The 228,769-nt window shown below is 54.8% G+C and carries 207 protein-coding genes and 1 other RNA gene (2 of these 208 cut by a window edge); 122 read left to right on the forward strand and 86 right to left on the reverse strand.

Going from position 1 to position 228,769, the window contains the following annotated elements:
• The 8 genes from L1F30_RS04070 to L1F30_RS04105 form a co-directional block, all read left to right on the forward strand.
• Positions 1-497, forward strand: the 3' portion of a protein-coding gene (locus tag L1F30_RS04070; RefSeq protein ID WP_253359735.1) for an outer membrane lipoprotein carrier protein LolA. It extends 91 nt beyond the left edge of the window; 497 of the gene's 588 nt are visible here — the last part of the coding sequence; its start codon lies off the left edge, out of view; it ends in the stop codon at positions 495-497.
• A gap of 20 nt (positions 498-517) precedes the next feature.
• Positions 518-2,758 (forward strand): MMPL family transporter, encoded by a 2,241-nt coding sequence (locus L1F30_RS04075; protein ID WP_253359737.1) that lies wholly within the window; start codon positions 518-520, stop codon positions 2,756-2,758.
• A gap of 77 nt (positions 2,759-2,835) precedes the next feature.
• A complete protein-coding gene (locus tag L1F30_RS04080; protein WP_253359739.1) occupies positions 2,836-4,071 on the forward strand; it encodes an NAD(P)/FAD-dependent oxidoreductase in 1,236 nt (411 codons plus the stop codon).
• On the forward strand, positions 4,071-4,646 hold the full coding sequence (locus L1F30_RS04085; RefSeq protein ID WP_253359741.1) for a DUF3261 domain-containing protein: 576 nt from the start codon (positions 4,071-4,073) through the stop codon (positions 4,644-4,646). Before L1F30_RS04080 ends, L1F30_RS04085 begins: the two co-directional genes overlap by 1 nt.
• Positions 4,647-4,648: 2 nt before the next feature.
• A complete protein-coding gene (locus L1F30_RS04090; RefSeq protein ID WP_253359743.1) occupies positions 4,649-5,797 on the forward strand; it encodes a beta-ketoacyl-ACP synthase in 1,149 nt (382 codons plus the stop codon).
• An 8-nt stretch (positions 5,798-5,805) separates the two neighbouring features.
• Entirely contained in the window at positions 5,806-6,291 is a 486-nt protein-coding gene (locus L1F30_RS04095; RefSeq protein ID WP_253359745.1) for a hypothetical protein, read from the forward strand.
• Between the two features lie 27 nt (positions 6,292-6,318).
• Positions 6,319-7,044, forward strand: a complete 726-nt coding sequence (locus L1F30_RS04100) for a 3-ketoacyl-ACP reductase FabG2 (RefSeq protein ID WP_253359753.1) — start codon at positions 6,319-6,321, stop codon at positions 7,042-7,044.
• Complete coding sequence (locus L1F30_RS04105) at positions 7,044-8,267, forward strand: beta-ketoacyl-ACP synthase (RefSeq protein WP_253359755.1); 1,224 nt, start codon at positions 7,044-7,046, stop codon at positions 8,265-8,267. The genes L1F30_RS04100 and L1F30_RS04105 overlap by 1 nt, the downstream gene beginning before the upstream one ends.
• Positions 8,268-8,320: 53 nt before the next feature.
• Here the strand turns inward: L1F30_RS04105 and L1F30_RS04110 are convergent, their stop codons facing one another.
• Genes L1F30_RS04110 through L1F30_RS04120 form a run of 3 tightly spaced genes read right to left on the reverse strand, consistent with a single transcriptional unit; the run spans position 8,321 to position 11,365 of the window.
• Positions 8,321-9,661, reverse strand: coding sequence for a class II 3-deoxy-7-phosphoheptulonate synthase (locus L1F30_RS04110; protein ID WP_253359757.1), 1,341 nt, complete (start codon positions 9,659-9,661; stop codon positions 8,321-8,323).
• Between the two features lie 8 nt (positions 9,662-9,669).
• On the reverse strand, positions 9,670-10,866 hold the full coding sequence (locus tag L1F30_RS04115) for an amino acid aminotransferase (RefSeq protein ID WP_253359759.1): 1,197 nt from the start codon (positions 10,864-10,866) through the stop codon (positions 9,670-9,672).
• A complete protein-coding gene (locus L1F30_RS04120; protein ID WP_253359761.1) occupies positions 10,859-11,365 on the reverse strand; it encodes a MarR family winged helix-turn-helix transcriptional regulator in 507 nt (168 codons plus the stop codon). Before L1F30_RS04120 ends, L1F30_RS04115 begins: the two co-directional genes overlap by 8 nt.
• Before the next feature lie 209 nt (positions 11,366-11,574).
• On the opposite strand from L1F30_RS04120, the gene L1F30_RS04125 reads away from it, so the two are divergent.
• From L1F30_RS04125 to L1F30_RS04135, 3 genes are read left to right on the forward strand one after another with little or no spacing between them, the layout of a single operon-like run.
• Positions 11,575-12,240, forward strand: a complete 666-nt coding sequence (locus L1F30_RS04125; RefSeq protein ID WP_253359763.1) for a nitroreductase family protein — start codon at positions 11,575-11,577, stop codon at positions 12,238-12,240.
• Positions 12,241-12,263: 23 nt separating this feature from the next.
• The gene (locus L1F30_RS04130; RefSeq protein WP_253359765.1) at positions 12,264-13,046 is read left to right on the forward strand and encodes a tryptophan 2,3-dioxygenase; all 783 of its coding nucleotides are present in this window, start codon (positions 12,264-12,266) and stop codon (positions 13,044-13,046) included.
• A 10-nt stretch (positions 13,047-13,056) separates the two neighbouring features.
• On the forward strand, positions 13,057-14,250 hold the full coding sequence (locus L1F30_RS04135) for an aminotransferase class V-fold PLP-dependent enzyme (RefSeq protein ID WP_253359767.1): 1,194 nt from the start codon (positions 13,057-13,059) through the stop codon (positions 14,248-14,250).
• Positions 14,251-14,365: 115 nt separating this feature from the next.
• On the opposite strand, the gene L1F30_RS04140 is transcribed toward L1F30_RS04135, so the two are convergent.
• The gene (locus L1F30_RS04140; protein ID WP_253359769.1) at positions 14,366-15,112 is read right to left on the reverse strand and encodes a tetratricopeptide repeat protein; all 747 of its coding nucleotides are present in this window, start codon (positions 15,110-15,112) and stop codon (positions 14,366-14,368) included.
• A 184-nt stretch (positions 15,113-15,296) separates the two neighbouring features.
• Here L1F30_RS04140 and hisC point away from each other — a divergent pair, with 184 nt between their 5' ends.
• From hisC to L1F30_RS04170, 6 genes are all read left to right on the forward strand, one after another.
• On the forward strand, positions 15,297-16,370 hold the full coding sequence (hisC, locus tag L1F30_RS04145; RefSeq protein ID WP_253359771.1) for a histidinol-phosphate transaminase: 1,074 nt from the start codon (positions 15,297-15,299) through the stop codon (positions 16,368-16,370).
• 30 nt (positions 16,371-16,400) lie between these two features.
• Entirely contained in the window at positions 16,401-17,201 is an 801-nt protein-coding gene (locus tag L1F30_RS04150) for an ATP-binding protein (RefSeq protein WP_253359772.1), read from the forward strand.
• A gap of 45 nt (positions 17,202-17,246) precedes the next feature.
• Positions 17,247-18,626 (forward strand): DASS family sodium-coupled anion symporter, encoded by a 1,380-nt coding sequence (locus L1F30_RS04155; RefSeq protein ID WP_253359774.1) that lies wholly within the window; start codon positions 17,247-17,249, stop codon positions 18,624-18,626.
• Positions 18,627-18,678: 52 nt separating this feature from the next.
• Positions 18,679-19,818: a hypothetical protein gene (locus tag L1F30_RS04160; protein WP_253359776.1), complete on the forward strand. Its 1,140-nt coding sequence runs from the start codon at positions 18,679-18,681 to the stop codon at positions 19,816-19,818.
• 77 nt (positions 19,819-19,895) lie between these two features.
• Positions 19,896-20,318, forward strand: a complete 423-nt coding sequence (locus L1F30_RS04165; protein ID WP_253359778.1) for a DUF2141 domain-containing protein — start codon at positions 19,896-19,898, stop codon at positions 20,316-20,318.
• A 53-nt stretch (positions 20,319-20,371) separates the two neighbouring features.
• Complete coding sequence (locus L1F30_RS04170) at positions 20,372-20,746, forward strand: DUF3224 domain-containing protein (protein WP_253359779.1); 375 nt, start codon at positions 20,372-20,374, stop codon at positions 20,744-20,746.
• A gap of 162 nt (positions 20,747-20,908) precedes the next feature.
• On the opposite strand, the gene L1F30_RS04175 is transcribed toward L1F30_RS04170, so the two are convergent.
• The 3 genes from L1F30_RS04175 to L1F30_RS04185 are packed head-to-tail and all read right to left on the reverse strand — an operon-like array spanning position 20,909 to position 22,661.
• Positions 20,909-21,415, reverse strand: coding sequence for a hypothetical protein (locus L1F30_RS04175; RefSeq protein ID WP_253359781.1), 507 nt, complete (start codon positions 21,413-21,415; stop codon positions 20,909-20,911).
• A 26-nt stretch (positions 21,416-21,441) separates the two neighbouring features.
• Positions 21,442-22,173, reverse strand: a complete 732-nt coding sequence (locus tag L1F30_RS04180; protein WP_253359783.1) for an anti-sigma factor — start codon at positions 22,171-22,173, stop codon at positions 21,442-21,444.
• Entirely contained in the window at positions 22,170-22,661 is a 492-nt protein-coding gene (locus tag L1F30_RS04185; protein WP_253359785.1) for an RNA polymerase sigma factor, read from the reverse strand. Before L1F30_RS04185 ends, L1F30_RS04180 begins: the two co-directional genes overlap by 4 nt.
• A 187-nt stretch (positions 22,662-22,848) precedes the next feature.
• Between L1F30_RS04185 and L1F30_RS04190 the strand changes: the two genes are divergently transcribed.
• Positions 22,849-24,237 (forward strand): S8 family serine peptidase, encoded by a 1,389-nt coding sequence (locus tag L1F30_RS04190; protein ID WP_253359787.1) that lies wholly within the window; start codon positions 22,849-22,851, stop codon positions 24,235-24,237.
• Between the two features lie 632 nt (positions 24,238-24,869).
• On the opposite strand, the gene L1F30_RS04195 is transcribed toward L1F30_RS04190, so the two are convergent.
• The 4 genes from L1F30_RS04195 to L1F30_RS04210 all read right to left on the reverse strand — a co-directional run bounded on the left by L1F30_RS04195 (position 24,870) and on the right by L1F30_RS04210 (position 30,008).
• The gene (locus tag L1F30_RS04195; RefSeq protein WP_253359789.1) at positions 24,870-25,922 is read right to left on the reverse strand and encodes a hypothetical protein; all 1,053 of its coding nucleotides are present in this window, start codon (positions 25,920-25,922) and stop codon (positions 24,870-24,872) included.
• Between the two features lie 75 nt (positions 25,923-25,997).
• Positions 25,998-26,909, reverse strand: a complete 912-nt coding sequence (locus L1F30_RS04200; RefSeq protein ID WP_253359791.1) for a hypothetical protein — start codon at positions 26,907-26,909, stop codon at positions 25,998-26,000.
• 307 nt (positions 26,910-27,216) lie between these two features.
• Positions 27,217-28,755, reverse strand: coding sequence for a M48 family metallopeptidase (locus tag L1F30_RS04205; protein ID WP_253359793.1), 1,539 nt, complete (start codon positions 28,753-28,755; stop codon positions 27,217-27,219).
• A gap of 227 nt (positions 28,756-28,982) precedes the next feature.
• On the reverse strand, positions 28,983-30,008 hold the full coding sequence (locus L1F30_RS04210; RefSeq protein ID WP_253359795.1) for a hypothetical protein: 1,026 nt from the start codon (positions 30,006-30,008) through the stop codon (positions 28,983-28,985).
• A gap of 344 nt (positions 30,009-30,352) precedes the next feature.
• On the opposite strand from L1F30_RS04210, the gene L1F30_RS04215 reads away from it, so the two are divergent.
• Positions 30,353-31,141, forward strand: coding sequence for a class I SAM-dependent methyltransferase (locus L1F30_RS04215; protein WP_253359796.1), 789 nt, complete (start codon positions 30,353-30,355; stop codon positions 31,139-31,141).
• Between the two features lie 110 nt (positions 31,142-31,251).
• On the opposite strand, the gene holA is transcribed toward L1F30_RS04215, so the two are convergent.
• The 3 genes from holA to leuS are packed head-to-tail and all read right to left on the reverse strand — an operon-like array spanning position 31,252 to position 35,338.
• Positions 31,252-32,301 carry a DNA polymerase III subunit delta gene (gene holA / locus L1F30_RS04220; RefSeq protein WP_253359798.1) on the reverse strand — a complete coding sequence of 350 codons (1,050 nt, stop codon included), beginning with the start codon at positions 32,299-32,301 and terminating at the stop codon, positions 31,252-31,254.
• Complete coding sequence (lptE, locus tag L1F30_RS04225; RefSeq protein WP_253359805.1) at positions 32,282-32,821, reverse strand: LPS assembly lipoprotein LptE; 540 nt, start codon at positions 32,819-32,821, stop codon at positions 32,282-32,284. Before lptE ends, holA begins: the two co-directional genes overlap by 20 nt.
• Positions 32,822-32,872: 51 nt before the next feature.
• Entirely contained in the window at positions 32,873-35,338 is a 2,466-nt protein-coding gene (gene leuS / locus L1F30_RS04230; RefSeq protein ID WP_253359807.1) for a leucine--tRNA ligase, read from the reverse strand.
• A gap of 128 nt (positions 35,339-35,466) precedes the next feature.
• Here leuS and L1F30_RS04235 point away from each other — a divergent pair, with 128 nt between their 5' ends.
• From L1F30_RS04235 to L1F30_RS04270, 9 genes are all read left to right on the forward strand, one after another.
• Positions 35,467-35,919, forward strand: coding sequence for a zinc ribbon-containing protein (locus L1F30_RS04235; protein ID WP_253359814.1), 453 nt, complete (start codon positions 35,467-35,469; stop codon positions 35,917-35,919).
• Between the two features lie 3 nt (positions 35,920-35,922).
• On the forward strand, positions 35,923-36,873 hold the full coding sequence (locus L1F30_RS04240) for a GGDEF domain-containing protein (RefSeq protein WP_253359816.1): 951 nt from the start codon (positions 35,923-35,925) through the stop codon (positions 36,871-36,873).
• Between the two features lie 253 nt (positions 36,874-37,126).
• On the forward strand, positions 37,127-37,504 hold the full coding sequence (locus L1F30_RS04245) for a hypothetical protein (RefSeq protein ID WP_253359817.1): 378 nt from the start codon (positions 37,127-37,129) through the stop codon (positions 37,502-37,504).
• Positions 37,505-37,560: 56 nt separating this feature from the next.
• Positions 37,561-37,980, forward strand: a complete 420-nt coding sequence (locus L1F30_RS04250; protein ID WP_253359825.1) for a hypothetical protein — start codon at positions 37,561-37,563, stop codon at positions 37,978-37,980.
• A 230-nt stretch (positions 37,981-38,210) separates the two neighbouring features.
• On the forward strand, positions 38,211-39,449 hold the full coding sequence (gene nhaD / locus L1F30_RS04255; RefSeq protein ID WP_253359827.1) for a sodium:proton antiporter NhaD: 1,239 nt from the start codon (positions 38,211-38,213) through the stop codon (positions 39,447-39,449).
• A 71-nt stretch (positions 39,450-39,520) separates the two neighbouring features.
• The gene (locus L1F30_RS17530; RefSeq protein WP_256476026.1) at positions 39,521-39,646 is read left to right on the forward strand and encodes a hypothetical protein; all 126 of its coding nucleotides are present in this window, start codon (positions 39,521-39,523) and stop codon (positions 39,644-39,646) included.
• Positions 39,647-39,884: 238 nt separating this feature from the next.
• Entirely contained in the window at positions 39,885-41,447 is a 1,563-nt protein-coding gene (locus tag L1F30_RS04260; protein ID WP_253359828.1) for an alpha/beta hydrolase-fold protein, read from the forward strand.
• Between the two features lie 333 nt (positions 41,448-41,780).
• Entirely contained in the window at positions 41,781-42,017 is a 237-nt protein-coding gene (locus L1F30_RS04265) for a CDGSH iron-sulfur domain-containing protein (protein ID WP_253359830.1), read from the forward strand.
• Positions 42,018-42,242: 225 nt separating this feature from the next.
• Positions 42,243-45,131 (forward strand): insulinase family protein, encoded by a 2,889-nt coding sequence (locus L1F30_RS04270; RefSeq protein WP_253359832.1) that lies wholly within the window; start codon positions 42,243-42,245, stop codon positions 45,129-45,131.
• Positions 45,132-45,258: 127 nt separating this feature from the next.
• On the opposite strand, the gene lnt is transcribed toward L1F30_RS04270, so the two are convergent.
• The 5 genes from lnt to miaB form a co-directional block, all read right to left on the reverse strand.
• On the reverse strand, positions 45,259-46,773 hold the full coding sequence (lnt, locus tag L1F30_RS04275; protein WP_253359834.1) for an apolipoprotein N-acyltransferase: 1,515 nt from the start codon (positions 46,771-46,773) through the stop codon (positions 45,259-45,261).
• 48 nt (positions 46,774-46,821) lie between these two features.
• Complete coding sequence (locus L1F30_RS04280; protein ID WP_253359836.1) at positions 46,822-47,673, reverse strand: HlyC/CorC family transporter; 852 nt, start codon at positions 47,671-47,673, stop codon at positions 46,822-46,824.
• 66 nt (positions 47,674-47,739) lie between these two features.
• Complete coding sequence (gene ybeY, locus L1F30_RS04285; protein ID WP_253359838.1) at positions 47,740-48,198, reverse strand: rRNA maturation RNase YbeY; 459 nt, start codon at positions 48,196-48,198, stop codon at positions 47,740-47,742.
• Entirely contained in the window at positions 48,195-49,220 is a 1,026-nt protein-coding gene (locus L1F30_RS04290; protein ID WP_253359840.1) for a PhoH family protein, read from the reverse strand. Before L1F30_RS04290 ends, ybeY begins: the two co-directional genes overlap by 4 nt.
• 156 nt (positions 49,221-49,376) lie before the next feature.
• The gene (miaB, locus tag L1F30_RS04295; protein ID WP_253359842.1) at positions 49,377-50,738 is read right to left on the reverse strand and encodes a tRNA (N6-isopentenyl adenosine(37)-C2)-methylthiotransferase MiaB; all 1,362 of its coding nucleotides are present in this window, start codon (positions 50,736-50,738) and stop codon (positions 49,377-49,379) included.
• A 169-nt stretch (positions 50,739-50,907) separates the two neighbouring features.
• On the opposite strand from miaB, the gene L1F30_RS04300 reads away from it, so the two are divergent.
• From L1F30_RS04300 to nhaA, 5 genes are all read left to right on the forward strand, one after another.
• Complete coding sequence (locus tag L1F30_RS04300) at positions 50,908-51,243, forward strand: DUF1820 family protein (RefSeq protein ID WP_253359844.1); 336 nt, start codon at positions 50,908-50,910, stop codon at positions 51,241-51,243.
• Between the two features lie 203 nt (positions 51,244-51,446).
• Positions 51,447-52,058 carry a LysE family translocator gene (locus L1F30_RS04305; RefSeq protein ID WP_253359846.1) on the forward strand — a complete coding sequence of 204 codons (612 nt, stop codon included), beginning with the start codon at positions 51,447-51,449 and terminating at the stop codon, positions 52,056-52,058.
• A 51-nt stretch (positions 52,059-52,109) separates the two neighbouring features.
• Entirely contained in the window at positions 52,110-52,835 is a 726-nt protein-coding gene (locus tag L1F30_RS04310) for a mechanosensitive ion channel domain-containing protein (RefSeq protein ID WP_253359848.1), read from the forward strand.
• A gap of 31 nt (positions 52,836-52,866) precedes the next feature.
• On the forward strand, positions 52,867-54,786 hold the full coding sequence (locus L1F30_RS04315) for a sodium:proton antiporter (protein WP_253359850.1): 1,920 nt from the start codon (positions 52,867-52,869) through the stop codon (positions 54,784-54,786).
• 182 nt (positions 54,787-54,968) lie between these two features.
• On the forward strand, positions 54,969-56,312 hold the full coding sequence (gene nhaA / locus L1F30_RS04320) for a Na+/H+ antiporter NhaA (protein WP_253359852.1): 1,344 nt from the start codon (positions 54,969-54,971) through the stop codon (positions 56,310-56,312).
• A gap of 45 nt (positions 56,313-56,357) precedes the next feature.
• Here nhaA and L1F30_RS04325 read toward each other — a convergent pair whose 3' ends face one another.
• Positions 56,358-57,632 carry an aminotransferase class I/II-fold pyridoxal phosphate-dependent enzyme gene (locus L1F30_RS04325; RefSeq protein WP_253359854.1) on the reverse strand — a complete coding sequence of 425 codons (1,275 nt, stop codon included), beginning with the start codon at positions 57,630-57,632 and terminating at the stop codon, positions 56,358-56,360.
• Positions 57,633-57,870: 238 nt separating this feature from the next.
• Complete coding sequence (locus L1F30_RS04330) at positions 57,871-58,488, reverse strand: TetR/AcrR family transcriptional regulator (protein ID WP_253359856.1); 618 nt, start codon at positions 58,486-58,488, stop codon at positions 57,871-57,873.
• A 184-nt stretch (positions 58,489-58,672) separates the two neighbouring features.
• Here L1F30_RS04330 and L1F30_RS04335 point away from each other — a divergent pair, with 184 nt between their 5' ends.
• The 3 genes from L1F30_RS04335 to L1F30_RS04345 all read left to right on the forward strand — a co-directional run bounded on the left by L1F30_RS04335 (position 58,673) and on the right by L1F30_RS04345 (position 63,429).
• Complete coding sequence (locus tag L1F30_RS04335; protein WP_253359857.1) at positions 58,673-59,815, forward strand: efflux RND transporter periplasmic adaptor subunit; 1,143 nt, start codon at positions 58,673-58,675, stop codon at positions 59,813-59,815.
• Complete coding sequence (locus L1F30_RS04340; RefSeq protein WP_253359859.1) at positions 59,815-62,916, forward strand: efflux RND transporter permease subunit; 3,102 nt, start codon at positions 59,815-59,817, stop codon at positions 62,914-62,916. Before L1F30_RS04335 ends, L1F30_RS04340 begins: the two co-directional genes overlap by 1 nt.
• Before the next feature lie 204 nt (positions 62,917-63,120).
• A complete protein-coding gene (locus tag L1F30_RS04345) occupies positions 63,121-63,429 on the forward strand; it encodes a DUF962 domain-containing protein (protein WP_253359861.1) in 309 nt (102 codons plus the stop codon).
• Between the two features lie 42 nt (positions 63,430-63,471).
• On the opposite strand, the gene L1F30_RS04350 is transcribed toward L1F30_RS04345, so the two are convergent.
• Positions 63,472-64,245, reverse strand: a complete 774-nt coding sequence (locus L1F30_RS04350) for an ABC transporter substrate-binding protein (RefSeq protein ID WP_253359863.1) — start codon at positions 64,243-64,245, stop codon at positions 63,472-63,474.
• Positions 64,232-65,053, reverse strand: a complete 822-nt coding sequence (locus tag L1F30_RS04355; RefSeq protein ID WP_253359864.1) for an ABC transporter substrate-binding protein — start codon at positions 65,051-65,053, stop codon at positions 64,232-64,234. The genes L1F30_RS04350 and L1F30_RS04355 overlap by 14 nt, the downstream gene beginning before the upstream one ends.
• Before the next feature lie 61 nt (positions 65,054-65,114).
• On the opposite strand from L1F30_RS04355, the gene L1F30_RS04360 reads away from it, so the two are divergent.
• From L1F30_RS04360 to L1F30_RS04375, 4 genes are all read left to right on the forward strand, one after another.
• Entirely contained in the window at positions 65,115-65,696 is a 582-nt protein-coding gene (locus L1F30_RS04360) for a GNAT family N-acetyltransferase (protein ID WP_253359866.1), read from the forward strand.
• A 14-nt stretch (positions 65,697-65,710) separates the two neighbouring features.
• Positions 65,711-66,364, forward strand: a complete 654-nt coding sequence (locus L1F30_RS04365) for a glutathione S-transferase family protein (protein ID WP_253359868.1) — start codon at positions 65,711-65,713, stop codon at positions 66,362-66,364.
• Positions 66,365-66,447: 83 nt separating this feature from the next.
• A complete protein-coding gene (locus tag L1F30_RS04370; RefSeq protein ID WP_371922658.1) occupies positions 66,448-68,229 on the forward strand; it encodes a M2 family metallopeptidase in 1,782 nt (593 codons plus the stop codon).
• Between the two features lie 83 nt (positions 68,230-68,312).
• A complete protein-coding gene (locus L1F30_RS04375) occupies positions 68,313-68,618 on the forward strand; it encodes a 2OG-Fe(II) oxygenase (protein ID WP_253361740.1) in 306 nt (101 codons plus the stop codon).
• A 110-nt stretch (positions 68,619-68,728) separates the two neighbouring features.
• Here the strand turns inward: L1F30_RS04375 and L1F30_RS04380 are convergent, their stop codons facing one another.
• The gene (locus L1F30_RS04380; RefSeq protein ID WP_253359872.1) at positions 68,729-71,794 is read right to left on the reverse strand and encodes a TonB-dependent receptor domain-containing protein; all 3,066 of its coding nucleotides are present in this window, start codon (positions 71,792-71,794) and stop codon (positions 68,729-68,731) included.
• Positions 71,795-72,086: 292 nt separating this feature from the next.
• Positions 72,087-73,853, reverse strand: coding sequence for a peptide MFS transporter (locus L1F30_RS04385; protein WP_253359874.1), 1,767 nt, complete (start codon positions 73,851-73,853; stop codon positions 72,087-72,089).
• 27 nt (positions 73,854-73,880) lie between these two features.
• On the opposite strand from L1F30_RS04385, the gene L1F30_RS04390 reads away from it, so the two are divergent.
• Genes L1F30_RS04390 through L1F30_RS04400 form a run of 3 tightly spaced genes read left to right on the forward strand, consistent with a single transcriptional unit; the run spans position 73,881 to position 77,950 of the window.
• Entirely contained in the window at positions 73,881-75,143 is a 1,263-nt protein-coding gene (locus L1F30_RS04390; protein ID WP_253359876.1) for a lipopolysaccharide assembly protein LapB, read from the forward strand.
• A gap of 10 nt (positions 75,144-75,153) precedes the next feature.
• On the forward strand, positions 75,154-76,824 hold the full coding sequence (locus L1F30_RS04395; protein ID WP_253359878.1) for a sulfotransferase: 1,671 nt from the start codon (positions 75,154-75,156) through the stop codon (positions 76,822-76,824).
• Positions 76,814-77,950: an aspartyl/asparaginyl beta-hydroxylase domain-containing protein gene (locus L1F30_RS04400; RefSeq protein ID WP_253359880.1), complete on the forward strand. Its 1,137-nt coding sequence runs from the start codon at positions 76,814-76,816 to the stop codon at positions 77,948-77,950. The genes L1F30_RS04395 and L1F30_RS04400 overlap by 11 nt, the downstream gene beginning before the upstream one ends.
• Positions 77,951-77,970: 20 nt before the next feature.
• Here L1F30_RS04400 and L1F30_RS04405 read toward each other — a convergent pair whose 3' ends face one another.
• The 6 genes from L1F30_RS04405 to L1F30_RS04430 form a co-directional block, all read right to left on the reverse strand.
• On the reverse strand, positions 77,971-79,485 hold the full coding sequence (locus tag L1F30_RS04405) for a sulfotransferase (protein WP_253359882.1): 1,515 nt from the start codon (positions 79,483-79,485) through the stop codon (positions 77,971-77,973).
• A complete protein-coding gene (locus L1F30_RS04410; protein ID WP_253359884.1) occupies positions 79,482-81,206 on the reverse strand; it encodes a putative 2OG-Fe(II) oxygenase in 1,725 nt (574 codons plus the stop codon). Before L1F30_RS04410 ends, L1F30_RS04405 begins: the two co-directional genes overlap by 4 nt.
• Positions 81,207-81,300: 94 nt before the next feature.
• The gene (locus L1F30_RS04415) at positions 81,301-84,207 is read right to left on the reverse strand and encodes a TonB-dependent receptor domain-containing protein (protein ID WP_253359885.1); all 2,907 of its coding nucleotides are present in this window, start codon (positions 84,205-84,207) and stop codon (positions 81,301-81,303) included.
• A 137-nt stretch (positions 84,208-84,344) separates the two neighbouring features.
• Positions 84,345-87,290: a TonB-dependent receptor gene (locus L1F30_RS04420; protein WP_253359887.1), complete on the reverse strand. Its 2,946-nt coding sequence runs from the start codon at positions 87,288-87,290 to the stop codon at positions 84,345-84,347.
• 144 nt (positions 87,291-87,434) lie between these two features.
• Entirely contained in the window at positions 87,435-88,433 is a 999-nt protein-coding gene (locus tag L1F30_RS04425; RefSeq protein WP_253359889.1) for a FecR family protein, read from the reverse strand.
• A gap of 364 nt (positions 88,434-88,797) precedes the next feature.
• On the reverse strand, positions 88,798-89,343 hold the full coding sequence (locus L1F30_RS04430) for an RNA polymerase sigma factor (protein WP_253359891.1): 546 nt from the start codon (positions 89,341-89,343) through the stop codon (positions 88,798-88,800).
• A 209-nt stretch (positions 89,344-89,552) separates the two neighbouring features.
• Between L1F30_RS04430 and L1F30_RS04435 the strand changes: the two genes are divergently transcribed.
• Positions 89,553-90,377, forward strand: coding sequence for a hypothetical protein (locus L1F30_RS04435; protein WP_253359893.1), 825 nt, complete (start codon positions 89,553-89,555; stop codon positions 90,375-90,377).
• Here L1F30_RS04435 and L1F30_RS04440 read toward each other — a convergent pair.
• Positions 90,374-91,156: an HDOD domain-containing protein gene (locus L1F30_RS04440; protein ID WP_253359894.1), complete on the reverse strand. Its 783-nt coding sequence runs from the start codon at positions 91,154-91,156 to the stop codon at positions 90,374-90,376. The two genes, L1F30_RS04435 and L1F30_RS04440, sit on opposite strands and share 4 nt — an antisense overlap.
• Before the next feature lie 220 nt (positions 91,157-91,376).
• Here L1F30_RS04440 and L1F30_RS04445 point away from each other — a divergent pair, with 220 nt between their 5' ends.
• The 3 genes from L1F30_RS04445 (at position 91,377) to L1F30_RS04455 (ending at position 95,894) form a co-directional block, all read left to right on the forward strand.
• Positions 91,377-92,942: a diguanylate cyclase domain-containing protein gene (locus tag L1F30_RS04445; protein WP_253359902.1), complete on the forward strand. Its 1,566-nt coding sequence runs from the start codon at positions 91,377-91,379 to the stop codon at positions 92,940-92,942.
• Between the two features lie 61 nt (positions 92,943-93,003).
• The gene (gene rhlB / locus L1F30_RS04450; protein WP_253359904.1) at positions 93,004-94,551 is read left to right on the forward strand and encodes an ATP-dependent RNA helicase RhlB; all 1,548 of its coding nucleotides are present in this window, start codon (positions 93,004-93,006) and stop codon (positions 94,549-94,551) included.
• Between the two features lie 83 nt (positions 94,552-94,634).
• Positions 94,635-95,894 (forward strand): response regulator, encoded by a 1,260-nt coding sequence (locus tag L1F30_RS04455; protein WP_253359906.1) that lies wholly within the window; start codon positions 94,635-94,637, stop codon positions 95,892-95,894.
• Positions 95,895-95,900: 6 nt separating this feature from the next.
• Here the strand turns inward: L1F30_RS04455 and cysZ are convergent, their stop codons facing one another.
• The 5 genes from cysZ to gatC form a co-directional block, all read right to left on the reverse strand.
• Positions 95,901-96,680 carry a sulfate transporter CysZ gene (gene cysZ / locus L1F30_RS04460; RefSeq protein WP_253359908.1) on the reverse strand — a complete coding sequence of 260 codons (780 nt, stop codon included), beginning with the start codon at positions 96,678-96,680 and terminating at the stop codon, positions 95,901-95,903.
• Between the two features lie 29 nt (positions 96,681-96,709).
• On the reverse strand, positions 96,710-97,006 hold the full coding sequence (locus tag L1F30_RS04465; protein ID WP_253359910.1) for a PA4642 family protein: 297 nt from the start codon (positions 97,004-97,006) through the stop codon (positions 96,710-96,712).
• Between the two features lie 72 nt (positions 97,007-97,078).
• Complete coding sequence (gatB, locus tag L1F30_RS04470; RefSeq protein WP_253359912.1) at positions 97,079-98,545, reverse strand: Asp-tRNA(Asn)/Glu-tRNA(Gln) amidotransferase subunit GatB; 1,467 nt, start codon at positions 98,543-98,545, stop codon at positions 97,079-97,081.
• Positions 98,546-98,573: 28 nt separating this feature from the next.
• Positions 98,574-100,028, reverse strand: coding sequence for an Asp-tRNA(Asn)/Glu-tRNA(Gln) amidotransferase subunit GatA (gene gatA / locus L1F30_RS04475; protein WP_253359914.1), 1,455 nt, complete (start codon positions 100,026-100,028; stop codon positions 98,574-98,576).
• Positions 100,029-100,049: 21 nt separating this feature from the next.
• On the reverse strand, positions 100,050-100,337 hold the full coding sequence (gene gatC, locus L1F30_RS04480) for an Asp-tRNA(Asn)/Glu-tRNA(Gln) amidotransferase subunit GatC (protein WP_253359922.1): 288 nt from the start codon (positions 100,335-100,337) through the stop codon (positions 100,050-100,052).
• 320 nt (positions 100,338-100,657) lie between these two features.
• On the opposite strand from gatC, the gene L1F30_RS04485 reads away from it, so the two are divergent.
• From L1F30_RS04485 to msrB, 7 genes are all read left to right on the forward strand, one after another.
• On the forward strand, positions 100,658-101,692 hold the full coding sequence (locus L1F30_RS04485; RefSeq protein ID WP_253359924.1) for a rod shape-determining protein: 1,035 nt from the start codon (positions 100,658-100,660) through the stop codon (positions 101,690-101,692).
• An 87-nt stretch (positions 101,693-101,779) separates the two neighbouring features.
• Positions 101,780-102,565 (forward strand): rod shape-determining protein MreC, encoded by a 786-nt coding sequence (mreC, locus tag L1F30_RS04490; RefSeq protein WP_253361742.1) that lies wholly within the window; start codon positions 101,780-101,782, stop codon positions 102,563-102,565.
• Positions 102,543-103,028, forward strand: coding sequence for a rod shape-determining protein MreD (gene mreD, locus L1F30_RS04495; RefSeq protein WP_253359926.1), 486 nt, complete (start codon positions 102,543-102,545; stop codon positions 103,026-103,028). The genes mreC and mreD overlap by 23 nt, the downstream gene beginning before the upstream one ends.
• 78 nt (positions 103,029-103,106) lie before the next feature.
• Positions 103,107-103,697, forward strand: a complete 591-nt coding sequence (locus tag L1F30_RS04500) for a nucleoside triphosphate pyrophosphatase (protein ID WP_253359928.1) — start codon at positions 103,107-103,109, stop codon at positions 103,695-103,697.
• A 9-nt stretch (positions 103,698-103,706) separates the two neighbouring features.
• The gene (gene rng, locus L1F30_RS04505) at positions 103,707-105,185 is read left to right on the forward strand and encodes a ribonuclease G (protein ID WP_253359930.1); all 1,479 of its coding nucleotides are present in this window, start codon (positions 103,707-103,709) and stop codon (positions 105,183-105,185) included.
• Positions 105,186-105,194: 9 nt separating this feature from the next.
• Positions 105,195-109,391, forward strand: coding sequence for a YhdP family protein (locus L1F30_RS04510; protein WP_253359937.1), 4,197 nt, complete (start codon positions 105,195-105,197; stop codon positions 109,389-109,391).
• Between the two features lie 103 nt (positions 109,392-109,494).
• Positions 109,495-110,040, forward strand: a complete 546-nt coding sequence (gene msrB / locus L1F30_RS04515; RefSeq protein WP_253359939.1) for a peptide-methionine (R)-S-oxide reductase MsrB — start codon at positions 109,495-109,497, stop codon at positions 110,038-110,040.
• Here msrB and L1F30_RS04520 read toward each other — a convergent pair.
• The 12 genes from L1F30_RS04520 to L1F30_RS04575 form a co-directional block, all read right to left on the reverse strand.
• A complete protein-coding gene (locus L1F30_RS04520) occupies positions 110,037-110,651 on the reverse strand; it encodes a trimeric intracellular cation channel family protein (protein ID WP_253359941.1) in 615 nt (204 codons plus the stop codon). The two genes, msrB and L1F30_RS04520, sit on opposite strands and share 4 nt — an antisense overlap.
• Positions 110,651-111,172: a ribosome biogenesis factor YjgA gene (gene yjgA / locus L1F30_RS04525; RefSeq protein WP_253359943.1), complete on the reverse strand. Its 522-nt coding sequence runs from the start codon at positions 111,170-111,172 to the stop codon at positions 110,651-110,653. The genes L1F30_RS04520 and yjgA overlap by 1 nt, the downstream gene beginning before the upstream one ends.
• Positions 111,173-111,266: 94 nt before the next feature.
• Positions 111,267-111,533 carry an HPr family phosphocarrier protein gene (locus L1F30_RS04530; RefSeq protein WP_253359944.1) on the reverse strand — a complete coding sequence of 89 codons (267 nt, stop codon included), beginning with the start codon at positions 111,531-111,533 and terminating at the stop codon, positions 111,267-111,269.
• 2 nt (positions 111,534-111,535) lie between these two features.
• Positions 111,536-112,426 carry an RNase adapter RapZ gene (rapZ, locus tag L1F30_RS04535; protein ID WP_253359946.1) on the reverse strand — a complete coding sequence of 297 codons (891 nt, stop codon included), beginning with the start codon at positions 112,424-112,426 and terminating at the stop codon, positions 111,536-111,538.
• A gap of 13 nt (positions 112,427-112,439) precedes the next feature.
• The gene (locus tag L1F30_RS04540; protein ID WP_253359948.1) at positions 112,440-112,901 is read right to left on the reverse strand and encodes a PTS sugar transporter subunit IIA; all 462 of its coding nucleotides are present in this window, start codon (positions 112,899-112,901) and stop codon (positions 112,440-112,442) included.
• Positions 112,902-112,905: 4 nt separating this feature from the next.
• On the reverse strand, positions 112,906-113,196 hold the full coding sequence (gene hpf / locus L1F30_RS04545) for a ribosome hibernation-promoting factor, HPF/YfiA family (RefSeq protein ID WP_253359951.1): 291 nt from the start codon (positions 113,194-113,196) through the stop codon (positions 112,906-112,908).
• Between the two features lie 83 nt (positions 113,197-113,279).
• Entirely contained in the window at positions 113,280-114,803 is a 1,524-nt protein-coding gene (locus L1F30_RS04550) for an RNA polymerase factor sigma-54 (RefSeq protein ID WP_253359953.1), read from the reverse strand.
• A gap of 189 nt (positions 114,804-114,992) precedes the next feature.
• The gene (gene lptB / locus L1F30_RS04555) at positions 114,993-115,718 is read right to left on the reverse strand and encodes an LPS export ABC transporter ATP-binding protein (RefSeq protein WP_253359957.1); all 726 of its coding nucleotides are present in this window, start codon (positions 115,716-115,718) and stop codon (positions 114,993-114,995) included.
• On the reverse strand, positions 115,715-116,254 hold the full coding sequence (gene lptA / locus L1F30_RS04560; protein WP_253359965.1) for a lipopolysaccharide transport periplasmic protein LptA: 540 nt from the start codon (positions 116,252-116,254) through the stop codon (positions 115,715-115,717). Before lptA ends, lptB begins: the two co-directional genes overlap by 4 nt.
• Positions 116,241-116,825, reverse strand: a complete 585-nt coding sequence (lptC, locus tag L1F30_RS04565; RefSeq protein WP_253359967.1) for an LPS export ABC transporter periplasmic protein LptC — start codon at positions 116,823-116,825, stop codon at positions 116,241-116,243. The genes lptA and lptC overlap by 14 nt, the downstream gene beginning before the upstream one ends.
• A gap of 52 nt (positions 116,826-116,877) precedes the next feature.
• Positions 116,878-117,402 carry an HAD family hydrolase gene (locus L1F30_RS04570; RefSeq protein WP_253359969.1) on the reverse strand — a complete coding sequence of 175 codons (525 nt, stop codon included), beginning with the start codon at positions 117,400-117,402 and terminating at the stop codon, positions 116,878-116,880.
• Between the two features lie 67 nt (positions 117,403-117,469).
• Positions 117,470-118,444 carry a KpsF/GutQ family sugar-phosphate isomerase gene (locus L1F30_RS04575; protein ID WP_253359971.1) on the reverse strand — a complete coding sequence of 325 codons (975 nt, stop codon included), beginning with the start codon at positions 118,442-118,444 and terminating at the stop codon, positions 117,470-117,472.
• A 236-nt stretch (positions 118,445-118,680) separates the two neighbouring features.
• Here L1F30_RS04575 and L1F30_RS04580 point away from each other — a divergent pair, with 236 nt between their 5' ends.
• From L1F30_RS04580 to hisD, 5 genes are all read left to right on the forward strand, one after another.
• Positions 118,681-119,304, forward strand: coding sequence for a phospholipid-binding protein MlaC (locus L1F30_RS04580; protein ID WP_253359978.1), 624 nt, complete (start codon positions 118,681-118,683; stop codon positions 119,302-119,304).
• A gap of 126 nt (positions 119,305-119,430) precedes the next feature.
• Positions 119,431-119,661: a BolA family protein gene (locus tag L1F30_RS04585; protein ID WP_253359980.1), complete on the forward strand. Its 231-nt coding sequence runs from the start codon at positions 119,431-119,433 to the stop codon at positions 119,659-119,661.
• Between the two features lie 49 nt (positions 119,662-119,710).
• Positions 119,711-120,973 carry a UDP-N-acetylglucosamine 1-carboxyvinyltransferase gene (gene murA / locus L1F30_RS04590; RefSeq protein WP_253359988.1) on the forward strand — a complete coding sequence of 421 codons (1,263 nt, stop codon included), beginning with the start codon at positions 119,711-119,713 and terminating at the stop codon, positions 120,971-120,973.
• Positions 120,973-121,602, forward strand: a complete 630-nt coding sequence (gene hisG / locus L1F30_RS04595) for an ATP phosphoribosyltransferase (RefSeq protein WP_253359990.1) — start codon at positions 120,973-120,975, stop codon at positions 121,600-121,602. Before murA ends, hisG begins: the two co-directional genes overlap by 1 nt.
• 22 nt (positions 121,603-121,624) lie before the next feature.
• Complete coding sequence (gene hisD / locus L1F30_RS04600; protein WP_253359992.1) at positions 121,625-122,929, forward strand: histidinol dehydrogenase; 1,305 nt, start codon at positions 121,625-121,627, stop codon at positions 122,927-122,929.
• A gap of 59 nt (positions 122,930-122,988) precedes the next feature.
• Here the strand turns inward: hisD and L1F30_RS04605 are convergent, their stop codons facing one another.
• Both L1F30_RS04605 and L1F30_RS04610 read right to left on the reverse strand, forming a co-directional pair.
• Positions 122,989-124,164, reverse strand: coding sequence for a trypsin-like peptidase domain-containing protein (locus L1F30_RS04605; protein WP_253359994.1), 1,176 nt, complete (start codon positions 124,162-124,164; stop codon positions 122,989-122,991).
• Between the two features lie 45 nt (positions 124,165-124,209).
• A complete protein-coding gene (locus L1F30_RS04610) occupies positions 124,210-124,692 on the reverse strand; it encodes a YhcB family protein (protein WP_253359996.1) in 483 nt (160 codons plus the stop codon).
• Positions 124,693-124,892: 200 nt separating this feature from the next.
• Between L1F30_RS04610 and L1F30_RS04615 the strand changes: the two genes are divergently transcribed.
• The 9 genes from L1F30_RS04615 (at position 124,893) to L1F30_RS04655 (ending at position 132,835) form a co-directional block, all read left to right on the forward strand.
• Positions 124,893-125,579, forward strand: a complete 687-nt coding sequence (locus L1F30_RS04615) for an alpha/beta hydrolase (protein WP_253359998.1) — start codon at positions 124,893-124,895, stop codon at positions 125,577-125,579.
• Positions 125,572-126,690 (forward strand): cell division protein ZapE, encoded by a 1,119-nt coding sequence (gene zapE, locus L1F30_RS04620; RefSeq protein WP_253360000.1) that lies wholly within the window; start codon positions 125,572-125,574, stop codon positions 126,688-126,690. The genes L1F30_RS04615 and zapE overlap by 8 nt, the downstream gene beginning before the upstream one ends.
• 92 nt (positions 126,691-126,782) lie before the next feature.
• Complete coding sequence (rplM, locus tag L1F30_RS04625) at positions 126,783-127,211, forward strand: 50S ribosomal protein L13 (RefSeq protein WP_183910629.1); 429 nt, start codon at positions 126,783-126,785, stop codon at positions 127,209-127,211.
• Positions 127,212-127,222: 11 nt separating this feature from the next.
• A complete protein-coding gene (gene rpsI / locus L1F30_RS04630) occupies positions 127,223-127,615 on the forward strand; it encodes a 30S ribosomal protein S9 (RefSeq protein WP_183910628.1) in 393 nt (130 codons plus the stop codon).
• Positions 127,616-127,845: 230 nt separating this feature from the next.
• Complete coding sequence (petA, locus tag L1F30_RS04635) at positions 127,846-128,439, forward strand: ubiquinol-cytochrome c reductase iron-sulfur subunit (protein WP_253360002.1); 594 nt, start codon at positions 127,846-127,848, stop codon at positions 128,437-128,439.
• A 4-nt stretch (positions 128,440-128,443) separates the two neighbouring features.
• Entirely contained in the window at positions 128,444-130,663 is a 2,220-nt protein-coding gene (locus L1F30_RS04640; RefSeq protein WP_253360004.1) for a ubiquinol-cytochrome c reductase, read from the forward strand.
• 82 nt (positions 130,664-130,745) lie between these two features.
• Positions 130,746-131,390, forward strand: coding sequence for a glutathione S-transferase N-terminal domain-containing protein (locus L1F30_RS04645; RefSeq protein ID WP_253360006.1), 645 nt, complete (start codon positions 130,746-130,748; stop codon positions 131,388-131,390).
• Between the two features lie 83 nt (positions 131,391-131,473).
• A complete protein-coding gene (locus tag L1F30_RS04650; RefSeq protein WP_253360007.1) occupies positions 131,474-131,896 on the forward strand; it encodes a ClpXP protease specificity-enhancing factor in 423 nt (140 codons plus the stop codon).
• Positions 131,897-131,995: 99 nt separating this feature from the next.
• On the forward strand, positions 131,996-132,835 hold the full coding sequence (locus tag L1F30_RS04655; RefSeq protein ID WP_253360015.1) for a S1 RNA-binding domain-containing protein: 840 nt from the start codon (positions 131,996-131,998) through the stop codon (positions 132,833-132,835).
• Positions 132,836-132,861: 26 nt separating this feature from the next.
• Here L1F30_RS04655 and cysK read toward each other — a convergent pair whose 3' ends face one another.
• Positions 132,862-133,830: a cysteine synthase A gene (gene cysK, locus L1F30_RS04660; protein WP_253360017.1), complete on the reverse strand. Its 969-nt coding sequence runs from the start codon at positions 133,828-133,830 to the stop codon at positions 132,862-132,864.
• A gap of 327 nt (positions 133,831-134,157) precedes the next feature.
• Between cysK and L1F30_RS04665 the strand changes: the two genes are divergently transcribed.
• Positions 134,158-134,775 (forward strand): Yip1 family protein, encoded by a 618-nt coding sequence (locus L1F30_RS04665; protein ID WP_253360019.1) that lies wholly within the window; start codon positions 134,158-134,160, stop codon positions 134,773-134,775.
• A gap of 62 nt (positions 134,776-134,837) precedes the next feature.
• Here the strand turns inward: L1F30_RS04665 and ilvC are convergent, their stop codons facing one another.
• The 3 genes from ilvC to L1F30_RS04680 all read right to left on the reverse strand — a co-directional run bounded on the left by ilvC (position 134,838) and on the right by L1F30_RS04680 (position 138,156).
• Positions 134,838-135,863: a ketol-acid reductoisomerase gene (gene ilvC / locus L1F30_RS04670; RefSeq protein WP_253360021.1), complete on the reverse strand. Its 1,026-nt coding sequence runs from the start codon at positions 135,861-135,863 to the stop codon at positions 134,838-134,840.
• Positions 135,864-135,931: 68 nt separating this feature from the next.
• The gene (gene ilvN / locus L1F30_RS04675; protein WP_253360030.1) at positions 135,932-136,423 is read right to left on the reverse strand and encodes an acetolactate synthase small subunit; all 492 of its coding nucleotides are present in this window, start codon (positions 136,421-136,423) and stop codon (positions 135,932-135,934) included.
• Positions 136,423-138,156, reverse strand: coding sequence for an acetolactate synthase 3 large subunit (locus L1F30_RS04680; RefSeq protein ID WP_253360032.1), 1,734 nt, complete (start codon positions 138,154-138,156; stop codon positions 136,423-136,425). The genes ilvN and L1F30_RS04680 overlap by 1 nt, the downstream gene beginning before the upstream one ends.
• Positions 138,157-138,571: 415 nt before the next feature.
• Between L1F30_RS04680 and L1F30_RS04685 the strand changes: the two genes are divergently transcribed.
• A complete protein-coding gene (locus L1F30_RS04685) occupies positions 138,572-139,021 on the forward strand; it encodes a DUF4124 domain-containing protein (RefSeq protein WP_253360034.1) in 450 nt (149 codons plus the stop codon).
• A 191-nt stretch (positions 139,022-139,212) separates the two neighbouring features.
• Here the strand turns inward: L1F30_RS04685 and clpB are convergent, their stop codons facing one another.
• The 3 genes from clpB to rluD all read right to left on the reverse strand — a co-directional run bounded on the left by clpB (position 139,213) and on the right by rluD (position 143,624).
• Complete coding sequence (gene clpB, locus L1F30_RS04690; protein ID WP_253360035.1) at positions 139,213-141,798, reverse strand: ATP-dependent chaperone ClpB; 2,586 nt, start codon at positions 141,796-141,798, stop codon at positions 139,213-139,215.
• A gap of 97 nt (positions 141,799-141,895) precedes the next feature.
• Complete coding sequence (gene pgeF, locus L1F30_RS04695; RefSeq protein WP_253360036.1) at positions 141,896-142,666, reverse strand: peptidoglycan editing factor PgeF; 771 nt, start codon at positions 142,664-142,666, stop codon at positions 141,896-141,898.
• Positions 142,656-143,624, reverse strand: coding sequence for a 23S rRNA pseudouridine(1911/1915/1917) synthase RluD (gene rluD / locus L1F30_RS04700; protein WP_253360038.1), 969 nt, complete (start codon positions 143,622-143,624; stop codon positions 142,656-142,658). Before rluD ends, pgeF begins: the two co-directional genes overlap by 11 nt.
• Positions 143,625-143,794: 170 nt before the next feature.
• Here rluD and L1F30_RS04705 point away from each other — a divergent pair, with 170 nt between their 5' ends.
• A complete protein-coding gene (locus L1F30_RS04705) occupies positions 143,795-144,712 on the forward strand; it encodes an outer membrane protein assembly factor BamD (protein WP_253360040.1) in 918 nt (305 codons plus the stop codon).
• A 348-nt stretch (positions 144,713-145,060) separates the two neighbouring features.
• Here L1F30_RS04705 and L1F30_RS04710 read toward each other — a convergent pair whose 3' ends face one another.
• The gene (locus L1F30_RS04710) at positions 145,061-146,971 is read right to left on the reverse strand and encodes a M48 family metalloprotease (protein WP_253360042.1); all 1,911 of its coding nucleotides are present in this window, start codon (positions 146,969-146,971) and stop codon (positions 145,061-145,063) included.
• Between the two features lie 101 nt (positions 146,972-147,072).
• A complete protein-coding gene (locus L1F30_RS04715; RefSeq protein WP_253360044.1) occupies positions 147,073-147,669 on the reverse strand; it encodes a LemA family protein in 597 nt (198 codons plus the stop codon).
• Between the two features lie 390 nt (positions 147,670-148,059).
• Between L1F30_RS04715 and L1F30_RS04720 the strand changes: the two genes are divergently transcribed.
• Positions 148,060-149,241: an acetyl-CoA C-acyltransferase gene (locus L1F30_RS04720; RefSeq protein WP_253360046.1), complete on the forward strand. Its 1,182-nt coding sequence runs from the start codon at positions 148,060-148,062 to the stop codon at positions 149,239-149,241.
• A 125-nt stretch (positions 149,242-149,366) separates the two neighbouring features.
• On the opposite strand, the gene L1F30_RS04725 is transcribed toward L1F30_RS04720, so the two are convergent.
• Genes L1F30_RS04725 through L1F30_RS04740 form a run of 4 tightly spaced genes read right to left on the reverse strand, consistent with a single transcriptional unit; the run spans position 149,367 to position 152,739 of the window.
• Positions 149,367-149,942 (reverse strand): BON domain-containing protein, encoded by a 576-nt coding sequence (locus tag L1F30_RS04725; RefSeq protein WP_253360048.1) that lies wholly within the window; start codon positions 149,940-149,942, stop codon positions 149,367-149,369.
• The gene (locus L1F30_RS04730) at positions 149,942-150,529 is read right to left on the reverse strand and encodes an SIS domain-containing protein (protein WP_253360050.1); all 588 of its coding nucleotides are present in this window, start codon (positions 150,527-150,529) and stop codon (positions 149,942-149,944) included. Before L1F30_RS04730 ends, L1F30_RS04725 begins: the two co-directional genes overlap by 1 nt.
• A 28-nt stretch (positions 150,530-150,557) precedes the next feature.
• Positions 150,558-150,905, reverse strand: coding sequence for a YraN family protein (locus L1F30_RS04735; protein ID WP_253360052.1), 348 nt, complete (start codon positions 150,903-150,905; stop codon positions 150,558-150,560).
• Complete coding sequence (locus L1F30_RS04740) at positions 150,895-152,739, reverse strand: penicillin-binding protein activator (protein WP_253360054.1); 1,845 nt, start codon at positions 152,737-152,739, stop codon at positions 150,895-150,897. The genes L1F30_RS04735 and L1F30_RS04740 overlap by 11 nt, the downstream gene beginning before the upstream one ends.
• A gap of 89 nt (positions 152,740-152,828) precedes the next feature.
• On the opposite strand from L1F30_RS04740, the gene rsmI reads away from it, so the two are divergent.
• Both rsmI and L1F30_RS04750 read left to right on the forward strand, forming a co-directional pair.
• Complete coding sequence (gene rsmI / locus L1F30_RS04745) at positions 152,829-153,668, forward strand: 16S rRNA (cytidine(1402)-2'-O)-methyltransferase (protein ID WP_253360056.1); 840 nt, start codon at positions 152,829-152,831, stop codon at positions 153,666-153,668.
• A gap of 306 nt (positions 153,669-153,974) precedes the next feature.
• Entirely contained in the window at positions 153,975-154,814 is an 840-nt protein-coding gene (locus L1F30_RS04750; RefSeq protein WP_253360057.1) for a TIGR00730 family Rossman fold protein, read from the forward strand.
• 124 nt (positions 154,815-154,938) lie between these two features.
• On the opposite strand, the gene L1F30_RS04755 is transcribed toward L1F30_RS04750, so the two are convergent.
• Complete coding sequence (locus L1F30_RS04755; protein ID WP_253360059.1) at positions 154,939-157,314, reverse strand: TonB-dependent receptor; 2,376 nt, start codon at positions 157,312-157,314, stop codon at positions 154,939-154,941.
• A 200-nt stretch (positions 157,315-157,514) separates the two neighbouring features.
• Between L1F30_RS04755 and rnpB the strand changes: the two genes are divergently transcribed.
• From rnpB to L1F30_RS04860, 21 genes are all read left to right on the forward strand, one after another.
• Positions 157,515-157,857: RNase P RNA component class A (gene rnpB, locus L1F30_RS04760), an RNA gene on the forward strand.
• Between the two features lie 320 nt (positions 157,858-158,177).
• The gene (gene mraZ, locus L1F30_RS04765) at positions 158,178-158,621 is read left to right on the forward strand and encodes a division/cell wall cluster transcriptional repressor MraZ (protein ID WP_253360061.1); all 444 of its coding nucleotides are present in this window, start codon (positions 158,178-158,180) and stop codon (positions 158,619-158,621) included.
• A gap of 12 nt (positions 158,622-158,633) precedes the next feature.
• Positions 158,634-159,554: a 16S rRNA (cytosine(1402)-N(4))-methyltransferase RsmH gene (gene rsmH / locus L1F30_RS04770; RefSeq protein WP_253360063.1), complete on the forward strand. Its 921-nt coding sequence runs from the start codon at positions 158,634-158,636 to the stop codon at positions 159,552-159,554.
• Between the two features lie 39 nt (positions 159,555-159,593).
• On the forward strand, positions 159,594-159,896 hold the full coding sequence (gene ftsL, locus L1F30_RS04775; RefSeq protein ID WP_253360065.1) for a cell division protein FtsL: 303 nt from the start codon (positions 159,594-159,596) through the stop codon (positions 159,894-159,896).
• The gene (locus L1F30_RS04780) at positions 159,893-161,608 is read left to right on the forward strand and encodes a penicillin-binding protein 2 (protein ID WP_253360067.1); all 1,716 of its coding nucleotides are present in this window, start codon (positions 159,893-159,895) and stop codon (positions 161,606-161,608) included. Before ftsL ends, L1F30_RS04780 begins: the two co-directional genes overlap by 4 nt.
• The gene (locus L1F30_RS04785) at positions 161,605-163,089 is read left to right on the forward strand and encodes a UDP-N-acetylmuramoyl-L-alanyl-D-glutamate--2,6-diaminopimelate ligase (protein ID WP_253360075.1); all 1,485 of its coding nucleotides are present in this window, start codon (positions 161,605-161,607) and stop codon (positions 163,087-163,089) included. The genes L1F30_RS04780 and L1F30_RS04785 overlap by 4 nt, the downstream gene beginning before the upstream one ends.
• The gene (gene murF, locus L1F30_RS04790) at positions 163,086-164,483 is read left to right on the forward strand and encodes a UDP-N-acetylmuramoyl-tripeptide--D-alanyl-D-alanine ligase (RefSeq protein WP_253360077.1); all 1,398 of its coding nucleotides are present in this window, start codon (positions 163,086-163,088) and stop codon (positions 164,481-164,483) included. Before L1F30_RS04785 ends, murF begins: the two co-directional genes overlap by 4 nt.
• Positions 164,483-165,565, forward strand: coding sequence for a phospho-N-acetylmuramoyl-pentapeptide-transferase (mraY, locus tag L1F30_RS04795; RefSeq protein WP_253360079.1), 1,083 nt, complete (start codon positions 164,483-164,485; stop codon positions 165,563-165,565). Before murF ends, mraY begins: the two co-directional genes overlap by 1 nt.
• A 16-nt stretch (positions 165,566-165,581) precedes the next feature.
• A complete protein-coding gene (gene murD, locus L1F30_RS04800; RefSeq protein WP_253360081.1) occupies positions 165,582-166,925 on the forward strand; it encodes a UDP-N-acetylmuramoyl-L-alanine--D-glutamate ligase in 1,344 nt (447 codons plus the stop codon).
• On the forward strand, positions 166,922-168,190 hold the full coding sequence (ftsW, locus tag L1F30_RS04805; RefSeq protein ID WP_253360083.1) for a putative lipid II flippase FtsW: 1,269 nt from the start codon (positions 166,922-166,924) through the stop codon (positions 168,188-168,190). Before murD ends, ftsW begins: the two co-directional genes overlap by 4 nt.
• Positions 168,183-169,256, forward strand: coding sequence for an undecaprenyldiphospho-muramoylpentapeptide beta-N-acetylglucosaminyltransferase (gene murG, locus L1F30_RS04810; RefSeq protein ID WP_371922649.1), 1,074 nt, complete (start codon positions 168,183-168,185; stop codon positions 169,254-169,256). Before ftsW ends, murG begins: the two co-directional genes overlap by 8 nt.
• Positions 169,249-170,670 (forward strand): UDP-N-acetylmuramate--L-alanine ligase, encoded by a 1,422-nt coding sequence (murC, locus tag L1F30_RS04815; protein ID WP_253360086.1) that lies wholly within the window; start codon positions 169,249-169,251, stop codon positions 170,668-170,670. Before murG ends, murC begins: the two co-directional genes overlap by 8 nt.
• A gap of 7 nt (positions 170,671-170,677) precedes the next feature.
• Positions 170,678-171,622 carry a D-alanine--D-alanine ligase gene (locus tag L1F30_RS04820; protein WP_253360088.1) on the forward strand — a complete coding sequence of 315 codons (945 nt, stop codon included), beginning with the start codon at positions 170,678-170,680 and terminating at the stop codon, positions 171,620-171,622.
• On the forward strand, positions 171,622-172,416 hold the full coding sequence (locus L1F30_RS04825) for a cell division protein FtsQ/DivIB (protein WP_253360090.1): 795 nt from the start codon (positions 171,622-171,624) through the stop codon (positions 172,414-172,416). The genes L1F30_RS04820 and L1F30_RS04825 overlap by 1 nt, the downstream gene beginning before the upstream one ends.
• Before the next feature lie 31 nt (positions 172,417-172,447).
• A complete protein-coding gene (ftsA, locus tag L1F30_RS04830) occupies positions 172,448-173,680 on the forward strand; it encodes a cell division protein FtsA (RefSeq protein ID WP_253360097.1) in 1,233 nt (410 codons plus the stop codon).
• Positions 173,681-173,765: 85 nt separating this feature from the next.
• Complete coding sequence (ftsZ, locus tag L1F30_RS04835) at positions 173,766-174,932, forward strand: cell division protein FtsZ (protein ID WP_253360099.1); 1,167 nt, start codon at positions 173,766-173,768, stop codon at positions 174,930-174,932.
• Between the two features lie 392 nt (positions 174,933-175,324).
• On the forward strand, positions 175,325-176,236 hold the full coding sequence (lpxC, locus tag L1F30_RS04840; protein ID WP_253360101.1) for a UDP-3-O-acyl-N-acetylglucosamine deacetylase: 912 nt from the start codon (positions 175,325-175,327) through the stop codon (positions 176,234-176,236).
• 287 nt (positions 176,237-176,523) lie between these two features.
• On the forward strand, positions 176,524-177,456 hold the full coding sequence (locus tag L1F30_RS04845; RefSeq protein WP_253360103.1) for a M23 family metallopeptidase: 933 nt from the start codon (positions 176,524-176,526) through the stop codon (positions 177,454-177,456).
• Positions 177,457-177,552: 96 nt separating this feature from the next.
• Complete coding sequence (gene secA, locus L1F30_RS04850) at positions 177,553-180,249, forward strand: preprotein translocase subunit SecA (RefSeq protein WP_253360105.1); 2,697 nt, start codon at positions 177,553-177,555, stop codon at positions 180,247-180,249.
• Between the two features lie 112 nt (positions 180,250-180,361).
• Complete coding sequence (gene argJ, locus L1F30_RS04855; protein ID WP_253360107.1) at positions 180,362-181,582, forward strand: bifunctional glutamate N-acetyltransferase/amino-acid acetyltransferase ArgJ; 1,221 nt, start codon at positions 180,362-180,364, stop codon at positions 181,580-181,582.
• A 3-nt stretch (positions 181,583-181,585) separates the two neighbouring features.
• Positions 181,586-182,554, forward strand: a complete 969-nt coding sequence (locus tag L1F30_RS04860; protein WP_253360109.1) for a Nudix family hydrolase — start codon at positions 181,586-181,588, stop codon at positions 182,552-182,554.
• A gap of 52 nt (positions 182,555-182,606) precedes the next feature.
• Here L1F30_RS04860 and L1F30_RS04865 read toward each other — a convergent pair whose 3' ends face one another.
• From L1F30_RS04865 to pilB, 5 genes are read right to left on the reverse strand one after another with little or no spacing between them, the layout of a single operon-like run.
• Complete coding sequence (locus L1F30_RS04865) at positions 182,607-182,816, reverse strand: DNA gyrase inhibitor YacG (RefSeq protein WP_253360111.1); 210 nt, start codon at positions 182,814-182,816, stop codon at positions 182,607-182,609.
• A 38-nt stretch (positions 182,817-182,854) separates the two neighbouring features.
• Positions 182,855-183,469: a dephospho-CoA kinase gene (coaE, locus tag L1F30_RS04870; RefSeq protein WP_253360120.1), complete on the reverse strand. Its 615-nt coding sequence runs from the start codon at positions 183,467-183,469 to the stop codon at positions 182,855-182,857.
• Entirely contained in the window at positions 183,459-184,304 is an 846-nt protein-coding gene (locus tag L1F30_RS04875) for an A24 family peptidase (protein WP_305879920.1), read from the reverse strand. The genes coaE and L1F30_RS04875 overlap by 11 nt, the downstream gene beginning before the upstream one ends.
• A gap of 47 nt (positions 184,305-184,351) precedes the next feature.
• Positions 184,352-185,584 (reverse strand): type II secretion system F family protein, encoded by a 1,233-nt coding sequence (locus L1F30_RS04880; protein WP_253360124.1) that lies wholly within the window; start codon positions 185,582-185,584, stop codon positions 184,352-184,354.
• A 5-nt stretch (positions 185,585-185,589) separates the two neighbouring features.
• Positions 185,590-187,320, reverse strand: coding sequence for a type IV-A pilus assembly ATPase PilB (gene pilB / locus L1F30_RS04885; RefSeq protein ID WP_253360126.1), 1,731 nt, complete (start codon positions 187,318-187,320; stop codon positions 185,590-185,592).
• 333 nt (positions 187,321-187,653) lie between these two features.
• On the opposite strand from pilB, the gene L1F30_RS04895 reads away from it, so the two are divergent.
• The 4 genes from L1F30_RS04895 to L1F30_RS04910 all read left to right on the forward strand — a co-directional run bounded on the left by L1F30_RS04895 (position 187,654) and on the right by L1F30_RS04910 (position 191,271).
• A complete protein-coding gene (locus L1F30_RS04895) occupies positions 187,654-188,169 on the forward strand; it encodes a pilin (protein ID WP_305879921.1) in 516 nt (171 codons plus the stop codon).
• 223 nt (positions 188,170-188,392) lie between these two features.
• Complete coding sequence (locus L1F30_RS04900) at positions 188,393-189,418, forward strand: hypothetical protein (RefSeq protein WP_253360128.1); 1,026 nt, start codon at positions 188,393-188,395, stop codon at positions 189,416-189,418.
• A complete protein-coding gene (locus L1F30_RS04905) occupies positions 189,411-190,526 on the forward strand; it encodes an acyltransferase (RefSeq protein WP_253360130.1) in 1,116 nt (371 codons plus the stop codon). Before L1F30_RS04900 ends, L1F30_RS04905 begins: the two co-directional genes overlap by 8 nt.
• Positions 190,516-191,271 carry a hypothetical protein gene (locus L1F30_RS04910; protein ID WP_253360132.1) on the forward strand — a complete coding sequence of 252 codons (756 nt, stop codon included), beginning with the start codon at positions 190,516-190,518 and terminating at the stop codon, positions 191,269-191,271. The genes L1F30_RS04905 and L1F30_RS04910 overlap by 11 nt, the downstream gene beginning before the upstream one ends.
• A 15-nt stretch (positions 191,272-191,286) precedes the next feature.
• On the opposite strand, the gene nadC is transcribed toward L1F30_RS04910, so the two are convergent.
• Entirely contained in the window at positions 191,287-192,147 is an 861-nt protein-coding gene (gene nadC / locus L1F30_RS04915) for a carboxylating nicotinate-nucleotide diphosphorylase (protein WP_253360134.1), read from the reverse strand.
• Between the two features lie 58 nt (positions 192,148-192,205).
• Positions 192,206-192,721 (reverse strand): TIGR02281 family clan AA aspartic protease, encoded by a 516-nt coding sequence (locus tag L1F30_RS04920; RefSeq protein WP_253360136.1) that lies wholly within the window; start codon positions 192,719-192,721, stop codon positions 192,206-192,208.
• A 332-nt stretch (positions 192,722-193,053) separates the two neighbouring features.
• Here L1F30_RS04920 and L1F30_RS04925 point away from each other — a divergent pair, with 332 nt between their 5' ends.
• The 3 genes from L1F30_RS04925 to L1F30_RS04935 all read left to right on the forward strand — a co-directional run bounded on the left by L1F30_RS04925 (position 193,054) and on the right by L1F30_RS04935 (position 197,042).
• Positions 193,054-195,531: a DUF1631 domain-containing protein gene (locus L1F30_RS04925; RefSeq protein ID WP_253360138.1), complete on the forward strand. Its 2,478-nt coding sequence runs from the start codon at positions 193,054-193,056 to the stop codon at positions 195,529-195,531.
• 78 nt (positions 195,532-195,609) lie between these two features.
• Positions 195,610-196,167: a 1,6-anhydro-N-acetylmuramyl-L-alanine amidase AmpD gene (gene ampD, locus L1F30_RS04930; RefSeq protein WP_253360140.1), complete on the forward strand. Its 558-nt coding sequence runs from the start codon at positions 195,610-195,612 to the stop codon at positions 196,165-196,167.
• 2 nt (positions 196,168-196,169) lie between these two features.
• On the forward strand, positions 196,170-197,042 hold the full coding sequence (locus L1F30_RS04935; RefSeq protein WP_253360142.1) for a hypothetical protein: 873 nt from the start codon (positions 196,170-196,172) through the stop codon (positions 197,040-197,042).
• Here the strand turns inward: L1F30_RS04935 and L1F30_RS04940 are convergent.
• The gene (locus L1F30_RS04940; RefSeq protein ID WP_253360144.1) at positions 197,017-198,033 is read right to left on the reverse strand and encodes a hypothetical protein; all 1,017 of its coding nucleotides are present in this window, start codon (positions 198,031-198,033) and stop codon (positions 197,017-197,019) included. The two genes, L1F30_RS04935 and L1F30_RS04940, sit on opposite strands and share 26 nt — an antisense overlap.
• A gap of 107 nt (positions 198,034-198,140) precedes the next feature.
• Between L1F30_RS04940 and L1F30_RS04945 the strand changes: the two genes are divergently transcribed.
• Positions 198,141-198,623, forward strand: coding sequence for a YajQ family cyclic di-GMP-binding protein (locus tag L1F30_RS04945; protein ID WP_253360146.1), 483 nt, complete (start codon positions 198,141-198,143; stop codon positions 198,621-198,623).
• A gap of 16 nt (positions 198,624-198,639) precedes the next feature.
• Here the strand turns inward: L1F30_RS04945 and L1F30_RS04950 are convergent, their stop codons facing one another.
• Together L1F30_RS04950 and L1F30_RS04955 are read right to left on the reverse strand one after the other, a co-directional pair.
• On the reverse strand, positions 198,640-199,614 hold the full coding sequence (locus L1F30_RS04950) for an ABC transporter permease (protein ID WP_253360147.1): 975 nt from the start codon (positions 199,612-199,614) through the stop codon (positions 198,640-198,642).
• Between the two features lie 3 nt (positions 199,615-199,617).
• Entirely contained in the window at positions 199,618-200,499 is an 882-nt protein-coding gene (locus L1F30_RS04955; protein ID WP_253360149.1) for an ABC transporter ATP-binding protein, read from the reverse strand.
• A gap of 130 nt (positions 200,500-200,629) precedes the next feature.
• Here L1F30_RS04955 and L1F30_RS04960 point away from each other — a divergent pair, with 130 nt between their 5' ends.
• Positions 200,630-201,979: an MFS transporter gene (locus tag L1F30_RS04960; RefSeq protein ID WP_253360151.1), complete on the forward strand. Its 1,350-nt coding sequence runs from the start codon at positions 200,630-200,632 to the stop codon at positions 201,977-201,979.
• On the opposite strand, the gene L1F30_RS04965 is transcribed toward L1F30_RS04960, so the two are convergent.
• Positions 201,976-202,290, reverse strand: a complete 315-nt coding sequence (locus L1F30_RS04965) for an MGMT family protein (RefSeq protein ID WP_253360159.1) — start codon at positions 202,288-202,290, stop codon at positions 201,976-201,978. The genes L1F30_RS04960 and L1F30_RS04965 overlap by 4 nt on opposite strands.
• Positions 202,291-202,354: 64 nt before the next feature.
• Between L1F30_RS04965 and L1F30_RS04970 the strand changes: the two genes are divergently transcribed.
• Positions 202,355-203,371, forward strand: coding sequence for a DUF481 domain-containing protein (locus L1F30_RS04970; protein ID WP_253360161.1), 1,017 nt, complete (start codon positions 202,355-202,357; stop codon positions 203,369-203,371).
• Positions 203,372-203,593: 222 nt separating this feature from the next.
• Here L1F30_RS04970 and L1F30_RS04975 read toward each other — a convergent pair whose 3' ends face one another.
• Positions 203,594-204,361, reverse strand: coding sequence for an SDR family oxidoreductase (locus tag L1F30_RS04975; RefSeq protein ID WP_253360163.1), 768 nt, complete (start codon positions 204,359-204,361; stop codon positions 203,594-203,596).
• Positions 204,362-204,493: 132 nt separating this feature from the next.
• Here L1F30_RS04975 and L1F30_RS04980 point away from each other — a divergent pair, with 132 nt between their 5' ends.
• The 6 genes from L1F30_RS04980 (at position 204,494) to L1F30_RS05005 (ending at position 211,227) form a co-directional block, all read left to right on the forward strand.
• Positions 204,494-204,910 (forward strand): FxsA family protein, encoded by a 417-nt coding sequence (locus L1F30_RS04980; RefSeq protein ID WP_253360164.1) that lies wholly within the window; start codon positions 204,494-204,496, stop codon positions 204,908-204,910.
• A 178-nt stretch (positions 204,911-205,088) separates the two neighbouring features.
• Positions 205,089-205,382 carry a co-chaperone GroES gene (locus L1F30_RS04985; RefSeq protein WP_253360172.1) on the forward strand — a complete coding sequence of 98 codons (294 nt, stop codon included), beginning with the start codon at positions 205,089-205,091 and terminating at the stop codon, positions 205,380-205,382.
• A 49-nt stretch (positions 205,383-205,431) separates the two neighbouring features.
• The gene (groL, locus tag L1F30_RS04990) at positions 205,432-207,075 is read left to right on the forward strand and encodes a chaperonin GroEL (RefSeq protein WP_253360174.1); all 1,644 of its coding nucleotides are present in this window, start codon (positions 205,432-205,434) and stop codon (positions 207,073-207,075) included.
• 399 nt (positions 207,076-207,474) lie between these two features.
• Positions 207,475-207,933: a hypothetical protein gene (locus L1F30_RS04995; RefSeq protein ID WP_253360176.1), complete on the forward strand. Its 459-nt coding sequence runs from the start codon at positions 207,475-207,477 to the stop codon at positions 207,931-207,933.
• 71 nt (positions 207,934-208,004) lie between these two features.
• Entirely contained in the window at positions 208,005-209,672 is a 1,668-nt protein-coding gene (locus tag L1F30_RS05000; RefSeq protein ID WP_253360178.1) for a succinylglutamate desuccinylase/aspartoacylase family protein, read from the forward strand.
• Positions 209,665-211,227, forward strand: coding sequence for an alkaline phosphatase (locus L1F30_RS05005; RefSeq protein WP_253360179.1), 1,563 nt, complete (start codon positions 209,665-209,667; stop codon positions 211,225-211,227). Before L1F30_RS05000 ends, L1F30_RS05005 begins: the two co-directional genes overlap by 8 nt.
• A gap of 83 nt (positions 211,228-211,310) precedes the next feature.
• On the opposite strand, the gene L1F30_RS05010 is transcribed toward L1F30_RS05005, so the two are convergent.
• Positions 211,311-211,985, reverse strand: a complete 675-nt coding sequence (locus L1F30_RS05010) for a GGDEF domain-containing protein (RefSeq protein WP_253360181.1) — start codon at positions 211,983-211,985, stop codon at positions 211,311-211,313.
• Positions 211,986-212,144: 159 nt separating this feature from the next.
• Between L1F30_RS05010 and L1F30_RS05015 the strand changes: the two genes are divergently transcribed.
• Positions 212,145-212,771 carry a hypothetical protein gene (locus L1F30_RS05015; protein ID WP_253360182.1) on the forward strand — a complete coding sequence of 209 codons (627 nt, stop codon included), beginning with the start codon at positions 212,145-212,147 and terminating at the stop codon, positions 212,769-212,771.
• A gap of 31 nt (positions 212,772-212,802) precedes the next feature.
• Here the strand turns inward: L1F30_RS05015 and L1F30_RS05020 are convergent, their stop codons facing one another.
• Complete coding sequence (locus tag L1F30_RS05020; protein WP_253360184.1) at positions 212,803-213,606, reverse strand: pirin family protein; 804 nt, start codon at positions 213,604-213,606, stop codon at positions 212,803-212,805.
• Positions 213,607-213,678: 72 nt separating this feature from the next.
• Positions 213,679-214,248, reverse strand: coding sequence for an FMN-dependent NADH-azoreductase (locus L1F30_RS05025; RefSeq protein ID WP_253360192.1), 570 nt, complete (start codon positions 214,246-214,248; stop codon positions 213,679-213,681).
• A gap of 150 nt (positions 214,249-214,398) precedes the next feature.
• Between L1F30_RS05025 and L1F30_RS05030 the strand changes: the two genes are divergently transcribed.
• The 6 genes from L1F30_RS05030 to L1F30_RS05055 all read left to right on the forward strand — a co-directional run bounded on the left by L1F30_RS05030 (position 214,399) and on the right by L1F30_RS05055 (position 220,343).
• Positions 214,399-215,319: a LysR substrate-binding domain-containing protein gene (locus L1F30_RS05030; RefSeq protein WP_253360194.1), complete on the forward strand. Its 921-nt coding sequence runs from the start codon at positions 214,399-214,401 to the stop codon at positions 215,317-215,319.
• A 139-nt stretch (positions 215,320-215,458) separates the two neighbouring features.
• A complete protein-coding gene (locus L1F30_RS05035) occupies positions 215,459-216,184 on the forward strand; it encodes a putative porin (RefSeq protein WP_253360196.1) in 726 nt (241 codons plus the stop codon).
• Positions 216,185-216,249: 65 nt separating this feature from the next.
• The gene (locus L1F30_RS05040; RefSeq protein WP_253360198.1) at positions 216,250-217,449 is read left to right on the forward strand and encodes an alkane 1-monooxygenase; all 1,200 of its coding nucleotides are present in this window, start codon (positions 216,250-216,252) and stop codon (positions 217,447-217,449) included.
• 49 nt (positions 217,450-217,498) lie between these two features.
• Complete coding sequence (locus tag L1F30_RS05045; RefSeq protein ID WP_253360199.1) at positions 217,499-217,966, forward strand: DUF4124 domain-containing protein; 468 nt, start codon at positions 217,499-217,501, stop codon at positions 217,964-217,966.
• A 145-nt stretch (positions 217,967-218,111) separates the two neighbouring features.
• On the forward strand, positions 218,112-218,555 hold the full coding sequence (locus tag L1F30_RS05050; protein WP_253360201.1) for a group II truncated hemoglobin: 444 nt from the start codon (positions 218,112-218,114) through the stop codon (positions 218,553-218,555).
• 345 nt (positions 218,556-218,900) lie between these two features.
• Positions 218,901-220,343, forward strand: coding sequence for a pectinacetylesterase family protein (locus tag L1F30_RS05055; protein ID WP_253360202.1), 1,443 nt, complete (start codon positions 218,901-218,903; stop codon positions 220,341-220,343).
• A gap of 211 nt (positions 220,344-220,554) precedes the next feature.
• Here L1F30_RS05055 and L1F30_RS05060 read toward each other — a convergent pair whose 3' ends face one another.
• The 6 genes from L1F30_RS05060 to mobB all read right to left on the reverse strand — a co-directional run bounded on the left by L1F30_RS05060 (position 220,555) and on the right by mobB (position 225,006).
• Positions 220,555-221,271, reverse strand: coding sequence for a hypothetical protein (locus L1F30_RS05060; RefSeq protein WP_253360204.1), 717 nt, complete (start codon positions 221,269-221,271; stop codon positions 220,555-220,557).
• 277 nt (positions 221,272-221,548) lie between these two features.
• Positions 221,549-222,418 carry an MOSC domain-containing protein gene (locus L1F30_RS05065; protein WP_253360206.1) on the reverse strand — a complete coding sequence of 290 codons (870 nt, stop codon included), beginning with the start codon at positions 222,416-222,418 and terminating at the stop codon, positions 221,549-221,551.
• 18 nt (positions 222,419-222,436) lie between these two features.
• Positions 222,437-222,754 carry a DUF1244 domain-containing protein gene (locus tag L1F30_RS05070; RefSeq protein ID WP_253360208.1) on the reverse strand — a complete coding sequence of 106 codons (318 nt, stop codon included), beginning with the start codon at positions 222,752-222,754 and terminating at the stop codon, positions 222,437-222,439.
• Positions 222,751-223,947, reverse strand: coding sequence for a gephyrin-like molybdotransferase Glp (gene glp, locus L1F30_RS05075; RefSeq protein ID WP_253360215.1), 1,197 nt, complete (start codon positions 223,945-223,947; stop codon positions 222,751-222,753). Before glp ends, L1F30_RS05070 begins: the two co-directional genes overlap by 4 nt.
• Positions 223,944-224,462, reverse strand: coding sequence for a molybdenum cofactor biosynthesis protein B (gene moaB, locus L1F30_RS05080; RefSeq protein WP_253360217.1), 519 nt, complete (start codon positions 224,460-224,462; stop codon positions 223,944-223,946). The genes glp and moaB overlap by 4 nt, the downstream gene beginning before the upstream one ends.
• A complete protein-coding gene (mobB, locus tag L1F30_RS05085) occupies positions 224,455-225,006 on the reverse strand; it encodes a molybdopterin-guanine dinucleotide biosynthesis protein B (RefSeq protein ID WP_253360218.1) in 552 nt (183 codons plus the stop codon). The genes moaB and mobB overlap by 8 nt, the downstream gene beginning before the upstream one ends.
• 203 nt (positions 225,007-225,209) lie before the next feature.
• Here mobB and dnaX point away from each other — a divergent pair, with 203 nt between their 5' ends.
• The 4 genes in view from dnaX to rnd are tightly spaced (at most 23 nt apart) and all read left to right on the forward strand, a layout consistent with a single transcriptional unit that may run on beyond the window.
• Positions 225,210-227,291 carry a DNA polymerase III subunit gamma/tau gene (gene dnaX / locus L1F30_RS05090; protein WP_253361746.1) on the forward strand — a complete coding sequence of 694 codons (2,082 nt, stop codon included), beginning with the start codon at positions 225,210-225,212 and terminating at the stop codon, positions 227,289-227,291.
• 23 nt (positions 227,292-227,314) lie between these two features.
• A complete protein-coding gene (locus tag L1F30_RS05095) occupies positions 227,315-227,638 on the forward strand; it encodes a YbaB/EbfC family nucleoid-associated protein (RefSeq protein WP_253360220.1) in 324 nt (107 codons plus the stop codon).
• A gap of 23 nt (positions 227,639-227,661) precedes the next feature.
• Positions 227,662-228,255 carry a recombination mediator RecR gene (gene recR / locus L1F30_RS05100; RefSeq protein WP_253360222.1) on the forward strand — a complete coding sequence of 198 codons (594 nt, stop codon included), beginning with the start codon at positions 227,662-227,664 and terminating at the stop codon, positions 228,253-228,255.
• Positions 228,255-228,769: the 5' portion of a ribonuclease D gene (gene rnd, locus L1F30_RS05105; protein ID WP_253360224.1), read on the forward strand. The gene runs 637 nt beyond the window's last position; 515 of the gene's 1,152 nt are visible here — the first part of the coding sequence; its start codon is at positions 228,255-228,257; its stop codon lies off the right edge, out of view. The genes recR and rnd overlap by 1 nt, the downstream gene beginning before the upstream one ends.

Genomic DNA, 228,769 nt, shown 5'->3' on the forward strand with positions numbered 1-228,769 from the left:
CCTGGGCGCGCGTGGCGGGCCACCTGGCGCAGCCGTTGACCGAGGGCGAATTTACACAGGTTAAGCACATTGCCGGCTTGCCACTGCCATTACATTCCGAAGGCCGTTTTGCCATTGTGCAATCAGTGCTGCGCTGGCAAACCCGCACGCCTTTTGCAAGTGAGCTGCGCATTACACCCACCGAAGTGTCCCATTGGGAAGAGGGTATACAAGTGTGGCAGGCAGACGCCCAGGCCCAGCCCATGGTGGCAACCTTGGCTCAGGTTATGTTGAGCCTGGTGGCAGGTGATGTTGATGCCATGGCGCATTTGTTTCGCGTAAAAAATGTTTCAGAGCCCGCGCCCGGTTGCTGGCAACTGGCGTTGCAGCCGGTTGATGCGCTACTGGCCGCCCACATCACTCAGGTTCACGTTAACGGGTGTGCAACGGTCACGGGCCTCGCGTTTACTGAGGCTTCGGGTGATCGTACCGAGATAAGCTTGAGCCCTGCACAGTGAAACCAAAGGCGCGATTAATTATGGCTGCAAGCTGGGCGCTGCTGTTGGTCGCAGCCGCAGTGTTGCTGTGCGTGCGCCTTGCAGATTATCGCTTCGATGCATCGCTGTTAAGCTTGCTGCCCGTTGAACAGCAGCAGGATATCGCCCATCAGCGTGCAGCACAGGCCAACGCCCATTTAACACAGCTGGTAGATCGCGAGTTGCTGGTGTTGGTGGGTGCAGAAACCGAAGCCCAAAGCGCCCATTGGGCGGGGCAGGTGCAAGCAAGGCTTGCCTCGAACGAACGCCAGGTGCAAGCCTTTGAACAAGGCCAGGCCAAGGCATTGGCAGAGGCTTACTTTCCCTACCGCTATTTTTTATTGGCCCCTGAAGATCGCGCGCGACTTGCAAGTTCTCCCGAGCAGCTTGTGCAAGCTGCCCGCCGTCAGCTCTATTCACCCATGGGGGCGGGCTTTCAGGCGGTAGACGATCCGTTTTGGTTGTTCCAGCGCTATTTGCAATCACTGGCCGCCCAGTCGCCGGTGCAGTGGGTAGGCGGTTGGCCTACTTTATATGGCGATACACGGGTATACCGGCTGCTGCGTTTTCGCATTGTTGGCAGTGCCTTTGATGCGCGCGCACAGGGTGATTTGGCCGATCAACTGGATGCGTTGCACGCAGAATTGCCCGCGGGTGTGCACTTGCTAAGCTCGGGCCTGGTGGTGCATGCGGCATACGGCGCGCGCATGGCCAAGCAAGAAATTTCAACCGTGGGTGTCGGGTCGCTCGTTGGTGTGTTATTGCTTTTGGGTGCGAGTTTGGGCGTGCGCTCGGTACTTGCGCTTTTGACCTGCGTGGGTGCCGGTGTGCTGGCCGCGATGGCCGCGAGTGTGTGGTGGTTTGAATCGCTGCATTTGATTACGCTGGCCTTTGGTGCATCGCTTATTGGTGTTGCCATTGATTACGGCATACACGCGCGCATGGCGCTCAACAATGGCGAGCCCATGGGTAAACTCATGCCTGCGCTTGTATTGGGTTTGGTTACCAGCTTGCTGGCCTACGGTATTCAAGGCGCGTTGCCGTTTCCGGGCTTGCAGCAAATGGCGTTATTTTCCTGCGTGGGGTTACTGGGCGCCTGGCTAAGCACCTGTGTGTGGTTGCCGCTGCTGCCTAAGCATAAGGTACAGCCGCGCGCGTTGTTACATTGGGTTTTATTGTTTTGGCGCAGGTGCCCGCCGCTTGCCTTGCCGCGGGCATTGGTTCTGGGCGTGCTTGTGGGGGCGTTACTCGTGTTTTGGCAACTGCCTGGTGACGACCGGTTAACCAGCTTGCAAACCTCACCGCAGGCATTGATAAAACAAGAGCAGACATTCCAGCAATTATTTGAGCGCACAGGCCAAGGCCGGTTTTTTTTGGTAGTCGCGCAAACCGAAGCCGCACTTGATGAACAATTACTCGGCCTTAGCTCAGCACTGCAAAACTTGGTGGATGCGGGGGTAATCGGCGGTTTTCAATCGCTGCACGATTGGCGCCCGGCCCTTGGCGAACAAGCTGCCAACCGCGCGCACTATGAAAAATTACTCACCGAATTTGGCCCGGCGTTTTATGCATCGCTTGGGGCGCCCTCACTTTTTGGCGAGGCCTTAGCAGCATTTAAAGACGCCAGTGCACCACTGGATTTGGCAACATGGCGTGCCACCATGGCGCAACCCCAGTGGTATTTTGAGCGCGATGGCCATCACTTTGCCATTGTGGCTTTGCAGCAGGTAAACGATGTGGCGCCGCTTGCGGCGTTACATAACGCGCAGGTGCACTATGTGGATCGCCCGGCCATGATTGGCGAGCTTTTGGGGCATTACCGGTTGCAACTGCAACTCTGGACGGCGGCCGCCATAGTGCTGGTTTTGGGCTTGCTAGTGTGGCGCTTGGGCGTTGCTGCGTTGCCGCTATTGGCGGTGCCGGTGGTTGCTGTGGTGCTGGTGGCTATGGGCTTGGCCTATGGCCAGTCGCTCACCTTATTTCATTGCCTGGCGCTGTTGTTGGTGCTGGGTATTGGTTTTGACAGCTGTATTTTTTTGTGGCGGGCAAGTGATGTGGCACAGGTGTGGCAGGCCACCAGTTTGTCGGTAGTAACCAGCGGCATTTCCTTTGGCTTATTGGCGCTTAGCAATACGCCGGTGCTGCACTTTTTTGGCGTAACGGTGTTGTGCGGCTTGGCGTTGGTGTGGCTTGGTATCCCCTGTGTGTACAAAGGCGTGCGTGCTATGGGCGAGCAGCATTAACAGGCATTCGGCCGGGTTATTAACTTTACAATATTTTATATGAACGATCTTAAGGCGCGCGGCCAAGGGCAATTGCAATGACGAATGTGGATGTGGCGATTATTGGTGCCGGGCCCTCGGGCAGTGTGGCGGCGGCAATGTTGTTAGACAGGGGCTATAAAGTGGCCGTGGTTGAGCGCGCAGAGTTTCCGCGCTTTTCCATTGGTGAAAGCCTGTTGCCCCAATGCATGGCATTTTTGCAGGAGGCGGGCCTTGCCGAGGTGATCGAGCAGGCCGGTTTCCAGTTTAAAAATGGCGCGGCTTTTCATCGGCAGGGCGCAGATACCGCCTTCGATTTTCAGGATAAATTCAGCAAAGGCCCCGGTACCACCTTTCAGGTAGAGCGAGCACGCTTTGACCACCTGTTAATTGAAGCAGCCGCCCGCCGCGGTGCGCTGGTAAAGTACCGCCACGAAGTGCTGGCTTTCCAGCGCAAAGGCCAGGTGAGCGAGCTTGAACTTCGCGACAGTGCCGGCAATCACTCGGTGCTGTCTGCGCGCTTTGTGTTAGATGCCAGCGGCTTCGCCCGCGTATTGCCAAGGCTGCTCAAGCTCGATAAACCCAGCAGCTTTCCTGTGCGCGCCTCCTTGTTTTGCCATATTGAAGACGGCATAGAAGATGGCGAATTTGATCGCAATAAAATTTTGATCACCGTGCACCCAGAATTTTGCGATGTGTGGTACTGGCTTATTCCCTTTGCTGGCGGGCGCTGCTCGCTGGGGGTAGTGGCAGAGGAATCGGTGTTGGCGGCAATGCCTGGCGATCACACTGAAAAGCTGAAAGCCCTGGTGGCGGCCGCGCCCAATTTGCGCCAACTGTTAGCGCGCGCAAAATACACCATGGAGGCGCGCCAGATTGTGGGCTACGCCGCCGATGTATCGCAGTTATCCGGTGCGGGTTTTGCGCTGTTGGGCAACGCGGGTGAATTTTTAGACCCGGTTTTCTCAAGCGGTGTCACCATTGCAATGAAATCGGCACAGTTGGCGGTGGCCGCGGTTGATCGGGAGCTTTCCGGTGCCGGGGTAGATTGGCAAGCTGAATATGAAAAGCCCCTGCGCGCAGGGGTTGATTGCTTTCGCGCCTACGTAAACGCCTGGTACGACGGCCGCTTCCAGGACATTATTTTTGCCCGCGATCAAAACGAAAAAATTCGCCGCATGATCTGTTCGATTTTGGCAGGCTACGCTTGGGACATGAGCAATCCCTTTGTGGCAGAAAGTGAGCGCCGCCTGGATGTGTTGGCCCAAATGGTGCGCCTGCAGGAGCAAGGCTAGTGCGCAAGGCCCGGCTGATATTGTGCGCGTTGATACTCGTGGCCAGTGGCTGCCAGCTTACGCGTGCACCTGCTGAACCTGTGCCCGCGCTCTTGGCCCCCTCGGCGCTGGGGCACACGTTGCAGGTGAGCCAGCAGCTCGCCATTGATAGCCAGGCTGGGCGGCGCAATCTATTGGTGGTGTGGTCTGTGGATGCACAGGCGTTGCAGGTGGTGGGCCTAACGGCCCAAGGGCGCAAGCTCTTTAGCCTGCGCTACGATGGCCAGCAATTGCACAGCGAACACCAGGTGCCCTTGCCCGGTGGTTTTTCGGGCGAGCGCTTTGTGCGCGAGCTGCAGTGGGCCTATTGGCCGGAAACCGACGTTCGCCAAGCGCTGCAGGCCGCAGGCTGGGGCTTGCAAACCACCGCCAACACGCGGGTGATCACCAACCCCGAAGGCCTGCAGATTAAGTACCATTTTGTGCAGGGCGCCTGGCCTGCCAGTGTGCGGCTGTCGCACTTTGAGCATTACCAAATGAAAATTGATACGCTGTCGGCGTCTGAAGTGAGCGCGCCCGCTGCGGGTGCAGATTGAGTATGAGTCAAACGGTTTACATTCACGCACTGGGTTTAACCTCAGCCATGGGCACAGGCCTGGAAGCCCACCGCCAGGCGCTTGCCCGTGCGCCAAAGCTGAGCGAAACCCGGGCCTACAGCCCTGCGCAAGTGCGCCCGCTGGGCGTGGTTAACTGCGCGCTGCCGGATTTATCGCACAGCCCCAAGGCCGCCCAAAGCCGCAACAACCAGCTGCTGTGGTCTGCCTGGTTGCAGCTGGCCGGGCACTGGGCGCGCCTTGCTGTTGATCCGGCGCGGGTGGCGGTGATCATTGGCACCTCCACCTCGGGTATTGGCGACAACGAGGCAGATTTCGCCCCCGGTGCCGATACGGTGCCCCTGTATGAGCGCCAGCAAATCGCCGCACCGGCGCGCTTTTTGGCCAGTGAGCTTGGTATCAGTGGGCCGGCCTATACACTTTCTACAGCCTGTACTTCTGGCGCCAAGGCCATTGCCGCTGGCCGCCGATTGCTGCAGGCAGGCGTGGTGGATTGGGTGATCGCGGGCGGGGCAGATGCCTTGTGCGGGCTTACGGTGCAGGGCTTTTCGGCGCTCGATGCCATATCTGATGCGCCTTGCAACCCCATGAGTGCTAACCGCGCAGGCATTAATATCGGCGAGGCGGCGGCGCTGTTTTTGTTATCGCGCACGCCCGCCGAGATTGCCGTCACAGGCGTGGGCGAAAGCTCCGATGCCCACCACATCTCCGCGCCAGACCCACAAGGCGCAGGCGCCGAGCAAGCCCTGCGTGCAGCGCTGGCCGATGCGAGGCTCGCCCCGGGCGATGTGGGCTACCTGAATTTGCATGGAACGGCCACGGAGCTCAATGATAAAATGGAGGCCCACGCCGTCGCCCGGGTGTTCCCCGAGGCATTGCCCTGCAGTTCCACCAAGCCTTTTACGGGCCATACACTGGGGGCCGCCGGTGCCCTTGAGGCGGGCCTGTGCGTGCTGGCGCTGCAAACCGGTGAGCTGCCGCCACATCATTGGGATGGCCAGGCAGACAGCGCCTTGCCCGCCTTGAATTTGGTGCGCCCGGGCACGCACGCAGCCTGCGTGCATGCCATGAGCACATCCTTCGCTTTTGGCGGCAACAACATTGCGTTGTTATTGTCGCGGGTTTCGAACTAAGGGTTGATATGGATAATTTGGCCACATTTATTGAGGGCGTGGCAGGCGAGCCGCCACGCTGGCCGCTGCCGGATCTGGTGCCCCACGCCAAGCCCATGAGCTTGTTGGATGAGGTGGTGCGCATTGGCGAGGGCGAGTTACTGGCCAAGGTGACGCTCAACCCAGACAGCGTATTTGCCGGGCCCGAGGGTGTGCCAGCCCACGTGGGCATTGAGTATATGGCCCAGTCCATTGCCGCCTTTGCAGGCCACGCAGCGCTTGCCCGGGGTGAAAGGGTGCAATTGGGTTTTCTGGTGGGCACGCGCCGCTACCAAAGCAATGTGGCGCACTTTGCGCCGGGTGAAACCCTCTGGGTGCACGTGCAAGAGCTGGTGCAGGGCGACAACGGCCTGAGCGTATTTGAATGCCAGATCCGCTCGCACACGGCAAAGCTTGAGGCAAATTTAAATGTATTTCAGCCAGAGGATGCGGCGCAATTTTTAGCGCAGGCCTAGGCTAAGGTTTAACGGGTACAAGAGTTTATGTCCAACACGGTATTAGTTACGGGCGCAAGCCGGGGCATTGGCGCGGCCATTGCCAAGCGTCTGGCGCAATCGGGTTTTGATTTGGTGCTGCACTGCCGCTCCGGGCGCGCCGAGTGCGAGCAGGTAAAAGCCCATGTTGAATCTTTAGGCCAGCGTGCACGCATTGTGCAATTTGATATCGCCGATCGCGCCCGGGTGCGCGAAATTTTATTGGCCGATGTAGAGGCCCACGGTGCCTACTACGGCGTGGTGTGCAATGCAGGCGTCAATCGCGATACCGCCTTTCCGGCCATGACCGAAGAAGATTGGGACGCCGTGGTGCACACCAACCTCGATGGTTTTTACAATGTCTTGCAGCCGCTTACCATGCCCATGGTGCGCCGTCGCAAGCCCGGGCGCATTGTGGTGATGTCGTCGGTGTCTGGCGTGATGGGCAATCGCGGGCAGGTAAATTATTCGGCCGCCAAGGCGGGCCTGATTGGTGCCACTAAGGCGCTGGCGCTGGAGCTTGCCAAGCGCAAAATCACCGTAAATTGTGTGGCGCCGGGTTTGATTGAAACGGAAATGGTAAATGAAGAAGTGGCCGAGCACGCCCTGAAAATGATTCCGGCCCAGCGCCTGGGTCAGGTGCAGGAAGTGGCTGCGGCGGTGGATTTTTTAATGTCTGAAGATGCAGGTTACATCACCCGTCAGGTGATCTCGGTCAACGGCGGGTTGTGTTAATGAAGCGGGTTGTAGTTACAGGTTTACAGGCAATCTCGCCCATCGGTAGCGATTGGCAAAGCGTGCACGCGCGTCTGGCCGAGGGGCGCTCGGGCATTCGCTATATGCACGAGTGGGATAAGTACCAAGGCCTGAACACCCGCTTGGGTGGGCCGGCAGATTTTGACAAGCCCGCCCATTACAACCGCAAAGCCATTCGCAGTATGGGCCGGGTGGCGGTGATGGCCACCCGCGTCACCGAGCTTGCCCTAGAGCAGGCGGGCCTATTGGGCGACCCTTGCATTACCCAGGGCGATATGGGCGTGGCCTATGGCTCTTCCAGCGGCAGCACCAGCGCCTTTGTGGACTTTGGCCGCATGCTCATAGAAGAAGATACCGGCGGGCTGAATGCCAACTCCTACATTAAAATGATGGCCCACACAGCGCCTGTGAATGTGGGCGTGTTTTTTGGTTTAAAAGGCCGGGTGTACACCACATCCAGCGCCTGTACCTCCGGCAGCCAAGGTATTGGCTACGCCTATGAAGCCGTGCGCAATGGCCAACAGCGATTTATGGTGGCCGGCGGTGCTGAAGAGTTGTGCGCAACCCAGGCGGCGGTGTTCGATACCCTGTTTGCCACCAGCGTGAAAAACGACACCCCCGGGCTTTCCCCTCGCCCTTTTGATCGCGACCGCGATGGCCTGGTGATCGGTGAGGGTGCCGGTACCTTGATTCTCGAAGAGCTGGAATCTGCGCGCGCGCGCGGCGCGAAAATTTACGCCGAGGTGGTGGGCTTTGGCACCAACGCCGACGGCTCACACGTTACCCAACCCAATTCAGACACCATGGAAGTGGCCATGCGTCTGGCCTTGCAAGATGCGGGGCTCGCGCCCGAGGCCGTGGGCTATGTATCTGCCCACGGCACCGCCACCGATCGCGGTGACGTGGCTGAATCTGCCGCCACACACCGGGTGTTTGGTGCGCGCATACCTATTAGTTCTATGAAAAGCTACACCGGCCACACCTTGGGCGCTTGTGGTGCCATTGAGGCCTGGGCGGCAATTCATCAAATGAACCAGGGGGAATTTCACCCCACGGTGAATTTACTGAACAAAGATCCGGAATGTGCCGAGCTCGATTATATTCAGAACCAGATGCGCGCCATTGATACCGAGTATGTGATGTCTAATAACTTTGCCTTTGGCGGCATTAATACCAGTTTGATTTTCAAGCGGTGGGCATAAGCGGTAACGAAAAACGCCTCACAAAGTGAGGCGTTTTTTTAACCGCTAAATATTTATATGCGCAGTTTTTCTGCAATGCAAAACGCCATTTCCAACACCTGATCGCCATTCAGGCGCGGGTCACACTGGGTGCGGTAGCAGTTGGCCAAATCGGCCTCGCTGATTTGATAAGCGCCGCCGGTACACTCGGTGACGTGTTGGCCGGTCATCTCCAGGTGAATGCCGCCGGGCTCTTGGCCCTCTGCGCGCAACACATCAAAGAAACAGTTTATCTCTGTGAGAATGTCGTCGAAGGAGCGGGTTTTATAGCCACTGCTGGCTTTCACGGTGTTGCCGTGCATTGGATCTGACGACCACACCACCTGGCGCCCGTGGGCCTTAACCGCTTGGGCAAGTTGCGGCAGTTTATCGGCCAGCGTACTGGCACCCATGCGGGTAATGAGTGTAAGGCGCCCGGCAATGTTGTTGGGGTTGAGTGCATCAATGAGCGCAATGAGTTCATCGGGCTGCATGCCCGGGCCCACTTTTACGCCAATGGGGTTGTGAATACCGCGGAAGAATTCAATGTGCGCTGCATCCAGCTGGCGGGTGCGTTCGCCAATCCACAGCATGTGCGCAGAGCAGTTGTACCAGTTGCCGGTGAGGCTGTCTTGGCGGGTGAGCGCCTGTTCGTAATTAAGCAGCAACGCCTCGTGCGAAGTGTAAAGCGCGGTGGCGTGCAGCGGTGGCGTGTTGTCTGAATTCACACCGCACACTTCCATAAACGCCAGTGCATCCTGAATGCGCTCGGCCACTTCCAGGTAGCGCTCGCGCAGCGGATTGGCCTCGGCAAAATCCAGGTTCCACTGGTTTACCTTGTGTAAATCTGCAAGCCCGCCCGTGGCAAAAGCGCGCACCAGGTTCAAGGTGGCCGTGGATTGGTGGTAGGCCTGCAACATGCGCTTTGGATCTGGCATGCGCGCAGCTTCGGTAAATTCAAGCTCGTTGACGATGTCGCCCCGGTAGGCAGGCAGGGTGATGCCCGCTTGGGTTTCGGTATCCGACGAGCGCGGCTTGGCAAACTGGCCCGCCATGCGCGCCACTTTAACCACGGGCTTGCGGCCCGAGTAGGTGAGCACCACGGCCATCTGCAGCAGCACTTTGAAGGTGTCGCGAATGCTGTTGGCGGAAAAATCCGAAAAACTTTCAGCGCAGTCGCCGCCCTGGAGCAAAAACGCCTCGCCATGGGCGGCGCGCGCCAGCTGATCTTGCAGATCGCGCGCTTCCTGGGCAAATACCAGTGGTGGCATTTTGGCGAGTTGTTGTTCAACGGCCGCCAGCGCGGCCGCGTCGGGGTAGGTGGGCTGCTGGTGAATGGGTTTTGAACGCCAGCTGTCCGGGCTCCAGGGTTTCATCTAAATCCTTATTTTTTCAACACGGCGACAATAGATTGCGCCAGGTAATCCACGTTGGCCAGGCTAATGCCGGCAATATTGATGCGGCTGGAGTCTACCAAATAAATGCTGTAGTCGTTCACCAGACTGTGCACTTGCGCTTGGTTAATGCCCAAAAATGAAAACATGCCCGATTGGCGCTCAATAAAACTGAAATCGCCTTCGGCACCTTTTTCCTGCAGTTTCTGGTTAAGCAGGGCGCGCAGGGATTTAATGCGCTCGCGCATTTCGGCCAGCTCTTTGTGCCAGGTGGCGGTAAGGTTCGGGCTGCCCAAAATGGTTTCAACAATGGCGCTGCCGTGATTGGGTGGCATGGAGTAGATACCGCGCACCAGGGCAAACAGGTTGCTTTGGCCTTTGTTGGCGTCTGCGGGGCTGGCATACACAATCGAGAGGGCACCGGCGCGCTCGCGGTACAGGCCGAAATTTTTAGAACACGAGCTGGAAACCAGCAGCTCCGGCACTGTGTTGGCCATCAGGCGAATGCCGTAGGCATCTTGATCCAGGCCTTCGCCAAAGCCCTGATAGGCCATGTCGATAAAGGGCGTGAAACCGTTTTGAACAGCGAGCTCGGCAATGGCCTGCCATTGATCCTGGCTTAAATCGGCGCCGCAAGGGTTGTGGCAGCAGCCGTGCAGTAACACCAAATCGCCCTTGGGCACGGTTTTTAAGGTGTCCATCATGGCGGCGAAGTTCACGCGCTTGGTGGTGTGATCGTAGTAGGGGTAGGTTTTGATCGAAAGGCCCGCACCGCCCAGCAATGGAATGTGGTTGGCCCAGGTTGGGTCTGATACCCAAATGGTGGCGGCGGGGTTGGCCTTTTTAATCAGCTCGGCGGCGCTGCGCAGTGAGCCGCAACCGCCCGGTGTTTGAATGGTGCGCACGCGATCGGCGGCCACGGCCGGGTGATCTGCCCCAAAAATCAGTGCCTGCAGCAGGGTGTTGGCCTCGGCTGAACCCGGCGGGCCAATATAGGCCTTGGTGGTTTCGCGATTGTGATACTCCACCTCTGCCTGTTTCACGGCCTTAAGCACCGGCGTATTGCCTTGCTCGTCTTTGTAAACGCCTACGCCCAGGTCAACTTTGTTGGGGTTGGTATCTGCCTTGTAGGCGGCCGAAAGGCCCAAAATGGGGTCGGCGGGGAGCGCGGTCAATACTTCAAACATCTTGGGTCTCCTGGAGGCTTGCGGGGTTCACGTTGTGCTTTTCCCACTGGTTTACGCGTTTCATAAGTTTGTTGGTAATCTGCTTGAGCGCGCGCTGGTCTTCTTCGCTGAGCTGGTTGAGCAGATCTTGCTCGTAGCAGCGTGCCAGCGGAATGATGCGCTGGTAGATGTCGCGCCCTTTGGGGGTAAGGGTTAACAGCGAGCGGCGGCGATCGTCTGGGTCTAGCTCGCGGTGAATACAGGCCATATCCAAAAGGCTTGCCACCGCACGGCTTATGGCCACTTTATCCATGGCGGTGCGGGTTACCAGATCGGCCGCGGTGAGGTTATCCTCAAGCCCCAATACCGCCATAACCCGCCATGCGGGAATGGTCAGGTGGAAGCGGCTGGAATAGGCCTCGGCAATGGCATAGGAAATGCGGTTTGCCAGTATGGAGAGCTTGTAGGGCAGAAAGTCTGCCAGCTGCAGCTGGGTTGCGTCGTCTTTTTCTGTGGTCATGTTATAAAGCAGCCGTGATTGTGGTTGCCAATCGGGGAGCACAATGGTTTCATATGTAACCTTATCATGCAATCATCGTCGGGCAGCGGCCGGGCCGGTGATCGGCTTGGCGCCTATGGGCCCGGGCCTGCACCACACACCTACAATAATGAAAACCCGTGAGTGCGGGTGAATTACGCGTTAGTGCCGCCAGCGCACAGGAGCCTCCAATGAATGCAGAAGCTTTTATTCCACTGGAATTTGAACGCTTGCCCGAAGATGCCATGTGCCAAGAGGCCCGCGCATTCTATCAGAGGATGAGGCGCCGGCGCAGTGTGCGTGATTTTGCGCCAGACCCGGTACCCATGGAGGTGATTCACGAGGCGCTCCGCACCGCCGGTACGGCCCCCAGTGGCGCCAACAAGCAGCCCTGGCACTTTGCTGTGGTAACCAGCCCCGCCGTCAAACGCGAAATTCGCATTGCCGCCGAGGCCGAGGAGCGCGAGTTTTACGAGCGCCGGGCAAGTGAGGAGTGGCTGGCGGATTTGGCGCCCCTGGGTACCGATGATCAAAAGCCGTTTTTGGAAACCGCGCCTGTGTTGATTGGTATTTTTCTGCAAAAATTTAACTCAGGCCATGATGGCGGCAAACACAAAAATTACTACACCAGTGAATCAGTTGGTATTGCCACGGGCATGCTGATAAGCGCCCTGCACATGGCGGGCCTGGCCACGCTCACCCATACCCCAAGCCCCATGAAATTTCTGAATACCATTTTAAAGCGCCCAACTGACGAGCGGCCCTATATTTTACTGGTGGTGGGCTACCCCAAGGCAGGCACCAAAGTGCCTAACATCGAAAAATTACCGCTGGATCAAACCAGCAGCTTTTTTTAAACCAGACACCAAGCGAGTTTTCCATGGCGTTAACCTACGGCGACTATTTAAAGGTCAACGAATTAATCAGCCTGCAAGAGCCAAAATCCACAGGCCCCGAGCACGATGAATTGCTGTTTATTACCATTCACCAGGCCTATGAGCTGTGGTTCAAGCAACTCTTGCACGAACTGGATCACCTGGTGGTATTGTTTGCCGAAGACGAGCGCTACCGCTGCCTGCATACTTTAAAGCGAGTGCGCACCATATTTAAAACCCTGGTGCAGCAGGTGGATATTCTTGAAACCCTTTCACCTTTAGAGTTTTCATCGTTTCGCGAGTTTTTGGATACCGCCTCGGGTTTTCAATCTTTCCAGTTCCGCGAGCTTGAATTTCTATTGGGCATGAAAAACCCGGCCAAACTGTCGCCCTACCCGCAAGGCAGTAAAGAGCGCGAGCGCCTTTTGGCGCGGTTGGCGGCGCCCACCTTGTGGGATGCATTTCTGGCGTTTTTATCGCGCCGCGGTTTCGCCGTGCCTATGGATGTTATGCAGCGCGATGTCACTGAATCCGTGCGACCCGATTCAGACCTGCAAGAGCTGCTGATCCAGATTTATCGCAACGAACCGCTGCTTTCGGAAATTATGGAAGCCTTGGTAGACATAGATGAAGGTTTGCAAGAGTGGCGCTACCGGCACGTAAAAATGGTAGAGCGCACCATTGGCATGAAGCCCGGCACCGGTGGCTCAAGCGGCGCGGAATATTTGCGCTCAACCTTGTTCGCGCCTTTATACCCAGACCTCTGGAACATTCGCTACCGCCTGTGAGAATGCTTGTATGACTATTACTATTGCAGATCTGAAAGCCGCCAATAACCCTTTGGCTGCGCACTATTCCCAGTTTCGGGTGGGCGAGCGCCTGCTGCTCACCGGCCACTCCCACCAGGCCTGGCCTGACTGCTCGCTCGGCGCACACACCCAGGCCTGGCAGGATGCAGCCTTGCATGTGGATCACAAGTGGGCCCGGGCCATGGAACAGGCCGAGGCCGTGCGCAAGGGCTTTCGGCGTTTGCTGGGCGAGCCAGATGCGGAGCTTGCACTGGCGCAAAACACCCATGAGTTGGTGATGCGCTTTATTTCCGCGCTCGATTTATCCGCGCGCCCGCGCATTGTTACAAGCGATGGCGAGTTTCACACCTTGCGCCGCCAGCTTACCCGGTTAAAAGAAGAGGGCGTAGAGTTAGTGGTGGTGCCCCAATACCCGGCCAATACCTTCAGTGAGCGGCTGGCCAAAGTGGTAAACAAAAAAACCGCGGCGGTGATGGTTTCGCAGGTGTTTTTTAACTCTGCGCGCATAGTGGAAGGTTTTCACGCCGTGGCCCAGCAGTGCGATTTTCACGGGGTGCACTTATTGGTAGACATGTATCACTCGCTGAACGTGTTGCCGGTAAGCGTGCACGCACTGGGGTTAGATAACGCCTTTATTGTGGGCGGTGGCTACAAGTACTGCCAACTGGGCGAGGGCAACTGCTTCTTGCGCGTGCCACCCAATTGCGAATTGCGCCCGGTGAATACCGGCTGGTATGCAGAGTTCGATTTGCTGGCCGAGCAACCCGACAACGAAGTGCACTACGGCAAAGGCGGCGCGCGTTTTGCGGGCTCTACCTATGATCCAACCAGCCACTACCGCGCCGCGCGGGTGTTTGCGTTTTTTGAAGAGCAAGGGCTCACACCTGCCTTGCTGCGCCAGATCAGCCAGCACCAGATTGCCGTACTGGCAACGGCGTTTGAGGCACTGAATTTGCCCGAGGCCGAAATAAACCTAGACCACGCACTGGCGCTCTCTGAGCGGGCGGGTTTTTTGGTGGTACAAACCCCAAGGGCCATGCAACTAAGTGAGTTAATGGTAAAGCAGGGCGTATTCACCGATGCCCGCGGTGCAGCACTGCGCTTTGGCCCGGCGCCCTACCTGGCAGACCATCAATTGCGCAGCGCCATGCAGGCGCTGGGTGAGGCCTATAGCCAGTTGTAGGGCTGCTTAGCGCAATAATTTTTGTTGTAAAAGGCCGTGGGCGCGCGGCATGAGCGCCCTGTGCCCACATTTTCCGGCTGTCAAAGTGCTTGCCATCGCCTGGTGCCCGCAGCGCTTAATGGGTGGTGAGGTTTTGAATGCGGGCGCGGGCTTTATCTTGCCAGGGTTTATCTGGGGTGCCGGTTGGGTCCCAATCGTTTTCTTCTTCAACGGCACTGCGAAAGGCCGCCAGGGCATCGGTGGGGCGGTGTTGTTGCATCAGCAGCTCGCCCAGGTGGTATTTCACCAGCGCCGTGGCGTGGTAGGCATTGAGTGCGCTGAACTCTTTGAAGGCATCGTCAAATTCACCCAGCGCGTACAGGCTTCGGGCGTAGAGTACATGGCCAATTTTTGAGCGGTAATCCGGGTTTGCGTTTATCAGGCTTTCAAGTGTGGTGCGCGCCTGGTCATAGTGGCCTGCGCCAAATTGCGCCCGTGCCAGGCCCTCAAGAATATTCGGGTCTTGCTGGTATTGGCCTGTGAGTGCGCGCTGGTAAAAGCCTGCGGCCTCCTCAAAGAGGCCTTTTTCCATGCATTCTTCGGCCATGGTAATGAGGTTTTGCACTGTGCCGTTTTTACGCAAATTGTTGTGGGCAGTGCGCAGGTTGCGGTTTGGGTCTGTGGTGTCGCGCACTTTTTTGGCGAGTTTTTGAGCGCCAGATGAGCGGCGCAAGCCGGGCAGCAGCTCCACTATCAGGTAGGCCAGCCCGCCAATTAACGGGGCCATGAGCAGTACCCAGATCCAGGTGCTGTCGCGCCCGGTTTTAATCACGTGTACTACCAGCAGTACCTGTATAAAAATGGCCAGAATAAAAAACGGCATGAGCCCGCATCCTTTTGGGTTGTGTGGTTGTATCGCGCTTTAGCCTGCGCAGTTCATAAAGGTTGCAGTATACCCAGCCGCGGCCTGTGCGCCACAGGGCCTTTGGCTTGCGATATACTGCGCGCTTTGTGCGCCCTTTAGGCCGCACTCGGCCCACAACCATCACACAGGCAGACGCATCGCCATGACCGATACCCGCAGACTCTGGAGCAACGCCGTTACCCGCTTGGAGCCCTATGTGCCAGGCGAGCAACCCAAGGCGCAAAGGCTTATCAAGCTCAATACCAATGAAAACGCCTTCCCGCCATCATCGGCGGTGCATCAGGCGTTGACTGCCGGTGAAGTGGATCGGTTGCGCTTGTACCCGGATCCAAACTCGCAAGCGCTGGTAGATACCATTGCTGCGCATTTTGGCGTTGAGGCCAATCAGGTATTTGTGGGCAATGGCTCGGATGAAGTATTGGCGCACGCGTTTTACGCCTTTTTCCAACAGCCAGAGCCCTTGTTGTACCCGGACATCAGCTACAGCTTTTACCCTGTGTACTGCAATTTATACGGTATTGCCGCTAATCCCATTCCCCTGCGTGAAGATTTCAGCCTGGTGCTGAACGATTACAGCACACCCAACGGCGGCATTATTTTCCCAAACCCCAATGCACCCACGGGCATGGCGCTGGGCCTTGCGGAAATCCGCGCATTACTTGTGCGCAATCGCGATTCGGTGGTGCTGGTAGATGAGGCCTATGTGGATTTCGGCGCGGAATCGGCGGTGTCGCTCATTAACGAATTCGATAACCTGCTGGTGGTGCAAACCACGTCAAAATCCCGCTCGCTGGCGGGTTTGCGTCTGGGCTATGCCCTTGGTAACCCGGGGCTGATTGAAGCGCTGGTGCGGGTAAAAAACAGCTTTAATTCCTACCCCATAGACCGGTTGGCCGAAGTGGCCGCCGTGGCTGCGTTTAAAGATGACGAATACTTTAAATACACTTGCCAACAGGTGATCAACACGCGCGCCTACACCGTGGCCGAACTGCAGCAGCTGGATTTTGAACTGCTGCCCTCAAAGGCCAATTTTGTGTTTGCCAAACCCACGCGCCAGAGTGCCAAGGCCGTGTTTGAAGCACTGCGCGCGCGTTCAATTATTGTGCGCTACTTCGATAAACCCCGCATTGGTGATTACCTGCGCATCAGCATTGGCGCACAATCGGATATGGAGGCGTTAATCAGCGCCCTTAAGGAAATATTGGCCACAAACTAGCACCCGAAACCGAGGCAAAACGGAGGCCCAATGAACGCAAGGTCTAGTTCCGGTATTGATTGGTCAACCAGTGTTGCCGCCGTGTGGCGCGCGCGGCGCAACATCTTGCGCCCTGTGGCCAGGCTGGATGCCATCACACTGGACGACCTGCTCGGCATTGAAAGGCAAAAGTGTGCACTGGTGGCCAACACCGAGCGCTTTGTGAAGGGTGCGCCTTGCAACAATGCGCTGTTGTGGGGCGCGCGCGGCACCGGCAAATCGAGCTTGATTAAAGCCTTGCTCAATGGTTTTGCAGGCCGTGGCCTGCGGGTAATAGAGGTTGATAAAGACGACCTTGCAGATTTGCCCGATATTGTTGATGACCTGCGTGAATTGCCCCAGCGCTTTATAATTTTTTGCGATGATCTCTCTTTTGACGCAGGCGAGAGCGGCTACAAACATTTAAAAAGTGTGCTTGAGGGCTCCATTGAACTGCCGCCGGAAAATGTGTTGATCTACGCTACCAGCAATCGACGCCATTTAATGCCAGAGCACAGTGAAGATAATCGCGCAGTGGCCATTCACGGTGGCGAGCTGCACTTGGGCGATGCCATTGAAGAAAAGCTGTCGTTAGCTGATCGCTTCGGGCTACAGCTCAGTTTTTACCCGATTGGTTGGGATGACTATTTTGCCGTGGTAGACCACCTGTTTGATGTGCGCGGCCAAAAAATTTCGCAAAGCGCGCGCGATGCGCTACACCAAAAAGCGCGCCAGTTTGCACTCGATAGGGCGTCTCACAGTGCCCGGGTTGCCAAGCAATTCTGGCAGGCAGAGGCAGGCGCTGATAAATAGCGCGCGCAATACAATAATAAAATCGCTGCAAGGATGATTAACCCAATGGCGCACTTTCGAACACAACTGTTATGGCTGGCCCCGCTGCTTGGCCTGGCTGTGGGTTATGTCATGCATTTATATGGCTGGCAAAACACCGCCTGTATGACCGCAGGCCTGACGGTAGTGTGCGGCTTGTGGTGGGTGTTTGAGCCCATACCTATTCCCATTACCTCGCTGATACCGCTGGGGTTGTTTCCACTGTTGGGCATATTAGATGGCAAGCAAGTGGCCGCAGCCTATGGCTCGCCGCTGATACTTTTGTTAGCAGGCGGTGCCATGCTATCCAAAGCCATGGAAAAAAGCGGTGCCCACCAACGCCTGGCGATGGCCATGGTGCGTTTGTGTGGCGGGCGCAGTTATCGGCGTTTGGTGTTCGGCTTTATGTTGGCAAGCGCACTGCTTTCCATGTGGATTTCCAACACCGCCACGGTACTGATGCTATTGCCCGTGGCACTGGCGGTGATAGAGCGCGCGCACGATAAGCAGTTTTCAATTCCGCTGCTGTTGGGCATTGCCTACGCCGGCAGTATTGGCGGCTTGGGCACACCCATTGGCACGCCGCCCAATGTGATTTTTCTGCAGGTTTATGCCGATAACACCGGCAATCACATTTCATTTTTGGGCTGGATGATGATGGCACTGCCCGTGGTGGCCTTGCTCTTGCCGGCTGCTGCCTGGTGGCTAATGCGCAATTTATCCAAGGGCAGCCAGCTCAGTTTGCCGGCCACCGAGGCCTGGCGCCCGGCAGAAAAGCGTGTGCTGTGGGTGTTTGCGCTAACGGCACTTGCGTGGATGACTCTCACAGAACCTGCCGGCGGCTGGCGCGCCTGGCTGGATGTGCCCACCGCCAATTACGCCGCGGTGGCATTTGCGGCCGTGATTGTATTGGCCATGCTGCCAGACGGGGAGGGCGGGCGGCTATTGGATTGGGAGCACGCAAGCCAAATTCATTGGGGCGTATTAATTTTATTTGCTGGCGGTATCGCACTGGCCAGCGCCTTCACTGCAACGGGTTTGTCTGCCGCCATTGGTGCAAAGCTGGGCGCCTTGGCCCACTTGCCTGTATGGCTGTTAATTTTGTGTGTGGCGCTCACGGTGACATTTCTGACAGAAATCACCAGCAACACCGCAACCACCACGCTGCTAATGCCCATACTGGCCGCCGCCGCCATTGGCGCACAGGTTGATCCGTTATTGTTGATGTTGCCTGCGGCATTGTCGGCCAGCTGTGCGTTTATGTTGCCAGTGGCAACAGCGCCCAACGCCATTGTGTTTGGCACAGGAGAGGTGAGTGTGGCGCGCATGGCGCGCGAAGGCCTCATTATTAATTTAATGGGTGCACTGATTATCACCTGTGTGCTGAGTGCAATGCATACCGCGTGAAGAGATAGGATATTGCTATGAAGCCCGTATTGTGGAAAACGCTGCAGAGTATTTGAGTAGTTTGAACCCTGCGGGTGAAAGCGAGGTCTATTTATTTTTGTTGGGCATGAATGCTGCGGCTGCAGCAGACCCTGTTGAGGCCGGGCGCTGGGCACTGGCTGAGTCGCGAAAGCGTGATCGCGACGCCGATTACGACATCCAGCCGTTTCCAGCCGGCGTTAACTTGCCCATGCCGGATTTTACAGCGTTTTGCGCCACCTATACCGGTGATTGCATAAAGAGCTTGATTACAAGCTCAGACAAGGGTGCGGCCCTGCTTCAAGGCTATGACGTCTTGCTGGGCAGGTTTGAGAAATTTCTGTCATACGACGAATACATCACGCTAGCGAAGCCCCTTGCCAATGAGGTATTTCCGCCCTATCAGTATTTGATGGCCGCCAATCGACTCGCCTTGATTAACGCGCTAACAACCGCGAAAGCCGGGCGTGTTGAGCAAAGCACACATGCGCTTGGCACGTTCATAGAAAAACTGCACAGACACCTGGCTCTGCAAGATAATCTGATTGGTCGTATGGTGTTTGTTGCGATGTTGTCAGACGCCATTGATGTTTACAGTGCGGTATTGCAAGAGAGTGAGCGCAATACCGTGATGCTAGACCCTCTGGGTGAGCAGGCTAAGCGTTTTCACCCTGTTGTGGCTCGTGAATTTGCATTGGTTCACAACCTGGCTCAGGAAATGGATGGCCATCCGGAATTATTGCAAAGTGGCGGCAATATGCCGGGCTTCGTGAGCCGCTGGTTGTTTAAACCCAACATGACCTTAAATGCGCTGATTCCCATTTATGCCCGCATGGAACGTTTGGCGCTGCTAAGCCCTGAGGGTTTCGCCAAGGTGATGGAGACCGGTGTGGTGCCCCAGCCCGAAACGAGTAGCTGGCTAAATTACCTAGGGCACAAGCTGTTACAAGACGGCCCCGAGTTCGATGAGTACATCGCACGGGTTCATGACCTGGATGTAAAAATTTCCCTGTTTAATCAAGTTCATTCATTACATCGTGATGTCGATGAACTGATAAACCCTTACAGCCCCAAGGCTGCCTCACCGGCTTCATACCAAGATGGTCAGGTGTGCATGCCCGGCCCATTACCCGATAAACGAGGGTTGCGTTGTTTGTGGGTAGGCAGTTTGTGATGCCAGGTGGCCCGGATTTTTTTGTGCGACTACGCAGAAAGCCCGCACGAACCGCGGTGTTGTCAGCGGTGCGGTGTTTGTTTGTAGCAGCAACGCTCTACACACCCTTTGCCCGGGCTGAATTAGCCCTTGAATTTGTGGGTGTCACGGCCGGTAAGGGGCAGGTGATGGTAAGTATTTGGGGCTCTAAGGATACCTATTTCAAGCAAGCCGCCTGGCGGGCAGTTTATCCCGTGCCGCCGGTACTTGCCCTGGACGGGCGATTTTCCATCACCATAACCGAGCCCTTGCCGCCTGAATTGGCGGTAAGCGTGTTTTATGATGCGAACGCTAACAACACCCTTGATACCCACTGGTTTGGCCTGCCTGCGGAAGCCGTTGGCAGTAGCAACAATGTGCAAGGCAGATTTGGCCCGCCCGCGTTTAAAGATGCCAAGGTTGCCTATTCCGGCGCGCCGCAATCATTGGTAATACATTTAAACAAGCTGCTGTCAGACTAGCAGTCGACAGGCATCTCTTTTTCAAAATTTAGACCCAAATACAGAGGCATTACATGAAAGAAGTCAGTGGTGAATTTTCAGTTGAGCTTGTGCCACAAATGGATGACCCGGTGCCGGTGGGGCGCGTGTTAATTGAAAAGCAATACTCGGGCGCGCTGATCGGTTGCGGCAAGGGCCAGATGCTCAGCAAGCGAACCGAAGATGGCGCTGCAGGCTATGTGGCTCTGGAGGAGTTCGAGGGCAGGCTTGACGGGCGTGAGGGCAGCTTTACCTTGATGCACTTGGGCATTATGTACGGCGGTGAATCTGAACTTAATGTGCAAGTGGTGCCCGGTTCAGGCACAGGTGCGCTGGCAGGCATTCGCGGCGTGCTGCACATAGATATTGAAAGCGGCAAGCACCGCTACCGGTTTGTTTACGAAGGCTAAGGCCCGCACCGGCTGCCGCTGATATTTTCTATTTTCCTTTTGATACTCGTCGCGAAATTTCACGCGTTAATGCAAAACACACCGAGCACTTTATTGGCTTAAGTGTTCGGTGTGTATCTGGCGTTGCCAGTTAATATAGCGCGGGTTTTTGCAGGCCTTGGGCTATTTTTGTGAGCCGAGGCTTGCCTGAATTTCGCGGGCGTCGTACACATCGCCACTGGCGGGTTTGACGCCTTTACCCATGCGGATTTCAAGGCTTGCCACCGCTTCATCTGTGCCCAGTGAACTGCTTACGCCCACACCGTATTGGGTGTTTGGCCGGGTTTGCGTAGTGCAGCCCAGCAGGCCACAGCTTTTGGTGACTGTTTGCCCGGTTTGCATGCTGGTGTTCACACGCTCTTCGGATTTTTCAACGCGGGTTTCGCGATCTACCACCACAAACCAGTCGAAACCTTGTTCCTGTGTGAGTTCGGCTGCACGTAGCAGTGCGTAGTTTTTCGCCTTGCTTACCTGACGGCTTTTGGCCTTGTAGTCGATGCGGTACCGGTTTTCGCTGATCTCTGTTTCCGAGTAACCGTAGCTGCCGCCCTTGGCTGCTTTGTAGCCGCTGTGGCTGGCACAGCCTGCCAGTGCCAGAGAAATAAGTACTGCTGTAATAAGAGTTTTCATGGCTCACCTCACGAAGTTACGGGTTGCTATTGCGCTAGCTGCCATTGATTGGCAATGGCGTCTGCTTCTTGGGTTTGATTTAAAAACGGGCCAACCGCCATTTGATCTACCACCAGGTTGATGGGGTTGGTGCCGCTTGCGGTTTGGTATTGGGTGCCGGGCTCTGCTGCTTCGGTGGTCATGGCGGCCACCTTGTGCCATTCATTGGCACCGCGGCAGGCCACGGCCTGGGTATTGTTGTGCGCCGTTTCTACCTGGTACTGCCGGCAAACCAGCCCTTGGGCGTTGGTAAAGGTGACGCGCGGTGTTACTGCAGTACTTTTGCCGAGTGCCAGGGTGCTGCCACTGGGCGTGGTTTCAAGGGCCTGGGCGACGGTGTGCCAGCTGGCACTGGTGCCTGCCTGTTGTGTGTCTAGCAAGTGGCTCAGGCCAAAGCCCACGGCAAAGGCGATGCTGGCGGCCATGGCCAAATGCTGGCGGCCAAAGGTGGGAAAGCGCAGTACCCGGGCTTTGGTTTGCGTGGGGGCCTCGGCGGTTTGGCGCGCGGCGTTTGCAATTGCCTCTGTGATGGCTGCGGGCATAGGGGTTTCGTCTATTGCGCTGTAGGTTTCGCGCACCAAGGTTTCGGCACTGGCCAGTTCCGCCAGCCGGTTGGCCAGGGTTTCGTCGTCGGCAATGCGTGCACGCACGGTTTCCATCTCATCAGGTGCAAGTTCTGCATCCAAAAAGGCAGACAGGGTTTCATCGGTAATGTTCATGCGGTAATCCTCTGTGCTTTGGCATTCATTGCGTTGGCGAGTGCGGCCCGGGCCCGGGCCAGGCGGCTCATCACTGTGCCCATGGGGATGCTTAAAATCTCGGCTACGTCTTTGTAGGCCAGGCCCTGCAGGCATACCAGCGATAAAATAGAGCGCTGATCGTCTGGCAGTGTGTCCATGGCGCGGTTGACGCGCTCGAGCGTGATTTCCTGTTCAACGGCGTGGGCGCCGTCGATTACCTGGCCTTCACTCAGCTCGCCGGTTGCGGCTGCGGTGTGGCGCACTTTCTGGGCGCGGTATTCGTCAATCCATTGATTGCGGCACACTCTAAAAGCCCACTTTGCCAGTGGAACATCTGCCGGCACGGGCTTGCTGAGCAGCTTTTCAACCGTGTTTTGCAGCAGGTCATCGGCATCGGCCATTTGCCCGGTAAGGGAGTAGGCGAAGCGTCTGAGCGCTGGCAGGAGTTCGGTAAGTTCTTGGTGCATTGGTTTATTTCCCCTTGTTTCACCCTGTTAACGGGGCAGTAGAGGTTTTATTCCATTTAATCGGAATTTTTTTTGAGGCGGGCCGTTAGTGCTATAGGGCCGGGCCTTTTTAGGCGCTTGAACCTGAGCCCGTTAATCCTCTAGCCTATCAGTCGGCTGCATTTAAGCGGCCCCAAGGATAACCATCATGAATGTAAAACGCACCGCCTGCGCAGCAAGCTTGCTAACTGCCGCACTTTTGTCGTGGCAGGCGCAGGCCCAGCTGGTGAATACCGAGGCCGTGACCACCCCCCTTGAGCCTTTGGGTGCGCCTGCCGGCCTTGTGCGCGAGCGCCTGGATCAGGCCGCCGAGGCTGCCCGTGATCGGGCGCGCATTGCCGAGGCCCAAGCCCGGGAAGCCGCCCTCGACCCGGTTACCCGCGCCCTTGCCAACCCCTTGGCCAAGCTCCCGGGTGCGCTACCTATTATGGGCGCTGATGGCACCCCGGCCTTTGAAGAAGTCACCGTGGAAGACGGCTGGCGGGCTGTTGCGCGCGAGTGGTTGGTGTGGCTGCCCGATGGCGAGCAGGCTTCGCTGGTGCAGGCAGGCATTGCCGAGCTTAGCCGTCAGGCCTTGCCGGCACTGGGTTTGACGGTGGTGCGTATACAGGTAAGCGCAGAGCTGGATAACCGCCAGGCACTGGAAGCCTTGCTGCCAGCGGCAACCCACGCAGGCCTTGATCGCAATCACACCTATGCAAGCCAGCGTGCGCCCAGCCAAGACCTTGAGCCTGCCACAGCCGCGCCTGGCTTTCAGTGCCCGGTGGCGGCGCGCGTGGGCATGGTGGATACCGCGGTACAAGCGGATCACCCTGCCTTTGAATCGGTGGCAATTACCCACCAAAACTTTTTACCCGAAGGTTTGGCCGAACCTCTGGCGCAGCAGCAGGCGCACGGTACAGCGGTGGCGGGTTTGCTAGTAGGGCGGCGGCCAGAGGGCAGCACACAGGCGCAAGCCAGATTGCCTGGCAGCCAGTTGTATGCGGCCTCGGCCTTTTACGGGCGCTCGGATTACTCACAGGGGGCCACAACCCAAAGTTTGCTGCAGGCGCTGAACTGGCTGGCAAGCGAGCGCGTTGTGGCCATTAATTTGTCGCTCGCAGGCCCACCCAACAAATTACTGGCTGCGGCCATTGCCGGTATTTCACGCCAGCAGATAGCGGTGGTGGCGGCGGTGGGTAACGAAGGCCCGGCATCGCCACCCCTATACCCGGCAGCTTTTCCCGGCGTGGTTGGGGTTACGGCAATTGATCAACAGCAGGCGGTGTATCGCTGGGCCAATCAGGGCGAGCAGGTGGATTTTGCGGCGCTAGGTGTTAGTGTCGCCACCGCACGCGCAATGAGCAGCCAACAAACCCGGCCTTGGGGCCATGAAACGGGTACTTCAATGGCGGCACCCTTGGTTACAGCGCGGCTTGCCTGCGCGTTGGCAGAGGGCAAAAGCCTGGCTCAAGCCCTTGACGATTTACAGCAAGCGGCAGTGGATTTGGGCATGCCCGGGCGCGACCCTGTGTTTGGTGTTGGCTGGGTGCAATAGCGCGCGCAGCCCCTTTGCTTGAATTCTTCCCGCTTGGGCTTGCGCGCGCGCTGTGTTTCTTGGCGTTAGATGTTTTTCGCTGATTTGTATAGCGTGCTTTGAATATTTGTCAGCGGGAGAAAATACCTGCTGTTACCCCCACTGCTGTCCCATAGTTTAAGTCTCCATGCAAAACAGGCGTTGAAACTACTTATATCGCAGAGTTTCCAAGCGATATCTGGACATGAAATCTGGAGCGCAGTTTGTGACACGACGTAAATACCCTTCGGGGCCGGCCTGCGAGCAAAGCGCTTGGCGTATGACGGCTGGCATTGCTGCGATGCAACCGTTTGTCATACCCATCTAGTTTCGACACCCGCCCTTCGGGGCCTGCCTACAAGCACAGCGTGTAGGCGTTTAAGCACCCGCAAAGCCTTGCTTTGCCAGCGGGCGCTTAAACCCATGCAGGTGACGGTCACAAACTCCGCCCCATATTCCATGCCTGTAAATTTGTGGGGCAGCAGTGCTGTTACCCTAGCGTTACTTTCTAGCTTTATGCCTGTGCAGGCCGCGCCTTACCAGCAATAAAAAAGCCGGCATGCAAACACATGCCGGCGCGATAGAAAAAGCGGGCAAGCCTTGCTTGCGGCCCGCTAAAAATGAGACTGCAGTTGCAGTGAGGTCAGGGTTTCGCGGTAATCGGCGCTGGCCAAATTGGATTGGTAGTCGGCCAGGTGTACTTTGGCTGCCAGGCTTAATGTGTCGCCCAGTGGCAGAGTCCAGCTGGCTTCATAGTGGTACTGTTGATCGGCGCGGCGGCCTTGGGTTGTTTCGGTTTGGCCGAGGGCATTGGTGGTTTCGTTTAAGGTTACGTGGCCTGCGTAGTCTCGCCCCACATAGCGCATGCCGAGCTTAAGGGTGTTTTCAACGCCGGCTATTGCCACCTCGGTGGTGTAACCCAGGCGCAGGTTTAGGCCATCGTAGTTGAACTGGCTATCTGTTGCAGTTTCTGAATCGGTATCAACCCCTGCATGCAAAAAGCTTCTGCCGGCATTTAAAAACCAAAAGGCATCGGCGCCCCAGGCTTGGTTGTGGGCATTGCGTGCATCCAGGTCTGCAAATTGCTTTTGTTGCCGGGCGGTTTTGGCACGTACAAAAACCGTGTGGTTAATTAACTTGCTGGCAAAAATTTCTGTTTGGGTTAACTGCATAAACGCTTTCTGATCTAGCCGGGCATAGGCGTAATGAGCGGTCGCGCCCAAGGTAAGGTGTGCAAAATCGTAACTGGCTTCCAGGTTGGCCGCGCTGATATCAAGATTGAATTCATCAAAGGTTTGGTAGTACTTGCCGCTGTGGTTAAGGCCTGCGCGCAGCTTCAAGGTAGGTGATGCCTGCCACTGGCCTTTAAGGCCTGCATTAATTGTGGTGGCCCAATCTGACTCGTTGGTTGCCTGATCCAGCTCTTTCAGACTTACGTTGCTATCGTGTTCGGCACCGAGCGCAAGGTTTAACTGAACGTTCGGCTTATGTTTGGGGGTTGCCTCTGCCAATGTGGCGCTGCTGGCAAGCACGCAAAGGCCACCCAAGAGGCCAGCGCCCAATGCCAGCCCCAAGGAATGGGCTTGCTTGAAGTTGATGGTTTGGTTGAGGCGGGCGTTGTTTTTGCGAGCCAAAGCCTTGGCGAAGGGGGTGGGCTGCGTGTTCATGGTGTTCTCCAGAAGCGGGCAAAAAGTTGTGAGGTATCAGTAGAAAAGCGCGGTGCTAGGCACCGCGCATAAACGTTACAGTTGGCCGGTAATGGCATCGCTTACAGAGGCATCAACGGCTGCATTAACGGCGCTATTTACCTGTTCGCTGACCGTTGCGGCCACTAGGTCGTTAACCGCGCCGGTTAGCTGTTCGCTCACGGCGGCTTCTACCGCGCTGTCTACCGCTGCGGTAACGCTGCCATTGATGGCGTTATCAATGGCACCGCCCACAGAGCCCTCCACGGCACTTGAAACGGCGCCTGTGGTGGCGGTTTCCAATGCCGCGGAATTCATTGCAGTTTCCAGGGTTGAGGCAGCCGAGCCATCAACCTTTTGGTTAGCAGCCAAGGCGCCATTGCCGCTGCCGGCAAGCTCGGGCTGGGCGGGCAGCTCACTGTTGCTCGCAGGGGCATCAATCGCTGTTGCCTGGCCGGCACCGGTATTCAGCTCGCTGGTAAGCTCGGCACCCATTTGTGCACCATCCACTAACCGGCTTTGAGCGGTAGCAGTACTCTTGCTAGCTAATTCAGCGCTTGTAGCTGTGGCCAGTTGGGCTGTGCTATTGAGGCCCGCTTGCAGGTTTGCGACACCGTCAGAGGCTTGCGTTAAGGCACCGTTAGCCGTGGCCGTGCCGGTTGCCGTTAGCATCGCAGCGGCCATGGTTGATTGGCTGGTTGCGTTTTCGCGGGCTTCGGCGCCGGTGTTGTTGGTATCGCCGGCGGTGGCATTGCCATTTGCGCTTGCCTCGCCATTGGTTTGGGCATTCGCCGGCGCTTCAGAGCTTGCCTCGGCAGATTGCTGGCTGCTTAGCTGGGCGCTGTAGCGGCCGTTGTCTGCCTGCATGGATGCGCTGGCTGAGGCCTCAGCGTTCAGGCTTGCCTGTTGGCTGAAGGCTGCACTGGAAATAAACGTACAAGCGGCGAATAACAAAGTGTGTTTAAACATTGGGTAATCCTCTTTGTGGTTGGTTCACCCTGTTAACGCGCGGGCTTGGGTTTTATTCCCAAGGCGTGAAACATTTTTTTAAGGCCCATGCCCCTGTGCAGTTTTACGGCAAGGTGGTTTGGTGGCGCTCGATGGCCGCACACTGCCCTGAGCGTTACCGGGTGCGGTAAACCCTTGCAGGGCCTGGGTGTTTGAAGAAGATGAGTGACTGCAGGTGGGGCTTCGGGTGCCCCTTGATTGAGTCGCGTTGCCTGTGAATTTGGGGGGGGAGTGCAGGCAGCCAGGCACCTGGCTGCCTGTGTGTGGCCTAGCTGCTTGTGTTTTCGTGCTTGGCCTTGGCAGCCGGAGCGTTGCTTGCGGCCTGTTGTTTTTGCAGGTTTAGCTGATCTAAATAGCGCTGGGCTTCCTCGGTAATCCACTCGCTGTGAGACCAGTTCAGGGCATTTTGTAAAAAATGTTCTGCGTAGTCGTAATGCTTGGCCTTTAGCATATAGTTACCCACGTGCAGGTTTACTGCAGCGCTGGAAGGCATCATTTTAATCAGCTGTATTGCCGAGCGAATGGATTGGTTGTGCCGGTTTTGATCCCAGTGCGCCTGCATGGAGCGAAAGTGATGGTAGGGGGAGGGCCTCAGTTTTTCGGCCTGGTTAAGTAGTGTAATGGCATCATCACGCAAATCTGTCAGGCCCGGCTGGACGTTTGCGATACGTAACATGGCATCGGCCATTGTGCTTAAGGCAAATGGCTCACGCACATCGCTGCTGTGTTTTTTAAAGGCGGTAATATCTGCCAGTGCGCCTGCATAGTCTTCCGCCAAAACCTTGCGGTTGGTTGTTATTGCGAGCGCCGTTGGGTGCTTTTTCTCTAGGGCAAAGTCCAGCAGTTCTTGCGCCAATTCCTGCTGGCCCCGGGCTTGCGCCAGGTAATAAATATGAATGGCCATGCCGGCTTCATCAATGGGCTGATGCTTGATTTTAAATTTTGGCTCCACAAAGGGCAGCCCCATAACAGACATGCTCTTGAGCGCTGCATACTGTTTAAGCTCTTTTTCAAGCTCATCCATAGACAGGGAGAAGGCCTGATTAAATGCCTCTTCAGAGCCAAGGCCGCTGCTTGTCAGGCTTAAATAGCGCGCCAATTGCGCGGTTTTATCTGAAAAACCGTTCAGGTGGCCCAAATACATATAGTGGGTTAGCAGCCATGAGGTTGCATACAGCCTGCTAGTGTAATCGGCTATATTTTGATGTTCGGGTTTGGGTGCTAACAGCGCTTCAACGGGCAGCAGGCGACCGTTAAAAGTGCCGCCTCGCTGCAGTGTCCACTGGAGGTCTTCAGGTACATCACCCAGGTAAATCTCCCCGCGCTTAACTTTAAGGGTGGAGTAGAAGTGGGCAATGCCTTCGTCGAACCAGCGGGGAAAGCGTTGGCCGCTCATGGCCCTTACCAGATAAGGAAGGTATTCATGGCTTAGCACTTCTATGGTGCTTAAGCTGCTGCGCTTTGACTGCTGGCGCATCACCATGGTGGGTTCCAGCGATAGTTCTGTGTAGTAACCTGCAACTAGCGGGCCCTTGCCCATTTGAAGAAAGTCTTTGCGGCTATCAAACAAATACAAGGTAAAGGGCGCAAGCCTTCTATCGGATTTAACGCCGAGTGCATCACCGACGACCTGCTTGATTCGCATGAAATCGGTGAGCATTTCACGGGCTTCGTCTTCGTGAATGTCGGTATAAATCTCAAACCCGTCGGTTTTATACAGCTGCCAGCCTTCAAGGTTCACACCGGCAAAGGCGGGGGCGCCGGCCAACAAAAGTGCGGCCAAAATGGCTTTTAAAAAATACTTCATGTGTTTCGTCCTTTTTTTGGCAATTTTCGAACGATTGGGGTTTGGGATCAATGGGTAATAGTTGCGTATTATTTTGGAATTTTAAATTTTAAGCGGGGTGCCGTGTATGCCATTTGTCTGCGCGATGGCAGCTATCGGTTGTGGCGATAAGTTGTTGCTGGTTTTTGCTGGCTATTGCGCTTGGCTGTCGCTCTGTGCCAAGGCTTTGCCCATGCACGGTGATTTACTCAATAGGCTTTGTCTGGCGCCTGCGCCTTGGTTTCTTTATGTTTCTGATGTGCAAAATTAAGCAGATTCTGGGCGAGTTGATGGTTGCTGCGATCGACTGCAAGGGGGTGAAGCAGCATGGCAACCTGCGCAGGTTCAAGGGCCGCTTTTTCAATGTGCGGATTTTTCTTGGTTATTATAGGTAGTGTGATTACCGGAAAGCTTCTAAGCATGGTGTATCTTTTGAATTCAACCTCCAACTCATCCAGCGTGAGAGAAAATGCTTGCTCAAAGGCTTGTTCAGAGGTGATGCCGGTGTTGGTAAGTGCTAAATAATGGGTTAGCTGCCCGGTTTTATCCGAAAACCCGTTGTGATGGCCTAGAAATAAATAGTGCGTTAATAACAGAGACGTAAAGTGAAATCCGGTTTTGTTATGGAGTGATTTTTTATGCCGTGGTGCAAGCAAAATATCAATGGGTAATAATTTATTTCTAATCTTAGGATCAGGCTCCAAGATTGAAATTTGGTATCTGGAGAGTCCGCCAAGAGTGAAGTTTCCCCGTTTTTCTTCCAGTGTGGCATAAAAAAGCCCGGCGCCTACACTAAACCACTGTGGAAAATCATAGGTCTTTTCGATATGCATCAGATGTTGGGCATAGTGATAGTTAAACAACAGTAGTGTGTTGAGTGAACTTTGTCTTGGTATCTGCCAGATAACAATGCTCGAATTCCTGGAATCCGGGGTGTTAAACAGCGCACAAGCCTGGTGACCTACGAGATCTGTGTAGTCTGAATTACGCTCAAATATATAGAGGGTAAATGGTTTCAGGGTGCTAGCTATTGGAGCACGTAAGAGTTTATCTATTGCCAGTTTGGTGCTCGAAAAGTCGGAGAGTATCTCCTCGGCAACATCTACATGCATGTCGGAATACAACTCGACGCTGCCCATTTTGTAGAGATACCAGCCCTCCAGGTTGACCGGTGGGTTTGCGTAACAGTAATTTGCAAGGAGTGCTGAAATCAGTAGCGCGTAGCGCAGCTTCATGGAGTGTGTCCTTTTTCAGCCAATTTTCAGGCATTGGCGGGATTGAATCAATAATTATTGTGGCTATAGCTTGTAGGAATTTAATATTTCATGCTTGTGCCAAATTGCAGCCGAATTTCTGGTAGGTGAAATACCGGGCAGTGTGCTTTTGCGCAGGCTGTGGCTTTGGGGTTTGCGATCTGGCGCAGCTTCGGGCCTGTGAGGGCGCTCACCCTGGCACGGGGCAAGGGTGGTTGGTCGCAGATAACTTGCAGCTGGCAGCAGGGGCTTCTAGTGTGCCAAGTGGTACCACTCTGGGCCCGGTTACTTGGGCTTGCGGATATAAAAAGAAAATGGAGGGTGAAATGCATTACGTAATTAAGCGGGTGTGGCTGCAGGTGTTGGCCTTGGCGTTATTGGTGTCTGTGCCTTGGGGTGTGTATGCAAGCTCCGATGACGTGCAGGGCGTATTGGCCGCGGCAGATCGCTCAGAGGCAGACCGCGCCCGTGATCAGCGCGACAAGGCGGCGGAGTTAATTGCCTGGATGAACATCAAGCCAGGTTTTGCCATTGCCGACATCTTTGCCGGTGGCGGCTACTGGAGCGAGTTGTTTGCAGCGGCCGTCGGGCCCGCCGGTAAGGTGCTGGTGCACAACAATGCAGCCTATCGGAAATTTGTTGGCCCGGATGTGGGCGTGCGTTTTGAAGGTGAGCCCACGGCTGCGGTGATTCACGATCGCGAAGTGGCCGATCTGGGTTTGGGCAGCCAGCGCCTGGATCTCATCTATATGGGTTTAAGCTTTCACGATTTGTATTTTGTGAGTGAAGAAAACAGCTGGCCCGCCATTGATGATGCAGCGTTTATTCAGCAGTTGTACAACGCTCTAAAGCCCGGTGGGCGTTTGGTGATTGTGGATCATCACGCTAAGGCCGGTACTGGTGTGGAAGCCGCGCAGAATTTACACCGAATTGAGAAAGCCTTTGTGATAGACAGGTTAACAACGGCGGGATTCACGCTGCACTCACAGAGTGCATTGCTGGAAAATGCCACAGATGACCTGGGCATCAGCGTGTTTGATAAATCTGTGCGTGGTAAAAGCAGCCGCTTTATTCTGGCTTTTGAAAAGCTAGAAAGTAAGAAAGTAGAAAAGTAAGAAAAAACTTAAGCTGTAAAGGCGAAATCAAGCGCGAGGGGTTGGCAAGTATCTTGTTGCGCTTGATTTTCCTGTTTGCGGTAAGCGCCCATACCTTGCGCGCACCAAAATTACAGGCTCAAACTCATGCGGGTGTTGGCGGGCGTGAGGCTGCGCACGCCCGCCAGGTGCAAGATGACATCCAGGAGCTCATCCCAGGGCTCTGCATTGCGCATGCCTTTTACTGCGCGATCAATGCCATTGGCTTTGCGCAGCAGTGCATCCAACTCGGCCGGTCGCAGGCGGTTGAGGGCATTTTTTACCAGCCCTTTGCGGCTATCCCACACGCCTGCCTGTTTGCAGGCCCAATCGAAATTGCTGCCGTTGGCCGCGCCATAGGCCACCTGGATCAGGCTGCGGATTTCGCGGGCCAGCGCCCATAGAATGGCCAAAGGTTCTGTGCCTTCGCCGCGTAAACCTTGCAGGTTGCGCACCGCACCCTGCGCATCACCCATGAGCGCGCGATCTACCAGCCCGAACACGTCATAGCGCGCCGAGTTGGCCACCACATTCGCCAAAAGCTGCGCGGTAATCTGGCCGTCTTCGGCAAGCAGTTTGAGTTTTTCGATTTCCTGCGCGGCCGCCAACAGGTTGCCTTCTACGCGGGTGGCCAGCATATCAACGGCTGCGCGATCGGCGCTTAGGCCTGCCTGCTGAATGCGCGCGTTGAGCCACTGGGGCAACTGGGCTGCGTTGATGGGCCACACCTGCACGAAGGCGCCAGCGCTTTCCAGCGCGCCAAACCATTTGGCTTTCTGGCTATTGCGATCAAGCTTGGGCAGTACCACAAGTAGCAGGTTATCTGCCGGCGGATTTTGCGCGTATTGCTGCAGCGCCTTGCCGCCCTCGGTGCCGGGCTTGCCATTGGGGATGTGCAGTTCAATGATTTTTTTATCGGCAAACAGCGACATGCTGGCCGCGGCGTTGCTGAGCTGGTGCCATTCAAATTGGTTGTCGGCCTGGTAGCGCTCGCGCTCGGTAAAGCCTTGTTGGCGCGCGCTAGCGCGCAGGGCGTCGCAGGCTTCCTGAACCAGTAGATGTTCATCGCCGCTGATGACGTAAATGGGCTCAAGCCCTTTTTTAAGGGCGGCAGCTAATTGTTCAGGACGCAGGCGAGCCATCGGCACCCTTGGGTTCGGTGGCAGGTGTGTCTGCCTGTGTGCGGCTGGCCAGGTAGCTTAAGCGGCGAATAATCTGGCTCGCCAATTCCTGGGTCATTTCACGTTTAACAAGTTCAGCCTCGCTGGCCGCGCCCAAAACCTGGCCGCTGTCGAAGTTAACGGTGCGGGTTACCTGCACCTGATCGGGGGTGCCCATCAGCTCACCTGCCTGATTGCGAAACTCGAATTGGGCAAGGCTTGTGTACTCGTATTGGGCGGCCAGGGCATCGCTGCCCAGGGCTGCGGTGCGGCGATCACTTTTTTCATCGCTTACCACCAAATGGTAGCGGGCGTTGGCAGCATTAGGCTCAATGGCAATGCCGCTTGCATTTAACTGTTTGGCCAGTGCCGCATGCAGCTCGGTGCTTGCGCCTTCAATGGCGATGTGGGTGAAATCCGCCGGCAGCTTCAGTGAGCCTTTCAGGTGCCAGCCACAAGCGCTTAACAGTAACAGGCAAAATACAACCAGAATATTTTTCATAACAACCTTGCTTGATTCGGGTAAGCGGGCGGCTGCCCGCATTGCCGAAAGTTATTTAACGGCAAAGGTCACCAGTTTGCCGGGGATTACCTTGCACATTTTGATTTCAACGCCTTCCAAAAACTTTTGTACGTTTTCGTTGGCGCGCGCCTGCGCGATGATGCTGTCGTTATCGGCATCGGCGGCCACAGTGATTTTAGCGCGCACCTTGCCGTTGATTTGCACCACCAGTTCCAGCTCGCTTTTCACCAGTGCTTGCTCATCGACCGTGGGCCAGCCTGCATCCAGCAGGTTGTCGGCGTGACCCAGCGCCTGCCACAGGGTGTGGCAAATGTGCGGCACAATAGGTGCGAGTAATTGCACAGCGGCTTCCAAGGCTTCGCGCTCAACGGCCAAATCCTGCTCGGCCTTGCGATCAAAGCGCGACACCTCGTTGAGTAATTCCATCACCGCGGCAATGGCGGTGTTGAAGGTTTGGCGGCGGCCGTAGTCGTCGCTCACCTTGGCAATGGTTTCATGGGTTTTGCGGCGCAAATCTTTTTGGGCACCGCTCAAGGCGCTGGCATCCAGTGCCGGTGCCTGGCCTGCTTGTTGGTGTGCATACACCGCTTTGTAGAGCTTGCGCAAAAAGCGGTGCGCGCCTTCAACGCCTGCATCGTTCCACTCCAGCGATTGCTCCGGTGGCGCGGCAAACATGGTGAACAGGCGCACTGTGTCTGCGCCGTATTGGTCGATCAGTTCCTGCGGGTCTACGGTGTTGCCTTTTGATTTAGACATCTTGGTGCCGTCTTTCAGCACCATGCCTTGGCACAACAAGCGCTTGAAGGGCTCGTCGCCACTTACCAGGCCTTCATCGCGCATCAGTTTGTGGAAAAAGCGCGCATACAACAGGTGCAAAATGGCGTGCTCGATGCCGCCTACGTATTGATCCACCGGCAGCCAGTAATCGGCGGCGGCTTTATCAATCATGCCGCCCTCAAAGTTGGCACAGGTGTAGCGGGCGTAATACCAGGAAGACTCCATGAAGGTGTCGAAGGTGTCGGTTTCGTGCTCGGCCGCCTGGCCGTCGATCTCGGTTTTGCGCCAGTTTTCATCTTGCTTGATGGGCGAGTGCACGCCATCCATGGTGACGTCTTCCGGCAGCAGCACGGGCAGGCGCGAGGCCGGCACGGGAATTTCCTGGCCGCCGTTCAAGTACATCACAGGAATGGGCGCGCCCCAGTAGCGCTGGCGTGACACACCCCAATCGCGCAGGCGGAAGTTGGTGGTGATTTTGCCTTTGCCTTCGCTTTCAAGTTTGTTGGCGATGGCGTTAAAGGCGGCGGTGAAATCCAGGCCGTTGAATTCGCCAGAGTTGATCAGCGTGCCCTTTTCCACCATGGCGGCTTTCGTTAAATCGCCTTCACCGTCAATCACCTGGGTGATGGGCAAATTGAATTTTTGCGCGAATTCGAAATCCCGTTGGTCGTGGGCGGGCACCGCCATTACCGCGCCCGAGCCGTAATCCATCAACACATAGTTGGCCACCCACACGCTTACCGGCTCGCCTGTGAGCGGGTGCAGGGCTTTGATGCCGGTGTCTACGCCCTTTTTCTCCATGGTGGCCATATCGGCTTCAGACACAGACTGGATTTTGCACTCGGCAATAAACGCCGCCAGTGCCGGGTTATTTTCTGCAAGCTTTTTGCTGATGGGGTGCTCGGCGGCCAGGCTCACGTAGGTAACGCCCATGAGCGTATCGGGCCGGGTGGTGTACACATCAAATGCCGTGTGTTCGCCCACAGGCGCTTCTAGGGCGAAGGTCATATCTACGCCCTGGCTCTTGCCAATCCAGTTGCGCTGCATGGTGCGCACCTGCTCTGGCCACTCGTCGAGCTGATCCAGATCCTTCAGCAGTTGCTCGGCGTAGTCGGTGATTTTAATAAACCACTGGGGGATTTCCTTGCGCTCGACTTTTGAATCGCAGCGCCAGCAGCAGCCATCAATTACCTGCTCGTTGGCCAGTACCGTCATGTCGTTGGGGCACCAGTTCACCGCCGAGACTTTTTTATAGGCCAGGCCCTTTTCAATCAGACGGGTGAAGAACCACTGCTCCCACTTGTAGTAATCCGGTTTGCAGGTGGTAACTTCACGGCTCCAATCAAAGCCAAAGCCCAGGCGCTTGAGCTGGTTGCGCATGTAATCGGTGTTGGAGTAAGTCCACTTGGCCGGTGCGGTTTTGTGCTTGATGGCCGCGTTTTCTGCCGGCAGGCCGAAGGCATCCCAGCCCATGGGGTGCAGCACGTTTTTACCCTGCATGCGCTGGTAGCGGGCAATCACGTCGGAAATGGTGTAGTTGCGTACGTGGCCCATGTGCAGCTTGCCGCTGGGGTAGGGGAACATCGACAGGCAGTAAAACTTTTTGCGGCTTGGATCTTCGGCTACGTTAAAGCTTTTGTTGGCATCCCAGTGGGCTTGGGTGGCCGATTCAATCTGGTCTGGATGGTAGTGTTCTTCGAGCGGCAGGTTAGTTGTCACGATGGGCCTATACTTACTGGTAATGAGTGCGGCGCAGGCTGCGCAAAGCGGCCAATTATAGGGCCTCGCCCGCCAGAATGGTACGGCGAAGGGGTAATTCGCACCGCAATGCCCGTAGGAGGTGAACCATGCACGAACAACCAAAGCCTGAAACCCAACCGGAAGACCTGGGCCGCCAGCTCGGTGACGGCCTGGCCGAAGAAATAAACAGCTTTGTGCGCCTGGAGCTTGCCGCAGAGCAAATGCTGGAAGATGAGGCCGCCCTGGTTGGAGCCTACCTGAAAGACGATGTGGCCCAGGCGCAGTCTTACCTGGCCGAACTGCGCTCGGAGCTTTTGATGTTGGAGGCGCGCGCGGGTTACTGGTTGCTGGAAGCGGCAGACCCGGCCCGGCTTGATTGGCTAAGGCTGCACCGGCACATCAGCCACGGTGAGCAGCTGGTGATGGCCGATGAGGTAGCCCAGGATTGCCGCCTCCAGTGCCTTGCCTGCGGTGCGGTTACGCGGGTGCGGGGGCTGGTTACGCTGGCGCCTTGCCAGGCCTGCGGTTGCGAAATGTTCCAGCCACAGGCGGCTCACTAACCCATGCCCATACTGCAAGAGATCCCCACGGCGCAGTTTATGTCGCGCAGGCTAGTGCGGGTGCCGCCCGATGCCCCGGTGCAATCGGCGGTGCACACCATGCGCACCCACGGGGTTTCCTGCCTGCTGGTGGTTGAGGCCGGCCAGTTAAAGGGCATAGTGACCGAGCGCGATGTGGTGAACTGCTTTGATGCCCAGCTGGCCGAGGCAGGTGCGGTACCGGCCAGCGCACTGGGGTGCGTGGCAGATATTATGGCCGCCGAGCCGGTTACCGTGTGTGAAGACGACAGCCTGGTGGCGGCCCTGAACACCTGCATGGAGCGCTCTATTCGGCATTTGCCGGTGCTATCGGCCAGCGGCAGCCTGGTGGGGGTAATTACCCAAACGGATCTGGTGCGCGCTTACGCCCATATACTTGAGCGCCAGCTGGCCCTTGAAACCGATAACGAGCGCCTGAAGGCCCTGAGCCTGATAGACCCGCTCATGGGCATCGGCAACCGGCGTGCCATGGAGCGCGACCTGGGCCACACCCAGGCCGCGGCCCGGCGCAGCAAGTCAGCCTTCGGCGTGGCACTGCTCGATATCGACTGGTTCAAGCGCTACAACGATCACTACGGCCACCCCAAAGGCGACAAGGCCCTGAAAGCGGTGGCCCGCGCCATTGAAGGCACTCTGCGCAAGGGCGATCGGCTGTACCGCTTTGGCGGTGAAGAGCTCATGCTATTGCTGCCCGACACCGACCCCGAAGGCGCGCTACAGGCCGCCGAGCGCGCGCGCGCCGCCGTGCAGGCGCGGGCCTTGCCCCACGCTGAAAGCCCGCTTGGTGTGCTGACCTTGAGCGGCGGCGCGGCCAGCGGCACTGGCGATGGCCGGGCGCTCATCGAGGCCGCCGATCAGGCGCTCTATGCCGCCAAAGAGGCCGGCCGCAACCGCGTCACCCTCGGCTCTGTTTAGGGCCGCAATATCTCATTTCCCGGCGTTTTATAGGGGTATTACGGGCTTTCCCCGGGGTTGGGGCTGCCGGTAACATCTTTTTGTCACAATTCGAAACGAAAATGTGAGCCAGTTTGGAATAAGGGCAAAAGGTCTTGGCTCCGTTTGGCGCTATGGTAGACTGCGCGGCCTTAGGTGTGATGAAACAGATGCTCAGGCTCTCGCTTGCCCGAGCGCCTGAAATATAACGATAAGAAATGTTTTGCGAGTCGAGATGTGCATTAGTGACAGCAAATTTACCCGGGTGGAATTAAGCAACCGCCTGGGCCAGCTGGTGGCCATAGAGTTGTTGTGCCACCGCGATGCCAGTACCGATTTAGTGATTGTGCGCCTGGAAGACGATGTGGCCGGCCGGCGGCTAGCCAAGAACATCGAACACTTCGCCAAGCAGCTGCTGGGCCTGTGTGAAAGCGACCCGGCGCGATTACAAATTGTGGAATGGCGTGAACAAGAATCCGGTGCAAATTTGTGGCGTTGGCGCTTTAACTGGGTGGCGGATTGCCCCTTGGATGCCAAGCTCGTGCCTGTAAAAGCAGGGCACCACAAGCATATAAACGGATTGCTAAGCAGCCTTACGGCCGCTGCCGCCTGAACGGAATTTGGCAACTACATCTGTAACGCGTCAATCGAGTTTTAGCGGAGCCCAGAATGAAGCCCAATTTATTGCCCACCCTGTCTTCTGTAGAGTTGCACGACAAAGAAGGCAATCCCGTACAGCTGCAGATTCGCCTGTTTGAGTACCAGGGCAAATATGCACTGTTTATGTCTGATACCGCCACCAAGCCTGTGCTGGCGCGCAACGCTGCCACCTTGATTGCCCAATTGGCCGAGCGGCTGGAGCTGCCGGTGGCAGACACCCAATTCTTCCGCCACATTTACCTGCCCCACCAAGGCAGCGTATTCGGCAGCTTTCAGTTGGGCTGGCAGAGCGACGGCACCATCAGCCACTACACCTTCGCCATGATGACCCCACAACTGGAAGATATCAGCATTCGCCGCTTTCTTACCGAAGGCCGCCAGGTGCCCGTTTCCTACGCAAAGCTGCGCAACCTCGCCTCGGCTGTGTAGGGCGTATAGGCCTCATATCGTTCATCAATGAGTTGCCTTTGAGGCAGTACTGGTTGATTGCCGAGCGCTTAAGCCTTTTCGCCCCTGAAAAACTTCCCCTTTGACCCGCCTGCCGCAGCGGCTGCGGGTTTTGTGCCCTGTGGCCGAGGCATTGTGGCCATTTGGTAATTTCACCTTGGATGCCCCGGCGCGCCGGGCGTAGAATCGCCGCGCCTGAAATTGGGGGAACTATGAGCCTGGTGATTATTGGATTGGCGCTGCTGGCCTTTGTGCTGGTGGTGTTTGAAGAAGTTATTCATATTAACAAAGCAAAATCGACGCTGTTTCTGGGCACACTTTGCTGGTTGTTGGCCTACATCCTGCCCATGGAGGGCGCAAGCTCTGCTGCGGTAACCCACCAGCTCAACGAAAACCTGCTGGAAATCGCCACCCTTTGGCTGTTCTTAATGGCCGCCATGACCTTTGTGGCCTACCTCAATAGCCAGGGTTTTGTGTCGTCGCTGGTGCAGCGCATGCTGCCGGCGGAGTTACACGAGCGCACCCTGATGGTAATACTGGGCGCCTTTGCTTTTGTGTTTTCATCCTTTGCCGATAATGTTACCGCCACCCTTGTTTCCCTTGCGGTTATTACCAATTTGAAAGTGGCGGTGCGCAAGCGGCTGAAATACGCAACCCTGGTGGTGTTTGCGGTTAACAGTGGCGGTGTGTCGCTCATTACCGGTGATGTCACCACCTTGATGATTTTTCTTGCGGGCAAGGTTTCGGTGCTGGATTTGCTGTTGCTTGTTGTGCCGTCACTTTGTGGTGTGGTGGTGCTGGCGGCCATGCTGGGGGTGCGCATGCGCGGGCGGATCCGTTTTGATGCTGAAATCAAACCGATCCAGCGCACCGATGTAATTATTGCGCTGGTGTTTGTGGCCACCATTTTCGCAACACTCGGGCTGAATGCTGCGTATCAGGTGCCCCCGGTGCTGACCTTTTTATTTGGCTTAAGCTGCATGTTTTTGATTGCGCAATACCTGATGCGCAAAACCAACCGCAACATCATGCATTACATCCGCGAGATCGAATTCGACACCTTGTTGTTCTTCCTGGGGGTGTTGTTGATTGTGGGCATGCTTAAGGAGATTGGCGTGCTCAACACGCTGACCAACGTCTACGATGCCATGGCGCCGCACTATGCCAACTACCTGATGGGCCTGACCTCGGCATTGATCGACAATGTGCCGCTCACCGCCGCGCTGTTGAAAACCGATGTGGCTATGTCGCCTGCCAGTTGGCTTGCACTCACTTACGCTACGGGCGTTGGCGGCTCGCTGCTGGTGATCGGTTCGGCGGCGGGCATTATTGCCATGAGCAAGGTGAAAGAGCTTAATTTTATTAGCTACTTGTCTATGTTCGGCTACCTGCTGGTGGCCTATAGCGTGGGCTATTGGATGAGCTTTTGGGTGGGGCAGCTGTTTATGTAAGCCATTGACCTTTGGGAGGTGGCTGCAATTAACGGGCTATACTTTGCGGGCATTCAAACAAGGAGCCCGCCATGAGCCAGCCAACCCGCGCTGCAAACCAGCCTTATGTGGTAGATGTAGAAGCCGGAAAAACCTATTTTTGGTGCGCCTGCGGCTTCGATCAATGGGGTCACGATCAATGGGGTCAGAGTCATTGATTTCATAGCCTGGGCTTTAGGTGATGATCGATTTAAGGCGCAAATCGAAGCCAAGACCGTGCGCAGAGCCTCACCATCTGGGCGAGGTGGTGATAGGAAATCGGCTGAATACAGAGGGGTTGGTAAGGATCAATGACTCTGACCCTATTGATCACTATTGATCTATAAACAAGCCACCCATTATCCATAAAGTAAACCTTGAGCTATGATGAAGCGACTACATTGATGGGGTTGCTCCATGTCTATACGCGTCTACTTCGTTCTGGTGGTCGCATTGGTATCAGCTGGCGGCTATTTGACGGCTTTTGCTGATGAGGCACGAATAATAATTGAGCCCAGTGCTACTGTTGAGAAACCCGGAAGATTGTACTTGGTGCTAGTGCCAGCAAACCAAATGGATAATTCTGAAAAAGCGGTACAGTCCTCTGAGCCTCGCTTTTACAGCGCTTGGCCGACACAGGATGTTGAGCTTATGTTTGCTGTAGATTTGCCCAAACTGGAAGGTTCCAAGGTGATTTCGGGGTCGCAGTTTAAGGGGTTCCCACTTGCTCATTTCTCAGATGTATCACCAGGTTTATACGCGGTGCAGGCAATCTATGACACCAACTTCATTGACTCAGGGATTAATTCAGAAGGTAATTATTATTCTGAGTCGAAAATTATATCGGTTGAAGATGGCCAGTCATTGTCGTTGACCTTTAATCTGAATAAAACCATCCCGTTGGAAACAATGCCTGATGATGAGCGCTTCCTGAAGTACATTAAATTTAAAAGCCCGGCCTTAAGCGCGTTCTGGGGGAGGGATATTTTTCTACGAGCAGCGATATTGTTGCCGCATAGCTATTATGACGAGCCATCAAAACGATTTCCTTTGTTTTTTGATATAGGCGGCTATGGAGCACGCTACACGCGGGCGCAACGTTGGCATAACGATGAGGCGTTTCAGTCCTATTGGTCGCGAGATGATACGCCTCAGATGGTAATTGTTTTTCTCGATGGTGAGGCGCCCTATGGTGATCCTTATCAAATTAATTCGGCGAACAATGGGCCCTACGGTGATGCCACATGGAATGAGCTGTTACCTTATATTACCAGCAAGCTGAATGTTGTTGAGTCTGCTCAGGGGCGTTTTGTAAGTGGGTGTTCAACCGGTGGGTGGGTAAGCTTAGCGGTGCAACTGTTCTACCCTGATACCTTTAATGGCGCCTGGTCATATAGTGCTGATGGTGTTGATTTTCGTCATTTTCAGCTCGTAAATGTATACGAGGATGACAATGCATTTGTGAATGAGTACGGTCAAGTGCGCCCGTCATACCGTGCCAAAGATGGGGAGGTCATATTCTCCATTCAACATGAGATCGAAATGGAAAACGCGTTGGGGCGCGGGAATAGCTTCGCTACTTCGGGTGGGCAATGGGGTGGTTGGAATGCAGTATATAGTCCTCGCGACAGTAACGGTAAGCCTGCAACCATTTGGGACCCTCAAACCGGCAAGATTGACAAGGCGATAGCGGTGCAATGGTCAAAGTATGATTTGCGTCTATACACCGAACAAAACTGGGCGGAGTTAGGACCGAAGCTCGCCGGAAAATTGCATATATGGATGGGCGATATGGATAATTTTTACTTAAACAATGCCATGTACGTATACGAAAAAATGCTCAGCGATCGAGGTAATCCGAAGTCAGACGCTAAATTTACCTGGTTGCGTGGCGTCGGGCATTGTGACTTTGACTCTTTGGAAATGCGAAGAGCCACAATAAAGCAAATGCATCAACGGTTTGTCGAAACAATGCAGTGATAAGCCAAGTGATTGGGTTCAGAATAAAAGCTAATGTATGTGTTCGGGCACGGGCCGATCAATGGGGTCAGAGTCATTGATTTCATAGCCTGGGTTTTAGGTGATGATCGATTTAAGGCGCAAATCGAAGCCAAGACCGGGCGCAGAGCCTCACCATCTGGGCGAGGTGGTGATAGGAAATCGGCTGAATACAGAGGGGTTGGTAAGGATCAATGACTCTGACCCTATTGATCTCTATTGATCGGGGCAGCTGTTTATGTAAGCCATTGACCTTTGGGAGGTGGCGGTAATTAACGGGCTATACTTTGCGGGCATTCAAACAAGGAGCCCGCCATGAGCCAGCCAACCCGCGCTGCAAACCAGCCTTATGTGGTAGATGTAGAAGCTGGAAAAACCTATTTTTGGTGCGCCTGCGGCTTAAGTGCCAGGCAACCCTTTTGCGACGGCAGCCACAAGGCCTCGGGCTTTGAGCCAGTGGCCTTCAAAGCCGAAAAATCCGAAAAGAAATTCTTTTGTGGCTGCAAGGTGAGCCAGAAAGTGCCCTTTTGCGACGGCAGCCACAATCGTTAAGGGCGCGCCACAATTGGCTGCCTGGTCGCGCTTGGTTTTGCGGCGTTTTACCGAACCGCCTTCTAACTGTGTGCAAGGGCGTTCTATGCCGATCGCCAGTTGGTTATTAAGCAGAGAGTGCCAGCGAAGTTGATCCAGCGGCTGGTATCTTGCCTGAAGACTCTTTATTCTCCCTTTTTGTTATCTCTGGAATATTAAATTCTATAACAGAAGGGAATCTCTGCTATGTACGCTCGCTCTCTATACATGGGCCTTCTCGCCCTGCTAGTGCTGGTTGGCACCTCCGGGTGCATGAAACCTTCACCCGAGGCCTTCGCTGGCACCATCACCAAGGGTAAGCCGCCCCTTGATCATCGCGAATATGAATACCTGACGCTTGCAAATGGCCTGCGCGTTGTGGTGATTTCCGACCCAAAGACGGAGACATCTGCAGCGGCACTGGATGTTGCGGTAGGTTATATGGGCGATCCGGCTCACCGGGCTGGCATGGCACACTTTCTGGAGCACATGTTGTTTATGGGTTCGGAAAAATACCCCAAACCGGGTGAGTTTCAGACGTTTGTTTCCCAACACGGTGGTGGCACAAATGCCTTTACCAGTTCGGCCAATACGCGCTATTTCTTCGTGATTCAGCCAGACAATTTTGAAACTGCCCTTGACCGCTGGTCGCAGTTTTTCAGTGCGCCCTTGCTGGACCCAAGCCAGATCGACAAAGAAAAAGACGCCGTGCACGCGGAGTACCAGCTGAAGCTGAAAACCGATGCGCGCCGCGTTGCGCAGGTTGAAAAGCTCACAGCTAACCCCGTGCACCCCTACAACAAATTTTCGGTAGGCAATCACGATACCTTGGCGGTTGGCGAAAACGGCGAACTTTACGCCGAGTTGAAGCAGTTTATGGCCGCCCACTACACGCCCGAAAACATGGTGCTGGCGATCATTGATACCCGCTCAACCGCTGAACTTGCACAGTTGGTGCGCCAGCATTTCAGTGAGCTGCCGGGGCGCAACAGCGCAAGCGCCGGCGTAGGTATTCCTGATGTACCCTGGCTTGGCAGTGAAGATCTGGGGGAAAAAATTCACGTTAAAACGATTCAGGAGGGCAACAGGTTATCGCTGCAATTCCCGATTCCCAATATGCTGGCAGAGCACGCCAAGCGCCAGGCGCACTATGTTACGCAGCTGCTGACAGATAAAGCTCGGGGAGGCTTGTTTGATCAGCTCAAGGAAAAGGGATGGGCGCACGAGCTAAACGCCTGGGAGAACGTTATTGATCAGCGTCAAAGCGTGTTTAGTGTTGCACTTGCCTTGACTGACGAAGGTGCAAAGCATACCGATAAAATCACCGCTGCGGTATTTGATTGGCTGCGGGTAATTCGCGAGCAGGGCGTGCAGGAGTGGCGCTTTGAGGAAATGCGCAAGCACATCGAGCTTGCCCTGGCGTCTGCCGAACCGCCTCACTCCATGGGTGCCGTTTTGGGGACTGTTGAGGCAATGCTGAAGGCGAACCCGGAGGACATTCTGCACTGGCCCTATATGGTTGGCGCTTATGATCCAGCGGGCATTCAAAAATTTCTAGGTCACCTGAACCCTGACAATGTGCGCGTGGTTATCGCGGGCCCGGCGCTGGCAGCCGATCGCTACGATGCGCTCTATGACGTGCACTACCAGGTAACGCAGATTGGTGCAGAGGAACTCGCACGCTGGCGCAAGGCCGAAAATTACGTGGCTTACCAGCTGCCGGCGCAAAACCGCTTTGCCACCGGTGAGCAAACTGTAAAAACAGCCACCAAGGTAACAGATCACCCGGTGCCCGTGATGGAGGCTCCGGGCTTTGCGCTGTATCACCAGCAGGATACCGAGTTCAAGGTGCCCAAGGGTCGCGTGGCGGTGTTTATTCACGCAGATGTCGCATCAAATTCATTAAGGCATCGCGCCCTGGCCAATTTATATTCCAGTTTGTTGCGCGATTCCCTTCAGGAAACCAAGGCTGCTGCCGAGAAGTCGGGTATGCGCTTGTACATGGATTCAAACAGTGCCGGTTTTTCCTTTGGTGTAGAGGGCTATACGGAAAAGCAGCCGGAGTTGTTGCAGCTTGCCATGGCGGGGTTTAAGAATTTCACAATCGACCCCGAGCGTTTCGAAGTCAAAAAGGCGCAGTTCTTACAGCAGTGGCGAGATTGGCAAAAAAATATTCCGGCCCAACAGGTGCTGAATGCTACGCGCGATGCCGTGCTAACACGCCCCTTTGATCGGGCGGGCCTGATTCCGGAAATGGAAGCCATTACCCTCAAAGAGCTGCAGCATTACGTCAACCATTTCTACGATCGCATCAACATGGAAGTGATGGTGTACGGCAACTACCGCGCCGAAGAAGCAAAGCAAATTGGCGAGAATTTGCATGCCCAGTTTATGCAAGGGAAGACACCGGGCAAACTGGTGCTTGGTGACGTGCACGCACTGCCGGTTGGGGAAACCCTGGTAGAACTGGATGTGGACCACACAGATTCCGCTATCGGTATTTATTATCAGGGCGTTGATGCGTCCTTCGCGGAGAGGGCGCGCTATTTGCTGCTTGGTCAGCTTTTGCGTGAGGCGTTCTACACTGAACTGCGTACCGAACAGCAAATGGGTTATGCGGTAAATGCCTCTTCGGCATTCTTCGGGGGTCGCCCTGAGGTGCCGGGGCTTGTGTTTATGATTCAGTCGCCAAAAGCCGGCCCACAAGAGTTAGCGCGCAGAATCGATGACTTTGTGCAGGGCTATAGCGCCACGCTGCGGGCGATGGACGACAAAGCGTTTGACCAATATAAAACGGCGCTTTTAAACGGCCTGCGGCGTAACGATACTGTTCTCATGCAGCGTGCTAACCGATATTGGAACGATATGGTTTCGGGTATTTATACCTTCGACAGTCGCGAGCAGCTTGCGGCCAACCTGGAGAAGCTGAGCCGCGAGGATATTGTGGCGCTGTACGAGCAGCAGGTGGTCAATGCCGATCGCCGGTTGGTTGCGCGCAGCTTTGGTACTGATCACCGGGGTGATGCCTACGCGTTATCGCTTAAAGATGATTCCATCTGCCGCGAACTGCCCTGTTTTACCACGCAAGTATTTTGATGGCTAAGGCAGGGTTGCGGGCGCGTTACAAGTAAAGGCTGCAGTTAAAACACAATAAAATGCCACAACAAAGGCCGGGTGAACGTTACCCGGCCTTTTTATTTATGTGCGTATTTTGATGGTGTAGTCAGGGGCGCGCCCGCTTCGCCCGCCAGATCAGCAGCGTCAGGGCCAGTAGGCTCAGGCACACCACCGGCCAACTGCCGGTAAGCATGTAGGGGGTGTTGCCGCGCGCAGGCAGCAGGCTGCCGCTTAGGGAGGTGAGCTCAAATTGCGGGGCTTGGGCGGTGATTTCACCGCGTGCGTTGATGATGGCTGAAAATCCGTTATTGGTGGCGCGCACCACGGGGCGCCGGGTTTCGAGTGCGCGCATTTGCGCCATTTGCAGGTGTTGGATGGGCGCGATTGAGCGGCCAAACCAGGCATCGTTGCTTACCGTGAGTATGGCCTCGGCGCGGCGTGCGCCAGCGGCGATGAGATCCGGGTACACAATTTCATAACACACGGCAGGCCATACGGGTGTGTGGCCGAGCATCAGTGGTTGCTGGTTTGCAGGCCCACGGTGCAACACCGACATGGGCAAATCGAAAAATTCAATCACCCCGCGCAGCTGTTGATCAAAGGGCACGTACTCGCCAAAGGGCACCAGGCGCTGCTTGTGGTAGACCCCTTGCCCCATGCCTAACACCACCAGGCTGTTGTAATAGCGCTGGCCGAGCAAGCGCCGGCCGTCGCGCTCAATGACATGGGGTTCGTTGACGATCACACCCGTCACCAGGCTGGTATCAGACTCGCGCGCCACTTCGGCCTGGCGGGCCATGAAGGGTTGGGCCTCGCTCATGAGTGTGGGCAGTGCAGCCTCTGGCCAAACCAGCCAGTTGTGCCCCCACAATGCTTTGCTTTGGGTGAGCAGCCTGTCGTAGGTGGGCATGAGCCAGTCTGGGTCCCACTTGTGCTGCTGTGGAATATTCGGTTGCACCATGGCCACGGTGCGCACAGGGCCTGCCGGTGTTGTCCAGGCAACCTGCTGTAGCGCGGCGCCTGCGCCCCAAAGCCCGGCAACCCCGGCCAATGCCAGCCAGCGGCCAGGCTGGCGCTGCCACAGGGCCAATGCGAGTGCGGCGGTGGTGGCGATGATCAGCCCCAGGCCAAAGATGCCGAGCACCGGAGCCCAGCCTGCCAACGGCGAGGTGAGGTGGCCGTAGCCTGCATAGAGCCAGGGGAAGCCCGTAAACAGCCAGCTGCGTAGCCACTCGCCCAGCAGCCACAAAGGCGGCAGCGCCCACAGTGGCAGGGGGCCGGGCAGCCGGCGTTGCCAGAGCCCGTAGGGCAGGGCAAATACCAGCGCCAGAAAAGTCACCCACAGGCCTGTAAGCAACAATGCGAGCAAGACGGGCGCCTGGCCGAAGGTGTTGATGCTCACATACACCCAACTTACGCCAAGGCCGTACATACCCACGGCGAAGGCAAAGGCGAGTGCCGCCAGTTGTGCTTTGGGGCGTATTAACAGGGCAAAAAAACCGATCAGCCCCAGCAGTGACACCGGCCACAGGTTAAAGGGTGCAAGCCCCAGGGGTTGGCACAGGCCCGCGGCCAGGGCAGCGGCCCAGGCTAGGGGGCCGCGAGAGGGTAAATTGGGCACGGGCGGTTGATCCTGTTGCTGTTTTTATTGGCTCGCAGGCGCCGTGGCTCAGGCTTCCTGTGGGGGAGAAACCCGCAGCAGGTGCAGCTTGCGGCTGTCTGAGTAGAGTACGGTGAAGCTGTAGCCATCGATAGTGACAGATTCATTGCGCTTGGCTAAATGGCCGAAGGCGTTGAGCACCACGCCGCCGATGGTATCAAACTCATCTTCGGGGAAGCCCGCGCTGAAGTACTCGTTGAAATCTTCCACTGCGGTGAGTGCGCGCACCACGAAGGCGTTTTCATCGAGCTTGCGGATGTCGGTGTCGTGATCTTCTTCATCGGTTTCGTCTTCAATTTCGCCGACGATTTCCTCAAGAATATCTTCAATGGTCACAAGCCCCGAGATGCCGCCGTATTCATCGAGCACCATGGCCATGTGGTAGCGGTTTTCGCGGAACTCGCGCAGCAAAATATTCAGCCGCTTGCTCTCGGGAATGATGTTGGCCGGGCGAATCACGTTTTCCAGGCAGAATTCTTCTTTGCCGCCAAGTACCAGGGGCAGCAAATCTTTGGCCAGCAAAATGCCGCGCACGTTATCTGTTGATTCTTCAATCACAGGAAAGCGCGAGTGGCCGGATTCGATAATGCGGGGCAGGAATTGTTCGGGCGTTTCTTCAATGCGCACCACCACCATTTTGGAGCGCGGTACCAGGATGTCGTGCACGCGCTGGTCAGAGACTTCCAGAGCGCCTTCGATGATGTGCAGGGCTTCCTGGTCAAACAGGTTGCGCTCGGCGGCCTCTTTGATGATGGCCAGCAATTCGGCGCGCGATGTGGGTTCGGTGGTGAAGGTGTCGAGTAATTTTCGCAGCCAAGACTTCTCCGGCTGCTTCAAACTACTGGGGGGTTCGTCGCTCATGACGCCTGTGTGATCCTTGTGGTTAAAAATTGGGCCGCAGTTCTTGCGGCGAAAGGGCCATTTTACTTAAGAATCGCGGTCTGCATAGGGGGCAGGGTAGCCCAATGCCACAAGTATCTCAGTTTCCAGGGCTTCCATCGCATCGGCCTCGTCATCTTCCTGGTGGTCAAAGCCCAGCAGGTGCAGGGTGCCGTGCACCAACATGTGCGCCCAATGGGCCTCTAGCGCCTTGTTTTGCTCGCGGGCCTCACGGGCCACAACCGGGGCGCACACCACCAGATCACCCAGCAAGGGGAGGTCTACTTCCGGCGGCAGATCCGCCGGGAAAGAGAGCACGTTGGTGGGGTAGTCTTTGCCGCGGTAGTCGCGGTTGAGTTGTTGGCCGTGGGCTTCATCCACAATCAGCAGGCTCACCTCTGCCTCAGGGCGCCTGTTGCCGACGGCCGCGCCCACCCAGCGCTCCAGCTGGGTTTGGGTGGGCAGGCTAGGTGCTTGGCTTTCGATTTCCGTATCGACTGTGATCATCGGCGCTGGTCGTCGGGTTGTTGCTCTTCGTGTTCTTCGTAGGCCTCTACAATGCGCTGCACCAGCGGGTGGCGCACCACATCTTTGGAGAGGAAGTGGGTAAAGCTGATGCCCGCCACGTTTTTGAGTACTTCCATCACATGCTTCAGGCCGGAATGCTGGCCACGGGGCAGGTCGATTTGCGAAGGGTCGCCAGTGATCACGGCCGTTGAGCCAAAGCCGATGCGGGTAAGGAACATCTTCATTTGCTCGCGGGTGGTGTTTTGGCTTTCATCCAAAATCACAAAGGAGTTGTTGAGGGTGCGCCCGCGCATATAGGCCAGCGGTGCCACTTCAATCACATTGCGCTCAATGAGTTTGCCGACTGTGTCGAACCCCAGCATTTCGTAGAGGGCGTCGTACAGCGGGCGCAGGTATGGGTCTACCTTTTGGGATAAATCGCCGGGTAAAAAGCCGAGTTTTTCACCGGCTTCCACCGCCGGGCGCACCAGCAATATGCGCTCTACCTCATCTTTAAGCAGCGCTTCTACCGCGCAGGCCACCGCCAGGTAGGTTTTACCGGTACCGGCCGGGCCAATGCCGAAGTTGATGTCGTTGCCCTGCACGGCCTTCACATAGCGCTGCTGGTTGGCGCCGCGCGGGCGCACGGTGCACTTGGCTGTGCGAATGAGCGTCATGCCGGCGGGGCTTTGGGGGCTCTCTGCATTGATGGCTTCAACATCGGATTGTTGCAGCGCCAGGTGGACTTCATCGGCGGTGAGCAGGGGCTTTTCGCCAAGCTCTGCATACAGGCGTTTGAGAATGTGCTGGCCGGCATTGGCGGCGCTGGCCTCGCCAATAAGGGCGAAATCGGCACCGTGGTTGTGAATACTGATATTCAGCCGCTGCTCGATTTGTTTCAGGTGTTCGTTCATGGGCCCGCAAAGGCTGGCTAGCCGGTTGGCGTCGTGGGGCTCTAAGGTGAATGTATTGCGGGTTTCGGTGGCCGGGGCCTCGGGGGTTTGGGTGTCGGCGGTATTCAAATGAAGATGTCTTCCTTTAAAGTCTGCGGTAGTTCCAGATTACCCTAAGGCTCAGAGTGGGGGAACGCCGTGGAATGGCCAATTTTTTATAAAACTGTGCGCGTTTATTCCCTAAAGGCACAGCGGCCATGGCTGGCCGCCGTACACTGGGGCTGCTTAGGCATCTAACTCAGAGCTGATGAGCGTGCCGCGCAGGGAGTTGGGCAGGGCTTCCTCAATGAGGACATCGGCAAACTTGCCAATGAGCTCGGCCTGATCGCAGCGGAAGTTCACCACCCGGTTGTTTTCCGTACGGCCCGAGAGCTGGCCCGGATCTTTCTTGGACACGCCGGTAACCAGTACCCGCTCGGTGTTGCCCACCATCTGCCGGGCAATGATTTGCGCCTGCTGGTTGATCTGGTGTTGCAGGCGCTGCAGGCGCTGCTTTTTCACCTCTTCCGGGGTGTCGTCTGGCAGGTCTGAGGCGGGGGTGCCCGGGCGGCGGCTGTAGATAAAGCTGAACGACAAATCGAAGTTCATGTCTTCAATAAGCTTCATGGTGGCCTCGAAATCGGCCTCGGTTTCGCCGGGAAAGCCCACAATGAAATCTGACGAAAAGCAGATGTCGGGGCGGATTTTCTTGATGCGGCGCAGCTTGGACTTGTACTCCAGTGCGGTGTGGCCACGTTTCATGGCCGCCAGAATGCGGTCTGAACCCGATTGCACCGGCAGGTGCAGGTGGCTTACGAGCTCTGGCACCTTGCCGTACACCTCGATCAGCGAATCTGAAAATTCTACCGGGTGGCTGGTGGTAAAACGGATGCGGTCGATGCCGTCGATGGCGGCCACATAGGTGATCAGCTCGGCCAGATCGGCCACCTGGCCATCGGCCATGTCGCCGCGGTAGGCGTTTACGTTCTGGCCCAGCAGGTTGATTTCGCGCACGCCCTGCGCCGCCAGGTGCGCCACCTCGGTGAGTACGGCGTCCAGCGGGCGGGAGACTTCCTCACCGCGGGTGTAGGGCACCACGCAGAAGGTGCAGTATTTCGAGCAGCCTTCCATGATTGATACAAACGCCGTGGCGCCATCGGCTTCGGGCTGCGGCAGGCGGTCGAACTTTTCAATTTCCGGGAAGCTCACATCCACCACCACGGCACCCGAATCGCGCTTGGTTTCAATCATCTCGGGCAGGCGGTGCAGGGTTTGGGGGCCAAAAATCAGGTCTACAAAGGGCGCGCGCTCGCTGATGGCCGCGCCCTCCTGGCTGGCCACACAGCCGCCCACGCCAATAACCACATCGGGGCGGGTGTCTTTGTAGTGCTTCCAGCGGCCCAGTTGGTGAAACAGCTTCTCTTGGGCTTTTTCACGAATAGAGCAGGTATTGATGAGTAGTACGTCGGCTTCTTCCGGGTTGTCGGTGGTCACCATTTGATGAGCGTCGCCCAGCAGATCGCGCATGCGGGCAGAGTCGTACTCGTTCATCTGGCAGCCGTGCGTCTTGATGTAGAGCTTCTTTACGGCTTTTTCAGATGTAGACATAAGGTGATACCTGTATAAAACTTGAACAATCGAAAAATAGCCGCGCATTATAGCGGGCGCACGGTGGCTTGCCCAGTTGGCAGCTTAGGGTTTTATGGTATCCTTGCGCGCCTTTCGGGTGGCCCGCCCGTGTCTGAGGTCGCCCCCTTACAATCGGTATGTTTGTGCTATGTCTGTAAACCCCACCTATAAAGTGATCTTTTACAACCAGAATCAGGTGTATGAGGTGTACGCGCGCGCCATCTACCAAAGTGAAATGTACGGTTTCATTGAGGTGGAGGAGTTCGTATTCGGTGAAAAGTCGGCCATGATCGTTGACCCGGGCGAAGAAAAGCTCAAAGGCGAGTTCGCCAAGGTCAAGCGCTCGTATATTCCGCTGCACAGCATCATTCGCATCGATGAAGTAGAAAAAGAAGGTGCAGCGAAAGTGGTGGATATCAAAGGCGGCGATAAAGTGGCCCAATTCCCCTTCAGCGGTGTGCCCAAGCCCCAGAGCGATGCCTGATAGCAGTAAGTACTTGCTTACTGTCGGTGTCGTCCACTCATGCAGTTTCTATTGCCTTGCCTGGCTTTGTCATTGGCATTGATGCCCGTTTTTAGGGCGCAAGCCCTGCACCCGTGCAAGGCGTACAAAAAGCCGGGCCAAACCTTTACAGGGGGGAAAGCCATCCCCCACAATGGCCCACCCACTGCGACGACGACAGCCTCATGGACCTAGGTTTACTGGCGTTATTCATACCCACATTTTTTCTGGTTTCTATCTCCCCCGGCATGTGCATGACCCTGGCATTAACGCTGGGCATGGCTGTGGGTGTGCGCAGAAGTATGTGGATGATGGCCGGCGAACTCACGGGCGTGGCGTTGGTGGCCTTGGCCGCGGTGCTGGGGGTGGCGGCGTTGATGCTTAATTATCCGGGGCTGTTTACGGTGTTGCGCTATGTGGGTGGTGCCTACCTCTTGTGGTTGGGCTGGAAGCTTTGGCATGCGCCGCCCCCGAACCTTGAGGCCCAGAGTGAGGCCCCCCAAACCCGCTGGGATCTCGCCTTGCAGGGCTTCACCACCGCCGTTAGCAACCCCAAGGGCTGGGCGTTTATGGTGGCTTTGCTGCCGCCGTTTTTGCGCGACGATTTGCCCCTGTGGAGCCAGATGGCAGGCCTGTTGGCGGTTATCGTCATTATAGAATTCAGCTCGTTAATGCTCTATGCCAGCGGCGGCAAACACCTAAGCCGCTTTTTGGCGCGTTCGGGCGGTGCCGGTTGGCTGAACCGCATTGCCGGCAGCCTGATGGGCGTGGTGGGCGTTTGGTTGGCGCTTGGGTAATGAACTCGCGGGGGAGGCTCACGGGTGTTGATAGAAGGTATTGAGACAAAGATGTTAACCACCATTGTGCTGATTGTCAGCGCAACTCTGGGGCTGTTGCTGTGCCGTCATCTGCTGAGCGCGGGTTTGCGTAAACTGGCGGTGAAGCAGGCGGTGAGCGAGCTGGGCCTGGCTTTTGCGCTGCGCTCCATTAACACGGTGCTGTTTATCGTCTACGGTTTAGTGTTGTTGGGCCTGTTGGGGCTGGATTTCAGTGATATAGAGGTATTGCTGAGTTCCATGTTTGCCGTTGTTGGCGTGGCGTTTTTTGCCCAGTGGTCGATTTTAAGTAACATCACCGCAAGTTCCATAATCTTTTTCAGCTTTCCCTACCGCGTGGGCGACTGGGTATCGGTGGTGGAAAAAGATGTAGACATCAGCGGCCAGGTGGAAGATATCACCCTGTTTCACGTGTTAATTCGCAACCTGCGCGGGGAGCTCATCACCTACCCGAACAACCTGATATTGCAAAAACCTGTGGTGCGCCTGAAGCAGAAGCCGTTGGTGGGCCCCTCAGACGATTTAACCGATGAATTGATGCCCTTTGCCGTGGGGCGTGAAATAGAATTGACCTTTGGCGAGCAGGCCATCACTGGCCGGCTGGTTCATAAAAATATGCAGCGCGTGCTGCTGGAGTCTGCCGGGGGCGAGATCCTGGTGGTGCCCTTGGTGAAGTTACAAGGTGCGATTATTCGCGCCACTCAATCGGCGCCTGCGTTGCACTCGAGCGACCACTGAGCCCTATGAAGTATTTGGACGAGGACGTTACATGATGGACCCTATGGCCCTGTTGGTTGCCGTTGGCTTACTTTCCATTGCGTGCCAATACCTGGCATACAAAGTAAAGCTGCCCGCTATTTTGCCGTTGCTGGTGTGCGGTATTTTGCTGGGCCCGACCCTGGGCCTGTTAAATCCCGATGCCCTGTTTGGCGATTTGCTGTTTCCACTGGTGAGCCTGTCGGTGGCGATCATCCTGTTCGAGGGCGCGCTGACCTTGAAGTTTGAAGACCTGGGCGGCCACGGCACCATGGTGCGCAACCTGTGCACGGTGGGTGCCATCGTTACCTGGTTTGTGGCAACGCCCGTTGCGCACTACGCGCTGGGGATGTCTTGGCAGATGTCGTTTTTGTTTGGTGCCATCGTTACGGTAACCGGCCCCACGGTGATTGTGCCCATGCTGCGCTCGGTGCGGCCATCGGCAAAAGTGGGCAATATCCTGCGCTGGGAAGGCATTATTATCGATCCGGTGGGCGCGCTGTTGGCCGTACTGGTGTATGAATATGTGATTGCCGTTCAGGACGCCTGGACGCACACCCTCATGACCTTCGGCCTGGTACTGGCCATTGGCCTTGGGCTGGGCTCGATCATGGGTTACTTCCTGGGCATGGTGGTGCGCAAAAACTGGGTGCCGCACTACCTGCAAAACACCGCCGTATTAACCTTGATGCTGGGTGCGTTTGCCGTCTCTAACGCGCTGGCCCACGAGTCGGGCTTGCTCACGGTCACTGTGATGGGCATGTGGCTGGCCAACATGAAAGATGTGGATGTGGATGACATCCTGGAATTTAAAGAAACCCTGAGCGTGCTGCTGATTTCGGCGCTGTTTATTCTGCTTGCCGCACGGCTCGATTTTGGCTCCATTATTCAGGTGGGGTGGGGCGCAATATTGGTGCTGTTTGCCATTATTTTTATTGCCCGGCCTTTGTCTGTACTGGTGTCTTCTGTGGGTGCCGGGCTCAATTGGCGCGAGATTGCCTTGCTTTCCTGGATTGCCCCACGCGGCATTGTGGCGGCAGCGGTGTCTGCGCTGTTTGCCTTAAAGCTTGAAGAGCTGGGCTATGCCGAGGCCGACCTGCTGGTGCCTATGGTGTTTCTGGTGATTATCACCACCGTGGTGTTGCAGAGCTTGACCGCCGTGCACGTGGCAAACTTTTTGGGCCAGCGCGCGCCTACGCCCAACGGCTTGCTGATTTTCGGTGGCAGCAAGTTTGCACGCATGTTTGCCTTGGAAATGATGGATAAAAACATCCCCGTGCGCATTGCCGATACCAACTGGGATTCTATCCGGCAGGCGCGCATGGATAACATTCCCACCTACTACGGCAACCCCATTTCCGAACACGCACGGCGCACTATGGATTTATCGGCCACGGGCCAAGTACTGGTGATGTCGCCGTACCGCCAGCTCAACCCGTTGGTGACCTATCATTTTGAGCACGCCATGGGCAAAGGTTCGGTGTTGGGCCTGAGCGCCAGCGAGCAGGAAAATCGCGCTTCGCACCAGATATCCGAGGCCTACGCCAAAAAGTTGGGCCTGTTTTCTGAAACCGCAACTTACGGGCGCTTGGCGGCGTTGGTGGCCAAGGGTGCCACCATCAAAACCACGCGCATTTCAGATTCCTTCACCATGGAGAACTATGGCGAAACCTACGGTGCCCGCGCGCTGCCTTTGTGCGCGCTAGACCCGAACGGCAAGGTGTTTTTCTACACAATTTCACACGATTTCAAGCCCAAGGCCGATTGGCAAATTGTGAGCCTCATTACCCCTGAAACTGCGGAAGAAAAGGCCGCACGCGAGGCCCGTGAAGAAGCTGCCCGCCTGCAAAAAGAAGCCGACGAGCGTGCACTGCAGGAAGCCCGTGCCCGTGAAGCCGAGCGCGATAATCCGTCTGCGCCCAGTGAAGCCTGATAGTTGTATGGGTTTTTCAAGCGGCGCATCTGGCGCCGCTTTGCTGTGTGGTGCGTAAAAGGCCCCTGGGTAAATCTGCCAAGGCGCTGGTTGCGTAGATTACGGCTTAAGCGGTTGCGCGTATATTTCAAAGATAGTTAACAGTTTGGTAATCTTGCCAGACTACTTAATGCGGAGGGATTATGTCCCAGTCCTTTAGTGCGATGTTTCATCGCTTCATCAAAAAAGATACCTCGGCCGGTATTGTGCTGATTGTGGCCACCGTGCTTGCGCTGGTATTTAAAAATTCCTTTCTGGCCGAATGGTACAACCTGTTTTTACGCACGCCAGTTGAGGTGCAATTTGGCGCATTGGAAATTGCCAAGCCATTGTTACTTTGGATTAACGATGGCCTGATGGCGGTGTTCTTTTTGTTGATCGGGCTGGAAGTGAAGCGCGAGCTGATGGAGGGCAATTTAAGCTCGGTTTCGCAAATGACCTTGCCGGGTATAGCCGCCATTGGCGGTATGTTGGTGCCGGCGCTGTGTTACGTGTATGTAAACAGTGGTGATGAGGTTGCCATGCGTGGCTGGGCCATTCCCACCGCCACAGACATCGCCTTCGCCCTGGGCATTCTCATGTTGCTGGGCAACCGCGTGCCGCTTACGCTGAAGGTGTTTTTGATGGCCCTGGCCATTATTGATGACCTGGGCGCCATTGTGATTATTGCGCTGTTTTACACAACAGATTTATCTACGCTTTCTATTTGGGTGGCCAGTATTGCGCTGTTAGTGTTGTTTGCCATGAACAGGCTGGGCGTATTCAGGCGTGCAGCCTATGTGATTGTGGGTGTGGTGCTGTGGGTGAGCGTGCTCAAATCCGGTGTGCACGCAACGCTTGCCGGTGTGGCGCTGGCGTTTATGATTCCACTAAAAGCCACCAACGATGTGGGTGAGCAGTTTTCACCGTCGAAAAAAATGGAGCACGACCTGCACTACTGGGTGAGCTTTTTTATTCTGCCGCTGTTTGCGTTTTGTAACGCCGGTATTGATTTGCGCGGTATTTCGGTAGACCAGCTTTCAGCCGGTGCACCACTGGGTATTATTTTCGGGTTGTTCATTGGCAAGCAGTTAGGTGTGTTTGGCTTTAGCTGGCTGGCCATTAAATGCAAGATTGCCGAAATGCCCAAGGGCGCCAACTGGGTATCGCTCTACGGCGTGGGCCTGCTCACCGGTGTGGGCTTTACCATGAGTTTGTTTGTTAACTCACTGGCCTTTGAAGATGATCAACTGTTTCAGGGTGCTGATCGCCTGGCTGTGCTGGTTGGCTCACTGCTCTCTGGTGTGATGGGGTATTTGGTGTTGCGTTTTGGTGTGAAATCCGATGAGTCGTCGAGCGACGTTATTTACCTGCCGTCTTCGGTGGGCTCGCTGATGGAGTCTCTCACCCAATCGGCGGCGTGGTTTAAAGATCAGGTACCGGGCCTGCCACCGGAAAAGCCCGAGCACAAGTTGCCCGAAGAGCCCTTTGATCCCGATAAGAAATAACCAAAAAAAATAGCAGCCCTAGGCTGCTATTTTTTTGGTTCGCTATTAACTTGCAAGTTTTTGGCGAACAGAGGCCAGTTTTACGCAGGTTACAAACACTTCCATGGCGCCCACCACTTCGGCAACGCTTGGCACTGAAGGTGCGATGCGGATGTTGGCATCTTGCGGGTCTTTGCCGTAGGGGAAGGTGGCCCCGGCGGGCGTTAATTTTACGCCTGCATCTGCCGCAAGTTTCACCACCGCTTTCGCGCAGCCCGGGCGGGTGTCGAATGAGACGAAGTAGCCGCCTGCAGGCGTTTCCCACTGGCCTAAATCGCTACCGGTAAAGGCACTGTCCAGTGCAGTTAATACCGCGTCAAAACGCGGTTGCAATATGGCGGCATGGGCCTGCATGTGAGTGGCCAGTTGATCTGCATTGGCAATTAACCGCATGTGGCGCAGCTGGTTGACCTTATCGGGGCCGATACTCTGGGCGCCCAGGAAGGCGCGGAAGCTCTTGAGGTTTTGCTCGCTCATGGCCACAAAGGCAATGCCTGCGCCTGCGTGGGTGATCTTGGAGGTTGAGGCGAACTGCAAGATGGTGTCTTCAGTGCCGGCCGCCTTGCAGGCATCCATGATGTTGGCCAGTGGCTGTGGCTCGCCCAAATCGTGCACAGCATAGGCGTTATCCCAAAATATTTTGAAGCCGGGCTGGGCGAGCTTGCCCAATTGCGCAATGCGGCTGACTACGGCGTCGCTGTAAATCACGCCAGTGGGGTTGGAATACTTGGGCACGCACCAGATGCCGCGAATGCTCGGGTCTTGCTGGATGAGTGCTTCAACGCGGTCCATATCGGGGCCGTCGGTACCCATGGGCACAGTGACCATATCAATGCCCAATTGCTCACACAGGGTAAAGTGGCGGTCGTAGCCGGGTACCGGGCAGATAAATGTCATCTTGCCTTGCTTGCCCCAGGCGCTGTCTGGCCCGTTAAAACCGAATTGCACGGCGTTCAGCAGGCATTGGAACATCAGTGTGAGGCTGGAGTTGCCCTGCGCCAGGGTTTCGGCCTGGCTTGTGCCCAGAATGGCCGCGCCCAGTGCACGCGCCTCTGGCAGGCCATCGCCGCCGCCGTAGTTGCGCGTGTCTGTGCCGTCTGCGCTTTTGTAGTTGCCTTTCAAAATACCGTCGAGTGCATCAGCAAGGCTGAGCTGCTCGGCTGAGGGCTTGCCGCGCGTGAGATCCAGGCTGAGCTTGCGGGCCACAATGGCCTCGTAATCGGCGCTGAGTTGGGCTTCCCACTGGCGAAGTTGTTCGTGACTGGCGTTTTCTAGGTTCAATTTGGGCCTCGGTTTGTAATACGACTACAAAATCGGGCGGCATTATAAACACCTTTTGTGCAATCTTTAATCGCAAATAGGGGGTTTGAGGGCTTTTTTTTGCTCGCGCGCAGAGGGTGATGGCGCAGCTGGCGATTGGCTTTGGCTGCTTGGTGGATTTAAGCGTAACGGGCGGCGTTCATAGTGCAGATGTCGCGTGTGCCAGCCTCAATGTGCAATAACCGAAACGGCAAACCGCTTATTGGGTGTTGCCGTAAAATCCGAGGAACATGTCAACCGAGCGCTCAAGATAGTGCTGTAACTGTTCGGCGCTATTTTCGGTGGGCAGGCCGATCATGGCTTTGAAGTGATCGTGGGTTTTAAACAGGCTCAGCAGCTGTTCAGCGGCCATGGCAATGTTGTCGCACTCAAGTTGGCCTTGTTGGGTTTTACGGGCCAAAAAGCCTTGCAGGGTTTCCTCAACACGGGCCGGGCCTGCGGCAAAGAACATTTGCGAAATTTCCGGGTGCAGTTCGGCATTGGTAGCACAGAGCCTGCACAGCTGAATGGCCTCGCGGCTTTGAATCAGCTCCTGAAAATGTTGGGCAAAGTGTATGAGCACCTCGCGCAGGGGGGCGTCATCGTTAAACACGCCTTCGTGCATGGCATTGGCAATGCAGCGGTCTTCCACGCAAAAGCGAAACAGGTCGTCTTTGGTGCCGAAGTGGCTATACACCGTTTGTTTGGATACCCCGGCAGCCTCGGCCACTTGATCCATACTGGTACTCAAATAGCCTTGTTCGGTAAACAAATGGCTGGCTGCAGCAATGATTTGCTGGCGCTTTTCTTCACTGCGGCCACGGGTGGCCTTTTTCACGGGTGTATTCATCGGGCAAGTTTAACTGAAACAATCTCTTAAAAACAAACTGGACGGGCTAGTCTATTTTTAATATTCTAGACTCTACCGTCTAGTCTACTTGATGGCCTGTTATGGCTGGCTTTTGCTGTGGGCCCGGCGCTTTTGGGCTGCCAGAGAAATTTCAATATTGGGGTAAGTGGTTGTGATTAAACGCGTTGTGCGTCGTTATTGGGTGTTTGCACCCGTGTTGGCGGTGGCCTTGGCACTGCTTGTGTCTACGGCTGTGCGCTCATCGGATGATAACTCTGCAAGCGGCTACCTCTTGAAGGCGGCAAGCCAAAAGCTCCAATTGCAGGCCAGTTACAGCCTGGAGCGGCGTTTTGCCGGCCGGGTGGCCGCCAGGCAAGATGCCGATGTGGGTTTCGAGCTGGGTGGCCGCGTTGCCAATATGCGCGTTAACGACGGCGACAGGGTGCGCCTGGGTGATGTGTTGGCCACTCTGGATACCGAGCTGTTGGTGACAGAGCGTTCACAATTACAGGCGCAGCTGGCGGATAACCAGGCGCGCCTGCAGTTAAACCTTGCCAATACAGAGCGCCACCAATCACTGCAAGCCAGCGGCTTTGCCTCCCAGCAGCGCCTTGATGAGTTACTCACCGAGCAGAAAACCCTGGCAGCCAGTGGCGACGCCCTGCGTGCAGCGCTTGAAAACGTAGACAGCCGCCTGCGCAAGGCCACCTTGCGTGCACCTTATGAAGGCGTGGTGGCCAGGCGCTTTGCCGATGTAGGCACGGTGGTGGGTGCGGGCAGCCCGGTGATACGGCTGCAAGAGGTGGCCGCCATGGAGGCCGAGGTTGGCGTGCCCGTTGATTTCGCTCTCAGCCTGGCCGCAGGCCAGCAGGTAAGTTTACTGTTGCGCGGTGAGCGGCTTGAGGGGCGCTTACTCACCGTGGGCGCCGATGTAAATCCTGTGACCAACACGGTCACCGTGCGGGCGTTGTTGCCAAGCGACGCGCGCGCCTTTAATGGCGACATCATCCAGCTGCTGGTAAACGACACTGTGCCCACCGCAGGGTTTTGGATTCCCGCCGATGCCATTACCGATGGCGTGCGCGGGCGCTGGACAGTCTATGCGCTGGTAGCCGAGCCGCAAGCCCAGCGCGTTGAGGCGCGCGACGTGCAAATTCACCACGCCCGCGCAGATCGGGTGTTCGTTACCGGCGCGCTGGCCGACGGTGAAACCATTGTGGCCGCCGGCGTACACCGCCTGGTGCCGGGCCAGCAGGTGGCACTCGATGATCCTGTGGCGGCGCCCCAGTTAGGGCAGACGCTGGAGGCCCACTGATGCTGGTGAAAAGCTTCGTTGAAAACCCGCGCTTGGTGGTTATGGTTATCGCCGTGCTGATTGTGGGTGGGCTGGCCGCGGTCAATACCCTGCCGCTGTCGGAAGATCCGTATATTGCCGGCCGTCATGCCACCATCCTCACGCCCTTTCCGGGTGCCAGTGCCGAGCGCGTGGAAGTGCTGGTTACCGAGAAAATTGAAAATAAAATCCGCGAACTCGCTGAAATAGACACCGTAACCTCCACTTCCAAGGCCGGCCTTTCGGTGATAGTGGTAGAGCTTAAGGGCAGTATTCTGGGGGATGAAGTAGCCGGGCTTTGGTCGCGCACCCGCTCGCTTATGGATGAAGTTCAGCACCAGTTGCCCCAAGGGGCCTTGGCGCCGCGCTTGATAGACGATCGCACCCACGCCTTTACCCGCATTCTGGCGCTCCGTTGGCAGGGTGCTGGCGAGCCGGATATGGCCATTCTCGGGCGCTATGCCCAAGAGCTGGAAAGCCGCCTGCGCAGCCTGCCCGGCAGTTGGCGGGTAGAGCGCTTTGGTGCGGCTGAAGAAGAAATTCAGGTGGAAGTGGATAACGCCGTGCTGAGCCGGCTGGGGCTTTCTACCGCGGCGATTGCCGAGGCCATCAACCGGGCAGACAGCAAAGTTGCCGCCGGCGAGCTGAGCGCCGGTGCGCAAAATATTGCAGTGGAAGTGCGCGGGGCTATCGACAGTGTTGAGCGGGTGCGGCGTGTGCCCTTGCAATCGCCCCAGCAGGGCAGTTTGCTGGTGGGTGATGTGGCGCGGGTGTATCGCGGTGAGAAAACACCCCAGGAAAGCCTTGCGTTGATCCACGGCGAGCGCGCGGTGGTGGTGGCAATCAGTATGCTCGCCGATGAGCGCATCGACAGGTGGAGCGAAAAGGTCGACCGGCGCCTTGAGGATGTGAGCGCAATACTGCCGGCCAATGTTGGGCTTGAAACCCTGTTTGATCAACGCGGTTATACCGAGCGGCGGCTGAGTGATTTAATGGGCAATGTAGTGCTGGGTTTCACGCTCATATTTCTGGTGCTGTTTTTTACCCTGGGTTGGCGTTCGGCTGTGCTCGTGGCCCTGGCGTTGCCGCTAACCGCGCTCTTTACCTTGGCGGTGATGAAATTTTATGGCCTGCCCATTCATCAGATGTCGGTCACCGGGTTAATTGTGGCGCTGGGCATTATGGTGGATAACGCCATCGTGATGGTCGATTCCATCGCCCGTGAGCGCCAGGCGGGCCAGCCCCGCATAGAAGCCGTGCTGCGCTCTGTACGCCATTTGTGGTTGCCATTACTGGGCTCTACCCTAACGACTATTCTGGCGTTCATGCCCATTGTATTAATGCCCGGCCCGGCCGGGGAGTTTGTGGGTGGCATTGCGCTTTCAGTGATTTTTTCACTTATCGGCTCCTGGTTAATCTCTCACACATTGATTGCCGGTTTGGCCGGGCGCTGGTTGCCCGAAGATACCGAGCAGGGCCACTGGATGCGCTGCGGATTTTCCGGCGCCCGCCTAAGTCAATGGGCTGAAAAGTCTATCCTCTCGGCCATGCGTCGCCCGGTGGCCACTTTGGTGGCGGTGTCGAGTTTACCGCTGCTGGGCTTTGTGGCGGCGAGTCATTTAACCGAGCAGTTTTTCCCCGCCTCCGATCGCGACATGTTTCACATAGAGGTGTACCTGCCGCAGCATGCATCCCTTGGGCAAACCCGCGCGCTGGTGGCTGAGATCGATCAATACCTGGCAGACCAAGTGCCGGAAATCTCTTCTGCCCACTGGTTTGTGGGCAGTGCTGCCCCGTCTTTTTATTACAACCTGATGTTTGGCCGCGACGGCTCGCCCAACTATGCGCAGGCCATGATTAAAACGCCGCATTTCAGCGTGGCCAACGCTTTAATTCCCGATCTTCAGCAGCGTTTGGATCAGGCCTTCCCGCAGGCGCAAATTTTGGTGCGCAAGCTTGAGCAAGGCCCGCCCTTTGAGGCGCCCGTAGAATTGCGATTGTTTGGCCCCAACCTTGATGTGCTTAAAGCGAAAGGTGAAGAAGTACGCGCGGCTATGTCGGCGGTTGCAGCTATCTCCCACACGCGGGCATCGCTCTCGGCAGCCGCGCCCAAACTGTGGCTGGATGTTGATGAAGATGCAGCCAGGCGTGCGCAGTTGCAGCTGGTGGATTTATCAGAGCAGCTGCAAGGTGGCCTGGATGGTGTGGTGCGTGGCTCGCTGATTGAGGGCACCACGGAAATACCGGTGCGGGTACGCTTAACAGAGGCCAGCCGTGAAGATTTAGAAGGCTTGCAGCATTTTCAGTTTGTAACGCCAGCCAGCGCCGGCAATCAGGGGGTACCGCTTTCGAGTATTGCAGCGCTGGCCCTGCAGCCAACCCAAGGCACCATCGCCCGGCGCAATGGCGAGCGGGTAAATACCGTGCAGGCCTTTGTGCGAGATGGTGTATTACCCGCCGCTGCGGTGGCAAATATTGAAGCAGCGCTTGCCGCACGGGAATTTCGCCTGCCTGCCGGCTACCGTTTGGAATTGGGGGGCGAGGGCGCCGAGCGCGACGAGGCCGTGCATGACCTTATGGGATCTGTGGGTTTGATTATTACTCTCCTGGTATTGGTGGTGGTGCTGAGTTTTAACTCCTTCCGTATTAGTATGATTATTTTTGCCGTGGCCTTTCAATCTGTGGGCTTGGGTTTGCTGTGTGTGTATTTGTTCGGCTATGCCTTTGGTTTTACGGTAATTATCGGATTGCTAGGGTTGATGGGCCTTGCGATTAACGCCGCCATAGTAATTTTGGCTGAATTAAAATCAGACCCGAATTCTGTGCGCGGCGATGAAGTGGATATTGTAGCCGGCGTGATGCGCTGCGCGCGTCACATTGTGTCTACCACCATTACCACCGTGGGTGGCTTTCTGCCCCTCATCCTGGCCGGCGGTGGTTTTTGGCCCCCCTTTGCTATTGCCATTGCCGGTGGTACGGTATTAACCACGTTGTTGTCGTTTTTATTTGTGCCGGCAGCGTTTGTTTTATTTGCCAGAAGGCGCCATTTCGCACTGGGTGCTGGCGTCACTTCGGGCGTGTAGCTAGGGCTCACAGGCAAGGGCTTTGGTGTGGCCATCTGGCCTGGCGGCAAGCCAGAATATGCGAAAGCCTGATGATATGCGACCGTGGTTTTAGTTGTGTGCTGTTTAAGCCAAATTTTTATGGCCGCGCTGCATGGGCCCTGAAGGCTATGGGATTGTTTTCACTGAATAATGTTGAGAAGTAGAATATAACAAGAGGTTGGTATGGCAGACGCTACATTTAAAAGCTTTAAAGAGTTTTACCCCTATTACCTGGCCGAGCATTCCGATCGCACCTGCCGTCGCCTGCATTTTATTGGCTCGTTTTTAGGACTGGTTTGTTTAAGTGCCGCCATTGTGACGTTAAACCCTTGGTTTGTACTTGCGGGTTTGGTGCAGGGTTATGCCTTTGCTTGGGTTGGCCACTTCTTCTTTGAGAAAAACAAGCCGGCAACCTTTAAATACCCTCGCTACAGCTTTATTGGTGATTGGGTGATGTTCAAAGATATGCTAACCGGGCGCATCGCGTTTTAATTCTTTAACCGAAGCAAAAACCTGCCGGGTACACCTTGGGCTTTAGGGGCGTGCCTGGTATTTTTCTATAAGCCTATCTATGGTGCCATCGTTTTTTAGCTCCTCCACCACCTCTGCCAGCGCGTCTTGCAGGCCAATAAACTTCGATTTTTTTGAAATGGCAATTGAATTGGCGTTGCCGCCACGCTCATAGGTGAGCGGCAACATCACGACCTGCTGATTGCGCAGCTGAACCTTGAGTGCGTCGCGTTTTACCAGGTGCACGGCAATGGTTTCATTCAACAAAAGTATGTCTACACGGCGCGAGTGCAGTAGCCGGATGCCCGCTTCGGCAGTGGGTGCCAGTAGTACTGAAAGCGTTTCAGCGTGAAATTCATCCGGGTAGAGAAACCCGTTTACCAGCCCAAGGCGCGAAAGTTTAATGGTTTTAAGGTCGTTATATTTATGGGCGAATTGCTTAAGGGTTAAAAAGCGCAGCGGCTCTATGTCGGCGTAGGGGAACATTACCAGGTATTCAAGCCGCTCGGGCGTGGGTACAAGGCTTACCATGAAATCGGCAAGGCCTGCCTCAGCCATTCGCAGGCAGCGGGCAAAGGGCGTGTTGGGTGTGGGCTCAATGGTTATGTTGAGCCGCTGCCCAATGATATTCATGGTATCGATCATCGCACCGGTTGCTTTACCGTCTACAAAATAGGTGAGCGGTGGGTAATCATCAATGCACAGCTTGGCCACGTTTTTCCCTGCGGCAGGTGAGGGTGCCTGTGCCCAGGTGAGCGGACCGAGCAGTGCTAAAAGCAATAGGCTAAGGCGTCGCAAAGCTAGACTCCTCATTGAAATAGCGTTGGTAAAACGCACGGCTGATGGCCTCGAAGGTGTTGTCGGCTAACAGCTGCTCAATCACATCTGCAAATTCTGCAGACCGCTCGGCTGCCGGTGAACGTTTTGAGAGGCCAATGTACACGCGGTTTTCACCTGAGTAGCTAAAGGGCATGGTTTTAAATTTGCCTTTGAATTCCGGGGTGTCGGCAATCAGAAACATTGCCTGGCGCTCGGTGGCAATTACCACATCTACACGGCCCGCCAGTAAGCGCTGGAAGCTATTCTTAACGTGGCCGGCATTGGCTTTTACAAATTGCCCTTGGCTGTTATCGAAAGCGGGGAAGTATTTATGGCCGAGCGTGGTGCCCACTGTCAGCCCCGTGAGATCTTCCAGCCCCCGTATCTCCAGCAAGCTGTCATGGCGCACATAGAAGCTTTTTTTTGAGCTTGTAAGGTAGGGAAACAAGTGTAAGTACTTGGCGCGCTCGGCGCTGAACAGTAATCCACCCATGAGGTCTACCTCGCCTTGCTCCAATTTGCTCAGGCAGCGCCGAAATGGCGTATTGGCGGTGTAGGTGAGGTCGTACTCAAGGTGCACCGCCAAGGTTTCCAAAATTTCTACTATAGAGCCGCGCGGTGGGCCGGCGGGAGTATCGTAGATGGTAAACGGCGGGTAGTGATCGGCACACACTTTCAGTACTGGCTTGGCCTTAGTTGCCGCCTGCGCGTACCAAATACCCGGCAGCACCAGTAACACGCCAGTCACAAGGCCTAAAAGGGTGAACTTAATGGGGCGATTGGTCATGGTTGAGCTCGGTGGGGCTATGGTTAACAGGTTAGCAAAGCTCGGGGCAGAGAGCTGCCCTATGAGGAAAGCGGCTGCCCCAACGTCCTATGGTAACTGCCTTGATAGTGAGCATTGCCTGGTGCCGGTAAAAACCTATTATTTGGAATTGTTAACCCCAAACCCCCACGTTTTAGCGCCATTTAACCACGAAAGCGCTAAGTTGCAGGAGCTTTCGCCCCCGCAGCCTGAGGTAAACCGGCGCATGTACCTTGAGGTAGGCGGCCCCTGGCAATGGCAGGATAAAGCCCAATGGCCTCTTGCGCGTTGGCGGGCCTATGTGGCGGGTTTGGGGGAGGCTGAATTACCTGCAAAGGTGCCCATTGAGGAGATAATCACAGTGGTGCTTTCATTGAGCGGGCGTGCGGCCGGCTACTTTGAACTCAGCCTACGCGGGGCTGATACGGAAATCCGTTATTTCGGCCTGTGCCCATGGGCTGTGGGCCAGGGGCTCGGGCGGCCGCTGTTGAGTGCAGCTATTACCCGGGGCTGGCAGACGGGTGCACAGCGCTTGTGGGTGCACACTTGCGAGCTGGATCACCCGGCGGCACTTCCCAACTACCAGAAGTGTGGCTTTAATTTGTACCAAACCCAAGCAGAATAAGCCGAGGAACCTGTATGGCTGAGTTAACCCTCGTAATTGGCAACAAAAACTATTCAAGCTGGTCGCTGCGCGCCTGGCTCTATATGAAACTCAACGACATCGCCTTCGATGAAATTCGCCTGCCACTGGATACCCACCAATTCCAACAGGAAATCTACACCTACTCGCCCTCTGGCAAGGTGCCGGCGCTTATTCACGGCAAGGTGCGGGTGTGGGATTCGCTGGCGATCATAGAATATGTTTACAGAAACTTCCCTGACAGCGCCAACTGGCCCAAAGATCCGGTAGTGCAGGGGCTCGCCATGTCGGCGGTGATGGAAATGCACTCAGGCTTCCCTGAGCTTCGCAATCACTACCCCATGAACTGCCGTAAAACGCCCTTCAAGGCGCCGCTCAGGGGCCATGTGGAGCGGGATTTGGCGCGCCTTGAATCACTCTGGCATAGCCTGCTTGAAGCCAGTGGCGGGCCTTGGCTGGGTGGCCAGCTTGGCATAGTGGATGCCTACTACGCGCCCGTGGCGCTGCGTATTCACACCTACCAGTTGCCTGTTAGCGCGCGCTGCCAGGCCTACGTAGAACAGGTGCTGGCCCTGCCCGCACTGCAGGCCTGGGTGGCAGACGCCCGGCAAGAATCTGAAATTGTCACCGCTGACGAATGGCAAGATTAATCCATAGTCAACAATAACCAGGAGCAACAATGAAAATAATATCCCGCAAGCAAGCGCTCGTAGCCGCCGTGGCGGTAGGGCTGATGGTTGGCTGCCAACCAAAGGGCACCGAAAAAGCCACCGTGGCCGCGGCCCCTGTTTACAATCAGGCCAGCGCCGAGGCGTTTGTGGCGGAGGCCGAGCAAGCGCTCAAAGCAACGGCCGAGTACGCCTCGCGCGCAAGCTGGTTGGCAGCAACCTACATCAACATGGACAGCCAATTTGTTGAGGCCAAAGCCGGCAAGGAATACACCTTGCAGGTGGTGAAGTATGCCAAACAGGTAAAAAACTGGGATGGCGTAGAGCTAGACCCGGTTGTGCGCCGCAAGCTCGATGCTTTGCGTTTAGGTTTGAGCTTTCCATCGCCAGACGATGAGCAATTGGCCGGCGAGCTTGCCGATATTGGCTCAAAAATGCAGGGCATGTACGGTTCTGGCAAATACTGCCGTGAAAGCGGCGAGTGTTTTGACTTACAGCAAATGAGCAATATTTTGGCCGAGGGTAAAGACCCGGCCTTAATGCAGGAAATGTGGGCCGGTTGGCGCACTGTGTCGCCGCCTATGCGCCCGCTCTACCAGCGCCAGGTGGAAATTGCCAATGCCGGCGCCAAGGATTTGGGCTTTGAAAACCTCTCTGTACTGTGGCGCTCCAATTACGATATGGCCCCCGATGCCTTCGCAGCCGACGTAGATGCCCAGTGGAATAAAGTAAAGCCTTTATACGATGCGTTGCACTGCCATGTGCGAGCCAAGTTAAGCGAGAGCTACGGCCCAGATGTTGTGCCCGCCACCGGCAAAATTCCCGCACACCTTTTAGGCAATATGTGGGCGCAAACCTGGGGTAATGTGTACGACAAGGTAAAGCCTGAAAACAGCAAGCAAAGCTATAACCTCACTACCTTAATTGAAAAAAGCGGCATGAACGAGCTGGGCATGGTGCGCACGGCAGAAGACTTCTTTTCGTCGCTGGGTTTCAAGCCGTTGCCCGAGAGCTTTTGGGAGCGCTCACAGTTTACCAAACCCCGCGATCGTGATGTAGTGTGTCATGCCAGTGCCTGGAATCTGGATGGCAAAGACGACCTGCGCATTAAAATGTGCATTCAGAAAAATGGCGAAGATTTCCAGACTGTGCACCACGAGCTGGGCCACAACTATTATCAGCGCGCCTACAATCACCAGCCATTTTTGTTTCAAGGCAGCGCCAACGATGGCTTCCACGAAGCCCTGGGCGACACGGTTTCCCTCTCCATCACGCCTTCTTACCTGGTAAGCCTTGGGCTGTTAAAAGAAGAGCCCCCTGTTTCAGAAGACATTGGCTACCTGATGCAAATGGCGCTCGATAAAATTGCCTTTTTACCTTTCGGTTTAATGGTAGATAAATGGCGTTGGCAGGTATTTAACGGTGAAATTCAGCCGGCAGACTACAACAAGGGTTGGTGGCAGCTGCGCGAGCAGTACCAGGGCATCAGCGCGCCGGTTGCCCGCACCGAGGCCGATTTCGACCCGGGTGCCAAGTACCACATTCCCGGCAATACGCCTTATACCCGTTACTTCCTGGCATTTATCCAGCAGTTCCAGTTTCATCGCGCGCTGTGTGAAACCGCCAACTACCAAGGCCCGTTACACCGCTGTTCTATCTACAACAACAAAGCTGCCGGTGAAAAGCTGCAAGCCATGATGGCCATGGGTAGCAGCCAACCCTGGCAAAACGCCATGGAAGCACTCACAGGCCAGCCAAACCTGGATGCCTCAGCCATAGCCGACTACTTCGCCCCGCTTAAAGTTTGGCTTGATGAGCAAAACGAAGGGCGCCAGTGCGGGTGGTGAGGACGCAACTTCAATAGAATGTTCAGCGCTGACAGGTAATGCTGAGGCGCTGTCCATAGTAATAGGAGGAGCCTCCGGTTTTTATACGGTATCGGCCTGGTGAAGAGTGCCGCCCCCATTTTGATGCATATTCTTTCTCAGCCATGAGGCAGTTAAAGGTGCAGCGTGTGAAAACAGCTATTATTTATTTAAATGATTGTTTTGAAGGAGGTAAAACATGCTTCCCTCGATTAAAGCTCGAGGTTGAGCCGGAGCGTGGAAAGCTTATTTCGTTTCGAAATGTTGAAGAGCGATCTATGGAGCTATTGCCTTTAAGTTTACATTCTGGAGCTCCAATTAAGAATGGTGCCAAGTACATACTTACCTGCTGGTTTCAGCGCCAGCTGTAGGCGGGCTCTGCTCGCCCGCCCGGTCTGAGTTAAATGTTGAGTTGATTGCCAATCATAAAAAAGGGCCGGCAAATGCCGGCCCAAAGTATGGTTAACCGCCTAGCCTGATCTTAGAACTTCGTAGAGAAGCCCAGAGTGTAGGAAGTGCCGTAAGTCCAACGTCCAATGTTGGACTCACGAGCGCTAGGCTTCCAGTCGGTTACATTATCGACTAATAGGATTACGCGAGACTTGTCTGTCAGCGCATAGTTTATGCCTAGGTCAACCAACGTGCGGCTTTGGATTTCTGTAAACGGCTTACCGTGCTGGTCGATGTACTGCAGAGGGTTAGTTTGCTCTACGTTTCGATCGCCTTCGCCGTGATAGCTAACATCAACGATTGTGGTGAGTTTGCCAATTTCATGACGGAGTCGTAATTCAGAACGCCATTTTGGTGAATCGTATTGGCCTGTGTCGTCAGAGAAATCGAACCCAGTATTTGAGATGGCATCTTTCTTCAGGTTGAAGAAGCGCAGGTCTGCATTGAAAAATCCAGCGTCAGTGCTGCCCAACATATTCCCAATTAGTGGCATATCGTTTACGCCCGCGCCATACGAGATGTTGTATTCTACGGCGCGGAAGCTACGAAGTGCGGCGTTTACGTAACCAGATTCAAAGGCGTTTGCTGTTGGAAGCTGGAAGTCTGAGCCACGAGTAAACATGCCGCAGAAGTTGTTCGGATAGTCGGAACCATCGTAACAAGCTTCCATAATGTCGGTCAGTGTAAACTCTACAACAGCATCTTCGATGTCGATTTCAACATAGTCAACACCAACGGCCAAACCTTCCATCCACGAAGGGGTATAAATAATCCCGACGTTTGAGGCGTCTGAACTCTCGTTGACCAGTTCATCGTTACCGCCAGAGTACCCACGGCGTGACGCATTAACTGCGATACTGTTGAAGTCAGCAGGAATACCTTCTGCTGCGCAGTTAGCTTGACGAACTTCTGGATTTGGACCATTTCCAAGGAATCGTGCGTCACATGGGTCAGAAGCGAAATCGCTGATATCAACACGAGGTTGGAACAGTTCAGTAACCGCCGGTGCACGAACGGTTTTCTGTACATTCGCACGAATCATTACGTCTGAGATGGGACGATAATTCAAACCTACAGCCCACGCATCATCTTCGCCAGAACGGCTGTTATCCATAGTCCGATATGAAGCCTCAAAGGACAGGCTGCTCATCAGCGGGATGTCCATGTTTTCTGAAACTACGGGTACATAAATCTCGCCGTAGAAGTCAGTAGTGTCATAGCCGCCATTGATAGAGTCATCCGCGGTACCGTTCAGAGCGTTGGTTCCGTCCGCCGAGTAGCGTGCTTGTTCATCGCGTAACTCCGCACCTACTGCAAAGCCAAGTGCACCTGCTGGCAGTTCAATGAGATCTCCGGTCAAGAAGGCACTGAATATCTCCTGTTCATTGCGGGCTTTACCGATAGAGTTATAAGTTACGTAGTCAAATGCCTGTGCGCTTACGTCACCGAAGGGGTTGAGTGGTGCACAAGTGCCAGCAGCCCCTAGGGTCAGATCGTCAGAAGCAAGACCAAATCCGCCATTACGCAGGTCTTCGCCATAGTCGTCTTCATAATTGTACTTACAGTCAATGGCGTTTGTTTCGGGATTTATGCCTACGTCCATGGCGGCAAGGAAGCGTGCGTCATGAATCGAGGTAGACTGCGAGTAAACAGAGCTCCAGCCACGCTGGTAAGCCATTTCCCAGCTCCACTCTTTGTCCGCAACTGCGAACTCACCTTCGAAGGCGAAACGCAGGCTGAACAATTCGCTTTCATTGCGAACTTCTCGCTGACCAAGGTTAACCCAGCCTTTGTGCATGTAGAAAGTGGTCGGTCCACCTGCCAATGTTTCAAGCTGGTCACGTGATTGATCATTCAGGAAAGGGTAGCTGGTGTCGAACTCCAGAGACCCGCCCAAACCACCAAATACACCACTGTTGTACTGTAAAGCCTGGTATCCAGGGTTGTCGGCTTCCATGGAGTTGGTAAAGATTGTGGTGTTGAACCGCAGATTATCAGCGAATTCATAGTTGGCCATCGCAGTGATGTTCCAGCGCTCGTAGCCTTCCTGAGCGGTATTGGTAGCGCCTAGATCAAGGCCGTCGCCGCCGGAAGCCCAAACAGCATTACCAGTGGCTACACCTGGATCATAGTTGACAAGCGTGCCTGAACCGTCGGGGTTGAATTGATAGAAGTTTCCATCATCCCATGCGCCGAGGCCAAGGTTGGTTACAGCTGTTGGGCCAGGTGTTACGAGGCCGGAAAACGAAAGAATTCCCGCGCGTGGATCTGGGTACAGGCGGCGCTGCCCAGCGAAGAAGTTTCCGTCAGCGTCCAGCACCCGGTCGTCCCCTTTAGGGGTTTGGGCAGTCCAGCCATTCGCTAAGGAATCAACATCTTTGGCCAAGATGTTATCCATCTTGTTGTATTCCATGGCAATTACGACATTGCCGCGATCAGAATCGAAGTTGCCACCAATCAGCCCTCTGATAGAGGTGTCGCTGCCGAGGTCGCCACCGATAAAGTGGTTATCGACAGTGACTTCTACGCCTTCGAAATCCTTTTTAAGTATGTAGTTAACTACACCCGATACCGCGTCGGCACCATACACTGCGGCACCGCCTACTTTAACGACTTCTACGCGTTCAATGAGTGATACGGGGATATTGTTTACGTCAACCTGTGAGCCTGGGTTGCTAGCGCCGCCGATAGCGGAGTTACTTGAAACCATTCGCCCGCCGTTCACGAGGGTCAACGTGCGCTGTGAGCCTAGGCCAAAAATATTGATCGTGCGCTGGCCGACACCGTTTGAAGCGGCAGCAGTGTTGCCACCAATTTCTGGGCTCGCAGCAGAGAAGACGCCTGGTAATTGAGTTACGGCATCTTGTGCGTTGGTCAGGCCGCGCTCTGCGATGTAGCCAGAGTCTACCGAAACGATAGGTCGGGTTGTTACGAGGTCTGGTTTACTGATTCTGGAGCCGGTAACCACAACTTCTTCAAGTGTGTTTACGTTCTCTCCGTCAGCGGCTACTGCCTGCTGTGTCCCCAATAAAGTCAATCCGGCTGCACCTAATGCTGCCATCCGAACGGCAGCGGCTAGCGTGTTGAGTTTTATCATTATTAAATCCTCATATATAAGTCATGATTTTTATTATGGCTTTTATCGCTAAAGCGAATCAGGCTCATAGGCTTAACGCTGAGAGGTGGGGCTGCCTCAAGAATATTTGAGGTAAAAGGAAGGATTAGTGCGGTGAGACGAGTGTATTGGTGGTTGACTTCAATGGTTCGGGAGTTTTTTTACTTTTGTTGCGTGTCAAGAGTTGCGTCTGACTGGGTGGTTTTCATTTCCGCCTGCAGGCATATAGAGTCACAGTGGCGAGCAAAAGGCTGCCACTGTGATCATTTTTCGGTCAGTGAATACCGCGCATTCCCTTCTTCAGAATTGGGGAGATGACAATCATAAATATGCCAACGCCTACGCCTGTCCACATCAGGAACTCGTAGAGCTCTGTATAGGTAGTGAGTAGCTGTACGGCATCCGCTGATTCAGCGCCACCTGTGTCGATAGCGGCCATCTTGCCGATGCGGGTGGCAACGGTTTCAGATAGCGCGGTAGCCAAGAACCAGGTGCCCATAGATACGCCTACAACCTTGCCAATTGAAAGCTTGGTTACCGCAGAAAGCCCAACGGGCGACAAACACAGCTCGCCAGTGGTGTGCAGCAAATAGGCCAGTACCAGCCAGATCATAGCCACCTTGCCTGCGTCATAGGCAAACTCGGCACCCAATACTAACGCGCCGAAACCCAGGCCCGCCTGCATAATGCCAAGGCCGAATTTCACGGGGGTGGAAGGCTCCCAGCCACGCTTCGCCAGCCATACCCACAGGGCCGCAAACGGAATGGCCAGCAGCATAATGAAGCCTGCATTCAATGAGCCGAACATAGAGGCGCGGATTTCGGTATCGCCCAGGTTGCGATCTAGCACCCGGTCGGCATAGAGCGTCATGCTACCGGCGGATTGCTCGAAAAGTGCCCAGAACACGATGGTAGAAACAATCAATACCATCAGTACCACGGTGCGGCTGTACTCAGCGTTGTTGTGGGATTTAAAGCCGTAACCAATAAATACCACAAGGCCCAAGAGCATAATGCCAAGCCAGGTGTCGTCGCCGGTAAAGGCCCAAGCCAGGCCTACCACCATTGTCAGCGCGGCCATGGCGATGGCTACCCAGTCTTGCCCTTTGTCGGGCTGGTAGAGCATGGAGTACAAAATAATGCCCACCACCGCAATGATCAGCATGCTGTTTTGGGCAAGGTGCACAACCGGCTCATTCTGAATCAGCAGCCAAACCACAGATAGCGACAACAAACCGCCCAAATAAATTGCCCATTCCTTGTTGATAGGGCCCAAAAAGGTCTCTTTCAGGCGGGCAGGCTCTGCAGGCTCTGCGTGGCCTTCTAAGGTGTCTTGGAACTTAAGGAAGGTGATGAGGCCCAGCAGCATGCCAATACCCGCGGCGCCGAAGCCGTAGCTCCAGCCGTAGGTTTCACCCAGCCAGCCACACAAAATAGTGGCTGTGAATGAGCCGATATTAATGCCCATGTAAAAGATGGTGAAACCGGAATCGCGGCGTGGGTCATCTTTGCCATAGAGTTTGCCCACAATGGTGGAGATATTGGGCTTTAGAAAGCCTACCCCCACGGTGATTAGGGCAAGGGCAAAGAAAAATACCTTCAATGCCACCACGTCCTGGATGATCACATCCTCGGTGAGCAGGGTGCCAGCGGCGATGACTGTGCCGTCATTGAGTGTAATTGCCTCAACCAGCGTAGTACCCGCCGCAAATTTCATGGCCTGAAAGCCTTCGTATGCCATAGTGGCATGACCGGCGGTAAGCAGCAGCGCCCCAAAGATCACGGCCTTGCGCATGCCGAGATAGCGGTCGGCCAGCAGGCCACCGATCAGGGGTAGGGCATATACCAAACCGGCATAAGCACCCAATACGTCATAACCGGCTGAGTCTGTAAACAGGTGGTATTTTGTGACATAAAGAAGTAACAGGTACTTCATGCCGTAGAAGGAGAAGCGTTCCCACAGTTCTGTGGCAAAGCATACATAAAGCCCTTTCGGGTGACCCAGGAACTCCCCGGGCGCTGAAACAGTGGCAGTGGTCATGCCTTATCCTCGTTATGGTTATTGCGAATGCAGTTTAGTGTGACGAATATCGTCAATTGGCCCTCAAAAAAAGAGGTGCGAGTGCAATTATCGACTCCGTATTTAAGCTCGGATTTCAACATGCTTACTCAGAAGTTATTTATCTATTGTTTTATCCTTTTGCTCATGGGGTGCCAGCATAGTAATTTGGCAAATTTCAGTCCTCGGTTAGAAAGACATACACTGCTTGAGGTTCAGCCAATTTTAGCTCATTACAATATTGCCAGGCCTCAATTCTATAGCTTGGAACTCAAGGATCCATTTGAAATAAGTGACGAGATGCGGCGCTTTGCGCAAAATCATGCGCCTAAAGATTCTTCCGTTCGCAGTCGCACTATCGCGTTAACTAAGGCCCTATTACTAGATGCTGGTGGCGGCCCGCTTCGCTACCAGTCTCAGTATACCTACACAGCGAAAGAGTCCTTTGAGAGTAGGGAAGCCAATTGCCTCAGCTTTTCCATACTCTACGCGAAACTGGCCCAGTTACAGGGGTTGAAGGTGGATTTTAATGAAGTCGACGTTCCGCCTGCGTGGGATGAGTTACGGGATGGGAGCTGGGTTAGCTATAAACATGTTAATGTTATTGTAGAGCAGCCCTTTGAGCGGGATGTATTTGTTGACATCAATCTTGATGCGTTTTCTACAAGCTACCCTCAAAAGATAGTTGCTGATAGAGTGGTAAAGGCGCTTTTTTATGGAAATGTCGGCGTTGAAGCGATGCGAGAAAAGCATATGCTGAAATCCGCGAGATATCTCGTGGAGGCGATAAAACTCGCGCCAGAGGAAGCACATTTATGGGTAAATTTAGGGGCTTTATATAGTAAGCACCAGTTCTTTGACTATGCCGAGGCTTCTTACTTGCATGCGCTAAAGATTGATAGTGCTGAAATGTCGGCGGCTAGCAATTTGGCTAGGTTACTAAGATCGGAAGGACGTGAGCATGCTACTTTTTTTGAAAACATGGTTAGCTCTTACATTAACAGAAACCCATACTACAATTTTTATATGGCTAAGAGAGCCTTTGATTTGGCTAGATATGATGAGTCAATGAATTTGGTAAATCGTGCAATAAAAGAAGTAAAGGAAGCCAAGTTTTTTCATCTTAGAGCTAAAATACATGTAAAGATTGGAGATGGTGAGTTGGCTAAAATCGATATAATCAATGCTGAAAAATATGCCACTCTGAGCGATAGAGATATTTATCAAAAGAAACTAGAAAAAATATCGAAGATTTATAAAGACTCTATGTGATGGGTGAAAAGTGTTGGAAAGTGTAAATCTGAATTATGAAGAATATAGCTCGATTGTTGAAAGGAAAGATTTAGATGAGCTAAGTTCTTGGGTTAAGCGGCTTACTGAAGAAGGGTTCTCATATAGAGATGTAAGTGCGTTGTATCTTGATGCATGTCTTTTGTTGATGGATTCAAAGTATATGCATCAATATTTAGTTTCAATGGTTGGGAAAGATAAAACTCAGAGCAAATTATTTTGCTTATGGTATGCCAATCGATTGCTTGAATATGGTAGGAGTGAGTTTGTTGGGCGCTTTTTTTCAGCCTGTGAAAAGCTTTTCAACGATTGTGCAGTTATGGAATTCAATTGCGCATATTATGCTCATCAGGCAAGTAGATGGGTGGATGCAATCAAACTGTATGAGTCAGCGTTAAGCAACGGTTACGATAGTCCGGAGCAGGTGTATACTAATATTGGCAATTGTTTCAGAGAGTTAAGGCGTCCCGCGGAGGCAGAGGATGCTTACACGGCAGCGATTAGGTGTAATTCTTCTTGGTGGCCTGCGTATTATAATTTAGCGCTCACGTATGAAGAAATGGGCAGAAAGAAGCAGGCTTACGATTTGTTTTTACAAATTCCAGACGATTGTGAACTTTATTGCCTTGCTATTGTTAGAGTTTCTTACATGGCTGACTCTGATTCTGAATGTAAAAAGTGCTTGTATAAAATCGATGGTTTGTTGGTTAATGGAAGTGTTAGCAAGTTCGATGAGGGCAGTCTTTTATATGCTAGGGCTTGGTTAAACGACAAGTTGAAAAATTTTTCCAGTGCTTTGCTATCTTTGCAGGGCGCTCAGGAAAAGAGTCGAAGTTATTCTGAAACGTCGGACTCTGTTAATAGTGTTGGCAGGTATTCGAAATTTTCAAGATTTTGTCGTGAAAGTGAAGTTTTAAAGAAGGTGGAAGTGGTTAGTGAGCAAGATATCTTGTTTGTTTGCGGTATGTACCGATCTGGTACTACTTTGCTTTCTCAAATTTTGTCCCAAAGTAATCAGGTCTTCTCAGCGGGTGAGTTAGGTTTGGTTAGTAGTGTTGATTTTGATGTTGACGAAATGTCCGCTGGCGTCGCTACGTTAAACGCCTGGGTTCATCGCTATCACTGTAGAGTAAATCAATTATATGGTGGTGATCGAAAATTTTTGGATAAGCAGCCTAATAGCATAGACTTGGCCCCTATATTGGCCCGTGCTTTTCCAAATTCGAAATTCCTCTATTGCTTTAGGAATCCGTTGGATGTGTGTCTGTCAATTGTTTTTCAGCAGTTTGATGACGCTATTTGGTATGCGCGTAGTATTGAGTCGATAAATGCATATATGAATATTCACTTTAAAAATGTTGTAGAGTCGAAAAAATTGATTGGATCGAACAGGTTTAAGGTAGTGAGGTACGAAGATGTTGTAGGAAACTTTGAGGCTTCAGTGCGGAGTGTATGTAGTTTCGCTTCAATCGATTATAGTCAAAAGATGTCAGAGTTCTATAAGTCTAGCGTGTTGGCATCTACGGCGAGTGTTTGGCAAGTTAGGCGGCCGTTACACAAAGAATCCGTTGGAAGGTGGAAGAACTATGAAAGCCTTTTCTCTCCAAGCATGTTGAGTAGGTGGGAAGATTTTGATCTGGGTGGTTTAGAAAGTGAGCACTGATAGAATGTTGAATGCGCTTCGCCAGGGAGATGTAAAGGGAGCGGCTTCTATTGCAGATGAGGTTGGTGAGATTTCCTCAGTGGATGGAGAGTTAAATCGAGCAATGATTTACCGTGCCGCTGGAGAGATGCTCAAGGCGCTAAGATCGCTCGATAATGCATTAGCTTTGAATCCATACAGTTTTACTGCCTTGCTCTCTAAAGGGTATGTGCTTGAGTGCTTAGGTAAGAATAAAGACTCTGCAGAAGTCTATACCAATGCATTAATGGTCGCTCCGCCAATAGATACATTACCAAAGGGTATGCAGGAGGCCATCAAAAGCGCCGAACAGCTTGTGGCGCGTGTCAAGCAGGAAAAATATGAGTATATTAAAAGTCAGCTAGATGATGATCTGGGTTCTCTATCTGGGCTTGAGCGAAAACGTATGCGTGAGTGTATGGAGCTCTATACCGGTCGGAAGAAGAGCTATCGTTCAGAGCCCGTTGATTTGCTGGTTCCCGGGCTTCCGGCCATCCAGTTCTTTGAGCGTAAGTATTTCCCTTGGCTTGAGGGGCTTGAGTCATGCACAGATGTCTTTCTTAATGAGTTGCAGTCATTGGTGGTTGGCGGTAAGGCCGGTTTTAATCCCTACATCAATTATGCAAAGGGTACGCCTGTAAATCAGTGGAAAGAGCTGGATGGTTCAAGAAAATGGTCTACATATTATTTGTGGCGAGATGGCGACGTTCAGGAGCGCGCTTCGAATGAGTGCCCAAAGAGCACTCAAATTTTGTCTGATATACCTATGGCACATCAACTTGGTCTTGCTCCAAACGCGGTATTTTCAGCCTTGGCGCCTGAGACAAAAATTCCACCGCATAATGGATCTACTAATGCAAGGCTCTTGGTTCATTTACCTTTGATAGTGCCGGAGTCTTGCGGTTTTAGAGTTGGAAATGAGGTGCGTAAATGGGAAGTAGGATCTGCATGGGTTTTTGATGATACTATTGAGCACGAAGCTTGGAACGATTCATCACTTGACCGATATATTTTGATTTTTGATGTTTGGAATCCTTTACTTTCGGTTGAAGAGGTTGAGTTTGTTAGTAAGCTTATGAAGAGCTCTGATTCGTGGAGGGTTCTTTAGGATTTCCCTTTGCATGTGGTTCATGATGGAAAATATTCAGACATCTTTTTCAAAAAGTCAGGCGCAGCCCTTTTCCATGAGTTTATTGATCGTTTGTGTGGTTTTTGGCGTATTTGTACGGCGCTTGCTGTTTTCGAAGGTGCTACTGATTCGGTGATACTTTGGTTTTCTTCGAGTTGACAAAAATTTTTTATTTTGGCTAGGTTTTTTTCTGGGTTGGACACATAGTCCTCATAGTTAATTGTAATAATATCGTCAGGAAAATTTTCTTTCCAAGTCCTCATGATGTCAAGATAGGCGAGCATGTATCTACCAAGCTCGTCAATGTTATAAGAGAAAAAATAACTTCTATTAAAATCGGTTTTAAAAATTGCATAGGCGGCGTCAAGCGGGTTTCTATTGACGTGAATGATTTTTGCGTCTGGTATAGACATAAGTATATAGCCGCAATATAAAAAGTTGTAAGGTAGTTTGTCGATGGTGGTTTGGTTTCCTTTGGCGAAGGCGCGTGCATGATTTAGGTAGCTCTTTCCTAGTGTTAGGAAATTAATTGGCTCCGGCCTTTGGAATTGATTTTGTAGTTCGATGGGGAAGTCTGTAAATTCTCCGATGGACTCAGCTTGAAAGTTTTGAAGGATCGCATGTTCGATCAAGGTTGTGCCGGTTCTAGGAAGGCCTACAATGAATATGGGCTTTTCTCCGGTGTTCTCAAACCCCTTTCTCTGGGATTGATCAGACTTAAAATTGTAGACAAGTTTTTGCATGACATCCAGTTCGTGATTGATATCGTATTTCAGCGTGTCTCTTTTAATTCTGTTGGCCTTTGCATAGTTTTCCCATGCAGCTTCGTAATCATTTATGCATTCGTGCTCTTTGCCGAGCGAAAAGTAAATTGTAGACAGTATGTCCGGCTTATCGGTCATTGACAGACTTCTATTGAGGTCTTCAATGTTATTTTCTAAGGGGGTTTGATTTTCAATCATGCTGCGTAATTTTATGGCTCCAGCATGGATTGGATCTATTTCTAAAATCCGTCTGCATGTCTCTCTTCCGTCCATCTGTTTGTTCAGGTAAAAGCATGTTAATGCATGTTGAAATAGCGCTTTTTCATTTCTAGGTAGATTGCTTATCGCCCAAGTTGTCGCCTTATGGGCTTCTTTGATGAGTCCACAATCTATTAATGTGTCAATAAAAATTAATAGATGTATGTTTCCACCTATAAGCTTTGGTTGTATGTCTTTTAGCAGTAATTTTGCTTGGGTATAATTTCTAGTTAAATACAGCAGTTTAGCTTTTTTTATTTTTATCTGAATCGAATTTTGTAGGTCAGTGGGTAGTGATGATAGGTGGCTGAGTGAAGAGTCAAAGTCCCCTGCCAGATAGGCGGTATCGGAAATGAACAAAGTGGCTCTGGAGTTCGATGGTTGCGATTTTTCTAATGCTTTAGAAATGCGTTGGGCGCCACTTAGGTCACCTTTTGCAAGATTGTGGCGGCCAATGTTTATTAATTTATCTATATCGTAATTTTCTTTCATTTTGGAATTATATCAAAAGCTATAGCTATTCGTTCATCCGTTGATTCAAAGGGAATGGTTCCGTGCCACATGTATGACGGAAAAGTGATAAGTCTTCCCGGCTTCGGCCTGATGGTCCTTTGTGGCGGTAGATCAATGCCAAGTGGTTTGCCAAATTGGATGTGCCCAAAGGTTGAGGTGTCACTTATTTCGCTAGGTACTTTTAGATATAGTACAGCGCTCATCCAGCCTTGTGGGTGAATGTGGTTGGTATGAAAACCTTCATTTCGGAGGATTATTGACCATGCCCCAGAAAATTCCAAGTCGCTTGCTTGCTTTATGCGACTTGCCGTCGACCAAAATGGGTGGCCTTCTACACTCGGGAATTTTGAAATTGATTGGAAAATCAAATTTTTAAGATGCAGCTCTAGAGCATTTAAATCATCAGGATGGTTCTTGAAAAGGTGGCCATTTGATTGTGTGCCTCCCTTCACCGTTTGATCGTGAGGTGCACATTTTGTGTTGTGTATTTTTTTTATTGTTGATATATATTCATCAATTCCTTTTATTCTTGGTGTGCTAGCTTGCTCCTTAAAATCTATGATCGATATCATCTTCTCGTAGTCACAGAGCCATTTCGATTCTTGACTTTTGAGTAGCCTCCAGCAGGACTCCAAATAGCCAGTACAAATAAAGTCGTTAGGGTATATGCGTAGAGCCGATTTAAAAATTTCTTCTGCCTCTTTGATATAGCCTGATTCTAAGAGCATTCTTCCGTACTCTTGGTGTAGCGATAGGTCCTTAGGGCGCTCAGCTATTAAATTATCTAATGCCTCTTTGTTTAGGTTATTTACTTTGTCTTCGTGAGCGCTTTGTATTTCCAGGAATCTCAATTCAGGATTGGCGGAAACTAAGCTATTTCGGCCTCTCAATAACATGGCAGTCTTTGACCATGCTTTATCCCTAGCGTGGTGGCGTGCCAGAAGGGTTATAAGGGGGGTTGGGTCGGCTGATTTTGAAATTGCATTTTCTATTTTATTGTAGGGTTTTAATGATGTGCTATATTCAATTTGAATTTTTATCAGTAGCTTATGAAGCTCGATGTTATCTTTAAAAACATCTAGTCCCTTTGTTATCTCTGAAACAGCCTTATCAGGGTTGTTCAGATTGCAGTGGCAGTCGGCAAGATTTTTATAGCAGTTGATGTCTTTGATGCCCAGCGCTATTGCCTTTTCAAAGTTTTTAATTGCCTCTTTATAAAGATTTTGTTGGCGTTGAAGTTGAGCCATGGCATATGTTAGTTTTGGGTGACCCCCTGCTCTTAATAGCCCCAGCTCTATCGTTGACATTGCTTCGTCGTTCTCTCCGGCCATCTGCTGGCATGTTGCTTTGGTGATCCAGCTGATAGGGTCTCTTTCGTTTATACTAATTAACTCACTAGCTTTTATATTGGCTTCATCTATTAGGCCTAACTTCAAATATTGCTTTGCTAACTCGAGAGTAATCGAGGGATTTTTATTAAATTTTCCTTCTAGGTCAGTCAATAGGCTGAGTGCTTCTTTGTGCATGTTGCCCGCTGTAAGTATTTGCGCCTTTAAAAGATTTGTGTATGGTTGATTTTTAGATTTACTAAGGATCTGCAAAAGTTCGCGTTCTCTGCCGGATCGGATCATGGTAATTGAAGCGTTGAGGGCGTCATTCATGGTGTTAGGGAGCCCGATCAATAGCTTTTCAATATTCATAATGTCCATTGTGTTAAATCTAATTAATTTTTAGTGCTAACCAAAAAAAAGGGCCGACTTTTGTCGGCCCTTTTTGTTGTTGGTTAGCGTTATCTTAAAACTTCAAAGTAGCGCCAACAAACCAGTATTGACCAAGATGGTCATACAGGCCTGGGTAGGTGTTGCCATTCTCGCGGGCGGTTATACCCTGGGGCACGAATGGAGGTGTTTCGTCTAGGATGTTGTTTATCCCGCCGCGAACCGATGCCCAATCGTTTACTGCCCATGTGGCAGACAAATCAAACCAGTTGAAAGCTTTAATGTCAACTGGAGTAGTTGCCAAGCTGTCGATGGCTCCAATGTGGCGCCAGGTAAGATTTGCCGTCACATCCCAAGGCGTTAGCCAGGTGGCAGTGAAGCGATTTTTCATGTCTGGAGTCGGTACCCCGCAGCTACCTGCATATTTACCCTGGCATTCCAATACGCCGGCACCCACATATTCTTCTTGCTCCCACTTTGAGATGTAGCCCAAGGTGTTTGCAAATACGATGCTACCCATAGAGTCGAGATCTAAATCGTAGTTGATCTCAAGGTCTACACCAGTTACTCGGAAGAAGCCGATATTGTCACTAAGCGCTTGGATGCCATTATCTGGGCCAGAGTTTCCAAGCCACAGACTATCACCAACTGGATTGCGTTTAACCTTATCGCAGAAGGCGTCGTTTTCGATACACTCGAGTAATGTGGTTTCTTGTCCAACGAAGGTAATTGCGTCCTGAACATCAATGTCGTACCAGTCGGCGCTGATTGTCAGCCCTTCGATGAAGTTTGGTGAAAGCAATATACCAAACGACTGGGTATCCGACACTTCTGGATCAAGATCAGGATTGCCCCCGATGAGAGTGTTGTATTGCGCTGCTGGAGAGTCACTTGGACCACCGTTGTCCCAAACGGCTTGGGTAACACCACTGCGTGCACATTCGGCGAAGGTGTAGCCGCGTTGGCTTAAGCCTGTAACTTGATCTACGCCACCGCATGGGTCATCGTCCATGCCGAACAGGGAGCCCTGCTGTGGCTGGAACTGATCTACTATGTTGGGCATGCGAACGGCCCTTTGATAGCTGCCGCGTAACTTCACTTGATCATTGATTGCCCAAGATCCAGCGATTTTGTATGTATCAGTTGACTTTCCTGAGTCGTAATCAGCGAAGCGGTAACCCAAGTCGAGAGTCACTTCTTCAGCGAATGACTTTCCTTCCAGAAGTGGGATGCTAGCTTCCATGAAGAATTCGTCAACACTGAAGTCGCCATCAACGGGTACCAGGGCTGCTGAAAGGCCGCCGACTAGGTTGGCCATCGCCGCGTCGTCAGGGAAGTACTGCAGCGATTCCATGCGGTGCTCAAGGCCAAACACGACCTCAATACCGTTTTCTGCGGTAGGCAGTTTAATGCCATACTCGCCCAAGCTGCCTTGAACGTAGCCGGAGAAAATTTCCTGATCGGTTGTTCCCCGCTCAAAATATTGTTGAGAAAGGTAATCAACCTGCTCCTGAGTGACTCCGCCCGTTTCAAATACATTCCACGGTACGCAGTTGCTATCACTACCATCAACCACTGATGCGCAAACAGGGTTGCCATCGGTATCGGTGGTCACATCTAGGCCGCGTTTAGCTTTGCCAATATCGAAGTAGTTGCCATTACGATTGCGCATGTCAACTTCAGAATACTGATATGAAAGGTCATAGCGCCATGCGTTGTTAATGTCGCCTTGAACGCCGAAGACTCCGCGGTAGGTTGTGTGGCGTAGATCCCCGAAGCGCGGACCAATTTCAACTGCACGCCGGCCTAAATAAACTGCAACACGATCAGAGGGATCTGTACAGCCCATAGTTGCATACTGTTGGGCAGATAGCAGTGGGTTTGAGCAAGGAATGCTTACGCCGCTGTCAAAGAACATGCCCGCAGGCCCGAACTGTGTGATTGAGCGGTTGTCCATGAACATCAGTTGGGTGTAGAGCTCGGCATTCTCATTCAACTCATAATGGCCGAGTACGCCCATTGTGATGCGGTCATCGGGGCGCTGTGAATAGCTAGGTGGGGCAAAGTTGTATCGGCTACCATTGTCTTGAATAAATTGGTCACCCTCAGTTTGCCATGCTTGGTCAAAGCCATCATTCTCAAAGTAGAAGGTGCCTTCTTCTTTTGTGCCAGAACCAAGGCAGTTGCCACCTTCTGAGCGCACTGCACACGCGCTAGATTCTCGCTGTGACTGCGTTACACCTTGCACATCACGTTTTGTGGCATATGCGGTTAAGTTGCCCTTACCATTGTCAAAGTTACCGCCGACCATGAATGTGAAGTCAGTGATATCGCCATCGAAGCCACTGCCAGTAGCGTAGTCAAACCCACGGCGTTCTGCGGCTTCGGCCACTGGGTGACCGGAGTCGTTCGAATGACGATTTCGGCTAGTTTGCAGGTCAACTTTTACGCCTTCGAAATCTTTTTGCATAATGAAGTTAACAACGCCTGCAACAGCATCTGAACCATAGGTAGAAGATGCGCCACCGGTAAGAACTTCGACACGCTCAAGTAGCGCCATCGGAATAAAGTTGATGTCCGGCCCGGACTCTGAAGAGGATGGAGATGAAATTGGCAGCCGTTTACCGTCAAGCAGTACCAGCGTACGGCTCGAGCCCAGATTGCGAAGCTGTAGGGTAGCAGTACCGTTGGATTCGATTGCCTGGCCAGAATCTTGATCCAGTGTAACCTGAGGCATGCTGCGCATGACATCTTCCATTTTGGTGGAACCTGTCAATACGAGCTGCTCTGAGTCGAGTTGTGTTACTGGGCTGGAAGTAACTAAGTTGGCTTTTTGAATTCTTGAACCGGTAACAACTACTTCCTCAAGAGCTTCAAGGCCTTGGTCCTGTGCATACGCGTTGCCACCAAGCAGCATTGCTGAGCTGGTGACACCTAACGCGGCAAGCTTGATAGCTGTAGCTAGTTTAGTGCGTTTAACCATTATGGCTTCCTCATTTATGAGTTCTTATATAAGGGCTGGTTTGCCTGGGCAAAATCCAACCTCAGCCATTAAGACGAACCGGTATGAGGGGGCCTCAAGTTTTTTTTACTATAAAAATGGTATTAGAAAACAACAGCTTAGAGCGAAAGGCTAACCCGCCCATACCAATACCTGCCTTTGAGGTCGTGGGTTCGGGCGTCCATGCTGTCGTTGAAGGCAGAGGCTGCGAAAGGGGCGGGGGCGTCCAGGAGGTTGTCGGCGCCCAAGGTGATGGTGAGCCCTTTTTGTACGGGCAGTACATAGGAGAGCTGGATGTCGTGGGTTACCCAGCTTTTAATAAAGCGCGTGTTGGCGCTTTTGGGAATATTTTCTTCAAGTTTGCTGATGAAATTCAGTGTGTAGTGCAGGTCTAAGCCGTGCTGCTTCCAGTTGAGGCCCGCGTTGGCCTTCCACTTGGGGAGCGAGCCGTTGCCTTCGGAGGCTTCGTCTGAAAATGTGCCGGCTATGTCTTCGGCGGGCGTGCCAGGGGTGAGCTGGTCTTTGAAGTTGCGCAGGTGCGCGGCGTTTACCGAATAGGTGACAACGCCATCCTGTAGGAGTTGTTGGTATCTCAAGGCGAGGTCTATTCCGCTCAGGCTGCGTTGGCCAATGTTAAGGAAGCTCGCGTTGATGGATTCCAGTTCGCCATCGGTGTTGCGGTTCACTCGGTCGCTAAAGGCGCCATTTTCCGCATTTTGATCGATGATGTATTGCGCTGAGGCGTCTACTACGTTTTTTTGTTCAATCCAGAAAAAATCCAGGTTGGTGTAGAGGCCGGGCAGGCGTGGCGGCGTCCAGACTACACCCAGCGTGCGGTTGGTGCTGCGTTCGGGCTTCAGCTCTTGTGAACCGCCAAAAACCGTCAGGTACTGGGTGCGGGTTGGGTCGCTCTGCTGGCTGCAACCGGGTAGCACGCCTACGTTCTGTGGGTCTGCACAGGGGTCATCAAGAAACGATTGGGTGGTTTTACCGCCTTTATGTAATTCGTTCAGGCTAGGTGCCCGGAACCCTTTGGAGGCAGTGCCGCGCAACAGTATGCCGGCAGCGGGCTGGTAGAGCAGGCCAATTTTAGGTGTGGAGGCGGTGCCAAAGTCGCTGTAATAGGAAGACCTTGCAGCCACTTCCACATCCAGGCTTTTTGCCCATGAGGCATCTTTAATGAGGGGGATTTGCGCTTCGGCAAACATCTCTACAATGCTGCGCGCGCCCTGCGTTTCGCTGGTTTCACCGCCGCCGATCAGAAAGTCTTCGGTGCCGAAAGGCTGGCGGCGGGTGTCTTCGCGGCGTATTTCAACGCCGCCGGCCGCCAGTAGTTGGCCTGCAGGCAAGTCGCTTACCGCGGTGTCCATCACCAGATTTGCACCAAGCAGCTGGCTGTGGCCGGTGATTTTGCTGCTGGCGCGAATATAGTGCGCCATTTCGGGCGTGATACTGCCCGTGGGGCCAAAGAGGTTTAATGGCACGCAATCTGGCGTGGCGTTGCACTCGTCGGCCAGCGCATTTTGCAGCTGTTGCCCGCTTACCAGGTTGGTGTAGTCAACGCTGGCATCAGTGCGGCTCCAGAATTGGTTGAGCCGCCAGTGCAGGGTATCGGTGTCGCCATCCAGCCCCCAGTTGAGCCGGTAGCTCTGGGCTTTGTTGATTTGGTCCCTGTTGCCCATCTCCAGCAGGCGCTTTCGCAGGTCTTCTACTGGCTCGCCAAAGGGGTTGTAGGGTTGGGTGGCGCTGATTGGCAGCGGCTCTCGCTCAAAGTCGGTAAAAAGCGGTGTGGGCGCCAGTGTAATGGTGGCGCTTGTTGCGGTATAGGAGGCATCAAAGAAGCCTGTGAGGCTGTGATTGAGCTCCAGGCGGCCTGAGCTGTATAGGCTGGTGCGCGTAGATGGTGAAACAGCCGAGGTAAAGCGGGAGTAGTTGAAGAGGTCTTCGTTGGTGGCTGCCCTGAAGTCAGCGGGCGTGCTGCCATCGCTACCGTCGCGCAGTGTATATACCCCATCGCTCAGCTGGTAGCGGCCATCAGGCGTGGCGCTGGAGCGTAAATCCGTGCCGCCTAGCGGGCGGTTGTCTGCGCTGGCACTTACCGACCTGTCGCGGCTGTTTATACCCTGCTGTTGGTAGTGAGAGCCGGCCAGCATAATGCTGCCACTGGTGCTTTTGTGCCCCCACAACACATTTGTTGTGCTGGTTTCCAGGTCGGCGCGCGAGGTTTCACCATAAAACTGCTCTAGCTGAAAGCCATCAAAACTTTGCCGCATGATGATATTCACAACACCGGCAATGGCATCTGACCCATACAGAGCGGAGGCGCCGTCTTTGAGTATTTCGATGCGCTCAACGGCGGCCGGCGGAATAGAGTTCAAATCGATGGCATCACCGGCCAGGCCTGCGTAAGCGGTGCGCTGGCCATTGAGCAGTACCAAGGTGTTGTTGGCCGGCAACCCCCGCAAGGTTACGGTGGCCGTGCCGTCGCCGCCGTTACTTACGGCAGTTGATGTGGAGTTGCCGGCCACAGTGGGTATGAACTTTAAAAATTCTCCCAATGATTGTGCGCCGCTGCCTGCGAGCTCAGGCTGGGATATAACATCAACCGGCGACGCGCCCAGCAGGTTGCTGTTGCGAATCCGGCTGCCGGTGACCTGCTGGCCAACCACGGCAATCTCTTCAAGGTAGTAATTAACCGGCGGCGCCTCGGCGGGTTTGTTGGAGGCGCGTAGCTCGGTTATGGCAATCACCTGGTCGTTAATGATTTTGTAGGTGAGGCCTGAGCCCGCAAGCAGTTGTGAGAGCGCTTCAAGGGTTGGCAGTTTGTGGTGCCCGGTGGTGATTTTAGGGGCCAGCTTGCCGGCTAAGAGTTTGCTGGGGAATACGATGCTGATATCGCTCTTGCGCCCGAGCTCGATCAGGTGGTCGGCCAGTAGGGGGCTTGTTGCCAGCGTTTGTGCGGGCACAACTTTGCCGTCCAGTGCTGCTTGTGCGCTGTGGTAGGGCAGGCTTGCGCCTATGGCAATCCCTGTCAATAGCGTTAGGGCTTGTTGCGCTTTGTGCATCTCTCTCGCATCGTCAGCGCCAAGCTTCTGTGGCTCGATCGCTGGCCTTTAAGTTCAGTATTTTTATAACTGATTCTTATAAAAATAGGCAAAGACCCGCTCAGAGCAAGCTCTGACGGGACGAAGGTAAAGAGAAGTTATATCTTATTCGCCGTCAACGTACAAGCGCGGGGTGGCGCTGCTTTCATCCAGCTGAAGGCCAAAGGTGGTGACCAATGCAGCCAAGGTAGACTCGGGCGTTTGTAGGCTAAAGGTGCCCGATACTTTCAGCTTGGCAAGTGAGGGGTGGCTGGTATCTACCGGGGTGTCCAGGTAGCGGTTCAGCTCGGCCAGTGCGGTGGGCAAAGGCTGGTTTTCAAGTACTAGCAGGCTGTCTCGCCAGGCCAGCAATTGCTGTGCGTTAGTAACGCGCACATCGGAGAGGCCTTGTTTATCCAGGGTTAAGCGCTCGTCTGCTTTTACCACCTGAGATTCAGGCTTGATCTGGGGCTGGGTTTCGCGCTCTTTAACGCTAACGATGCCCTCAAGAACGGTTACTTCTATATTGGTGTCTGTTTTGTTGATCGCAAATGCAGTACCAACGGCGGTAACTGTGCCATCGCCAACATCAACCACAAAAGGGCGGGCCCTGTTGGTGGTAACTTTAAAAAAGGCTTCGCCTTTATCCAGCACCAGAAACCGCTGCGCCTCAGTGTATTCAATATGCAATGAGGAGTTGGTGTTGAGTTTCACCTCTGAGCCATCTTCCAGGCGAATCAAGCGCTGTTCGCCCCGTGCGGTGGCGAAATGCTGGCCTGCGGCGGTTTCTGCGGGCGGATTTAACGCTTGCAGGAAGCCAACGCTGAGCACGGCGACCAACGCGAATGAGGCAAGAGCTGCGCTCTGCCATTGCCACAGCCAGCCCCAAGAGGACGGTGTGGGCTCGAAATGGCGCAAGGTGGCTTTGGCGGCCGGCGTGTGCTCGAGTGCACCGAGTATCTGCCAGTCTGCCAGTGCGGCGTCGAAGGCTTGCTCGTGCGCATCGCTGCGGTTAAGCCAGCGCGAGAAGCTGGCTTTGTCTATAGCGTCAGCATTATCAGAGCGAAGACGAACAACCCAGCGGTTGGCCTCTTCGGATAGTTTGTTGTGCTCTGATGTATTCACGCTATGTCCAATAATTTTTAAGTCGGGATATCCACTGTGCGATATCACTAATGGGTGTTGCTCGTTTCCAGCCTGAGGTTGGGCGGGCTTTGTTAACCCTAGCTGGCGATTCCAATTGTTCGCCAATTCAGCTTCGGCTGGAAGCTCTTTTCATCATGCAAAAGCTGCGATTCATCGTAACTGGCCAAGTTGCTTGCCAAATGTTGCGCTAAAACGCTTGTTTGATTGCATTTGTGTCTTGTTTGAGGCGCGCGATAATAGCACAGCCAAAACCTAAATGGCACACTTGTTGTGCCTTCTATGTGATTTAGACGAACCGAAGAAAATAAAACGCAATAGGAATGGTGAAAAAAGTCGACTGCCTCTAAATTTCGCTAGCGCCGACCCTTTCTAGGGCCTTTCTGCACGCTTTTAGTGCTTGCAGAATGTATTTTTCGACGCTGGACACTGAAATCCCCATGTCTTGAGCAATTTCTGCATAGGAGAGGCCCTTAAGCCTGTGCAACAGAAATGCCTGACGGCACTTAAGGGGCAGTTTGCCAATGGCGCGTTCCATTTCGTTGAGTTGCTGCTTGGCACCCAGAAGCCGCTCTGGGGTGCAGTAGTCGGGCATGGCGCCAGGTACTTCATAATCTGCCAGCTGGCGGGTAACTTCGCCTTGCAGGTAGTTGCTGTGCAGTTTTTCACGCCGGATTTGATCAATCGCAAGGTTGCTGGCGGTTTGATACAGGTAAGCTTTGGGGTTCTCCAGTTCGCCGGCTTCAGCCAGCTTCTGGATGCGGATGAACGCATTTTGAGCGATATCTTCGGCGTCTTCGGCACTCTTCATCTTGCGGGTCAGGTAGCGCACCAGACCTGTCGCATGACTATCAAAGAGCTGTTCAAGCATGGATTTTTTAGATAATGCCATGTACCGAAGTTGTCTTTAGTTGGATATTTGTTGTTATGTGTGCAAATCCCTTGAAGGCGCACAGTTGGGCGGGCATTGCGTTACATCTCGGCGGCAGTTTATAGGACAGCCATTGCCAAGCGCAACTGCGTATTTGGCCGTGCGCCCTTATGTGGTTAACATGGCGCTCCTTCTTATATAGCAACTGCCATCAACAAGGGTGCTCTGTCATGATTCACGCCGCATTCCATGCGCTCGCCTGGGGTCTCATTGCCGTTTTGGTGTGGGTTAATTTTGCCGCCGAGCCGCCAGAGCCACGGGGGCCCATGAGTGCCATGGCCTCACTGGATGCCAATAACTATCTGGTGGTGCACGCAAGTGAGCAGTTGCCGGTGCTGGGGCTCTTGCGGGGCCAGTCTGGCGCGGCACAATACCGCGCTTTGCGGTTTAACGATTGGGATGGCGCGCTCAATGGCCGCACGCGGGCGGTGTGCGGTGTACCGCGCTACCACGGCGAAGTGGTGTTTTTGGTAGATGCGGGCACCGAGCAGCGCTTGGTGCATGTGCAGTTACGCAATTGGGATAAAACGCCAAAGTTTGCGGTATTGGGTGTGGCCCAAGTGCCGACCCGCCTCACGGCCCTTGCCTGCGGGAATGCCACCGGAGAGGCGATCAATCTGCTGGGCCTTACCGATTCGCAAGCGTTGTGGCGCGCAAGCTGGGTGTTGCCGGGCTATGAGCTTGCCGAAACCGCGCGGGGGCCTGCCAATATAGGCGAGCTGGCAGCGAGGCAGGAGGTGGCCGCGCTCTATGCCGAGGGGGATACCCTATGGCTGGCCGCGAACGGCGAGCAGGGATCAACGATCTGGCGCGCCGCACTTGATGCCAGGGCCTGGCAACAGGCTTATCGAATAGACGGCTTTCAGGTTACCGGGCTCGCCGGTGGGCCCGGCAATGAGGGCTTGAGTATTGTGACGGGGCAGGCGGGCCTTGGTTCTGTGTGGCGCCCACTCGCTCCATGGCCAAGTGAACAGTCGCCCCTGCCGCGCCCCTAGGGGTCAAGCAAGGCGTCAAAGTCGCCTTTAAGCTGATCTAGCTCCGCTAAATTGCCGTCTATTGCGCTGGGTTGAATGTGTAAATGCCTAAGCGGGGCCGCAGGCAGCTTATCTGCCACATGCAGAGGGCTGTGCGGGTGCAGTGCATTCAGGCAATTCGCCAGCAGAAGCAGGTGGGCGTAGTCTCCCGGGGGTTTTGCTTGTTCGGGGGTCAGCTGGTGGCGGATTGCCTCGCTTATGGATTGCGGGAACTTCCAGTGTTCGGCAAGTTCAGCGCCCAGTTCGGCAAACAGGCTGGGTTCGGTGGTGGCTGCATCTATTGTGTCTGAATTTTCATTGGCGGCTATATGGATGATCAGCCCGCCGATATTGTGCATCATGCCGCAGGTGAAGGCGGTTTCTTTGTTGAGCGAGGTAAAGCCCGCAAGCCACTTGCACAGGGCTGCCATGTCAAAGCTGTTGCGCCAGAACTGGCGGATATCAAACCCTTCGGGAGCCTGTAAGGTGCCCACAACCCCCGATGCCAGTACCAGAGTGCGCAGGGCATCTACTCCCAGTAACACCACTGCATCGTTCACCGAGGCAATTTGGCGCGAGGCGCCGTAATGCGCCGAATTGGCCAGGCGCAATACTTTGGCGGTGAGCACTTGATCGGTGGCTAACTGCCGGGCCAGTTGGTCTGCGTTGATGTTGGGTGCATCGAAGGAGGCAATGAGCGATTGCACCACCTTCGGCATTTGTGGCAGCTGGTAGATGGCATCTGATAACAGGTTTGTCACGGTCGTCGCCTTTCTGTTTTCACTAAGCATAGCCCAGGCCCATGGCGGCGCTTGCAGCATTTGTAGCTACACTTGCAGAGGGGTTTCCGGGGGCTGCACTTTGTTACATAGGCAAGTTGGCAATTCATTACAGCATCACCAATCCGGCTATCTGCTGCGTTCACGCGCATTGCTGTTGGGTTTTGCGGCCTTTTTGTTTTTGTTTTCTGCGCAATTAGCGGTGCGTTATTTCATAGATTTGCCAACCTTGTTTTTAGTGATTGAGCAGTCTGATAAAAAAGATGTTGTTCGTGTGAATAATGCGTTTACACAGCGCCTGACAATGCAGGCCAACCGGGTGTCAGACAACGCCCTGTGGGACGACGCCTACAACTATATGCTGGCCCCCAACGAAAAATTTCTTGCCAGTAATTTTGATGACAGAACACTGCTGGATAACGAAGTAGACGGCGTTATTTTTTTGAATACCCAGGCTGAGATCGTTTGGCAGTACGGTTTTGAGTTTGGCGCAGCCGCCGATACCAAGCGCCGCGTAGCGCGCCCGCCCATGAGCGATGAACAGCTGCGCACCCAGGTGCATATTGCAGCTCACCTGCCAGATGACGGTGCGCGAAAGCGGCTGGCGGGCTACCTTCGGACGCCCAAAAGCCCGGTAGAGGTGATTGCCTCACCGATTTTTCCCACGGGTTATGGCGATGGCACTACCGCCAGCGTGGGTACCTTGGTGATGTGGTCTTGGGTGGATCGCGATTACGTTAATGCCATTGCCACGCAAACGGGCTTCAATATAGGTGGCCAATTTTTGCCAGAGGGCGTGGCGTCGCTGGCGCCAGTGTGGCGCTATTTGCTCACTGAAGACGTGCGCCCCAGAGACAAAGACGACCGTATTTATTGGTTGCTGCGGGATGTAAAAGACGAACCCTTGATGATGCTTTGGCTCACGCTTGAGCCGTTGGCCTTTGAAACAGCGCTGTTTTCCGATGCCTTGGTGGCGGGCCTGTTGGCGGCAATATTTTTATTGTTGGGTTTGGCCTGGGTGGTGCGGCGCTGGTTGATTTTACCGCTCAATGAGCTGGAGCGGCAGATGGAGTTCATCACCACCGGTGCGCGCTACGATCACCGCTTGTCTGTGCAGAGTTACCAAGAGCTCAACCGTTTGGCCGAGCAGTTCAATGTGCTGCTGGGTGAGGTGTGCGAGCGGGAAAACCAGGCCAGGCGCAAGCATCAGGAACTGCACCTGGCGTCTATCTCGGATGCCTTAACGGGCCTTGCCAACCGCCGGTATCTCGATCAGTTCATGGATGAGGCTTGGCTCCGGAGCTTGTCGCAGGCATCTACCTACGCCTTGGTGCTAATAGACATAGACCACTTTAAAAAATATAACGATTTTTATGGCCACGCGGCGGGCGATCGTATTTTGCAAGAGGTTGCGCGCACCATTCACGATCACCAGCCGGCCCGCGATGCGCTTACCGCGCGCTATGGGGGTGAGGAATTTTGTATGGTGGTGCCAGGAATCTCGCCCAGTGCACTGCAGGCGTTATGCGAACGCATTTGTGTGAGTATTGTACACAGGGCCCTGGAGCATCAGGTGTCTGAGGCGGGTGTGGTGACTGTGAGTGTTGGCGGCATCTGCGTGGATGCCAGCGAACCGGAGGTGAGGCAGTTAGCCCAGGATACTGCCCTGCGCACCATCTTCAAAGCCGCTGATCAGGCGCTCTATGAAGCCAAGCGAGGCGGCCGCAACCGCGCTTGCATGGGGCGCTTGCCCGCCAGTGCTGGTTAAAATACACCCAGCCCGTGGTGCGTGTTATACTCCTGCGCCTAAAATAGGTGAGTAATCGACATTGATTGTTAAGTTAATAAAAAATTTGGTCTCAGGCGCTGATGCTAAGCCTGCAGGCAAGGCGTCTGGGCGCGATAAGCCGCGCTCCAAGAACAGTGAATCCAGCCCGCGTGCCAGTGAAAACAAGGCCGCAAAGCCCGCTCGCAACGAGTCGCGCGATGGCAAACCTGCCCGGGCCCGCAAACCCCGTGGCGGCCGCAAGGGCGGTGACCGCAGCCTGCGGGCTGGCAACCCGGCCAATCAGGCTGCGGCAGAAAGTTGGGATTTATCGCAATTTAAAGTGCCGAAAGCAGAAGGCAAAACCCGCTTTCACGATTTGGATTTGCCCTTGCCATTGATGCACGCCATTGCCGACATCGGCTTTGAATACGCATCGCCCATTCAGGCTCAGTCTTTGCCCTATGCCTTGAATGGGGACGACCTGGTAGGTAAGGCGCAAACCGGCACCGGTAAAACCGCGGCCTTTTTGATTGGCATTATTGATGAGCTGCTGAACAACCCCATTGAGGGTGAGCGCTTTGCCGGCGAGGCGCGTGCTTTGATCATTGCGCCCACCCGGGAACTTGTGATTCAAATTGCAGACGATGCCAAGTTGCTCACCAAGTATACCGATCTCACCGTGCACACCCTGGTGGGCGGTATGGATTACGGCAAGCAACAGCAGCGTTTGCATTCGGAATTTGTAGATATATTGGTGGCCACCCCTGGCCGGCTGATTGATTTTACCGGCAACCGCGATGTCTACCTCGATCACGTAGAAATTCTGGTGCTCGATGAGGCCGATCGCATGCTGGATATGGGCTTTATCCCCCAGGTGCGCCGCATTATTCGCCAGACGCCGCCGAAGAACCTTCGCCAGACCATGCTCTTCTCGGCCACCTTTACCGATGACGTGCTCAACCTCGCAAGCCAATGGACCATTGATCCGGTGCGCGTGGAAATCGAGCCCGAATCTGTAGCAACCGATACAGTGGAACAGCACGTATACCTGGTAAGCACGGAAGAAAAGTACACGTTGTTGTATAACCTGCTTAAACAGGAAAATGTTGAAAGCCTGATTGTGTTCGCCAACCGTCGTGATCAGTGCCGCCGCTTGCACGAGCAGCTGGAGGCCCACGGCTTTAAAGCGGGCTTGCTTTCTGGTGAGGTTGCGCAAAACAAACGGGTGCGCACGCTGGACGACTTCAAATCGGGCGCCATTGAAGTACTGGTGGCAACCGATGTGGCTGGCCGCGGTATTCACATTGATGGTATCAGCCACGTGGTGAACTTCACCTTGCCCGAAGAGCCCGAAGACTACGTACACCGCATTGGCCGTACTGGTCGCGCCGGGCGCCATGGCACTTCAATCAGCTTTGCCTGTGAAGACGACGCCCTGCGCCTGATGCCCATCGGCGAGCTGTTGGGTGCTCAGCTCAAATGCGAGCAGCCGCCAGAGGTGCTGTTGGCGCCCACGCCGGATCTGCTGCCACCGGCGCGCCGTAGCCGTGGCCCCAGGCCCGGCGGCAATCGCAGCCCCCGCTCAGGCGGTTCGCGACACAGGCGCTAAGCACTGAAATAATCAACCCGGCTTTTGCCGGGTTTTTTATTTTTTGTCTAGACTGAGGGCTGGGCAATTGGGTTGAGAGCGCCATGAAGCGGATTCTGGTAGTAGAAGACAGTCAGTTGGTTACGAAAATCGTCAAGCATGTGGTGAAGCAGCAGGGCGATATTGAGGCGGTGTTTGCCACCAATTTCGCCGAGGCCAAAGCGGTGTTGGCCAATGAGCAAGACACACTGTTCGCCGCCCTGACCGACTTGAACCTGCCAGACGCCCCAGACGGCGAGGTGGTAGATCTGGTATTGGATGCCGGTGTGCCCGTGATTGTGCTTACCGGCAGTTACGACGATGAGCGGCGCGATAAAATTCTTAGCAAGGGCATTGTGGATTATGTGGTTAAAGAGGGCCGCTACTCCTATGAATACGCCGTGGGTATGGTGCAGCGCTTGGAGCGCAATCAGTCGCTGGCGGTATTGGTGGTGGATGACTCCGCAACGTCGCGCCGCTACATTTCAGAGCTGCTGGTGCGCCAGGGCTTTAAGGTGTATACCGCGGCCAATGGCAAGGAGGCCATCAAGGTGATATTAGCGCACGAGGATGTGAGCCTTGTGATTACCGATTACCACATGCCGGAAATGGACGGCGTTGAGCTGGTAAAAAATTTGCGCCATAAGTACGGCAAGAGCGACCTGGTGATCATTGGGCTTTCCGGCCAAAGCGACAAAGCCCTCTCGGCCAAGTTTATTAAAAACGGTGCGAATGATTTTTTGATCAAGCCGTTTAATTACGAAGAGTTCAACTGCCGTGTGCGCCACAATGTGGAATCGCTTGAGCTGATTCGCCAAATTCGCGATGCCACGTTTAAAGATTACCTCACCGGTATCTGGAGCCGGCGCTATTTTTACGAACGCGGCGAGCTGCTTTACAGTGATGCAGTAACAGCAGGCAAGCCAATTGCCGCGGCCATTATTGATCTAGATCACTTTCGCCGGCTCAATGATCAGTATGGCCATGAGGTGGGCGACTGTTTGCTGGTGCAGGTGGCGGAATTGCTGCAGCAAGCGCTCAAACGTTTTCTGGTGGCACGCGCAGGCGGCGAGGAGTTCTTTGCCCTGCTGCCCGGCCTCGATAACGATCAGGCGCAATCATTAATTTCGCAAGTGCGGCAAATTGTGTCCGCGCGGCCACTGGTGCTTGACGATGGCACAGAGCTTTATTGCACTTTTAGCGCCGGGGTTACCAACCTTGTTGGCAACTCTCTGGATGATCAAATTGCCAAAGCTGACGAATACCTGATACGCGCCAAAGAGGCTGGCCGCGATTTGGTGGTGGGCGATGACGACGACTTCTAGTGCCTGCTAGCGTTTAAGCGGCAGCAGTGCCTCGGGATTAAGCGGCCGGCCGTTGATATCTCTTAGCCAAAATACCGTGGCTCCTGCTACGGCAATGGGTGTCACAAAAATATTGACCAACGGAATCATGCTGCCCAGCATGATTAGCCCACCCAGGCTGAAACTCCCCATAGATTGATCCATCAACTGCCCGCGCAATTGTTTAAAGGGCGTTTTGTGGTTGTCTGCCGGGTAGTCTGTGTATTGAATGGCCATACACCAGGCGCCCCACAAGGCGGCTATGAGCGGGGTAAGCAGTTGCAGAATGGGAATAAACGACAAGACCAACAGCCCGATCATCAACAACAGGCCACGGGAAATAAAATACCAAAGTTTTAACAGCTCTCGAGCCAGTGTGCGCGGGATCATGGCGCTTAGAGGCTCGGGCGGCGGCGCTACACCGGTTAACTTAACTTCAATGCGCTCGGCCAAAAAGCCGTTAAAAGGTGCGGCGATCAAATTGGAAATAATGCTGAAACTGTAGCCGTAGACAAATATCAATAAGAATGCGGCTATCAGCCATAAGATGCTCCCCAAAAAGCTCAGCCAACCTGGTAGCCAGCCCATCAGGCCGTCCATCAAGAGGCCGAACTCATGCAATAACCACGCAGTAAGAATAAAAAACAGCACCAGATTAATCAGTAGCGGCACCAGAATAAAAACGCGCAAATCCGGCTGTAACACCAGGCGAAAGCCGAGTGTTAGCGCCTCGGGCGCTGAGATGGGCGAGCCGTTAATTTTAATCATGGTGCAAAATCCTTGTTGCGTGGTGGCGATTATCGGGCGCCGGCTTTTTTAAGTATTTCTGCGTAGTCTTCGCTTTGGCGGTGTTGGCTGGCCAGCGTTAACAGTGTGTGGCCCTCGGGGTTGGTGGCGTTGAGGTTGCGGCCTTCGGCCAGGAAAAACTCAACGAATGTTGCGAAATTTTCTGCCACCATGCCACGGTAAGCCTTTTCCAGGCAGTGAAAATCGCCATCTACACCCTCGGGTGCCTGGTAATCCAGAAAGGTGCGAACCTGCTCATCCGAGAACACCTGCCCGAGTACTTTTTGCTTGTCTTTCTTAAGTGCCATGTAAATTCCTGTGACTGTATCTTTTGTAAATTTTAAAAAGGGGAGTGCGAGCGCTGTGCGCTCGCGTTTCGCTTACAGTAAGGCGTCGAGCTTTTTCAATAAAATCTCGTTGATTGCCGTGGGGTTGGCCTGGCCTTTGGAGGCCTTCATGATTTGGCCGACAAAATAGCCGAGCATTTTGGGGCGTTTATCGGCATCGGCGTTTTTGTAGTTTTCCACCTGCTTGGGGCTTGCCGCAATCACTTCATCGGCCATGGCCTCCAGTGCGCCGGTATCCGATACTTGCTTCAAGCCGCGCTTTTCAATAACGCTGTCGGCATCGCCTTCACCGGCCCACATGCCCTCGAACACTTCCTTGGCCTGCTTGCTTGAAATGGTGCCGTCTTTAATGCGGGCAATCATGCCGCCGAGCTGGGTCGCGCTCACGGGGCTGTTGGCCAAGGCCAGATCGGCAGCGTTCAGGCGTGCGGCCAGTTCACCCATGATCCAGTTGGCGGCCAGTTTGGCATCGCCTGCAGCGGTTACGGTTGCCTCGAAATACTGCGCGGTGGCAAGGTCATCGCTCAACTGGCTGGCATCGTAGTCAGACAGTTGGTAAGTCTCTTTAAAGCGCGCGTGGCGGGCATCGGGTAGCTCTGGCAGGCTTTTGCGAATGGCGTCTATGTAGTCGTCATCGATTACCACTGGCAGCAAATCCGGGCAGGGGAAGTAGCGGTAGTCGTTGGCTTCTTCTTTGGAGCGCATGGAGCGTGACTCTTTGCGGTCGCCGTTGTACAGGCGCGTTTCCTGAACCACTTGCCCGCCATCTTCAATGAGGTCTATCTGGCGCTCCACTTCAAGCTTGATGGCCTCTTCCATAAACCGGAACGAGTTGAGGTTTTTGGTTTCGGTACGGGTGCCAAGCTTTTCTTCGCCTGCCGGGCGCACGGAAATGTTCACGTCAAAACGCATGGAGCCCTGCGACATGTCGCCATCGCAAATGCCGAGCGAGGTCACGATGGAGTGCAGTTTTTTGGCGAAGGCTACGGCTTCTTCGGCACTGCGCATATCAGGTTCTGAGACTATCTCGATCAGTGGCGTGCCGGCGCGGTTGAGGTCGATACCGCTCATGCCGTGCCTCAGCCCTAGTGCTGCGCCTTCATGCAAAGATTTGCCGGCGTCTTCTTCCAGGTGGGCGTGGTGAATGCGCACGCGCTTGGTGCGTCCGTCGGCAAGGGTGATGTCTACGTGGCCCGCGCCCACAATGGGGGCTTCCAGCTGGGTCGTTTGATAACCCTTGGGGAGATCGGGGTAGAAATAGTTTTTGCGCTCAAAAAACGAGTGCTTGCCAATTTCTGCATCAATGGCCAGGCCAAACATGGTGGCGTAGCGGTAGGCCTGCTCGTTCACCACCGGCAGGGTGCCGGGCATGGCCAGGTCTATGGCGCAGGCTTGGGTGTTGGGCTCGGCACCGAAGGCGGTGCTGGCGCCCGAGAAAATTTTGGTTTTGGTGGCCAATTGTACGTGTACTTCAAGGCCGATTACCGTTTCCCACTGCATGGGTGTGCTCCTTAATTTTTGGTTTGGCCTAGGCGATGTCGGCGGGCGCTTGTTGGTGGAAGTCGGTCACCTGTTGGTACTGGTGAGCGGCGTTCAGCATGCGCGCTTCCTCAAAGTAGTTGCCAATCAGTTGCAAGCCCACAGGCTTGCCGTCAACCAAACCGCACGGCAGCGACATGCCGGGCAGGCCCGCCAGATTGGTGGCAATGGTGTAGATGTCTTCCAGGTACATGGCGATCGGGTCTGCACCCTTGGCGCCAAAGGCAAAGGCCGGTGACGGCGAGGTCGGCCCGATTACCAGGTCAACTTCTTTAAAGGCGTCCACAAAATCCTGCTTGATTAACCGGCGCACTTTTTGCGCCTTGCGGTAGTAGGCATCGTAGTAACCGGCAGACAAACAGTAGGTGCCCACCAAAATGCGGCGCTGAACTTCTTCGCCAAAGGCTTCGCTGCGCGAGCGCTTGTACAGATCTGCAAGATCTGCAGGATTCTCGCAGCGATGGCCGTAACGTACGCCATCAAAGCGCGACAAGTTGGCCGAGCACTCCGCCGGGGCAATCACATAGTAGGCCGGCACCGCCAAGTGGGAATGGGGCAGGCTGATGGGTTTAATGGTGGCGCCCAGCGCTTCGTATTGTTTGATGGCCGCTTCAACGGCCGCCTGGGTGCCGGGGTTCAAACCTTCGCCAAAGTATTCCTTTGGCACACCCAGCGTTAAGCCTGCCAGGGAGTCGTTGAGGCTGGCGGTGTAGTCGGGTACTTCGCGGTCAATGTTGGTGGAATCTTTTGCGTCAAAGGAGGCCATGGTGTTCAGCATCAAGGCCGCGTCTTCGGCGGTGCGGGTCATGGGGCCTGCCTGATCAAGACTTGATGCAAACGCGATCATGCCCCAGCGAGACACGCGCCCATAGGTGGGCTTGAGGCCCGTGAGGCCACAGAGTGCAGCGGGCTGGCGAATGGAGCCGCCGGTGTCGGTGGCGGTGGCGCCAGGTGCAAGACGTGCGGCCACGGCCGCAGCCGAGCCACCGGAAGAGCCGCCCGGTACACAGCCGGTAGCCCACGGGTTTTTTACTGGCCCGAAAAAGCTAGTTTCATTCGAGGACCCCATGGCGAATTCATCCATGTTGGTTTTGCCCAACATCACCGCGCCCGCGGCCTGGAAGTTGGCCACCACTGTGGCGTCGTATGGGGAGATAAAGTTGTCGAGCATTTTTGAACCGCAGGTGGTTTTTACACCTTGGGTACAAAAAATATCTTTGTGGGCAATGGGTACACCACACAGTGGGTGGGTTTCGCCCGCCGCCAACCGCGCATCGGCGGCTTTTGCCTGTGCCAGTGCCACGTCTTCGGTAACGGTAATAAAACTGTTGTAGTTCGGATCAAGGCGCTTGATGCGGTCCAGGAAGTGTTGGGTGAGTTCAACGCTCGACCAGGTTTTTGCCTGCAGGCCCGCGGACAGCTCGGCCAGTGTTTTGTTGTGCATGGTGTTAATCCTTGTGCGGCCTTAGTCGATAACCTTGGGAACCAGATACAGGCCATCTTCGGTGGCCGGGGCGATGGCTTGGAATGCGTCGCGTTGATTGGGCTCGGTAACCTCGTCGGCGCGCAGGCGCTGAACGGCGTCGAAGGGGTGCGCCATTGGCTTTACGGCGTCGGTATCTGCCGCCTGCAGCTGATCTACCAGCGCCAGTACATCACCCAGTCGACGGGTCACTTCGTCGATGGTTTCCTCGCTGATTTGCAGCCGAGCGAGTTCACCCAGCTTGACGATATCGGAGCGATCCACGGCCATTATTTATCTCCACTGTGTTGGATCATTCAGTCTGTGTTGCCGCAAAACGGCAGTACACCGCCAGACGCCGGTGGCGCCAGAAGTTGGTGCAGGGCACAGGAATGTGAAAAAGGGCGCTAAAGTTACCATATTTGCGCCTTGCTCAAAATCCCTGCCGTTGTTAGAGTGCGTGGATTAAGGACGAAGTGGCCATTAACCTGAGCCAACGCCTGCTGCAAGGGCCCGTAACCACATAGCCGGGCTACCAGTTGCGCCAGGATGAACAAGGCCCGAATCCCAATAATTATTCTGATTATCTAGCAGTAAGGTGCGACCCACCCATGTTTAAACGCCTGCGCGGAGTTTTTTCAAACGACCTGTCCATCGATTTGGGCACGGCGAATACCCTCATCTACGTACGTGAACGCGGCATTGTCTTAGACGAGCCCTCGGTGGTGGCCATTCGCCAGCACAACGGCTCCAAGATTGTTGAAGCTGTGGGCGTTGAAGCCAAGCGCATGCTGGGCCGTACCCCGGGCAACATTACTGCCATCCGGCCTTTGAAAGACGGCGTAATTGCCGATTTTCAGGTCACGGAAAAAATGCTCCAGCACTTCATTCGCAAAGTGCACGAAAACAGCTGGTTCCAGCCGTCGCCACGGGTGTTGATTTGTGTGCCTTGCCTTTCAACCGAAGTGGAAAAGCGTGCGATTCGCGAATCGGCCCTGGGCGCCGGTGCCCGCGAGGTGCGCCTGATTGAGGAGCCCATGGCAGCCGCCATTGGCGCGGGCCTGCGCGTTGAAGAGGCCACCGGTTCCATGGTGGTGGATATTGGCGGTGGCACAACTGAAATCGCCATTATTTCACTTAACGGCGTGGTGTATTCCGATTCCGTGCGCATTGGCGGCGACCGCTTTGATGAAGCCATTGTGAACTACGTGCGCCGCAATTACGGCTCGGTGATTGGTGATGCCACTGCCGAGCGCATCAAGCAGGAAATCGGCTGTGCCTTCCCGGGCAGTGAAGTGCGCGAAATCGATGTGCACGGCCGCAACCTGGCCGAAGGTGTACCGCGCAGCTTTACCCTCAATTCCGATGAAATTCTGGAAGCGCTGCAAGAGCCCTTGGCCGGTATTGTGCAATCGGTAAAAAGTGCCCTTGAGCAATCGCCACCTGAACTGGCCTCTGATATTGCCGAGAGCGGCATTGTGCTCACCGGTGGTGGCGCGCTGTTGCGCGATATCGACCAGCTGTTATCGGAAGAAACCGGTTTGCCGGTGATAGTGGCAGAAGATCCGCTCACCTGCGTGGCCCGTGGTGGCGGTAAAGCCATGGACTTAATGGATAAGCGCAATATCGATTTACTCTCCTCTTAAGGCCCTCAAGCAGGAGGTTGGACGATCAAACCGCTTTTTACCAAAGGCCCGTCTCCTGCGTCGCGCGCCAGCGTGCTGCTTGCAGCCATGTTGGCGCTGCTGTTAATCAACCGATTTACCCCATGGCTAGACCCGGTGCGCGAGCAGGTGGGGCAACTTGCCGTGCCTTTTTACTGGCTAACCAACGTGCCCACGCGCCTGGGCGAATGGCTGGATGATTCCACCCGTTCGCGCGCAGAGGTGGAAAGCGAGAATGCGGCACTCAAGGGTGAAATACTGGTGCTCAAGCGCAAATTGCAGCAAATGGCCTCCTTGGCTGCAGAAAATGTGCGCCTGCGCCAGCTGCTGAACTCGGCGGATTTGCTTGAAGACCGGGTGCTGGTGGCCGAGCTGATTGGCGTATCGCCCGATCCGCAATCGCACATTGTGGTGGTGAACAAGGGGCGCGACGACGGTGTGTATATCGGCCAGCCTTTGCTTGATGCCCATGGGCTAATGGGGCAGGTGATTGATCTCACACCCATCAGCAGCCGGGTGATGCTCATTACCGACCCAACCCACGCGCTGCCCGTGCAGGTTAATCGCAACGGCGTACGCGCTATTGCCGAGGGTATTGGTGATCTCTACGCGCTCAAGCTGCGCCATGTGTCCAGCACTGTGGATATTCGCGTGGGCGATGTACTGGTGTCCTCGGGCCTGGGCCAGCGATTTCCCGTGGGTTACCCGGTGGCCGAGGTGATGAGTGTGTCTATGTCGCCGGGCAAACCCTTCGCCGATGTAATCGCCAAGCCCCGCGCCCAGCTCAACCGCAGCCGCCACGTATTGTTGGTATTTGATAACGAGGCCTCCCATGCAGGCGCCGAAAGCCAATAACCTTTGGCTGGTAGGGGTACTGCTGGTGGTGGCGCTGCTGTTAGCGGTTTGGCCCATGGGGTTGTTTAGCCAATACCGGCCTGCCTGGGTGGTGCTGGTGTGCGTCTACTGGATACTGGCGCTGCCTTACCGCTTTGGTTTGGGTGCCTTGTGCACTGTGGGGCTGGTTCAAGATGTCATCACAGGCAGCCTTTTGGGTTATCACGCCCTGTCGTTAGTGCTCATTGGCTATGTCTGCTTGTTGTCTTACCAGCGCTTGCGCAACTATGCCCCCTGGCAGCAGGCGGGCTGGTTATTTGTGCTTGTGGGTATGCATCAGGTGGTGGGCAATTGGGTGAATTCGCTCTCAGGCCACGAATACCAAGGCCTAGGCTTTTTGTGGCCGGCGTTTACCAGCGCGCTCTGCTGGCCCTTGCTCTATAAACTCCAGCAGGTTGTACGCCGCCGGTACCGTGTCACCTAGCGATATTTCCCCCGCAAGCGCTGCCAAACTAATATAATTCCAAGTCTTTGATCGTTAAGGATAATTTAAAGGTGCCTCATGGGCGTGCCCGCATTGATATTGGCCTCTCAATCCCCCCGTCGGCGCGAGCTGTTGGCGCAGATTGGCGTGCCCTTTGAGGTTGTCTCGGTGGCTGTGCCCGAGGTGCCAGAACCCGGTGAAACGCCCGCCCAATACGTGAGCCGCCTGGCTGAATCCAAAGCCCGCGCGGGCCTGGCCGCCGCCGGTGCTGAACGGGTGGTCCTCGGGGCTGATACCGTGGTGGTATGTGATGATCAAATTCTGGAAAAGCCCGCCAACAAAGCCCAGGCGCTGGCCATGTGGGCGCGCTTATCGGGCCGTACACATGAGGTGATGACCGCCGTTTGCCTGTTGGGCAAGGGGGAATGCCTGCAGGAGCTTTCGGTTACACAAGTGCAGTTCTGGCCACTGACCGAAGCCCAGTGTGAGGCCTATTGGGCCACAGGTGAGGGCCAAGACAAGGCCGGCGGCTATGCTATTCAAGGGCTGGGTGCAGTGTTTGTAAAACGCATCGCAGGTAGCTATTCAGGGGTCGTGGGCCTGCCCATTGAAAAACTGGTACCCATGCTTACGCAACTACAGGTGCCTTATTGGCAGACCACGGGCTGAGGCACGATTATGAGCGAAGAATTACTGATTAATGTGGCACCTACCGAAAGCCGGGTCGCGCTGGTAGAAAACGGCGTGCTGCAAGAGGTGTATATCGAGCGGCCGCAGCGCCGGGGCCTGGTGGGCAACATTTACAAGGGCAAAGTGGTGCGCGTGCTGCCAGGCATGCAGGCGGCCTTCGTCAATATTGGCCTTGAGCGCGCGGGGTTTATTCACGCTGCAGATATCGCCCCGCTAGATGAAAACGGTATGGAGGCGCGCACCGCCGAAGTGCCCGATATCCGAAACCTTGTGCACGAAGGCCAAACCCTGGTGGTGCAGGTCACCAAAGACCCGATTGGCACCAAGGGCGCGCGCCTGACCACCCACTTGTCTATTTCTTCACGCTACCTGGTGTACATGCCAAAAACCGAGCACATTGGCATATCCACGCGCATTGAAGACGATGCAGAGCGTGAGCGCTTAAAGCAATTGGTGGAGCGCGCCATCAGCGAAAATAGCGGTGCCGGCAAAGGCGGTTTTATTGTGCGCACCGTGGCCGAGGTGGCCACCGAAGAAGAAATTATGGCCGATGTGCCGTTTCTGTATCAGCTTTGGGATAACCTCAACGGCGCCATTGCCGGTGCATTTGTGCCCTCGGTACTGCATGAAGACTTGCCGTTGTTCTTGCGCACGCTGCGCGATCTGGTTAAACCCAATCTTGAAAAAATCCGGGTGGATTCGCGCGAAGTGTTTGGGCGTATGAGCGAGTTTGCGGCTCAGTATTCGCCGGAAATCGCTAATTTACTGGAGCATTACCCGGGTGAGCGGCCGCTGTTCGATTTATACGGCGTAGAAGATGAGTTGCAGCGTGCGCTGGAAACCAAGGTGCCGTTGAAATCGGGTGGTTATCTTGTGATTGAGCAAACCGAAGCCATGACCACCATCGATGTAAACACCGGTGCGTTTGTGGGCCACCGCAACCTTGAAGAAACCATTTTCAAAACCAATCTTGAAGCCGCCACCATGATTGCCCGCCAGCTGCGGTTACGCAACCTGGGCGGCATTATTATTCTCGATTTCATAGACATGAAAGACAGCGAGCACCAGCGCCAGGTGCTGCGTACTCTTGAGAAGATGATGGAGCGCGATCACGCCAAAACCAGCATTACCGGCGTGTCTGAGCTGGGGCTTGTGGAAATGACGCGCAAGCGCACCCGTGAGTCATTGGGCCAGATAATGTGTGAGCCCTGCCCGGTGTGCCAGGGGCGCGGCAAACTTAAGTCGGTTGAAACCGTGTGCTATGAATTGTTTCGCGAAATTTTGCGCGAAGCCCGCTCCTATGAAAACGAAAGCTTTTTGGTGCTTGGTGCACAATCGGTGATTGATCGCCTGCTTGATGAAGAGTCTGCCAATGTGGCCGATTTGGAAGAGTTTATCGGGCGGCCAGTGAAGTTCCAGGTTGAAACCCTCTACAGCCAAGAACAATACGACATCATTTTGGTGTAAGCGCAGGTTATGAAACCCTTGGCAACAATTTTCGCGAGCCTTTGGCGGCACTTTTGGCAGCTTGCTGCACTGCTGTTGATTTTGTGCGCGTTGCTCGTGCAATTGGGGCGCATGGCCATGCCCATGGTGGCCGACTATCGCGAACCCTTGGCGCGTTACTTATCAAGCCAGCTATCGCTGGATGTAAAAATAGGCGCGCTGGCCGGGCAGTGGGAAAGCCTGATGCCCGAACTTGCCCTGGAGGGGTTATCTGTTTCTACGCCCGCCGGCAAGCCTGTGCTCACAGTGGAAAGTGCGCTGGCAGAAGTGGATTTGCTGGCCTCCCTTTTACAGCGCAGGTTGCGCTTTTCCGATATGGAATTTTTGGGCGTGCGCAGTAATTTTGTGCAGTCGGCAAGCGGCGCTATTCGCCTGGAGGGCCTGCAAAGGGCCAATGAAACGCCTGCTGCCACCAACTATAGCCTCGATGATTTGCGCGGCCTCTTTTTGGTGGGGCAAAAAATCAATCTGATTGATTTGCAAACCCACGTCACCTTGCAAAGCGGCCACACCTGGGCTGTGGTGGTTAATCGCGTGTTGCTTGAACACGGCCAGGGGCGGCACAGGCTCAGTGCCAGCCTGCAGCTTGATGAGCGCGCTGAGGCTGTGCAAATCGTCATGGAAGGCAGTGGCGATCCCTTTGAGATAGATGACTTTGGCTCGCGCGCTTATGTGCGCGTTGATGGCTTTCCCAGTGAGCGGTTGTTGGCCATGGTGGCGCGCGATTTCTGGCAGGGTTTGCCCGCCGGTGAATGGCGCGCCGGCGGTAAAGTAAGCCTGGAGGCCTGGGTGGATTTAACGCCCGGCGTGGGCCTTGCCGGCGTTGGCAGTGTGGCCTTGGCGGGCCTGCCTTTTGAAGTGGCGGATAAACAGCTGGGTTTTCAATCACTGGCGGGCGAGTTGGCGGGGCACTGGCATTTTGATGGCAGTTGGCAGCTGCAATTGCAAAATGCCGAAGTTGAGTGGGCTGGCGAACGGCATCCGCCCTTCGCCATTTCGGCAGCTATGGATGTTAATAAAACCCTGGCCGTGCAGGCGGATGTTGTGCAGCTTGCTACCTGGAATCGATGGCTGGCAGACAGCGCCCTTGTACCCGAACAGCTGCAGCAAGTGCTCGGCGCACTCACGCCTTCGGGTGCGTTAACCAATGTTCAGCTGCAGTGGCCGCAGGTAGCGTTTGATGAGTTTGTGTTGTCGGCAAATTTACAGGATGTGGCAGTCAAAGCCTGGCAGGGTGCGCCCGCCTTAACGGGTGTGAATGGCTACCTGCGCGCCATGAAACACGGCGGCTGGCTGGATCTCGATAGCAGCAACGGCTTTAGCATGCACTACACCTCTGTGTATGAGCAGCCCATGGAGTACCACACCGCCCGTGGGCAGGTTGCCTGGTGGCTGGATAGCGCGCGCGAATCGGTATTTGTAAACAGCGGCCCTGTGAATTTTACCGGCGACGATGGCAAGGCTACAGGCTTCGTTTACATTGATGCCCCCATGGGGCGTGAAGATAAAACCCTGGAGTTATTGCTGCAAATTGGCATTAAAAACTCAGCCGCCCAATACCACAAAAAGTATGTGCCCTTTGTGGTCTCGGATACTTTACGCGATTGGCTAAAGACTGCGGTGGGTGATGGCCAGGTGTCACAGGGCGGCTTCATGTTGCACGGCTTTTTATCAAAAGACGGCGGCCCTGAACCCAATGTGCAGTTGTGGTTAGACATCCAAAACGCCCGCTTGGATTATCAGCCCCCATGGCCTGCGGTGCATGAGGTAGATGCAGAGCTGATGTTGGACAACGCCCACCTGGTGGTTGCCGCAAGCCAGGGGCGCCTGCATGAATCTAGCCTGCCACGCGCGCGGGTAACCCTTGCACCCGGTGCAGAAGGGGAGCTGAGATTAGCGATTGATGCAGATCTGGCAGGCCCGCTTTCAGATGTGCAGCGGTTACTGCGTGAATCGCCCTTGGCAGACATCACCGGTGACGCCTTTAGTAACTGGCGTTTAGTGGGCGATTACCAGTCTTCGGTTAAGTTAGACATTCCCATGGGCGGCGCTCAGTCGGCGCCGGGCTTTGATGTAAATGCAGTACTTGCCGATGCCAGTGTGGAAATTGGCGGGTTAAATTTGCCGCTGAAAAAGGTGACCGGCAGTTTACGCATTGCCGATAGGCTGGGCGTGCAAACCGATAACCTGCGTGCCGAGCTGTGGGGTGAGCCTTTAAATCTTAATGCGTCGCTCAACAATGACACCCTGCGTTTTGTGGCGAATACCCGCGCCGATGTGCAGGCGCTGTTGGCCTGGGCCGGTGCTGCACCCTTGCCGCAGTTTCGCGGTGTAAGCCCCTACCGGGTGCAGGTGCATGTGCCCTGGCGGGTGAATCAGCCAGAGCGCAGTAACGCGCAGGTGCAATTGGAGATCAGCAGCCCGCTCACGGGGCTGCAGGTGGATCTGCCTGCGCCATTTAACAAGCCTGCGACTAGCCGGCTGCCCTTGGTGGTGCAGGTGCCTGTAGGTGAAGACGCGCTGGAAGTCTCTGCGCGCCTGGGCGATTTATTGGCAAGCAGTTTGTCTTGGCAGCGCCGTGACGATGCGATGGTGTTTGAGCGTGGCGATGTACATTTTTTTGGCAACTCGCAGCTTCCCAAACAGCCTATGTTGCGCGTGCGCGGACGCCTGCCCGAGATTGATGTGGCCCAATGGATCAACGCCTTTGAAGGCCAGTGGGCGGGCCTGCGCGATACACAGGCAATTGCGCAGGGCACCGCCAGTTCAGCGCCCGGGCCTGTTGATGGCACGCCGGTGGCGCAAGCTGTGCCCATTTATGTGGTGATCAATACCCCAGAGCTGATTGCCAAGGCCGATCACAGTTTGGGTGAATCGCACATAGAGGCGATTAAATCCAGCGCCGCCTGGAGGATCAACTTGCGCAACGAGCGCATTGCCGGCGATTTGGATTTACCCTATAGCGCAGACAGGCCGCTGGACTTAAGCCTGAATTATTTGCGCTTGCCGCTGTGGGAAAACAGTGACGCCGCCCAAAATGAAACAGAAGCCGCGCCTTCGCCTGAAGACGCACGCGTTGTGCAAGAAAACATTGCTCGCGATGCCGAAGCCGTTTGGGCTGCTATTGCCCCGCTGCCTGATATACGTGTGGCAGTGGCGAGCCTGTATCAGCAGGATGAAAATATCGGCCAAGTGCGATTTGATGCGAGCGTGCGCGGCGCAACCCTGACCCTTGGCGACATTAAGGGCAGCCTCTATGGTTTGCAGTTCGCGGTGGATGCAGAAACCGGGCGCGGTGCGCAACTGGTGTGGGATCACGGGCGTCACGAAAGTGCCTTTAACGGGCGCTTAGAGGCCGGCGATTTGGGTGAGGTGATGTCTGCGCTGGCAATGGAAAAACTTATTGAGAGCCGGAGCGCGAATTTTGATATGGCCGTGCGTTGGCCGGGCGCACCCATGCAGGCCCAGATTGTGGGGCTGCAAGGGGACGTGGATTTTACCATCGAGCAAGGTCGATTTTTGCGGGCTGATGCATCGGCCGGCAACGCATTGATGCGCTTGATGGGCATATTGAACTTCGATACCTGGATTCGTCGCTTGCAGCTGGATTTTTCTGACGTCTACGCAAGTGGAATGGCCTACGATAAAGTCACCGGTGAGCTCGCGTTTGATCGCGGCCTGCTGACCTTGGCAAGCCCGGTAGCCGTGCGCACACCGTCGAGCAAAATGCAGATGGCAGGGCGTGTGAATTTGATTGAAAACACCCTCGATACAGACCTTACAGTCAACTTACCTGTGCTCGATAACTTAACCTTTATTGCGGCCGTTTCGGCTGGTTTGCCGGTGGCTGCGGGGGTGTTTGTGGCGAGCCGCTTGTTTGAAAAACAATTCGATCAAATGACCAGCGTGAATTACCGGGTAACTGGCTCGCTGGATAGCCCTGAAATGAAGTTTATGCAAATTTCCGATGCCCGTGGGCGGGCACCGAAATCCGGTGCCAAGCCCCGGGTTGCCCCCAAAGCCCCGGCGCCCGATGCCAATGGCGGCACCTCGGTACCTGAGCCGCAGCCAACCCCAAATCATTCTGCCAGCGATGGAGGCGAGGCCACCCGGCAACCGCAAACCTCAGACCCGCTGCCTGCGGTCGCGTCTGACGCAAGCCCCTAATGCCGGGCGCCCTTTGTAGCAGTCCTTGTATCACTACTTGTAACAACAGGCGCCAACATTGCTCTAATGGCCTGAAGTTATTGATCGCGGTGAGGTGTTGCCTGTGAAGTTGTCTGCTTTTTACTGTATGTGTGCGCTGCTGGTTTCAAGTTGTGCCTCTGAATCCTTAGGCGGCGACAGCGACATGAGTGTGGCCCAGGCCAAGCGGCTGGTGGCCGAACAGCGTGCAATGGAGACGATTCCTGATGCCGTGTGGGCTGAAATGTTGCCTGCGCTTAGCTATAAGGTGTTGTGGCAGGGAGCCACCGAGCGCCCCTTCACAGGGCCTTTGCTTGAGGAAAAGCGTGACGGCGTGTACGTGACTGCCGGTTGCAAGTTGCCGGTATTTCACGCCCGGCATAAGTATGAATCCGGCTCTGGCTGGCCCAGTTTTTGGGAAGTGTTTAACCGGGAAAACGTGGTGCTCAAAAAAGATTTCAGCTGGGGCATGCGGCGTATGGAGGTGCTTAGCAAATGCGGCGAGCACTTGGGCCATGTCTTTGAAGACGGGCCCAAACCCACGGGCTTGCGCTACTGCATTAACTCGGCGGCGTTAGAGTTTATTCCCGCACAACGCGTGATCGAAAATGCGCCGGCCGGCGCCGATTAATCCTTGTATTTGGGCAGGCGCAAATCCCAAATGATGGCCGCGCCGCGCAAGCTGAAGGCCGCCAGCACACCAATGGCAATGGCCCAGTGGGTTGGCAGCGCCATTGCATTGGCAATGAGATAGGTGAGCGCACCCAAAAGGCTTGCCGACACATAAATTTCAGGTTCAAGTATCACCGGCATTTGATCCAGCAATACATCGCGCATAACGCCACCAAACGAGGCGGTAATCATGGCCATCGCCATAGCCACAAGCCATGCATCGTGCCATTGAAGGGTTGAGTGGGCGGCCGTAACGCTAAACAGCGCCATGCCGGCTGCGTCCATCCAGATTAATGCGCGGTGCTTGGAGGCTAAAATCGGGGCAAGGAAATAAGTCAGTGCGGCAGCGGCCACACACACGTACAAATACAAAGGCTCGGCCAGCCAGAAAATGGCGGGCTTGTTCAGCACTAAATCTCTCACGGTGCCGCCACCAAGGCCGGTTACCACACCCAGCAGAATAAAGCTCATGATGTCTTGGCGTTTTTCTGCCGCAGCCAACCCGCCGGAAATGGCGAACACAGCGCAACCTATGAGGCCTGCAAAATAGAGCGTGCTTTCAAAAAGCATCAGGCGCCTACGATACTGTCTCGCAAGCAGCGAAACAGTTTACGAGCGCTTGCCGGCGGTTTGCTTTTGGCGGCTTCCTGTTTGGCGGCCCGGGCCAATTGGCGCAGCTGCTGGCGGTCGGCGGCGGGGAAATCCAGTAAGAAGGCGTTGATGGCGTCGTCGCCTTCGGCCAGCATCCGGTCGCGCCAGCGCTCGGCCAGGTGTTGTTGTTGCACATGCTGCTCAGATACCTGGGTGAGCGCGTTATAGGCTTCTTCGATGGCCTCGTGGTCTGCCTCGCGCATCAGCCTGCCAATAAACTGCATGTGCCGGCGTTTGGCGTTGTGGGTTTTGATGCGGCCCATCTCCACAATGGCGTTGCGCAATAAATCCGGAAGCGGAATTTTTGCCAGGCGCTCCTTGTTGAGCTCGCACAGCTTGGCACCCAGCGCCTGCAGCGCCAGCATTTCCTTCTTGATTTGTGTGCGGCTTTTGGGCTGCTCTTGTTCAAATTCGTCTTCGAATTGATTGTCTTGCGTCATGGTGCCTTCCGAAGTGCTAGGGCCTGCGTGCAGCCTTTGGTACAAGTGGGGTTGGGCGCGCATGGTATCTAACTTGCGGCGCCAGTGACAGGGGCTATTCGCCTTCGCCGAAGCGGTCGTTTATGAGCTCGCACAGGGCGGCCATGGCCTCGTCTGCGTCTTCCCCTTCGGTGACCAGGGTGAGCTGGGTGCCTTTACTGGCGGCAAGCAGCATGAGCGACATCACGCTTTTGGCATCAACGCGCTTGTCGCCCACACCTGCCTGTATTTTGCAGCCAAAGCGCGCTGCCAGCGTGGCCATTTTTGCCGCCGCCCGGGCGTGCAGCCCAAGCTTGTTGATGATTTCAATTTGCCGTTCCATGCTCAGTGCCCGTGATTGGCCACCAACTCTCGGTGACGTAATTGCGCTTTGGGGTAGTCGGCCATCAGTTTTTTGTGCAATTGCTCGGCGATGTATACCGAGCGGTGCTGGCCGCCGGTGCAGCCGATGGACACTGTCATGTAGCTGCGGTTGCTGGCCTCGAATCTTGGCAGCCACTTGTGAATGTGCTGGTAGATGTCGTCTAGCATGAGGCTTGTGTCTTCCTGTGCCTCCAGGAAGTCGGCCACGCCTTGGTCCTGGCCTGTTTGCGCGCGCAGCTCGGGTTTCCAGTAGGGGTTGGGCAGGCAGCGCACGTCAAACACGAAGTCTGCATCCACGGGCACGCCGCGCTTGAAGCCAAAAGACATTAATTGCAGTGCCATGGTGGTTTCATCGGATTGACGCACCCGCACTTTTACCAGATCGCGCAACTGGTGCAGGGTTAAGTTGGTGCTGTCGATCACAAGATCCGCCAAATCCACCACTGGCTGTAGCAGTTCGCGTTCTTTTATAAGGGCATCGCGCAGTGCCACGCCGTCGCGACTGAGGGGGTGCTTGCGGCGGTTTTCGCTAAAGCGCTGAATCAGCGCGGGCGAGCGCGCATCGAGAAACATCACTTCAATGTGAATGCCGCTGTCGCGTGCGTGGGCAATAATCTGCGGGAACTTGGTCAGCTCGCGCCAGGCGTTTCGGGCATCCACGCTAATGGCAAACGATTGCTGGTCGGTGGGGTCTGCCTCCAGTTGCTTGACGAGTTCCGGCAGCAGGCGCAGCGGCAGGTTGTCAATGCAGTTGAAGCCTAAGTCTTCCAGCACGTGTAGCGCTGTACTTTTGCCGGCGCCCGAGCGGCCACTGACAACAATTAATCGCGGTGTGCTTGGCTCGGTGGGCATGGTGGCAGATTCCTTAGGCTGCAGTGAGGTGTTGCACTACCCTACTATAGAGCAGCTGGTCTGAGCCAGCACTGCGCAACTCTTCACGAAATTCCTCGCGCTGAAACAGCTCGGCAAGCCTGGCCAGTGTTTGCAGGTGATCGCCATCGGCATCTTCCGGCACCAGAAGTGCGAAAATAACGTCGACGGGTTCGCCGTCAATGGCGTCGAAGTCGATGGAGTGAGACAGTGTAATCAGCGCACCGGTGGTGGCCTCGCAGTTGGCAACCCGGCAGTGGGGTATGGCGATACCGTGGCCGAGGCCGGTGCTGCCCAGGCGTTCGCGGGCAACCAGGCTGCGAAAGAGGTCGTCGGCGGCGAGGGAGGGGATATCGTTAGAGATCAGGTCGGCCAGAATTTCCAGCGCGCGCTTTTTGCTGACGCCATCCACGCCGTGTTGCACACGGCGTGGGGCCAAGAGATTTTCAAACTGCATAAATTCAACGGTGGCTTCGAAGCTTTTCTTTGTGCTTGATAAGTTGGCGATCCAGCTTATCGGTGAGTAGATCGATGGCAGCATACAGGTCTTCGGACTGAGAGTCAGCGAAAAACTCGGCGCCACTGACGTGGACGGTAGCTTCTGCCTTTTGTCGCTGTTTATCAACACTCAAAATGGCATTGATGCTGGTTATTCGGTCGTGGTGGCGTTCGAGTTTTTCAAGCTTGGTGTTGACATAGCTTTTGATGGCGTCGGTCAGGTCGAGATGGTGTCCGCTGATGTTGATTTGCATTTGCTGCTCCTTTTGTCGCTGCGTTTGCGTTGCACCCGCCCCGCATTGGTGCAATACCGTTGCGGGGCACCAATACTCGCTTGCTAAATCAGTCGCTTTCGCTCATTCGAGGCCGCGATACCGAGAGACTCCCGGTACTTGGCGATGGTACGCCTGGCCACCTGAATGCCTTGCTCTTCTAAGAGCTTGGTAATTTTGCTGTCGCTCAAGGGCTTTTTGGGGTTCTCTGCGGCCACCAGCTTCTTGATGATGGCGCGAATTGCCGTTGAGGAACACTCGCCGCCTGAGTCTGTGCTCACGTGGCTTGAGAAGAAATACTTGAGTTCGTAAATGCCCTGGGGGGTGTGCATGTACTTTTGCGTAGTCACCCGGGATATGGTGGATTCATGCATGCCAACTTCTTCGGCGATGTCGTGCAGCACCATGGGTTTCATGGCTTCCGGGCCGTGTTCGAAAAAGCCCACCTGTTTTTCAACAATGCAGCTGGCCACCTTGAGTAATGTTTCGTTGCGGCTTTGCAGGCTCTTTAAAAACCAGCGGGCCTCTTGCAGGTTATCGCGCAGGAAGTTGTTATCTTTGCTGGTGTCGGCGCGCTTTACCAGCGACGCGTAGCCTGAGTTGATACGGATCTTGGGCGCGATATCTGGATTGAGCTCCACTAGCCACCGATCCTGTTTTTTGCTGACAAAGACATCCGGGACGACATACTCGGTTTCAGCCCGGCTGATACTCTCGCCCGGGCGCGGGTTAAGGGTTTGGATCAGCCCGATGGTTTCGGCAAGCTCTGATTCCTTGAGCTTACAGCGGCGCATGAGTTGCTTGTAATCGCGGCTGCCTAGCAGGGCCAAGTGATCCTTAACAATCAGTTTAGCAGCATCCAGAAAAGGTGTAGTGGCCGGTAGTGTGCGCAACTGAATCAGCAGGCATTCCGATAAATCCTGACCGCCAACGCCTGGCGGGTCGAATTGTTGCAGCCGGTGCAGCACCGCCAGTACTTCATCGTGTTCGAGGGGGTCATCTTGCAGATCGGCGTCTTGGCCCAGGCCCTCGGTTATTTCTTCCAGAGGTGAGGCCAACAGCCCGCTGGGCTCTATGGCATCGATGATGGCCATGGCAATCACCCGATCACGATCAGACATGGGCGTGAGGTTGAGCTGCCACAGCAAATGTTCTTGCAGGGTTTCGCCGCCGCTGTCGTCGCGCTCGTAGTCGCGATCGTCGTCCGATGCCGGGCCTGCGCTGGCGGGGCCCGAGGTGTAGATGTCGTCCCAGTTGGTATCTACCGGCAGGTCGTCTGGAATGTCGTTATTCCAGTCGGCATCCATCGAGGTGTCGCTGGTGGTGTCGGTTGCGGGGGTATCCGGGGCGTTGTCGTTTGCGTCTTTGCCGTCTGGCTGGGCAGATTGGCTGTTGTCTGGGTGGTCTGCGGCGTTATCGGCGCCTGTGTCATCGCCGTCTGCCATCTCGAGCATAGGGTTGGATTCCAGCGCCTCCTGGATTTCGGCCTGTAAGTCCAGTGTCGACAATTGCAGCAGCCGGATGGCCTGTTGCAACTGCGGCGTCATGGTCAGCTGCTGACCGAGTTTTAGCTGTAGAGATGGCTTCATGGGGTAATGACTTACATCCTCTTGGTTGCTGCCCAAAACGTGGCCTTAACTCCAGCGGGCGCAACCTAAGTGTAGTCATCCGGCAATAGCGAGGCAATATTGACAAGCAAGCACCATGCCTTTATGGGTGATTTAAGGTTGGCGCGTAAAGCGTTGTTGTTCTGCGCGCCAGTGCGGTGATGTGCAGGCCTAGAGGGTGAACTGGTCGCCTAGGTACACCTCGCGTACCCGCTGGTTGGCGAGCACCGTGCTGGCATCGCCCTCGGCAATAATGTGGCCTTCGCTAACGATGTAGGCCTTTTCGCAGATGCTGAGGGTTTCGCGTACATTGTGGTCGGTAATCAGTACGCCGATGCCGCGATCTTTAAGGTGCTTGATGATGCCTTTGATATCGCCCACGGAAATGGGGTCGACTCCGGCGAAGGGTTCATCCAGCAAAATAAACCGTGGCTCGGTGGCCAGGGCCCGGGCAATTTCCACCCGACGGCGTTCGCCGCCCGACAGCGCCATGCCCAGGCTGTCGCGGATGTGGGTAATGTGAAACTCTTCCAGCAAATCTTCCATGCGCGCTAAGCGCTGTTTGCGGTTGAGCTCTTTGCGGGTTTCCAGAATGGCAAGAATATTGTTGGCCACGGTGAGTTTGCGAAATACCGAGGCCTCTTGCGGAAGATAGCCGATGCCCGCCCGTGCGCGCCCGTGAATGGGCAGGGGGGTTAAGTCCTGATCGTCGATGCTCACGCGCCCGGCATCGCTTTCTACCAGGCCCGCAATCATGTAAAAGCAAGTGGTTTTGCCGGCGCCATTGGGGCCCAAGAGGCCCACTATCTGGCCGCTGTTTACCTCCATCGATACGTCGATTACTACCCGGCGGCCCTTGTAGCTCTTGGCCAGGTTCAGTGCTTGCAACTGGCTCATTGGTCTTTTTGCTCCGCGGGCGTGCGCTTTTGAGGCTGCAGAATAACGTTGACCCGCTCCTTGCTATCGGTACGGCGGCCGGCCTCAACGGTGGCCAGGTGAATGTTGTAGTTGATTTGATCACCGGTGATCAGTGAGCCGTCTTGCTCTACGCGGGCTTTGCCTGTGATGGTGAGCTTTTCATTACCCACTTCGTACACCAGTAATTCGCCGCGGGCTTTTACCAGTGGCTTATCGATCTCGGGTTGCTGTTGAAAGTGGGCCGGTGCACCGGTGGCTACCACGCGGTAAACCTCGTTGTTCTTGCTGTAAAACACGGCTTTTTCAGCCTCGATGTAGATGCTGCCCTGTTCAATGACGACGTTACCCACATAAGTTAGAACGCCCTTTTTTTTATCTAGATCGAAATCGTCCGACTTGATGTTAATGGGCTGATCGCGATCGGTGGGCAGCGCTTGTGCCAATGGTGTAACCATCACGGCCAAGGCGGCAAGGGCGAGCCAGGCGTGGCTGCGGCGCGGGTTATTGTGTTTCATAAGTGCCTGTGACTCCGCGAGTAAGTTTAAAAGTCTGGGTTTTGATATTGGCGTTCAGCGCATTGCCGTGGGTAATGCCTTGGGGCGAAAGTATTTTCACCGGCTGATCCGTTTCAGCCACCTGGCGCTTGGTAAAGTAGATCAACTTTTCTGTAAAGAGTTCCGTGGTGCCCTCAACCGGATCCTGTTGAAACAGGTGTACGTTGCCGGTGAGTTCAAGCCGGTCATCCTTGTTGGTTGCGCGCGCTCGATCGGCCACAATAATCCAGGGCGCCTGATCGGGATTATAGATTTCAGCGCGCAGCTGCTCTACCAGGGTGAAATCTTTGTTGCTGGCCTTGCCGGCGGGTTGGTAGTGATCGGCGCGCACGCCGGTCACGCGCCGGCTTACCTTGCCGGCTTCATCGTAATGAACGCTCACGAAGTCGGTCATGAAAAATGCCGGTGCCTGTTGCTCTGCATCTTTTGGGGGCTGCTCGAACAGGCGTGTAGAGGGTGTCTCCACCATAAACAGGTAGATGAACACGATCAGGGCAACAATAACGGGCAGTAATTTTTTAAGTTTTGCCAACGCTGTTTTCCTTTGTGCGCCAGGATTGAGTGAGAGCGGGCCGTGGCCGGCTTCAGCCTGTGTATTTAGCCAGTAGCGCTGCGTGCGTGCCTTGTGCCTGCATGATGAAATCGCAGGCTTCACGCACGGCCCCTTCGCCGCCGTTGCGCGCACTTTGCCAGTGGGCGCGGGCTACCACATCCGGGTGAGCGTTGGCGGTGGTCATGGCCAGGCCCACTTTTACCATGCAGGTGAGATCCGGATGGTCGTCACCCATGAAGGCGATTTGCTCGAGCGCAAGCGGCAGGTCTGTGAGGATTTCCTGCAGGGCGGCAAATTTATCTTCGCGGCCTTGCACCAAAATATTTATACCCAAATCACCCGCGCGGCGCGCCACCAACTCACTTTTGCGCCCGGTAATAATGCCCACCTGTACCCCCGATTTTTGCAGCAGCTTGATGCCGTGGCCATCTTGGGTGTTGAAGGCTTTCATCTCGTTGCCCTGGTTGTCGAAGTAGAGCTTGCCGTCGGTGAGTACGCCGTCTACATCGAGTAGCAGCAGTTTGATGTTTTTTGCCGAGGCCAGTGCTTGAGTCATGGGTGGGTCCGAAATGCAAAATGAATGTTGGGTTGCAACTTAGGTTGGCGTTGTGCGCGCCTGAATACTAAACGATTCCTGCCCGCAAAATGTCGTGCATGTGCAGCAGGCCTACGGGGTGTTTGTTGTGGTCTTCAACCACCAGCGCGGTAATTTTTCGCTGTTCCATCAAGGTGAGGGCTTCGGCCGCCAGCAGGTCTGTGGTTACCGTAAGCGGGTTGCGCGTCATCACCTGGGCCATGGTGGCGGTGGCCAGATTCGCCCCTAGATCCACGCAGCGGCGCAGGTCGCCGTCGGTGAAAACGCCAATCAATTGATCTGCCTCGTCCACAACGGTCGTCATGCCAAAGCCCTTGCGGGTCATTTCCACGAGCGCCGTAGACAGCAAGGTATCGGGGCTGACCTTTGGCAGCTCCTGGCCTGCGTGCATCAGATCGCTAGCGCGCACAAGCAGGCGCCGGCCCAAGGCGCCGCCCGGGTGCGAAAAGGCAAATTCTTCTTTGGTGAAGCCGCGGGCTTCCAATAGCGCGACTGCCAAGGCATCGCCCACCACCAGGGTGACGGTAGTCGATGAGGTGGGCGCCAAATCCAGCGGGCAGGCCTCGGCCTGAATACTGATGTCCAGGTTTACATCGGCAGCCTGCGCCAGCGGCGAGTTGGGGTTGCCGGTCATGCTGATGATGGGAATTTGCATACGCTTGAATAAGGGGATCAGCGTGAGCACTTCCGATGATGAGCCGGAATTGGAAATGGCGATGACCACATCCTGGCGGGTCACCATGCCCAGGTCGCCATGGCTGGCCTCACCCGGGTGTACAAAAAAGGCCGGGGTGCCGGTGCTGGCCAATGTGGCGGCTATCTTGCCGCCGATGTGGCCGGATTTGCCCATGCCCGTCACAATGGTACGGCCCTGGCAGGCAAGAATCAGCTGGCAGGCGCGGGCAAAATTGGCATCCATGCGTGCGTCGAGCGCGGCAATGGCATCGAGCTCAATCTTGACGGTGCGCTTTCCGGCTTCAATAAAGGCAAAGTGTTGATTCATGGGGCTTACTCGCACTGATTCAGATTCGGTTAAGGGGCGTAATGGTATAGTGCCTACTCGTGAATGTCAGCTAAACCGCGTGCGATAAACTAGCGTAAAACGCCGGTAGCTGAATGGCGAATATTTAAAATAGGCGGTGGTTTTTTCTGCACTTAAGGTAGAATGGCCGCCCGGTACCGGGCAGATGCTGCCAGGTTTTTAACCGTAAGGTTTGGAAGAAAAGGAGAGGTTTGGCTATGGGTTCCCGGATTTTAGGTGCGCTGTTGGGCGCTTTCTTGTTGTTTGCCGCATCGGCACAGGGTGCCGCTGAGGTTGGCCCGCGTGAAGTGGTGGTGGGCGTTGTAGATTCCCTGAAGGCTGCGGTGAACAAGCACGATGCTGAAAAAGACCCAGAGGCCGTGAAACTGTTGGCTGAAATGCGAGGCATTTTGGAGCCGGTGGTGGATTTTGGTTTTATTGCGCGGGTGGTGATGGGGCCTGCAGCCAAAAAGGCCACGCCCGAGCAGATGGCAAAGTTTGAAAGCATATTCCGCGACAGCCTGGTATCCACCTACGCCAAAGGCATGACCGGCTATGTGCAGGCCGAAATGGCCATCCCGCCGCTGGCCCCCGAGGCCGCTGGCCAAAACCGCGTGGCGGTGCGCCAAGAGGTGACCACCTCATCCGGCGTGCAGGTAATTGACTACACCATGGCCAAGAACCGCACCACCGGTGAGTGGAAGTTGATCAATGTGGTGCTTAATGGCATCAACCTCGGCAAGACATTCCGCAGCCAGTTTGCCCAGGCGTACAAGCAGCACAAGGGCAATGTGGATCTGGTGATAGCCGAGTGGGCCAAAGAGCTGCCCGCCAAGCCCTAAAGTTGCCGCGAGCCGTGCAAAAAAGCCGGTAAACCAGTAGACTTGGCACCCCCTGAAATGGGGGTGTTTTGTTTTCGTGATGAGCGTCACACGGCGCCCGTTGCCCCAAGTTTTAAGAGGCAAACCATGCAACCGCAAGAAATCAAGGCGCTGATAGAAGCCGCCATCGCAGAGAGCCAGGTAGAGGTGTCTATTGCCGGCAGCCATGTAAACCTGGTGGTGGTCAGCCCTGCATTTGAGGGTATGCGCCCGGTGCAGAAGCAGCAGCTGGTGTACAAGGCGTTGTCTGAGCAGATTGCCAGCGGCGTAATTCACGCTGTAAACATGCAGACCTTAACCCCTGCAGAGGCCGGCTAGCCCGCAACACGTGCCCGCTAGGGCCCAGTCATACCTGTAAGAGAAAAATATGGACAAATTGCTCATCCAAGGCGGCGCCCGTCTCGACGGTGAAATCCGCATTTCCGGGGCCAAAAACTCTGGCCTTCCGATCCTTGCTGCCACGCTTCTGGCCGAAGGGCCGATGCATATCTGCAATTTGCCCCATCTGAACGACATCACCACCATGCTCGCACTGCTGCGCTGCATGGGGGTGGAGATCACCATTGATGAAAAAATGTGTGTTGAAACCAACACCGAGCCGATGCGTGAGTTCACCGCGCCTTATGAGCTGGTGAAAACCATGCGCGCCTCCATTTTGGTGCTGGGCCCCATGCTGGCCCGCTTCGGTGAGGCCAATGTGTCTTTCCCTGGCGGTTGCGCCATTGGCAGCCGCCCGGTAGATATTCACCTGAGAGGCCTTGAGGCCATGGGCGCCACCGTTGAGGTAGACCAAGGTTACATTCGCGCCCGTTGCGATGGCCGCCTTAAGGGCGCGCACTTCTTTATGGATACCGTAACCGTGGGCGGTACCGAAAACCTGGTAATGGCCGCCGCGCTGGCCGAGGGGCGTACGGTGCTTGAAAATGCCGCGCGTGAGCCCGAGGTGGTGGATTTGTGCGAGTGCCTGGTGGCCATGGGTGCCAAAATTTCAGGCATCGGCAGCGCAACACTCGTGATTGACGGGGTGGAGTCGCTCAAAGGTTGTACCTACAAAGTGATGCCCGATCGCATTGAAACCGGCACTTACCTGGTGGCGGCTGCGGCCACAGGCGGCAAGGTTAAGCTTAAAGACACCCGCGCAGACATTCTTGAATCGGTGATCCTGAAACTTGAAGAGGCCGGTGCGGAAATTACTATCGGTGACGATTGGATCGCGCTCGATATGAAGGGCAAGCGCCCCAAGTCGGTCAACCTCAAAACCGCGCCTTATCCTGCTTTCCCAACCGATATGCAGGCCCAGTTCACCGCCATGAACGCCATTGCCGAAGGCGTGGGTGCGGTAACCGAAACCATTTTTGAAAACCGCCTGATCCAGGTGCATGAACTCAATCGCATGGGTGCCAATATCTCCCTTGAGGGCAATACAGCCTTGATTACGGGCGTTAAGCAGCTGAAAGCCGCCCCTGTGATGGCCTCTGATTTACGCGCCTCGGCAAGCCTTGTGATTGCGGGCCTGGTGGCAGAGGGCGATACGCTGGTTGATCGCATTTACCACATCGATCGCGGCTATGAGTGCATTGAAGAAAAGCTGCAATTGTTGGGTGCCAATATCCGGAGGGTGCCAGGCTGATGAGCAAATTGACTATTGCGCTCACCAAGGGGCGCATTCTGGAGGAAACCTTGCCGTTGCTGGCCGCCGCCGGCATCGAGCCTGAGGAAGACATCAGCAAATCGCGCAAATTGATTTTTGGTACCAATCAGCCGGGTGTACATCTGGTGGTTTTGCGTGGCTCTGACGTGCCCACTTACGTGCAATTTGGTGCCGCTGACATGGGGGTGTCTGGTAAGGATACGCTCATGGAAAATGGCGCCGAGGGGCTTTATGAGCCGCTGGATTTGAACATTGCCAAATGCCGGCTGATGACGGCTGCCATCAAGGGGGCCAGTGCGCCTAGCGGGCGGCTTAAGGTGGCCACCAAATACGTGAATGTTGCCAAGCGTTACTACGCAGCCCAGGGCCGTCAGGCCGATATCATCAAGCTGTACGGTGGTATGGAGCTTGCGCCATTAATGGATTTGGCCGATGAGATTGTGGACATTGTCGATACCGGCAATACCCTCAAGGCCAACGGGCTGGAGGCGCGCGATCACATTGCCGACATCAGCTCGCGGCTGATAGTGAACAAGGCGTCGATGAAAATGAAGCACGCCCAGATCCAGCGCATTATCGACGATATTGCCACCGCGGTATCTGCCTAACTTTCTCAGTGTGAAACAACCCATGATTGCCGAGCTATCCACCCGAGACGCCAACTTCGATGCAGCGCTTGAGGCGCTGCTGGCTTTTGAATCTATCAGTGATGCTGGTGTTGCGCAGGTGGTGGCAGACATCATTGCCGACATTCGTGCGCGCGGTGATGCAGCGCTGGTGGAATATACCAATCGCTTTGATCACCGTGAGGTGGCCGATGTGAGCGCACTGTGCGTGCCCCAGGCGAGCTTGAAAGCCGCCTTTGAGTCGCTGCCTGTGCCGCAGCGTGAAGCCCTTGAAATGGCAGCCGCGCGCGTGCGCGAATATCACCAGCACCAGCTGCAAACGTCCTGGCAATACCAGGAGGCCGATGGCACAGTGCTGGGTCAGCAGGTGACTGCCATGGCGCGGGTGGGGATTTACGTGCCCGGCGGCAAGGCCTCTTACCCCTCCTCTGTGCTGATGAATGCCATCCCCGCCAAGGTGGCCGGTGTGGACGAGGTGATTATGGTGGTACCGGCACCGGGTGGCGAGTTGAACCCAATGGTGCTGGCGGCGGCGCACCTGGCGGGCGTTGATCAGGTGTTAACCGTGGGTGGCGCCCAGGCAGTGGCGGCGTTGGCTTACGGTACGCAAACGCTCACCAAGGTAGATAAGATTGTAGGCCCCGGCAACATCTATGTGGCAACCGCCAAGCGCGCCGTATTCGGCCAGGTGGCCATCGACATGATTGCCGGCCCGTCAGAAATTCTGGTGATTTGCGATGGTCAAACGCCGGCTGATTGGGTGGCGATGGATTTATTTAGCCAGGCAGAGCACGATGAACAGGCGCAGGCGATTTTGATTTGCCCGGATGCCGCCTACCTTGCTGAAGTAAAAGCGGCCATGGCGCGCTTGCTGCCAACCCTTGAGCGGGCCGACATCGCACGCCAATCGCTGGCGGCGCGCGGCGCGTTGATTCATGTGGACTCCCTCGACGAGGCGATTGCGCTGTCAAACCGCATTGCGCCAGAGCACCTTGAGTTGTCTGTGGCCTCGCCTGAAAGCTACTTGCCCAAAATTCGCCACGCCGGCGCCATTTTTATGGGGCGCCACACGGCAGAGGCGCTGGGCGATTACTGCGCCGGGCCCAATCACGTGCTGCCCACCTCGGGCACTGCGCGCTTTTCATCTCCTTTGGGTGTGTACGACTTTCAAAAGCGCTCTTCAATTATTCACTGCTCGCAGGCGGGTGCCAGTAGGCTTGGGCGTTGTGCCAGTGTGTTGGCGCGCGGCGAGTCGCTGGAAGCCCATGCGCGCTCAGCGGAATACCGCATTCTGGAATCTGACGCCTAAGATGCAGCCCTGCAATTAACGGCAGGGCTGTGCCTGTTTGCTTGAGTGTTGTGGGGGCTTCAGGCTGTGGGTTGGGCGGTCATTGTAAGCTGCACTTCGGCAGCCTGTAGGCCGCGCTGAATGCGCAGAGTGATGGTATCGCCGGGTCTGCTTTGTTCTATTACCTGTACACCGCGGCCGCCATCGCCCAGCGCCACACCGTTCATGTGGGTGATGATGTCGCCTGCCTTTATGCCTGCCTTGTGGGCGGGGCTGTCTTTGTAAACGCCGGTTACGATCACGCCGAGATCGGCACTCACTCCGAGGTTGCGCGCCAATTGCGGGCTGATGCGTTGGGCTTCAACGCCTATCCAGCCGCGCACCACATGGCCGTGCTCGGCGATGTCTTTCAGTGTGCGCAGGGCCATGTCTATGGGTACCGCAAAGCTGATGCCCACAGAAAATCCGGTTTTATCCAAAATGGCGGTGTTAATACCAATCAGGTTGCCCTTGGCATCTACCAGTGCGCCACCGGAATTGCCGGGGTTAATGGCGGCATCGGTTTGCAGGTAGTTTTCAAAGGTGTTGATGCCAAGCCCGTAGCGGCCCACGGCGCTGATGATGCCTTGGGTGACGGTTTGGCCAACGCCAAAGGGGTTGCCAATGGCGAGCACCACGTCACCTACGCGGGCATTGGCTGGGTCGCCAATGGCGATAGCGTGCAGGTTGTCCAGATTGATTTTAAGTACGGCAAGGTCTGTATCCGGGTCTGTGCCAATCAATTTCGCCTGAGCCTCGCGGCCATCACTCAACAGCACCACAATTTGGTCTGCACCGTTAATCACGTGGTGGTTGGTGAGTACATAACCCTCGCGGTTCATGATGACGCCAGAGCCAAGGGAGCTTTGCAGCCGCTCTTGTTGGGGTACGTTGGCGTTGTTGAAAAAGTGGCGAAACAGCGGGTCGTCAATCAGCGGGTGGCGCTGCTTGGGCACTTTGCGCTGGGTAAAAATATTAACCACAGCCGGTGCCGCGCGGCTTACGGCATCGGCGTAGGAGTGCGGGGCCGTTTGGGTGTTGGCCGCTGTGGTTGGTGTTGGGATGAGCTGCCTGAGTGATGGCTGGGTAAGCAAGATGGCCAGCGCCGCCAATAGGCCGCAGGCCACAGGCCAGGCCAGATAGTTGAGGATTTTTTTCACCAGGCTTAGGTCCGTCAGGTTTAGTGCTTGGCGCCCAATGGGCGAGCGAGCGGGCATTATAAGCCAAAGTGCGGCGCTTGGGGCTCCAAGCGCCGGGGTGCGTTAGGCCTGCTGGCGTTGAATAACCAGAGTGTCGTCTTCTTCTGTAGGGTCTTGTTCAAGCCCGTAAGATTCACTCAGGGTGCCTTCTTTGCCAGGCACTTTGGGTGCCCAGTCGGTGGGTGGCTTGATGTCTTGCGGCGCGGTTTTGGTTTTGGCCTGCTCAAGCAGTTTGCCATCGCCTGCCTGGGCGATTTGCCGGCTTAAATCGGCATTGCCAAGCTTCATGGCGGATTCAGCCAGGTGCTCATGCACATCGCGGTAGCTGCGGGTCAGGTTGTTGATCAGTTGTGAGGTGTCTACAAAATGTTGGGTGACTTCCTGTTGGTATTCGCGCAGTCGGGTTTCGGAATCCAGCAGTTGTGATTCAAGTTCGCGGTTGATTTTTTCTTGGGGGCGCAAAGCGAACATCAAGAAGGCGCCAATCACGCCGCCCACCAATATGCAGGTTAAAACAGTCAATATCAAAGTACTCAATGAAAACACAGGGTTCTCCTTTAGGGTGCCAAATACACAACTTGCGGCTTAAAGCGCGCCTCGCTCCATGCCATAATGCGCGCCCGTTGCTGGCGGCAAAGCCAGCACTGCTTTCTATTATATGCTGTTATCAGTGTGAATGGATCACAATCTGAAACGTAAATACCCAGGCTCAGGCCCCATATTACTGAATTGAAGTAACCCCCGTGATGACAATTTTTGCAGATCACGCACAGCGCCACCTGATTGCAGGGCCGGCCGGTGCCCTTGAAGTTTCAACCCGTCTTGGTGACGCGGCAGGCCCGCTTGCCGGCCTGAATTTGGTGGCCGTGATTGCGCACCCGCACCCGCTGCACGGCGGATCTATGTCGAACAAAGTAGTGGCCACACTGGCGCGTGCCTATGCGCAATTGGGCGTGGCAACGGTGTGTTTTAACTTCCGCGGCGTAGGGGCAAGCGAGGGGCATTTCGATAACGGTGAGGGTGAGCAGGCCGATGTGCTTGCCGTGGCCCAGTGGGCGCAGGCAGCGCGCCCGCAGGCGGGGCTGTTGCTGGCCGGGTTTTCTTTTGGTTCGGCCATGGCCGCGGCTGCCAGTTGGGTGTTGAGCCCTTTGCAATTGCTGCTGGTTGCGCCGCCTGTTGAGCGTTACAGCTATGATCGGGCCGGCCAGTTTCCTTGCGCAACCGCGGTGCTTGTGGGCAGTGCCGATGAGCTGGTTGAAGTGGGCGGCCTTACCGCTTGGTCGCAGACGGTGGCCAAGCTTCAGTTTGATGTGTTGCCCGATACCGGCCATTTTTTTCACGGCCAGTTGCATGCCGTGCGTGGCTGGGTGCAGCGCACCTTGAGCCAGTGGGCCAATATTGCAGAGCATGGAGACCCGTTGAGTGATGAGTGAACTTCCCCCAACGCCAATGGCGCGCTACCAGCAGGATATCGCCCAGGGCTTCAAGCGCGATGCCGCCCAGGAGCACGCCATAGCCTTGTTGCAAGACCTCTACGAGCGATTGCGGGCCTCGCGCCCGCCCGCCCGCGGGCCGGTGGCGCGGCTGCTGGCCAAATTCACAGGCCCCAAGCCGCAGGCGCCGTTGCGCGGTTTGTATTTTTGGGGTGGCGTAGGGCGCGGCAAAACCTATTTGATGGATGTGTTTTATGACTCGCTGCCCTTTGAGCAAAAGATGCGGGTGCACTTTCACCGTTTCATGAAGCGTGTGCACCAGGAATTAAAAGGGCTGGGTGGGGTTAAAAACCCCTTAGAGAAAGTGGCCGACCGACTGGCCGCCGAGACCCGGGTAATTTGCTTTGACGAATTTTTTGTCAGCGACATTACCGATGCCATGATTCTTGGCACCTTGCTGCAAGCGCTGTTTAACCGCGGCGTAACCCTGGTGGCCACCTCCAATATTGTGCCCGATGGCCTCTATAAAGACGGCCTGCAGCGCGCCCGCTTTCTGCCGGCCATCGCCATGCTCAACGCGCATACCCAGGTGGTTAATGTGGATGGCGGGGTAGACTACCGTCTGCGCGCGCTCGAGCAGGCCGAGCTCTACCATTCGCCCTTGGGGCCTGAGGCCGAGGTGGCCATGAAGCAAAGCTTCGAGGCGCTGGTGCCGGATTATGAAGAGATTGAGCAGGATGTAGACCTGGAAGTAGAGGGGCGCATACTGCGGGCGCGCTTTGAGGGCGAAGACGTGGTGTGGTTCGACTTCAAGGTGCTCTGCGATGGCCCGCGCTCACAGAACGACTACATTGAGCTTGCCAAGATCTACCATGCGGTGCTGGTAACCGATGTGCCGGTACTGGGCGGCCAGAAGGATGACCAGGCCAGGCGCTTCATTAATATGGTGGATGAATTCTATGACCGGAACGTCAAACTGGTCATTTCCGCCGAAGTGCCATTAACCGCGCTTTACAGCGGCGGCCGGCTAAACTTCGAGTTTGAGCGCACCAGCAGTCGCCTGCTGGAGATGCAGAGCAAAGACTACCTGGCCAAGCCCCATAAACCTTGATTTCCGGGTGAAAAAGCGCTTGAAAAGGCTATGCCGAATCTGTAGTATGCGCGCTCTTTTTGTGGGAAGACCCTCGTTAAAGGCTATATAACATGAAGACTTACAGTGCTAAACCCGAAACAGTCCAGCGTGACTGGTTCATTGTCGATGCTGATGGCAAGACTCTCGGCCGTATGGCTACAGAGATCGCTAGTCGTCTGCGTGGCAAGCACAAGCCTGAGTACACTCCGCATGTGGACACTGGCGACTACATCGTTGTAGTCAACGCAGAGAAAGTGCGTGTTACTGGAAACAAAGAGACGGACAAGCTGTATCACCGTCACACCGAGTTTCCTGGTGGCTTGAAGACCATGAGCTTTGAAAAGCTGCGTGATCATGCCCCCGAGCGCATTATCCAGAGTGCTGTTAAGGGCATGCTGCCCAAAGGCCCTCTCGGACGCGCCATGTTCCGCAAGCTGAAAGTGTACGCTGGTAGTGCTCACCCGCACACTGCACAGCAACCTAAAGAACTGAATATCTAAGGAAGCTGAAAATGGCAGATACTCAATACTACGGTACGGGTCGCCGCAAGACCTCAACTGCGCGTGTATTTATCAAGCCGGGCAGTGGCAACATCACTATCAACGAGCGTTCCTTAGAGGCCTATTTCGGCCGCGAAGTTGCCCGTATGATCGTTCGTCAGCCATTGGAGCTGACTGACAACGTTGAGAAGTTCGACGTTACCGTTACCGTGAAAGGTGGCGGCAGCTTCGGTCAGGCCGGTGCTATTCGCCACGGTTTGACGCGCGCGCTGATGGCGTACGACGAAGCCTTGCGTCCTTCATTGCGTGAAGCGGGTTATGTAACTCGTGACTCTCGTGAAGTTGAGCGTAAGAAAGTGGGCTTGCGTAAAGCACGTAAGAAACCACAGTTCTCCAAGCGTTAATTCGCAACCTGCCTTGCAGGTGGACTCAAAAAGGCGTGCCCGTGGGTGCGCCTTTTTTGTTTCCAACCTACCCATTTGCCCCGAAACACGGCACGATCCGTGGTTATCCTTGTCAGTTGTGGTCATTTTCTTTAAGATTGTGCGACTTTTTGGGGTGCATAAATTAAGCTTTTTCTTTTTTTATTTCAGTCATTTACTGGCTCTTGTAGCTGTGATGGGAGAGAAACGTCATGAGCAATGACGGTGTAAACGAGGGGCGTCGTCGTTTTTTGACTGCAGCCACCTCCGTTGTTGGCGCTGTGGGCGCCGTAGGTGTAGCGGTACCTTTTGTTGGTTCCTGGAACCCAAGTGCCAAGGCGAAAGCCGCAGGCGCGCCGGTGCGAGCGAATGTATCCAAGCTCGAACCCGGTCAGATGATCGTTGTTGAGTGGCGCGGTAAGCCGGTTTACATCGTCCGTCGGACCAAAGAAACCCTCGATACACTGACGGGTATGGCCGATAAGCTCCGCGATCCGGAGTCTGTTGAGCAGCAGCAACCCGCCTATGCGCAAAATGAATTCCGTTCAATCAAGCCTGAGTACCTGGTGTTGATGGGCCTGTGTACCCACTTGGGGTGTGCGCCTATGTATCGCCCGGATGTGGGCGCTGCCGACCTTGGTGGTGATGAATGGCTCGGCGGTTTCTTCTGCCCATGTCACGGTTCCAAGTTCGACTTGGCTGGCCGCGTATTTAAAGGCGTACCTGCGCCGGTCAACCTCGAAGTTCCCCCCTACACCTTTGAAACCGACTCAGTGGTACTGGTCGGCGTAGATCAGGAGGCTTAAAACAATGAAAAATTGGCTCACAGGTCTCTGGGGTTGGGTAGACGAGCGCTTGCCGGTGCAGCGCGCTTGGGATACCCACATGGCGAAGTACTATGCGCCCAAGAACTTCAACTTCTGGTATTTCTTTGGCGTGCTGTCAATTCTGGTGTTGGTTAACCAGCTGTTAACCGGTATCTGGCTTACAATGAGCTACACGCCCACTGCCGAAGGTGCTTTCGCGTCTGTTGAATACATCATGCGCGATGTGGATTTCGGCTGGATCATCCGCTACATGCACTCCACCGGCGCCTCGGCGTTCTTCCTTGTGGTTTACCTGCACATGTTCCGCGGCCTGATGTACGGTTCGTACAAGGCGCCCCGTGAACTGGTGTGGATTTTCGGTATGACCATCTACGTCGCCCTCATGGCTGAGGCCTTTATGGGTTATGTATTGCCTTGGGGCCAGATGTCTTACTGGGGTGCGCAGGTGATCGTATCGCTGTTTGGTGCAATTCCTGTGGTGGGCGACGACCTGGTGCAGTGGATTCGCGGCGACTACCTGATCTCCGGCATTACCCTGAACCGCTTCTTTGCGCTGCACGTGGTGGCACTGCCCATCGTGTTGCTGGCGTTGGTTGTACTGCACATTCTCGCGTTGCACGAAGTGGGTTCAAACAACCCCGATGGCGTCGAGATTAAAAAGAATAAAGATGAAAACGGTATTCCCCTAGACGGTGTGCCTTTCCATCCTTTCTACACAGTGCACGACCTGGTAGGTGTAACGGTATTCCTGTTTGCGTTCTGTTTCGTGATCTTCTTCATGCCAGAAATGGGCGGCTTCTTCTTGGAGTACGCAAACTTTGAAGAGGCCAACAACCTCAAAACGCCACCGCACATTGCACCTGTATGGTACTTCACGCCTTTCTACGCCATTTTGCGTGCGGTAACTATCGACATAGGCCCGCTGAGCTCCAAGTTCCTTGGCCTGGTGGCCATGGGCGGCGCCATTGCCATCCTGTTTGTGCTGCCTTGGCTGGATAAGAGCCCAGTGAAATCCATGCGCTACAAAGGCTTCATGCCACGTGTATCGCTGATGATTTTTGCGGCCATGTTCGTGGTGTTGGGCTACCTGGGTGTTAAGTCACCTACCGATGGCCGCACCCTGTTGGCGCAGTTGGCAACGGTGTACTACTTTGCCTACTTCATCCAAATGCCCATGTTCACCAATCCGCTTAAGCCCTCTGGCACAGTGCTGAACTGGCTGATCGCCGCAGTGCTGGGCGGCATGATGATCTACATGTCCATTGCCTGGGCCGCCAAGGTGCCTGTGCTTATTGTTCTGTTTGGTATTGCGCTCGGTGCCTTCGTATTGTTGTCACCCTGGTTGACCGGCAAAGATAAAGTACTGCCAGAGCCTACCCGTACACAGGCCAAAGGCTTGAGTGCAGGCCTTGTGTGGGGCGGTTTCTTCCTGTTCCTGGCGCTGACCATTGTGCCAATCAAGGCGGTGGGTGCTGAAGGGCAGTACGCCTGTGGCAGCATCCAGTGCGATGTAATGGAGCCGGATTTGGAGAACAAGGAATCGCTTCAGCGCGGTGCCCAGTTGTTCACCAACTACTGCATGGGTTGCCACGCGGCCAGCTTCTCACGCTTTGAGCGCGTAGCTGATGACTTGGGCATTCCCCATGAAGTGATGATGGATAACCTGGTGTTTGGTGATCGTCGCATTGGCGAACTGATGACCATCTCCATGGATGCCGATAAGTCCAAGGCCTGGTTTGGTGCAACACCGCCAGACCTGACCCTGGTTGCGCGCGCGCGCAACCCCGAGTGGTTGTACACCTACCTGCGCAACTTCTACAAAGATGACACGCGCCCAACCGGTGTCAACAACCGGGTGTTCGACAAGGTGGCCATGCCGCACGCGATGATTGAATTGCAAGGTTTGCCTGAGTGCGCGCCCGGCCCGCATTTTGTGGATGGTCGCCCGGTGCGCGATCCGGTTACAGGGAGTGTTATTGCAGATGACCCTTGTGGCAGCCTGAAAGTGGGCGAGCACAAAGGCACCATGAGTGCAGAAGAGTTTGATCAGGCGATTTATGATCTGGTGAACTTTCTGGAATATATCGCCGAACCTTACGCGCTTGATCGCGAGCGCATTGGCATTTACGTATTGCTATTTTTGCTAGTGCTGTTTGTGTTTGTCTACTTGCTCAATCGCGAGTACTGGAAAGATATTCATTAATCGCATGCACTGCCGGGGCGGCCTGTGGGAACACAGTGCCGCCCTTGTTTATTACTGATTTGATAGAACTGAGGTGAATCCAATGGGTGCAGTCGCGAAGCGATCATCTATGACCTATTTTTCGGACGCGAGTGACCATTACAGCCACCGCGTGCGCATTGTATTGGCAGAAAAAGGTGTAACAGTAGAGGTTGAAGATGTCGACCCAGAGGCCAAGCCTGCAGAGTTGGCGGATTTAAACCCCTACAACTCGCTGCCCACCTTGGTTGATCGTGACCTTGCCTTGTATGAAACCAAGGTCATGATGGAGTACCTGGATGAGCGCTTCCCGCACCCGCCGTTGTTGCCGGTGTACCCGGTGGCGCGCGCCCAGAGCCGTTTGTGGATGTACCGCATTGAGCGCGACTGGTGCCCATTGATTGACGTAATTCTGGAAAACAGCAGCAAAGATGCGGTTGCTAAAGCGCGCAAAGAGTTGCGTGAAAGTTTTACCGCCATTGCCCCGATTTTCTCCGAAATGCCATTTTTCATGAGCGAAGAATTCACTTTGGTAGATTGCTGCCTCGCGCCTATTTTCTGGCGCCTGGATGCGCTGGAAATCAACATCCCGCAAACCAAGGCTACCAAACCGCTGTTTGACTACATGGATCGTTTGTTTGCCCGCGAGTCGTTCCGTGAAAGTCTCACTGAGCTTGAAAAAGACATGCGCTCTGGCAAGAAGAAGTAAGCATTAATTAAGGGGGCAGGGCCCCCTTTTTCAACGGCAGGGCACAGTCTGCCGGAAGACGAAATACCAGGAGTTACCCCAGCATGGCAATGACGTCCAGTCGGCCCTACATGATTCGCGCACTCTACGATTGGATTGTGGATAACAACTGCACACCCTATATTCTTGTGGATGCCCAAAGCAACGGGGTGGAGGTACCTCAGCAGCACGTAAATAAAGACGGCCAGATTGTGCTGAATATTTCCCCGAACGCGGTGATGGGGTTGAGCCTTGATAATCAGTCCATCAGTTTTAACGCACGCTTTGGTGGTATTCCAACAGACATTTATGTTCCCAGCCGGGCAGTGCTTGGCATCTATGCGCGCGAAAATGGCCAGGGTATGGTGTTTGAACCGGAGCTTGAGCCCGAGCCCACGCCGCCGGGCCCACCAGGCAAGCCCCGCCCGGATGCCCCACCGGCCAAGCCGGATGCCAGCGGCCGACCCAGTTTGCGCGTGGTAAAATAAGCCTGCCATTGGCAGATATCGGGGGCTTCGGCCCCCGTTTTAGTTTGCAAGCCTGGGCGGGCTTTGCCGCAGGCACATTGCTTAACAAGAGAGTTTCCCATGAAAGGTTTAGGCCAGTTTCATACATTGCCCGTTGCCAGGCTCACGGATTTTGGTGCGTTTTTATCGTTGCCTGAGGGTGGCGATATTCTATTGCCCAAGCGCTTTGTGGCAGATGATCTGGCAGTTGGGGATTTTATACGGGTATTTGTATACCTGGATTCGGAAGATCGCCCGGTGGCCACCACCGAGACGCCCAAGGCCCAGGTTGGCAAGTTCGCGTTGCTTGAGGCTACTGCCATTACCCGTGTGGGCGCCTTTCTGGACTGGGGTTTGGGCAAAGAGCTGCTGGTGCCCTTTGCCGAGCAGCAGCGCCCCATGGAAGAGGGTAAGCGCTATTTGGTTTACGTGTTTGTGAATGATCAAGATGGCCGCATAGTGGCCAGCTCAAAGCTCGATAAATTTCTGGATAAATACCGCCCTCGCTACGAGCCAGGCCAGCCCGTAGACTTGATTATTGGCAGCTCCACAGATCTTGGCTTTAAGGCCATAGTTAATCACTCACATTGGGGTGTGTTGTTTGAGTCTGAGGTGTTTCAGCGTGTGAGTTTTGGCCAGCAGCTCAAAGGGTTTATCAAGCGGGTGAGGCCCGATGGCAAGATCGACCTGACCTTGCAGCATAAAAGTGCCCAGCGCGATCAGCTTGCCAATAAGGTTATGGCCTATGTGGCAAAGCAGGGCGGTTTCGCGCGCCTGCATGACAAATCTACACCTGAGGAAATCAGCCGCGCACTGGGCATGAGCAAGGCTGCATTCAAGCGCACTATTGGCAGCTTGTATAAAGCCGGTGAGCTGGCCTTGGAATCCGACGGCATTAGGGCGACAGGCAAGCAAGCGTGATGTGTATCGCGCTTGCTTGGCCGGGTTTATTGCCGGGTTTCTTTATCGGTAAATTGCCCGGCAAACAGCGCGCTTGAAAGGTAGCGTTCGCCTGAATCGGGCAAAATCACTACCGTGGTTTTACCTTTGTTTTCCGGCCGGGCCGCTACCTTCAGCGCCGCAGCCACCGCGGCGCCGCAGGAGATGCCGGCCAAAATGCCCTCTTCTTTCATGAGGCGCTGGGCCATGTCGATGGCTTCATCGTTGGTCACCTGAACCGCTTCATCTACCACTTCCAAATCCAGATTGTCTGGAATGAAACCTGCGCCTATGCCTTGAATTTTATGGGGCGCCGGTGCCGGTGTTTCACCGGCCAGCGTTTGACTGATCACCGGCGAGTGTGTGGGCTCAACGGCCACTGAGTGGATGGCCTTGCCGCGGGTGCGCTTGAAGTAGCGCGACACGCCGCTGATGGTGCCGCCTGTGCCAACGCCTGCCACCAGAATATCCACGTCGCCATCGGTGTCGTTCCAGATTTCAGGGCCGGTGGTGGCCTCGTGTACCGCGGGGTTTGCGGGGTTGGCAAATTGTTGGGGCATAAAGTGCGCCTTGGGATCTTGGGCGGCGATTTCCTGTGCTTTTTCAATGGCACCTTTCATGCCTTTCTCGGGCGCAGTGAGCACCAGCTCCGCGCCCAGGGCTTTGATCAGCTGGCGACGTTCGAGGCTCATGGAGCTTGGCATGGTAAGCACTAGGCGGTAGCCGCGAGCGGCACAAACGTACGCAAGCGCAATGCCGGTGTTGCCGCTGGTGGGTTCTACCACGGTCATGCCGGCCTTGAGTTGCCCTTGTTTTTCGGCCTCCCAAATCATGTTTGCGCCAATGCGGCACTTAACGGAGCCCGCGGGGTTGCGAGACTCAAGTTTGGCCAACACCTTGTGGTCTGTGAGCCTGTTGAGCTGCACGAGCGGGGTGTTGCCGATGGTCATGGAGTTGTCGCGATATATATTGCTCATGGGGTTTCCTTCTCCGTGTGACAGGTTTTGTGACTTTGCGATGTACGGCGCAATGGGTGGTTTGAATACCCTTCACCTGCATGTGCGCCTAAATGTGACTATCAGTTCGAATATCACAGTTATTTGCGTATAAAACCGTGAAAAATGCCAAAGTTAGCTAAATTTCTTATATCACGCCTGCATTATAACGACTATTTACATAGCGAATTCTTATTGGTGATGCTCCTTCACCTCCATAATACTGAGGGTGCTTCTGGTAAGTGCCAAAGCGCCTAAGGCGTGGCGGCCAGCTAGAGAAGTAGCCAAAATTATAAAGAAGGAGGCTCTATGGCCATTTTGGAGCATACACTCGGTATTCTGCTGCACCCAGACAGCGAATGGAAAGCCATTCGCAATGAGCGCCACTCGTTTGCGCAAGTATTCTTAAGCCATGTCCCGTTTTTAGCCCTTATTCCACCGGTAGCTGCCTACTTTGGCGTCACCCAGGTGGGCTGGACCGTGGGCGACGGGGAGGTGGTGAAGCTTACCGCCGAGTCTGCCTTGTCGCTCTGCATTATGACCTACTTCGCCCTGATGGCGGGCGTTTATGTGTTGGGCGAATTCATTAACTGGATGGCCAAAACCTACGGCGTTGCCGACTCTGCCGAGCAGCGTCACTATGAGGGCACGGCCCTTGCCGTATACGTTACCACGCCTGTATTTCTGGCGGGCATTGTGGGTGTTTACCCCGAGCTTTGGCTCAATGCCGCCGCCACCATTATTGCCGGATGTTACGCCGTCTACCTGGTGTATGAGGGCATTCCGATTCTCATGAATATCGATAAAGAGCGCGCCTTCATGTACGCCACGTCTGTGGTTACCGTGGGCCTGGTGATGCTCGTGATTGTGCGCGTAGGTACGGTCATTGTGTGGGGTATGGGCGTAGGCCCGGTGTACGTGGATTGACGAATTTCACACCCAAAAAAAACCCCGCAGATGCGGGGTTTTTTTTGGCTTGCAACCAAGGTTTAGTTGTTGCCTTCGGTTTTGTCGATGATCTTGTTGGCTTTGATCCAGGGCATCATCGCGCGCAGTTTGTGGCCCACTTGCTCGATGCCGTGCTCGCCAGCAATGCGGCGCTTGGCCTTCATTACCGGGTAGCCCGCCTGGCACTCCAGAATGAAGTCGCGTACGAAGCGGCCTTCCTGGATGTCGGTCAGAACGCGCTTCATTTCCGCTTTGGTTTCGGCGGTAATGATGCGTGGGCCGGTGGCGTAGTCGCCATACTCGGCGGTGTTGGAGATGGAGTAACGCATGTCGGCAATGCCGCCTTGGTACATCAAATCTACAATCAGCTTCAGTTCGTGCAAGCACTCGAAGTAGGCCATCTCAGGCGCGTAGCCTGCTTCTACCAAGGTTTCAAAACCAGCTTCAACCAGGGCGCTCGCACCGCCACACAGAACGGCCTGCTCGCCGAACAGGTCGGTTTCGGTTTCTTCGCGGAAGTTGGTTTCAATAATGCCAGAGCGGCCGCCGCCGTTGGCAGATGCGTAAGACAGTGCCAGATCTTTGGCTTTACCGGTGGCATCCTGGTAGATGGCAATCAGGGTGGGTACGCCGCCGCCTTCCAGGTAGGTAGAGCGCACTGTGTGGCCCGGGCCTTTAGGGGCAACCATGATCACGTCTACATCCGCCGGTGGTTGAATCAGCTGGAAGTGGATATTCAGGCCATGGGCGAAGGCCAGAGCAGAGCCTGATTTCAGGTTCGGGCCAATTTCGGCTGCGTAAATTGATGCCTGGTGCTCATCGGGGCACAGGATCATGGTGACGTCGGCATCTTTCACTGCATCGGCAATTTCAGCCACTTTCAGGCCGGCTTTTTCGGCTTTGGCCCAGCTGGATGAGCCTTTGCGCAGTGCCACCACGACGTTGGCTACACCGGAGTCTTTCAGGTTTTGCGCGTGGGCGTGACCTTGTGAGCCGTAACCCACGATCGCAACGTTCTTTCCTTTGATGATGGAAAGGTCGCAGTCTTTGTCGTAGTAAACTTGCATGGCTAAATCCTATTGTTGGTGGTGCGTTGTTAATTGGTTAAATGTTGTTACTGGTTTGGGTGGAGCCTTTAAAGGCTCAGCACCTTCTCGCCGCGCGCAATACCCGAGACGCCGGTGCGTACAACTTCAAGTACCGCGCTTTCTCCCACAGACTGCACAAAGGCGTCCAGCTTGTCGGAGGTGCCGGCCACTTGCACGATGTACACGCTGGGCGTGACATCCACAATCTGGCCGCGGAAAATATCAACACAGCGTTTGATTTCTTCACGCTGATTGCCAATGGCTTTCACTTTAATGAGCATCAGTTCGCGCTCGATGTGTGCGCCTTCGGTTAAATCAACAAGCTTGACCACATCAATCAACTTGTTGAGGTGCTTGGTGATTTGTTCAATCTTGTGATCGTCGCCAATGGTGGTGAGCGTCAGGCGCGAAAGCGTGGCGTCTTCGGTGGGTGCGACCGTCAGGCTCTCGATGTTGTAGCCGCGCTGCGAGAACAGGCCCACTACGCGCGACAGGGCGCCGGGGGCGTTTTCCATTAACACTGAAATAATGCGTCTCATTATGTGCGCTCCGTCTTGCTTAACCACATGTCGCGCATGGTGCCTGGCGCAATTTGCATGGGGTAAACGTGCTCGGCGGGGTCCACTTGGATATCCATGAATACCAGGCGATCCTTCATGGCGAAACACTCTTCCATTTTGGCTTGTAAGTCTTCTTTGCGATCAACGCGAATGCCTACGTGGCCATAGGCCTCGGCAAGCTTGATGAAATCGGGCAGTGAATCTTCATACAGCGATTCCGAATAGCGGCCACTGTATTGCATGTCTTGCCACTGCTTCACCATGCCCAGCGCCTGGTTGTTCAGGCAGATGATTTTCACGGGCAGGTGATACTGGGTGCAAGCAGATAACTCCTGGATGCACATTTGGATAGAGCCTTCGCCGGTAACGCAGGCAACGGTGGCATCGCGGTGCGCCATTTGAACGCCCATGGCCGATGGCAAGCCAAAGCCCATGGTGCCCAGGCCGCCGGAGTTAATCCAGCGGCGCGGCTTATCAAAACCGTAGTACTGGGCGGCAAACATCTGGTGCTGGCCCACATCCGAGGTGATGTAGGCGTCGCCGCCGGTGGCCTTGTGCAGCGCCTTGATCACATCCTGCGGCATGATGCGTTCGCCATCGGTGGCGTAGCGCGGCTTGGTGTAAATACCGTGGCGTGCACGCCAGTCTTCAATTTGTTGCCACCAGTCGCCCAGCATCTTGGTGTCTGGGCGCTCTTTAATTTCACCCAGCAATGCCAGCATTTCCTTCATGACGCTGGCAACTGAACCCACGATGGGGATGTCTGCCGACACGGTTTTTGAAATAGACGCAGGGTCGATATCAATGTGAATGATTTTCGCCTGCGGGCAAAATTTATTGGGCGTGTTGGTAACCCGATCATCAAAGCGCGCACCCACGGCCAAAATGACATCGGCGTGGTGCATGGCAGTGTTGGCTTCAAAGGTGCCGTGCATGCCCAGCATGCCAAGCCACTGGCGGTCCGAAGCGGGGTAGCCGCCCAGGCCCATCAGGGTGTTGGTAACGGGGAAATTCAGCTCACGTGCAAACCGGGTAACCAGCTCGGAGGCGTTGCCCTGAACCACACCGCCGCCTGCGTAAATCACCGGGCGACGCGCACTCATCAGCAATTGCACGGCCTTGCGAATCTGCCCGCTGTGGCCCTTTTCAATGGGCGTGTAAGAGCGCAGCTTGATTTTCTTGGGGTAGCTGTATTCGTATTTGTCGTGCGGATTAGTCACATCTTTTGGCAAATCGACCACTACCGGGCCTGGGCGGCCGGTGGCTGCAATGTAATAGGCCTTTTTTATAGTGGCTGGAATATCGGCCGGATCTTTTACCAGAAAGCTGTGCTTAACAATCGGGCGCGATACACCCACCATGTCGGTTTCCTGAAAGGCGTCTTCGCCAATTTTATCAGACGGTACCTGGCCTGAAATTACCACCATGGGAATGGAGTCCATGTAGGCGGTAGCAATGCCGGTAATGGCGTTGGTGGCACCGGGGCCTGAGGTCACAAGCACTGTGCCCACTTTACCCGTGGAGCGCGCGTAGCCGTCGGCCGCATGGGTGGCCGCTTGCTCATGCCTTACCAGAATATGTTTGACTTTTTGCTGGCGGAAAATCGCATCGTAAATGTGCAGGGCTGATCCACCTGGATAGCCGAATATGTACTCAACGCCTTCATCTTGAAGAGCGCGAATGAGCATGTCGCCGCCGGAAAGCAGTTCCACTTCAATCCCCTTAATAGAATTTGCATTAATCTACGCTAAATGCGCCACTGGGCACCCAACCACACAGGTATGCCCTAACTCAATGCTGAATTAGCTTTTGATTAACCGGCACTGCGCGCTTTTAACGCTGCAAGGTCGGAACAAGATGGCGTCGGTGGACGCATCTTCGCAACTCTGGATGGTGAGGTAGGTGGTTGACCTACCGGGGTAGAAAAGAACCGGGTTTACCAGTATGTCTATAGCCATCTAGCGAACCAGCAATTCTGGCAATTTAGCAAATAAAGTCAAGTGCTTAGCCGAAAAAGTGGCAAACGTATCGTTTGGTGTGCTATTTGTGAGGCGCTTGGTAGGTTTTGTTGCTTACAGGTAGTATAGTCCTATACTGTTCTTGCAAATTTGGAGTATGGACCTCGTCATGCGTATTTTTGTTCTGGCCGGCGCGCTGATGCTTGGCATCGTAACCACTCAAGCTGTTACGGCAAAGGAATTTTATAAATGGGTTGATGATGACGGCGTAACGCACTACACCGTTACCGCACCGAAAGATCGTCCGTCTACGCGCGTGCATACTCGCATTGGTGGCTCGGGTGATAAGAGCAAAACCGGTGCAATTCCCGCCAGCCGGGCCATGCCCGGAGATGAAACAGGCTCTGCGCCCAAAGCGCGTGCCAGCCAGTCGGCCGCCCAAGGTCAGCCCGTGGATCCCCAGCGGTGCGAAATTGCCAAATCAAATATTTCCACGCTTCAAAACAACGCGCGCATCAGGGTGACGGAGTCTGATGGCAGCATTCGCTATTTATCAGAAGCTGAGCGCAATGAAAAAATGGCAGAGGCCGAAGCTGCCATTCGCGAAAGCTGCGGTTAACCGGCTGTTCGTCACTGTAATCTTGCCGTGAATCTGTTGAACGGCCGTTCAGTGGCAAAATGCTGGCCATTCACTGCGTGACGGCTGTGCAGGCATTGTCGCCAGCAGCTTTTGGCAAGGTGCCAGCAACAATCAGTTCACGTTAAAAAGGCGCCAATGGCGCCTTTTTTTTGTGGGTGTTATCCTTTGGATCAGCCTGCTTTGGAGAAGACGACCCGGTCGTTATCCAGCGCCGCTGCTATGGTGTCGCCAGGGCCAAATTCGCCAGCGAGTATCGCCTGGGCTAAAGGATTTTCAATAATTTGCTGCACGGCCCGCTTGAGTGGGCGCGCGCCGTATACCGGGTCGTAACCGGCGGCCAATATTTTCTCCATCACGGCATCGGCAAGGGTGAGGGCCAGCTCGCGCTCCTTCAGGCGTTTTGCCAAATGCGCCAACTGCAATTGGGCAATGCCGCGAATTTGCTCGCGCCCGAGCGGGTGGAATACCACCGCCTCGTCGATTCGGTTAATGAACTCCGGCCGGAAATGCTGGCCCACCACATCCATAACGGCAGCCTTCATGGCCTCATACTGCGCCTCGCCGCCCTCGCTCATAGACTGAATACGATCCGAGCCCAGGTTTGATGTCATCACCACCACTGTGTTGCGAAAATCCACCGTGCGCCCCTGGCCGTCGGTGAGGCGGCCGTCATCAAGTACCTGCAGCAGGATGTTAAAGACATCCGGGTGGGCTTTTTCCACTTCATCGAGCAGCAGTACCGAGTAAGGTTTGCGCCTGACGGCTTCGGTCAAGTAGCCGCCTTCTTCATAGCCCACGTAGCCCGGCGGCGCCCCAATCAGGCGTGCAACCGAGTGCTTCTCCATGAATTCACTCATGTCGATGCGCACCATGGCCTCTGGGGTGTCGAATAAAAATTCTGCCAGCGCTTTGCACAGCTCGGTTTTGCCCACTCCCGTTGGCCCCAAAAACAGGAAGGAGCCGTTCGGGCGATTAGGGTCTGACAGGCCTGCACGGGAGCGGCGCACAGCGTTTGCCACCGCGTGTACAGCCTCGCCTTGGCCAATTACTTTTTTGTGTAGCGCGTCTTCCATTTGCAGCAGTTTTTCGCGCTCGCCTTCTAGCATTTTGCTTACGGGAATGCCCGTCCACTTGGAGACAACTTCGGCAATTTCTTCTTCTGTTACTTTGTTGCGTAACAGTTTCATTTCCATCATTTCTGCCTGGCTTGCCATATCCAGCTGCTTTTCAAGCTCGGGAATAATGCCGTACTGAAGCTCAGACATGCGCGCCAGGTCGCCGGCACGGCGTGCCGATTCCATGTCCATGCGGGCTTGTTCCAAGCTGCTTTTAATATCCTGCGAGCCGCTGAGTGCGGCCTTTTCGGTGCGCCAGATTTCTTCGAGGTCGGCAAACTCTCGCTCGACCTTTTCTATTTCGCCATCGAGCATTGAAAGCTGCTTTTTGGCGCCCTCGGTTTCATCTTTTTTGACCGCTTCGCGTTCAATTTTCAATTGGATTAACCGCCGCTCCAGGCGATCCATCTCTTCGGGTTTGGAGTCGATCTCCATGCGAATGCGGCTGGCGGCTTCGTCTACCAGGTCGATGGCCTTATCGGGCAGCTGGCGATCGCTGATATAGCGCTGCGATAATTTGGCCGCGGCTATAATGGCGGAATCGGTAATGTCTACACCGTGGTGCACCTCGTAGCGCTCTTTAAGCCCGCGCAAAATGGCGATGGTGTCTTCTTCGCTGGGTTCATCCACCAGCACCTTCTGGAAGCGGCGCTCAAGGGCTGCGTCTTTTTCAATAAACTGGCGATATTCATCGAGTGTGGTGGCGCCTACGCAGTGCAACTCACCGCGTGCGAGCGCGGGCTTGAGCATGTTGCCAGCATCCATTGCGCCTTCCGCTTTGCCTGCGCCCACCATGGTGTGCAATTCATCAATGAATAAAATAATGCGGCCTTCTTGCTTGGCAAGTTCGTTCAATACGCTTTTAAGGCGCTCTTCAAATTCGCCACGAAATTTTGCGCCGGCCAGCAGTGAGCCCAAATCCAGTGATAACAGCCGTTTGTTTTTTAGCCCTTCCGGTACTTCGCCGTTGATGATGCGTTGGGCCAGACCTTCCACAATGGCAGTTTTGCCCACGCCGGGTTCGCCAATTAATACGGGGTTATTTTTAGTGCGCCTTTGTAGCACTTGAATGGTGCGCCGAATTTCATCGTCGCGGCCGATCACCGGGTCGAGCTTGCCGGATTCCGCGCGGGCGGTGAGGTCTATGGTGAATTTTTCCAGCGCTTGGCGATTGCCTTCGGCGTCTGGGCTTTCAACGGTTTCACCGCCACGCACTTTTTCAACCGCCTCGCGCAGGCGCTTCACATCGCCAAACTGCTTTAACATCTTGGCCAGTTCGCTGCTGCCTTCTTCCATGGCGGCCAGTAGCAGGGTTTCGCTGGAAATAAATTTGTCGCCGGCTTTTTGGGCGTGTTTGTCTGCCAGGTTCAAGAGCCTGCCAAGCTCGGGCGACATGTGTACATCGCCCGTGGGGTTTTGTATGCGCGCCAGATGATCCAGGCGCTTGGCCAGTTCGTTGCGAAGGCCGGTGACATCAAAGCCCGCTTGCGCGAGCAGCGGGCGCACCATGCCGCCTTGTTGGTCTAGCAGTGCCAGCAACAGGTGGGCAGGTTCCAGCTGTGCGTGGTCGCGCCCCACGGCCAGAGATTGGGCGTCTGAGAGCGCAATTTGCAGTTGGTTTGTGAGTCGGTCAATTCGCATGCCACACCTCGAAAGTGATCAGGTTTACTCTTTAAGTATGGGTAGGCAAGGGCGAATTCAAGCGTGACATGCAGCCTTTACAAGAAGTGCCAGAGCATTATTTTTTGCGCCAAATCAGCGAGGCCATGCGCCCGGTGACGGCCGCGCGCCGGTAGGAGTAAAAGCGCTCAGGGTCTGACGCGGTGCAATAGTTGCCGCCATATACCGCGTGCACGCCCGCCTGCTTCAGGGCCAGGGTTGCCAGCTGGTAGAGATCGGCATGAAATTTCAGCGGCTTTTGGGCGGGGGTAAAGGCGGCGGCTACGGCGTCGGCTGAGGCTTGGGTGTTGGCCAGCTCGAAAAATGCCTCCAGTACCTCAACGCCCACTTCAAACTGGCTCGGGCCAATGGCCGGGCCCAAATAGGCCATGAGTTGGCGCGCGGGTGCATCAAAGCGCGTTACCGCACGGGCCACAATGCCTTTGGCCAGGCCGCGCCAGCCTGCGTGGAGTGCGCCCACTTGCGCGCCGTTGCGCTCGCACAAAAGGATGGGCAGGCAGTCGGCGGTTAGCACCGCACAGGCGAGCCCAGGACGATCTGTGAGGCAGCCATCGGCCGTGCGGGTCAGGCCGTCTACTTCGGCGTCAATCACATCGGTGCCGTGAATTTGTTCCAGCCACTGAATGTGCTCAAGCCCCAGCTGTTGCATTAGCTGGGCCCGGTTGGCGGCCACGTTTGCTGGTTCATCATCAACGTGCAGGGCCATGTTGGCGCCGGCATAGGGGCCGCTGCTCACGCCGCCGGCCCGGGTGGTGATGGCCGCACCCACGTTTTCGGGCAGGGGCCAGTCGGGCGTGACCAAGGTGATAGGGGGCACATTATTGGCCAAGGCTGTCTTCCTCTTTCAGGCGCGCCAGCAGGGCATCGAAGTCGGCCGGGCGTGGTGCGTGCCACTGCATGGGCTCGCCGATGGCCGGGTGAATCAGGCCCAGCTGTGCTGCATGCAGGGCCTGACGCGGGAACGCCAACAGCGTTTCACGCAGCTCTTTGCTTAAGCCTGCAGCCAATTGACGGCCGCCGGCATAGGTTTGATCACCCACCAATGGGTGTTTAAGCCAGGCCATGTGCACGCGTATCTGATGGGTGCGGCCGGTGGCCAGCTGGCAGCGCACCAAGGTGTAGTGCAAAAACCGCTTTTGAATACTGTAGTGGGTAATGGCTTCTTTGCCGTTATCAACCACCGCCATTTTGGTGCGCTGGGTGGGGTGGCGGCCTATGGGTTGCTCTACACGCCCGCCGGCAATCATGCGGCCGAGCGCCAGGGCGTCGTATTCACGCTTGACGGTTCGCGCCTGCAGCTGTGCTACCAGGTCGGTTTGGGCCTGCAGGGTTTTGGCCACCACCATCAGGCCTGTGGTGTCTTTATCCAGCCTGTGTACGATGCCTGCGCGGGGGATATTCTGCAGGCCCGGGCAATGGTGTAGCAGGGCGTTTAACAGGGTGCCGTCGGCATTGCCGGCGCCCGGGTGCACTACCAGGTTGGCGGGCTTGTTCAATACCAATAGGTGCTCGTCTTCGTAGACGATGTCCAGATCCATGGCCTGTGGCGCCCAAACGCCTGCGGCTTCCAGGGTGGCGTTGAGGGTGAGGGTTTCGCCGCCGAAGCATTTGTCTTTAGGCTTGCAGCTGTTGCCGTCCAGGCGCAGTGCCCCCGATTTGATCCAGCCCTGCAGGCGCGATCGTGAAAAGTCGGGGAAAAGCTCACTGGCGAGCGCGTCTACCCGTGAACCGCCCGCAGTTAGGGGTACGCGAGCTTCAAGTTGGATTTGGTGGCTATCCGTTGACATGGGGGTTTGGTATCTTGTGCGGCTGTGTTTAAATGGCTGCCTAGTTTACGCGCTGTGGCCCAATAACCCTAGCATCACAGGAATCTGAGGCACAGATTGGCCCAAGGCGCAGACGCCCGATCCTGCGCTTTGTATTGAATAAGATTAAAGACGCTTCCAAGAGTAGTAACATGACCTTCCGTCTCATCTCTGTTTTGGCGCTATTGTCAGCGCTGCTGGTGACTGGTTGTTCCAGTACCGATGATCAACCCAAGCACACCACAGAAAAAGAGTTCTATGATGCCGCCCAGCGGATGCTCAACAGCAGCCAGTGGGATACCGCCATTCGCAACTTGCAGCTGCTGGAAGAGAACTTCCCTTTCGGTGCCTACGCAGAGCAGGCCCAGCTTGAGCTGATTTACGCCTACTACAAAAGTAGCCAGCCTGAGGCGGCCATTGCAGCGGCCGATCGCTTTATTCGCCTGCACCCGCAGCATCGCAATGTAGATTACGCCTATTACATGAAGGGCCTGACCTCCTACACGCAAAACCAGGGCTTGTTCGAGCGCTTTCTGCCCTCAGACCTGACCGATCGCGACCCGGGTGCGGCGCGCGATTCCTTCGCCCATTTCGCCCAGTTGCTGGCCCGTTACCCCGATAGCCAGTACGCCCCCGATGCCCGCAAGCGCATGATCCACCTGCGCAATATTCTGGCGCGCTACGAAATTCATGTGGCCAACTATTACTTCAAGCGCGGCGCCTACTTGGCCGCTGCCAGCCGTGGCCGCTATGTGGTGGAGAACTTTCAGCAAACACCGGCGGTACCTGATGCGCTGGCAGTTATGGCCCAAGGCTATCACCTGCTGGGCATGGAAGAGCTGGCCGAAGGTGCAGTGAAAGTGTTGCGCGCCAACTTCCCTGATTACCCCAACCTGAGCGACGATGGCAGCTTTAACTACCAGTACAGCGTAGATGTGAACGATCGTAGCTGGGTGAACATCCTGAGTTTCGGCATGTTCGATAAGCAAGAGCTGCGTGGCTTTGATACCCGCAAGCAATACAACCCGGTGGTAGCAAAGTTTGAAGCGCCGGAAGATTTGGCCCCATAAGCACTCCGTAAAAAAGCCCGCGTAAGAGCACCTCTGTCCCAGAGTTGGAATTTCCATAGAAGACAGGCGTTGAAACTACCTGTATTGCGGAGTCTCTAAGCGATGTCTGGATATGAAATCTGGGGCGCAGTTTGTGACACGACGTAAATACCCTTCGGGGCCGGCCTGCGAGCAAAGCTCTTGGCGTATGACGGCACGCAAAGCTGCGCTTTGCAAACGTTTGTCATACCCATGTAGTCTCGACACCCGCGTCCCTGCGGGTGACGGTCACAAACTCCACCCCAAATTCCATGCCTATAGATTTGTGGGACAACGTGCGCGTAAGCGGGCTTTTTTTTGCCTGTGGATTCAGTGCAAAATTGGCATGGGGCAATCGAGTGAATCTGCGATGACTCGTAGCAGTTCATACTCTGCAACTTGTATTTGCCCGTCTGCTTGCAGGGTTGCCATCAAGGCTTTAAGTAGCTTTGGCTTTTGCAGCGGTTTTAACCGGCGCAAGGTGGCCAGGTGTTTATCGAGGGTGGGGTAGTTGTCGGGCTCGGGGTGCAGTGGGCGTGTGGGCAAATTGAGCAGCGCCAGGCCTTGTTCGTAAGCTGCCTGCTGCAGGCTTTGCTCGCCTTGGCGTGCCATCAGGCACAGCAGGCTGCGGCAGGCATCACTTGCCTGTGATAAATCTACCAATGAAGTTTTCGTGCCGCTTGCGGGAAATAAATTGTGTTGCAGCAACCGGTAAACGCACCATTCTTTCAGGCTTAAATGGTTGTCTGCTTTAATCAGTGCAACCAGGTTGCGTTGAAATTGCTTAAGTTGCGGGCCAGAGAGCGACTTAAGCGCCGGCAGGCATAGCTCGATCACCGGCATGTGTTGATCTGCAGGCAGCTTTTGTAGGGCAGGTAGCAGTTGTTGGCAAAGTTTGGCAACCGATGCCGGTGCGTTGCTGTTGATGAGCGCCTGTTGGGCGTCTGCGACTTTGTCGGTAAACAGTAATCCGTAAATCAGCGCCATGGCGCTGGCGGTATTGTGGGTGGCCTCGTGGATTTGTGCGGGCAGTTGTCCTAACAGCGCTTCTGCTTTTGCCAGTGCCGCCGGTGCCGGGTTGCCCACTTGCTCAATTATGGCATCGGCGTTTAATGGTGCACCAGCGCTAAAGCCCATGGCCATGTCGCTCGCCCCTTGCAGGCTTTGTTGGCCGCCTGTGGCGGCTCTGGGGCTTGCTTCACTTTCATCTAGGGTTTGCATTTTCGGGGTTGGGAACTTGCCATCCCAGCGCGGCTCTATGCGTTTTATTCGGTCAGCCAGGGGCGGGTGGGTGGCCATCATGCCGCCCAACCAACTAGTGATACCGCTGGCAAAATAAAAGTGGCTGAATTCAGCCGCGTTACTGGCAGCCAGTTGTGAGCCAGCGCTGGCACTGCCAATGCGCTTCAAGGCGCCGCTAATGCCTGTGGGGTTGCGGGTAAACTGCACAGCCGAGGCATCGGCCAGGTATTCACGCTGGCGGCTGACGGCCGATTTAATGAGCCCACCAAAAAACGTGCCCGCATAACCAATGGCCATAAGCCCAAGGCCAAACAGGGCAATGCCCCCACCATTTTTGCGGGAGTGGCGGCCTGAGCGGGCCAGCATTTCACCTGCCAGGCCAATCAGTAAAATGCCGTGTAATACGCCCACCAAGCGCAAGTTCAGGCGCATGTCGCCGTGCAAAATATGGCTGTATTCGTGGGCAATCACGCCTTGCAGTTCATCGCGGGTAAGGTGATCAATGCAGCCCTGGGTAACACCAATCACGGCATCTTTCGGCTGGTAGCCCGCGGCAAAGGCGTTGATGCCAGGCTCATCCAGCAGGTACACCGGGGGTACGGGTACGCCGGCGGCAATGGCCATTTCTTCTACCACATTAAGCAGGCGTTTTTCACGCACGTCACATTGCGCCACATTCAAAAGCCGCCCATTGAGCGATTCGGCAACCACGGTGCCGCCCTTTGAAAGCTGCGCCAGGCGGTAGAGGCTGCCAAGGCCAACAAGCACCAATACAGCGGCGGCGACCGATGCCAAAAGTGCCCAGTCCAGCTGATTAAAAAAATTGTGCCAAAAGTGCGCCTGTTCAGTGCTGGGGGTTGCCGCTCCTTGGCTGTAATGCAGTAACAGCGCAGTAAATAATGTTGTGATGGCAATCAGTGCAGCCACCGCCAAGGCAAACAAAAAAACCAGCCGCTTGGTGTGTGCCCGCGCCTGGTCCTGGTGTTCAAAGAAGTTCATAGTCGCCATCCATGTGTGATAGGCCGGGCTGTGTGCAAAGGGCCGCGTGGGCCCCGGTGGCCCGGGCAGCGCGCATGCGCGCCGCTTTAGCGTGGGCGTGGTTAGAAGGCCACTTTCGGAGCGGCTTGGATTTCGGCGCTGTCTGCAAATTCCAGCAGGCTTGCATCTTTGCCGTGGCCAAACATGCCGGCCAACACCACCGGTGGGAAGCTTTGTTTGTAACTGTTGTATTCGGTTACGGCATCGTTAAATGCCTGGCGGGCGAAGGCCACTTTATTTTCAGTGGAGGTGAGCTCTTCGGAAAGCTGCATCATATTCTGGTTGGCCTTCAAATCTGGGTAGGCCTCAACCACCACGTTCAACTTGCCCAACGCCTGCGACAGCATGCCTTCGGCCTGATTGAGCATGGCGGCACTGCCGGCATCGCCCACCTGATTTGACATCGCCTGCAGCCCGGCAACTGCCTGGTTGCGCGCGGCGATGACAGCCTCAAGGGTTTCACGCTCGTGCTTTATGTAGCCCTTGGCGGTTTCTACCAGGTTGGGAATGAGGTCGTAGCGCCTTTTCAGCTGCACTTCAATTTGCGCGAAGCTGTTTTCAAAACGGTTTTTTAGCGCCACCAGTTTGTTGTAAACACCAACAACGTAAAACACCACAAGCGCAAGAATAACGAGTGTAACAATGGCTGATGTGCCCATAGATCGTCCTCCATGAATGAGCCGCAATATTAGCACGGGTGCCTGTGTGTGGCATCTGGGTACAGCTACCCGGATGCAGCCGCTTATGCACGGTTTTGTCGCTAAATGGGGGCGCTAGGGGAACCGTGCTGGCATTTTTTCTCGCAACTCATGTGGTTTGGGCCTATATCTTGCTGTTCAAAGGTGGGCTGCTTTCCTGCAGCGGAGGTGTGGGGGCCGTCTGGTATAATTGCTTTCTTGAAAATCACTGTTTGGCGACACATCAGGTTGCAGTGGCCGTACCTGGCACCGCTTCCTAGATAACGGGTGCAAACGTGGCTGGTTTTTCCGTAGCCATTCATTGTTTGCCTGTTGAATAGGCGCTTGTGCGCAAATGCGAGGGAATAAAAGATGAGTGATCCGATTGTAATTGTGGGTATGGCACGCACGCCCATGGGGGGCATGCAGGGTGCGCTGAGCGGTTTGAGTGCGCCAGAGTTGGGCGCCGCTGCTATCAAGGGTGCGCTGGCGGATGCAAAAGTAGATGCAAGTACCGTTAACGAGGTGTTGATGGGCTGCGTATTGCCAGCAGGCCTTGGCCAGGCTCCAGCGCGTCAGGCCGCGCTCAAGGCAGGCCTTGCCGTGGGTGTGCCTTGTACCACCGTGAACAAGGTGTGCGGCTCCGGCATGAAAACCGTCATGATGGGCGCCGATAGCCTGAGCGCGGGCCACGCCGATGTGGTGGTGGCCGGTGGCATGGAGAGCATGTCGAACGCGCCTTATATGCTCGCCAAAGCCCGTGCCGGCTACCGGTTGGGCCACGGCGAATTGCTGGATCATATGTTCTTTGATGGCCTGCAAGATGCCTATGAGGGCGGCTTGATGGGCAATTTTGCCGAGATTTGCGCTGATAAATACGCCTTTAGCCGACAGGCCCAGGATGACTACGCATTGGAGTCTCTGGCGCGGGCCAACCGTGCCATTGGTGAAAAAGATTTTGAGCGCGAAATTGTGCCGGTAAGCTTTGCCACCCGCAAAGGTGAGCAAACGGTTGCCGTTGATGAGCAGCCCGGTAACGCACGCCCCGATAAGATTCCCCAATTAAAACCCGCCTTCAAAAAAGACGGCACGGTAACCGCGGCCAATGCCAGTTCCATTTCCGATGGGGCGGCGGCACTGGTGTTAATGCGGCAATCCACTGCAGATGCCCAGGGCCTAAAGCCCCTGGCGGTTATTCGTGGCGCGAGCCAACATGCCCATGAGCCTGAGTGGTTTACCACAGCACCGGTAACTGCCATGAAAAAACTGCTGGAGCAGGTGGGCTGGGCTGCCGCTGATGTGGATTTATGGGAAGTTAACGAGGCCTTCGCGGTGGTGGCTATGGCTGCCATGAAAGAGCTTGAGCTGGATCACGCCAAGGTGAATGTGAACGGTGGCGCCTGTGCCTTGGGTCACCCGCTGGGTGCATCGGGCGCGCGCATTATTGTGACCTTGTTAGGAGCGTTAGAACGCCGGGGCTTAACCAAGGGTGTGGCCAGTTTGTGCATTGGCGGTGGCGAGGCAACTGCCATTGCCGTTGAGCGTTTGGCTTAACGTCGATACTTTAGGCTGCGACTTTTCAAGTAGGTAGCTTGAGCCCGGAGAGGGCACTATAAAGAATAAAAAAGGCCGCATTTTTGCGGCCTTTTTTATAGAGCTGTGCTTGTTGGGTATTGGCGTTAGTCGATGTACTCCACCACTTTTACCACTTTTTGCACGCCGCCTGTGTTGCGGGCAATTTCGGTGGCGCGGTCGGCTTCTTTGCGGGTAAGTAAGCCCATAATGTAAACAGTGCCGGCTTCGCTCACGATTTTTACCCGCCCGCTTTCGAGATTCATGTCGGCAATCATTTTTGTTTTCACTTTTGATGTAAGCCAGGTGTCACTGGTGGCGGTGAGCAGCGTGGCATTGCCGCGAATCGCCAGTTCGTTGTGCACTTCGCGCACGCGGTGAATCTTTCTTACTTCCTGTTCTGTGAGTGCTTTAAGGTCGGCGGCTTGTACCTGGCCTGTTAGCAGCACTATGCCGTTAAAACTGGTTACCGAAATATTGGCATTTTCTAATAGCGGCGAGGCCTTGCGAATGTTAACCAAGGCCGCAATTTCAATTTTCTCGTCATCCAGTGCAGCCCCAAGGCTGCGTTTACTGCGATCTTGGGCGACGGGCTCCTCCGAGGCGATGCCCACCACATGACTACAGCCGCTGGTAAACGCCAGGGCAGAAAACAATACACAACACAATACAGACAAGCGCATCAGGCGTAGCCTCCAAATAATTGTCGATCGATTAAGTCACACAGGCAGAACACGCTTAGCAGGTGCACTTCTTGAATGCGTGCAGGCTGTTCTGCCGGTACGCGGAGTTCCAGGTCGTGGGCATCCAGAATGGCGGCGGTATCGCCTACATTTTGGCCGGTAAATGCCACCACCGTGATTTCTTTATCGTGGGCTGCACTCACTGCTTGAACCAGATTGGTACTGCTGCCACCTGTGGCGAATACTACCAATATGTCACCGGGGTTGCCCAGTGCCCGAATCTGTTTTGCGTACACATCGTGGTAGCTGGTTTCATTGGCCACGGCGCTGAGCACTGTGGCGTCGCAGCCAAGGGTCATGGCGGGCAGGCTGGGGCGCTCTTGCTCAAACCGGTTCACCAGGCAGGCGGTGAGAATTTCTGCATTGGCGTGGGCGATACCGTTGCCGCACACCAGTAATTTACGCTCTTGTAAGAGGGCGTTCACAATCAGCTGGCTGGCATCGGCAAGCAAGGGCGCAAACAGCTCGCCGGCATTCATTGTGGCTTCAATGCTTTCGTGAAACAGTTGTATAACGCGCTGTTCCATAGTGGGCAGTTTCCTCGTGTTTCGGTATTTAGCTAAACGCAGCCTGCAGCCATTGCGGTGGCTGGTTGAGGTTGTTAAAGGCAATCACATCGAAGCGGCAGGGGGTTTGTTGGCGCTGCGGAGTTTGAGCCAGATAATGTTGGGCTGCGAGCTGGAGCTTTTGCTGTTTACTTGCCGTAATCGATTCTAGGGCATTGGCAAAGGCTTTGTTTGTGCGCAGGCGCACCTCCACAAATACGGTGGTGCCTTGGTGATCCATAATCAAATCAAGCTCCCCGCCGCGCACATTGAAGTTGCGCGCAAGCAGGCTCAGCCCCTGATTTTTCAAAAAGGCCTCGGCCAATGCCTCGGCCTCGGCGCCTGGCTTAGCTGTCACTGAGTTCTGCTTCATTGGAGATCACCATTGGCAGCGGTTGCGCAAGGCCCCGGCGAATATACGCCCACATTTGCTCGCGCACTATGTGGCCTTCAGGCGTGAGCTGTAAATTGCCAGTGGCGCCAAAAACCGTGGCGTTTGGAATTTCGCGCAGTTGGCGCAGGCGCGGGTATAGGTGGTAGGCATCTACGCCCATGGCGTAAAGGCGGTTGAAGGAGGGATCGTGCGAGAACCGTTCAATGGCGCGCTTCTCTTCGCTTTGCTCATTAAAGATCCAGGGCAGGGTACTGAAGCGAATGCCGTTGAGGTCGCTGTCGAGTTTCGGGTTTTCCTCACCGGCATACACATGGCTGGTGGCAAACACGGGAATATTACTGGCCTGGTGGAATTTGAGTGTGGGCTTTAACTGGCGCGCCTGATTGGGCAGTGCGGTGATGAAAATCATGTCTACATCTTGGCGCCTGCGAGGTTCAAACTCCATGGCGCGGCCAAGAATGTTGCGTACATTCGCCGCCCGCTGATTGGAGTGATCAATCAGCAAGCCGCGCTGCACAATCTTGGAGTAATCCGCTTTGCCGGTAAATTTGGCGTATTCCACAACAGTGCCGCCGAGTGCCTGCCACTCGCTGATAAAGGCCACTGCCGAACGGTCAGCCCAGCTGGCATCTACGGCAATCACCATGGCAAGCCTGTGGCCTTCAAGCCACGCGCGGCGCGCAGCCTGGCGGGCCTCGTCTTCGGCGGCCAGGCCAAATTGCATTAAATTCTGGGTGGGCAGCAGGCCTGCCGGTTGTTCAATGCGGTTGAGTGCAAGCGTGGGCACTGGCAGCACAGGTAACAGTGCCAGCTCGGCCACCTTGTCTTTATCAAGTGGGCCGATAATCAGTTGTGCACCGTCTGCCACCGCCTGCTGGTAGAGGGTTTGAATGTCGCCCAGGTTGGTGTCGTACAGGCTGATGCGCCCGGCCGGGCTGCCAGCTTGCAGCGACTGGTAGTGGGCGGCAAAAAAACCGTCGCGAATGGCGCGGCCAGCACGGCCAAGCTTACCGCTTACCGGCAGCAGCAGGGCCACGTGCTGGGGTTTTTCGGCAATGAGCTGTTGCAGCAGCTGTAGATCGCGCGGCAGGCGGCTGGCTGCGGGGTGGCCGGGCCAGCGCATTAACCAGTCGTCTACGCTGCGCAATTGTGATTCCAGTTGGTGCTGGTTGTTTTTAGACAGCGCCGCCAGTTGGTACCAGCCCTGAAGCTCGAGATTGCCGCTATTGCGCGCTAACTGCTGCAGGTGGGTACGCGGTTGGTCCATCAGGGTTTGCCAAAGGGCGTCCTGGTTTTGCTGGCGTTGTTCAGGGGCCAGGCCCGCGTGATCGAGCGCTATGTACTCCTGCACTGCCAGTTCTGTTTCACCCAGTGTGGCCAGCAGCGCTGCGCGCTGGCTGCGCAAGCTGATGTAGGTGTCTTTGGGCATCAGTTCCCACTGCTCGGTGAGCTTGGGGTTCATCAGCACTTCCTGGGCCAGAAAGTTGGCTTCTTGTGCCAGCAGCAGGTTGCTGTAGAGGGTGGTGTAGTGCCACAGATCTTCCGGTGCCAGCCGGCTGGTATCAATAGAGCCCAGTAGGTTGCGTGCCCAATCGGCATCGCCTAGGTGCTGCAGTTGTTCAGCCGATTGAATCAGCAGCTGCTCTTTTTCCGGAGACAATGCCGCGCGGGCTTGCAGCAGCAGGGTTTGCACGCTCTCCATGGAGTAGCTTGGCAGGGCTTGGGCGGTATCTACCTCGGTCTTTTTAACCGGCGCAGAACAGGCTGCAAGCCACAGGCACAGGAGGCCCGTGGCCATTGGTTTAAGCCTCACGAGCCCGCGTAAAGAGTTGCTGAGTATCATGTTATGATCCGCTTCCTACCTAATATGTTGCCAAGCTGTAGCCCATGAACGAACCCGCTTTGTATGTTGTTGCCACGCCGATTGGAAATTTGGGCGATATGGTACCGCGAGCCGTTGAAACTCTTCAAACAGTGGCATTAATAGCCGCTGAGGATACACGTCATAGCGCCAAACTGCTGGAACATTTTCACATCAAGACGCCCCTGGTGGCCTACCACGACCACTCGGATTCACACCGCACTGCCCAGCTTATAGCGCGCCTGCAGGCGGGCGAGAGTGTGGCCTTGATCAGTGATGCCGGCACCCCGTTGGTCTCTGATCCCGGGTATCAGTTGGTGGCCGCCGCCCGTGCCGCTGGCGTGCGGGTGGTACCAGTGCCCGGGGCCTGCGCTGTAATTGCGGCGCTGTCGGCCTCGGGCCTGGCCTCAGACAGGTTCAGTTTCGAGGGCTTTCTGCCGGCCAAACAGGTGGCGCGCAGCAAGCGTCTGGCAGAGTTGGCCGGCGATACCCAAACCCTGATTTTCTATGAGGCGCCGCACCGGATTCTGGCCACCCTGGAAGACCTGGTTGCAGCCTTTGGGCCAGAGCGTCAGGTGGTGGTAGCCCGCGAGCTCACCAAAACCTTCGAGACGTTTTTGTCAGGCAGCGCGTGCGAGGTGCGAGACAGGGTGGCTGGCGACAGCAACCAGCAGCGTGGCGAAATTGTGTTGTTGGTAGCCGGCGCACCCAAAGTGCAAACAGTGGCGCTCGATGAGCGCGCCCAACAGGTGATGACGTTGCTGGCCGCCGAGCTGCCCCCTAAAAAGGCCAGCGCCCTTGCCGAGCAAATCACCGGCGTAAAGAAAAAGCAGCTCTACCAGTGGTATGTGGAAACGCGCCCATAACCTGGCTTGGGCATGCGTTATTGGGCCGCGTGAAACTTGCCCGTTAACTTCCTGATTCGTACATAACTCGCCGTTGCCGTGTTGATGCGTATTCATCGGCTGGGGTGAGTCTTGCGTATATCGCGCTATACCTTTCCAGAATGTGAATTTTTCGCCTATGGTATTTTGTCGCAGTCAGGTTTGTGTAAGCCTAATATCTTGGCGGTTAATATAAGGAGTATGTAATGGCACGAAAGCGATCTCGTGAGCAGCGCCAGCATTTATTCAACAGTGCAGCGCAAGATTTAGAGCAGGCGCGCGAATCTGATGCAGCCGCACAAGCGCATCCGCTATTGCAGGCGCCGGCCTATCGCCTGGCATTTGCAGACGCCGGCCTATCGCCTGGCATTTGCAGACGACGATTTCTTACTGAGTGAAGACATGCGCGCAGTGCGCTTGATGCTTGAACTCAGTAAGCCTGAAGCCGAACTGCGTGCCAACAACATAGAGCAAACGGTGGTGATGTTTGGCAGTGCGCGCACGGTAGATGCCGAAACGGTAAAACTGAAACTGGCAGAGCTACCTGATACCGAAGAAAATAAGCACAAGCGTCGCGCCCTAACGCGCGGCGCGGCCTATTATGAAGAGGCGCGCAGGCTGGCGGGCTTGATTGCCAAAGAATCGCCAGCCAGTGCCTGTGGAGAGCTGCACGTGATTACCGGCGGCGGCCCGGGAGTGATGGCGGCCGCTAATCGTGGTGCCAGCGAGCAGGGCGCAAAATCCATCGGCTTGAATATTGTGCTGCCACACGAGCAGTACCCCAACCCCTACATCACGCCCGAGCTGTGTTTTCGCTTTCACTACTTTGCCATGCGCAAAATGCACTTTTTAATGCGCGCAAAAGCGCTGGTGGTGTTCCCGGGCGGTTTTGGCACGCTTGATGAGCTATTCGAAACCTTAACGCTTGTACAAACGCAAAAAATCAAACCCTTGCCTATTTTGATCTTTGGCAAGGAGTATTGGGCGCGCCTGCTGAACTTCGATGCCATGGTGGAAGACGGCATGATCAGCCCGGAGGATGTACAGTTGTTTCAATATGTAGAAACCGCAGAGCAAGCATGGCAGTTGATTCAAGAGGGGATTGTGCAGCTGCAAACGGCGCCTTGAGTTTATGCCGGTATAAATCATGGGCGTAAGTGCTGGCGCTTTACGGCTGCAAGTTAGTGAAATCTGGTGTGAAAAATGAAAGGGAGAGCCAAGCTCTCCCTTTTGGTGTGGTACTTATCGCCTGTTAAAAGCGCATGGTGCCTTGCAGGGCGATGCTCCGAGGGCGATCAAAGAAGCTGTAATAGGCCGTGCCCGTGCCGCCCGTTAAGGTGGTGGAAACCGGCAGTTGGTTGCCAAAGGTGGCCACCTTTTCATCGGTGAGGTTTTTGCCTACCAAGGCTACCTCCCAGCCGCCATCAATGGCGCCCACCGCCAGGCGCAGGTTGAGCTTGGCGTAGGCATCTTGCTCCAGGTTTGGATCAAGGGTGGGCGAGGCGTAATAGCTGTCGCTGAAGTTGATATCGCCGGTTACACGCCACTCCATGTCTTCGCCAAGTTCGCTGCTGTAATCGGCGCTCACGGTGCCTTGGTATTTGGGTGCAAATTCGCGGGTTTCGCCGCTTAAATCACACAGCCCGGGGTAGGCTGCGCTATCTGGCGCTTTGCCAAAGTAGCACTGGCTGTTGGGGAAGCTGTCGAACACGAAATCCAGATAGCCCACCGAGCCACTGAGCGTGAGCCCCGGGGCGACCAGCCAGCGGCCGTCGAGCTCAAGGCCTTGGGTGGTGGCTTCACCGGCGTTGGTTACGTTAAAGCCCAGTACGCCATCAAACTGTGAGGTTTGCAGGTCTGTGTATTGGGTTCGAAACAGGGCAACGTTTAACTCGGCAGCACCGTCTGCCAGTGTCATTTTGCTGCCGAGCTCAAAGCTTTGGGCCTTTTCTTCTTCGTATTCGAATACGCCCGGGGCAAAGCCATTGGCGGCGGTGGTTTGCACAATCACCAGTGGCGATTGGTTGGCAATGATGCTGACGCCGTAGTCTGGATCTGGATTGGCGTTCGAGCGCACATCAAAGCCGCCGGCCTTGAAGCCCTCGGTGTAGGTTGCGTATACCATCATGTCGTCTGTGGCGTCCCACTGTAGGGTAACCAGTGGCGTAAAGGCCGCCTCTGAGCGCTTATCTTTAATGACAGGGTAGGGCTCAATTAAGAATGCGGTGTATACGGTGTTCAGGAGTAAGTCGCTGGAACCTACATCTGCCCCCAATACATTGGTGTGGTGTTGGGTGCGTGTGGCGTCTTTATCTTCGGTTGTGTAACGGCCGCCTAATGTTAAGCGCCAATCGGTGTTGATATTCCAGGTGGCCTGGGCAAAGCCTGCCCACAGGGTTGAATCTTGTGTGAAGTCCCGTTGTGAGGCAGTGCCGGGCAACAGTGCTGAAAGCCCGCCAAGCAAGCTATTGGTGGGTACGCGAATGGCATCGTCAAAGGTCATTTCGCTGGTTTGGTAAAAAATGCCACCAATGTAATCGATGGTTTCACCCTGCGGTGATGCTATGCGAATTTCCTGGCTGAATTGCTCAAAGTCTTCGCGGCTGTCTGCAGTAAACACCGGTGCTCCGGTAAAATCGCAATCGCATATTTCTTCATAGTTGTAGGCGTTGTAGCCAGTCACAGCGGTAAGTGTGTGCTCACCCAATGCGTAATCGATGGTGAGTGTGGCGTTTTGCGTGTCGTTCTCGGAGGAATCGCCGTTGGATTGGCGTTTAAAATCTTGCTCAGTATCGAGCACATAGGCGCCACCGGTGGCGCCCAAGAGTGCGGTGGCGTAGGGCAGGCCGCCCGGTACTTCCACGGGGTTAATCGGCTCTAAAAAACGCCCTTTGGTATCAAAGGAGCCTGTTTCGACCTTGAGGTTAAGGCTTAAATCGTCGGTGGCATCCCAGGCCAGCTGGCCGCGAATCACGTGTTCTTTCTCGGCCGACTCGTCGCGGTCTAGCGTGGTGTTTTCATAGTAGCCGTCGATATCGCGGCCCATGAGCGAGAGCCGCCCGCGCAAATTGTCTGTTAAGGGGCCGGAAACAATAACGCGCAGGTCTTTTTCGCCGTGGTTGGGCTCGTACAGTGCCGTAACCTGGCCTTCAAACTCTTCGGTGGGCTTGGCGGTAACCATGCTGATGGCACCGGCAATGGAGTTCTTGCCGAACAAAATACTTTGCGGGCCACGCAAAACCTCTACCCGCTCAAGGTCCATAAAAGGCGCGCGCGCCAGTTGGGCGCGGCCGTAGTAGACGCCGTCTACATACTGGCCTACAGATTGCTCAAAGCCCTGATTAATACCTGAGCTGATGCCGCGAATGGCGATGATGGTGCCGATACCGGTTTGGTTCATGGTGAGGTTGGGCACGTAGGCGGTCATGCCTTCAAGGTTGGTAATGCCGGCCTCTTCCATCTTGGCGCCAGACACGGCATTCACGGAAATGGGTACGTCTTGCAGCTTCTCTACCCGCTTTTGTGCGGTAACTACAACCTCTTCCAGCACTAAATCTTGAGCATGGGTCGCAACGCTCAATGCGCTGGCGATAGACAGGGGTAACAGGCACTTCATAGCTTTGTTCATGGTTTGCTCCGCTTCTCTTTATTGTATTTTGAGCCTGCGAGCGCTCGGTCGCAGTGGGTTGAGTATGGCGCTGGTGCGCGGCTTTGACTACAGGCTTTAGTGTCAAAAGATAGCCCAATTACAGGCGCTGTGTGGCAATGTTGAGGCGCGCGCCCATAAAAGATGGTTGAATTGGTGCCCGGGCTCGATTATCGTGTGCGCGAGCCAGCCAGACAGTCGCTCCCGCAAGGGGGAGGAAAGTCCGGGCTCCATAGGGTAGAGTGCCAGGTAACGCCTGGGGGGCGCGAGCCTACGGAAAGTGCAGCAGAAAATATACCGCCTAAGCGCTTCGGCGCCGGTAAGGTTGAAATGGTGCGGTAAGAGCGCACCGCGCAGCTGGCAACAGTCTGTGGCAAGGTAAACCCCACTCGGAGCAAGACCAAATAGGCCTTCTATGGTGCGACCCGCACTGAAGGCGGGTAGGTTGCTTGAGGCAGATGGTGACATCTGTCCCAGATGAATGACTGTCCACGACAGAACCCGGCTTATCGGTTGGCTCATCCAAATTCTACAAAGGCGCGAGCGCGTCTTTGGTCTGTTAAATCAGTTATATCCCTTTCCTTTATTAGCCTGATTTGTTCTCACACTTAAAGTATTACTTTAAGTGTTGGCTCTATGTTGATGTATTTACAGGAATTCCCCGCCCGTAACCGGCTTGTTTTTTAGATTTTACCGCCCAGTTCGCCGCTAAATCACTGATTTTGTTAGCAAGTTCGCGCCTGTTCTCTTGACTTTAAAGGGCGCGGATTTATAGTGTGTCAATGTGGTAAAAAGTGGGTAAAAGTGGAATTTAGTGGTATGAGCAACAAGGTGAGTGGGAAATAGTGTTCCTCGGAAGCCATTCCATCAGCATGGACGCCAAAGGGCGTCTGGCCATTCCAGCGCGCATTCGCGAATCGCTGGTGGAGCTGTGTGGCGGCAAGTTGGTGATTACTGCCCATACCGAAGAGCGTTGCCTGTTGGTCTATCCAGAGCCCCAGTGGCTTGAAATTCTCCCCAAAATTGAAGCGCTGCCCAGCTTTAACAAGGTGGCCCGCCGCACCCAGCGCCTGCTTATCGGTTATGCAACGCCGCTGGAAGTGGATGCCAACGGCCGCGTGCTGCTCCCTCCCACTTTGCGCGAATACGCCCAGCTCGACAAAAAGCTGATGCTGGTGGGCCAGGGCAAGAAGCTTGAGCTGTGGAGTGAGGAAAGCTGGGCCAGCTGGCTGGATCAAGATGACGACGACGGAGAGATGCCTGATGAAATGCAATCGCTGTCGTTGTAAGCGAGCTTCCCAATGACTGCGCCCGAGCACTACAGCGTGCTGTTGGAGGAGTCGGTAGCCGCGCTGGTGAACAATCCGTCTGGCCGGTATGTGGACGGCACCTTTGGCCGGGGTGGCCACAGCCGTGCCGTACTGTCCCGATTGGCCGCCGATGGCAGCTTGATGGGTATCGATAAAGATCCGCAAGCCATTGCTGTGGCTCAGGCGCTGGCTGAACAGGATGCCCGCTTTAGTATTCGCCACGGCTCGTTTGCACAGCTGCTGGAGTGGGTGGCGCCGGGTTCGCTCGATGGTGTGTTGTTGGATTTGGGGGTGTCTTCACCCCAACTGGATCAGGCCGAGCGCGGCTTCAGCTTTATGAATGATGGCCCTTTGGATATGCGCATGGATACCACCCGCGGCCAAAGTGCGGCCGATTGGCTGGCCACGGCAGATGCAGAAGATATTGCCTTTGTGCTGAAAGAATTCGGTGAAGAGCGCTTCGCCAAGCGCATGGCAGGCGCCATTGTGCGCGAGCGCGAAGTGGCCCCCATTGTGACTACGGGGCGCCTCTCAAAAATTATTACCGAAGCAAACCCAGCCTGGGAAAAAGGTAAGCACCCGGCTACGCGCGCGTTTCAGGGTATTCGGATTTTTATTAACAGTGAGCTGGAAGATTTAGAGCGGGTGCTGAATGCCGCACTCGATGCGTTGCAGGTTGGTGGGCGCTTGGTGGTGATCAGCTTTCACTCACTGGAAGACCGTTTGGTAAAGCGATTTATTCGCAATCACGAGCGTGGCCAGCAGCTGCCCAAAGGGCTGCCGGTGATGGATAAAGATTTAAATAAAAGGCTTAAAAGCCTGGGCAAGGCCGTAAAGGCCGGCGCCCAAGAGCTGGCAGAGAACCAGCGTTCGCGCAGTGCAGTCATGCGTTGTGCAGAAAAACTGGCCTAGGTCAGAAACGTTTAGCTAACAATAATTTAGGGGCAAAGAGTGCAATCGAAGCTTGCAGTCAAGTCGCAGCCCGGCAACGCGCTTACAGTGTTTACTGTGGCGCTTTGGTTGCTGGTGGCTGTGTCTGCGCTATTGGTGGTGGAAACCACCCATAGCGCGCGCCTGTCTTATTTTGAGCTGGAATCCCTGCGTCGTGAAGCTGCCGAACTTGAGGTTCAGCGCGGCCAATACTTGCTTGAGCAAAGCACCTGGGCTGCCTACAGTCGTGTTGAAAAGCTTGCGCAATCCAAGCTTGGCATGCGCGTGCCTGAGCCCGCTGAAATTATTATGGTGGCACCATGAAGCGCGCAGCTAAAGCCTTCGAGCTTGCCCCTTGGCGCTTTTACTTCGCCGTTGTGTTACTGGCAGTGCTGGTGGTGCTGATGGTTTGGCATTTGGCGCGTGTACAGGTGATGCCCGGCGAAGAAAAGGGCTTCGAATTTTTACAGCACCAGGGCGAGGCGCGCACTGTGCGGGAAGAGCGCATTGCCGCTTACCGTGGTGTAATTACCGATCGCAACGGCGAGCCTTTGGCTGTTAGCACACCGGTACATTCGTTGTGGCTCAATCCTCAGCTGGTCTCTCTTGAAGAGCTGCCTCGTCTGGCGCGTGCGTTAGGTATTAATGCGCAAGCGCTTGAGCGCAAGGTAAAAGCCAATCAGGCCCGGGAATTTCTGTATTTAAAGCGCCACCTGCCGCCGCAAGATGCAGAGGCCGTGATGGCGCTGGATATCGCTGGCGTGTCGGCCGAGCTTGAATACCGTCGCTATTACCCGGCCGCAGAGGTCACCGCGCATTTAGTGGGTTTTACCAATGTGGATGAGCGCGGTCAGGAGGGGTTGGAGCTTGCCTATGACGAATGGCTCACCGGCACCCAAGGCGCCAAGCAAGTGCAGCGCGATTTGCGTGGGCGCAACATTAAAGAGTTGCAATTGTTGCGTGCCGCCGAGCCCGGTAACGACTTGGCATTAAGCATTGATTTACGTTTACAGTATTTGGCCTACCGTGAGCTAAAAGCGGCGGTGCAGGCGCATCAAGCGCGCGCGGGCTCTATTGTGGTGGTGGATGTGAGCACCGGCGAAGTGTTGGCTATGGCCAATCAGCCCAGTTATAACCCCAACGATCGCAGCAACCTGAAGCCTGCGGCGATGCGCAATCGCGCCATGACAGATCAATTCGAGCCGGGCTCCACTATGAAACCGCTCACGGTTATGGCCGCACTTGAGGCGGGCCGTGTGCAGGCCCATACGCCCATAGAAACATCACCCGGTTACATTCGTGTGGGCAAAAAAACGTTGTTAGACCCTGTCAACTACGGCTTGATTGATGTGACCAAAATTATCACCAAGTCTAGCCAAGTGGGCCTGACTAAAGTTGCGTTAAAGATGGACCCGCAAGAAATTCGCGACATGTACGTGCGCTTGGGGTTTGGGCAAACATCTGAATCGGGCTTCCCCGGTGAAAGCGCCGGCCTGTTGCCAAATTACACACGCTGGCAACCCATTGTGCAGGCCAACTATGCCTTCGGTTATGGTTTAACTGTGACAGCTGTGCAATTGGCACAAGCTTATTCAGTTGTGGCCAGCGGTGGCGTTAAACGCCCTGTTTCATTGTTAAAGGTGGATGCTCATGCCGAAGGCAAACAGGTGGTAAAGCCGAACTTTACCCAGAGCCTTGTGAGCATGTTGAAGACGGTAGTGGAGCCAGGTGGCACCGCTACACGCGCTAAGCTTGATAGCTACACGGTGGCGGGTAAAACCGGCACCGCTCACAAGGTTGGCCCCAATGGCTATGAGGCAAGTCGCTACCGTTCGTTATTTGCCGGTATGGCGCCGGCTGATGATCCACGGCTTGCCATTGTGGTGGTAATTGATGAGCCGGGCGCAGGAAAATATTTTGGTGGCGATGTGGCCGCACCTGTATTTGCCCGTGTCACCGAGGGTGCGCTACGCATGCTGCAAGTGCCGCCCGAGCCCAAGGCGCTGTTGGCCGCGCGCAGTGGAGGCCGCCCATGAGTATTTCACTGCAATCTTTGTTGCCTGAGATTTCTTTGCCGGCCGCCTGGGCCAAACGCACCGTTACCGGCGTAAGTTTGGATAGCCGCACTGTGCAGCCAGGCTACGTGTTTTTGGCCGTCGATGGCTTGCAACACAAAGGCCGGGATTTCTTGCCCCAAGCCTTTGCTGCAGGTGCGTTAATTTCACTTACGCAATCAGATCAGCTAACCCTTGCCTTGGATGAAAGCACCGGCGCGCACATTGGTGTGCCGGGTTTGAAGGCGAAGATGAGTGAAATCGCGGCGCGTTTTTATGGCCTGCCCGGCCAGCACATGAATATTACCGGCATCACCGGCACCAATGGCAAAACCACCTGTTCGCAACTTTTGGCGCAGCTTTACTACGCGCTGGGTAAGCGTAGCGGCGTGTTGGGTACGCTGGGTTATGGCGCTGTGAATCAACCGCTCACAGATACCGGCATGACAACACCGGATGCCGTGGCACTGCAGCGTATTTTGCGTGAAATGTACGATGCAGAAGTAGAATACGTGGCGATGGAAATATCATCGCACTCACTTGAGCAATCACGTGCGGCCGCCGTGCCCGTGCGCACTGCCATTTTTACCAATCTCACCCGCGATCATCTCGATTACCACGGCAGTATGGCGGCCTATGGTGAGGCCAAGCGCAAGCTTTTTAGCCATTTAGGCCTGATGCGCGGCGTTGTGAATCTAGATGATCCTTTCAGTGCTGAAATCCTGGCCAAGGTGGCGCCCGGTATTTCAATGTTTACCTATAGCCTGGCAAATACCCAGGCCGATGTTTATGCAACGGACATTAACTACCAGGCTACCGGTATTCAGGCAAACTTGATCACGCCCTGGGGGCGCGGTGAATTACGGGTTGGGTTGCTGGGTGAATTCAATCTGTCGAATTTGCTGGCAGTGGTAACGGCTGCCTGTGCCGATGGTTACTCGCTTGATGAAGTGCTTGCCGCCGCAACCACCTTCAAGCCTGTGCCCGGGCGTATGGAGCGAGTGGAGAGCGGCGCCGATGTGCAAGTGTTGGTAGATTATGCCCACACGCCCGATGCACTGCGAGCGGTACTGGCTGCGGCCCGTGTGCATTGCGCGGGTAAACTTTTGTGCGTGTTCGGCTGTGGCGGCGATCGCGATGCGGGCAAACGCCCGGAGATGGCACGTATTGCTGAACAGCTGGCGGATTATTGTGTGCTAACCAGCGATAACCCCCGCACCGAATCACCTGAGAAAATAGTGGCCGATGTAAGCCAAGGTTTTAGTGGCAGTGCACACCGTATTATTGTAGATCGGGCAGCAGCCATTGAATCTGCTATTGCAGGTGCTGCTGCTGGCGATTTAATTGTGATTGCCGGCAAAGGCCATGAAGACTACCAAATTATTGGCACGGAAAAGCGTTACTTCAGCGATAAATCTCAGGCGATACAGGCCTTGGCGAATCGGGCGGGGGTGCAGCAATGATGCCGCTGACGCTTGCACAGCTTTGCGCCCGTTTTGGTGGCAACATAGTAGGTGATGCAGAACAACGCCTGGGCGATGTAATTACCGATAGCCGCGCCGTGGTACCAGGTTGTACGTTTGTGGCCTTGGTGGGCGAGCGATTTGATGCGCATCAATTTTTACCCGCGGTGATTGATGCAGGTGCAACCGTTATTGTTGCAGCCAAAGCCTGGGCTGCTAAAAACAGCGCGTCGCTGGGCACTGCTAATGCCTGGATAGTAGAAGATACCAACCAAGCCTTGGGCCACATAGCACTCCTCGCCCGGGAGGCATTCATTGGCCCGCTTATTGGAATTACCGGCAGCTGCGGTAAAACCTCTGTTAAAGAAATGCTGGTGGCCATTGCATCGGCGCGCTTTGGTGCTGATGCAGTGTTGGCCACCAAAGGCAATTTAAATAATCACTTTGGTGTGCCCCAAACCCTGTTGGCGCTAAATAGCGGCCACCGCTTTGCCATTGTCGAAATGGGGGCCAGTGGCCCGGGTGAAATCGCCTACCTCGCCAATATGGCAAAGCCCACAGTATCAGTGGTGAACAATGTAATGCCCGCACATGTAGAAGGCTTTGGCAGCCTGCAGGGTGTGGCAGACACCAAGGGTGCCATCTACGAGGGGTTGGGGGCGCAAGGTACTGCTGTAGTAAACCTGGACGATGATTTTTCCAAGCAGTTTTTGCAGCAAAATAGCACGCGTTCGGTGATTTCAGTATCGCTGGATGGCGCAGACGCTAGCGTATTTGCGAAAGATCTTACCTGTGCCGAACAGCATTCAACATTTACTTTGTGCAGCGGTGATACACAGGCGCAGATTCACTTGCCCGTGGCTGGTAGTCACAACGTGCGCAATGCACTGGTTGCCGCTGCCTGTGCTTTGGCTGCAGGTATTTCACTTGAAGATGTCGTAAAGGGGCTGTCTGCATTTCAGGCCGTACAAGGGCGCATGAATGTTCAGCGCATCAATCAAATGCTTACGGTGATTGATGATTCCTATAACGCTAATCCCGGGTCATTGCGTGCAGCCATTGATGCCTTGCAAAAATTTAAAGGCTACCGCGTGCTGGTTATGGGCGATATGGGCGAGCTGGGCGCAGACGAACAAGCGCTACATGCAGACATTGGCCGCTATGCACACCTTGCAGGCGTGCAAGCGCTCGTCACCGTGGGTGAGCTAAGCCGCCATGCCTCGGCTGCATTTGAAGGCGGTATTCACTTTGCAGATCATAAAAGTGCGGTTGCTCACCTTATGCAATTGATTGCAGGTGAGCCTGGGCGTATCAATATTCTAATTAAAGGGTCTCGCAGTGCACGGATGGAGTTGGTTGTGCAGGCCATAAAAGACCAAACGAGGAACGCCTGATGTTACTTTGGCTCGCGGAATATCTACAGCAATATATTAACGCCATTGGTGTTGTGAATTATTTGTCGGTGCGCGCAATTTTGGGTGTGCTTACGGCTCTTGGCATTTCTTTGCTGGTAGGCCCCTGGATGATCCGCCGCTTGAACTACCTGCAAATTGGCCAGTCGGTACGCGACGATGGCCCGCAAAGTCATTTAAGTAAATCCGGCACGCCCACCATGGGCGGTACGTTAATTCTTGCGGCAATCTTTACCAGTGCTCTGCTGTGGTCTGATTTAACCAATCGTTATGTGTGGGTCGTTCTGCTGGTAACTTTGGTATTTGGTGCTGTGGGTTGGGTGGATGACTACCGCAAAGTGGTTGAATCCAATTCAAAAGGGCTGCCAGCAAGGTGGAAGTACTTTTGGCAGTCTGTTGGTGGTTTGGGTGCTGCAATATTTTTGTATTACAGCGCAGTCTCGCCCGCAGAAACCCAATTGTTTGTGCCGTTTTTTAAAGATGTGGCCCTCAATATGGGGCCTTGGTTCATCTTGCTAACCTACCTGGTTGTGGTGGGTTCAAGTAATGCCGTGAATTTAACCGATGGCCTGGATGGCTTGGCCATTATGCCGTCGGTAATGGTAGGCGGCGCCCTGGGTATTATTGCCTACCTTGCCGGCCACGTGGAATTCGCCAATTACCTGCACATCGGCTATGTGCCAGGTGCAGGTGAATTAGTGGTGTTTTGCGGTGCGCTCGCTGGTGCAGGCCTAGGTTTTTTGTGGTTTAACACCTATCCCGCACAAGTGTTCATGGGCGATGTGGGTGCTTTGGCTCTGGGTGCAGCGCTAGGTGTGATCGCCGTAATTGTGCGCCACGAAATCGTGTTTTTCATCATGGGCGGTGTATTTGTGATGGAAACAGTCTCGGTGATACTGCAAGTGGCCTCATTCAAATTAACCGGGCGCCGCATTTTCCGCATGGCCCCGCTGCATCACCACTTCGAACTCAAAGGTTGGCCAGAGCCGCGCGTGATTGTGCGCTTCTGGATTATTACCGTCATGCTCGTGTTGGTGGGCTTGGCAACGTTGAAACTAAGGTAATGGAATCGGCATCGCTATGTTGATCGCGAAAAGTAAAATAACCGCTGTTGTGGGCCTGGGAGTTACCGGCCTCTCCGTAGCGCGTTTTCTTACCCAGTCGGGCAGCCCGTTTGCGCTGTTCGATTCGCGTATGGCGCCTGCCCAGCTGAGCCAGTTTCAAGCAGAGTTTCCCAATGTAGAAATTCATTTGGGCCCGCTCGATGCGGCGCTGCTATCTGAATTTGATGAGATTATTTTAAGCCCCGGCCTTTCGCTTAAGCAGCCGCCAATTCAGGCAGTGCTGGAGCAGGGCGTGTCGGTTGTGGGTGATATCGAGCTGTTCGTGCGCCATGCCAAAGCCCCCATTGTGGCCATTACAGGTTCTAACGCTAAAAGCACCGTGACCACACTGGTAGGAAAGATGGCTGCCGATGCCGGGCTTAATGTAGGCGTTGGTGGAAATCTTGGCACTGCAGCGCTTGATTTACTGGCAGATGACATAGAGCTATACGTGCTGGAACTTTCCAGTTTTCAACTGGAAACCACGCAGCGCATAGGTGCTAAAGTGGCAACGGTGTTAAACCTTAGCGACGACCATCAAGATCGCTATGAAAGTTTTGCAGCTTATCACGCCGCCAAGCAGCGCATTTATTTTGGTGCATCCAATGTGGTGGTTAACCGTGACGACCCGCTAACCCAGCCACCCATGACGGCCTCGATGCAGGTGTCAAGCTTTGGCTTGGGGCGCCCGGATTTCAACGAATTCGGCATCATGCAAAAAGGTGGTGAACAATACCTTGCCTACCAGTTTCAACCGCTAATTGCTGCAAATGAACTAAAAATTCGCGGCCGGCATAATTTGGCCAACGCGCTTGCAGCACTCGCCATCGGCAAAGCGGCCGGGCTTGCAATTGAAAGTATGCTGGCAACACTTAAGACATTCACCGGGCTGCCCCATCGTTGCGAGTGGGTGGCCGAGGTGCGCGGTGTTACCTACATCAATGATTCAAAAGGCACCAATGTGGGCGCGACTCTCGCCGCCATTGAGGGTTTTGCCGACAACGAGCATAAGCTTGTGCTCATCGCCGGTGGTGATGGCAAGGGTGCAGATTTTTCGCCCTTGAAGGCAGCTTTTGGCAAGCATTTGCGTGCGCTCATAGTGATTGGCAAAGATGCCAAGGCGTTGGCCGCACTGGCTAATAATCAGGTGCAGGTGGGTTTTGCAAGCGATATGTGCGATGCAGTGTCACAAGCGCACGGTATTGCCCAGCACGGCGATAAGGTGTTGCTATCGCCGGCCTGTGCCTCCTTCGATATGTTTAAAGGGTACGCCGATCGCGGTGAGCAATTTGTTGCTGCGGTAAGGGGGCTGTTGGGATGAGTTTTGCAGCCGCTCTCAAACCTGTGCTGGGTGCACAGTGGCAGCCTGATATGCTGGCGCAGTTGCGCCCGGATATCTTGCAGCTGCTGTCTTCGCGTCTGGTCATTATTTGGGCGGCACTTATCACCTTTGGCGTGGTGATGGTAGCTTCTTCCTCTATAGGCTTTGCTGATTCCGTTTATGGTGATGGTTGGTACTTTACCCGCCGCCATCTGATTTTCCTGTGCATGGGGCTTACCCTGTGCACCGCCGTGGCGCTGGTGCCATTGATGGTGTGGCAGAAGTACGCATGGGTGTTGTTGGTGCTTGCGTTTTTGCTGTTGGTATTCGTGTTGGTGCCTGGCATTGGCCGACGTGTAAATGGCAGCCAGCGGTGGCTGGTTGTGGGCCCGCTAACATTGCAGGCGTCCGAAGTGGCAAAGTTTTGCCTGATTGTATTTTTTGCCGCCTACTTTACCAAGCGCGCCGCAGAGCTCAGCCGCCACAATAAAGGCCTGCTGCGCGCGCTCTCTATCTTGGGCGTATTTATCGTTCTGTTACTGCTAGAGCCGGATTTCGGCAGCTCTGTGGTAATTGTGGCAACCGTTATGGCCATGTTGTTTTTTGTGGGCCTGCGGTTATGGGTAATGCTCACCTTATTGGTGCTGGGTGGCGGCCTGTTTGCAACCATGGCGTTACTGTCGCCCTATCGGTTACAGCGCCTGGTGACATATCTGGACCCGTGGGCTGATCAATTTAATACCGGTTATCAACTTACCCAATCGCTCATTGCGTTTGGCAATGGCCAGTGGTTTGGCCAGGGGCTAGGTAACAGCATTCAAAAAATGATGTATTTACCCGAGTCTCACACTGACTTTGTGTTTGCGGTAATTGCCGAAGAGCTGGGCTTGGTTGGCGGTATTTTGGTGTTGGCGCTTTTTGGTGCCCTGATTGTTGAGCTATTAAAGCGCTGCAAGCGCCGCATGGCCCACAACGACTGCTTTGCTGCGTTACTTATGTTTGGTATTGCTGTGCTGTTTGCGGTGCAGGCATTGATTAACGTAGGCGTTGCCTCGGGCTTTTTGCCCACCAAAGGTTTAACGCTGCCGTTCGTAAGCTATGGCGGCAGTAGCCTGATGCTGTGCTGCGCCCTGATGGGCCTGGTGTTGCGCGTTGATTGGGAATCTGAAGTGCAGGTGGTGCGCTCGGTGGTAAAAACCGCTAAGCGTCGCGCCACCAAAGCCGTTGCCAGGCCTGCTAAAAAAGTGGAGGGCGATGATGCGTAAATCTCTTGCCCTGATGATGGCAGGCGGCACCGGTGGCCATGTGTTTCCCGCGCTGGCTGTTGCCGATGTGCTGCGTGCCCGTGGCTTTGAGGTGCAATGGTTGGGTACCGCTCGGGGAATTGAAGCCAGGCTTGTGCCCGAAGCGGGTATCGCACTTAACACCATTAGTGTTGAAGGCCTGCGTGGCAAAGGAAAGTTAGCGTTGCTCTCTGCGCCGTTCAAATTATTGAAATCCTTATGGCAATCGCTTTGTGTAGTGCGTGGGCTGCGCCCGGATGTAGTAGTGGGTTTTGGCGGTTTTGCCTCGGGCCCGGGCGGGGTTGCAGCTTGGTTGTTGAACACGCCTTTGGTGATTCATGAGCAAAATGCGTTCGCCGGCACCACCAACCGCTGGCTGGCTCGCATTGCTAGTCGCACCCTTGAAGCCTTTGCTTCGGGCTTGCCGAACGCGGTATGCGTGGGTAATCCGGTGCGAGAGGCTATTGCCAATGTACCGGCGCCAGGCCTGCGCTATAAAAACCGCAGTGGCGCGCTCAGGGTGTTAGTGCTGGGTGGTAGCTTGGGAGCGCAGGCAATCAATGACGTTATGCCCAAGGTGTGTGGCGCCATGCCCGTAAATAGCTTGGAGGTGCGTCACCAGGCCGGCACTCGCAATTTGGCAGAGTGCCAGCAGGCTTACTGCGAGGTTTCTGAACAAACGGTAGAAATTACGGCGTTCATTGACGATATGGCAGAAGCCTACGCTTGGGCGGATATTGTTCTGTGCCGGGCCGGTGCGCTTACGGTATCGGAAATTGCATCGGTGGGTGTGCCCGCGGTGTTTATCCCGTTTCCGCACGCCATAGATGACCATCAAACCGCCAATGCACAGTGGTTAGTGCAGGCCGGTGCGGCCTGGTTAATGCCGCAGGCGTCGCTGAGTGTGGATCGGTTGTGTAAATTATTTCAGCAAGTGGGTAGCGATCGCCCACTGTTGGTAGAAATGGCAAACAAAGCACGTGCGCAGGCGATGCCGGGTGCGGCCCAAGCAGTGGCGGATGTCTGCCAGGAGGTAATGAATGGTTAAGTCTAAGGTTTATCAAATTCCGGAGATGCGTCGTATACGCCGCATTCATTTTATTGGTATTGGTGGTGCCGGCATGAGCGGCATTGCAGAAGTACTGATCAATATGGGGTATGAAATATCGGGTTCGGATATTCGTGAATCTACTACTACCCGCCACCTGGAAGGCAAGGGAGCGCAAATTGTTATCGGTCATCACGCGGCCAATGTGATGGGTGCCGATGTGGTGGTGAACTCCACCGCGGTAAAAGCCGATAACCCAGAGATGCTGGCAGCGAAAGAGCAGCGCATTCCCGTGGTGCGTCGCGCTGAAATGTTGGGTGAGCTAATGCGCTACCGCCACGGCATTGCCATAGCGGGCACTCACGGTAAAACCACCACCACAAGTTTAATGGCCTCTGTATTGGCAGCCGATGGCAAAGATCCCACCTTCGTGATTGGTGGCCTGCTAAACAGTGCCGGCAGCAACGCCAAGCTGGGCGAGAGCCGCTACTTTGTGGCAGAGGCCGATGAAAGCGATGCCTCTTTCCTGCACTTGCAGCCCATGGTTTCTGTGGTGACCAACATTGATGCCGATCACATGGACACCTATGGCGGCGATTTCAACGTTTTGAAGAAAACCTTTCTCGAGTTTTTGCACAACCTGCCATTTTACGGTTTGGCGGTATTGTGCGGTGACGACCCGATTATTCGCGAGCTGTTGCCGCAGGTGTCGCGCTCTACCATTACCTACGGCTTGAGTGAAGATTGTGATGTCCGGGCAATCAATATTCGCCAGGATAAAATGCAAACCTCCTTTGATGTGGTGCGCAGCGGACAAACAGAGCTGCTTTCGGTAACTGTGAATATGCCGGGTGAACACAATGTGTTGAATGCCTTGGCAGTTGTTGCGGTAGCAACCGACGAAGGCGTTGCCGACAGCGCCATTCAAGCGGGCCTTGCAGGCTTTGAAGGTGTGGGCCGACGCTTCCAGATTTACGGTGAGCTGCCCATTAGTGAAGCGGGCACCGCGCTGTTGGTTGACGATTACGGCCACCACCCGCGCGAGGTGGCTGCCACCATCAAAGCCGTGCGGCAGGGTTGGCCGGATCGCCGCTTGGTAATGGTGTACCAGCCGCATCGCTACAGCCGCACTCGCGATTTATACGAAGATTTTGTAGACGTACTCAGCGGTGTTGATTCGTTGGTGCTGCTTGAGGTATACGCCGCCGGAGAGGAGCCTATTCCCGGTGCAGACGGGCGAAGCCTGAGCCGCAGTATTCGCACGCGCGGCGTGGTAGACCCGGTATTCGTAGAGCGTACAGATGACGTGGCAGAGGCATTGCGCCACCTATTAAAGCCTAACGACATTGTTATCACGCAAGGCGCCGGTAACGTGGGGCAGTTGTCTGCAGAACTTTCGGCAATGGATTGGTAGCCCAAAGATGAGTACAACGACCAATAACACCGCTCAAATTAACCCATCCCAATTCGGGCGTGTGGGCGTATTGTTGGGCGGAAATTCCGCAGAGCGTGAGGTGAGCCTGCGCTCTGGCAATGCCATTTTTAACGCCCTGGTGGCACAGGGTGTAGACGCAGTAAAAATAGATACCGCGCGCGATGCCGTTGATACTATTCGCGCAGCAAATATAGACCGCGCCTTTATTGCCCTGCATGGCCCGGGTGGTGAAGACGGGCGCATGCAAGCGCTGCTTGAGTATCTGGGTATTCCCTACACTGGCAGCGGCGTGCAGGCTTCAGCCATCGCCATGGATAAATGGCGCACCAAGCAAATTTGGCGTGGCGAAGGTTTGTCTACCCCGGAATATCTGGTGGTAGAGCCCAACATGGATTTGGGTGCAGCGCTTGCTTCACTTGGCGGTAAAGTGATGGTCAAGCCAAGTCACGAAGGGTCTAGCATTGGTATGTCGCGTGCCGATAATTTGGCAGAGCTTACTCAAGCCATTGAAACGGCCAAGGCGCTTGATAGCACCATTATTCTTGAGCGCTTAATAGAAGGTGCGGAATATACGGTGGCTATTGTTAACGGGCAGGTGATGCCACCTATTCGGTTAGAAGCGGCCAATCGCTTTTACGACTACCAGGCAAAGTATCACTCCAATGAAACACGCTATGTGTGCCCTTGCGGCCTGCCGGAGAATGATGTGCAGGCATTGGAAGCTCTGGCGTTGCAGGGATTTAATGCCATCGGTTGCAAAGGTTGGGGGCGCGTTGACGTGATGGCCGATGCGGCGGGCAAATTTTACATGCTGGAAGTCAATACCGTGCCGGGCATGACCGATCATAGCCTGGTGCCAATGGCGGCAAAACAGGCGGGCTTGGCGTTTGACCAGCTGGTGGTACAAATTTTAGCGGGGTCTTTGGTGTAATGAATACGCCCGCGTCCAACAAAAAAGCTGAACAAGCCAAGGCACGCCCTGGCCTGATTCGGCGCTGTTTGATGTTGGTTGTGTTTGCGGCTTTGTGCGTTTGGTTGGCACCGGTAGTGGGCGAGCAGGCAATCAATTTATGGGATAGGCCCGTACAGGAAGTGTCCATTGAGGGGCCTTTTAAGATGGTGCCTCGCGAGCGCATTGCGCAATTGTTAAGCCAGAATATTTACACAGGGTTTTGGAAGCTGGACATTCAGTCGCTTCAGCGTGCAATAGAGCAAGACCCTTGGATAAAGGCTGTATCAATTCGCCGTCGCTGGCCGGATCGGTTAATGGTTGAAGTACAAGAGCAAACGCCCATCGCCCGTTGGGGAGATAGAGGCTACGTTAACAACACCGCCGAATTGATATTGGTAGACAATTTAGGTAGCGCACTTGCAAATCTACCGAGGCTAGATGCCGAAGACCGTGCGCTCGATAAGTTGATGCAAAATTATCAAACTATTGCAGAATTGCTAGGTGCACGTAACCTTCGCCTTGCGCACATAGAGTTGGATGCGCGTGGCAGCTGGCGAATTACCTTACGCGATGGCGTGAAAGTGATTTTCGGCCGTCATAGGTTGCAAGAACGTATGCGGTTGTTCGCAAAAATTTACGATACCAAGCTTTCTGAGCATTGGGCGGATGTCGCCAGTGTGGATGTGCGGTATAACAACGGTGCGGCCGTGGGCTGGCGCCCGAAGCTTGCAAAAATTCAGGAAGAAGTTAACACAACAGGCAGCAAAGCATGAATGACGGATTGGACAAAATGAGGTTAACACTATGCCCCCGGTGAACGAGAGCCGCATGATCGTAGGCCTGGATATTGGCACTTCAAAAGTGGTGGCAATCGTCGGCGCTGTTTCTGGTGATGGTGAGCTGGAAATCGTGGGTATTGGCTCGCATAAATCCATCGGCTTGAAAAAGGGCGTGGTTGTTAATATTGAATCCACCGTGCATTCCATTCAGCGGGCGGTAGAAGAGGCTGAGCTGATGGCGGGCTGCCAAATTGATGCCGTTTACGCGGGCATAGCCGGCAGTCACATAAGTAGCCTTAATTCCCACGGTATTGTGGCAATTAAAGATCGCGAAGTGTTTAGCCAGGATGTAGACCGTGTAATAGACGCTGCACAAGCCGTGGCCATTCCGGCAGATCAAAAGATTTTGCATATTTTGCCGCAGGAATACCTTATTGATAATCAAGAAGGTGTGCGCGAGCCACTCGGGATGTCGGGCGTGCGCCTGGAGGCAAAGGTGCACTTGGTTACGTGCGCAGTCAACGCTGCCCAAAATATTGAAAAGTGTATTAAGCGCTGCGGCCTTGAAGTAGACGACATTATTTTAGAGCAGCTGGCCTCAAGCTACGCCGTATTGACCGATGATGAAAAAAGCCTGGGTGTTTGCCTGGTGGACATTGGCGGTGGCACCACAGACATCGCCATTTTTACCGATGGCAGTATCCGTCATACCAAGTCTATTCCTATTGCCGGCGACCAGGTAACCAACGATATCGCCATGGCGTTGCGCACGCCCACTGCGCACGCAGAAGAAATTAAAATCAAATACGCCTGTGCGCTGGCGAAACTTACCGGCGCCGATGAAACCATTAAAGTGCCAAGTGTGGGGGATCGTGAACCCAGAGAGCTTTCCCGCCAGGCACTGGCAGAAGTGGTAGAGCCGCGTTACGACGAACTGTTTACCTTGGTGCAGGCAGAGCTGCGCCGCAGTGGTTACGAAGATTTGGTGGCCGCCGGCATTGTGTTAACCGGTGGCACATCAAAAATGGAGGGTGTTGTTGAGTTGGCCGAAGAAATATTTCACATGCCGGTACGCCTGGGCGCGCCGCAAAATATTCGCGGCTTAAGCGATATCGTCAACAATCCTATCTATTCCACAGGTGTGGGCTTGTTATTTTATGGAATGAAGCAACAGGAAGGGAGACCCGTGCAATCACAACGCAGTCAAGGCGCAAGCTGGTGGACCAGAGCAAAAGCCTGGTTGGCAGAAAATTTTTAGAGTGTGATGTTCATGATTCATCAAAATTGCATTCATAACGTGTTTTTAAAAGATTTGGAAATCGCTACAACAGAGGGGATATACCATGTTTGAACTAGTCGATAGCGTACCGCAGAACGCGGTAATTAAAGTTGTTGGTGTGGGCGGTGGCGGCGGTAACGCTGTGAAGCACATGATTGCCAGCGACATAGAGGGTGTAGAGTTCGTGTGTGCTAACACCGATGCTCAAGCGTTAAAAGATGTAGATGCCAAAACCGTGTTGCAGCTTGGCAACTCCATGACCAAAGGCCTTGGCGCTGGCGCCAACCCTGAGGTGGGGCGTCAGGCGGCTATGGAAGATCGCGAGCGCATCGCTGAAATTCTGGAAGGTGCCGATATGGTATTCGTAACTGCCGGTATGGGCGGTGGTACGGGTACCGGTGGCGCGCCGGTTGTGGCCGAAGTCGCCCGTGAAATGGGTATCTTGACCGTGGCTGTGGTTACCAAGCCATTCCCGTTTGAAGGCAAAAAGCGCATGGCCATCGCCGATGCGGGTATTCGCGAATTGTCTGAGCGTGTTGATTCGCTGATCACCATTCCCAACGAGAAGCTACTGTCGGTATTGGGTACAAAAACCAGCTTGCTGGATGCCTTTAAAGCTGCCAACAACGTGTTGTTGGGCGCCGTACAGGGCATTGCTGATCTCATTATTCGGCCGGGCATGATCAACGTCGACTTTGCCGACGTTCGCACGGTGATGTCTGAAATGGGCATGGCAATGATGGGTACCGGTGTTGCTTCTGGCGAGAACCGTGCACGTGAAGCCGCCGAAGCCGCCATTCGCAGCCCCTTGCTGGAAGATGTGGATTTGCAAGGCGCCCGTGGCATTCTGGTTAACATTACCGCCGGCATTGATTTGTCGCTGGGTGAATTTACCGAAGTGGGCGATACCGTGGGCGAGTTTGCCTCGGCAGATGCTACTGTTGTGGTTGGCACAGTGATCGACCCGGAAATGAAAGACGAGCTGCGTGTAACCGTTGTGGCCACAGGCTTGGGCCCGGTAGTGAAGCAAGAGGCCCCAAAGCCCAAGGCTTCTGTAGTGGTAGATAACACTGCGCGCCAGAAGGTGAATTCGCCGGAGGATTTCGACACGCCAACCTACCAGCGTCGCAAGCAAGCGGCTGCCGGTGGTGGTGGCACGGCGGTTGCGGCCCAGGAAAAGGATATGGAGCTGTTTGATATCCCGGCTTTCCTGCGTCGGCAAGCGGATTAATTCGAAGGCTTGCGATTATTCGCCAAAGGGCGCTTGGAACTTAAGTGTTGGTTTAAGTGTCCAATTTTTGGTAATATTCGCCGCTTTCCAGAGGATTTTGGTTCTTTGGCCGTATCGTCACGACTTTTTGGCCAAAATGGCGAGCCTCTGGTACGAATTATTCGACTTCATGCTGCTTATTTTAGAAAGCGAGTGTGAACGCCGAAGTTCAGTAGCCAAAAGCGGGCAGCGGTAGTGCTTTAGCCCTTTTACCCCCCTCTGTTAAGGAAGGGTTAATGGCGCGAGCGGCAACATCCGCACATGAAGGCCAATATTGGCCTTCCTGAAAGGTATGAACTTCGGCGCCCGTGCGTAATGGATGCGCCATCAACATGTTAAAGACACGGTGAAATATGATCAGACAGCGCACTTTAAAAAACCCCATCCGCGCAACAGGCGTAGGCCTGCACACGGGCGAAAAGGTTTACCTGACGTTGAAGCCAGCGCCTGTTGATACGGGCATTGTATTCCGCAGAACCGATTTAAACCCCGTTGTGGAAATTGAGGCGAAAGCCGCCAACGTTGGGGATACCACCTTATCTACCACTTTGGTGAAGGGTGATGTGCGTGTGTCTACTGTTGAGCACCTGCTCAGTGCCATGGCGGGCTTAGGTATTGATAACGCCATTGTCGAGGTGTCTGCCTCTGAAGTACCTATCATGGATGGCAGTGCCGGCCCCTTTGTGTTTCTTATTCAGTCTGCCGGTATTGAAGAGCAGAAGGCTGCCAAGAAGTTTATCCGCATCAAGCGCCCAGTGGTTGTGAAAGATGGCGATAAAGTGGCCTCTTTCCTGCCTTTTGATGGCTTCAAGGTCACGTTTAGCATCGACTTCGATCACCCGGTATTTAACGGCCGCACGCTCAATGCAAGCCTCGATTTCTCAAGCACCTCCTTTGTAAAAGAAGTGAGCCGTGCCCGTACCTTTGGTTTCATGCACGAAATTGAGTACCTGCGCTCCAAGGGCCTGGCCAAGGGTGGCAGTGTGGACAACGCCATCGTGGTAGATGATTACCGCGTGGTTAATGAGGATGGCCTGCGTTACGAAGACGAGTTCGTAAAGCACAAGGTGCTCGATGCCATCGGCGACCTTTACCTGTTGGGCAATAGCTTGATTGGTGAGTTTAAGGCGCATAAGTCGGGCCATGCATTGAATAACAAGTCGTTGCGCCAGCTGATCGCGCAAGAAGACGCCTGGGAAGTGGTGACCTTTGAAGATGAAAAGGTTGCGCCTATCTCCTACATAAAGCCCATCCTTGCGATGTGATCTACTGTTAAGGTAGCTTGTCGCGTATCGTTGGTAATTCCTTGATTTGTATGCCATATTTCAGTTGCTGATAATTGAAATATGGCATATTGGGTATTCGCGAAGGTCTGGTACTTTCGTTGGCTGCCCACGGTGATTGTGATGCCATAGACGGAAGTGATGCCATTTGGCGCGTAAAATGCGCTGCCCTCGGCAAGAGGCCGAGCAGATGTGCTTAACTTGCGTTATGAGCGTAAATTCATAACAACAACTATTTCACCGTTGTTTAATCGAACCCAGAAGGCCTGATGAAAGTAATCTTGGTCAGTCAACGCCACGGCAGTACACGCAGCTTTACGCTGGGTGGCTGGACCCGTGCTGTCTTGTCGGCGTGCCTCATCGGCCTGCCTGCAGGCGTAGGCGTGGTGGCGGGCCTTGAGTGGGCAAAGGGCGACGGTGCAGATCTATTTACCCCAGATACCGCTAAAACCTGGAATCAGGATTTGGCTGACCAGCGTGTCCAGGTGGAAGAAACCCGCCGTCATGCACAGCAGCAGCTGGCTGCCATTACCCTGCGCATGGCTGAGCTGCAGGCCCGCTTGGTTCGCCTTGACGCCCTGGGCGAGCGATTAACCACTATCGCTAAGCTTGATGAAGGCGAGTTCGATTTTAGCCAGGCACCCGCCCTTGGTGGGCCTGAGTCGGCGTCGCTTGGCGATGCCTTCACCGCCCCCGAATTCCTTGATGCCATCGATCAGCTGACAGACCAAATTGAAAACCGCGAACAGCAGCTCGAAATACTCGAGGCCCTGCTGGCCAAGCGTAAAATCCAAAATGATGTTTTTCTGGCCGGGCGCCCGGTGACCAAAGGCTGGATGTCTTCACGCTATGGCCGCCGCACAGATCCTTTCACAGGCCGCGTTGCCTGGCATTCAGGCGTGGATTTTGCCGGTAAAATGGGCTCTGATGTTATCTCTGTGGCCGCCGGTGTAGTTACCTGGGCCGGCAAGCGTCATGGCTATGGCGACCTGGTTGAAATAAACCACGGCAATGGTTTTTCTACCCGCTACGCTCACAACTCTGAAGTTAAAGTGAAAGTGGGTGATATCGTGAAAAAAGGGCAGGTTATTGCCCTGATGGGCACCAGCGGCCGCTCTACCGGCCCGCACGTTCACTTTGAAGTATACAAACACGGTCGCCCAGTCGACCCTGCAGCCTATATCCACCGCGCGGCCCGCTGAGGCCCCAGAGCCCTTGCGTTCAAGGGCACCTTTCTGTTTACTTGACACCCTTTAACCGCCCGCTGGCGGCAACCTGTACGTACATTCGGAAATATCATGATTAGCAAGATGCTAAAGGCCATTTTTGGCACCAAAAACGACCGTGAACTGAAGCGCATGGGCAAGGTCGTAAATAAAATAAATGACCTTGAAGACGGATTAAAACAGCTGAGCGATGCAGACCTTGCCGCCAAAACCGGCGAGTTCAAGCAGCGCCATGCTGACGGCGCAAGCCTAGACAACCTACTGCCAGAGGCCTTTGCTGTGTGCCGTGAAGCTTCGCGCCGGGTGATGTCTATGCGTCACTTTGATGTTCAGCTGATTGGCGGCATGACGCTGCACGAAGGGCGCATTGCCGAAATGCGTACCGGTGAAGGTAAAACGCTGATGTCTACGCTGGCCGCTTACCTGAATGCTATTTCAGGCAAGGGTGTGCACATCGTCACCGTGAACGATTACCTCGCCGCCCGTGATGCCGCCTGGATGGCACCGCTGTATAACTTCCTGGGCTTAAGCGTGGGTGTTATTCGCTCCATGCAAGACCCGGAGGAGAAGCGCAAAGCCTATCAGGCGGATATTACCTACGGCACCAACAACGAGTTTGGTTTTGATTACCTGCGCGATAATATGGCGCTGCGTAAAGACGATCGCTACCAGCGGGAATTAAATTTTGCCGTGATCGATGAAGTTGACTCCATTCTCATCGATGAGGCGCGCACGCCGCTGATTATTTCAGGTGCAGCCGAAGACAGCTCCGAGCTCTACAAGCTCATGAACGGCATGATTCCCAAGCTTAAAGCGCCCACAGAAGAAGACCCGGGCCATTACCAACTGGATGAAAAGGCGCGCCAGGTTGAGCTGACGGAAGATGGCCATCAGGCCATTGAAGATATGCTGATTCAGGCGGGCATGCTCCAGCAAGACGACAGCCTCTATGCTGCAACTAACTTAAGCCTCTTGCACCACGTACACGCGGCGCTCAAAGCGCACACCCTATTCCAAAAAAACGTGGACTACATTGTGCAGGAAGGCCAGGTGATGCTCATTGATGAGCACACCGGCCGCTCGATGCCCGGGCGCCGTTTATCAGAAGGCCTGCACCAGGCACTGGAAGCAAAAGAAGGTGTAAACATTCAAAATGAAAGCCAAACACTGGCTTCCATTACCTTCCAGAATTATTTCCGGTTGTACGATGGCCTTTCAGGTATGACCGGTACCGCCGACACCGAAGCCTTTGAATTTCGGCAGATCTACGGCCTGGATGTGGTGGTTATTCCCACCAACAAGCCTATCCAGCGTAAGGATTTGAACGACCTGATATTCCTCACGGTTGAGGAAAAGTACGACGCCATTGTTGAAGATGTAAAAGCCTGCATTGAAAAGCATGCGCCGGTGCTGGTGGGCACGGCGTCTATTGAAACCTCCGAGATGATGTCTGCGCGCTTGAAAAAAGCAGGTATCAAGCATCAGGTGCTCAATGCAAAATTCCACGAAAAAGAAGCCGAAATTATTGCCCAGGCAGGCCGCCCGGGTGCGGTTACCATCGCAACCAATATGGCGGGCCGCGGTACTGATATTGTGCTGGGGGGCAATTGGGAGGCAGAGCTTGCCGAGCTGAAAGAGCCAACCGATGCACAAAAAGATGCTTTAAAAGCCGACTGGCAAAAGCGCCATGATCTGGTGATTGAGGCGGGCGGTTTGCACATTATTGGTACAGAGCGTCACGAGTCTCGCCGTATCGATAACCAGCTTCGCGGCCGGGCAGGGCGCCAAGGCGACCCGGGCATGTCTCGTTTTTATTTGTCGCTTGAAGATAACCTCATGCGTATCTTCGCCTCAGATCGTGTGCGCAACTTCATGAAAGCGCTGGGCATGGAAAAAGGTGAAGCCATCGAGCACCGGATGGTAACCAATGCCATTGAAAAGGCGCAGCGTAAGGTTGAAGGCCGAAACTTCGACATTCGCAAGCAGTTGCTGGAATACGATGACATCGCCAATGATCAGCGTCAGATTGTTTACCAGCAGCGCAATGGATTACTGGAAGCGGAAACCATTTCTGAAACCATTACCGCGGTGCGGGTCGATGTGGTAAACGACATTATCGATGGCTTCATTCCGCCTCAAAGTATGGAAGAGCAGTGGGATATTGCCGGGCTTGAGTCTGCCTTAGAGGTGGAGCTTGGCTTGAAGTTACCCGTTCAGCAGTGGCTGGACGAAGACAAGAGTGTGCATGAGGCCACTGTGCGCGAGCGCGTACTTGAAAAAGCGCAACGTGCCTACGATGAAAAGTGCGCCCGTTTTGGCGATGTGATCAAAGACATCGAGCGCCAAATCATGCTGCAAGTGCTGGATATGCAGTGGAAGGAGCATCTCGCTGCTATGGATCACTTGCGCCAGGGTATTGGCCTGCGTGCTTACGCTCAACGCAACCCCAAGCAGGAATACAAGCGTGAAGCTTTCGAGCTGTTCCAAAGTATGTTGAACACCATCAAGCTTGAGGTAATTAAGGTGTTAGCGCGCGTTGAGCCTATCACTCAAGAGCAAATGGATGAAATGGAGCGCAAGCGTGCAGAGGCCCTGGCCAAGCAGAAAATGCAGCTGCAACACGCGGAGATGAATGCCATGGGTGAGGCACCAGCAGAGCCTGATCAGGCCAAGCCGTTTGTGCGCCCGGGGCAGAAAGTGGGCCGTAACGACAACTGCCCCTGTGGTTCTGGTAAAAAGTACAAGCAGTGCCACGGGAAGTTAACTTAAGCACTCTCTATAAAAAGGCTGCCTTGGCAGCCTTTTTTTTGGCAAAATTACAGTACGCCTTTAATTACTAAGGCGGATTAAACGGGCATCTTTAAAAGGAATGGGTGGCAATATGGCAATAGGTGAAGCAACATTTCCCGAAATGCACACGGTTGCGGGTTTTAAACTAGGTGTTGCAAGTGCCGGCATCAAGCGCCCTGGCCGCCGCGACGTTGTGGTAATGGAGGCGCAGGCGGGTTCCACCGTGGCCGGTGTGTTTACCACCAACGCATTCTGCGCGGCACCTGTAACGCTGTGTAAAGAGCGTTTGGCACAAGGCCAGCCGCGCTTTTTCGTAACCAATACCGGTAATGCTAATGCCTGTACGGGTTTGCCCGGGCGTGAAAATGCAAGCCGCGTTTGCCAATCTGTTGCCTCGTTGTGTGGCACAGAAGAAAGCCTGGTGCTGCCATTTTCAACAGGAGTGATAGGTGAACCCTTACCCGTTGAAAAAATTCTTGCGGTACTGCCAGAGGCCGTAAAAAGCCTTTCAGAGCACGAGTGGGAAAATGCCGCCCATGGCATTTTAACAACCGATACCCGGCCAAAAGGCGCGAGTGTGTGCTTTGAGTATCAGGGCGAGCGCATTGTGGTATCAGGTATCGCCAAAGGCTCGGGTATGATTAAGCCAAATATGGCCACCATGCTAGGCTACGTGGCTACCAATGCCAAAGTGGCGCAGCCTTTGTTGCAAGCCATGCTGCGCGAAGCAACCGATCGCTCGTTTAATCGCATTACGGTAGACGGCGACACCTCCACCAACGATTCCGGTGTGCTTATCGCAACCGGAGGCACCGGTTTGGCCGAGCTCTCTGAGGCGCGGGGCGAGTATTACGAGCAGCTGAAGAGCGCCATTATTGAAGTTCATCAATCATTGGCGAAAGCCATTGTGTCCGATGGCGAAGGTGCTACCAAATTCGTTACCGTTGATGTGGTTGGTGCCCGTGAGAAATCCGATGCCACCAAGGTTGCCTATGCTGTGGCGCATTCCCCGCTTATTAAGACGGCCTTGTTCGCCAGCGATCCAAACTGGGGGCGCATTGTTGCCGCGATTGGTTATGCCGGTGTTGCCAATCTAAATGCCGATTCAGTGAGAGTACATTTAGGTGATGTGCTCATCGTGGAGGATGGTGGCAGGGCTGCGAGCTACACAGAAGCGCAAGGGCAGGCGGTGATGAACGAGCCTTATATCACTATCCGCATTGATTTAGGTATGGGCAGTGCCCACGATACGGTGTGGACCACAGACCTTTCCTACGACTACGTGAAAATCAACGCCGATTACCGGAGCTAAGGTTTGTCTAAGGTTGTGCATGTTGCCGCTGCCGTCATAAAAAACAGCCGTGGTGAAGTGCTTATTGCCAAACGGCCCGCCCATGTTCATATGGGTGGGCTTTGGGAGTTTCCGGGTGGCAAGTTAGAGCCAACTGAAAGCGCCACCGAGGCGCTTACGCGAGAGCTGCACGAAGAGCTGGGCATTCACGTACGTCAAACCGAGCCCCTTATTCAGATTTTGCATCGCTACCCAGGTAAAACAGTGCACCTTGATGTGTCCATCGTTACAGCTTTCGATGGCATTGCCGAAGGCAAGGAGGGGCAGGAAGTGCGTTGGGTTACCCCAAAAGCGCTTAAAGGCTACACATTTCCCGATGCCAATTACCCCATAGTGAATGCCGCACTTTTGCCGCATCAATGTTTTATTAGTGGTGAGGCCACAAGTGTTGATCAATATGTAGCGCGTATTGCTCAGGCTGCGGGCAGCGGAGCATCACTGTTTATTTTAAGGCCTACGCAGGTGGTGCATGATGCAGGCTCGCTCGAAAAAATAATCCAAGGTCTTGCCGAGCTTACTCACTGCAAAATCCACTGGCATGAGCGATGGTTTGAAGGTGATTACGGAAAAATGGCGGCGCTTCTGGGCAAGTCTGCCAATTACGGTGGCCATTTTTCTGCTCGCGCAATGGCACAAGGTGTGCCGGCCTTAGGCGAGCATTTGGCAGGGGTAGATTGCTCTGCATCTTGTCACAGTGCGGGTGAGCTGGCGCAGGCTGCAGCCTTGGGCTGTGCCTTCGCCTTGCTATCGCCAGTTAAGGCAACCAAAGATTATGGCCCCGAATCCCTCTTGGGGTGGCAGGGTTTTCAAGCACATGTGGCAGAAGCGCCTGTTCCTGTTTATGCGCTAGGTGGCTTGAGCGCGACTGATGAGCAAAAGGCTCGAGATTGCGGCGGGCAAGGCGTGGCATTCGTACGTGACTGGTGGGCTTAAGCTTGTGGGTGGCATGTGGCCTATAGCGGATCAGCGGCCTAAAGGCGGGGTGTCAATGAAGCTTGCCCTCTATATCTTCGCTCATTAAATCATCTATCACCGGGTCTCCCGCAATTCGATGAGATTCAGTGGCCCAGTCGCCCAAGTCGATTAGCCTGCAGCGCTCAGAACAAAAGGGGCGGGCAGGGAAGGCTTCTGTCCAAAGAACTTGTGTTTTACACACAGGGCATGCCAGTGCGGCGGGTTTTTTGCTGTCGTTCATAAGCCGTTTTTAGGTTGTGATTTGAATAGGCGTCTAGCTTAGCGGGCGTTCAGGCTCGCCACAAGGCGGGTGTGTAAACGAGCCACCTGTTCAACGAGCGCGCTTGGCGCCCCGTCATTGGTTAGCACATAGTCAGCCAATGCCAGCTTTTCATCGCGCGGCATTTGGCTTGCCACAATCGCTTCAATTTGTGCGGGCGTATTGTTATCCCTCTGGCTTGCACGTGCAATTTGCAGCTCCGGGCTTACATCAACCAAAATAACACCGCTAACCAAGGTGCGTTGATCTGTCTCAAGTAAGAGCGGAGATTCCAGAATTTTGTAGGGGCCTGCATCAGCGGCTTGCAGCCGTTCGATGATCAAAGCCCGGATGATGGGGTGCAGTAGATTTTCAAGCCATTGTTTTTCGGCCGGGTTTTGAAAGATGATCTGCCTGAGTGCAGGCCGGTTAAGTTGGCCACTGGCGGTTAAAATGCTGGGCCCGAAGTGTTCTTCAATTGTTTCAAGCGCCGGTGAGCCTGGCTCAACGGGCTCTCTCGCCACTTGGTCTGCATCTACCACCGTAATTCCATGGCTGCGAAATGCACTGGCCGCGGTACTTTTACCGCTGCCAATGCCACCTGTAAGGCCAAAAACCGGGGTGTTAAAGGCCATTGCCTGCGTCGGCGATGCCTGAGGCTGCAAGGTAGCCTGCGATGATCTGGTCGCCCCACATCATGGCAATCCAGCCCGCTATGGCCAGATAGGGGCCGAAAGGGATGGGGATTTGTTTATCCTGGCCACGAATAACAATCATGCTGATGCCGATTACAGCGCCCACGAGTGAAGAAAGCAAAATAATCAGCGGAAGTGATTGCCAACCAAGCCAGGCACCCATGGCGGCGAGCAATTTAAAGTCGCCATAGCCCATACCCTCTTTGCCCGTAACCAGCTTAAATAGCCAAAACACAGACCAAAGCACACCGTAACCAAGTACGGCACCCCAAAAGGCGCTATGAAAATCGGTAATTAGCCCAAAGCTATTGAGAATCAGCCCAGCCCAGAGTAGCGGCAGGGTGATGTCGTCAGGCAGCAACATGGTGTCTGCGTCAATCATGGTTAGCGTAATCAGCGCCCAGGTAAACGGCAGCATCAACAGCATTTCAAGGCTTGCCCCAAAATGCCATGCAACCGCAAGGCTCAGTAGTGCGCTTGCCAACTCAATGATCGGGTAGCGTACAGATATCGGCTGCCTGCAGGCGTGGCATTTGCCACCGAGCATAACGTAGCTGATCACCGGTATGTTGTGAATCGGGCTAATGGCGGCCTTGCACTGTGGGCAGTGGGAGTTGGGGAAGGCTAGGTTAAACTCTTCAGGTTCGCTAGGTTTCGCGCCCGTTAACTCGCAACATTCAGCCTCCCAATTGCGCTTTAATACCTCTGGTAGCCTGTAAATCACAACGTTGAGAAAGCTCCCCACCATCAACCCCAGTAGGGTAATGGCGGGCATGAATAAAAGCGGTTCTTGTAAAGACCGTAAAAAGTCGTTCTCGATCATTAAACAACTTGGCCGATTTGGAAAATTGGCAGGTACATCGCAATCATCAGGCCGCCTACCAAAATGCCTAGCACCGCCATGATCATTGGTTCAAGCAGTGAGGTGAGGTTGTCTACCATGTTGTCTACGGCATCTTCGTAGAATTCGGCAACTTTGTCGAGCATGTCATCAAGCGCACCGGATTCTTCACCAATAGCCGTCATTTGAATGAGCATGGCAGGGAACATTTTTGATGCGCGAAGCGAGGTGTTTAACTGTATGCCTGTAGACACTTCCTCGCGCACTCTAATTACTGCATCCTTGTAAAGCATGTTGCCCGTAGCGCCAGATACCGAGGTTAACGCATCGATAAGCGGAACACCTGCTGAAAAGGTTGTGGAGAGTGTGCGCGCAAAACGCGCAATGATAGAGTTATATAGGATGTCCCCAACAATTGGCAGTTTCAGTGATGCTTTATCTACTTGGTATGCGAAGGCCTCAGAGCGCTTAACCGCTTCTTTAAATAGGAAAACAAAGCCAATTATCCCGATTAAAATAAAGAACCACCACTCTTGCATGTATTCAGATAGATTAAGCACGAAAACCGTAAATGCTGGTAGGTCTGCGCCGAATGAGCTGAAAGTTTCAGCAAACTGAGGTACGACTTTTACAAGCAAAATGCCCGTTACAATCACTGCAACTACAACTACCGCAATGGGGTAGGTCATGGCTTTTTTAATTTTGGCCTTAATTTTTTCTGTTTTTTCTTTGTAGGTTGCAATCCTGTCTAACATTGTTTCGAGTGCGCCAGATTGCTCACCGGACTCAACTAAATTGCAAAATAATTCGTCAAAATATTGTGGGTGCTTACTTAGCGCACTGGCGAAGCTATTACCCGCGGCTACCTCCTCCCTCAGAGCTAGAATCAAGTCCCTGAGTTTCGGGTTTTCCTGCCCGTCTGCAACAATCTCGAAGCTTTGTACAAGGGGCACGCCGGCTTTCATCATGGTCGCCATTTGCCGTGTAAAAATGGCTACGTCTTGCGGTTGAATTTTTTTGCCGCCACCGCCAAACATTGGCTTTGGCTTTTTACGTACAGTAGTTGCCTTGATGCCTTGTTTTAAAAGTTGCGCTTTAATAAGGGCTGCACTACTACCGTCTATTTCACCAGAGATCTTTCTGCCCTTTTTGTCGGTACCTTTATATATAAATACAGAAGGTTTTGCCTGCGCCGAGGCCTTTGCGGTTGCCATAGCTGTTAATCCTTGGTCACACGGTTAGCTTCTGCGAGGCTGGTTACACCCCAGGCTGCTTTGCGAAGCGCGGAAATTCTTAGGTTGTTGAAACCTTCTTCTTTGGCGGCTTTTGCAATATCAAGTGAATTGCCGCCCTCCATTATAATGCTGGAGATCTTAGGTGTGATGCGAACCACTTCATATACGCCAACCCGGCCTTTGTACCCATTATTACACTGTGGGCAACCTACCGGGTGGTAAAGCTCAAATTCTGCCCTGGGAATACCGATATCATCAAAGCCTTCTTCGGTAAGAATTTCATCGGGAATGTCGGTTGCAGGCTTCTTGCAGTTGCTGCACAGGCGCCTGGCCAGGCGCTGGGCAATAATCACGCTCACCGTTGTGGCCACGTTAAAGGCAGGAACACCCATGTTAAGCAAGCGGGTAAGGGTTTCAGGCGCGCTATTGGTGTGCAGTGTAGAAAGCACCAGGTGCCCGGTTTGGGCGGCCTTAATGCCGATTTCGGCGGTTTCCAGGTCTCGAATCTCACCCACCATCACCACATCCGGATCCTGACGCAGGAAAGAGCGCAGCGCCTCGGCAAAGGTAAGGCCCACCTTGGTGTTCATCTGAACCTGGTTAATGCCTTCAAGGTTAATCTCTACCGGATCTTCGGCGGTGCTGATGTTTATTTCAGGCGTGTTCAGAATATTCAGGCCTGTGTAGAGCGATACGGTTTTACCGGAACCGGTAGGGCCTGTTACCAGTATCATCCCCTGTGGTTGGGCCAGTGCGTCCATAAAGATCTTTTTCTGGGCGTCTTCATAGCCCAGTGCATCAATACCCAGCTTGGCCGAGGAGGGGTCAAGAATACGCAGTACAATTTTTTCACCAAAGAGCGTAGGCAGTGTGTTAACCCGGAAGTCGATGGCGCGGGTTTTGGATATCTTCATCTTGATGCGGCCATCTTGTGGCACGCGCCGCTCAGAGATGTCCATTTGAGACATTACCTTAAGACGTGCTGACAGCCGCGTGGCAAGGTTCACGGGTGGCCTGGCTACTTCTTGCAAAATCCCGTCTGTACGGAACCTCACCCGGTAGGCTTTTTCATAGGGTTCAAAGTGGATATCTGAAGCGCCAGATTTAATGGCATCCAAAAGCACCTTATTGATGAACTTAACAATGGGCGCCTCGTCTGCCTCATTGCCGGCAGCTTCGTCCTTGCCGCCGTCTTCATCTACCGCTTGTATATCCAGGTCTTCAAGCGCGTCATCGTCTAGGCCGCCCAGGGCGTCACCAATGGATTCTTCTTGAGCATTCAGGAACTTTTCAATGGCAATACTGAGTTTGTCGCCGTGAACCAGTATTGCTTCGGTGCTACAGCCAGACTGAAACTTGATTTCATCCAGGGCGTGCAGGTTTGTAGGGTCTGCCATTGCCACAAATAGCCTGTTACCTCTGCGGTATAGGGGCAGGGCTTGATGTTTATTGATTAGCTTTCTATCAATGGAGTCTTTGGGGATGGACTCTACATTTAAGCTCGCCAAATCAAACAGGGGCGTACCAAACTCTTCAGATGCGGCGTTAGCAATGGATTCAGCATCCAGTGTGCCACTGCTGACCAAATATTGGACAAGCGGTTTTTTCTCTTTTGCTGCCTGCCCGAGCGAGTTCTTAGCAAGATCCTCCGTGAGGAGACCATCTTTCACCAATCTTCGTGCAAGGCCGCTAATCTGAGGAGAGGGTGCATTCATTACAACGTCGCCATAGGTTTAACTTGTGTATTAGGGTGAACTTTGGCTTATAAGCCCATGTAAAACAAGCCTATTGCTTGCGGTGAGTGATTCAATCTTGTCATGTTACCCATTATAGATAGTATTGTTGCCTCAGAGCTGACAAAATTTGTCACTTATTGATCTGATTTGTAGGTTTCAATTCAATTGTTTGCGGCCCTAGCCTGCTGTCTGGCACGCATAGCTCGCTTAACTCCCTTTGCAACTGCAAGGTTGAACAAGGGTTCTCGTTTCTGGCATGCTTGTTGCTTCAGCCGGATTACCTAACACCTAAAAAGTCTGTGGAGACATTTTATGAAAAGCGTACAAAAAGGTTTTACCCTTATTGAATTGATGATTGTAGTTGCAATCATCGGTATTCTGGCTGCTGTTGCACTGCCTGCTTACCAGGACTATACAATTCGTGCCAAAGTATCTGAGGGTTTGACTTTATCTTCAGCAATTAAAACTGCGATTTCTGAAACCTTCCAGAGCGCAGGCCCCCAATCTATGGCGTGTACTGATGCTGCATCGTGTGCAACTATTGGTACTTCACCATTAGACGCAGCCACATTGACGTCGAACAAAAACGTAGCTTCAATTCTTAGTGCCCAAAGCGGTATTATTACAATTACCTATAAGCCTGCTGTGCTGCCTGCTGCTCAAAGCACCTTGTTAATTTCCCCAGTGACGGCTGCTGGTGGTGCGTTGGATCTGAGCAGTGCGGCTTCTGCCGGCAACCAAATCATTTGGGATTGCTCTCTGAATGGTACTGTACCAGCTAAGTACCGCCCAGCTAACTGTCGCCCAGCTGCAGCTGCTGCGCCTTAATGTTTGCTGTAGTGTGAGTAGAAAGGCTGCCTTGGCAGCCTTTTTTTTGCTGGATATTTTGCTTTTTCTTCAGTTTGGTTCGGTAACTTTTTAGGCTGGAATGGGCTGGGGTTAGGTTGAGCGTTTGGGTGTTTATTCAAGCGCAGCTAGGCCATGTATTTTCTTGGGGGCTGCCGCCGCGTGCCCGTGCTGTCTGTTTGATCTACTAGCTGGTGGGTGGTTTATGGGTTCGATATCACTTAGCCGTGGAGGCTTGTTTTCTGGTTGGTTTGGAGATTGTTCCTTTCTGATTTTGCTGCCTATAGTGGCGATAGCATCCGGCGCCTTTGTTTATTTTAACCCTCGCTATTTCGAGTTGGTGTTCCTTCTGGATTTGTGGTTGCTGGGTTACCATCACGTCATTGCGACTTATAGTAGGCTGCTTATGGATGCTGGCAGTCGTTCTAGGCACCTATGGCTAGTCAGTGTGCTCCCGTTGTTGGTGGTTGTGAGTGTTTTCGCGCTTTCCAAGTTAGCTGGAAGTGCCGCTATCGCTACTGTGTACCTCTATTGGCAGTGGTTTCACTATTCTCGCCAAAGCGAGGGGATTGCCAAGGCATATCTTCGAAAGTCAAAAAAGGCAAAGGGGTTTGACCACGTTGACACCCTTTGTTTCTACGCAGTACCTCTGGCTGCATTCATTTGGATGCTTTCTCGTGGCGAGTCTGAGTTTCTGTTTATGCCGATTTGGGTGCTCCCGGTCTCTGATAAGTTGGCTTTCTTTGCTTTACTTTGTGCTGTGCCTTTGGGTGTTGTTTGGCTGGCTCGCCGCTGGGTTGGGTGGCGCACTAATGAGGAGCCGATAACTTTGTTGCTATATGGGCTTGGGCACTATGCGATTTATTTGGTTGCCTATGTACTAATTGACCAAATCAATAGTGGTTGGCTGAGTATTAATATTTGGCACAACGCGCAGTATATTATGTTTGTTTGGTTGTTTAACCAGAATAGATACCGCTCCGGCATTGAGCCGGGGGCGAAGCTTATTTCTTATTTAAGTCAGCCAGGAAGGGGAGTTATCTATTTTGGATTTTTTGTGCTGGTTACCTATGTAGTGTACTCAGGGATTGAGGTTGCACTAGACGGTTACTCTGCTGCAAACGTGTTTGAAGTGGCCGTTATTGTATACGCTGCCATAAATTTTCATCACTATATCGTCGATTCGTTAATTTGGAAGCTCAGAAAACAATCGGTTTCGAAGTATGTTTAGTGGCGTTGGCCGCTATTTCGATGTTATTGGTAAGTCTGGCCACTTCCCTGCTCTAGATGGGCTGCGTGCAATAGCCATTATTTTGGTTCTGTTGAGGCATGCAATACATTTTTATCCTGATGCTCCCCAGGGTTTTTTCTTTAATCTTTGGGTAAATGGTTGGCTGGGTGTTGACCTTTTTTTCGTGCTAAGTGGATTTCTTATTTCGTATCATTTGCTCAATTCCTGGCCTAAGGCAGGCGTTGCTGGCTATGTGGGTAGTTTTTATTTAAAGCGAGTGTTGCGGATCTTGCCGCTATATCTTTTTATTGTTGGCGTGGTTTGGCTAGGTGTGGTGCCATATTATCAAGTGTCGGTTGAGCGGGACCCTGCCTCCTTGTGGGTGTACATCTTCTTTGTTCAGGAATTTTTTAATTCGGAGTTGCTGGTTACCTTGTGGTCTGTTGGGGTGGAAGAGAAGTTTTACTTGGTTGCGCCTCTGCTGGTTTACGGGGGGCTAGTTGCGGTCAATTGCAGGCGTTACATCCTTTTATTAATCTCCTTTATCCTGTCAATTTATTTCTTGAAGTGGCTTATGATGGGGGGGGTTATTGGCTATGAGGATTATTTTTGGTTCTACCGTGCGCCGTTTTGGTATGCTGTTTGCCCTATTTTAATGGGGCTTGTTGTTGGGTTGGTTAAGCATAAGTATCCAGTGTTTGAACCTCCATCGAATTTGAAATTATTGATGCTTTGCGCATTTCCTGCTCTGGTGTTTCTGTTGTTTTTCAGTGCGTGGGTATATGCAGGTAATTGGTATTTAGTTGATTTTGTGCAATTGCTTTTCTCTGTGCTGTGTGCCGTTGTGGTGGCTATTTGTGTCTGGTTGCAAGAGGCTGGTCGTGGAATTTTGGCGGGCCGCTTTCTTAGGTTGATGGCAAAGTTGTCCTATGCCGTATATTTGGTTCATCTTTTAATGATACCACTATCGATTGAGTTGTCTGAATTCGTGGGTGGTGAGTTTTGGGTGTTCTTTGTGATATATATTTCGCTTACTATGTTTGTTTCATTTGTTTTGCATTTGGTTGTTGAAAAGCCATTTTTGGAGCTGAAGAAATATGTTAGGTGAAGGTCGCCATTTTGTGCAGCTCAAGGCAAGGTTGGTCGCAGCTGGGTTGCATATGTTGCTGTCAGTTGTTGTTGCAGCCGGTGTTGCTATGCTGGTTTTTTACCTTTGGTATCCTAAAGGTTTGTCTAGTTTTGTGGGTGGAGCAAAGATTTATGGTGTGTTGATAGGTGTAGAGCTGGTATTGGGGCCGGTTATGTCGCTTGTCATCTATAATATAAATAAGCCAAAAACGGAGTTGATTAGGGATTACCTTGTCGTGGTTTTTGTGCAGGTTTCAGCGTTAATTTATGGGGTTTATGTAGCATTGATGGCCAAGCCCCAGTATATAGTATTCGTAAAGGACCGGTTTGAGGTTGTTGCCTATTCTGAATTGGCTGGAAAGGAGATTGACGAGCAAATTGGCGATTACCCCTTTGGGTTCGGGCCACGCCTTGTTTCTGTGAGCTTCCCTGACTCGATCGAGGAGTCGAATAGAATTCTTTTTTCTGCCTTGGAAGGCGTGGATATACACCTGATGCCAGAATACTACACCAGCTTCAATGTTGGTGAGGTTTTAAGGGCGGCAAAACCTGTACGTGAATTAAAGGGGCGGCAGGCGGATATGGATTCTGTGGTAAATGAGGCTATCGATCAGTGTCCGAATTGTAAGTGGCTACCGATGGTTCGAGGGGCGCGCGATTGGGTGGCTATAATTGATGCTACTACAGGTTACCCAAAACAGTTTTTGGATATTTCTGCATTCTGATTTTCCTTGGTGCGACTACCAAACCCTCATCGACAAATCCACCGCCCGGCAATGTTTCGTAAGCGCGCCAATGGAGATGTAATCCACGCCGCTTGCGGCTTTGCTGGGTAGGTTTTTTCGGTTGATGGAGCCTGAGGCCTCAAGTTTTGCGGGTTTTTTGTGGGTGCGGTTGAGCGCTACGGCTTGCTGGGTGTGTTCATCTGAAAATTCATCCAGCATGATGATGTCGGCACCGGCATTGAGTGCGGTATTAAATTCCTGCAGGTTTTCCACTTCCACTTCCACAGGCTTGCCGGGGGCAATTTGGTGAGCTGCCTGAATGGCTTGCTCTATGCCACCGCAGGCCATGATGTGGTTTTCTTTTATCAAAAACGCATCGTAAAGCCCGATGCGGTGGTTGTAGCAGCCGCCGCAGGTCACTGCATATTTTTGCGCGGTTCTTAAGCCCGGAATGGTTTTGCGGGTATCGAGCAATTTCACTTGAGTGCCTTTCACCAGATCGGCATATTCCCGGCATTTGGTTGCCACGCCAGAGAGCAGCTGCAGAAAGTTAAGCGCTGCGCGTTCGCCAGTCATTAGGGAGCGGGCATTGCCGGTGAGTTCAAATAAAAGTTGATCGGCGTGGGCCTGGTCGCCGTCTTTTACATGCCAATTTACTTCAACGCTTGGGTCCAGCTGTTTAAACACCTCGTTCACCCATTCGGCGCCTGCTATGGTGCAGTTTTCACGGGTAATAATGCGTGCGCGGGCCATTTGGCTTGCGGGAATTAATTGGGCTGTGATGTCGCCGGAGCCTATGTCTTCGGCCAGTGCGTGGCGTACCGCCGCTGTGCGATCCTGGGCGATTTGTTGGGTGAGTTGGTCTGGGGATATCATAGGGTGCATCCGAATTTTTGCGCGCATTGTAGCAGTTTATGGCCCGCCGGGCGGGGCCTTAGTGGTGTTGGATTAAGGTGAGTGTATCGCCGCGCTGGCGTAGTTCTACCTGCTTTAGCGCACTCATGCCAAGTAATATTTCATCGCCACGCATGCCCGGGTTAATGGAGCCGCGCAGGTTGTAGAGCGTGATTTCGCCAAGGCTCAGCTGATTGATGGTGGTGGCGTACACCGTAACCGGCCCGTTGGCAGTTTGCGAAGTCATGGGCCTGCCGCGCTCCAGGCCAAAGCTCTCGGCCAAATGGGCGGGTACAGACACATTTGTGGCGCCTGTATCCAGCAAGAACAGCGCGTTTTGGCCGTTTATGCTGCCATTGGCAACATAATGGTGCTGCCGGTTGGCCTGTAGGGTCACCAGGGTTTGGCTTTGGTTGCGCAGGCTTTCAGGGCGCTGATTGGGGTTGGCTTGATTGTCTTCCCAGCGGCCAAAAAATAGGGTGAGCAGGCCCAGGGCCAGTACCCAGCAAATAATCAGCATGGTGCGCCCCATGGGCGCAGTTTGCGGGTTGTTCATGGGTTTTTGTCCCTTTTGTTATAGCTCCCTGGTAGCGGCGTGTGATATTACTAGGGACTTTGGTTCTGATAAACACGAAACCTTATAACATGATGTGATGGATTTCTCGATCTGATGGCCTGCCACTTTGTATGTATGGCCAGTTGATTATACTAGAGTCCCCAGCGCGCCGGCTGGCTTGCGTACAGCAAGCGGGCCCGGCCCATCAAAATAACTACTGGGATAGTGCCTTTATCCGGGCGCAAACAGGTAGAATCGCAACGCATATTGGCGCATGGCGCCGTATTGATCGAGTGTTAAACAGTCAGCGCATGCCAACGTGGAGTGCAGTAATGTCGACAGGACCCCAAGGGGCAAATGTAGTACCGCTCAAGCCTGATACCAAGGCCAATGCCAAGCGGGTAGATCGCGCTTTGCTTGCGCGCTTGCCTGCTCCGGTACACGCTGTGCAGCTTAAGGGCAAGCAAGTGATTGCAGGCCTTTTGCGTACATTGTTCGATAAAGCCGACGACTCCCTGTTTGAACTGGCCGACCGGGCAGTCAACAACCAAGACCAAAACCTCTTTTTTGAATCCATGCGTGAAGTGCGCCTGAAGCGCCGCGCTGTGGAAACCCATTTTGCAGACCACATTGATGCCGCCTTCGCGCGCTTGGCCTCGCCAGAGGCGCAGGCCGAGGTGCAAGACGACGCCTACGCATCCGATTTGGATATAGATAGCCTTTCTTTGGTTCAAAATGATGAGCTCGAAGAGCTGGTTGCCACAGATTCCATGATCCAAAAGGCCAATGAGCGCTTTGCCGAACCCATTCAGCACCTGGCCATTCGCATCGACAGCCTGGTGCCCGTGAAGGTGTACCAAAAGAATAACCCGCTGGGGCCAGATACCCTCTGTGAAGGGTTTGTGGATGCCACAGGCTGTATGAGCCTGGACATTAAGGCGCGGCTGGTGCTGTTTAAGCTGTTTGATCGCCTGGTGGTCACCCAGCTTGGCAAGCTGTACGAGGAAGTAAACAAAACGCTGATTGAGCACAACGTACTGCCTTCATTAAAGGGCCAGTTGCGCCAGCGGCGTCAAGGCCCGGCGGGCGTGCGAGCGCCTGGTGGTTCGGTGGCCGGCGGCAGTGGCCCACAGGCGGGAGCCGGGGCGTCACTCGGTGGCGGTTCGGCCGATGAGGGCGAGGTGTTGTCTACCCTGCAGCAGCTGCTGGCACAACAGCGTGGTGAATCGGGTGTAGCAGGCGATCAGCTCAACCCCGAATTCACTGGCGATACCATTGGCACCAACGATGTGATGCGCTTGCTGTCGCAATTGCAGCAGCGTGATTTGCCAAGCGGCCAGCGCAATATTAAATCTGTGTTAGATCATGTGCTGCGTGCCCGTGATGACGGCAAAAAGCTGGGCCAGCTAGACGACGACATCATTAACCTTGTGAATATGATGTTCGAGTTTATTCTCGATGATCGCAACCTGGCACCGCCCATGAAGGCGCTGCTGGGCCGCCTGCAAATACCACTGTTGAAAGTGGCCATTGCCGACAAAACCTTCTTTAGCAAAGGTGGCCACCCGGCTCGGCGTTTGTTGAACGAATTGGCCACGGCGGCACTGGGCTGGCAGGGCGACGGCGGTGAAAAGGATGCCCTGTATAAAAAGATAGATGGCATTGTTCAGAAACTGATTACCGATTTTGAAAGCGATGTGTCGATTTTTAGCGACATGTTGGCGGATTTTGTTTCATTTATTGAAAAAGAAAAGCGCCGCGCCTCCATTTTGGAGCAGCGTACCCTGGATGCCGAAGACGGCAAGGCCAAGGCTGAGCGCGCGCGCGCGCTGGTTAACCAGAGTGTTGCGACATTAATTGGCGATCGCACAATGCCTGCACCCGTGCTGAAGCTGCTGCAAGAGGCATGGGGCAATGTGTTGTTTTTAATTTGCCTCAAGCACGATACCAGCAGCGATGAATGGAAAGAGGCGCTGCAAACCGCCGCCGATTTAGTATGGAGTGTGAGTGCCACACTCGACAAAGAAGCGCGCGCACGTATGTTGCAGCTGGTGCCCGATTTACTTAAGCGCCTGCGTACGGGCCTTGAGAGCGTATCTTACAACCCCTTTGAAATGACCCAGCTGTTCAAGCAGTTGCAAGCAGTACACCTGCAACGCTTGAAGGCGCCCTTGGAAGCTGCGGCCGCTAAAGTAGCCGCCCAGCCGCAGCCCGCGGCCAAACCGGAGGCGGCAGCCAAGGCCCAGCCTGCAAAAGCTCAGGCAACGCCCGCAGCCGGTACGCCCGCTGCCGGTATGCCCGCTGCCGGTATGCCCGCTGCCGGTATGCCCGCAGCCGGTATGCCCGCAGCCGGTATGCCCGCAGCCGGTACCCAGGCTCAAGCCCCCAAGGCGCCTGAGCCTAATCTGGCCGAGCCTAATCTGGCCGAGCCGCGCCCGGCGGAACCCAGCCCGCAGGCCATGGTTGAAACCGTGATTGCCGCGCTGCCTGAAGAGGTGCCCGCGGCCCCGGCTGCGCCCGCTCAGGACGACAACCCCTACCTGGCCCAAGTGGCGCGCATGTCGCCGGGCTCATGGTTTGAACACCATGAAGACGGGCAACAATACCGCTGCCGCTTGGCGGCAATCATCAAGGCCACCGGCAAATACATTTTTGTAAATCGAGCCGGCATGAAGGTGGCTGAAAAAACTGCTGTTGAATTTGCGCAGGCTCTGCGAGATGGCAAATTGCAGTCCCTTGACGATGGCATGTTATTTGATCGCGCCCTTGAGGCGGTGATTGGCAACCTTCGTTCAACGCGCGGTCGTTAAACCCCGCAATTGTTAATATACTTTGCTGCTCAGGCCGGAGGTGAACGCTGGCTGTGTTAAATTTGGGCAGGGGGCATATTGGCACCTAAATCTACAAGTGATGATCATTGGCTGATTGGCGCCAGGCGCTGTGTATCGCCCAATTTTAATGATCGGCCAGCGCAAACCTCTATTTCCCTTCTGGTAATCCACAATATCAGCTTGCCGCCCGGTGAGTTTGGCGGTGCTGATATAGAGCGGCTGTTCACCAATAGCCTCGATACCCGTGCCCACCCGTTTTATGCAGAACTTGAGGGTCTGGAAGTTTCGGCCCATGCTTACATCCGGCGCGATGGAGAGCTTGTGCAGTTTGTGCCGCTTAACCGGCGCGCCTGGCATGCAGGCCAGTCGTTTTTTGAAGGCCGCGAGAACTGCAACGACTTTTCAATTGGCATTGAGCTTGAAGGGGCTGATGATATTCCCTATACCCAGGCCCAATACGATGTACTGGCAACACTCACCCGCACTTTAATGCAGGCCTACCCAGACATCTTGCCACGCCGCATAGTGGGGCATAGCGACATAGCCCCGGAGCGTAAAACAGACCCGGGCCCGGCTTTTGACTGGGCCTATTACAAATCCTTGATAGGGGCATAACAATGGGTTTTTTGAGTATTGTGTGTGTGTTGACTCTTGTGCAGTGGTGGGGTTCAGGTGGCCCACTGCAGCAAGATGGCCCATTTATGCAATGGGCAAAGTGGGTAGCCACATTCAGCGCGTCGGCGCTTGTGCAGCTGGGGTTATTGGTGTTTCTACCGGTGCTGGTTTTATTGGCGGTATGCCTGGTTGTGTATCAACACCTGAGCCCGTTGTTGCTTTTGTTGATTAATGTACCCGTATTGCTTTATGCGCTCGGCCGCGGGCGCCTGGATGCGCTAGTGCAAGACTACCGCGATGCCTGGCAAGATCAAGACAAGGGGGCAGCTTGTGAGGCAGTAGATGCGCTGCGCCTTGATGGCGAGTACTCCTGCCAAACCGATGGCCAATGGCAGGGGGTGCATGCCGAGGCGTTTCAGGCGGTGAGCTACCGCGGGTTCGAGCGGATGTTCAGCGTTTTGTTCTGGTTTGCCATTCTGGGCGCGCCGGGCGCACTGCTTTATCGCCTGGCGGCGCAATCTGCTCGCAGTGAAGCGCTACCCCAAGGTAGCCGCAGCCTGAGTTACCGGCTGCTGTGGATATTGGAATGGCCGGTGGCGCGGGTTTACTATTTATCGGTGGCCATTGTGGGCGACTTTGTAGCCTGTGCCGAGCGTTGGCGGGTATTGGGTTTGTGCATGAAAAGCCCAACCCCTATGGTGGTTGAAGCCTTTAACCGCGGTGCGCTGGGGCTTGATGGCGCGCTGGTGCGCGAGCTTGCCGCTGGTGATTTAGCGGCACTTAAAGAGATAGATCAGCTGGTTAGCCTTATGTCGCGCGCGATGATTTTGTGGGTGTGTGTGGCAGCGGTTATTGCTCTATTGCTGGGTGGCTAAGGGGTGAATTGGTTTCATTTGCGCCCGGGAAGGGTTGGTTGAGGTTTAACGGGGTTGCGCCATCTTTCGCGGCAGCCCGCCGGGTTTGCGCGCGCCTTGGCGCCCTTACCGCGGGCATTGTTTTATGTTCAGGGGCCTGCAGGGGCGCCGTTTGAATAATATCTTTACAGCCTAAACTGTTGCCCGTTTGCACTATGTATTGGCTCGCCTGACGCGCGGCGCTGCGCGCCAATGCCGCAAGTTCAGATTCGGGCAATTGAAAGACTTCCGCTAAGCGGGCTGTTGCCTGCCCCTCAATGCCTAAATAGCTGCACAGCGCGAGGCTGATACCTGCCAGCTGTGCGCGGCGGCGTTGCATGGGGCGTTGGTGCAGCTGTTGCTCATGGGTTACCCCGTGATCGGCGAGCACCTGGCTAATTACCCGCTCTACATCGGCAGGTGTGTTTTGTTGCACGCATAAGGCGGCAGGTGGGCGTTGTCGCCGTTCGGGCTTGCGGCTAAGAATGCGTTGCTCCAGTGCGCGGTAGGCTCTGGCGCGGCCGTGTTGGGCAACAGCCAGCAGTTGCCAGAGGAATTCGCTGGCAAGCCATGGCAAGTGCGCCTGTGAATTCGCGTAGTGCGGGTGGCTCGTCCAGGGGTAGACATCGGTGGCGGCTACCAACCCGATGGATACGGGCAGCGAGTGCAGGCGCACGAGCCCGCCCGGCGCTTGATCTTCTGTGAGGGGTTGATAGTCACAGCGTGCCAGCAGCGGGTGGTCGGCCTCGCCTGTGAGGGTTTCAATCAAGTGTTGCATGAATACCCGGGCGCGGGCTTCTGGCTCTACCAGCAACAGGTGAATTTCGTGCTCCAACAAGGCAAAGGCTGCAATGGGCGTGTGGGATGCCTCTTTGGCAAGCACGGCCAGAACGCCTTGAAAATCGTCTTCATGGCTTAGCAGCGCTTCGTCGGAGTGAAGTTGGAGGTATGTCAGCTTGTGGTTGTTATGCATTGCTTGGTCTCCGCCTGAACCCTAAAAATAGCGCAGTTTCAGCCTTTGGCAAGTCTGCCCTCGGTGCTTCTGGTATTATCGCGCCATAATTGTTCAGGAGTTTTTTCATGCCCTCATTCGATATTGTGTCTGACGTAGACAAGCAAGTGCTTACTAACTGTGTGGATCAAGCTACCCGTATAGTTACCAACCGCTTTGATTTTAAAGGGGTAGATGCCACATTCGAGCGCCAGGACTATGCGGTAACACTGGTGGCCGAGGCCGAATTTCAGGTGATGCAAATGCTCGAAATTCTGCAGGGTGCGCTGCACAAAGCCGGTGTGGATATTTCTTGCCTGGATGTAGGGGCACCGGCCATGAGCGGTAAGCAAACGCGCATGGTCGTTACGGTGCGCACGGGCGTTGAAACCGAGCTTGCCAAGAAAATCGTCAAAATGATTAAAGACAAAAAGCTCAAGGTGCAGGCCCAGATTCAGGGCGAGCAGGTGCGGGTGACGGGTAAAAAGCGCGACGATTTACAATCGGTGATTGCCCTGTTGCGCACGGCAGATACAGGCATGCCCCTGCAGTTTGAAAACTTCAGGGATTAAGGATCTGCCGGCCGCGCTAGGGCTGCCAGCGAAACAGCTTGGTGGAAAGTGCCAGTAATACCGCTGAGATCCCCAACAGAATCAACAGGTGATCTGCCACCTGCACAAGGCTTGCGCCATCTACCATGATGGCGCGCGCCGCTTTTACCATGTGGGTGAGCGGGCTTAGGTTAGATAGCTGCGAAAGCCAAGCGGGTGCGCCATCGAGCGAAAACCACACCTCAGAGACCATCAGCAGCGGAAAGCTAATAAAATTCAGCAGCCCGTTGGCAAACTCTTCACTGGTTACCCGCGCGGCCACCACCAGCCCCAGCGCCAGCATGCTCAAATTCCCCACAAAGGCCACCACCAGTAAATCCCAATAGCTGCCAAGCATCAGGAAGTCGAGAAACACATCGCAGCTGATGTACACAATACTGCTCACCATCAGCATGATCATCATGCGTGATGCGATTTGTGCGCCTAAAAATTCGATGGGGCGGGTGGGGGTGGCTTGCAGGCGTTTTAAAACGCCGTTTTTGCGATAGCGCACAATCACATAGCCAATGCCCCACAGGGCTGAAAACATCAGGTTCATGCCTAAAATGCCGGGCACAACCCAGTCCACATAACGCACGGCCCGGCCGGTCACTTCTTGGCGAAGCAAGGGCTTTTTGAGCAGTGCCTCAAGTACTTCACCTTTTTGGCTGGTGGGGTTTACCCAGTAGTGGCTTTCAGATACCAGCATGTCGAGCTGGTGGTGCGCCACGCGGGTTTGGCCGTAATCTGCATCGTTTATGGCAACGGTGTGCACCAGCCCTGGCTGAAACAGCGCCTCGGCGGTTTGGCCGCTGAGCACGCCCACCTTAAACAGCGGCTGGCCGCCCGCACCGAAGGCCAGTGCCACCACGCCAATGATCAACGGCGGCATAATGAAGCTCCACACGAGCGAGCTTTTATCGCGGTAGTACTCTTTGTTGCGGGCAATAAATAGCGTTAACAATCGCTTCATAGGTTATTCGCGTAGGCTGTGGCCGGTGAGTTTAAGAAACAGGTCGTCTAGCGTGGGTGGGCGAATTTGCAGGCTGGTGAGGTTGATGCCAGCGCCCATTAAATCTGCCAGCGTGCGCTCCACATCATTGCTTGCCAGCTGCCATTGGTCGTGGTGGCGAACGGGTTGAAACTGCGCCACCTGTGCGCTGGTTAACGCGCCCGCGTGCAGGCACACAAACACTTCATCGAAATGCTGCGCCAGCAGTGCGTTGGGTGTGCCTTGGGAAATAATCTGGCCGCGGTCCATAATGGCAAGCTCATCGCACAGGTGCTGGGCTTCATCCATGTAGTGGGTGGTGAGCACAATGGTTTTGCCCTGGGCCTTAATCGCGTTAACCAGCTCCCAAAAGTTATGGCGCGATTGCGGGTCTAGCCCGGTGGTGGGTTCATCCAGAAATACCAGGGCGGGGTTGTTGATCAGCGCCAGTGCCAGCAGTAGTCGCTGGCGCTGGCCACCAGAGAGCTTGGCGGCATCGCGCTTTAGGAAATCCCCAAGCTGGCACTGATCGATGAGCAGCGCAAGCGGTTGGGTTTGCTCGTACAGCCCGGCAAATAATTCCAGCACCTCAAGCACCGAGAGGTAATCCATCAGGGCGGTTGATTGGAACTGTATGCCGATGTTGCGCCTGAACGCAGGCGTGCGCGCAGCGCCCTGGTAGAGAATTTCGCCGCTGCTGGGCTCGGTAACGCCTTCAATCATTTCAATGGTGGTGGTTTTGCCGGCACCGTTCGGGCCCAAAAGGCCAAAGCATTGCCCGGGTGCAATGCCAAAGCTCACGCCATTGACGGCGGTGTCGCTGCCGTAGCGTTTAACCAGGTTTTTCACTTCCAATAAATACGCCACTGCCATGCCCGCTGCGTGCCCCAAGGTTGTGGGCGGCAGTATAACAACTGGCGCCCAAGGTAGGGACTCTGCTAGGGTGCGGCATTATTTTTTATGCGTAAAGGAGCCGGCCATTTTTGCTCACATAGATGTGAATACACTGCGCCGCTACGGCGACCGGCGGGTGCTCTCGGTCTTTTTGCTGGGGCTTTCGAGCGGCTTTCCCTGGGTGATAATCGGCACGGCACTGACGCTCTGGCTGCAAGAGTTCGGGTTGTCGCGCTCAGCCATTGGCTACTTTGGTGCAGTGTTCGCGGCTTACTCCATTAACTTTTTGTGGTCGCCGTTGGTTGACCGCCTGAAAGTGCCGGGCCTGAACCGCCGCAAGGGTTGGATTCTTTTTGGCCAGCTGGGCATTGTGGTTTGCTGTTTTTCGCTGAGCCTGCAATCACCTGCCGATGCGCTGAAGTGGATGGCCTGGCTTGCCATTGGTGTTGCGGTGTGTGCAGCCACCCACGACATCGCCATTGATGCCTACCGCATAGACAGCTTCGAGCCCGAGGAGGGCGACGGCCTGACCGCGGCCTCGGCAGCTGCCACCGCAGGCTGGTGGACGGGGTATGCGGGCCTGGGGTTTATCCCCCTGTTTTTATCAGATGGCAACTGGTCTTGGCCTGAACTCTACCAGCTCATGGCCGTGATGATGGCCGTCATTCTGGTGCTCTCACTGTTTGTGCCTAAACCCAAAGAGGGCCGCTCCATCGCCCTTGAAACGGCCAGTTATTATGCCGGCCGCCTAAATGATTGGCGCGCCGGCGCCGGTGCCAACAAGGTATTGGTGTGGGTGCTGGTGACCCTTGTTGGGCCCTTTCATGAATTCTTCCGGCGCAACGGGGTGAAACTTGCGCTCTCGATATTGCTGTTTGTGTTTTTGTTTAAAATCGGTGAGGCCTTTTTGGGGCGCATGTCGGTGGTGTTTTATAAAGAGCTGGGCTTTAGCAATACCGACATTGCCACCTATTCAAAGTTGATGAGCTGGTGGGTCACCATCGTGTTTGCCTTGATTGGCGGCTATTTCAATATGTTGTTTGGCGTGGTGCGCGGCTTGTTTATTGGTGGCATTGCCATGGCCGGTAGCAACTTGCTGTTTGCATTGATGGCGGTGGTGGGGCCGAATATTCCGCTCTACGCCTTTACGGTGCTGGTTGATGGTTTTTGTCAGGCTTGGTCTACGGTGGCGTTTGTGGCGTTTTTGTCGATGCTATCGAACCGGGCGTTCAGCGCCACGCAATATGCACTCATGGCCTCGCTGGGTACCTTTGCACGCACCCTGCTCAGCGCTTATAGCGGCGTAATGGTGGATTGGCTGGATGGCAACTGGGTGGTGTTTTTTGTGATCACAACGCTAATGGTCACCCCAAGCCTGTGGTTGCTTTGGCGCATGCGTGAACCCCTTGAGCAAATGTTCCGTGCTGCCAAGCCGCCGAATCAGGCCAGCTAAGCCTGCTGCCACCAGTGCTCGGCGCTCACCTTGTGGCTTGCGCTGAAGGTGACGCCCTCGCGCGCAAGCAGGGCGCGTTGGCGCTCAAAACTTTCCGTACCCGGGGCGAAGGCGGGTTTGCCGCTGGCTGTGAGCACCCGAAACCAGGGCAGTGTGCTGCCGGCGGGCAATTGTTTCAGCAGGCTACCCACCATGCGCGCGCGCCCCGGGTGCCCGGCCATGCGCGCAAGCCGCCCATAGCTGGTAACTTTGCCCGGTGGAATATTCGAAAGCAGCTGGTAGATTTGCGTTTTAAACTCATCTGTTTTCATTTTGTCACGTACATCGTCTAAAATTCGCCAAGATAACGTTTATGCGATGAGAATTGGAGTGGGTATGAAGTGGTTAGTCCCCGTGCTGCTAATAGTGGCGCAGTCGGCCTTTGCAGGCAAATTAACGCTGAAAAACGGCGACACGCTGTCTGGTGAAATTAAAAGTATGGATGCCAGCAACGTGGTGTGGGTGTCTGATGCGCTGGGTGAAATGGTTATTGCCAAGTCTAAAATTGATAACCTTGAAAGCAGCGAGCTGGTAAAGATAGACGGTCACGATGAAGCTTGTGCCATTGTGGGTATGGATGGCCCCAAAGTTAAATTCAGCTGCGCAGGTGGCAGCTCCGGCGATGCGCCGTTACTCACCATCAATAAGGTAGAACCCTATGAAGATTTTCTCATGGGCTCTTCAACCTATACCGGTAAAATAAGCCTCACCGGTTTTCAGGATCGGGGCAACAAAATTGAAGACACCTGGGTGTTTGATGCCTTCAACGAATATCGCCGCGGAGATTACCGCCACGGTGGCAAGTTGCAGTTTGACTCCAAATCAAAAGACCCGGAGCCCAAGCAAGAGCGGGGCCTGGCGGAATATCAATTCGACTGGTTCTTCGCCGAGCGCTGGTTCTGGACTAACACGCTCGCCTACAGTTTTGATGATGCCAAAGCCATTGAGCAGAAATACCGCGCCGGTAGCGGTATTGGTTATCAGTTCTGGGAAAACGACATCACCGCACTCTCGGTGCGTGGCGGCGCAAGCTACGTGGATGAATATTTTAAAGCGCCCGATGTGATAACACCGGATTACGAAGAGCGCGACCAGCGCGCCGCCTGGACGGCCGGTTTGAACTACCGCCACAAGTTTGCCTTTGGTGGTGAGTTCTTTCACAGCTCCAACTACGCCGTGTCCAACGAAGACAACCAGAACTGGCAGCTGGATGCCGACACAGGCTTCACTATGCCTTTGGTGGGTGGCGTATTTGGTGAAGTAAAGCACGAGTACGATTACAACAATCAACCGCAGCCAGATACCAAAAAGCTCGATACCCGCATCACCGTGGGTGTGGGCTACCAGTGGTAGTGATTTAATTGGCAGCGAAAAGCCAAGCTTAAGGGCGGCTGCTGTCTGGCAGTATAGCGGCGGATATTTAGAAAGCAGCGCCTGTACTTGGGGCGCATGAAATCTGGGGTTTATATTTTTGCGCAATGCGAGAGCCCCAAGCGATGGCCGCTATTAAGCCCGCATTTCCTGCTTGCAGAACCGTTAAAAACCGGCCCATAGGGCCGGTTTTTTTATGGGCTGCTAAATTCTTAAACCCGCATCCACTTCAATGGTGCGCCCAGACAGGTAGTTGTTTTCAAGAATAAATTGCGCGGTATGGGCAATGTGTTCGGGCTGGCCCATACGCCCCAGTGGCACCGCCATACGAATTAAATCCAGCGTCTCGGGTTTCATGGATTGGGTCATTTCTGTTTCCACAAATCCCGGTGCAATGGCCATGGCGCGGATTTTATAGCGCGCAAGTTCCTTGGCCCAGGTTACCGTGAGCGCTTCTACGCCGGCTTTGGCGGCGGCATAGTTGCTTTGGCCCACATTGCCGGCCCGTGAAATACTGGCCAGGTTAATGATGGCGGCATCGTCGTTTTGTTGCAGCGCCATAATAGAGGCCGCCTCGCGCCCGCACAAAAACACCCCGGTGAGGTTGACATCGATGACCTGCTGCCATTGCTCCAGGCTCATGCGTTTTTCAATGGCGCCGTCTTTGACTTTCAGCATCATGCCATCGCGGGTGATTCCGGCATTGTTGATGAGCCCGTCGATGCGCTCAAATTGCTCGGCTATCTGGGCGAAGGTACTGATGACCGCCGCTTCATCGGCAACGTTACAAGCCAGTGCCAGCGCTTTGGGGCTACCTGCTTCTTTACAGGCCAGGGCCACTTCCTCTAACCGCTCTGCATTGAGGTCGATCAGGGCAAGCTGCGCGCCAAGGCCTGCCAGGTGCAGCGCCATACCTTTGCCAATGCCCTGGCTCGCCCCGGTGATAACGATTGTAGATGACGAAAGTTTCATAAATGCCCCTGTGATTCTGGCCAAAAGTGGAACGTTAAATGGACTCGCGAGTCTAACACAACTGTGTTGATGCCTTGAAAGGTTGAATTCTTCGGCCCCGGGCCCATCTAGGTACAGAGTAAGGAGGCGAAGATGCCGTTATTGTTGATTTTTATTGCGTTACCCATGGTTGAACTGTGGTTGATGATCAAGATGGGGGGCGTAATAGGCGCTTTGCCCACGGTTTTATTGGTGATAGCTACTGCCGTTGTTGGCCTGGCCCTGCTGCGGGTGCAGGGGCTGAGCGCACTGCTGCGGGCCCAGGCGCGCATGCAGGCGGGGGAGCTGCCCGCCCAAGAGCTGGTGCAGGGCGTGTTTTTGGCGCTGGGCGGCCTGTTGCTGCTGGTGCCGGGCTTCTTTACCGACGCCATAGGCTTTTTGTGTTTGACCCCCGGCGTGCGCCAGATTCTTGTGTCGGGCATCCTCAAGCGCGGGCGCGTGTATCAGTTCCGTGGGCCGGGTGCGGCCAAAAATGATGCCATTGAGGGTGAATATCGCCGCGAGCGGTAAAAAAAATTCTACTTGGGGGTGTTGAAATTCATTTGGTGGCCCCCATCTAGCCTTCACAAAATTTAACGGCTTGGTGTTTTGGGCGCTTGAATTTTTGCCAATGGGCACTATTTGAGGGTTCAGGCCGCCAGGCCAGCATTAATCATTGTTTAGCAACGCTAAATTTGGAGACAAATCCATGAAAATCCGTCCATTGAATGACCGTGTAGTGGTTCGCCGCAACGAAGAGGAAGCCAAGTCTGCAGGTGGCATCCTGCTGGCCGGCGCCGCTAAAGAGAAGCCCAATCAGGGTGAAGTTGTTGCCGTAGGTACCGGCAAGGTTTTGGACAATGGTGATGTGCGCGCGCCCGCTGTAAAAGTTGGCGATAAAGTGGTGTTTGGCCGCTATGCAGACAGCAACACGCTGAAAGTAGACGGCGAAGAGCTGATCATCATGAGCGAGAGCGAAATTTACGGTGTGTTGGAAGGTTAATCCTTTTTACTGACCATCCTGTAATCACTAATTTTTGAGGAATTCGAACATGGCTGCAAAAGACGTAAAATTTGGTAACGACGCCCGCCAGAAAATGCTGAAAGGCGTGAACATTCTGGCCGATGCTGTAAAAACCACTCTGGGCCCGAAAGGTCGCAACGTAGTGCTGGAAAAATCTTTCGGCGCGCCTACCGTAACCAAAGACGGTGTGTCTGTTGCGAAAGACATCAACCTGGAAGACAAGTTTGAAAACATGGGCGCACAGATGGTGAAGGAAGTGGCTTCCAAGGCCTCTGACGACGCCGGTGACGGCACCACCACTGCCACCGTTCTGGCACAAGCCATCGTAAACGAAGGCCTGAAAGCGGTAGCGGCAGGCATGAACCCGATGGATCTAAAGCGCGGTATCGACAAAGCGGTAATTGCTGCTGTTGAGCACGTTAAGTCTATCGCCCAGCCCTGCACCGACAGCAAGGCCATCGCTCAGGTAGGCACTATCTCTGCCAACTCTGACGAATCCATCGGTGGCATCATTGCCGAAGCCATGGAAAAAGTGGGCAAAGAAGGTGTGATCACCGTTGAAGAAGGCAACAGCCTGGAAAACGAGCTGGACATCGTAGAAGGTATGCAATTCGACCGTGGCTACCTGTCACCTTACTTCATCAACAACCAAGACAACATGATCGCCGAGCACGAGAGCCCCTTCTTGCTGCTGGTAGACAAAAAAATCTCTAACATCCGCGAGCTGCTGCCCGTGCTGGAAGCGGTAGCCAAAGCCGGCAAGCCGCTGATCATCATCGCTGAAGACGTAGAAGGCGAAGCACTGGCAACACTGGTTGTAAACAACATGCGCGGCATTGTGAAAGTGGCTGCCTGTAAGGCGCCTGGCTTCGGCGACCGTCGCAAGGCCATGCTGCAAGATATCGCCATCCTCACCGGTGCCACCGTTATCTCTGAAGAAGTTGGCCTGGATCTGGAAAGCACTACCCTTGAGCACTTGGGCAGCGCCAAGCGCGTAACCCTGAGCAAAGAGAACACCACCATCGTTGATGGCGCTGGCAATGCCGACGACATCAAGGCCCGCGTTCAGCAGATCCGTGTACAAATTGAAGACACTACCTCTGACTACGACCGTGAAAAACTGCAAGAGCGCGTGGCGAAGCTTGCCGGCGGTGTTGCGGTAATCAAGGTGGGTGCGGCTACCGAAGTTGAAATGAAAGAGAAGAAAGCCCGCGTTGAAGACGCCCTGCACGCTACCCGTGCAGCCGTTGAAGAAGGCGTGGTACCTGGCGGCGGTACGGCACTGCTGCGCGCAGTTGAAGCCATCAAAGATCTGGTTGGCGACAACGACGAGCAAACTGCCGGTATCAACCTGGCCCGTCGTGCGATGGAAGCGCCGCTGCGCCAGATCGTCACCAACGCCGGTGAAGAAGCCTCGGTAGTGGCAGACAAAGTGAAAGCCGGCACGGGTAACTTCGGTTACAACGCCGGTAACGGTACCTACGGCGACATGCTGGAAATGGGTATTCTGGACCCAGCAAAAGTAACCCGTACTGCGCTGCAGGCCGCGGGCTCTATTGCCGGCCTGATGATCACCACCGAAGCCATGGTTGCAGACAAGCCTGAAGACAAGGGTGCTGCGCCTGCAATGCCTGACATGGGCGGCATGGGTGGCATGGGCGGCATGATGTAAGCCCAACCCCGCTTAAAAAAACCCGCCGCTTGGCGGGTTTTTTTTCGCCTGACATTTTACTTTTGGTGGCGCTCGGGGAACTTGCGCCTGTGCGTTGAGTCAAATTGCCCATCTTGATCAGGGTATTCGCTTATGGGGGCGCCCCGGCATATTTATGCGCGCCGCGCGCGGCCTGTGGGTTTATCCTGGGCTGAGGTACGTGCCTACCATCTGCACAATGTGCATTGGCAGGCACAGCCTTCAGGGGGCGGCGGTCACGCTATTTATGCAATAGTGTGTGCGGTGCTCGTGGCCTGTTTATATGTGGCGGTGGGCCGGCCGGGCGAGCCTCGGGTAAGTGTTCCGAAGACCATAGCGCTGCGCTTAGTGCCGCAACCCACCCAAACCCCGGCGCCACCTATGGCCCGCCAGGCAGCCGTCAATAACACCCGGCCAGTGGTGGCCAATCCTTCCGAAACACCAGCACCAGCCCCAGTAGCCGCAGCCGCGCCGGCACAGGCTGTGCGCGAGGCACTTGTACCTAGACCCCGGTTCAACCTTGCAGACAGCAAGGCGCGCGCATTGTCTGGATGGGTACCCCAAACGTCTGCACCGGCCACACAGCCAAGCCCCGTGTTTGACGCTGCATTAAGCGCACGCATACAAGCGGCGCCCAGAGGCCGGGCGCCACTGGATGCCGTGCCACTGGCGCCGGATGCCTTCGGGCGTCAGGCGGTAGTGATAGGCGATAAGTGCTTTAGGGTGCAAAAGCTGGATGACCAGGCACTGCGGGGGATGGCGAGCTGGGAGCCGGTCGCCTGTGCCCCCAAACGCCGGTCAAGCCCCGTTATTGACCTATCAAAACGCCGTCGCAATTAAGCTTGCGGGCGTTTGCAACTTCTAATCAGGGCCAGCACAATAGTGGCAATTTTTCTGGGGCAGTTTTTGCTATGCCGAATTACACCATCGTGATGCTTTTTGTGTGGGCGCTGGGCGCGACCAGTGCTGCATGGGCTCAAGCAGTGCCGGCCGAGCATGAGGCTGACGCTCAAATTGACGCCGAACAGGCGCCGCAACCCGAGGCTCAACCCAAGCCCCAACCCAAGCCTCAACCCAAGCCCCAAGTTGAACAAGCGAGCGATGCCGCGGCCGAAGCGGTCCCCGTGTCTGAGGTGCCCCAAGCTGACGCTAAGCCCGAGCCGGCAGTGCCTGCCAAGCAAGCGCCAGCCGCTTTGCACAAAGCGGCCGCCGAACCCTCGAGCCCGGGTGCAACACAGGATGCAAGCCAGCAGAGTGCCGATGCCGCAAGCGGCCAAGAGCGTGCAGATGCCACGGCACCGCAAGCGCCTGAGCCCGCTGATGCCGCCGATGTTGCAGATGCGCCAGGCGATACCCCCACGGCTGAAAATATCGACTTGCGTGACGTGGTGGACTCACCGGTTGCCGAGCAATTGTTTGAAACCAAAGAAGATACCGGCGCTATAGAGCAGCCTGCCATTGAGGGTGATGTACGCCTGAGTGCTACAGAGGCTGCCAACATCCCCAACACGGCCCGCAGATTTTTGGGAGTGGATGTTCCGCCTTCCACCACCACGCGCCTTGATTGGACGCCCTCAAAATCCTTTGCCGGTATGGCTGTTGATACCCCGGTGCTGGTGGCCAACGGCGCATTCGACGGCCCCACGCTGTGCCTTACCGCGGCCATTCACGGCGATGAGCTCAACGGTATTGAAATGGTGCGGCGCGTACTTTACGACCTGGAGCCAGAAAAGCTGCATGGCATGGTGGTAGGCGTGCCCATCGTTAACCTGTTGGGCTTTTCCCGCAATTCCCGCTACCTGCCAGATCGTCGTGATCTCAACCGCTACTTTCCCGGCAATCCGCGCGGCAGTGTCGCCTCGCGTTTGGCGCATGCGTTTTTTCAGGATGTGATCAAACAGTGCGATGCCTTGGTAGATTTGCACACAGGCTCGTTTTACCGCACCAATATCACCCAGCTGCGCGCCGATATGCGCAATCCCAAGGTGGCCGAGTTTGCCAGCTTGTTCGGCGATATTCCGGTGTTAAATACCCGCGGTAACGGCAGCTCGCTCAGGGCCGCCGCAGTGCGCGCCGGTATTCCCACGGTGACGCTGGAGGCCGGCGAGCCCATGCGTATGCAGGTGAAAGTGGTGCAGGAAGGTGTTAAGGCCATCAACACCTTGATGGAAAAAAACGGCATGTACCCAAGCTTCAGTTTGTGGGCCAAGCCTTCACCGGCTTACTACCGCTCGGCCTGGGTGCGCGCCAATGCATCGGGCATTTTATTCAGCGCGGTAAAACTCGGTGGGCGCGTAAAAAAGGGCGATAAACTCGGTGAAGTGATTAACCCGGTAACCAATGATAAAAAGGTCATTATCTCGGCCTACGACGGGCGCGTGCTGGGTATGGCGCTTGATCAATTTGTGCTGCCGGGTTTCGCGGCCTACCACATTGGTATCCGCGAGCCGGTGGCGAAAGTTACCGCAGCGCCGGGCGAACAGCTGGATGATGATGGCGAGCTGGAAGGCGAAGAGAAACCTGCCATGCGTGAAGAGCGCAAGCCGCTATCGCCAGAAGAGGAAGGATACGATGATTAGATGTAAAGGCTTATCGGCAGCCTGTGCCTTGGGCCTGGCGGTGAGCCTGCCCGTATTTGCCACAGAGTCACCCGAGCAGTGGTATGCCGATGGCCAGGCGGCCATTGCGGCGGCCATTGCCCTTAAGCCCAATACCCGGCAGGCCAAAAATGTCATTTTGTTTGTGGGAGATGGCATGGGCATCTCCACAATCACGGCCACGCGTATTTTTGACGGCCAAAGCCGTGGTGAAAGTGGGGAAGAAAATGTCTTGGCGTGGGAAGCGCTGCCCTTTGTGGCGCTTTCCAAAACCTACAATACCAATCTGCAAACCCCTGATTCCGCCGGCACCATGAGCGCCATGATGACCGGGGTAAAAACAGATCACGGCGTATTATCCGTTGATCAGCGGGTAGTGCTGGGTGATTGCGCAAGTGTTAAAGGCACCGAGCGCATTACGTTGCTGGAGCAGGCTGAAACGGTGGGCATGGCAACCGGCGTGGTGAGTACCGCGCGCATTACTCACGCAACGCCCGCGGCAACTTACGCCCACAGTGCGGCGCGCGATTGGGAAAGCGACAGCGACCTGCCTGCAGAGGCCAAAACCCAAGGCTGTAAAGACATTGCGCGCCAGCTTGTTGAGTTTAATTACGGCGATGGCATAGAGGTGGTGTTAGGCGGTGGCCGACGCAATTTTCTGCCAGCGCAAACGCCAGACCCTGAGTACGGTAAAAATCTTGGCAAGCGCCAGGATGGCCGCAACCTGATTGCCGAATGGCAGCGCAGCCCGTCGCATGCGTTCGTATGGAACGCCGAGCAGTTGGCCAAGGCCGCAGCCAACCCCAAGGTAGAAAAGCTGTTGGGGCTATTCAGCCCGTCGCACATGGCCTATGAAGTAGACAGGCCCCATGAGGCCCACCCGGAACCCACGCTTGCGGCCATGACGCGCACTGCCATCGACCTGCTGGCTAAACGCGAACAGGGTTTCTTCCTGATGGTGGAAGGCGGGCGCATTGATCATGCGCACCACGAAAATAACGCCGCACGCGCCCTCGCCGAAGGCCAGGCATTTAGCCAGGCGGTGGCCGCGGCCTTGCAAAAGGTTGATCTTGCCGACACGCTGGTGATTGTAACCGCCGATCATAGCCACGTTTTTACCATGGGCGGTTACCCCGCCCGTGGCAACCCAATTTTGGGGTTCGTGCGCCCGCCGGTAGAGCACGCCGGCAAGCAAGGGCTCACTCTGGCGCTGGATAAAAAGCCCTACACCACCCTTGGCTACTTAAATGGGCCTGGCTACTCCAAGCCCGAGCATCGTGGCCTGCGCAGTTACGGGCAGGCCAATGCGGGGCGCAAGCTGGATGCAACGGTGGATGTCGAGCATGCGGATTTCCATCAAGAGGTGTTGATTCCCCTGGCCTCCGAGACTCACGGTGGTGAAGACGTTGCCATCTTTGCCGGTGGCCCATGGGCGCATTTATTTCATCGAACCCACGAGCAAAATTACATCTACCACGTCATGTATCACGCCTTGGGCATGCATGAGCGAATTGCCAAGCAGCCCAAGGCTGATTAGGCGCCAACAGGTGACCCATAAAAAACGCTGCCTTATCGCAGCGTTTTTTATGGGTGAGAGGTAAGGTAAAGCGCGGCTCGTGGTTATTTATCGTCGCTTCGAAAGGCATCAGACAGTGCGGCTTTTTCATCGGCGCTGATCTGCGCTTCTGTGCGTAGATCGGCCACGCCGTGCACTACGCAGTTGCGCCCTTGGGCTTTGGCCTTGTACACCAGCTTGTCTGTGCGGGCTATGAAAGTTTCTGCTGAATCAGTATCTGTGTGACGGTAGGTGTCTATGCCTATGCTGGCGGTGATCACTAGCGGCCCCGTGGGCAGAGGTACGGGCGAGCTTTCAATTTTTTTGCGCAGCCGTTCGGCCACGAACCGGCCGGTGAATAGATCGGTGCCGGGCAAAATTACCACAAATTCTTCGCCGCCATAGCGGGCTGCCACATCGAGCATGCGCAAATTATCTTTCAGCAATTGCGCCAGATGTACGAGCGCTGCGTTGCCGGCTTCGTGGCCGTGGGTGTCGTTTACCTTTTTGAAGAAATCCAGGTCGATAAACATCAGGCTTGTGGGGTTGTAAGAGCGCTGGGTGCGCTCCATTTCCTGGGCCAGGGCGTCGCGAAAATGGCGCTGGTTAAATAGCTGGGTCAGCCCATCGGTGCGGGCCAATTGCCGCAATTGGGTAAGTTCTGCAATCAACGGGCATTGCGCGTCTGCTGCCGGGCACTCGGGCTTGGGGCATGTCACTGGGTCTGGTGCTTGCGCCATGCGCTAATAACTACCTGATTCACGAAAGTTGTGGCCCTAAGTGTAGGCTGAATCAACATCTTTTGTGAACAGCCTAACTTTCTACCTATATGCCGCCTGTACGCCTTGCGCTAATTTACCGGGGTTTGCCCGTGGTTTGGTTTAATTAAGGAGAAATGTATGTTGAAGCGCGTGTTTGCGGTTTGGGCGTTGTTGGTGGTGAGCTTTGCTCACGCAGAGACACCGTTGAATCGCGCGGCTTTGGCCCAGTATTTTACGGCGATTGAAAGCCTGCAGGTGGATTTGAAAAAGCACCAGGCAGCCCTTGATGCACTTGAGGTATCCCAAGGGGATCAGTTGATGTATGACCACAAGGCCTGGGCCCGGGAGTTGAGTGCACAACCCTTTGCCGGCGAGATTCGCGCGAGCCTTGCCGCTAACGGCTTTAAGTCAATTGAAGAGTTTACGGCCTTCGGTTCACGCTTGTTTCAAGCCATGCTGGCAGTGGGTGCAGAGCAGATGCCAGGGCAAATGCAGGCCGTTGAAGCACTGGGGGAGCAGGCATTGAGTACCCAAGAGTTGGCCGAACTCCGTGCCCAGGGGGTAGATGCAGCCACCATTGCACAAATGCAGGCAAATTTTGCCGAAGCGCGGGCCATGGCCCGGGCTATGCAGTCGGCGGGGGATTCAGTGCCAGAGGCCGATAAGGCAGCGGTGCGTGAAAACTATCAATGGCTCCAGCAGCAGTTTGACGCCTTAGACCCAAGTGAGCCCGACGATGAAGAATCGTCGGGTTGGGAGGAATAACCGGCCCGGGCGCCCGGCATAGGCCGGTTTCTTATCCGAACTTGCCGGTTTGGTAATCTTCAAAGGCGGCCATGAGCTGTTCGCGGGTATTCATTACAAAGGGCCCGTGGCGAGCAATGGGTTCGGCCATGGGCTCGGCGCCGAATACCAAAAACCGGGCCTTGCCCGTAACGCTCAGCTCAGGCTCGTCGCTAAGTACCGCCAGGTGCTGTTCGTTCACCGCTTTGCCGCCGATGGTAATGCTGCCTTCATACACATAGAGCAGGGTTCGCGGCGGCAGCGCCAGGGTAGTGGTGCCGTCTAGGTGAACATCCAGCAAGCTGGGCCGGGTAACAATATCTTTTACCGGGCCTGTGGTGGTGCCAACAGTGCCCGCCATCACCCGTACCTTGGCGCCATCCACAATCGCGGTGGGAATCTCTTTTGCCGGAATATCCTGGTATCTGGGCGTCATCATTTTGTTGGCAGCCGGCAGGTTTACCCACAGCTGGAAGCCCCACAACTTGCCTTCGGTTTGCTCTGGCATTTCAGAGTGAATAATGCCGCTGCCAGCGGTCATCCATTGCACGCCGCCAGATTCAATCACGCCTTCGTTGCCGCGGCTGTCTTTGTGGCGCATTTTGCCTTCGAGCATTATCGTGACGGTTTCAAAGCCGCGATGTGGGTGCGAGGGAAAGCCCGCCAGATAATCGGCGGCCTCGTCTGCGCGAATTTCATCCAGCATCAAAAACGGGTTCAATTCCGGCAGCAAATGGGTGCCCAGTGAGCGGTACAGGCTCACGCCTGCGCCATCTTTAGTGGGTAGGGCGGCAAGGGTTTTTACAATGCGTTTCATGGCTCCTCCTGGAGTTGGGGCGCACAGTCTAGTGGCCCGGTTTTGGCGCTATTGGTGGCGAGGGTCGCGCAATCACGCGGCCGCAATCGCTGTGCGCGCATCGCCAATAACGGCGGCCCGGCGCTCAGAGGCCAGTGTTTCCGCGTACACAAAGTGTACGTTGGTGAGCCCTATAAAGCCCAAAAACTGCTTAACAAAAGGCGCCTGATGATCATGGGGTGAGCCCGCATAGGCACCGCCACGGGTCGCAATAATGGTGACGGGCTTATCAGCCAGCAAGCCTTTCGGGCCTTCGGGCGTGTACTTGAAGGTGCGCCCGGCCCGGGCCAGGTGATCCATCCAGCTTTTTACCTGTGAGGGCACGCCAAAGTTATACATGGGCAAGCCAATTACTATGGCATCGGCCTGTTCAATTTCAGCAATCAGCGTATCAGACAAGGCCTGAATGGGCTGTTGCTCGGCGCTGGGCTCAGGCGCATTGATGGCGGCAAAGCGTGCGCCATCCAGGTGGGGAATGGGCGCTGCCGCCAGGTTGCGCTCGGTAACCTGCGTGGGGTTATGGGTGCTAACCCAGTGATTAATCAACTCATTTGAACTTGAGTTCTCGCCAAGAATACTGGTTCGGATAATCAATGCGTGCATGGCTTTTTACCTGTTCGTCACTTGAATTTTCTGTTTGTGGGCGAAGCTTCGTGTGTGAAGCTGCGTGTTAGGTGCACTGTAGGTGTGTTGCATCGCCAACAAAAGCGATATATTTTGACCTAACTCATCAAAATATTTGAATGGTGCCCTATGATTACCTTGGAAGCCCTGCAAGTGCTGGATGCCATCGACCGCAAGGGCAGTTTTGCCGGTGCTGCGGCAGAGCTGCACCGCGTGCCCTCGGCGCTTTCCTACACCGTTAAACAGCTGGAGGCGTATCTGCAGTTGGAATTATTTGATCGCACAGGGCAGCGTGCAGTGATGACCGAGGCCGGCCGCCAGGTACTTAAGCGTGCACGCAGGCTGCTGGAGGGGGCCGAGCAGCTCACCGTTGAGGCGCGCCAGCTGGCCACCGGTTGGGAGCCAAGGTTGCGCCTGGTGGTGGAATCCATCTTGCCTATGGGCCCATTGTGGCCGGTGATTGCCCGGTTTTCAGAGCTGCACCCGGGTATTGAAATTGATGTCTCTGAGCAAACCATGACCGGCAGCTGGGAAGCGCTTGCTGATCAGCGGGCAGACCTGTTAATCGGTGTGCCCGCCACTGAACCTGCCGGCGTTAATGCCAGCAAGGCGCCACTCGGTGAGTTTTGCTCGCAGCTTGTGTGTGCACCCAGTCACCCGTTGGCGCTAATGGCCCCCGGTGAGTTAACCGATGAAGCACTCAAGCAATTTGCACAAATCGTATTGCGTGATTCCGCGCGCAGGTTGCCGCCGCGTTCGGTGGGGTTGTTTGCGGCCAAGCGCCAAATTTTGGTGGATCACTACTACGCCAAAGAGCAGGCCATTCTATCGGGCTTAGGCTTTGGGCAGCTGCCCAAGCTACGCATTCAACCCTATCTCGATAGCGGCGCCTTGGTGCCCCTTGATGCCATAGTGCCGCTGCACGGTGTGATGCTGTATTTGGCTTGGGATGAAACCCGTGCGGGCCGCGGTGTGCGCTGGTTTGTGGAGACGCTTGGCGGCGAGCGGATCTTTGAAGATTTTTTGCTTTCAGCTGCACGGGCCCGGTGAACTTAAGCGCGCTGGAATTTACTGACGGGCTGGTACGGGTGTGCTTTTAATTTTTACGCAAAGGCGCTGTTTAATTGCTGCAGTTTTCTCTAGTATCGCGCCGTCATTTCATGGCGATTTATTTACAAGGAGTTTTACTATGCGAGCAATTCGTAATTTTTTATCAGTGGCATGTTTTGCAGCCCTGCCCGCAGTTGCAGGCGCACAAGATTATCAGCTGGAAGTGGAAGCCGGTTATGTAACCGACACCGAAAGCGACATCGATGCTATCAATGTGGGTGGCACCTTTCACTGGCGCCAAGTGTCTACCGCGGGCAGCCCTTTGGCCGAAGCGGCATTTTTAGATCGCGTAGGTGGGGTATCGGTTGATTACTTGCGCATTGATACAGACTTCGGCGATTTCGACGCCTGGTCTTTAGAGGCCGATCACTATTTCGACAGCGGTTTGTACTTGGCTGCGCGTGGCACTTTCCCCGATGAAGGCGACGACACCTGGGGCGCCTCAGTTGGCTTTGTGGCCACTGAAGGTTTGTTGCTGGTATTGGATGCAGACGACAACGGTGACGACATAGATTACACCGGCCGCGCCAAGTACGTGGGCAAGCTGGCTGGCGATACCGCCTGGGGCCTGGATGTTGCCATTGCCGATGAAGTCTACGGCGTTGGCGCCAACTACTTTTTCAGCGCTGCTTTCCTCATTGGCGCAGACATCACCTTATATGATGAAGCAGACGCCACTACTCTGGGTCTGGAAGCCAAGTACTTCTTCACCCCAAGGTTTTGGGGATCTGCAAACTACAACACAGACGTTGCTGGCGACGCCGACCTTTCAACCTGGGGTATTGCTGCAGGCCTACGTTTCTAAGCCATTGCACCCTCGGTTTATTTAACCGATTATGGAGGCTTTCTCACCGGATTGAGGAAGTCTCCATGAGTTGGTTAACCCCTACTTACACCGCTCAAAATGCCCAAGGGCAAACCCTGAGTTACAGCGACGGTAAGCGCTGGGCCTGGGCGTGGTCTGTGATCAACCCGTTTTTTTGCTGGATCGGCATTGGCCTTTATGTTGCAACGGGCATCGAGCTGCTGTTGTGGTACCCCTTGCTGCAAGGCTATGTGATTTTCCCGCTGCTGGATTGGTGGATAGGCGAAGACACCAATAACCCGCCCGAAGAAATTGTGCCCCAGCTGGAGCAAGATCCCTATTACCGCTGGCTTACCTATCTGGTGGTGCCCATGCACTATGTGGCGTTTATCGGTGCCGCCTGGTGGCTGGCCACCAGTGACGTGAGCGTGTGGGGCTATTTGGCCGTGAGTTTATCGGTGGGTTTGGCTGCGGGTCTGGGCATCAATACCGGCCATGAGCTGGGCCATAAAACCCGCAAGCTCGATCGCTGGTTGGCAAAGTTGGTACTTGCCGTGCCGTTTTACGGGCATTTTTGGATTGAGCACAATCGCGGGCATCACCGCCACGTTTCAACGCCTGAAGATGTTGCCTCCTCGCGCATGGGGGAAAGCATTTATCGGTTTGCGCTGCGTGAAATCCCCGGTGGCATTGTGCGTGGCTGGCAGCTGGAGGCCGAGCGCTTGGCCAAGCAAGGGCGATCTGCCTGGAGTATTCACAATGAAATATTGCATTCTTATGTGGTGTCGTTGCTGCTGCAGGGCGGGCTGATTATCTGGTTGGGTTGGCAGATGCTGCCGTTTCTGATTATTCACAATGTGATTGCCTGGTGGCAGCTCACCAGCGCAAATTATGTAGAACACTACGGGTTGCTGCGCGCCAAGCGCGAAAACGGCCGCTACGAACCCTGTGCGCCGCACCACTCATGGAATTCAAATCACAAGTTGACCAATCAGGTGTTGTTTCACTTGCAGCGTCACAGTGATCACCACGCCAATATGGCGCGCGCCTACCAATCGTTGCGCGACTTTCCCGATTTGCCACGCCTGCCCAATGGTTACTACGGCATGTTTCTGGTGGCCTATTTTCCCGCGCTTTGGTTCAAAGTGATGAACCCACGGCTGCTGGCGTTAACTCACGTGCAGGGCGATTTATCCAAAGTGAATATTGACCCGGCCGCCCGTGAGGCGCTGTACGCGCGCTACGGGCAGCCGCAGGCGAGTTGAGGTTGAGATGTTGGGCTATATGGGTAAATGGATTTTCAAGAGCTTGCTGATGACGGCACTGATGTTGGGCGTAAGCAGCTATTTGCTATACCTGCGCACGGGGCATACGCCTTGGTCTTTACTGGGTATTCACAGTTGGTCTGATGCGGGCAACCGGGTGTCGCCCACACTGGATATTGATCAGATGGCCTTGAAGGTAAGCCAGTCGTTGCAAGCGGCTGGCGCTACGGCCAAAGCGCAGGCAGAAAACTTACTGCCTGATGGGGTAAAGCCTGGTGCGGAAGCTACCCAGGTTTACCGCTGGGTAGATGCCCAAGGTGTTACCCACTTTGGTGAGGTGCCACCAGAAGATGTATCGGCCACCGCTGTGACCCTTGCCCCCAATCGCAATGTTATTCAGGGTGTGCCGAGCGAAGTTGTTGAAAGTGAAGCAGAGCAACCAGTACAAGATACGCAGGCACTCATGGAGCAGCTTAAGGCGCAGAGGTCCGATGCCTTATCGGGCGCGGGCGAGTAAATTCACCTCCGTATTTTCAATCTCAAAGCCCCTGATTTTTATGGGGTTTTTTATTGCGTAAAAATCAGAAAATTTTGCAATTTCTTGCTGCTTGTGCGCGCGCCCCGTATGATTGCGCTCCCACTGTGTTGTTGAGTGTTTGATTATGATTGCCCCGAAAAAGCCCTTTGGATTAATGGATAATTCATTTCAGTCTGCCGGTGGTTATGAGGGCGTAAAGCAGCTGGTGGATGTGTTTTATGATGAAATGGCGGCGCAAACGGTTGCGGAAAAAATTCACCACATGCACACAGACGACGCCGCACTCAGGCGCGACAAGCTCACCCGTTTCTTGTGCGGCTGGCTGGGTGGCCCGCGGTTATTTTCCGAAACCTACGGGCCCATTAATATTCCGAAGGTACACGCCCACTTGGATGTAGGCGAAGCCGAGCGAGACGCCTGGCTGTTCTGTATGGAGAGGGCCTTGGCGCGCATGCCCTATGACCCGGATTTCAAACACTACTTGCAGGAGCAATTGAAAATTCCCGCCGAGCGCATTCGTCAGGTTTCCCAGATGGCGCGGCGTGCGCAATCAACACCGCACGGCTAGTGGGTTAGGCGGCCCTGCTTATGGCCCAGTTGGCAGTGTGACCTGTGTACATTGTGCAGGTTTTTCTTATGTCTTTCGCGTGTCGCCGTGCGCTCTGCTCATGCCAAGGTGTGATATTTCTGCAAGCTATGTGACTTATCAGTCGCATGACAATTCAGTTCTGGACGCCACACCCACGCACTACTAGGCTGCTATCACGCTTTGTCGAGGGCTGTGGCGTTTTTGCCTACCCGTTTTTTACTGCGTATTTACTCTCGGCTTGTACGCCGTTTCCTCCCTGATGTTCGACAAAAGCCGCAGTAGCACAGTGCTGCGCATCTAATAACCAACAACAGGGGCAACTAAATGAATACACTGCGTTGTTTTTTAATGGCGTCGCTACTGGTGGCGTCATGGCCACTGCTGGCCGAGCCCGGTGACTATGGCTTCTGGAAAACTCTGGGCAACCTGTTTGCCCCCGAGCGTGCCAACGATCCGGTAAGTTTTTCCGAAACCCAGGGTATGTACCCACTACAGCAAAAAGATTCAAACTTTAACGACGGCTTTAACCCGGGCAACTACGATAACTGGCAGAAGGTCGATGTGCCCTTAAGCAGTGGTGCCATGTGCGGCAATGGTTCACCGTTCAAGTTTTTTGTATACCGGGTGCCAGATACCAACAACACCGTTTTTTATTTTGAAGGCGGCGGTGCCTGCTGGGATTACGAGAGTTGCTCGGGGCAGGCGGGTATTCGGGGTGCGCGCAACCCTAACGGCATACCTGATAACTATGTGCAAAACATCAACCTGCTGGATTTTCAAAACTCCGCCAATCTCGGTACTGCGGCCGCGTCACCCATTATTTACACCCACCATCCCTACAACCAATTTAAAACCGGCGAGTGGAATATTGTGTACGTTCCCTATTGCACGGGCGATATCTATGTAGGTGACAAGACCGTAGTGTATGAAGACCCTACCGGCCAAAATGACGATCTTATTTGGCACCATAACGGGTTGCGCAATGTGCAGGCCGTGACATCCTGGGTGAAAAACAACCTGAAAAAGCCCACGCAGCTTGCGGTGACCGGTTGCAGTGCCGGCAGCATTGGCGCGCTGATGAATTACTCCAAGCTGCGGGGCCATTTTGAAAGCAGCTACGGCTATTTGGTAGATGACTCAGGCCCGCTTTATGATGCACCGCTCACCAGCACAGATACCCAGCGCCACCCCTCCTTGCCCTTGCACCGCGAAGTGCTAAGTTCATGGACAATGTTCAGTGCAAACGGAGACCCGAGTGAAGAAAACCCCATAAATATGCTGCGCGAGGTCACGCCCGGTTTTGATGTAAACCGCTTGGCGAGTTTATACGGCGGGCTATCGGCCAAGTTCCCGAATGATCGCTTGGGTATTACCCATTTTCTGGCCGACGGCAATTTCAGTTCTTATTCCTACGAGCGTTTTTATGACGACATTGAAAATAAACCCGATACCGATACCAAGCTCAACAAGTTGCGTGAAAAATGGCAGCAAGACACTCAAGACAACCTGATCCCGCTGTTGGCTGCCACAGGTAACTGGAGTTATTACTTCCCCATGTACCGCAACTTTAACGAAAGCCACTGCACTACGGTGCTGGATTTCCGTTACGGCGAAATAGAGGAGCTGGGCCTGTCGCTTTACGATTTCATGAACAACGTGGTGAACTATCGCGGCGGTGCGCCATTGCGCGCGGTAGAAACAGATAAGGTTTCCGACTACGTCAACAACCACGACTGGTTTTACGATTTGATAGAAGGTTTGCTTTAAGCTTGTTGTGTATAAGCCGGCGCTGAGCGCCGGTTTTTTTATGGCAATCTCAAGCGCGCTTTAGATGTTTGTTGTGAAAAAATACAGTGGGTATGGGGTGGGCACTTGAGGTGCAGATGAGCAAGGTGCAGATGAATAAGTTGCTGAAGTCAGCGCAGCCTTTGTCGCGCAGGTGTCGCGGCATGGCTGCAGGTTTTACTAATCTCAGCGCTTAGCTATTATCCCCTTGGCTATTTTTATTGCCATTTTGCGAATCTTCTTCGCTATCGTCTTGCTGATAGGCGCGCTGGCGGGCCTGCAGTAATCGCTCGCGCAGGTAAGCTTGCCGGCTCAGGCCGTTGGGGATCTGGCTCATGGCGTTAACTTCGGCCACTATGGCCTTTTCTTCTGCTTTATAGGTTTTAAATTGCGGGGTGTTTTCGGGGTTGTTCAGTGCAGCACTCGCACTTGCGTGCTCGCGGTAGTGCGCCACCAGTGCGTCTGCACGCTCTTTGAAAGCGGCTTCATTGGCGCTATTTTTTTGCAGCCAAGCCATCTTTAAGTGCAGTGCTTCAAAGCCCATTACGCTGCCCTGGGCTTCAAGCCGCTCGATGTAGTCCCACATGGCTTTTGCGGTATCGGGGTTGTTTGGATCGCTATTGAAATAGGCCTGCATGGCGGCTTTATCAGCTTCGCGTTGCAAGTATGCCTGCACTTCGGGCGCTTTGAGTAATGCCTGTTGTTCGGGATTTAACGTGCCTTCGGTGCTTTGTAGTGAGCTGCTTGCTGCGCCAGTTGCATTATTCAGCCCGGGCTGCGTGCTTGTGGGCGTTGTAGGCGCTTGGGTAGTTTGCGCGAACTGTATCAGTGAAAAGCTTCCGGCAGCTGCTAAGGCCAAGGCAAGGGCAAAGGTGTGGTTGCGGTTCACAGTGCCTCCGGTGTGCATCATTTATTGTGCTTGTAAGATGATGGGGCAAGTATGGTTCAGCGGCTGCGATTTTTCCTCTGCTGTTTTTGTATAAAGGCTTGGCTGGTTAGGAGTAAATCTCACTTATCGATTAGCGGTGTGACCGGGGGGCAAGTAAATGGCACTTGCCTAGCCCTCAATGTGTGTAAATGTAAGCCCAAGGTATTAGAAAATGTCGCGCGAACCCGGCCCGGTATTGCTGTGAAAATTTGCCATGCGATCCGTCGCCGGCAATGGGTAATCAAGTGTTCATCGGTGACTATTTTTTGTAGCTGGCGCGCAATGTTTCGCCCACGTTTAATGAGGTGGTATGTGTACCCGTGAGGTAGGCGTTTTCACCAAAGGCGGGCGTTTTGGGGTTGGGCGCTTTATGAAAATCCCCTTCACCATAGGCCGGCATGGCATTTAAACCCGTAAGCGTGCGGTAGGGTTCCATGGCCGGGTGCCGGGTGCCATGGGTTTGATCCACGGTGGTCATCACGCAGCGCTCGCAAGGGTAGGCGAGGGTGAGTTCAAAGTGCGGGCCGCTCAATGTGGCAAGCCGGTGTTCGGCAAAGGCGGGCAGGCCGTTAATAACAATATTGGGCCTGAACCGGTTCATTGGCACTGGCTGTTCGCCTTTTTGAATGAGTGCCTGGTTGAGCGCATCCAGGCTTGCCTGATTGGCGATTAAAAGCGGTGCCATATCGGCAAACACCGTGTGTGCCTGGCCCAAGTATTGCGGTTTCGATTGCGGGCGCGGTGTATTGCTCAGCCGCACCAGGCGTAGGGGCCTAGGGTGGGCCAGCGCCTCGGTAAGCCACCGGCTGACCGAGGCACCTTCATCGAGTACTTGAACCTCATCATTCCAGATGCGCGCGCTAAAGGGGGAACCGCAGCCTTCATAGTGGCGTGCAATTTCGCACTCGCCTGTGGAAGCTGTAATCACAAGCCTGTGTTCGCTCAGGCGGGTGCGCAGGGTGGCAAGTTTTGGCAGTGTGCGCTGGGTGACGAAGCGGTTATTCTCATCGATGATCATCCAGCGGCGGTCATCTGCCAGGCCTTTGATATCGAGCTGGGCGTGCGCCAGGCGTAGGCCGTGCAAGCTTTTTACCGGGTAGATGTAGAGATCTGTGAGGCTAATGGCCACGGGCACCCGCCTTTTTGGTTACTTATTTTCTTCAGGCTTACTCGCAAACGCGGTGAGCTGTTCGGTGGTGGCCGGTTGTTGGTATTGCGCTTTCCACTCGCTGTAGGGCATGCCGTATACGCGCTCGCGTGCGGCATCGTAATCTATTGCAATGCCTTTTTCTTCGGCGGCGGCCTTGTACCATTTGCTCAGGCAGTTGCGACAAAAACCGGCCAGGTTCATGAGGTCGATGTTTTGTACGTCTTTGCGCTCATCCAAATGTTGTACCAAGCGGCGAAAGGCAGCGGCTTCCAGTTCCAGTTGGGTTTGGGTATCAAGATCGGCTATTTTGCTCACGTTAATAACTCGCTAAATAAAAATGTGTCTAGTGTATCACCCTTGTTTACCTGGGTATGCGGTGGTATGCGGGCCAAGGCATTGGCCCAACTGGTTGAGGATAATACGCCGGAGTTTTGATCGGGGTAGGCGGTAATACTGTTGTCGTTTTGTAGCCGCACGCGTAAATATTCTTCCCGAATATTCGATTGTGGGCGTGCAAAGTTGGCGCGCGCCTTAAGGCTCAGGGGTTGAACTTCGCGCAAGCCTTGCAGGCGTTTGATAAACGGGCGCACAAATAGCATAAAGGTCACGAATACTGCCACCGGGTTGCCGGGCAAACCAAAAAATGGTGTGTGTGCGATGCGCCCGAAGGCAAGGGGTTTGCCGGGCTTGAGCGCCAGCTTCCACACCATCAGCTCGCCTAAGTCTGCTACGCATTGTTTAACATGATCTTCCTCGCCCACGGAAACGCCGCCACTGGTAATTACCAGGTCTGCGGTGGCGGCTGCCTCTTGCAGGCCTTTGCGCAGCGCCTGGGGGTTGTCGGGTAATTGGCTGTGCCGGGCGGTAATGCCAAGTTTGGTGAGCAGTGCACAAAGCATGGGGCCATTGGAGTTGTAAATTTTGCCGGAACTCAGTGGTGTGCCGGGTGCGGTGAGTTCATCGCCCGTGGAAATTATGGCCACGCGCAAGGGGCGCACAACGGTGGCGCGGCCGAGCCCCAGTGATGCCAAAAGGCCCAGGTCTTGCGGCTGCAACAGGTGGCCACAGGCCAGTACCCGTTCGCCTTTTTTCAGGTCTGAACCGGCGCGGCGAATATTGTTGCCGGGGGTTACGCCATAGGGAAATTGCACGTGGTCGTCTTGGCGCTCGCATTGCTCTTGCATTACTACTGCATCGGCGCCCGGTGGAATGGGGGCGCCAGTAAAAATGCGGGCACAGCTGCCAAGTGCCAGCGGTTCGGCCGCTTGGCCTGCGGCAATGCGCTGGCTGATTGCCAGCGGTGCGGCGAGTAAATCGCCGGTGCACACGGCGTAGCCATCCATCGCGCAGTTGTCTTCAAAGGGCACGTTGATGGGGGCGTGCAGGTCTTCTGCGAGCGCACAACCCAGGCATTCTGCGATCGGGCGCTGCTCGGTGGCCGTGATGGGTTGTGCCGCTGCCAATATACGCGCCAGCGCATCGGCCACCGGGGTGAGGGCGCTTTTCACGGCTGTGGCCTCGTGGGTTTTTCCATGAGCAGTGCCACAAAATTGCAGGGCTTGTGGCGCGCATCCAATTGCTCGGCAATGAGTTGCCAGCCGGTTTTACAGGCATTGGTGGAGCCTGGCAGGCAAAAAATAGCGGTGTAATTGGCCAGCCCGCCCAGCGCGCGCGATTGGATGGTAGAGGTGCCTATGTCTTGGTAAGACACCTGCCGAAACAGCTCGCCGAAGCCTGTGATTTCTTTATCCAGCAAAGGGGCTATGGCCTCGGGCGTGGAATCGCGTCCGGCAAAGCCCGTGCCGCCGGTGATTAAAATGGCGTTGACGTCATTGTTAGCAATCCACTGCGAGCAGGCGGCGCGAATCTGGTAGATGTCGTCTTTGACGATACTTTTATGGGCCAGGGTGTGGCCGGCGCCAGTGAGTGCTTCAACCAGTGTGCGCCCGGAGTTGTCGGTGTCTTCGGTGCGGGTATCTGACACGGTTAACACGGCAATATTTAACGGCTGGAATTCAGTCATGGGGCAAGGCTCCTGATGGCGCGCAACGGGAAGGTTCTGCGCCGGTAAATGCTTGTACAAAGTCGGCAATCTGGCCGATATCGTCTATGGGAAGGCGCGGCCCACTGCAGCCATAATCGGCCGGCGCTAGCTGCGGGTCGTCGGTGGCAATGGCCACCAGGTTTTGTGCCTGTTCGGGCAAGGGTGCGCGATTGTTTGCGCTGCGAATCACCTGGATTTTTGGGTGCCCGGCAAGCTTGAAGCCCTCTACCACCACCAGATCTACCGGCGCCAGCTGGGGCAGCAGTGCATCCAGTTCAGGCTCGGGTTCATCGCGCAGCTCTTGCATGAGCGCCCAGCGCTTGCTGGAGGCCAGCAATACCTGGTGCGCCCCGGCCTCGCGGTGCTGGAAGCTGTCGCGCCCGGGTTGATCGATATCGCAGTTGTGGTGGGCGTGTTTTACCGTTGAAATGCGCAAGCCCCGCGCGCACAGCTCGGCCACAAGGCGGGCAACCAGAGTGGTTTTGCCGCTGTTTTTCCAGCCGGTGATGCCAATGATCTTCATAGCGCACTAACTTCAGGCATTGGGTGGGTGAGGGTGCGGGGAGTTTACCAGATCCGGCGCGCGCATCGCATGGGGCATGGTGGGGCCAATGTGCGGGCCGGCTGCCAGTGTTTCTGAACCGGCTCTGGGATATACTAGTGCGTTCGAACGAATTGGCCGGCAATTCAGCCACTTATCACCCAGACACAGGCAGTTTAGCGCCCATGAGCTATCAGGTACTCGCCCGCAAATGGCGGCCCCGCATCTTCCGCGAGATGGTGGGCCAAGAGCACGTATTGCAGGCTTTGATCAATGCACTGGATCACAACCGCTTACACCATGCCTACCTGTTCACTGGCACCCGCGGGGTGGGCAAAACCACCATTGCCCGTATTCTGGCCAAATGCCTGAACTGCGAAACCGGCGTAAGCTCCGAACCCTGTGGCCAGTGCAGCGCCTGTTTGGAGATTGCCCAAGGCCGCTTTGTTGATTTGATTGAGGTGGATGCCGCCAGCCGCACCAAGGTAGAAGATACCCGCGAGCTGTTGGAAAACGTGCAGTACGCGCCCACCCGTGGCCGCTACAAGGTGTACCTGATTGACGAGGTGCACATGCTTTCTACCAGCAGCTTTAATGCGCTGCTGAAAACCCTGGAAGAGCCGCCGCCGCACGTTAAATTCCTGTTGGCCACCACCGATCCGCAAAAGCTGCCGGTTACGGTGCTCTCGCGCTGTTTGCAATTTAATCTGAAGAACATGAACCCCGAGCGCATTGTGGGCCATTTGGCGTTTGTGCTTGAAAAAGAGCTGGTGCCTTTTGATGACGCCGCACTCTGGGCGCTGGGCCGCGCGGCCGATGGCTCTATGCGCGACGCGCTGTCGCTCACAGACCAAGCCATCGCCTTTGGCAATGGCAAAGTTCAGGAAGCAGACGTGCGCGCCATGCTCGGCGCTATTGATCAGGGGCTGGTGTACGACATGCTACAGGCTCTGGCCGCCGGTGATGGCCAGGCATTGTTTGCGGCCGTGAACCAGCTGGCCGAGCACGCGCCCGACTACCAGGGCGCGCTGGCGGAGATGTTATCGGTGTTGCACCGCATAGCCATTGCCCAAGCCATGCCTGAGGCCATAGACAACAGCTTTGGCGATCGCGAGCGCATCTTGGCGCTGGCCTCCCAACTGCCTGCCGAAGATGTGCAACTTTTTTACCAAACTGCACTCTTGGGCCGGCGTGATCTGCCCTTGGCGCCAGATCCGCGCTCGGGTTTTGATATGGTGCTGCTGCGCATGATGGCCTTTAAGCCTCAGGGCGTGGCAGATCTCCCCAAGGCCGCACTTAGTGCGCCCGCTGCCGGTACGCCCGCAGCTGTCGCCCCGGCTGCTCGCCCGCCTGAGGCCGCCACAGCACAAGCGACTCCTGCCCGGGCTGCAGTGTCTCAGCCGGCCACACCTCCGCCGGCCGCACCTCAGCCGGACGCACAAGCACCCGTAGCCACTGAGGCTGCAGTACAACAGCCTGCGCCAGCGGTGCCAGCGCAAGAATCGGCACTCGTGCAGCCACCGGCTGAACCGCAGGTGCCTTCGGCCACACCTCAAGCGCAAGATAGCCCGCCCTGGGCCGATGATGAGGGCGAATCGAATTTATATGCAGACGAGCCAAGCCCGGCACCTGAACCCCAGGCCGCGCCCCCCGAGCCTGCCACTGCCGCAGTAGCCCCGGTTGAACCCGCACAGGATGTAGGCACACCGGCAGCGGTTGCGGTGAATGAGGCACCCCAAGCGGTGCAGCAGCCCACACAACCGCAACCCTCACAACAACAATCCTCACCGCAGCTGCCCGTGGGCGAGGTTGTAACGCCCGCACCCCAGGCAGCCCCTGTGGCGGCGCCTGAAGCTGAACAAGCACCCAAAATAACACTGGCAGGCCTTACGCCTGAGCACTGGGTTGATCTCTATTTAGCGCTCGGTGTGGGGGGTGTGCTGCAAAGCACCGCCGCCAATAGCTGCCTGGATTCGGTAGAGGGCAATCAGCTTCGCTTTACCCTTGATGAGGCAAACGCCAACCTGTTCGACCCAAGCCACCAACAGCGCCTGGCCGATGTGATTACCGCCTATTTTGATGCGCCAGTGAGTGTGCAAATTGCACCTGGCCCGCTCACGCGGGAAACGCCCGCGGCCACGGCTATTCGGCTGCGCGCTGAAAAACAGGCGCGCGCGCTTGAAAGCGTAAAAAATCATCCGCTGCTCAAAGCGCTGGAGGCAAGTTTTCAGGCCCAACTTGATGAATCAACCGTAGAACCCCTGTAACACATGTAAATAGAGGTACAACAATGTTTGGCAATATGGGCGACCTGATGAAACAGGCGCAGCAAATGCAGGAAAAAATGCAGCAGATGCAGGCAGACCTCGCCAACGCCGAGGTAACCGGCAGCGCTGGCGCCGGCATGGTTACGGTGGTGATGAACGGCCGTCACGACGTGCGCAAGGTGAACGTGGATCAAAGCCTGCTCAGTGAAGACAAAGAAATGTTGGAAGATTTACTGGCCGCAGCGGTAAACGATGCGGTGCGTAAAGTTGAAGAAAAAAACAAAGAAATGATGGGCAACCTCACCGGCGGAATGCAAATGCCCCCCGGTTTTAAAATGCCGTTTTGATTGCACCTACCGAGTAGTGTTGGATGTTTAGCCCGCTAATTGATGAACTGATGAGTGCCCTGCGGTGTTTGCCGGGCGTTGGGCCCAAGTCTGCCCAGCGCATGGCGCTGCATTTACTTGAGCGCGACCGAGAAGGAGCGAGCCGGCTTGCAAATTCTTTAGCAGTTGCCGTGGAGGGCGTGGGTGAGTGCAACCGCTGCCGCACGCTAACCGAGCAAGATGAATGCAGTATTTGCAGCAATCAACGCCGCACCAAGGCAATGCTTTGTGTGGTGGAAACACCAGCCGATGTGTTGGCCATCGAGCAGGCCGGCACCTACCCGGGCACCTATTTTGTGTTGCACGGCCACCTGTCACCCATTGATGGCATTGGCCCTGCGGATCTTGGCCTCGATAAGCTGCAAGCACTTTGGACTGCGGGCGATATTGAAGAAATGATTCTGGCCACCAACCCCACCATCGAAGGCGAGGCCACCGCCCACTATATTTCCGAGCGGGCCAAAAAAGCGGGCGTGAAAGTCACGCGCATAGCACACGGTGTGCCCCTTGGTGGCGAGCTGGAATACATAGATGGCGGCACCCTGGCGCACGCCTTCTCAAGCAGGCAAATTGTTTAATGACCATTGCAACTACACCCATTTGGGTTGATTCACAAGATGAACTCCGCACCTTGTGCGAACGTTGGCAAGATCAAGCGGCCATCGCCATAGATACCGAGTTTATGCGCAGCCAAACCTATTACCCGCACGCGGGTTTGATTCAAGTGGGCGACGGCCGTGGCTGCTATTTAATTGATCCGCTCGCCATAAAAGATTTAACCCCGTTGGCCCAACTGATGACCCACCCGGGCACAGTGAAAGTGATTCACTCCTGTTCGGAAGATCTGGAAGTGTTCCGCTTTTTACTGGGTGTTGTGCCCAAACCACTGTTCGATACCCAAATAGGTGCGGCCTTCGCCAACTTCGGTTTTTCACTGGGGTATGGGGCCTTGATTCAGCAACTGCTCTCCATTGAGCTGGAAAAGGGCGAAACGCGCTCCGATTGGATGCAGCGCCCGCTCAGCCAGTCGCAGTTGCACTACGCAGCCCTTGATGTGGCCTACCTGCTCATTGCCTACGGTAAAATTTTGGC

The organism is Simiduia sp. 21SJ11W-1 (assembly GCF_024138675.1).
Taxonomy (GTDB): Bacteria; Pseudomonadota; Gammaproteobacteria; order Pseudomonadales; family Cellvibrionaceae; genus Simiduia.

Excerpts from the sequence above, each read along its gene's own strand:
- L1F30_RS04075 (WP_253359737.1), top strand. The coding sequence starts at position 518 with ATGGCTGCAAGCTGGGCGCTGCTGTTGGTCGCAGCCGCAGTGTTGCTG.
- L1F30_RS04080 (WP_253359739.1), top strand. The coding sequence starts at position 2,836 with ATGACGAATGTGGATGTGGCGATTATTGGTGCCGGGCCCTCGGGCAGT.
- L1F30_RS04090 (WP_253359743.1), top strand. The coding sequence starts at position 4,649 with ATGAGTCAAACGGTTTACATTCACGCACTGGGTTTAACCTCAGCCATG.
- L1F30_RS04095 (WP_253359745.1), top strand. The coding sequence starts at position 5,806 with ATGGATAATTTGGCCACATTTATTGAGGGCGTGGCAGGCGAGCCGCCA.
- L1F30_RS04100 (WP_253359753.1), top strand. The coding sequence starts at position 6,319 with ATGTCCAACACGGTATTAGTTACGGGCGCAAGCCGGGGCATTGGCGCG.
- L1F30_RS04105 (WP_253359755.1), top strand. The coding sequence starts at position 7,044 with ATGAAGCGGGTTGTAGTTACAGGTTTACAGGCAATCTCGCCCATCGGT.
- L1F30_RS04110 (WP_253359757.1), bottom strand. The coding sequence starts at position 9,661 with ATGAAACCCTGGAGCCCGGACAGCTGGCGTTCAAAACCCATTCACCAG.
- L1F30_RS04115 (WP_253359759.1), bottom strand. The coding sequence starts at position 10,866 with ATGTTTGAAGTATTGACCGCGCTCCCCGCCGACCCCATTTTGGGCCTT.
- L1F30_RS04120 (WP_253359761.1), bottom strand. The coding sequence starts at position 11,365 with ATGACCACAGAAAAAGACGACGCAACCCAGCTGCAGCTGGCAGACTTT.
- L1F30_RS04125 (WP_253359763.1), top strand. The coding sequence starts at position 11,575 with ATGAATGCAGAAGCTTTTATTCCACTGGAATTTGAACGCTTGCCCGAA.
- L1F30_RS04130 (WP_253359765.1), top strand. The coding sequence starts at position 12,264 with ATGGCGTTAACCTACGGCGACTATTTAAAGGTCAACGAATTAATCAGC.
- L1F30_RS04135 (WP_253359767.1), top strand. The coding sequence starts at position 13,057 with ATGACTATTACTATTGCAGATCTGAAAGCCGCCAATAACCCTTTGGCT.
- L1F30_RS04140 (WP_253359769.1), bottom strand. The coding sequence starts at position 15,112 with ATGCCGTTTTTTATTCTGGCCATTTTTATACAGGTACTGCTGGTAGTA.
- hisC (WP_253359771.1), top strand. The coding sequence starts at position 15,297 with ATGACCGATACCCGCAGACTCTGGAGCAACGCCGTTACCCGCTTGGAG.
- L1F30_RS04150 (WP_253359772.1), top strand. The coding sequence starts at position 16,401 with ATGAACGCAAGGTCTAGTTCCGGTATTGATTGGTCAACCAGTGTTGCC.
- L1F30_RS04155 (WP_253359774.1), top strand. The coding sequence starts at position 17,247 with ATGGCGCACTTTCGAACACAACTGTTATGGCTGGCCCCGCTGCTTGGC.
- L1F30_RS04170 (WP_253359779.1), top strand. The coding sequence starts at position 20,372 with ATGAAAGAAGTCAGTGGTGAATTTTCAGTTGAGCTTGTGCCACAAATG.
- L1F30_RS04175 (WP_253359781.1), bottom strand. The coding sequence starts at position 21,415 with ATGAAAACTCTTATTACAGCAGTACTTATTTCTCTGGCACTGGCAGGC.
- L1F30_RS04180 (WP_253359783.1), bottom strand. The coding sequence starts at position 22,173 with ATGAACATTACCGATGAAACCCTGTCTGCCTTTTTGGATGCAGAACTT.
- L1F30_RS04185 (WP_253359785.1), bottom strand. The coding sequence starts at position 22,661 with ATGCACCAAGAACTTACCGAACTCCTGCCAGCGCTCAGACGCTTCGCC.
- L1F30_RS04190 (WP_253359787.1), top strand. The coding sequence starts at position 22,849 with ATGAATGTAAAACGCACCGCCTGCGCAGCAAGCTTGCTAACTGCCGCA.
- L1F30_RS04195 (WP_253359789.1), bottom strand. The coding sequence starts at position 25,922 with ATGAACACGCAGCCCACCCCCTTCGCCAAGGCTTTGGCTCGCAAAAAC.
- L1F30_RS04200 (WP_253359791.1), bottom strand. The coding sequence starts at position 26,909 with ATGTTTAAACACACTTTGTTATTCGCCGCTTGTACGTTTATTTCCAGT.
- L1F30_RS04205 (WP_253359793.1), bottom strand. The coding sequence starts at position 28,755 with ATGAAGTATTTTTTAAAAGCCATTTTGGCCGCACTTTTGTTGGCCGGC.
- L1F30_RS04210 (WP_253359795.1), bottom strand. The coding sequence starts at position 30,008 with ATGAAGCTGCGCTACGCGCTACTGATTTCAGCACTCCTTGCAAATTAC.
- L1F30_RS04215 (WP_253359796.1), top strand. The coding sequence starts at position 30,353 with ATGCATTACGTAATTAAGCGGGTGTGGCTGCAGGTGTTGGCCTTGGCG.
- holA (WP_253359798.1), bottom strand. The coding sequence starts at position 32,301 with ATGGCTCGCCTGCGTCCTGAACAATTAGCTGCCGCCCTTAAAAAAGGG.
- lptE (WP_253359805.1), bottom strand. The coding sequence starts at position 32,821 with ATGAAAAATATTCTGGTTGTATTTTGCCTGTTACTGTTAAGCGCTTGT.
- L1F30_RS04235 (WP_253359814.1), top strand. The coding sequence starts at position 35,467 with ATGCACGAACAACCAAAGCCTGAAACCCAACCGGAAGACCTGGGCCGC.
- L1F30_RS04240 (WP_253359816.1), top strand. The coding sequence starts at position 35,923 with ATGCCCATACTGCAAGAGATCCCCACGGCGCAGTTTATGTCGCGCAGG.
- L1F30_RS04245 (WP_253359817.1), top strand. The coding sequence starts at position 37,127 with ATGTGCATTAGTGACAGCAAATTTACCCGGGTGGAATTAAGCAACCGC.
- L1F30_RS04250 (WP_253359825.1), top strand. The coding sequence starts at position 37,561 with ATGAAGCCCAATTTATTGCCCACCCTGTCTTCTGTAGAGTTGCACGAC.
- nhaD (WP_253359827.1), top strand. The coding sequence starts at position 38,211 with ATGAGCCTGGTGATTATTGGATTGGCGCTGCTGGCCTTTGTGCTGGTG.
- L1F30_RS17530 (WP_256476026.1), top strand. The coding sequence starts at position 39,521 with ATGAGCCAGCCAACCCGCGCTGCAAACCAGCCTTATGTGGTAGATGTA.
- L1F30_RS04260 (WP_253359828.1), top strand. The coding sequence starts at position 39,885 with ATGTCTATACGCGTCTACTTCGTTCTGGTGGTCGCATTGGTATCAGCT.
- L1F30_RS04265 (WP_253359830.1), top strand. The coding sequence starts at position 41,781 with ATGAGCCAGCCAACCCGCGCTGCAAACCAGCCTTATGTGGTAGATGTA.
- L1F30_RS04270 (WP_253359832.1), top strand. The coding sequence starts at position 42,243 with ATGTACGCTCGCTCTCTATACATGGGCCTTCTCGCCCTGCTAGTGCTG.
- L1F30_RS04280 (WP_253359836.1), bottom strand. The coding sequence starts at position 47,673 with ATGAGCGACGAACCCCCCAGTAGTTTGAAGCAGCCGGAGAAGTCTTGG.
- ybeY (WP_253359838.1), bottom strand. The coding sequence starts at position 48,198 with ATGATCACAGTCGATACGGAAATCGAAAGCCAAGCACCTAGCCTGCCC.
- miaB (WP_253359842.1), bottom strand. The coding sequence starts at position 50,738 with ATGTCTACATCTGAAAAAGCCGTAAAGAAGCTCTACATCAAGACGCAC.
- L1F30_RS04300 (WP_253359844.1), top strand. The coding sequence starts at position 50,908 with ATGTCTGTAAACCCCACCTATAAAGTGATCTTTTACAACCAGAATCAG.
- L1F30_RS04305 (WP_253359846.1), top strand. The coding sequence starts at position 51,447 with ATGGACCTAGGTTTACTGGCGTTATTCATACCCACATTTTTTCTGGTT.
- L1F30_RS04310 (WP_253359848.1), top strand. The coding sequence starts at position 52,110 with ATGTTAACCACCATTGTGCTGATTGTCAGCGCAACTCTGGGGCTGTTG.
- L1F30_RS04315 (WP_253359850.1), top strand. The coding sequence starts at position 52,867 with ATGATGGACCCTATGGCCCTGTTGGTTGCCGTTGGCTTACTTTCCATT.
- nhaA (WP_253359852.1), top strand. The coding sequence starts at position 54,969 with ATGTCCCAGTCCTTTAGTGCGATGTTTCATCGCTTCATCAAAAAAGAT.
- L1F30_RS04340 (WP_253359859.1), top strand. The coding sequence starts at position 59,815 with ATGCTGGTGAAAAGCTTCGTTGAAAACCCGCGCTTGGTGGTTATGGTT.
- L1F30_RS04345 (WP_253359861.1), top strand. The coding sequence starts at position 63,121 with ATGGCAGACGCTACATTTAAAAGCTTTAAAGAGTTTTACCCCTATTAC.
- L1F30_RS04355 (WP_253359864.1), bottom strand. The coding sequence starts at position 65,053 with ATGACCAATCGCCCCATTAAGTTCACCCTTTTAGGCCTTGTGACTGGC.
- L1F30_RS04360 (WP_253359866.1), top strand. The coding sequence starts at position 65,115 with ATGAGGAAAGCGGCTGCCCCAACGTCCTATGGTAACTGCCTTGATAGT.
- L1F30_RS04365 (WP_253359868.1), top strand. The coding sequence starts at position 65,711 with ATGGCTGAGTTAACCCTCGTAATTGGCAACAAAAACTATTCAAGCTGG.
- L1F30_RS04370 (WP_371922658.1), top strand. The coding sequence starts at position 66,448 with ATGGTTGGCTGCCAACCAAAGGGCACCGAAAAAGCCACCGTGGCCGCG.
- L1F30_RS04380 (WP_253359872.1), bottom strand. The coding sequence starts at position 71,794 with ATGATAAAACTCAACACGCTAGCCGCTGCCGTTCGGATGGCAGCATTA.
- L1F30_RS04385 (WP_253359874.1), bottom strand. The coding sequence starts at position 73,853 with ATGACCACTGCCACTGTTTCAGCGCCCGGGGAGTTCCTGGGTCACCCG.
- L1F30_RS04390 (WP_253359876.1), top strand. The coding sequence starts at position 73,881 with ATGCAGTTTAGTGTGACGAATATCGTCAATTGGCCCTCAAAAAAAGAG.
- L1F30_RS04405 (WP_253359882.1), bottom strand. The coding sequence starts at position 79,485 with ATGAAAGAAAATTACGATATAGATAAATTAATAAACATTGGCCGCCAC.
- L1F30_RS04410 (WP_253359884.1), bottom strand. The coding sequence starts at position 81,206 with ATGAATATTGAAAAGCTATTGATCGGGCTCCCTAACACCATGAATGAC.
- L1F30_RS04415 (WP_253359885.1), bottom strand. The coding sequence starts at position 84,207 with ATGGTTAAACGCACTAAACTAGCTACAGCTATCAAGCTTGCCGCGTTA.
- L1F30_RS04420 (WP_253359887.1), bottom strand. The coding sequence starts at position 87,290 with ATGCACAAAGCGCAACAAGCCCTAACGCTATTGACAGGGATTGCCATA.
- L1F30_RS04430 (WP_253359891.1), bottom strand. The coding sequence starts at position 89,343 with ATGGCATTATCTAAAAAATCCATGCTTGAACAGCTCTTTGATAGTCAT.
- L1F30_RS04435 (WP_253359893.1), top strand. The coding sequence starts at position 89,553 with ATGATTCACGCCGCATTCCATGCGCTCGCCTGGGGTCTCATTGCCGTT.
- L1F30_RS04455 (WP_253359906.1), top strand. The coding sequence starts at position 94,635 with ATGAAGCGGATTCTGGTAGTAGAAGACAGTCAGTTGGTTACGAAAATC.
- cysZ (WP_253359908.1), bottom strand. The coding sequence starts at position 96,680 with ATGATTAAAATTAACGGCTCGCCCATCTCAGCGCCCGAGGCGCTAACA.
- L1F30_RS04465 (WP_253359910.1), bottom strand. The coding sequence starts at position 97,006 with ATGGCACTTAAGAAAGACAAGCAAAAAGTACTCGGGCAGGTGTTCTCG.
- gatB (WP_253359912.1), bottom strand. The coding sequence starts at position 98,545 with ATGCAGTGGGAAACGGTAATCGGCCTTGAAGTACACGTACAATTGGCC.
- gatA (WP_253359914.1), bottom strand. The coding sequence starts at position 100,028 with ATGCACAACAAAACACTGGCCGAGCTGTCCGCGGGCCTGCAGGCAAAA.
- gatC (WP_253359922.1), bottom strand. The coding sequence starts at position 100,337 with ATGGCCGTGGATCGCTCCGATATCGTCAAGCTGGGTGAACTCGCTCGG.
- L1F30_RS04485 (WP_253359924.1), top strand. The coding sequence starts at position 100,658 with ATGTTTAAACGCCTGCGCGGAGTTTTTTCAAACGACCTGTCCATCGAT.
- mreC (WP_253361742.1), top strand. The coding sequence starts at position 101,780 with ATGTTGGCGCTGCTGTTAATCAACCGATTTACCCCATGGCTAGACCCG.
- mreD (WP_253359926.1), top strand. The coding sequence starts at position 102,543 with ATGCAGGCGCCGAAAGCCAATAACCTTTGGCTGGTAGGGGTACTGCTG.
- L1F30_RS04500 (WP_253359928.1), top strand. The coding sequence starts at position 103,107 with ATGGGCGTGCCCGCATTGATATTGGCCTCTCAATCCCCCCGTCGGCGC.
- rng (WP_253359930.1), top strand. The coding sequence starts at position 103,707 with ATGAGCGAAGAATTACTGATTAATGTGGCACCTACCGAAAGCCGGGTC.
- L1F30_RS04510 (WP_253359937.1), top strand. The coding sequence starts at position 105,195 with ATGAAACCCTTGGCAACAATTTTCGCGAGCCTTTGGCGGCACTTTTGG.
- L1F30_RS04520 (WP_253359941.1), bottom strand. The coding sequence starts at position 110,651 with ATGCTTTTTGAAAGCACGCTCTATTTTGCAGGCCTCATAGGTTGCGCT.
- yjgA (WP_253359943.1), bottom strand. The coding sequence starts at position 111,172 with ATGACGCAAGACAATCAATTCGAAGACGAATTTGAACAAGAGCAGCCC.
- L1F30_RS04530 (WP_253359944.1), bottom strand. The coding sequence starts at position 111,533 with ATGGAACGGCAAATTGAAATCATCAACAAGCTTGGGCTGCACGCCCGG.
- rapZ (WP_253359946.1), bottom strand. The coding sequence starts at position 112,426 with ATGCCCACCGAGCCAAGCACACCGCGATTAATTGTTGTCAGTGGCCGC.
- L1F30_RS04540 (WP_253359948.1), bottom strand. The coding sequence starts at position 112,901 with ATGCAGTTTGAAAATCTCTTGGCCCCACGCCGTGTGCAACACGGCGTG.
- hpf (WP_253359951.1), bottom strand. The coding sequence starts at position 113,196 with ATGCAAATCAACATCAGCGGACACCATCTCGACCTGACCGACGCCATC.
- L1F30_RS04550 (WP_253359953.1), bottom strand. The coding sequence starts at position 114,803 with ATGAAGCCATCTCTACAGCTAAAACTCGGTCAGCAGCTGACCATGACG.
- lptB (WP_253359957.1), bottom strand. The coding sequence starts at position 115,718 with ATGAGCCAGTTGCAAGCACTGAACCTGGCCAAGAGCTACAAGGGCCGC.
- lptA (WP_253359965.1), bottom strand. The coding sequence starts at position 116,254 with ATGAAACACAATAACCCGCGCCGCAGCCACGCCTGGCTCGCCCTTGCC.
- L1F30_RS04570 (WP_253359969.1), bottom strand. The coding sequence starts at position 117,402 with ATGACTCAAGCACTGGCCTCGGCAAAAAACATCAAACTGCTGCTACTC.
- L1F30_RS04575 (WP_253359971.1), bottom strand. The coding sequence starts at position 118,444 with ATGAATCAACACTTTGCCTTTATTGAAGCCGGAAAGCGCACCGTCAAG.
- L1F30_RS04580 (WP_253359978.1), top strand. The coding sequence starts at position 118,681 with ATGGGTTCCCGGATTTTAGGTGCGCTGTTGGGCGCTTTCTTGTTGTTT.
- L1F30_RS04585 (WP_253359980.1), top strand. The coding sequence starts at position 119,431 with ATGCAACCGCAAGAAATCAAGGCGCTGATAGAAGCCGCCATCGCAGAG.
- murA (WP_253359988.1), top strand. The coding sequence starts at position 119,711 with ATGGACAAATTGCTCATCCAAGGCGGCGCCCGTCTCGACGGTGAAATC.
- hisG (WP_253359990.1), top strand. The coding sequence starts at position 120,973 with ATGAGCAAATTGACTATTGCGCTCACCAAGGGGCGCATTCTGGAGGAA.
- hisD (WP_253359992.1), top strand. The coding sequence starts at position 121,625 with ATGATTGCCGAGCTATCCACCCGAGACGCCAACTTCGATGCAGCGCTT.
- L1F30_RS04605 (WP_253359994.1), bottom strand. The coding sequence starts at position 124,164 with ATGCCCGCTCGCTCGCCCATTGGGCGCCAAGCACTAAACCTGACGGAC.
- L1F30_RS04615 (WP_253359998.1), top strand. The coding sequence starts at position 124,893 with ATGACAATTTTTGCAGATCACGCACAGCGCCACCTGATTGCAGGGCCG.
- zapE (WP_253360000.1), top strand. The coding sequence starts at position 125,572 with ATGAGTGAACTTCCCCCAACGCCAATGGCGCGCTACCAGCAGGATATC.
- rplM (WP_183910629.1), top strand. The coding sequence starts at position 126,783 with ATGAAGACTTACAGTGCTAAACCCGAAACAGTCCAGCGTGACTGGTTC.
- rpsI (WP_183910628.1), top strand. The coding sequence starts at position 127,223 with ATGGCAGATACTCAATACTACGGTACGGGTCGCCGCAAGACCTCAACT.
- petA (WP_253360002.1), top strand. The coding sequence starts at position 127,846 with ATGAGCAATGACGGTGTAAACGAGGGGCGTCGTCGTTTTTTGACTGCA.
- L1F30_RS04640 (WP_253360004.1), top strand. The coding sequence starts at position 128,444 with ATGAAAAATTGGCTCACAGGTCTCTGGGGTTGGGTAGACGAGCGCTTG.
- L1F30_RS04645 (WP_253360006.1), top strand. The coding sequence starts at position 130,746 with ATGGGTGCAGTCGCGAAGCGATCATCTATGACCTATTTTTCGGACGCG.
- L1F30_RS04650 (WP_253360007.1), top strand. The coding sequence starts at position 131,474 with ATGGCAATGACGTCCAGTCGGCCCTACATGATTCGCGCACTCTACGAT.
- L1F30_RS04655 (WP_253360015.1), top strand. The coding sequence starts at position 131,996 with ATGAAAGGTTTAGGCCAGTTTCATACATTGCCCGTTGCCAGGCTCACG.
- cysK (WP_253360017.1), bottom strand. The coding sequence starts at position 133,830 with ATGAGCAATATATATCGCGACAACTCCATGACCATCGGCAACACCCCG.
- L1F30_RS04665 (WP_253360019.1), top strand. The coding sequence starts at position 134,158 with ATGGCCATTTTGGAGCATACACTCGGTATTCTGCTGCACCCAGACAGC.
- ilvC (WP_253360021.1), bottom strand. The coding sequence starts at position 135,863 with ATGCAAGTTTACTACGACAAAGACTGCGACCTTTCCATCATCAAAGGA.
- ilvN (WP_253360030.1), bottom strand. The coding sequence starts at position 136,423 with ATGAGACGCATTATTTCAGTGTTAATGGAAAACGCCCCCGGCGCCCTG.
- L1F30_RS04685 (WP_253360034.1), top strand. The coding sequence starts at position 138,572 with ATGCGTATTTTTGTTCTGGCCGGCGCGCTGATGCTTGGCATCGTAACC.
- clpB (WP_253360035.1), bottom strand. The coding sequence starts at position 141,798 with ATGCGAATTGACCGACTCACAAACCAACTGCAAATTGCGCTCTCAGAC.
- rluD (WP_253360038.1), bottom strand. The coding sequence starts at position 143,624 with ATGTCAACGGATAGCCACCAAATCCAACTTGAAGCTCGCGTACCCCTA.
- L1F30_RS04705 (WP_253360040.1), top strand. The coding sequence starts at position 143,795 with ATGACCTTCCGTCTCATCTCTGTTTTGGCGCTATTGTCAGCGCTGCTG.
- L1F30_RS04710 (WP_253360042.1), bottom strand. The coding sequence starts at position 146,971 with ATGAACTTCTTTGAACACCAGGACCAGGCGCGGGCACACACCAAGCGG.
- L1F30_RS04715 (WP_253360044.1), bottom strand. The coding sequence starts at position 147,669 with ATGGGCACATCAGCCATTGTTACACTCGTTATTCTTGCGCTTGTGGTG.
- L1F30_RS04720 (WP_253360046.1), top strand. The coding sequence starts at position 148,060 with ATGAGTGATCCGATTGTAATTGTGGGTATGGCACGCACGCCCATGGGG.
- L1F30_RS04725 (WP_253360048.1), bottom strand. The coding sequence starts at position 149,942 with ATGCGCTTGTCTGTATTGTGTTGTGTATTGTTTTCTGCCCTGGCGTTT.
- L1F30_RS04730 (WP_253360050.1), bottom strand. The coding sequence starts at position 150,529 with ATGGAACAGCGCGTTATACAACTGTTTCACGAAAGCATTGAAGCCACA.
- L1F30_RS04740 (WP_253360054.1), bottom strand. The coding sequence starts at position 152,739 with ATGGCCACGGGCCTCCTGTGCCTGTGGCTTGCAGCCTGTTCTGCGCCG.
- rsmI (WP_253360056.1), top strand. The coding sequence starts at position 152,829 with ATGAACGAACCCGCTTTGTATGTTGTTGCCACGCCGATTGGAAATTTG.
- L1F30_RS04750 (WP_253360057.1), top strand. The coding sequence starts at position 153,975 with ATGCAGCCGCACAAGCGCATCCGCTATTGCAGGCGCCGGCCTATCGCC.
- L1F30_RS04755 (WP_253360059.1), bottom strand. The coding sequence starts at position 157,314 with ATGAACAAAGCTATGAAGTGCCTGTTACCCCTGTCTATCGCCAGCGCA.
- rsmH (WP_253360063.1), top strand. The coding sequence starts at position 158,634 with ATGACTGCGCCCGAGCACTACAGCGTGCTGTTGGAGGAGTCGGTAGCC.
- L1F30_RS04780 (WP_253360067.1), top strand. The coding sequence starts at position 159,893 with ATGAAGCGCGCAGCTAAAGCCTTCGAGCTTGCCCCTTGGCGCTTTTAC.
- L1F30_RS04785 (WP_253360075.1), top strand. The coding sequence starts at position 161,605 with ATGAGTATTTCACTGCAATCTTTGTTGCCTGAGATTTCTTTGCCGGCC.
- murF (WP_253360077.1), top strand. The coding sequence starts at position 163,086 with ATGATGCCGCTGACGCTTGCACAGCTTTGCGCCCGTTTTGGTGGCAAC.
- mraY (WP_253360079.1), top strand. The coding sequence starts at position 164,483 with ATGTTACTTTGGCTCGCGGAATATCTACAGCAATATATTAACGCCATT.
- murD (WP_253360081.1), top strand. The coding sequence starts at position 165,582 with ATGTTGATCGCGAAAAGTAAAATAACCGCTGTTGTGGGCCTGGGAGTT.
- ftsW (WP_253360083.1), top strand. The coding sequence starts at position 166,922 with ATGAGTTTTGCAGCCGCTCTCAAACCTGTGCTGGGTGCACAGTGGCAG.
- murG (WP_371922649.1), top strand. The coding sequence starts at position 168,183 with ATGCGTAAATCTCTTGCCCTGATGATGGCAGGCGGCACCGGTGGCCAT.
- murC (WP_253360086.1), top strand. The coding sequence starts at position 169,249 with ATGGTTAAGTCTAAGGTTTATCAAATTCCGGAGATGCGTCGTATACGC.
- L1F30_RS04820 (WP_253360088.1), top strand. The coding sequence starts at position 170,678 with ATGAGTACAACGACCAATAACACCGCTCAAATTAACCCATCCCAATTC.
- L1F30_RS04825 (WP_253360090.1), top strand. The coding sequence starts at position 171,622 with ATGAATACGCCCGCGTCCAACAAAAAAGCTGAACAAGCCAAGGCACGC.
- ftsA (WP_253360097.1), top strand. The coding sequence starts at position 172,448 with ATGCCCCCGGTGAACGAGAGCCGCATGATCGTAGGCCTGGATATTGGC.
- ftsZ (WP_253360099.1), top strand. The coding sequence starts at position 173,766 with ATGTTTGAACTAGTCGATAGCGTACCGCAGAACGCGGTAATTAAAGTT.
- lpxC (WP_253360101.1), top strand. The coding sequence starts at position 175,325 with ATGATCAGACAGCGCACTTTAAAAAACCCCATCCGCGCAACAGGCGTA.
- L1F30_RS04845 (WP_253360103.1), top strand. The coding sequence starts at position 176,524 with ATGAAAGTAATCTTGGTCAGTCAACGCCACGGCAGTACACGCAGCTTT.
- secA (WP_253360105.1), top strand. The coding sequence starts at position 177,553 with ATGATTAGCAAGATGCTAAAGGCCATTTTTGGCACCAAAAACGACCGT.
- argJ (WP_253360107.1), top strand. The coding sequence starts at position 180,362 with ATGGCAATAGGTGAAGCAACATTTCCCGAAATGCACACGGTTGCGGGT.
- L1F30_RS04865 (WP_253360111.1), bottom strand. The coding sequence starts at position 182,816 with ATGAACGACAGCAAAAAACCCGCCGCACTGGCATGCCCTGTGTGTAAA.
- coaE (WP_253360120.1), bottom strand. The coding sequence starts at position 183,469 with ATGGCCTTTAACACCCCGGTTTTTGGCCTTACAGGTGGCATTGGCAGC.
- L1F30_RS04875 (WP_305879920.1), bottom strand. The coding sequence starts at position 184,304 with ATGCCCGCCATTACCCTACTGGGGTTGATGGTGGGGAGCTTTCTCAAC.
- L1F30_RS04880 (WP_253360124.1), bottom strand. The coding sequence starts at position 185,584 with ATGGCAACCGCAAAGGCCTCGGCGCAGGCAAAACCTTCTGTATTTATA.
- pilB (WP_253360126.1), bottom strand. The coding sequence starts at position 187,320 with ATGAATGCACCCTCTCCTCAGATTAGCGGCCTTGCACGAAGATTGGTG.
- L1F30_RS04895 (WP_305879921.1), top strand. The coding sequence starts at position 187,654 with ATGAAAAGCGTACAAAAAGGTTTTACCCTTATTGAATTGATGATTGTA.
- L1F30_RS04900 (WP_253360128.1), top strand. The coding sequence starts at position 188,393 with ATGGGTTCGATATCACTTAGCCGTGGAGGCTTGTTTTCTGGTTGGTTT.
- L1F30_RS04905 (WP_253360130.1), top strand. The coding sequence starts at position 189,411 with ATGTTTAGTGGCGTTGGCCGCTATTTCGATGTTATTGGTAAGTCTGGC.
- L1F30_RS04910 (WP_253360132.1), top strand. The coding sequence starts at position 190,516 with ATGTTAGGTGAAGGTCGCCATTTTGTGCAGCTCAAGGCAAGGTTGGTC.
- nadC (WP_253360134.1), bottom strand. The coding sequence starts at position 192,147 with ATGATATCCCCAGACCAACTCACCCAACAAATCGCCCAGGATCGCACA.
- L1F30_RS04920 (WP_253360136.1), bottom strand. The coding sequence starts at position 192,721 with ATGAACAACCCGCAAACTGCGCCCATGGGGCGCACCATGCTGATTATT.
- L1F30_RS04925 (WP_253360138.1), top strand. The coding sequence starts at position 193,054 with ATGTCGACAGGACCCCAAGGGGCAAATGTAGTACCGCTCAAGCCTGAT.
- L1F30_RS04935 (WP_253360142.1), top strand. The coding sequence starts at position 196,170 with ATGGGTTTTTTGAGTATTGTGTGTGTGTTGACTCTTGTGCAGTGGTGG.
- L1F30_RS04940 (WP_253360144.1), bottom strand. The coding sequence starts at position 198,033 with ATGCATAACAACCACAAGCTGACATACCTCCAACTTCACTCCGACGAA.
- L1F30_RS04945 (WP_253360146.1), top strand. The coding sequence starts at position 198,141 with ATGCCCTCATTCGATATTGTGTCTGACGTAGACAAGCAAGTGCTTACT.
- L1F30_RS04950 (WP_253360147.1), bottom strand. The coding sequence starts at position 199,614 with ATGAAGCGATTGTTAACGCTATTTATTGCCCGCAACAAAGAGTACTAC.
- L1F30_RS04965 (WP_253360159.1), bottom strand. The coding sequence starts at position 202,290 with ATGAAAACAGATGAGTTTAAAACGCAAATCTACCAGCTGCTTTCGAAT.
- L1F30_RS04970 (WP_253360161.1), top strand. The coding sequence starts at position 202,355 with ATGAAGTGGTTAGTCCCCGTGCTGCTAATAGTGGCGCAGTCGGCCTTT.
- L1F30_RS04975 (WP_253360163.1), bottom strand. The coding sequence starts at position 204,361 with ATGAAACTTTCGTCATCTACAATCGTTATCACCGGGGCGAGCCAGGGC.
- L1F30_RS04980 (WP_253360164.1), top strand. The coding sequence starts at position 204,494 with ATGCCGTTATTGTTGATTTTTATTGCGTTACCCATGGTTGAACTGTGG.
- L1F30_RS04985 (WP_253360172.1), top strand. The coding sequence starts at position 205,089 with ATGAAAATCCGTCCATTGAATGACCGTGTAGTGGTTCGCCGCAACGAA.
- groL (WP_253360174.1), top strand. The coding sequence starts at position 205,432 with ATGGCTGCAAAAGACGTAAAATTTGGTAACGACGCCCGCCAGAAAATG.
- L1F30_RS04995 (WP_253360176.1), top strand. The coding sequence starts at position 207,475 with ATGGCCCGCCAGGCAGCCGTCAATAACACCCGGCCAGTGGTGGCCAAT.
- L1F30_RS05000 (WP_253360178.1), top strand. The coding sequence starts at position 208,005 with ATGCCGAATTACACCATCGTGATGCTTTTTGTGTGGGCGCTGGGCGCG.
- L1F30_RS05005 (WP_253360179.1), top strand. The coding sequence starts at position 209,665 with ATGATTAGATGTAAAGGCTTATCGGCAGCCTGTGCCTTGGGCCTGGCG.
- L1F30_RS05010 (WP_253360181.1), bottom strand. The coding sequence starts at position 211,985 with ATGGCGCAAGCACCAGACCCAGTGACATGCCCCAAGCCCGAGTGCCCG.
- L1F30_RS05015 (WP_253360182.1), top strand. The coding sequence starts at position 212,145 with ATGTTGAAGCGCGTGTTTGCGGTTTGGGCGTTGTTGGTGGTGAGCTTT.
- L1F30_RS05020 (WP_253360184.1), bottom strand. The coding sequence starts at position 213,606 with ATGAAACGCATTGTAAAAACCCTTGCCGCCCTACCCACTAAAGATGGC.
- L1F30_RS05025 (WP_253360192.1), bottom strand. The coding sequence starts at position 214,248 with ATGCACGCATTGATTATCCGAACCAGTATTCTTGGCGAGAACTCAAGT.
- L1F30_RS05030 (WP_253360194.1), top strand. The coding sequence starts at position 214,399 with ATGATTACCTTGGAAGCCCTGCAAGTGCTGGATGCCATCGACCGCAAG.
- L1F30_RS05035 (WP_253360196.1), top strand. The coding sequence starts at position 215,459 with ATGCGAGCAATTCGTAATTTTTTATCAGTGGCATGTTTTGCAGCCCTG.
- L1F30_RS05040 (WP_253360198.1), top strand. The coding sequence starts at position 216,250 with ATGAGTTGGTTAACCCCTACTTACACCGCTCAAAATGCCCAAGGGCAA.
- L1F30_RS05045 (WP_253360199.1), top strand. The coding sequence starts at position 217,499 with ATGACGGCACTGATGTTGGGCGTAAGCAGCTATTTGCTATACCTGCGC.
- L1F30_RS05050 (WP_253360201.1), top strand. The coding sequence starts at position 218,112 with ATGATTGCCCCGAAAAAGCCCTTTGGATTAATGGATAATTCATTTCAG.
- L1F30_RS05055 (WP_253360202.1), top strand. The coding sequence starts at position 218,901 with ATGAATACACTGCGTTGTTTTTTAATGGCGTCGCTACTGGTGGCGTCA.
- L1F30_RS05060 (WP_253360204.1), bottom strand. The coding sequence starts at position 221,271 with ATGATGCACACCGGAGGCACTGTGAACCGCAACCACACCTTTGCCCTT.
- moaB (WP_253360217.1), bottom strand. The coding sequence starts at position 224,462 with ATGACTGAATTCCAGCCGTTAAATATTGCCGTGTTAACCGTGTCAGAT.
- mobB (WP_253360218.1), bottom strand. The coding sequence starts at position 225,006 with ATGAAGATCATTGGCATCACCGGCTGGAAAAACAGCGGCAAAACCACT.
- dnaX (WP_253361746.1), top strand. The coding sequence starts at position 225,210 with ATGAGCTATCAGGTACTCGCCCGCAAATGGCGGCCCCGCATCTTCCGC.
- L1F30_RS05095 (WP_253360220.1), top strand. The coding sequence starts at position 227,315 with ATGTTTGGCAATATGGGCGACCTGATGAAACAGGCGCAGCAAATGCAG.
- recR (WP_253360222.1), top strand. The coding sequence starts at position 227,662 with ATGTTTAGCCCGCTAATTGATGAACTGATGAGTGCCCTGCGGTGTTTG.